Annotated in this window: 231 protein-coding genes and 6 tRNA genes (2 of these 237 only partly in view); 131 read left to right on the top strand and 106 right to left on the bottom strand. The window is 63.0% G+C overall.

Annotated features, from left to right (window positions below):
• The 6 genes from hflC to ABD928_RS11255 form a co-directional block, all read left to right on the top strand.
• Positions 1 to 185, top strand: the 3' end of a protein-coding gene (gene hflC, locus ABD928_RS11280) for a protease modulator HflC (RefSeq protein ID WP_187715767.1). 676 nt of this gene lie to the left of the window's left edge; only the last 185 of its 861 coding nucleotides appear in the window; its start codon lies beyond the left edge, outside the window; its stop codon occupies positions 183 to 185.
• Between the two features lie 74 nt (positions 186 to 259).
• On the top strand, positions 260 to 1813 hold the full coding sequence (locus ABD928_RS11275) for a Do family serine endopeptidase (RefSeq protein WP_223276460.1): 1554 nt from the start codon (positions 260 to 262) through the stop codon (positions 1811 to 1813).
• A gap of 60 nt (positions 1814 to 1873) precedes the next feature.
• The gene (locus ABD928_RS11270; RefSeq protein WP_187715121.1) at positions 1874 to 3514 is read left to right on the top strand and encodes a helicase HerA-like domain-containing protein; all 1641 of its coding nucleotides are present in this window, start codon (positions 1874 to 1876) and stop codon (positions 3512 to 3514) included.
• Complete coding sequence (locus ABD928_RS11265; RefSeq protein WP_345168817.1) at positions 3504 to 3905, top strand: nuclear transport factor 2 family protein; 402 nt, start codon at positions 3504 to 3506, stop codon at positions 3903 to 3905. The genes ABD928_RS11270 and ABD928_RS11265 overlap by 11 nt, the downstream gene beginning before the upstream one ends.
• The gene (locus ABD928_RS11260) at positions 3905 to 5923 is read left to right on the top strand and encodes an OPT family oligopeptide transporter (protein WP_425569722.1); all 2019 of its coding nucleotides are present in this window, start codon (positions 3905 to 3907) and stop codon (positions 5921 to 5923) included. The genes ABD928_RS11265 and ABD928_RS11260 overlap by 1 nt, the downstream gene beginning before the upstream one ends.
• Position 5924: 1 nt before the next feature.
• Entirely contained in the window at positions 5925 to 6560 is a 636-nt protein-coding gene (locus ABD928_RS11255) for a hypothetical protein (RefSeq protein ID WP_345168814.1), read from the top strand.
• Here ABD928_RS11255 and ABD928_RS11250 read toward each other — a convergent pair whose 3' ends face one another.
• Entirely contained in the window at positions 6561 to 7568 is a 1008-nt protein-coding gene (locus tag ABD928_RS11250) for a 2-dehydropantoate 2-reductase (RefSeq protein ID WP_345168811.1), read from the bottom strand.
• Complete coding sequence (gene queF, locus ABD928_RS11245) at positions 7555 to 8004, bottom strand: preQ(1) synthase (RefSeq protein ID WP_345168808.1); 450 nt, start codon at positions 8002 to 8004, stop codon at positions 7555 to 7557. The genes ABD928_RS11250 and queF overlap by 14 nt, the downstream gene beginning before the upstream one ends.
• 63 nt (positions 8005 to 8067) lie before the next feature.
• Here queF and ABD928_RS11240 point away from each other — a divergent pair, with 63 nt between their 5' ends.
• The gene (locus ABD928_RS11240; RefSeq protein ID WP_345168805.1) at positions 8068 to 10020 is read left to right on the top strand and encodes a M28 family peptidase; all 1953 of its coding nucleotides are present in this window, start codon (positions 8068 to 8070) and stop codon (positions 10018 to 10020) included.
• The gene (gene sseA / locus ABD928_RS11235) at positions 10020 to 10853 is read left to right on the top strand and encodes a 3-mercaptopyruvate sulfurtransferase (RefSeq protein ID WP_345168802.1); all 834 of its coding nucleotides are present in this window, start codon (positions 10020 to 10022) and stop codon (positions 10851 to 10853) included. Before ABD928_RS11240 ends, sseA begins: the two co-directional genes overlap by 1 nt.
• On the opposite strand, the gene ABD928_RS11230 is transcribed toward sseA, so the two are convergent.
• The 8 genes from ABD928_RS11230 to ABD928_RS11195 all read right to left on the bottom strand — a co-directional run bounded on the left by ABD928_RS11230 (position 10850) and on the right by ABD928_RS11195 (position 18296).
• A complete protein-coding gene (locus ABD928_RS11230; protein WP_187715127.1) occupies positions 10850 to 11197 on the bottom strand; it encodes a hypothetical protein in 348 nt (115 codons plus the stop codon). The genes sseA and ABD928_RS11230 overlap by 4 nt on opposite strands.
• 123 nt (positions 11198 to 11320) lie before the next feature.
• Complete coding sequence (locus ABD928_RS11225; protein WP_345168798.1) at positions 11321 to 11872, bottom strand: winged helix-turn-helix domain-containing protein; 552 nt, start codon at positions 11870 to 11872, stop codon at positions 11321 to 11323.
• 27 nt (positions 11873 to 11899) lie between these two features.
• Positions 11900 to 12307, bottom strand: a complete 408-nt coding sequence (locus tag ABD928_RS11220) for a DUF3035 domain-containing protein (RefSeq protein ID WP_187715129.1) — start codon at positions 12305 to 12307, stop codon at positions 11900 to 11902.
• Positions 12300 to 12797, bottom strand: a complete 498-nt coding sequence (lspA, locus tag ABD928_RS11215) for a signal peptidase II (protein ID WP_187715130.1) — start codon at positions 12795 to 12797, stop codon at positions 12300 to 12302. Before lspA ends, ABD928_RS11220 begins: the two co-directional genes overlap by 8 nt.
• Positions 12790 to 15678 (bottom strand): isoleucine--tRNA ligase, encoded by a 2889-nt coding sequence (ileS, locus tag ABD928_RS11210; RefSeq protein ID WP_187715131.1) that lies wholly within the window; start codon positions 15676 to 15678, stop codon positions 12790 to 12792. Before ileS ends, lspA begins: the two co-directional genes overlap by 8 nt.
• Positions 15679 to 15799: 121 nt before the next feature.
• Positions 15800 to 16849: a glycerophosphodiester phosphodiesterase family protein gene (locus tag ABD928_RS11205; RefSeq protein WP_345168792.1), complete on the bottom strand. Its 1050-nt coding sequence runs from the start codon at positions 16847 to 16849 to the stop codon at positions 15800 to 15802.
• On the bottom strand, positions 16846 to 17781 hold the full coding sequence (locus ABD928_RS11200) for a bifunctional riboflavin kinase/FAD synthetase (RefSeq protein ID WP_345168789.1): 936 nt from the start codon (positions 17779 to 17781) through the stop codon (positions 16846 to 16848). Before ABD928_RS11200 ends, ABD928_RS11205 begins: the two co-directional genes overlap by 4 nt.
• Positions 17782 to 17819: 38 nt before the next feature.
• Positions 17820 to 18296 (bottom strand): DUF2127 domain-containing protein, encoded by a 477-nt coding sequence (locus tag ABD928_RS11195; protein ID WP_187715133.1) that lies wholly within the window; start codon positions 18294 to 18296, stop codon positions 17820 to 17822.
• Positions 18297 to 18481: 185 nt separating this feature from the next.
• Between ABD928_RS11195 and rpsM the strand changes: the two genes are divergently transcribed.
• The 3 genes from rpsM to ABD928_RS11180 all read left to right on the top strand — a co-directional run bounded on the left by rpsM (position 18482) and on the right by ABD928_RS11180 (position 20515).
• A complete protein-coding gene (rpsM, locus tag ABD928_RS11190) occupies positions 18482 to 18850 on the top strand; it encodes a 30S ribosomal protein S13 (RefSeq protein WP_187715134.1) in 369 nt (122 codons plus the stop codon).
• Between the two features lie 108 nt (positions 18851 to 18958).
• Positions 18959 to 19348 (top strand): 30S ribosomal protein S11, encoded by a 390-nt coding sequence (gene rpsK, locus ABD928_RS11185; RefSeq protein WP_187715135.1) that lies wholly within the window; start codon positions 18959 to 18961, stop codon positions 19346 to 19348.
• A 96-nt stretch (positions 19349 to 19444) separates the two neighbouring features.
• A complete protein-coding gene (locus ABD928_RS11180; RefSeq protein WP_187715136.1) occupies positions 19445 to 20515 on the top strand; it encodes a DNA-directed RNA polymerase subunit alpha in 1071 nt (356 codons plus the stop codon).
• Positions 20516 to 20573: 58 nt separating this feature from the next.
• Here ABD928_RS11180 and ABD928_RS11175 read toward each other — a convergent pair whose 3' ends face one another.
• Both ABD928_RS11175 and ABD928_RS11170 read right to left on the bottom strand, forming a co-directional pair.
• Positions 20574 to 21566 carry a hypothetical protein gene (locus ABD928_RS11175; protein WP_187715137.1) on the bottom strand — a complete coding sequence of 331 codons (993 nt, stop codon included), beginning with the start codon at positions 21564 to 21566 and terminating at the stop codon, positions 20574 to 20576.
• The gene (locus tag ABD928_RS11170; RefSeq protein ID WP_187715138.1) at positions 21563 to 22234 is read right to left on the bottom strand and encodes a glycosyltransferase family 25 protein; all 672 of its coding nucleotides are present in this window, start codon (positions 22232 to 22234) and stop codon (positions 21563 to 21565) included. Before ABD928_RS11170 ends, ABD928_RS11175 begins: the two co-directional genes overlap by 4 nt.
• Positions 22235 to 22516: 282 nt before the next feature.
• Here ABD928_RS11170 and ABD928_RS11165 point away from each other — a divergent pair, with 282 nt between their 5' ends.
• Both ABD928_RS11165 and ABD928_RS11160 read left to right on the top strand, forming a co-directional pair.
• The gene (locus tag ABD928_RS11165; RefSeq protein ID WP_187715139.1) at positions 22517 to 22696 is read left to right on the top strand and encodes a hypothetical protein; all 180 of its coding nucleotides are present in this window, start codon (positions 22517 to 22519) and stop codon (positions 22694 to 22696) included.
• Positions 22697 to 22709: 13 nt separating this feature from the next.
• Positions 22710 to 23189: a hypothetical protein gene (locus ABD928_RS11160; RefSeq protein ID WP_345168780.1), complete on the top strand. Its 480-nt coding sequence runs from the start codon at positions 22710 to 22712 to the stop codon at positions 23187 to 23189.
• Here ABD928_RS11160 and argR read toward each other — a convergent pair.
• Positions 23178 to 23639: an arginine repressor gene (argR, locus tag ABD928_RS11155; RefSeq protein ID WP_345168777.1), complete on the bottom strand. Its 462-nt coding sequence runs from the start codon at positions 23637 to 23639 to the stop codon at positions 23178 to 23180. The two genes, ABD928_RS11160 and argR, sit on opposite strands and share 12 nt — an antisense overlap.
• 59 nt (positions 23640 to 23698) lie before the next feature.
• On the opposite strand from argR, the gene argC reads away from it, so the two are divergent.
• The 5 genes from argC to ABD928_RS11130 are packed head-to-tail and all read left to right on the top strand — an operon-like array spanning position 23699 to position 28826.
• Entirely contained in the window at positions 23699 to 24703 is a 1005-nt protein-coding gene (gene argC / locus ABD928_RS11150; RefSeq protein ID WP_187715142.1) for an N-acetyl-gamma-glutamyl-phosphate reductase, read from the top strand.
• On the top strand, positions 24700 to 25860 hold the full coding sequence (gene argJ, locus ABD928_RS11145; RefSeq protein ID WP_345168773.1) for a bifunctional glutamate N-acetyltransferase/amino-acid acetyltransferase ArgJ: 1161 nt from the start codon (positions 24700 to 24702) through the stop codon (positions 25858 to 25860). Before argC ends, argJ begins: the two co-directional genes overlap by 4 nt.
• Positions 25857 to 26723, top strand: a complete 867-nt coding sequence (gene argB, locus ABD928_RS11140; RefSeq protein WP_345168770.1) for an acetylglutamate kinase — start codon at positions 25857 to 25859, stop codon at positions 26721 to 26723. The genes argJ and argB overlap by 4 nt, the downstream gene beginning before the upstream one ends.
• Entirely contained in the window at positions 26720 to 27580 is an 861-nt protein-coding gene (argF, locus tag ABD928_RS11135; protein WP_187715144.1) for an ornithine carbamoyltransferase, read from the top strand. Before argB ends, argF begins: the two co-directional genes overlap by 4 nt.
• 16 nt (positions 27581 to 27596) lie before the next feature.
• Complete coding sequence (locus ABD928_RS11130) at positions 27597 to 28826, top strand: argininosuccinate synthase (protein ID WP_345168766.1); 1230 nt, start codon at positions 27597 to 27599, stop codon at positions 28824 to 28826.
• Here the strand turns inward: ABD928_RS11130 and argH are convergent.
• Entirely contained in the window at positions 28815 to 30212 is a 1398-nt protein-coding gene (gene argH / locus ABD928_RS11125; RefSeq protein ID WP_345168763.1) for an argininosuccinate lyase, read from the bottom strand. The genes ABD928_RS11130 and argH overlap by 12 nt on opposite strands.
• Before the next feature lie 242 nt (positions 30213 to 30454).
• Between argH and ABD928_RS11120 the strand changes: the two genes are divergently transcribed.
• Positions 30455 to 31348 (top strand): alpha/beta fold hydrolase, encoded by an 894-nt coding sequence (locus ABD928_RS11120; protein ID WP_187715146.1) that lies wholly within the window; start codon positions 30455 to 30457, stop codon positions 31346 to 31348.
• 41 nt (positions 31349 to 31389) lie between these two features.
• Positions 31390 to 33030, top strand: a complete 1641-nt coding sequence (locus ABD928_RS11115; RefSeq protein ID WP_345168759.1) for an FAD-dependent oxidoreductase — start codon at positions 31390 to 31392, stop codon at positions 33028 to 33030.
• Positions 33031 to 33065: 35 nt separating this feature from the next.
• Here ABD928_RS11115 and ABD928_RS11110 read toward each other — a convergent pair whose 3' ends face one another.
• Together ABD928_RS11110 and guaA are read right to left on the bottom strand one after the other, a co-directional pair.
• Positions 33066 to 34568 carry a M28 family peptidase gene (locus ABD928_RS11110; RefSeq protein ID WP_345168756.1) on the bottom strand — a complete coding sequence of 501 codons (1503 nt, stop codon included), beginning with the start codon at positions 34566 to 34568 and terminating at the stop codon, positions 33066 to 33068.
• Positions 34559 to 36118 (bottom strand): glutamine-hydrolyzing GMP synthase, encoded by a 1560-nt coding sequence (gene guaA, locus ABD928_RS11105; protein WP_187715147.1) that lies wholly within the window; start codon positions 36116 to 36118, stop codon positions 34559 to 34561. The genes ABD928_RS11110 and guaA overlap by 10 nt, the downstream gene beginning before the upstream one ends.
• Before the next feature lie 91 nt (positions 36119 to 36209).
• Here guaA and ABD928_RS11100 point away from each other — a divergent pair, with 91 nt between their 5' ends.
• Both ABD928_RS11100 and ABD928_RS11095 read left to right on the top strand, forming a co-directional pair.
• Positions 36210 to 36554: an ArsR/SmtB family transcription factor gene (locus tag ABD928_RS11100; protein WP_187715148.1), complete on the top strand. Its 345-nt coding sequence runs from the start codon at positions 36210 to 36212 to the stop codon at positions 36552 to 36554.
• Positions 36551 to 37048 carry an SRPBCC family protein gene (locus ABD928_RS11095; RefSeq protein ID WP_345168751.1) on the top strand — a complete coding sequence of 166 codons (498 nt, stop codon included), beginning with the start codon at positions 36551 to 36553 and terminating at the stop codon, positions 37046 to 37048. The genes ABD928_RS11100 and ABD928_RS11095 overlap by 4 nt, the downstream gene beginning before the upstream one ends.
• 44 nt (positions 37049 to 37092) lie before the next feature.
• Here the strand turns inward: ABD928_RS11095 and ABD928_RS11090 are convergent, their stop codons facing one another.
• From ABD928_RS11090 to ABD928_RS11080, 3 genes are all read right to left on the bottom strand, one after another.
• Positions 37093 to 37587: a hypothetical protein gene (locus ABD928_RS11090; RefSeq protein WP_187715149.1), complete on the bottom strand. Its 495-nt coding sequence runs from the start codon at positions 37585 to 37587 to the stop codon at positions 37093 to 37095.
• Between the two features lie 133 nt (positions 37588 to 37720).
• The gene (locus ABD928_RS11085) at positions 37721 to 38299 is read right to left on the bottom strand and encodes a hypothetical protein (protein WP_345168749.1); all 579 of its coding nucleotides are present in this window, start codon (positions 38297 to 38299) and stop codon (positions 37721 to 37723) included.
• A gap of 114 nt (positions 38300 to 38413) precedes the next feature.
• Entirely contained in the window at positions 38414 to 39145 is a 732-nt protein-coding gene (locus tag ABD928_RS11080; protein ID WP_187715151.1) for a Crp/Fnr family transcriptional regulator, read from the bottom strand.
• Positions 39146 to 39496: 351 nt separating this feature from the next.
• On the opposite strand from ABD928_RS11080, the gene ABD928_RS11075 reads away from it, so the two are divergent.
• The gene (locus ABD928_RS11075) at positions 39497 to 40216 is read left to right on the top strand and encodes a Crp/Fnr family transcriptional regulator (protein WP_187715152.1); all 720 of its coding nucleotides are present in this window, start codon (positions 39497 to 39499) and stop codon (positions 40214 to 40216) included.
• 261 nt (positions 40217 to 40477) lie between these two features.
• Here the strand turns inward: ABD928_RS11075 and ABD928_RS11070 are convergent, their stop codons facing one another.
• Positions 40478 to 42607 carry a prolyl oligopeptidase family serine peptidase gene (locus ABD928_RS11070; protein ID WP_425569720.1) on the bottom strand — a complete coding sequence of 710 codons (2130 nt, stop codon included), beginning with the start codon at positions 42605 to 42607 and terminating at the stop codon, positions 40478 to 40480.
• A 225-nt stretch (positions 42608 to 42832) separates the two neighbouring features.
• Here ABD928_RS11070 and ABD928_RS11065 point away from each other — a divergent pair, with 225 nt between their 5' ends.
• Together ABD928_RS11065 and ABD928_RS11060 are read left to right on the top strand one after the other, a co-directional pair.
• Positions 42833 to 43681: a bestrophin-like domain gene (locus ABD928_RS11065; protein ID WP_187715154.1), complete on the top strand. Its 849-nt coding sequence runs from the start codon at positions 42833 to 42835 to the stop codon at positions 43679 to 43681.
• Between the two features lie 139 nt (positions 43682 to 43820).
• Positions 43821 to 44471, top strand: a complete 651-nt coding sequence (locus ABD928_RS11060) for a PEPxxWA-CTERM sorting domain-containing protein (RefSeq protein WP_345168743.1) — start codon at positions 43821 to 43823, stop codon at positions 44469 to 44471.
• A 71-nt stretch (positions 44472 to 44542) separates the two neighbouring features.
• Here ABD928_RS11060 and rplQ read toward each other — a convergent pair whose 3' ends face one another.
• On the bottom strand, positions 44543 to 44962 hold the full coding sequence (gene rplQ / locus ABD928_RS11055; protein ID WP_187715156.1) for a 50S ribosomal protein L17: 420 nt from the start codon (positions 44960 to 44962) through the stop codon (positions 44543 to 44545).
• Positions 44963 to 45074: 112 nt separating this feature from the next.
• Here rplQ and ABD928_RS11050 point away from each other — a divergent pair, with 112 nt between their 5' ends.
• Genes ABD928_RS11050 through ppa form a run of 3 tightly spaced genes read left to right on the top strand, consistent with a single transcriptional unit; the run spans position 45075 to position 46476 of the window.
• Positions 45075 to 45551, top strand: coding sequence for a DMT family transporter (locus ABD928_RS11050; protein WP_345168739.1), 477 nt, complete (start codon positions 45075 to 45077; stop codon positions 45549 to 45551).
• Positions 45551 to 45934, top strand: a complete 384-nt coding sequence (gene crcB / locus ABD928_RS11045) for a fluoride efflux transporter CrcB (RefSeq protein ID WP_187715157.1) — start codon at positions 45551 to 45553, stop codon at positions 45932 to 45934. The genes ABD928_RS11050 and crcB overlap by 1 nt, the downstream gene beginning before the upstream one ends.
• Complete coding sequence (gene ppa / locus ABD928_RS11040; RefSeq protein ID WP_345168735.1) at positions 45931 to 46476, top strand: inorganic diphosphatase; 546 nt, start codon at positions 45931 to 45933, stop codon at positions 46474 to 46476. Before crcB ends, ppa begins: the two co-directional genes overlap by 4 nt.
• Here ppa and ABD928_RS11035 read toward each other — a convergent pair.
• Positions 46439 to 48352, bottom strand: coding sequence for a hybrid sensor histidine kinase/response regulator (locus tag ABD928_RS11035; RefSeq protein ID WP_425569739.1), 1914 nt, complete (start codon positions 48350 to 48352; stop codon positions 46439 to 46441). The two genes, ppa and ABD928_RS11035, sit on opposite strands and share 38 nt — an antisense overlap.
• A gap of 130 nt (positions 48353 to 48482) precedes the next feature.
• Positions 48483 to 48893, bottom strand: coding sequence for a low affinity iron permease family protein (locus ABD928_RS11030; protein WP_187715772.1), 411 nt, complete (start codon positions 48891 to 48893; stop codon positions 48483 to 48485).
• Positions 48894 to 48987: 94 nt separating this feature from the next.
• On the opposite strand from ABD928_RS11030, the gene ABD928_RS11025 reads away from it, so the two are divergent.
• Both ABD928_RS11025 and panB read left to right on the top strand, forming a co-directional pair.
• Positions 48988 to 49419 carry a hypothetical protein gene (locus ABD928_RS11025; RefSeq protein ID WP_187715158.1) on the top strand — a complete coding sequence of 144 codons (432 nt, stop codon included), beginning with the start codon at positions 48988 to 48990 and terminating at the stop codon, positions 49417 to 49419.
• 25 nt (positions 49420 to 49444) lie between these two features.
• Positions 49445 to 50317, top strand: coding sequence for a 3-methyl-2-oxobutanoate hydroxymethyltransferase (panB, locus tag ABD928_RS11020; RefSeq protein ID WP_345168728.1), 873 nt, complete (start codon positions 49445 to 49447; stop codon positions 50315 to 50317).
• On the opposite strand, the gene ABD928_RS11015 is transcribed toward panB, so the two are convergent.
• Positions 50314 to 51417: an SGNH/GDSL hydrolase family protein gene (locus ABD928_RS11015; RefSeq protein ID WP_345168725.1), complete on the bottom strand. Its 1104-nt coding sequence runs from the start codon at positions 51415 to 51417 to the stop codon at positions 50314 to 50316. The two genes, panB and ABD928_RS11015, sit on opposite strands and share 4 nt — an antisense overlap.
• Positions 51418 to 51500: 83 nt before the next feature.
• Between ABD928_RS11015 and ABD928_RS11010 the strand changes: the two genes are divergently transcribed.
• The 4 genes from ABD928_RS11010 to ABD928_RS10995 all read left to right on the top strand — a co-directional run bounded on the left by ABD928_RS11010 (position 51501) and on the right by ABD928_RS10995 (position 53911).
• Positions 51501 to 52283, top strand: coding sequence for a tetratricopeptide repeat protein (locus ABD928_RS11010; protein ID WP_345168722.1), 783 nt, complete (start codon positions 51501 to 51503; stop codon positions 52281 to 52283).
• Positions 52284 to 52293: 10 nt separating this feature from the next.
• On the top strand, positions 52294 to 53622 hold the full coding sequence (locus ABD928_RS11005) for an outer membrane protein assembly factor BamB family protein (protein ID WP_345168719.1): 1329 nt from the start codon (positions 52294 to 52296) through the stop codon (positions 53620 to 53622).
• 53 nt (positions 53623 to 53675) lie between these two features.
• Positions 53676 to 53749: transfer RNA gene (locus ABD928_RS11000), tRNA-Gly, on the top strand.
• 76 nt (positions 53750 to 53825) lie between these two features.
• Positions 53826 to 53911, top strand: a tRNA-Tyr gene (locus ABD928_RS10995).
• A gap of 393 nt (positions 53912 to 54304) precedes the next feature.
• On the opposite strand, the gene ABD928_RS10990 is transcribed toward ABD928_RS10995, so the two are convergent.
• The 3 genes from ABD928_RS10990 to ABD928_RS10980 form a co-directional block, all read right to left on the bottom strand.
• A complete protein-coding gene (locus ABD928_RS10990; protein ID WP_187715159.1) occupies positions 54305 to 55303 on the bottom strand; it encodes a TerC family protein in 999 nt (332 codons plus the stop codon).
• Between the two features lie 129 nt (positions 55304 to 55432).
• Complete coding sequence (locus ABD928_RS10985) at positions 55433 to 55693, bottom strand: TFIIB-type zinc ribbon-containing protein (protein ID WP_187715160.1); 261 nt, start codon at positions 55691 to 55693, stop codon at positions 55433 to 55435.
• Between the two features lies 1 nt (position 55694).
• Positions 55695 to 55868 (bottom strand): DUF465 domain-containing protein, encoded by a 174-nt coding sequence (locus ABD928_RS10980; RefSeq protein WP_187715161.1) that lies wholly within the window; start codon positions 55866 to 55868, stop codon positions 55695 to 55697.
• A 200-nt stretch (positions 55869 to 56068) separates the two neighbouring features.
• On the opposite strand from ABD928_RS10980, the gene ABD928_RS10975 reads away from it, so the two are divergent.
• Both ABD928_RS10975 and ABD928_RS10970 read left to right on the top strand, forming a co-directional pair.
• Entirely contained in the window at positions 56069 to 56287 is a 219-nt protein-coding gene (locus ABD928_RS10975; RefSeq protein ID WP_223276468.1) for a hypothetical protein, read from the top strand.
• Between the two features lie 54 nt (positions 56288 to 56341).
• Positions 56342 to 56767 (top strand): hypothetical protein, encoded by a 426-nt coding sequence (locus ABD928_RS10970; protein ID WP_187715163.1) that lies wholly within the window; start codon positions 56342 to 56344, stop codon positions 56765 to 56767.
• Between the two features lie 189 nt (positions 56768 to 56956).
• On the opposite strand, the gene ABD928_RS10965 is transcribed toward ABD928_RS10970, so the two are convergent.
• The 6 genes from ABD928_RS10965 to ABD928_RS10940 form a co-directional block, all read right to left on the bottom strand.
• Positions 56957 to 59026: a M13 family metallopeptidase gene (locus tag ABD928_RS10965; protein WP_345168712.1), complete on the bottom strand. Its 2070-nt coding sequence runs from the start codon at positions 59024 to 59026 to the stop codon at positions 56957 to 56959.
• Between the two features lie 23 nt (positions 59027 to 59049).
• The gene (locus ABD928_RS10960; RefSeq protein ID WP_187715166.1) at positions 59050 to 59841 is read right to left on the bottom strand and encodes a hypothetical protein; all 792 of its coding nucleotides are present in this window, start codon (positions 59839 to 59841) and stop codon (positions 59050 to 59052) included.
• Complete coding sequence (locus ABD928_RS10955) at positions 59745 to 60548, bottom strand: hypothetical protein (RefSeq protein WP_187715167.1); 804 nt, start codon at positions 60546 to 60548, stop codon at positions 59745 to 59747. The genes ABD928_RS10960 and ABD928_RS10955 overlap by 97 nt, the downstream gene beginning before the upstream one ends.
• Positions 60549 to 60593: 45 nt before the next feature.
• Positions 60594 to 61244, bottom strand: a complete 651-nt coding sequence (locus tag ABD928_RS10950) for a hypothetical protein (protein WP_345168707.1) — start codon at positions 61242 to 61244, stop codon at positions 60594 to 60596.
• 331 nt (positions 61245 to 61575) lie between these two features.
• Complete coding sequence (locus ABD928_RS10945; protein ID WP_187715169.1) at positions 61576 to 61974, bottom strand: GFA family protein; 399 nt, start codon at positions 61972 to 61974, stop codon at positions 61576 to 61578.
• Between the two features lie 268 nt (positions 61975 to 62242).
• The gene (locus ABD928_RS10940) at positions 62243 to 63373 is read right to left on the bottom strand and encodes an alginate lyase family protein (protein WP_345168702.1); all 1131 of its coding nucleotides are present in this window, start codon (positions 63371 to 63373) and stop codon (positions 62243 to 62245) included.
• Between the two features lie 248 nt (positions 63374 to 63621).
• On the opposite strand from ABD928_RS10940, the gene ABD928_RS10935 reads away from it, so the two are divergent.
• Positions 63622 to 63753: a hypothetical protein gene (locus ABD928_RS10935; RefSeq protein WP_345168699.1), complete on the top strand. Its 132-nt coding sequence runs from the start codon at positions 63622 to 63624 to the stop codon at positions 63751 to 63753.
• A 159-nt stretch (positions 63754 to 63912) separates the two neighbouring features.
• Here the strand turns inward: ABD928_RS10935 and ABD928_RS10930 are convergent, their stop codons facing one another.
• Entirely contained in the window at positions 63913 to 64074 is a 162-nt protein-coding gene (locus ABD928_RS10930; protein ID WP_187715171.1) for a Flp family type IVb pilin, read from the bottom strand.
• A gap of 716 nt (positions 64075 to 64790) precedes the next feature.
• On the opposite strand from ABD928_RS10930, the gene ABD928_RS10925 reads away from it, so the two are divergent.
• The gene (locus ABD928_RS10925; RefSeq protein WP_187715172.1) at positions 64791 to 66932 is read left to right on the top strand and encodes a PAS domain-containing sensor histidine kinase; all 2142 of its coding nucleotides are present in this window, start codon (positions 64791 to 64793) and stop codon (positions 66930 to 66932) included.
• Between the two features lie 955 nt (positions 66933 to 67887).
• Here ABD928_RS10925 and ABD928_RS10920 read toward each other — a convergent pair.
• Together ABD928_RS10920 and ABD928_RS10915 are read right to left on the bottom strand one after the other, a co-directional pair.
• Positions 67888 to 68088, bottom strand: coding sequence for a tyrosine-type recombinase/integrase (locus tag ABD928_RS10920; RefSeq protein ID WP_398286610.1), 201 nt, complete (start codon positions 68086 to 68088; stop codon positions 67888 to 67890).
• Positions 68088 to 68309 carry a hypothetical protein gene (locus tag ABD928_RS10915; protein ID WP_345168694.1) on the bottom strand — a complete coding sequence of 74 codons (222 nt, stop codon included), beginning with the start codon at positions 68307 to 68309 and terminating at the stop codon, positions 68088 to 68090. Before ABD928_RS10915 ends, ABD928_RS10920 begins: the two co-directional genes overlap by 1 nt.
• Before the next feature lie 240 nt (positions 68310 to 68549).
• Here ABD928_RS10915 and ABD928_RS10910 point away from each other — a divergent pair, with 240 nt between their 5' ends.
• Entirely contained in the window at positions 68550 to 69068 is a 519-nt protein-coding gene (locus tag ABD928_RS10910) for a YybH family protein (protein ID WP_223276634.1), read from the top strand.
• Between the two features lie 42 nt (positions 69069 to 69110).
• On the opposite strand, the gene ABD928_RS10905 is transcribed toward ABD928_RS10910, so the two are convergent.
• On the bottom strand, positions 69111 to 69689 hold the full coding sequence (locus tag ABD928_RS10905; RefSeq protein WP_187715174.1) for a hypothetical protein: 579 nt from the start codon (positions 69687 to 69689) through the stop codon (positions 69111 to 69113).
• Between the two features lie 63 nt (positions 69690 to 69752).
• Positions 69753 to 70103, bottom strand: coding sequence for a DUF3147 family protein (locus ABD928_RS10900; RefSeq protein ID WP_187715175.1), 351 nt, complete (start codon positions 70101 to 70103; stop codon positions 69753 to 69755).
• Positions 70104 to 71953: 1850 nt separating this feature from the next.
• Here ABD928_RS10900 and ABD928_RS10895 point away from each other — a divergent pair.
• From ABD928_RS10895 to ABD928_RS10880, 4 genes are all read left to right on the top strand, one after another.
• Entirely contained in the window at positions 71954 to 72337 is a 384-nt protein-coding gene (locus ABD928_RS10895) for a hypothetical protein (RefSeq protein ID WP_187715774.1), read from the top strand.
• Positions 72338 to 72636: 299 nt separating this feature from the next.
• Positions 72637 to 74007, top strand: coding sequence for a DUF1254 domain-containing protein (locus ABD928_RS10890; RefSeq protein ID WP_223276470.1), 1371 nt, complete (start codon positions 72637 to 72639; stop codon positions 74005 to 74007).
• Between the two features lie 157 nt (positions 74008 to 74164).
• Positions 74165 to 75451 (top strand): DUF1254 domain-containing protein, encoded by a 1287-nt coding sequence (locus tag ABD928_RS10885; protein ID WP_345168688.1) that lies wholly within the window; start codon positions 74165 to 74167, stop codon positions 75449 to 75451.
• Between the two features lie 121 nt (positions 75452 to 75572).
• Positions 75573 to 76280 carry a recombinase family protein gene (locus ABD928_RS10880; protein ID WP_345168686.1) on the top strand — a complete coding sequence of 236 codons (708 nt, stop codon included), beginning with the start codon at positions 75573 to 75575 and terminating at the stop codon, positions 76278 to 76280.
• Positions 76281 to 76570: 290 nt separating this feature from the next.
• Here the strand turns inward: ABD928_RS10880 and ABD928_RS15430 are convergent, their stop codons facing one another.
• The 3 genes from ABD928_RS15430 to ABD928_RS10870 form a co-directional block, all read right to left on the bottom strand.
• Positions 76571 to 76744, bottom strand: coding sequence for a hypothetical protein (locus tag ABD928_RS15430; RefSeq protein WP_425569738.1), 174 nt, complete (start codon positions 76742 to 76744; stop codon positions 76571 to 76573).
• Positions 76674 to 77447, bottom strand: coding sequence for a hypothetical protein (locus tag ABD928_RS10875; RefSeq protein WP_345168684.1), 774 nt, complete (start codon positions 77445 to 77447; stop codon positions 76674 to 76676). The genes ABD928_RS15430 and ABD928_RS10875 overlap by 71 nt, the downstream gene beginning before the upstream one ends.
• 691 nt (positions 77448 to 78138) lie before the next feature.
• Complete coding sequence (locus ABD928_RS10870; protein ID WP_187715178.1) at positions 78139 to 78312, bottom strand: helix-turn-helix domain-containing protein; 174 nt, start codon at positions 78310 to 78312, stop codon at positions 78139 to 78141.
• Between the two features lie 93 nt (positions 78313 to 78405).
• Here ABD928_RS10870 and ABD928_RS10865 point away from each other — a divergent pair, with 93 nt between their 5' ends.
• The 3 genes from ABD928_RS10865 to ABD928_RS10855 all read left to right on the top strand — a co-directional run bounded on the left by ABD928_RS10865 (position 78406) and on the right by ABD928_RS10855 (position 80605).
• The gene (locus tag ABD928_RS10865; RefSeq protein WP_345168681.1) at positions 78406 to 79266 is read left to right on the top strand and encodes an Arc family DNA-binding protein; all 861 of its coding nucleotides are present in this window, start codon (positions 78406 to 78408) and stop codon (positions 79264 to 79266) included.
• A gap of 56 nt (positions 79267 to 79322) precedes the next feature.
• The gene (locus ABD928_RS15425) at positions 79323 to 80501 is read left to right on the top strand and encodes a tyrosine-type recombinase/integrase (RefSeq protein WP_425569718.1); all 1179 of its coding nucleotides are present in this window, start codon (positions 79323 to 79325) and stop codon (positions 80499 to 80501) included.
• A tRNA-Tyr gene (locus ABD928_RS10855) sits at positions 80453 to 80605 on the top strand. The genes ABD928_RS15425 and ABD928_RS10855 overlap by 49 nt, the downstream gene beginning before the upstream one ends.
• A gap of 13 nt (positions 80606 to 80618) precedes the next feature.
• On the opposite strand, the gene ABD928_RS10850 is transcribed toward ABD928_RS10855, so the two are convergent.
• Entirely contained in the window at positions 80619 to 81068 is a 450-nt protein-coding gene (locus ABD928_RS10850; protein WP_187715182.1) for an outer membrane lipoprotein, read from the bottom strand.
• 166 nt (positions 81069 to 81234) lie between these two features.
• On the opposite strand from ABD928_RS10850, the gene ABD928_RS10845 reads away from it, so the two are divergent.
• A complete protein-coding gene (locus ABD928_RS10845) occupies positions 81235 to 81456 on the top strand; it encodes a hypothetical protein (RefSeq protein WP_345168674.1) in 222 nt (73 codons plus the stop codon).
• Here ABD928_RS10845 and ABD928_RS10840 read toward each other — a convergent pair whose 3' ends face one another.
• Both ABD928_RS10840 and ABD928_RS10835 read right to left on the bottom strand, forming a co-directional pair.
• Complete coding sequence (locus tag ABD928_RS10840; protein ID WP_345168671.1) at positions 81457 to 82314, bottom strand: hypothetical protein; 858 nt, start codon at positions 82312 to 82314, stop codon at positions 81457 to 81459.
• 64 nt (positions 82315 to 82378) lie between these two features.
• Positions 82379 to 83881 carry an arylsulfatase gene (locus ABD928_RS10835; protein WP_345168668.1) on the bottom strand — a complete coding sequence of 501 codons (1503 nt, stop codon included), beginning with the start codon at positions 83879 to 83881 and terminating at the stop codon, positions 82379 to 82381.
• A 263-nt stretch (positions 83882 to 84144) separates the two neighbouring features.
• Here ABD928_RS10835 and ABD928_RS10830 point away from each other — a divergent pair, with 263 nt between their 5' ends.
• From ABD928_RS10830 to ABD928_RS10820, 3 genes are all read left to right on the top strand, one after another.
• Positions 84145 to 85620: a PAS domain-containing sensor histidine kinase gene (locus ABD928_RS10830; protein ID WP_345168665.1), complete on the top strand. Its 1476-nt coding sequence runs from the start codon at positions 84145 to 84147 to the stop codon at positions 85618 to 85620.
• A gap of 170 nt (positions 85621 to 85790) precedes the next feature.
• Positions 85791 to 86162 (top strand): DUF1622 domain-containing protein, encoded by a 372-nt coding sequence (locus ABD928_RS10825; protein WP_187715185.1) that lies wholly within the window; start codon positions 85791 to 85793, stop codon positions 86160 to 86162.
• A 13-nt stretch (positions 86163 to 86175) separates the two neighbouring features.
• Positions 86176 to 87042 (top strand): bestrophin-like domain, encoded by an 867-nt coding sequence (locus ABD928_RS10820; RefSeq protein WP_345168661.1) that lies wholly within the window; start codon positions 86176 to 86178, stop codon positions 87040 to 87042.
• Between the two features lie 36 nt (positions 87043 to 87078).
• On the opposite strand, the gene ABD928_RS10815 is transcribed toward ABD928_RS10820, so the two are convergent.
• From ABD928_RS10815 to ABD928_RS10805, 3 genes are all read right to left on the bottom strand, one after another.
• On the bottom strand, positions 87079 to 87975 hold the full coding sequence (locus ABD928_RS10815) for an outer membrane protein (RefSeq protein WP_345168658.1): 897 nt from the start codon (positions 87973 to 87975) through the stop codon (positions 87079 to 87081).
• Positions 87976 to 88077: 102 nt separating this feature from the next.
• Complete coding sequence (locus ABD928_RS10810) at positions 88078 to 88947, bottom strand: hypothetical protein (protein ID WP_187715189.1); 870 nt, start codon at positions 88945 to 88947, stop codon at positions 88078 to 88080.
• A gap of 18 nt (positions 88948 to 88965) precedes the next feature.
• Positions 88966 to 89436, bottom strand: coding sequence for a YidH family protein (locus tag ABD928_RS10805; RefSeq protein ID WP_187715190.1), 471 nt, complete (start codon positions 89434 to 89436; stop codon positions 88966 to 88968).
• Between the two features lie 237 nt (positions 89437 to 89673).
• Between ABD928_RS10805 and ABD928_RS10800 the strand changes: the two genes are divergently transcribed.
• The 8 genes from ABD928_RS10800 to ABD928_RS10765 all read left to right on the top strand — a co-directional run bounded on the left by ABD928_RS10800 (position 89674) and on the right by ABD928_RS10765 (position 94672).
• A complete protein-coding gene (locus ABD928_RS10800) occupies positions 89674 to 90321 on the top strand; it encodes a response regulator (RefSeq protein WP_187715191.1) in 648 nt (215 codons plus the stop codon).
• Positions 90322 to 90403: 82 nt separating this feature from the next.
• Positions 90404 to 91183: an outer membrane beta-barrel protein gene (locus tag ABD928_RS10795; protein ID WP_187715192.1), complete on the top strand. Its 780-nt coding sequence runs from the start codon at positions 90404 to 90406 to the stop codon at positions 91181 to 91183.
• Between the two features lie 182 nt (positions 91184 to 91365).
• The gene (locus tag ABD928_RS10790) at positions 91366 to 91935 is read left to right on the top strand and encodes a response regulator transcription factor (protein WP_345168653.1); all 570 of its coding nucleotides are present in this window, start codon (positions 91366 to 91368) and stop codon (positions 91933 to 91935) included.
• A 71-nt stretch (positions 91936 to 92006) separates the two neighbouring features.
• The gene (locus ABD928_RS10785; protein WP_187715193.1) at positions 92007 to 92354 is read left to right on the top strand and encodes a hypothetical protein; all 348 of its coding nucleotides are present in this window, start codon (positions 92007 to 92009) and stop codon (positions 92352 to 92354) included.
• 45 nt (positions 92355 to 92399) lie between these two features.
• Complete coding sequence (locus ABD928_RS10780) at positions 92400 to 92837, top strand: hypothetical protein (protein ID WP_187715194.1); 438 nt, start codon at positions 92400 to 92402, stop codon at positions 92835 to 92837.
• Positions 92838 to 92874: 37 nt separating this feature from the next.
• Positions 92875 to 93618 carry a 23S rRNA (guanosine(2251)-2'-O)-methyltransferase RlmB gene (rlmB, locus tag ABD928_RS10775; RefSeq protein WP_187715195.1) on the top strand — a complete coding sequence of 248 codons (744 nt, stop codon included), beginning with the start codon at positions 92875 to 92877 and terminating at the stop codon, positions 93616 to 93618.
• The gene (locus ABD928_RS10770) at positions 93618 to 94235 is read left to right on the top strand and encodes a DNA-3-methyladenine glycosylase family protein (RefSeq protein ID WP_187715196.1); all 618 of its coding nucleotides are present in this window, start codon (positions 93618 to 93620) and stop codon (positions 94233 to 94235) included. The genes rlmB and ABD928_RS10770 overlap by 1 nt, the downstream gene beginning before the upstream one ends.
• 26 nt (positions 94236 to 94261) lie before the next feature.
• On the top strand, positions 94262 to 94672 hold the full coding sequence (locus ABD928_RS10765; protein WP_187715197.1) for a DoxX family protein: 411 nt from the start codon (positions 94262 to 94264) through the stop codon (positions 94670 to 94672).
• 12 nt (positions 94673 to 94684) lie between these two features.
• On the opposite strand, the gene ABD928_RS10760 is transcribed toward ABD928_RS10765, so the two are convergent.
• The 5 genes from ABD928_RS10760 to ABD928_RS10740 form a co-directional block, all read right to left on the bottom strand.
• Entirely contained in the window at positions 94685 to 95896 is a 1212-nt protein-coding gene (locus tag ABD928_RS10760) for a hypothetical protein (protein WP_345168649.1), read from the bottom strand.
• A gap of 159 nt (positions 95897 to 96055) precedes the next feature.
• Entirely contained in the window at positions 96056 to 96748 is a 693-nt protein-coding gene (locus tag ABD928_RS10755; protein ID WP_187715199.1) for a pirin family protein, read from the bottom strand.
• A 37-nt stretch (positions 96749 to 96785) separates the two neighbouring features.
• A complete protein-coding gene (locus ABD928_RS10750) occupies positions 96786 to 97310 on the bottom strand; it encodes a gamma carbonic anhydrase family protein (RefSeq protein ID WP_187715200.1) in 525 nt (174 codons plus the stop codon).
• A complete protein-coding gene (locus ABD928_RS10745; protein WP_187715201.1) occupies positions 97310 to 97612 on the bottom strand; it encodes an antibiotic biosynthesis monooxygenase family protein in 303 nt (100 codons plus the stop codon). The genes ABD928_RS10750 and ABD928_RS10745 overlap by 1 nt, the downstream gene beginning before the upstream one ends.
• A gap of 32 nt (positions 97613 to 97644) precedes the next feature.
• Positions 97645 to 98556: a cation diffusion facilitator family transporter gene (locus ABD928_RS10740; protein WP_187715202.1), complete on the bottom strand. Its 912-nt coding sequence runs from the start codon at positions 98554 to 98556 to the stop codon at positions 97645 to 97647.
• 73 nt (positions 98557 to 98629) lie between these two features.
• Here ABD928_RS10740 and ABD928_RS10735 point away from each other — a divergent pair, with 73 nt between their 5' ends.
• Positions 98630 to 99166, top strand: a complete 537-nt coding sequence (locus ABD928_RS10735) for a CAP domain-containing protein (RefSeq protein ID WP_345168642.1) — start codon at positions 98630 to 98632, stop codon at positions 99164 to 99166.
• On the opposite strand, the gene ABD928_RS10730 is transcribed toward ABD928_RS10735, so the two are convergent.
• From ABD928_RS10730 to ABD928_RS10715, 4 genes are all read right to left on the bottom strand, one after another.
• On the bottom strand, positions 99163 to 100302 hold the full coding sequence (locus ABD928_RS10730) for a 6-phosphofructokinase (protein ID WP_223276479.1): 1140 nt from the start codon (positions 100300 to 100302) through the stop codon (positions 99163 to 99165). The two genes, ABD928_RS10735 and ABD928_RS10730, sit on opposite strands and share 4 nt — an antisense overlap.
• A 73-nt stretch (positions 100303 to 100375) precedes the next feature.
• Positions 100376 to 100462 (bottom strand) — tRNA-Leu (locus ABD928_RS10725).
• Between the two features lie 58 nt (positions 100463 to 100520).
• Entirely contained in the window at positions 100521 to 100736 is a 216-nt protein-coding gene (locus ABD928_RS10720; RefSeq protein WP_187715203.1) for a helix-turn-helix domain-containing protein, read from the bottom strand.
• A complete protein-coding gene (locus ABD928_RS10715; protein ID WP_187715204.1) occupies positions 100736 to 101071 on the bottom strand; it encodes a DUF2975 domain-containing protein in 336 nt (111 codons plus the stop codon). The genes ABD928_RS10720 and ABD928_RS10715 overlap by 1 nt, the downstream gene beginning before the upstream one ends.
• 233 nt (positions 101072 to 101304) lie before the next feature.
• On the opposite strand from ABD928_RS10715, the gene ABD928_RS10710 reads away from it, so the two are divergent.
• The 6 genes from ABD928_RS10710 (at position 101305) to ABD928_RS10685 (ending at position 107021) form a co-directional block, all read left to right on the top strand.
• Complete coding sequence (locus ABD928_RS10710) at positions 101305 to 102498, top strand: aspartyl protease family protein (RefSeq protein ID WP_187715205.1); 1194 nt, start codon at positions 101305 to 101307, stop codon at positions 102496 to 102498.
• Between the two features lie 71 nt (positions 102499 to 102569).
• Positions 102570 to 103517, top strand: coding sequence for a complex I NDUFA9 subunit family protein (locus ABD928_RS10705; protein WP_187715206.1), 948 nt, complete (start codon positions 102570 to 102572; stop codon positions 103515 to 103517).
• 3 nt (positions 103518 to 103520) lie between these two features.
• The gene (locus ABD928_RS10700; RefSeq protein ID WP_187715207.1) at positions 103521 to 104333 is read left to right on the top strand and encodes an undecaprenyl-diphosphate phosphatase; all 813 of its coding nucleotides are present in this window, start codon (positions 103521 to 103523) and stop codon (positions 104331 to 104333) included.
• Between the two features lie 76 nt (positions 104334 to 104409).
• Positions 104410 to 104838 (top strand): hypothetical protein, encoded by a 429-nt coding sequence (locus ABD928_RS10695; protein WP_187715208.1) that lies wholly within the window; start codon positions 104410 to 104412, stop codon positions 104836 to 104838.
• A 48-nt stretch (positions 104839 to 104886) separates the two neighbouring features.
• A complete protein-coding gene (locus tag ABD928_RS10690; protein WP_187715209.1) occupies positions 104887 to 105558 on the top strand; it encodes a glutathione S-transferase family protein in 672 nt (223 codons plus the stop codon).
• 275 nt (positions 105559 to 105833) lie between these two features.
• Positions 105834 to 107021, top strand: a complete 1188-nt coding sequence (locus ABD928_RS10685; RefSeq protein WP_187715211.1) for a M20/M25/M40 family metallo-hydrolase — start codon at positions 105834 to 105836, stop codon at positions 107019 to 107021.
• Here the strand turns inward: ABD928_RS10685 and ubiG are convergent.
• Complete coding sequence (ubiG, locus tag ABD928_RS10680; protein WP_345168630.1) at positions 106990 to 107709, bottom strand: bifunctional 2-polyprenyl-6-hydroxyphenol methylase/3-demethylubiquinol 3-O-methyltransferase UbiG; 720 nt, start codon at positions 107707 to 107709, stop codon at positions 106990 to 106992. The genes ABD928_RS10685 and ubiG overlap by 32 nt on opposite strands.
• 74 nt (positions 107710 to 107783) lie before the next feature.
• Here ubiG and ABD928_RS10675 point away from each other — a divergent pair, with 74 nt between their 5' ends.
• From ABD928_RS10675 to ABD928_RS10610, 14 genes are all read left to right on the top strand, one after another.
• Complete coding sequence (locus ABD928_RS10675; protein WP_345170196.1) at positions 107784 to 109022, top strand: aspartate kinase; 1239 nt, start codon at positions 107784 to 107786, stop codon at positions 109020 to 109022.
• Complete coding sequence (locus ABD928_RS10670; protein WP_398286627.1) at positions 109019 to 110077, top strand: NAD(P)H-dependent flavin oxidoreductase; 1059 nt, start codon at positions 109019 to 109021, stop codon at positions 110075 to 110077. The genes ABD928_RS10675 and ABD928_RS10670 overlap by 4 nt, the downstream gene beginning before the upstream one ends.
• 17 nt (positions 110078 to 110094) lie before the next feature.
• Positions 110095 to 111543, top strand: a complete 1449-nt coding sequence (locus tag ABD928_RS10665; protein ID WP_345168625.1) for an NAD-dependent succinate-semialdehyde dehydrogenase — start codon at positions 110095 to 110097, stop codon at positions 111541 to 111543.
• 106 nt (positions 111544 to 111649) lie between these two features.
• Positions 111650 to 112168 carry a hypothetical protein gene (locus ABD928_RS10660; RefSeq protein ID WP_345168622.1) on the top strand — a complete coding sequence of 173 codons (519 nt, stop codon included), beginning with the start codon at positions 111650 to 111652 and terminating at the stop codon, positions 112166 to 112168.
• Positions 112165 to 112428, top strand: coding sequence for a hypothetical protein (locus tag ABD928_RS10655; protein ID WP_187715213.1), 264 nt, complete (start codon positions 112165 to 112167; stop codon positions 112426 to 112428). Before ABD928_RS10660 ends, ABD928_RS10655 begins: the two co-directional genes overlap by 4 nt.
• Positions 112429 to 112481: 53 nt before the next feature.
• Positions 112482 to 114749: a phosphoenolpyruvate--protein phosphotransferase gene (gene ptsP / locus ABD928_RS10650; RefSeq protein WP_345168617.1), complete on the top strand. Its 2268-nt coding sequence runs from the start codon at positions 112482 to 112484 to the stop codon at positions 114747 to 114749.
• A gap of 68 nt (positions 114750 to 114817) precedes the next feature.
• Positions 114818 to 115651 (top strand): helix-turn-helix domain-containing protein, encoded by an 834-nt coding sequence (locus ABD928_RS10645; RefSeq protein ID WP_187715214.1) that lies wholly within the window; start codon positions 114818 to 114820, stop codon positions 115649 to 115651.
• A gap of 84 nt (positions 115652 to 115735) precedes the next feature.
• A complete protein-coding gene (locus ABD928_RS10640; RefSeq protein ID WP_187715215.1) occupies positions 115736 to 116533 on the top strand; it encodes a tetratricopeptide repeat protein in 798 nt (265 codons plus the stop codon).
• Positions 116534 to 116552: 19 nt separating this feature from the next.
• Positions 116553 to 117527, top strand: a complete 975-nt coding sequence (gene tilS, locus ABD928_RS10635) for a tRNA lysidine(34) synthetase TilS (RefSeq protein ID WP_187715216.1) — start codon at positions 116553 to 116555, stop codon at positions 117525 to 117527.
• Between the two features lie 320 nt (positions 117528 to 117847).
• Complete coding sequence (locus ABD928_RS10630) at positions 117848 to 119443, top strand: sensor histidine kinase (protein ID WP_187715217.1); 1596 nt, start codon at positions 117848 to 117850, stop codon at positions 119441 to 119443.
• Entirely contained in the window at positions 119443 to 120084 is a 642-nt protein-coding gene (locus tag ABD928_RS10625) for a response regulator (protein ID WP_187715218.1), read from the top strand. The genes ABD928_RS10630 and ABD928_RS10625 overlap by 1 nt, the downstream gene beginning before the upstream one ends.
• 107 nt (positions 120085 to 120191) lie before the next feature.
• Positions 120192 to 120446: a PilZ domain-containing protein gene (locus ABD928_RS10620; protein ID WP_187715219.1), complete on the top strand. Its 255-nt coding sequence runs from the start codon at positions 120192 to 120194 to the stop codon at positions 120444 to 120446.
• A 108-nt stretch (positions 120447 to 120554) separates the two neighbouring features.
• Positions 120555 to 122501: an ATP-dependent zinc metalloprotease FtsH gene (gene ftsH / locus ABD928_RS10615; protein WP_187715220.1), complete on the top strand. Its 1947-nt coding sequence runs from the start codon at positions 120555 to 120557 to the stop codon at positions 122499 to 122501.
• Positions 122498 to 122875, top strand: a complete 378-nt coding sequence (locus tag ABD928_RS10610) for a hypothetical protein (protein ID WP_187715221.1) — start codon at positions 122498 to 122500, stop codon at positions 122873 to 122875. The genes ftsH and ABD928_RS10610 overlap by 4 nt, the downstream gene beginning before the upstream one ends.
• Here ABD928_RS10610 and ABD928_RS10605 read toward each other — a convergent pair.
• Entirely contained in the window at positions 122872 to 123909 is a 1038-nt protein-coding gene (locus ABD928_RS10605; protein WP_187715222.1) for a DUF3667 domain-containing protein, read from the bottom strand. The two genes, ABD928_RS10610 and ABD928_RS10605, sit on opposite strands and share 4 nt — an antisense overlap.
• A gap of 58 nt (positions 123910 to 123967) precedes the next feature.
• Here ABD928_RS10605 and ABD928_RS10600 point away from each other — a divergent pair, with 58 nt between their 5' ends.
• The 9 genes from ABD928_RS10600 to ABD928_RS10560 are packed head-to-tail and all read left to right on the top strand — an operon-like array spanning position 123968 to position 130352.
• Positions 123968 to 124630 carry a nicotinate-nucleotide adenylyltransferase gene (locus ABD928_RS10600; protein WP_345168602.1) on the top strand — a complete coding sequence of 221 codons (663 nt, stop codon included), beginning with the start codon at positions 123968 to 123970 and terminating at the stop codon, positions 124628 to 124630.
• On the top strand, positions 124611 to 125009 hold the full coding sequence (rsfS, locus tag ABD928_RS10595) for a ribosome silencing factor (protein WP_345168598.1): 399 nt from the start codon (positions 124611 to 124613) through the stop codon (positions 125007 to 125009). Before ABD928_RS10600 ends, rsfS begins: the two co-directional genes overlap by 20 nt.
• Before the next feature lie 8 nt (positions 125010 to 125017).
• Positions 125018 to 125872, top strand: a complete 855-nt coding sequence (locus ABD928_RS10590; RefSeq protein ID WP_187715223.1) for a serine hydrolase — start codon at positions 125018 to 125020, stop codon at positions 125870 to 125872.
• Positions 125873 to 126292, top strand: coding sequence for a 23S rRNA (pseudouridine(1915)-N(3))-methyltransferase RlmH (locus ABD928_RS10585; protein ID WP_187715224.1), 420 nt, complete (start codon positions 125873 to 125875; stop codon positions 126290 to 126292).
• A 3-nt stretch (positions 126293 to 126295) separates the two neighbouring features.
• Positions 126296 to 127471 carry a murein hydrolase activator EnvC family protein gene (locus tag ABD928_RS10580; protein WP_345168593.1) on the top strand — a complete coding sequence of 392 codons (1176 nt, stop codon included), beginning with the start codon at positions 126296 to 126298 and terminating at the stop codon, positions 127469 to 127471.
• Positions 127472 to 127508: 37 nt separating this feature from the next.
• Entirely contained in the window at positions 127509 to 128846 is a 1338-nt protein-coding gene (locus tag ABD928_RS10575) for a S41 family peptidase (protein WP_398286890.1), read from the top strand.
• On the top strand, positions 128847 to 129356 hold the full coding sequence (locus ABD928_RS10570) for a disulfide bond formation protein B (protein WP_223276481.1): 510 nt from the start codon (positions 128847 to 128849) through the stop codon (positions 129354 to 129356).
• 41 nt (positions 129357 to 129397) lie between these two features.
• The gene (locus tag ABD928_RS10565; protein ID WP_187715227.1) at positions 129398 to 129889 is read left to right on the top strand and encodes a demethoxyubiquinone hydroxylase family protein; all 492 of its coding nucleotides are present in this window, start codon (positions 129398 to 129400) and stop codon (positions 129887 to 129889) included.
• 46 nt (positions 129890 to 129935) lie between these two features.
• On the top strand, positions 129936 to 130352 hold the full coding sequence (locus tag ABD928_RS10560; protein ID WP_187715228.1) for a hypothetical protein: 417 nt from the start codon (positions 129936 to 129938) through the stop codon (positions 130350 to 130352).
• Between the two features lie 3 nt (positions 130353 to 130355).
• Here the strand turns inward: ABD928_RS10560 and ABD928_RS10555 are convergent, their stop codons facing one another.
• Complete coding sequence (locus tag ABD928_RS10555; protein WP_345168585.1) at positions 130356 to 132116, bottom strand: DUF885 domain-containing protein; 1761 nt, start codon at positions 132114 to 132116, stop codon at positions 130356 to 130358.
• 137 nt (positions 132117 to 132253) lie between these two features.
• Here ABD928_RS10555 and ABD928_RS10550 point away from each other — a divergent pair, with 137 nt between their 5' ends.
• Positions 132254 to 133642 (top strand): peptide MFS transporter, encoded by a 1389-nt coding sequence (locus tag ABD928_RS10550; RefSeq protein WP_345168583.1) that lies wholly within the window; start codon positions 132254 to 132256, stop codon positions 133640 to 133642.
• Positions 133639 to 134466, top strand: a complete 828-nt coding sequence (locus ABD928_RS10545; protein WP_345168580.1) for a DUF1206 domain-containing protein — start codon at positions 133639 to 133641, stop codon at positions 134464 to 134466. Before ABD928_RS10550 ends, ABD928_RS10545 begins: the two co-directional genes overlap by 4 nt.
• Before the next feature lies 1 nt (position 134467).
• Here ABD928_RS10545 and ABD928_RS10540 read toward each other — a convergent pair whose 3' ends face one another.
• Positions 134468 to 134962: a pyridoxamine 5'-phosphate oxidase family protein gene (locus ABD928_RS10540; protein WP_223276636.1), complete on the bottom strand. Its 495-nt coding sequence runs from the start codon at positions 134960 to 134962 to the stop codon at positions 134468 to 134470.
• A 139-nt stretch (positions 134963 to 135101) separates the two neighbouring features.
• On the opposite strand from ABD928_RS10540, the gene ABD928_RS10535 reads away from it, so the two are divergent.
• Positions 135102 to 136346 (top strand): putative DNA modification/repair radical SAM protein, encoded by a 1245-nt coding sequence (locus tag ABD928_RS10535; RefSeq protein ID WP_187715230.1) that lies wholly within the window; start codon positions 135102 to 135104, stop codon positions 136344 to 136346.
• Between the two features lie 7 nt (positions 136347 to 136353).
• Here ABD928_RS10535 and ABD928_RS10530 read toward each other — a convergent pair whose 3' ends face one another.
• Entirely contained in the window at positions 136354 to 137061 is a 708-nt protein-coding gene (locus ABD928_RS10530) for a fatty acid desaturase CarF family protein (RefSeq protein ID WP_345168574.1), read from the bottom strand.
• Positions 137062 to 137153: 92 nt separating this feature from the next.
• On the opposite strand from ABD928_RS10530, the gene ABD928_RS10525 reads away from it, so the two are divergent.
• Complete coding sequence (locus ABD928_RS10525; protein WP_187715231.1) at positions 137154 to 138596, top strand: UdgX family uracil-DNA binding protein; 1443 nt, start codon at positions 137154 to 137156, stop codon at positions 138594 to 138596.
• 248 nt (positions 138597 to 138844) lie between these two features.
• Complete coding sequence (locus tag ABD928_RS10520; RefSeq protein WP_187715232.1) at positions 138845 to 140854, top strand: AAA family ATPase; 2010 nt, start codon at positions 138845 to 138847, stop codon at positions 140852 to 140854.
• On the opposite strand, the gene ABD928_RS10515 is transcribed toward ABD928_RS10520, so the two are convergent.
• The 6 genes from ABD928_RS10515 to ABD928_RS10490 all read right to left on the bottom strand — a co-directional run bounded on the left by ABD928_RS10515 (position 140851) and on the right by ABD928_RS10490 (position 149405).
• The gene (locus ABD928_RS10515; protein WP_187715233.1) at positions 140851 to 141540 is read right to left on the bottom strand and encodes a Fe2+-dependent dioxygenase; all 690 of its coding nucleotides are present in this window, start codon (positions 141538 to 141540) and stop codon (positions 140851 to 140853) included. The two genes, ABD928_RS10520 and ABD928_RS10515, sit on opposite strands and share 4 nt — an antisense overlap.
• A 9-nt stretch (positions 141541 to 141549) precedes the next feature.
• A complete protein-coding gene (locus ABD928_RS10510) occupies positions 141550 to 143826 on the bottom strand; it encodes a TonB-dependent receptor (RefSeq protein ID WP_345168568.1) in 2277 nt (758 codons plus the stop codon).
• Positions 143827 to 143942: 116 nt separating this feature from the next.
• Positions 143943 to 144635, bottom strand: a complete 693-nt coding sequence (locus ABD928_RS10505) for a DJ-1/PfpI family protein (protein ID WP_187715236.1) — start codon at positions 144633 to 144635, stop codon at positions 143943 to 143945.
• 4 nt (positions 144636 to 144639) lie between these two features.
• On the bottom strand, positions 144640 to 148056 hold the full coding sequence (locus ABD928_RS10500) for a chromosome segregation SMC family protein (protein WP_345168563.1): 3417 nt from the start codon (positions 148054 to 148056) through the stop codon (positions 144640 to 144642).
• 27 nt (positions 148057 to 148083) lie between these two features.
• Positions 148084 to 148839 (bottom strand): thioredoxin domain-containing protein, encoded by a 756-nt coding sequence (locus tag ABD928_RS10495; protein ID WP_187715237.1) that lies wholly within the window; start codon positions 148837 to 148839, stop codon positions 148084 to 148086.
• Positions 148836 to 149405 carry a DUF721 domain-containing protein gene (locus ABD928_RS10490; protein ID WP_345168560.1) on the bottom strand — a complete coding sequence of 190 codons (570 nt, stop codon included), beginning with the start codon at positions 149403 to 149405 and terminating at the stop codon, positions 148836 to 148838. Before ABD928_RS10490 ends, ABD928_RS10495 begins: the two co-directional genes overlap by 4 nt.
• Before the next feature lie 90 nt (positions 149406 to 149495).
• Between ABD928_RS10490 and ABD928_RS10485 the strand changes: the two genes are divergently transcribed.
• From ABD928_RS10485 to ABD928_RS10475, 3 genes are all read left to right on the top strand, one after another.
• Positions 149496 to 150431: an A/G-specific adenine glycosylase gene (locus ABD928_RS10485; RefSeq protein ID WP_187715238.1), complete on the top strand. Its 936-nt coding sequence runs from the start codon at positions 149496 to 149498 to the stop codon at positions 150429 to 150431.
• Complete coding sequence (nudC, locus tag ABD928_RS10480) at positions 150421 to 151266, top strand: NAD(+) diphosphatase (protein WP_223276488.1); 846 nt, start codon at positions 150421 to 150423, stop codon at positions 151264 to 151266. The genes ABD928_RS10485 and nudC overlap by 11 nt, the downstream gene beginning before the upstream one ends.
• A gap of 75 nt (positions 151267 to 151341) precedes the next feature.
• A complete protein-coding gene (locus ABD928_RS10475; RefSeq protein WP_345168556.1) occupies positions 151342 to 152028 on the top strand; it encodes a c-type cytochrome in 687 nt (228 codons plus the stop codon).
• A 3-nt stretch (positions 152029 to 152031) separates the two neighbouring features.
• On the opposite strand, the gene ABD928_RS10470 is transcribed toward ABD928_RS10475, so the two are convergent.
• From ABD928_RS10470 to sdhC, 6 genes are all read right to left on the bottom strand, one after another.
• A complete protein-coding gene (locus tag ABD928_RS10470; protein ID WP_187715240.1) occupies positions 152032 to 152928 on the bottom strand; it encodes an LOG family protein in 897 nt (298 codons plus the stop codon).
• Positions 152929 to 152969: 41 nt separating this feature from the next.
• A complete protein-coding gene (gene creD, locus ABD928_RS10465) occupies positions 152970 to 154367 on the bottom strand; it encodes a cell envelope integrity protein CreD (protein ID WP_187715241.1) in 1398 nt (465 codons plus the stop codon).
• Positions 154368 to 154473: 106 nt separating this feature from the next.
• On the bottom strand, positions 154474 to 154749 hold the full coding sequence (locus ABD928_RS10460; RefSeq protein ID WP_187715242.1) for a hypothetical protein: 276 nt from the start codon (positions 154747 to 154749) through the stop codon (positions 154474 to 154476).
• Positions 154746 to 156545 carry a succinate dehydrogenase flavoprotein subunit gene (gene sdhA, locus ABD928_RS10455; RefSeq protein WP_187715243.1) on the bottom strand — a complete coding sequence of 600 codons (1800 nt, stop codon included), beginning with the start codon at positions 156543 to 156545 and terminating at the stop codon, positions 154746 to 154748. The genes ABD928_RS10460 and sdhA overlap by 4 nt, the downstream gene beginning before the upstream one ends.
• Positions 156542 to 156937, bottom strand: a complete 396-nt coding sequence (gene sdhD, locus ABD928_RS10450) for a succinate dehydrogenase, hydrophobic membrane anchor protein (protein ID WP_187715244.1) — start codon at positions 156935 to 156937, stop codon at positions 156542 to 156544. Before sdhD ends, sdhA begins: the two co-directional genes overlap by 4 nt.
• The gene (sdhC, locus tag ABD928_RS10445) at positions 156934 to 157329 is read right to left on the bottom strand and encodes a succinate dehydrogenase, cytochrome b556 subunit (RefSeq protein WP_187715245.1); all 396 of its coding nucleotides are present in this window, start codon (positions 157327 to 157329) and stop codon (positions 156934 to 156936) included. The genes sdhD and sdhC overlap by 4 nt, the downstream gene beginning before the upstream one ends.
• Before the next feature lie 171 nt (positions 157330 to 157500).
• On the opposite strand from sdhC, the gene ABD928_RS10440 reads away from it, so the two are divergent.
• The 6 genes from ABD928_RS10440 (at position 157501) to ABD928_RS10415 (ending at position 163436) form a co-directional block, all read left to right on the top strand.
• Positions 157501 to 158790, top strand: a complete 1290-nt coding sequence (locus ABD928_RS10440) for a methyl-accepting chemotaxis protein (RefSeq protein ID WP_345168551.1) — start codon at positions 157501 to 157503, stop codon at positions 158788 to 158790.
• Between the two features lie 54 nt (positions 158791 to 158844).
• Positions 158845 to 159546 (top strand): SDR family NAD(P)-dependent oxidoreductase, encoded by a 702-nt coding sequence (locus tag ABD928_RS10435; protein WP_187715246.1) that lies wholly within the window; start codon positions 158845 to 158847, stop codon positions 159544 to 159546.
• Complete coding sequence (gene bla, locus ABD928_RS10430; RefSeq protein WP_345168546.1) at positions 159536 to 160390, top strand: subclass B3 metallo-beta-lactamase; 855 nt, start codon at positions 159536 to 159538, stop codon at positions 160388 to 160390. The genes ABD928_RS10435 and bla overlap by 11 nt, the downstream gene beginning before the upstream one ends.
• Positions 160321 to 161274 carry a 50S ribosomal protein L11 methyltransferase gene (locus ABD928_RS10425; RefSeq protein ID WP_345168544.1) on the top strand — a complete coding sequence of 318 codons (954 nt, stop codon included), beginning with the start codon at positions 160321 to 160323 and terminating at the stop codon, positions 161272 to 161274. The genes bla and ABD928_RS10425 overlap by 70 nt, the downstream gene beginning before the upstream one ends.
• A gap of 70 nt (positions 161275 to 161344) precedes the next feature.
• Entirely contained in the window at positions 161345 to 162961 is a 1617-nt protein-coding gene (locus tag ABD928_RS10420) for a S10 family peptidase (protein ID WP_187715249.1), read from the top strand.
• Between the two features lie 73 nt (positions 162962 to 163034).
• Complete coding sequence (locus ABD928_RS10415; protein WP_187715250.1) at positions 163035 to 163436, top strand: response regulator; 402 nt, start codon at positions 163035 to 163037, stop codon at positions 163434 to 163436.
• Here the strand turns inward: ABD928_RS10415 and ABD928_RS10410 are convergent.
• The 10 genes from ABD928_RS10410 to ABD928_RS10365 all read right to left on the bottom strand — a co-directional run bounded on the left by ABD928_RS10410 (position 163419) and on the right by ABD928_RS10365 (position 173437).
• Positions 163419 to 164453, bottom strand: a complete 1035-nt coding sequence (locus tag ABD928_RS10410) for a sensor histidine kinase (RefSeq protein WP_345168541.1) — start codon at positions 164451 to 164453, stop codon at positions 163419 to 163421. The two genes, ABD928_RS10415 and ABD928_RS10410, sit on opposite strands and share 18 nt — an antisense overlap.
• Before the next feature lie 131 nt (positions 164454 to 164584).
• Positions 164585 to 166621: an NAD-dependent DNA ligase LigA gene (ligA, locus tag ABD928_RS10405; protein ID WP_187715252.1), complete on the bottom strand. Its 2037-nt coding sequence runs from the start codon at positions 166619 to 166621 to the stop codon at positions 164585 to 164587.
• A gap of 2 nt (positions 166622 to 166623) precedes the next feature.
• Entirely contained in the window at positions 166624 to 167337 is a 714-nt protein-coding gene (locus tag ABD928_RS10400) for a dienelactone hydrolase family protein (protein WP_345168538.1), read from the bottom strand.
• Positions 167334 to 167846: a DUF1697 domain-containing protein gene (locus ABD928_RS10395; protein ID WP_187715254.1), complete on the bottom strand. Its 513-nt coding sequence runs from the start codon at positions 167844 to 167846 to the stop codon at positions 167334 to 167336. The genes ABD928_RS10400 and ABD928_RS10395 overlap by 4 nt, the downstream gene beginning before the upstream one ends.
• The gene (gene recN / locus ABD928_RS10390; protein WP_345168534.1) at positions 167843 to 169495 is read right to left on the bottom strand and encodes a DNA repair protein RecN; all 1653 of its coding nucleotides are present in this window, start codon (positions 169493 to 169495) and stop codon (positions 167843 to 167845) included. The genes ABD928_RS10395 and recN overlap by 4 nt, the downstream gene beginning before the upstream one ends.
• Positions 169496 to 169517: 22 nt before the next feature.
• Entirely contained in the window at positions 169518 to 170312 is a 795-nt protein-coding gene (locus ABD928_RS10385; RefSeq protein WP_187715255.1) for an outer membrane protein assembly factor BamD, read from the bottom strand.
• Positions 170313 to 170390: 78 nt separating this feature from the next.
• On the bottom strand, positions 170391 to 171338 hold the full coding sequence (secF, locus tag ABD928_RS10380) for a protein translocase subunit SecF (RefSeq protein WP_187715256.1): 948 nt from the start codon (positions 171336 to 171338) through the stop codon (positions 170391 to 170393).
• A 7-nt stretch (positions 171339 to 171345) separates the two neighbouring features.
• Positions 171346 to 172935 carry a protein translocase subunit SecD gene (secD, locus tag ABD928_RS10375; protein WP_187715257.1) on the bottom strand — a complete coding sequence of 530 codons (1590 nt, stop codon included), beginning with the start codon at positions 172933 to 172935 and terminating at the stop codon, positions 171346 to 171348.
• Positions 172935 to 173273, bottom strand: coding sequence for a preprotein translocase subunit YajC (yajC, locus tag ABD928_RS10370; RefSeq protein ID WP_345168528.1), 339 nt, complete (start codon positions 173271 to 173273; stop codon positions 172935 to 172937). Before yajC ends, secD begins: the two co-directional genes overlap by 1 nt.
• Positions 173274 to 173360: 87 nt before the next feature.
• Positions 173361 to 173437 (bottom strand) — tRNA-Pro (locus tag ABD928_RS10365).
• A 96-nt stretch (positions 173438 to 173533) separates the two neighbouring features.
• Here ABD928_RS10365 and ABD928_RS10360 point away from each other — a divergent pair.
• Positions 173534 to 174178, top strand: coding sequence for a TIGR02117 family protein (locus tag ABD928_RS10360; protein WP_345168527.1), 645 nt, complete (start codon positions 173534 to 173536; stop codon positions 174176 to 174178).
• A 2-nt stretch (positions 174179 to 174180) separates the two neighbouring features.
• On the opposite strand, the gene ABD928_RS10355 is transcribed toward ABD928_RS10360, so the two are convergent.
• From ABD928_RS10355 to ABD928_RS10325, 7 genes are all read right to left on the bottom strand, one after another.
• Positions 174181 to 174714, bottom strand: a complete 534-nt coding sequence (locus ABD928_RS10355) for a hypothetical protein (RefSeq protein WP_187715259.1) — start codon at positions 174712 to 174714, stop codon at positions 174181 to 174183.
• A 113-nt stretch (positions 174715 to 174827) separates the two neighbouring features.
• Positions 174828 to 176132, bottom strand: a complete 1305-nt coding sequence (hslU, locus tag ABD928_RS10350) for an ATP-dependent protease ATPase subunit HslU (protein ID WP_187715782.1) — start codon at positions 176130 to 176132, stop codon at positions 174828 to 174830.
• 86 nt (positions 176133 to 176218) lie between these two features.
• Complete coding sequence (gene hslV, locus ABD928_RS10345) at positions 176219 to 176755, bottom strand: ATP-dependent protease subunit HslV (protein WP_187715260.1); 537 nt, start codon at positions 176753 to 176755, stop codon at positions 176219 to 176221.
• A 35-nt stretch (positions 176756 to 176790) separates the two neighbouring features.
• Complete coding sequence (locus tag ABD928_RS10340) at positions 176791 to 177357, bottom strand: TMEM175 family protein (RefSeq protein ID WP_345168524.1); 567 nt, start codon at positions 177355 to 177357, stop codon at positions 176791 to 176793.
• The gene (locus ABD928_RS10335; RefSeq protein ID WP_187715261.1) at positions 177354 to 177926 is read right to left on the bottom strand and encodes a TMEM175 family protein; all 573 of its coding nucleotides are present in this window, start codon (positions 177924 to 177926) and stop codon (positions 177354 to 177356) included. The genes ABD928_RS10340 and ABD928_RS10335 overlap by 4 nt, the downstream gene beginning before the upstream one ends.
• A 46-nt stretch (positions 177927 to 177972) precedes the next feature.
• On the bottom strand, positions 177973 to 178359 hold the full coding sequence (locus tag ABD928_RS10330) for a holin family protein (RefSeq protein ID WP_187715262.1): 387 nt from the start codon (positions 178357 to 178359) through the stop codon (positions 177973 to 177975).
• A 60-nt stretch (positions 178360 to 178419) separates the two neighbouring features.
• Positions 178420 to 178986 carry a glycoside hydrolase family 108 protein gene (locus ABD928_RS10325; RefSeq protein WP_187715263.1) on the bottom strand — a complete coding sequence of 189 codons (567 nt, stop codon included), beginning with the start codon at positions 178984 to 178986 and terminating at the stop codon, positions 178420 to 178422.
• Positions 178987 to 179098: 112 nt separating this feature from the next.
• Between ABD928_RS10325 and ABD928_RS10320 the strand changes: the two genes are divergently transcribed.
• The gene (locus ABD928_RS10320) at positions 179099 to 180400 is read left to right on the top strand and encodes a M20/M25/M40 family metallo-hydrolase (RefSeq protein ID WP_345168519.1); all 1302 of its coding nucleotides are present in this window, start codon (positions 179099 to 179101) and stop codon (positions 180398 to 180400) included.
• 87 nt (positions 180401 to 180487) lie between these two features.
• Positions 180488 to 180919 (top strand): hypothetical protein, encoded by a 432-nt coding sequence (locus ABD928_RS10315; protein ID WP_187715264.1) that lies wholly within the window; start codon positions 180488 to 180490, stop codon positions 180917 to 180919.
• Positions 180920 to 181077: 158 nt separating this feature from the next.
• On the opposite strand, the gene ABD928_RS10310 is transcribed toward ABD928_RS10315, so the two are convergent.
• Entirely contained in the window at positions 181078 to 182373 is a 1296-nt protein-coding gene (locus ABD928_RS10310) for a L,D-transpeptidase family protein (protein ID WP_187715265.1), read from the bottom strand.
• A gap of 208 nt (positions 182374 to 182581) precedes the next feature.
• Between ABD928_RS10310 and ABD928_RS10305 the strand changes: the two genes are divergently transcribed.
• Positions 182582 to 184417, top strand: coding sequence for an autotransporter domain-containing protein (locus tag ABD928_RS10305; protein WP_187715266.1), 1836 nt, complete (start codon positions 182582 to 182584; stop codon positions 184415 to 184417).
• A 145-nt stretch (positions 184418 to 184562) separates the two neighbouring features.
• Positions 184563 to 185021 (top strand): hypothetical protein, encoded by a 459-nt coding sequence (locus ABD928_RS10300; RefSeq protein WP_345168514.1) that lies wholly within the window; start codon positions 184563 to 184565, stop codon positions 185019 to 185021.
• A gap of 31 nt (positions 185022 to 185052) precedes the next feature.
• On the opposite strand, the gene ABD928_RS10295 is transcribed toward ABD928_RS10300, so the two are convergent.
• Both ABD928_RS10295 and uvrB read right to left on the bottom strand, forming a co-directional pair.
• Positions 185053 to 186330 carry a L,D-transpeptidase family protein gene (locus ABD928_RS10295; protein WP_187715269.1) on the bottom strand — a complete coding sequence of 426 codons (1278 nt, stop codon included), beginning with the start codon at positions 186328 to 186330 and terminating at the stop codon, positions 185053 to 185055.
• Between the two features lie 89 nt (positions 186331 to 186419).
• Positions 186420 to 188615, bottom strand: a complete 2196-nt coding sequence (uvrB, locus tag ABD928_RS10290) for an excinuclease ABC subunit UvrB (protein WP_345168510.1) — start codon at positions 188613 to 188615, stop codon at positions 186420 to 186422.
• A 133-nt stretch (positions 188616 to 188748) separates the two neighbouring features.
• Here uvrB and ABD928_RS10285 point away from each other — a divergent pair, with 133 nt between their 5' ends.
• The 4 genes from ABD928_RS10285 to ABD928_RS10270 are packed head-to-tail and all read left to right on the top strand — an operon-like array spanning position 188749 to position 191129.
• Complete coding sequence (locus ABD928_RS10285) at positions 188749 to 189294, top strand: DUF3617 domain-containing protein (RefSeq protein ID WP_345168507.1); 546 nt, start codon at positions 188749 to 188751, stop codon at positions 189292 to 189294.
• Between the two features lie 27 nt (positions 189295 to 189321).
• Complete coding sequence (locus ABD928_RS10280; protein ID WP_187715272.1) at positions 189322 to 189828, top strand: DUF3617 domain-containing protein; 507 nt, start codon at positions 189322 to 189324, stop codon at positions 189826 to 189828.
• The gene (locus ABD928_RS10275; RefSeq protein ID WP_187715273.1) at positions 189825 to 190217 is read left to right on the top strand and encodes a VOC family protein; all 393 of its coding nucleotides are present in this window, start codon (positions 189825 to 189827) and stop codon (positions 190215 to 190217) included. The genes ABD928_RS10280 and ABD928_RS10275 overlap by 4 nt, the downstream gene beginning before the upstream one ends.
• A gap of 15 nt (positions 190218 to 190232) precedes the next feature.
• A complete protein-coding gene (locus tag ABD928_RS10270; protein WP_187715274.1) occupies positions 190233 to 191129 on the top strand; it encodes a diacylglycerol/lipid kinase family protein in 897 nt (298 codons plus the stop codon).
• A gap of 3 nt (positions 191130 to 191132) precedes the next feature.
• On the opposite strand, the gene ABD928_RS10265 is transcribed toward ABD928_RS10270, so the two are convergent.
• On the bottom strand, positions 191133 to 191390 hold the full coding sequence (locus ABD928_RS10265; RefSeq protein WP_187715275.1) for a hypothetical protein: 258 nt from the start codon (positions 191388 to 191390) through the stop codon (positions 191133 to 191135).
• Positions 191391 to 191471: 81 nt separating this feature from the next.
• On the opposite strand from ABD928_RS10265, the gene ABD928_RS10260 reads away from it, so the two are divergent.
• Together ABD928_RS10260 and ABD928_RS10255 are read left to right on the top strand one after the other, a co-directional pair.
• Complete coding sequence (locus tag ABD928_RS10260) at positions 191472 to 192770, top strand: serine hydrolase domain-containing protein (RefSeq protein ID WP_345168502.1); 1299 nt, start codon at positions 191472 to 191474, stop codon at positions 192768 to 192770.
• A gap of 225 nt (positions 192771 to 192995) precedes the next feature.
• A complete protein-coding gene (locus tag ABD928_RS10255; RefSeq protein WP_345168499.1) occupies positions 192996 to 193208 on the top strand; it encodes a hypothetical protein in 213 nt (70 codons plus the stop codon).
• On the opposite strand, the gene purQ is transcribed toward ABD928_RS10255, so the two are convergent.
• The 4 genes from purQ to ABD928_RS10235 all read right to left on the bottom strand — a co-directional run bounded on the left by purQ (position 193209) and on the right by ABD928_RS10235 (position 197225).
• Positions 193209 to 193877, bottom strand: a complete 669-nt coding sequence (purQ, locus tag ABD928_RS10250; protein WP_187715278.1) for a phosphoribosylformylglycinamidine synthase subunit PurQ — start codon at positions 193875 to 193877, stop codon at positions 193209 to 193211.
• Positions 193874 to 194116 (bottom strand): phosphoribosylformylglycinamidine synthase subunit PurS, encoded by a 243-nt coding sequence (purS, locus tag ABD928_RS10245; protein ID WP_187715279.1) that lies wholly within the window; start codon positions 194114 to 194116, stop codon positions 193874 to 193876. The genes purQ and purS overlap by 4 nt, the downstream gene beginning before the upstream one ends.
• Before the next feature lie 92 nt (positions 194117 to 194208).
• Positions 194209 to 195558, bottom strand: coding sequence for an HlyD family type I secretion periplasmic adaptor subunit (locus tag ABD928_RS10240; protein WP_187715280.1), 1350 nt, complete (start codon positions 195556 to 195558; stop codon positions 194209 to 194211).
• Entirely contained in the window at positions 195555 to 197225 is a 1671-nt protein-coding gene (locus ABD928_RS10235; protein ID WP_345168493.1) for a type I secretion system permease/ATPase, read from the bottom strand. Before ABD928_RS10235 ends, ABD928_RS10240 begins: the two co-directional genes overlap by 4 nt.
• A 206-nt stretch (positions 197226 to 197431) precedes the next feature.
• Here ABD928_RS10235 and ABD928_RS10230 point away from each other — a divergent pair, with 206 nt between their 5' ends.
• The gene (locus ABD928_RS10230; protein ID WP_345168491.1) at positions 197432 to 198253 is read left to right on the top strand and encodes a DUF3011 domain-containing protein; all 822 of its coding nucleotides are present in this window, start codon (positions 197432 to 197434) and stop codon (positions 198251 to 198253) included.
• Between the two features lie 86 nt (positions 198254 to 198339).
• Here ABD928_RS10230 and ABD928_RS10225 read toward each other — a convergent pair.
• Positions 198340 to 198415, bottom strand: a tRNA-Ala gene (locus ABD928_RS10225).
• Positions 198416 to 198594: 179 nt separating this feature from the next.
• On the opposite strand from ABD928_RS10225, the gene ABD928_RS10220 reads away from it, so the two are divergent.
• Positions 198595 to 199455: a DUF2171 domain-containing protein gene (locus tag ABD928_RS10220; protein ID WP_187715284.1), complete on the top strand. Its 861-nt coding sequence runs from the start codon at positions 198595 to 198597 to the stop codon at positions 199453 to 199455.
• 110 nt (positions 199456 to 199565) lie between these two features.
• Positions 199566 to 200552, top strand: a complete 987-nt coding sequence (locus ABD928_RS10215) for an NADP-dependent oxidoreductase (protein WP_345168488.1) — start codon at positions 199566 to 199568, stop codon at positions 200550 to 200552.
• Here the strand turns inward: ABD928_RS10215 and ypfJ are convergent.
• Positions 200549 to 201451: a KPN_02809 family neutral zinc metallopeptidase gene (ypfJ, locus tag ABD928_RS10210; protein WP_187715285.1), complete on the bottom strand. Its 903-nt coding sequence runs from the start codon at positions 201449 to 201451 to the stop codon at positions 200549 to 200551. The genes ABD928_RS10215 and ypfJ overlap by 4 nt on opposite strands.
• Before the next feature lie 96 nt (positions 201452 to 201547).
• Here ypfJ and ABD928_RS10205 point away from each other — a divergent pair, with 96 nt between their 5' ends.
• Genes ABD928_RS10205 through ABD928_RS10195 form a run of 3 tightly spaced genes read left to right on the top strand, consistent with a single transcriptional unit; the run spans position 201548 to position 204277 of the window.
• Complete coding sequence (locus ABD928_RS10205; RefSeq protein ID WP_187715286.1) at positions 201548 to 202315, top strand: 3-hydroxybutyrate dehydrogenase; 768 nt, start codon at positions 201548 to 201550, stop codon at positions 202313 to 202315.
• A 10-nt stretch (positions 202316 to 202325) separates the two neighbouring features.
• Positions 202326 to 202949 carry a DUF4893 domain-containing protein gene (locus ABD928_RS10200; RefSeq protein ID WP_187715287.1) on the top strand — a complete coding sequence of 208 codons (624 nt, stop codon included), beginning with the start codon at positions 202326 to 202328 and terminating at the stop codon, positions 202947 to 202949.
• An 11-nt stretch (positions 202950 to 202960) separates the two neighbouring features.
• Positions 202961 to 204277, top strand: a complete 1317-nt coding sequence (locus tag ABD928_RS10195; RefSeq protein WP_187715288.1) for an amidohydrolase — start codon at positions 202961 to 202963, stop codon at positions 204275 to 204277.
• A gap of 253 nt (positions 204278 to 204530) precedes the next feature.
• Here the strand turns inward: ABD928_RS10195 and ABD928_RS10190 are convergent, their stop codons facing one another.
• The gene (locus ABD928_RS10190) at positions 204531 to 205502 is read right to left on the bottom strand and encodes an aldo/keto reductase (protein ID WP_223276497.1); all 972 of its coding nucleotides are present in this window, start codon (positions 205500 to 205502) and stop codon (positions 204531 to 204533) included.
• Between the two features lie 89 nt (positions 205503 to 205591).
• Between ABD928_RS10190 and prsK the strand changes: the two genes are divergently transcribed.
• The 3 genes from prsK (at position 205592) to ABD928_RS10175 (ending at position 210918) form a co-directional block, all read left to right on the top strand.
• A complete protein-coding gene (prsK, locus tag ABD928_RS10185) occupies positions 205592 to 207649 on the top strand; it encodes an XrtA/PEP-CTERM system histidine kinase PrsK (protein WP_187715289.1) in 2058 nt (685 codons plus the stop codon).
• Positions 207646 to 209010, top strand: coding sequence for a PEP-CTERM-box response regulator transcription factor (gene prsR / locus ABD928_RS10180; protein WP_187715290.1), 1365 nt, complete (start codon positions 207646 to 207648; stop codon positions 209008 to 209010). Before prsK ends, prsR begins: the two co-directional genes overlap by 4 nt.
• A 78-nt stretch (positions 209011 to 209088) precedes the next feature.
• On the top strand, positions 209089 to 210918 hold the full coding sequence (locus ABD928_RS10175) for a DUF885 domain-containing protein (RefSeq protein WP_187715291.1): 1830 nt from the start codon (positions 209089 to 209091) through the stop codon (positions 210916 to 210918).
• A 16-nt stretch (positions 210919 to 210934) separates the two neighbouring features.
• Here the strand turns inward: ABD928_RS10175 and ABD928_RS10170 are convergent, their stop codons facing one another.
• A complete protein-coding gene (locus tag ABD928_RS10170) occupies positions 210935 to 211378 on the bottom strand; it encodes a hypothetical protein (RefSeq protein ID WP_187715292.1) in 444 nt (147 codons plus the stop codon).
• A 123-nt stretch (positions 211379 to 211501) separates the two neighbouring features.
• Here ABD928_RS10170 and ABD928_RS10165 point away from each other — a divergent pair, with 123 nt between their 5' ends.
• Positions 211502 to 212200, top strand: a complete 699-nt coding sequence (locus ABD928_RS10165; RefSeq protein ID WP_187715293.1) for a VIT1/CCC1 transporter family protein — start codon at positions 211502 to 211504, stop codon at positions 212198 to 212200.
• Here ABD928_RS10165 and ABD928_RS10160 read toward each other — a convergent pair.
• Positions 212197 to 213993, bottom strand: coding sequence for an ABC-F family ATP-binding cassette domain-containing protein (locus ABD928_RS10160; protein WP_187715294.1), 1797 nt, complete (start codon positions 213991 to 213993; stop codon positions 212197 to 212199). The two genes, ABD928_RS10165 and ABD928_RS10160, sit on opposite strands and share 4 nt — an antisense overlap.
• A 196-nt stretch (positions 213994 to 214189) precedes the next feature.
• Here ABD928_RS10160 and ABD928_RS10155 point away from each other — a divergent pair, with 196 nt between their 5' ends.
• From ABD928_RS10155 to ABD928_RS10140, 4 genes are all read left to right on the top strand, one after another.
• Positions 214190 to 214486 carry a hypothetical protein gene (locus ABD928_RS10155; protein WP_187715295.1) on the top strand — a complete coding sequence of 99 codons (297 nt, stop codon included), beginning with the start codon at positions 214190 to 214192 and terminating at the stop codon, positions 214484 to 214486.
• A 117-nt stretch (positions 214487 to 214603) separates the two neighbouring features.
• Positions 214604 to 215269, top strand: a complete 666-nt coding sequence (locus tag ABD928_RS10150; RefSeq protein WP_187715296.1) for a response regulator transcription factor — start codon at positions 214604 to 214606, stop codon at positions 215267 to 215269.
• A gap of 92 nt (positions 215270 to 215361) precedes the next feature.
• Positions 215362 to 216666, top strand: a complete 1305-nt coding sequence (locus ABD928_RS10145; RefSeq protein WP_345170193.1) for a sensor histidine kinase — start codon at positions 215362 to 215364, stop codon at positions 216664 to 216666.
• An 89-nt stretch (positions 216667 to 216755) separates the two neighbouring features.
• Entirely contained in the window at positions 216756 to 217712 is a 957-nt protein-coding gene (locus ABD928_RS10140) for a polyprenyl synthetase family protein (protein ID WP_187715784.1), read from the top strand.
• On the opposite strand, the gene ABD928_RS10135 is transcribed toward ABD928_RS10140, so the two are convergent.
• The gene (locus ABD928_RS10135; protein WP_223276498.1) at positions 217706 to 218320 is read right to left on the bottom strand and encodes a hypothetical protein; all 615 of its coding nucleotides are present in this window, start codon (positions 218318 to 218320) and stop codon (positions 217706 to 217708) included. The genes ABD928_RS10140 and ABD928_RS10135 overlap by 7 nt on opposite strands.
• 106 nt (positions 218321 to 218426) lie before the next feature.
• Between ABD928_RS10135 and ABD928_RS10130 the strand changes: the two genes are divergently transcribed.
• Entirely contained in the window at positions 218427 to 218708 is a 282-nt protein-coding gene (locus tag ABD928_RS10130; protein ID WP_187715297.1) for an NADH dehydrogenase ubiquinone Fe-S protein 4, read from the top strand.
• Between the two features lie 56 nt (positions 218709 to 218764).
• Positions 218765 to 219916: a non-hydrolyzing UDP-N-acetylglucosamine 2-epimerase gene (wecB, locus tag ABD928_RS10125; RefSeq protein ID WP_187715786.1), complete on the top strand. Its 1152-nt coding sequence runs from the start codon at positions 218765 to 218767 to the stop codon at positions 219914 to 219916.
• On the opposite strand, the gene ABD928_RS10120 is transcribed toward wecB, so the two are convergent.
• Positions 219855 to 220103 carry an aminotransferase class IV gene (locus ABD928_RS10120; RefSeq protein ID WP_345168475.1) on the bottom strand — a complete coding sequence of 83 codons (249 nt, stop codon included), beginning with the start codon at positions 220101 to 220103 and terminating at the stop codon, positions 219855 to 219857. The genes wecB and ABD928_RS10120 overlap by 62 nt on opposite strands.
• Positions 220104 to 220161: 58 nt before the next feature.
• Here ABD928_RS10120 and ABD928_RS10115 point away from each other — a divergent pair, with 58 nt between their 5' ends.
• Together ABD928_RS10115 and ABD928_RS10110 are read left to right on the top strand one after the other, a co-directional pair.
• Entirely contained in the window at positions 220162 to 221448 is a 1287-nt protein-coding gene (locus ABD928_RS10115; protein ID WP_187715299.1) for a dipeptidase, read from the top strand.
• A complete protein-coding gene (locus ABD928_RS10110; RefSeq protein WP_317617633.1) occupies positions 221445 to 222104 on the top strand; it encodes an MBL fold metallo-hydrolase in 660 nt (219 codons plus the stop codon). The genes ABD928_RS10115 and ABD928_RS10110 overlap by 4 nt, the downstream gene beginning before the upstream one ends.
• 5 nt (positions 222105 to 222109) lie before the next feature.
• Here the strand turns inward: ABD928_RS10110 and ABD928_RS10105 are convergent, their stop codons facing one another.
• Positions 222110 to 222967 carry the 3' portion of a sulfotransferase gene (locus tag ABD928_RS10105; protein WP_187715301.1) on the bottom strand. Its footprint extends 156 nt past the window's final position, so only the last 858 of its 1014 coding nucleotides appear in the window; its start codon lies beyond the right edge, outside the window; its stop codon occupies positions 222110 to 222112.

Below are 222967 nucleotides of genomic sequence, written 5' to 3'. Positions count from 1 at the left end.
CTGACGCGGCGAAGACCTATGCCGCAAGCTTTGGCAAGGATGCGGACTTCTATGACTTCTACCGCGCCATGCAGAGTTACCAGACGACCTTCGTCGGCGACGGCCAGGATAAAACTGCTCCCACGAGCATCGTTTTGTCGCCTGACAATGCCTATTTGAAGGAATTCGCTGGGAGAGGACGCTGAGTCCGTTCAATTCGCGTTCAGGCGTTGTGGCTAGCGCCAGCGTAAGTGCTAAACGTGCAATTCATGGAGTATCGATGAGATCGAAGGAGTCCGGGACGGTGCGCTACGCCTATGGAGTTGCAACGGCGCTGCTGTTGGGTGGAACCGCCTTTTCGCTGACAACCGGGTCGGCGGGTGCGCAGGTTGCGCAAAATTCTCCCGCGGCGATGGCGCCGGGTGGAGCCCCCATGTCCTTTGCGGACCTGGCGGCAAAGCTTCAGCCAGCAGTGGTCAACATTTCAACGAAGCAGCGCGTACCGGTCAGGACCCAGTCCGACCCGCTGGAAGAGTTCTTCAAACGCTTCGGATTTCCCGACAGCCAGACCCCCAACGGCCAGGGCGGTGGCGGGCCGCGCACCCGTGAAACCGGCTCCCTCGGCTCCGGCTTCATCATTTCGCCGGACGGCTACATCGTCACCAACAACCACCTGATCCAGAGCGCGACCGGCAACGGAACGGTCGATCAGGTCACCGTGACGCTGACCAACCGCAAGGAATATCCGGCGCGAATCATCGGCCGCGACACGGCTTCCGATCTCGCCCTGCTCAAGATCGAGGGGCAGAACCTGCCGTTCGTTAACTGGGGCGACAGCACCAAGGCCCGCGTGGGCGACTGGGTGCTGGCGATCGGCAATCCCTACGGCCTTGGCGGAACCGTTACTGCGGGCATCATCTCGGCCCTGCATCGCGGTATCACCGGTGCCGGCGCCTATGACCGCTACATCCAGACCGATGCGTCCATCAACATGGGTAATTCGGGCGGCCCGATGTTCGATCTCAACGGCAACGTGATCGGCATCAACTCGGCGCTGATCTCGCCGACCGGTGCTTCGGTCGGCATCGGCCTCGCCATTCCGGCCGAGCTTGCCCAGCCGGTCATCGATTCGCTGCGCCGCGGGCAGCGTCCGTCGCGCGGCTATCTCGGTGTCGGCCTCCAGCCGCTCGACGAAAACATCGCCGGATCGCTCGGCCTTCCGAAGGATCGCGGCGAGATCGTCCGCTCCGTGCAGCCGAACGAGCCCGCCGCTCGCGCCGGGATTCAGCAGGGCGACGTCATCCTCCGTGTCGGCGGCCGCGACGTGAACCCCGACCAGACCGTCTCGTACATCGTTGCGAACACGCCGGTCGGTTCGAAGGTCCCGGTCGAGCTCATCCGTGGCGGCAAGCGGCAGACGGTGACCGTCACTGTCGGCCAGCGTCCGACCGAGGAAGAGCTCGCGAAGCAGCTGGGCGGAAACGACAACCAGCCGCTTAACCCGGAGAACACGCCCGCCACTCCAGGCAGCGCGGTGCTGGGCCTGCAGCTTCAGCCGCTGAACGCTGACATTGCTCGCGCGCTCAGTCTTCCGGCCGGCGCTCGCGGTGTCGTGGTGACCTCGGTCGACCCGAACAGCGACGCCAGCGAGAAGGGCCTGCAGCGGGGCGACCTGATCATGTCGGTCAACCAGCAGCCGGTGACGACACCCGCTCAGGTGGCGGCTGCGGTCGCCGCGGCCAAGGCTGGCGGACGGACGAGCGTCCTGCTGCTGGTCAGGCGCGGCACCGGGCCGGAAGCCTTTGTCGGCGTGGACATCGCTCCGCAGCAGTAGGAGTCGCCACGGCGTTTTGCCGAGGCTAGGTTGCGCCCGCGAATCTTCGAGGGAGTGCGCATGGCCGGCGAACCGACGAGCGGTATCTTCATTGGTTGCGAGGCGGGTGGTGCAAATCCGCAGCAGCTCGAGCTCAAGCGGGCGAACCGGCACGGACTGATCGCCGGCGCCACCGGCACCGGCAAAACGGTCACGCTGCAGGGCATCGTCGAAGGACTCTCGGTCGCAGGCGTCCCCTGCTTTGTCGCCGACGTGAAAGGCGATTTGTCAGGCCTCGCAATGGCCGGATCGCCCACGTCGAAGATCCACTCGATCTTTCAGCAGCGGGCGGCCGACATCGGCATGACCGACTGGACGTACCACGACGTGCCCGTTCAGTTCTGGGACCTGTTCGGTGAGCAAGGCCATCCGATCCGCACGACGGTCAGCGAGATGGGCCCGCTGTTGCTCAGCCGGCTGATGAACCTCAACGAGGTTCAGGAAGGCGTGCTCAACATCGCCTTCAATGTCGCGGACAAGGAAGGCCTGCTCCTCCTCGACCTCGACGATTTGCAATCGATGCTGGTCCATTGCGGCGAGGAAGCGGATCAGCTGACGCTGCAGTACGGCAACGTCACGAAGCAATCGATCGGGTCGATCCAGCGCTCGTTGCTTCAGTTGAGAAGCCAGGGCGGCGATCACTTCTTCGGCGAGCCGGCGCTCGAACTCCACGACTTCATTGGCTTCGACGACCAGGGGCGGGGCTTCGTCAACGTGCTGGCGGCGGATCGCCTGATGGCGTCTCCGCGGCTGTATGCGACCTTCCTCCTCTGGCTGCTGAGCGAGCTGTTCGAAGAGCTTCCGGAGATTGGCGATCCCGACAAGCCCGTGCTCTGCTTCTTCTTCGACGAGGCTCACCTTCTTTTCGACGACGCGCCTCCGGGACTGCTCGAAAAGGTGGAGCAGGTGGTCCGCCTGATCCGTTCGAAGGGTGTCGGCGTCTATTTTATCACGCAGAACCCGATCGATATTCCGGACAAGGTCGCGGCTCAGCTCAACAACCGCATCCAGCACAAGCTCAACGCCTTCACGCCGCGCGACCAGCAGGCGGTAAAAGCGGCGGCCGACACGTTCCGCATCAATCCCGCGATCGACGTCGCGACCGCCATCACCGAGCTGAAGATCGGTGAGGCCCTGGTGTCGCTGCTGCAGCCCGACGGATCGCCGTCGCCGGTCCAGCGCGTCTTGATCAAGCCGACTTCGACCCGCGTCGGCCCGCTGACGCCGGAGGAGCGCAACATCATCATCACGACCGATGCGGTCGGCGTGAAGTACGACACCTTGCTGGATCGCGAATCCGCCGAGGAGATCCTCAAGGCCAAGGGCGACGAAGCGGCAGCCGCAGCCGCCGAGCTCAAGGCTAAGACAGATTCCGAGAAGGCGGCCGCGCAGCAGGCGAAGCTCGATGCCGTCGCCGCCAAGGAAGCGGCGCGGGCGCAGGCGGCTCAGGCTCGGCTCGAGGCGCAACAGCAGCGCGAAGCCGAACGCCAGCGTGCTGCCGAGGAGCGCGAAGCGGCCCGGCAGGCGCGCGAGGCCGCCAAGCCGACCATGGCCGACAAGATGATCCAGTCGGCGGGCCGCTCCATCGCCAGCTCCGTCGGACGGCAGCTAGGCAACCAGCTTCTCCGGGGAATCTTCGGCGGATTATTGCGTGGCAGATAAGCGCGACCAGATTCAGGCGCTCGAGTGCGCTTGGCGCGACGCGTTGTGCGCCAAGGACGTGGACAGGCTCGAAAGCCTGATCCATCCGAGCTTCGTCCTGATCGGCACGCGCTCGACTGGTCCATTCATTCTCACTCGCGATGAATGGATCGACGCGATCCAGAAGCGCGAGCTCATCTCCATCGATCTCGACATCCGTGATGCCGTCGTTCTCGACCAGGTGATGGTCGGGACGATTTGGGCACGCTGGCGCGTCAAATACCTTGGCGGCGAGATCGAAGATTGCGTCCTGCTCACCGACGTTTGGGTCCAGGACGATGGTCAGTGGAAAGTGGTTCGAAGGCATTCCAGCCCGGCACCCCCGGGCCAGTACGGGACGGAGGGACGTTAGTGGCAACAGTGTCGGGAAAGAGTGGCATTCAGGCCGTGAAGGAGCTCACGCTCCGAGGGATCATCCTGGGTGCGATCATTACCTTGGTGTTCACTGCGGCGAACGTTTACCTTGGCCTTAAGATCGGACTTACCTTCGCCACCTCGATCCCGGCCGCCGTCATCTCGATGGCCGTGCTTCGGTTCTTCTCGGATTCCACGATCCAGGAAAACAATATCGTCCAGACGATCGCTTCGGCGGCGGGCACGCTGTCGGCGATCATCTTCGTGCTGCCCGGACTGATCATGGTCGGCTGGTGGACCGGCTTCCCTTATTGGCTGTCGGTCGCCGTCATCGCCATCGGCGGCATCCTCGGCGTCATGTATTCCGTGCCGTTGAGACGCGCACTCGTCACTGGCACTGACCTCCCCTACCCCGAAGGTGTCGCCGCGGCGGAAGTGCTGAAGGTCGGCGCAGGCGTCGGCGGCGCCGAAGAGAACAAGCGCGGCCTGCGCATGATCGTGTGGAGCTCGATTGCAGCAGCCGGCTATGCGGCTCTCGCCCAGACCAAGCTCCTCGCCGCCGACGCGGCCAAGGCCTTCAAATTCGGAAGCGGCGCCACCGCCGTTTCGACCAGCCTGTCGATGGCGTTGATTGGCGTTGGACACCTCGTCGGCCTCGCCGTCGGCATCGCCATGTTCGTCGGGCTGCTGATCAGCTGGGTCTATCTCGTCCCGCACTACACCGCGATTTCGGCTGCAGCGCCTGGGGTGGAGATCGGCGACTTCGTCAACGATGTGTTCCGCAACAAGGTTCGATTCATCGGTGCAGGCACGATTGGCGTCGCAGCGATCTGGACGCTGTTGCGGATCATCGGCCCAATCGTTTCCGGCATCCGTGCCGCCCTCGTCGCCAACAGCGCTCGCAAGGCCGGCCGCGGCGACGAGCTTCCGCTGACCGAGCGCGACCTGCCGATCGGCATCGTCGGCGGCACGATCCTGCTATCGATGATCCCGATCGCATTCCTGCTCTATGCTTTTGCCAACACCCCGCCGATCTCATCGGAGCCGGCCCTGACCCTCAGCATCAGCATCGTCTACATCCTGGTCATCGGCGTCATCATCGCGGCGGTCACCGGCTACATGGCCGGCCTGATCGGTGCTTCGAACAGCCCGGTCTCCGGCGTCGGCATCCTTGCGGTGCTCGGTATTTCCGTGATCCTCGCCTTGCTGTTCCCGGGCGTAACTGGCGACCTCACCAAGTCGCTCGTCGCCTTCGCACTCTTCGTGACGGCATTGATCTTCGGCATAGCAACGATCGCCAACAACAACTTGCAGGACCTGAAGACCGGCCAGCTCGTCGACGCGACGCCATGGCGGCAGCAGGTCGCACTGGTTCTCGGCGTGATCTTCGGAGCTTTGGTAATCCCGCCGATTCTCGACCTGCTCAATTCGGCGTTCGGGTTCCAGGGCGCGCCCGGCGCGAAGGACACGTCGCTGGCCGCACCGCAGGCCGCGCTGATCTCGGCCATCGCGCAAGGCGTGCTCGGCGGCGACCTCGACTGGGGCCTGATCGGATGGGGCGCGGTGATCGGGGCCATCTGCGTCGCGGTCGACGAGATTCTTCGAGCGACCAAGAAGGGTTCGCTGCCGCCGCTGGCGGTCGGCATGGGCATCTACCTGCCGATGGCTTTGACCCTGCTGATCCCGATTGGAGCCCTGCTGGGCCACCTCTATGAAAAGTGGGCAGCGCGGAGCCAGAACCCCGAGTTCGCGCAGCGGCTTGGTGTACTGATGGCCACCGGCTTGATCGTCGGGGAAAGCCTGTTCGGAGTGCTCTTCGCCGGAATCGTCGCCGCCACCAACAGCGACGCACCGATGGCCCTCGTCAGCGAGAATGCATGGGCGGTGCCGATTGGCATCCTCGTCTTCGCGGCGGCGATCGCTTGGCTTTATTCCAAGACGGTCTCGGACGCCCGCTCCGCACCGGCGGTGCCGGAAGACCATGTGATTCCGCCTCACGAGATCACGCCGCGATAGGATGAGGCGGGGGGTACTCGGCCTGGCCTTGCTGACCGTCGCCACGGCGGCATGGGCCGAACCGCCAGCCAAGCTCGCCGGCCTTTACGAGATCCGCCAGATGGAGATGGGCGGTGGCCTCGAGCTTCGACCCGACGGCCGCTTCCGCTACGCGCTCGAATATGGCGCAGCTTCCGAAGAGGGCGAAGGCGATTGGACGGTCGAAGGCAGCACCGTCCTCCTCACCAGCAACCCGAAGCCCCAGACGCCGAATTTCGTACTCGTAAAGGACGAACCGGCACCCGACGGCCAGCTATCGGTGACGCTGGAGCCACCGGGTTTCGGATGGACGGGTCGCATGGATCTTGTGGCCACAGTCGCGGGGCAGGACCGGCCGGTGGGGCTGGAAGCGAGCAGCGACGGGGACGTCGATACAGGCGGCGCGACCGTCACCTCGATCCGGCCCGTGGTTCCAATCTACGGCTTCCTTGGTGATCCGATCCCGCTGAAGCCGGGCGGTCACAGGCTCGTCCTGCGCTTCACCCCGAACGATCTCGGCAAGGCAGTGTTCGACAGGGAGCCGCTGGCAATCGAGGACGGAAAACTGCTGATGCGGCGTTACGAAACGGTGATCACCTTCCGCCGTGTCGAGCCATAGCTAGCGCCCGAGCACTTCTCGGCGAAGCTCTGCAGGGCCAAGCGCTGGAGCGCCTTGCTCCGCCTTCCGGATCAGCTCGACAACCTTGCGATTGATCGGCGCATCCATCCCGAGCCGCTCAGCGAGCGCAACCAGCTCGCCGTTGATGTAGTCGACCTCAGTCTTACGGCCGCCGACGATATCGTCGTTCATCGACGACCGTGCTTTCTCATCAATCTTCCATTTGCGCAGGAAGACGTTTTTGAAGAGCCAGTTCGGTGATCCGATCACGTAGGGCAGGACCGCTGGCGAAACCGCGGCAATTTTCGCCGGCTGGATCCCGGCTCGCTTAAGCAGGGCCAGCCCTTCATGCTGCGAAGCCGCAACCACTCGCCGATAGTCGCGCTCGCCAAATTCGCCGAGCAGTGTCCGGCCGGACAGCGCGTTGACCGCATTGTTGAGGTTGATGAGCAGCTTCCCCCAGGCGACACCCGTCATGTCATCGGACAGCTTCAGCGGCGCTGGTCCATCGGCGACAATCGCAGCCAGTTCGCGAATCTCCGGGCGGTCCTCTGCGAACAAGGCCCCTGCAACCGCCTTGTGGAAGCGGCCCTCCCCGAGATGGACGACATTGTACTGAATGATCCCGCGAGCGATCTTGAAACGCCCGCCGAGCTCGCGCCGGAGCACGTCCAGATTGCTGATCCCGTTCTGGAAGCTGACGACGAGCGTGCCGTCCCGGGCATGATCCGCGATCTGCTGGGCCGCTTCTGCAGTTGCGCCGCTCTTCACCGTCAGTGCGATGATGTCGGCATCCGCGAGAACCGATGCGTCGGTGCGGTAGTCGACGTCGGAGAGATGGGCCTTCCACCCTGCGAAATCGCTCAGCGACAGGCCGTGTTCGGCAATCTCTGCGCCAAAGCTCTTTCGGCCGAGGAAGCTGACGGGAACGCCGGCCGCTTGCCAGCATCCCCCGATGAAGCAGCCGACCGAGCCGGCGCCGTGGACGACGACCCTAGCCGCGGCCACGATAGGGCTGAACCCCCTGGTCCGGCAGCCACAATCCCTCGGGTGGCGGGCCGCTCTGCCAGAAGACATCGATCGGCATGCCGCCGCGCGGATACCAGTAGCCGCCGATGCGCAGCCACTGCGGCTTCATCTCGTCCACCAGGCGCTGGCCGATGCCGACCGTCACGTCCTCGTGAAAGCCGCAATGATTGCGGAAGGACCCGAGGAACAACTTCAGGCTCTTGCTCTCGACGATCGTCTTAGCGGGCGCATAGTCGATGACCAGATGCGCGAAGTCGGGCTGTCCGGTTACCGGGCAGAGAGACGTGAATTCCGGCGCTGCGAACCGCACCAGGTAGAGCGTGCCCGACCGTGGGTTGGGCACGTAATCGAGTTGCGCCTCTTCCGGCGACGAAGGCAGCGGCGCGGCTTTGCCGAGATGCGTCGTTTCGACCATGGCGCGGCCACCTAGCAGGCCTCGGTCTTCCCGCCTATCCTACCCGCTTCATCAGGGGGTAGCATGCTGAGAACCGTGATCCTGTCCGGGCTGCTGGTCGTGGCGACCGCAGCAGGGGCAGAACCGCCGCCTTTACTCAAAACCTCGGATGCGGAGGCCATCGCCAGCCAAGTGTCCGGAGGCGCAGCGAAGCGGACGGTAGAGGCGCTCTCCCTCAACCACCGCATGCGCGGATCTCAGGGCTATCGACGCGCTGCTGAACTGATCCGCAGTCGGCTCGAGAACTATGGTTTGGCCGAAGCGAGCATCATGGCTTTGCCCGCCGACGGGAAAATCTTCTACGGGACCCAGCGCTCGCGACCCGCCTGGAACGCGACCTTTGCCGAGCTCTGGGAGCAGAAGCAGGACGGCGGGCGCTGGATCGATGCGGAACGCATTGCATCGTGGAAGGACCAGCCCATCACGCTTGCGCAGGACAGCGTCAGCGGGACGGCCCACGCTCCGTTGGTCGATGTCGGCGTGGGGACGGCCGACAGCGATTATGCCGGCAAGGACGTCCGCGGGAAATTGGTGCTGACTTCCTCGCAACCGGAGGCGGTCGCGAAGCTGGCCGTCACGAAATATGGCGCCGCAGGCATCGTCTCCTGGGCGCAGAACCAGAAATCCGCGTGGTGGGGCGAGGACGAGAGCCTGATCCGGTGGGGCCATCTCGACACGTGGAAGGACCCCACATTCGCCTTCATGATCTCCCCTGCCCGAGCACACGCCTGGCAGGAACGTTTGCAGAAGGGCGAGGTCGTCCAGCTGCGGGCGGCGGTGCAGGCGGGACGATCACCCGGAGAATATCTGATCCCGACAGCAGTGATCCCGGGCCGCGACCGCGCGAAGGAAATTCTCTACTCCTGCCACCTCGACCACCCTTCGCCCGGCGCGAACGACAATGCCAGCGGATGCGCCGGCATTCTCGAGGTTGCACGCACCCTCAATCGGCTTGTGAAGGAAGGCCGCCTGCCCCAGCCGGAGCGGACCCTGCGCTTCATCTGGCCGTGCGAAGTCGAGTGCACGATCTCGCTCCTCAACGCGCGTCCGGAGTTCGCTGAGAGGACGCTGGCGGCCATTCATCTCGACATGATCGGCGGCCGGACCGAAACGACCAAAGGCGTCCTGCGCGTCGAAGGCTCGCCTCCCAGTTCGCCGAGCTTGGTCGACGATGTCGCGTTCGCGCTGACCCGCTGGGTCAATCGGCAGACCTTTGCGTTCGCCGATAGCGGCTCGGGCGATTGGCCGCTGATCGACCCGGAGGGCACCAGGGACGCGCTGCAGGCGAAGGTCGGCGGCTTCTCCGAAGGCAGCGACCATCAGGTCTGGGCAGAAGGAAGCTGGCGGACCCCGATCATCTATGTGTCGGATTGGCCGGACCGCTACATCCACACCAACCGCGACGTCCCCGAGAACCTCGACGCGACGAAAATGAAGCGGGCGATCTTCATTGCTGCTGCGTCCGGCTGGTATCTCGCGAACGTCGGGCAGGACGAGGTCCCGGTTCTAGCGGCTGCCATGGAAAATGAAGCGCTGGAGCGGAAAGCCGCCGCCCGTCGTTCGCCCAATCCGAATGCAGTGCAATTCGCACAGGCAGCGGAAACCGAAGAGGCGGCGTCGCTCGCCCGTTTCGGCCTGGTAGGGCCGCAGAGTACAGCCGACGCGCCCCCTGCGCACATCGAAGGCGTCGTCTATCGCCGCAAGCCAAACCCCAAGGGCCCGATGACCGGCTTCGGCTATTCCTGGCTCGACGATCAGCTTGAGAAGGCCAAGCTTCCCCGCCCGAAGCTGCTCGATCGAGAGGCCCCTCGCGACGGGCCGAGCTTCGCCTACGAGGCACTTAATCTCGTCGACGGTAACCGAAGCGTTCAGGACATTGGCAACCAACTGACCGCTACCGTCGGGCCGGTGCCGATCGCCGAAGTTGCGGACTTCCTCGCGACCCTGCAGCGCGTCGGCCTGCTGGAGGCTCGCTGATGGACGATCTGGTCTCGACCGAATGGCTGGCCCAGAACCTGGGCAAGGCGGACGTCGCTGTCGTCGATTCCACCTGGCATATGCCCGCGACGAAGCGCAGCGGGCGCGAAGAATATCTTGCGGCGCACATCCCGGGGGCGCGGTTCCTCGACATCGATGCGGTCGCCGATACACACAGCCCCCTGCCGCACATGCTTCCAAGCGCCGCCGACTTCGGACGTGCGATGGAGGCGCTTGGCGTAGGCCGGGACGACCGGATCGTGGTCTACGACAATTCCGCCACCCGCAACGCGGCGCGCGGCTGGTTCATGCTCCGCCATTTTGGGGCAGCGAATGTCGCCATCCTCGATGGCGGGCTGCCGAAATGGCTGGCGGAGGGCCGGCCGACCGAAAGCGGCGAGCCCAGGCCGCGGAAGGCGCGCTTCAGTGCCGCCGAGCGGCGCGGAGAGGTGGTCGACAAGCGCGATGTCGGCAGAGGTTTGGGAGTTCCGCTGGTCGATGCTCGTGGGCGGGGGCGCTTCGAGGGGAGCGAGCCGGACCCGCGTCCCGGCGTTGCTGCCGGCCATATCCCGGGCGCCCGAAATCTCCCATTCGCAGAGCTCTACAATCCCGACGGCACCTTCAAGTCGCGCGAGGAATTGCGCGAGCTGTTCGACAAGGCCGGTGTGAATCCGGACCGCCCGTTCGTGGCGAACTGCGGGTCCGGTGTAACCGCGAATTCACTGATCTTCGCGGCAAGGCTGCTCGGTAATCGCGATACTCGGCTCTACGACGGAAGCTGGAGCGAATGGGGCGCTGATCCCAATACGCCGAAGGAAACTGGTCCGGCCTAGCGGCGGATCAGGTCATCCAGACTAGCGAGGCCGTCGCGGATCGCTTCGGCGACCAGGTCGACCGCTGCGGGATGTGGTTCACGGCCGGTGCCGCGTACGCTGACGACCGCTTCCAGGCCAGCCGAGGCTTCGCCGATGACCCGTTCGGAGCGAATGTCGAAGCAGCGCCTGGCGGCTTCGCTGGCGAATTCGATCGCGTCGAATTCCTCGGCGTCGCAGGAGGGACCACCTCCGCCAGGCTCGAGGATGCGAAGCGCGCGCTGCAGGCCCGCGATGCGCGCGGCCAACTCGCCGCCGGCAACGGGGGCTTCGGAAGCGGCCTCGATCGAAAGGATCTGCAACATGCCCGCACTTGTCGCGCGCGGATGGTCAAGAAAGTGTGAACGCGTGCGCGCTCCTGCGAAGGCAGGAGCCTAGTTTATGGGATGAAGGACTACTGGGCTCCTGCCTTCGCAGGAGCACGAGAGCTAAGCCCCCTGGTTGGCGTCGATGTCGCGGAGGATCCAGCCACGTTGGGGGATCGTCTCGATGAACTCCGCCCCGCCCGAAGCGCTGCGCAGTTTCTTGCGGAGCTTCGAGATGAAAACGTCGATGATCTTCGGCTGCGGCTGGTCGTCGGCGCGGCGGTAGAGGTGCTTCAGAAGCATCGCCCGAGTCACGACATTGTTGCGTGCAAACGCCAGCAGCTCCAGCACGCGATATTCCATCTCGGTGATGCCGATGGGATGGCCGTCGATGCGGATCAGGCGCTGGACCTGGTCGACCGACAGGCGGCCGCCGCACAGGCTTTCCGGCATTTCCCCGCCGGTGGCCTTCAGCGATTGCAGCAGCTTCGACGCCGCCTCGTCGCTGTCTTCCGGCGAAACGCGTGTCGGCGCGCCGATCAGCGCCTGCTGGATCTCGCCCATGATCTGCTGGGCTTCCTCGACGAGGCGCGTGCCCTCCTCGAAACGGCGGCGCGACCGTTCGAGCATGGATTCGATTTCCACGAGGCGTGCGGAAAGTGTCTCTTCAGCCATGTCCTGCCTCGTTCCCCCCAGATTGAATTACTGCGGGACCTGAGCGGATGCGACTTGCCCGTCAGATTCCGGCGCGTTCAAAATTGCCATGGTCGTCGGTCCCTTGTCCACGACGCGCGTGTCGGGATCGCTGGCGGTCGAGCGGGCGCCGACCAGCGCACGGTCGCGACCGGCCTTTTCAAGCAGATTCAATTCGCTCTGGCTGCGCGGAGCCGGGCCGCCGAACAAGGCGTCGACCGCCTGCTGCTGCGCATCCTGCGGGGTCAGCGCGACCGTGCCGGCGACCGGCGGGGTCAGCGTATAGTCGGGCGGGATCACCAGCGGCGCATTGCGCGCAACCTGAAATTCGTCCGGAGTCTGAGGCTTGCCGCCAATCACGCCGCAACCTCCAAGCACGAAGGCGGGGACGGCCAGAAGCGGGAGCAACTTACGCATGTTCGGCATTCTCCTTGGGAGCCTCTTTTACCAGGAAGGCCCGCAGTAACAGGATGGCGACGCCAATGCTAATCGCTGCATCGGCGACATTGAAGATGAAAAAGGGACGAAAGTCGCCGAAGTGCAAGTCGGCGAAGTCGACGACATAGCCGTGGCGGACGCGATCGAGGATGTTGCCGAGCGCTCCGCCCAGCACCATGCCGAGCGCGATCTGGTCCCAGCGCTTCTCCTCGCGCGTAATCCAGACCGCGACCCCGACCGCGATGGCAGCGGTCACGGCGACGAGACCCCAGCGCATGGCGTCGCTCGATGCCTGGAACAGGCCGAGCGATATCCCGTGGTTCTCCGTGTAGGTCAGGTTGAAGATCGGCAGGATCCGGATCTGCATGACATTGCGCAGGTCCAGCGGCCCGAGAACGATCCCCTTGGTGACCTGCTCAAGGATGAAGACGATCGCGGCGACGGTGAAGCCGAGAGCACCCTTACGCATTCAAAACGTCCTCGCAGCGGGCGCAAAGTTCGCCGTCCTCGGTGACTTCCGGCAGATAGCGCCAGCAGCGGCCGCACTTGTTGTTGTCGGTCTCGTCCACGCGGATGGAATCGCCTGCCTTCACTGACGAGACGATGAACAGTTCGGCGAGCTCTTCCAGCGAGGCTGGAAGTTCGGGCAAGGTCACAACCGCCTGCAGGCTGGACCCGATGACCTTTTCGCGGCGGAGCGGTTCGATCGCCTCGGTGACCTGCGTCCGGAGTTCGCGCAGCGCGGACCAACGGCCGTCGTCGGCGGGCACGTCCGGAATCTCCGGCCATTCCTGCAAATGCACGGACTCCGCATCCGGGTAGCGCGTGCCCCAGACCTCCTCGGTCGTGAACACCAGCACTGGAGCGAGCCAGCGGACAAGGCCCTGGAACAGCTCGTCGAGAACGGTGCGGTAGGCGCGGCGCTTTTCGGTCTGGAAACCGGTCTCCGCGTTCACTTCGCAGTAGAGGACGTCCTTGCGGATATCGAAATAGAAGGCCGACAGATCGTTATTGGCGAAGTCCGACAGCAGCCGCGTGTAGCTGTTGAAGTCGAAGTCGTTGACCGCCTGCCGCAGCTTCTTGTCCAGCTCCGCCGTCAGATGAAGCATGTACAGCTCCAGCTCCGGCATCGCCTCGATGCCGACCTTCTCCTCCTCGCGGAAATCGGCGAGCGCGCCGAGCAGATAGCGGAAGGTGTTGCGGAGCTTGCGATACTGATCGGCGACGCCGGCGAGGATTTCCTTGCCGATGCGATGATCCTCGGTGAAGTCGACCGACAGTGCCCACAGCCGAAGGATGTCGGCGCCATGCTCCTTCATCAGGTCGAGCGGGTTGACGGTGTTGCCGAGGCTCTTCGACATCTTGAGGCCCTTGGCATCCATCGTGAAGCCATGGGTCAAAACGGCGTTGAACGGCGCCCGGCCGCGCGTTCCGCAGCTTTCGAGTAGCGAGGACTGGAACCAGCCGCGATGCTGGTCGGAGCCTTCGAGGTAAAGGTCGGCGGGCCAGCGCTGCTCGGGCCAGCGTCCGCTTTCCAGCACGAAGGCGTGGGTCGATCCGCTGTCGAACCAGACGTCGAGAATGTCGGTGACCATCTCGTAATCGTCGGGGTTGCGATTGCCGAGAAAGGCGGCGGCGTTCTCCGCGTCCCACGCGTCGACGCCCTGTTCGCGGATGGCGGCGACGATGCGGTGGTTGACCTCGTGATCGACGAGGAGCTGACCGGTCTTGCGATCGACGAAGAGCGCGATCGGGACGCCCCAGGCGCGCTGACGGCTGAGCACCCAGTCGGGGCGCTGCTCGACCATCGAGCCGATGCGGTTGCCGCCCTTCTCCGGAACGAACCGAGTGTTGGCGATGGCGTTCAGCGCGAGCTGGCGAAGCGTCGCGCCGGTATCCTCGTCGATCGGGTCGGCGCCGCCTTCATTGTCCCAGCGCTGCTCGGCCCGTGTCTCGGGCGAGAATTGCGAGAGCGGTCGGTCGATGGCAACGAACCATTGCGGCGTGCAGCGGTAGATGACCTTGGCCTTCGACCGCCAGCTATGCGGATAGCTGTGCAGGAAGTCCGCGCTCGCCGCGAGCAAGGCGCCGGCCTCGCGCAGGTCGGAGCAGATCGGGCCGTCCGGCGCGTTGAACTTGTTGTTGATGACGCTGCCCTGCCCGCCGAGCCACAGCCAGTCGGGCCGATAGAAGCCCGCCGCATCGACCGCGAAGACCGGGTCGATGCCGTTCGCCTTGCACAGCTCGAAATCGTCCTCGCCATGATCCGGCGCCATGTGAACGAGGCCCGTGCCCTGATCGGTAGTCACGAAGTCGCCCGGCAGGAACGGACGCGGCTTGGCGAAGAAGCCGCCCAGGTGGTGCATCGGGTGCTTGGCCGATGCGCCCGCTAGTTCCGAACCTTTCAGGTTGCCCGCAAGATCGTACGTATCCGAGTCCGGATACCAGCCCGCATCATGCAGGCGCTTATCGACGGACTTGTGAAGGTCTCCGGCGACCAAGATCGTGCCGCCCGGATATCTCCAAAGTTCGTACTCGACGTCCGGATTGAATGCGATGCCCTGATTGACGGGAATCGTCCAAGGCGTGGTCGTCCAGATGACCGCGAATACGGGACCTTGGCCTAACGCAGTTTGCAGCGCGGGCGAGTTTGGCGCCTCAACAATCTCGAACGCCACGTCGATCTGGGTCGAGGTGATGTCCTCATATTCGATCTCGGCTTCGGCCAGTGCGGTCTTCTCGACCGGAGACCACATCACGGGCTTGGCGCCGCGATAGATCTGGCCGCTTTCGGCGAACTTCATCAGCTCGGAGACGATCGTCGCTTCCGCCTGGAAATCCATCGTCAGGTACGGATTGTCCCAGTCGCCGCCGATGCCGAGCCGTTTCAGCTGCCCGCGCTGCGTGTCGACCCAATGCTGGGCATAGGCGCGGCACTCGGCGCGGAATTCCTTGACCGGCACCTCGTCCTTGTTGAGCTTCTTCTTGCGGTACTGCTCCTCGACCTTCCACTCGATCGGAAGGCCGTGGCAGTCCCAACCGGGCACGTAGGGCGCGTCTTTGCCCAGCAAAGTCTGGGTGCGCACGACCATGTCCTTGAGTATGTGGTTCAGCGCATGGCCGATGTGCATGTCGCCATTGGCGTAGGGCGGGCCGTCGTGAAGGATGAACTTCTCGCGGTCGGCGCGATTGACACGCACCTGCTGGTAGATGTCGCCTTCCAGCCAGCGGGCGAGAATCGCCGGCTCCTTCTGCGGCAGGCCGGCCTTCATCGGAAAGTCGGTCTTGGGCAGGAAGACGGTCGGGCGATAATCCCGCTTCAATTCGGTCGTGTCAGGGCTGTCGGCCATTGCGCGCGGCTCTAGCGGCTGAGGTGGGAGATGCAAACCTGCCCGTCATTGCGAGGAGCCGAAGGCGACGCGGCAATCCAGCTGGATTGCTTCGCTTCGCTCGCAATGACGAGAAGGTGTCTTATTTCGTGGCTTCTCTCCGTCGCTTCAATCCTGCCTCGGCGGCATCCTGCTCCGCTTGCGTGCGGATGTCGTGATTGGGGCGGAGCGCCGGACCGACCGTCCAGATGTCGTCCACCCAGACGTAGCCCTTGAACGTCGATGGGATCTTGCCGAGTTGTTCTGGCAAGGTCAGGCCCATCCCGCGCTTGTCGCCGTAGGGGCCGACGATGAGAATGCGGGCGCCCACCTTGTCCATCCGCTGGATGGTGCGGTTGGGCCAGCCCCAGAAGGCCCATTGGCGGTTGAGCGGGACGATCAGGATGCCGTTGCGGCAGCTTTGCGGGACGATCGAGGTCCAACCAAGCTTCAGATAGTCCATCGTGCACGCCTTGGCGCCCTCCTTGCTCCAGGCGAAGGCGTCCGGATAAATCTGCCGGATCCGGTCGACCGGGCCGGGCGCTCCGTAGAATATGTCCTTGCGGGCGACGACGTCGCGGCGCGCGGCTTTGAGGGCCACACCGAGCTGGTCGGCTTCCCCCGCGTCCGTGCCCTTGAAGTTGAAGATGATCGGCGAGGACGGAAGCGCGTTTAGCGCCTCCTGAAGCGTCGGGATGGTGCCGACCTGGCGGCCGCGGAACGGGAAGGTCTTCCCGCTGTCCGCCGTGTAGCCGTAGCCGGGATCCAGCAGCTTGACCTCGGCAATGGTCTTGTCACGGATGTTGCCCTTGCCATTGGTGCGGCAATCGACCGTCCAGTCGTGGAAGACCGCGATCTGTCCATCTTTGGTCGGGGCGATATCGATCTCGACCACGTCAGCACCCATCTGCCGCGCCGCCTGCATCGAGCGGACGGTGTTCTCAAGGTAATCGTGCACTGGCTGCTCGATCCGCGTCGCGGTGCAATCGTCGCGCTTCAGATCCGTGTGGTCGAACAGCTGCGAAACCCCGCGATGGGCGATCAGGCGGACACCGCCAGGCGAGGTTCCGGCCAGCCAGCTGGCATTGATGAACGTAAAGACGAGCAGGATGATCGCGCCCGCAAAGGCGACGAGCCGGATCCAGCCCTTCATTCAGGCAGTGCTAAAAGCCGCCTTGCCTCGTCCGCATCCTGTTTCATGCGCTCGGCCAGCTCCCCCATGCTGTCGAACTTCATCTCCGGTCGGATGTAATGATGCAAGCCCACTTCGATGGTGCGGCCGTAGAGGTCGCCGCTGAAGTCGAAGAGGTTGGCTTCGAGCAGCTCGACCGGGGGGTCGAACATCGGGCGGACGCCGAGGCTGGCGACGCCGGGATATTCGCTGCCGTCGTCGAGCCGGACGCGGACGGAGTAGATGCCGTAAGCGGGGCGCTGATAGTCGGAGAGGCGGATGTTCGCGGTCGGGCAGTTGAGCTCGGCCCCTCCCCGCCCGTCGCCGCGCTCGACAACGCCTTCGATGGCATAGGCACGCGTCAGCAGGCGGGTGGCCATGCCCATATCGGCGGCGATCAGCGCCTCGCGGATACGGCCGGACGAGACGCGCTCGCCTTCGATGAGGACCTGGGAGACGGCTTCGGCGGTTACGCCGTGGCGCTCGCCGATGTCCCTCAGGAGGGCGACGTCGCCGGAGCGGCCCTTGCCGAAGCTAAAGTCGTCACCGGTCACGACACCCACGGCTCCGATGCGCTTCACCAGCACGTCCGCGACGAATTGCTCCGCGTCCATCGCGGCAAGTTCGGCACCGAAGCGAAAGACCAGCATGGCGTCCGCGCCGGCATGGGCGAAGAGGCTCTCCCGCTGGTCGAGCGTGGTAAGGCGGAACGGCGGAACGTCCGGCCTGAAGTGGCGCACCGGGTGCGGGTCGAAGGTGGCGACGATCACCGACCGCCGAAGGTGAAAGCCGAGCGCGATCGCCCTGCTCACCACCGCCTGGTGGCCGAGGTGGAAGCCGTCGAAATTGCCGAGCGCGAGGACGGCGCCGCGAAACTCTTCGGGAATGGGCTGGTCGTGGTACAGGCGCTGCATCGCGCGCGGCTCTATCGGCGCAGCGCCGCCATCGCAAATCAGTGCGTCGGCAAATGCTTTTTCAGGAGCCGGTACTCGTGCACAGCCAGCGCAATCACGAACGCGTCGAGGACCGAAAGCAGGAGCAGGCCGACGTCCTGCGTGAAGCTGTAGCGGTAGAGCTGGTAGACGATGAATGCGCTGAACACGACGAAGCAGGCCGGATAGGCCCACAGCTTCTCGCGCAGGAGGCCGATCACCACTGCCAGCTTCAGCAGACCATGGGTGAACAGATAGAAGGCGTAGAAATGCTGGGTTTCCAGCGAGAAGCTATGCGCGAGCTTCATTGCCGTGCTCGCCACCCAGTCCTGCGGGTCCTGAAGCCGCTCCTCGGTAATGAACCGGCTGAGGAAGTTGATGATCGAATCGTGAGCCACGAGATAAAGGGCGATGCCGCTGGCCATTTCCACGAGCGCGTAGAAGCCCTTAAGGCCCACGGTCAGTACGAACAGGCCATGAATCCGGCGCTCTTTCATGGCCGCGGCGGCTACACGGGCCGACGCTTGACTTGAAGCCCCCCAAATCCTATTTCGCACCTATCCCGATCCACCGGTTCCGGCGGCGCATTCGTGCGCGCGTCGGTTTTTCGTTTGGAAACAGGGCTTTTCTAGCGACGAGATGGGGCGGTTGGCGCCCTGTGGAGCTTGAAGAAGGGTAGAGAATGGCTCGTATTGCCGGGGTTAACATCCCCACCAACAAGCGCGTTGAAATTGCGCTGACCTACATCCACGGCATTGGCCGCACGACGGCCAAGAAGATCGCGGCAGACCTGGGTATTGCTCCCGAGCGCCGTGTCCAGGACCTGACCGACCAGGAAGTCCTGCACATCCGCGAGGCGATCGATCGCGATCAGACGGTCGAGGGCGACCTCCGCCGCCAGACTGCGATGAACATCAAGCGTCTTATGGACCTCGCCTGCTACCGTGGCCTCCGCCACCGCAAGGGCCTTCCAGTCCGCGGCCAGCGCACGCACACCAATGCGCGCACCCGCAAGGGCAAGGCCAAGCCGATCGCCGGAAAGAAGAAGTAATAGCAGCAGCGACCGTCCGGGGGACGGTTGCGCCGCTATTACTCCGCCGGATGGCGAGTTGAGCGAGGCGCGACGCCCCAGCACGACTTTTGAAGGATGTAAGAACGAATGGCCCAGGCACCGCAGCGTCTCCGTAGGCGGGAACGCAAAAACATCACCAGCGGCGTGGCACACGTGAACGCCAGCTTTAACAACACCATGATCACCATCACCGACGCGCAGGGCAATGCGATTGCCTGGTCGAGCGCCGGAATGATGGGCTTCAAGGGCAGCCGCAAGTCGACGCCGTACGCGGCGCAGGTTGCCGCCGAAGATGCGGGCAAGAAGGCCGCCGAGCACGGCGTCCGCACGCTCGAGGTCGAGGTCAAGGGTCCAGGTTCGGGCCGCGAGAGCGCCCTTCGCGCACTCCAGGCGGTCGGATTCACAATCACTTCGATCCGCGACGTCACGCCGATCCCGCACAACGGCGTCCGTCCGAGCAAGCGCCGCCGCGTCTGACGCGGCCACTGCCGTCGCCGCCGGGTCGAAATCCGGCGGCAGTTTGAATTTTACGGGCGGGACTCCCACCTCCCCCGCCCAGGCTAGGGAAGAAACATGGCCGTCAACGCGAAGAACTGGCAGGAACTCAAGAAGCCGAACGCGCTGGAGCGCAAGCAGGGCTCGGGCGACGCTCGCCGCCGCGCCGTTTTCGTCGCCGAACCGCTGGAGCGCGGTTTCGGAATGACGCTCGGCAACTCGCTGCGCCGCGTCCTTCTGTCGTCGCTTCAGGGCGCGGCAGTCACCTCGATCAAGATCGAAGGCGTGCTGCACGAATTCTCGAGCCTCGCGGGTGTCCGCGAGGATGTCACCGACATCGTGCTCAACGTGAAGCAGATCGCGCTCAAGATGGAAGGCGAAGGCCCGAAGCGTCTGGCGCTGTCCGCGACCGGCCCGGCGGAAGTCACCGCGGGCATGATCCAGGCGACCGGCGACATTGAAGTCACCAACCCGGATCTCGTCATCTGCCACCTCGACGATGGCGCGACGCTCAACATGGAACTGACGGTCGACATCGGTAAGGGCTACGTCCCCGCCGCCGCCAATCGTCCCGCCGACGCGCCGATCGGCCTCATCCCGGTCGACGCGCTGTACAGCCCGGTCCGCCAGGTTGCGTACAAGGTCGAGAACACCCGCGTCGGACAGGAGCTCGACTACGACAAGCTCAACCTGACGATCGAGACCGACGGCACGGTGACCCCGGAAGACGCGCTGGCCTATGCGGCCCGCATCCTCCAGGACCAGCTGCAGCTGTTCGTCCACTTCGACGAGGGCCAGGTCCGTCAGGCCGCGCCATTGACCGCCGGCATTGCGGTCCCGTCGGCTGCCGAGACGACCACCGACACCAACCAGCTCAACCGTTACCTCCTGAAGAAGGTCGACGAGCTGGAGCTTTCGGTCCGTTCGGCGAACTGCCTGAAGAACGACAACATCATCTACATCGGCGACCTGGTTCAGAAGACCGAGGCCGAGATGCTCCGTACGCCGAACTTCGGCCGCAAGAGCCTCAACGAGATCAAGGAAGTCCTTGCCTCGATGGGCCTGCGCCTCGGCATGGACATCCCGGGCTGGCCGCCGGAGAACATCGAAGAGATGGCGAAGAAGCTTGAGCAGGAAATGCTCGGCTAATCACGCCGGACTTCGCTGGAAATAAGAGGGCCGTCCCGCTGGGGCGGCCCTTTTCTTGTTAACCGACGTCGAAGCAAGGGCGGACACGGGCGCCATAAAGGCGCCAGCGCAGTCCTCGCCAAAGTCGCAGTATTGACGGCCCAAGTCGGGCGGGACGAGACGGCAAATGAACTTCGGCCTGCGCTTCGAACCAGGCGTGCAAAGCCGGCAATTCCCTCTTCAAGCGCTCGAGCGCTGACGTTCTGAAGGGCTCATCCAACGACTTGGAATAATGGATGACCGACGCGCCCTGCATCGGCGGGGTCGCGTCCTGTCCGCTGATGAACCCCTGGAAGAACATGCAATGCTCAGTCTGACTCAGGTGGCGCCATGGCAAGTTCAGCCTCAGAACGACCGGCGTCAGGATCACTTGGTCAGCGAAGTGAAATGCCCCATTGGACTGCGCGATCCGGCTTCCGAGCAGCCGGGAGAATGCCGATGCGTACGCCTGAGCGAACCCGCTGCCCTTCCGCCAAGCGAACAGGCCGGAATTGAAGTACATGCGTTGCTCAGGACGACCGTCCTCACGATCGACCCAGGGAACGCTCTCAAACTTGAGGCCGAACAGGTCGCAGACCTTCTGCCAATATGCGATGTTAGCAGAGGAACCGCGTCGAATAGCCGGCGGGAGCCATTCACTGCGAGCCGCAAAGTCCGCGCCACGAAGGTCGAAAGCCATCGGTTCGGCCGCGAACAGTATGTCGCTGTCGGCCCATACGATCGTATCCGTATTCGCCCTTCGCTCCGCGACGCTGACGGCGGCCACCTTGTTGGCATATCCGAGCCAGGGCGAGGGGTTGTCTCCCGACGCCTTGATGACTTGAACTCCTAGCGAAACTAGCTCCTCTTGCGTTTCCGCTTTCAATGGCGCCCCTGCCCGGCCGACGACTGCAATCGCTGGGATGTGGGCATACTTGCCGCCAAAGTACCGCAGCGAGCGGATCATCAGAAGCGTCTGGGTCTCCAGCCGGCCTGCCTCGATGCAGCAGACCAGCGTCACTTCGGGCGTCATCTTGCGGCGAGGGTCTTGAAACGTCGTGCAACGCTCAATGGCGTGCGAAGAAATGAGATCTGGTCCAGGCGGCCCGGCGTCACGTCGGATCGTGAGGACCTCTGAAACGAAAGATTGGCAAACACTGTCGTGAGCTCCGGGTGGGCGCGCCGGAACCAAACGTACGCTCCGTCGATCCCCGGCTTGACCGCAGGGTCAAATCCCGGCTCGGTCATAGCCTTGGGATCGGCTGGCGCGGCAAGAAAGGCGGCTAGATAGCTATCGAGCAGTTGAACGGCACGGCGGCTGAAGCCCATACAATGCGAGCCGACGACATAGTCGCCGTCCTCCGCCAGCTCGTTCCATCCGCCGTAGAAGATATCGCAGTCCGGAACCTCGTAAGTTCCGGCTTCAGGAAGGAAAGAGCAGTCATCCTCAAGGATCAAGAGACTTTCCTTGGCCCGCGCCGCTTCCCGTACGGCCCGCGCGTGGCTTTGAAAACAACCATGTGCGCCGATGCTGATAAACGGGCCTGAAACGACAGGGCGCGAGGCGACCAGGAAATCCGATTCGTCGGGAGTCCAGCCGAGTGGCCGAAGGTCCCGCTTGATCTCACGCTTGCGGTCGGGCCGGTCCGCGAGGTTGATCACTCGAACGCGATCGAAGAATGTGAAGACGCTGGATTGCACGGGCAAACTCCCCCAATGCCGTAAACTAACGGTTAACACGAATTAACAAACTGCGCTATTAATATCTGGAACTAAGGCTAGCCCCGCTCACCACCCCACCCAAAAGAGAGCGCAATCCTCGTGATCGCCATCAGGGTCGCCGCAATGTCGGCAGGCATCGGCGGAGGGTAACAACCAACGCAAGAATTTACGCAACATCTCTAAGCCAAGTCTCGACTGGTCGCGGCCACTATCACCCGCTTCGAACAGCGACTAGTCATCGCACTGGGAAAAGGAGCCGAAATGGCGGAGCGATTTGAGCGGCATCGGCAGCCGTGGAAGCCGGAGGAACTCGCGAAGTTGCGGACGCTCGCGGCGAAGGGGATGGCGCTGAAGCAGCTCGCGAAGGCGCTGACCCGCAGTGAAGAGTCCATCAAGCAGAGGGCCAAGGAAGACGGGCTGAAGATCGTAAAATTGCGCTGAAGGGGGATCGCATATGAGGAGCGTGCTCGTGCTTGCGTTGGCAGTTTGCGCACAGGGCGCGGCCGCCCAGACAGTCGCCGGATCGGCCGCGTCCACCCGGGCCCCCGCGGGAAATCCGGTCACTGTCGAATCCTATTATCGCGCCAAGTGGGGCAGCGCGGAGGAGTTCAAAAAACTCTACCGCAAAAATGAAGCATCGATGCTGATCGAGATGCAGCGGCAAGGCTTCATCAAGGAGCTCCGCTTCGACGAGCCGTTCACGCACATCCCGGGCGACAACCGGTGGGATATTCGCGCGACCATTGTTTACCGGGATGCGCCGGCGGCGGTGGAGCTCGGCGGCGCCTGGGACGAGGCATGGGAGGCCACGAGTAAGCGCCTGCGGCCCGACAAGAAGGTCCTCGACGCAGAAGAGAAGCGGCGGTTCGAGCTACTCGAAGATCATTGGGACATCATCGTGTCGTCGTTCGACCCGAAGCCCTCATCGCCCTAAATCCCGTAGCGTCGCCGCGAGCGTGACCGCGTCAGCCGCGCTTCGGCAAGCCGCGAAAATCGTGTCGTCACCGCAGATGGTGCCGACGATCTCCGGAAACGGCGATTCATCGAGCGCCACTCCGACGAGATGCCCGGTGCCCGGCGGCGTCTTGAGGACGACGATCGTTGCAGCAACGTCGATCGTGTGGACCCAGTCGTGCAGAACCGCGGCGAGCCGAGACGGCGAGCCGCCATTCGCCCCCGTGCGGTCGGGGAGCGCATAACTCGTAACTCCGTCACGGCGGACCTTGAGCGCGCCGAGCTGCTCGAGGTCGCGGGAGACGGTCGCCTGGGTCACCTCGAAGCCGAGGCTCACGAGGCGCGACGCAACCTCCTCCTGACTTGCGAGCGCATGCTCACGGATCAGTTCGGCGATGGCCTTCTGCCGGCGCTCCTTCAATTCGGTCATCTGAATGTCTATGCATTAACTTGCATATTTATGCAAATGCGTGAATAGCGCCGTCCCTCATGATTCGAACGGCCATCCTTGGAGCCTCGGGCTATGTCGGCGGCGAATTGCTGCGGCTTCTTGCTGCTCACCCCGAGCTGCGAGCAACGAAGGTGTTCGGTGAGAGCAAGGCTGGGCGTCCGGTAGCGGAGACGCATCCGCACCTCGCGGCGGCTTATGCAGGATCGTTCGCGAAGTTCGACGAGACTGCGCTGGCGAACGTGGACCTGGTCTTCGCCGCTTTGCCTCACGGGCATAGTCAGGCGATCGCGCAGGCTATTCTCGATCGCGGAATCCCGTTCGTCGATCTCGGCGCGGACTTCCGGCTCGACGACGCCGAAACCTACGAGCGCTGGTACGGCAATGCGCACGAGGCCCCGGCCCTGCTCGAAACGTTCGTGTACGGCATCCCGGAGCTGAACCGGGCGGCGATCCGTGGTGCGAAGGCGGTGGCTGCCGCCGGATGCTACGCCACGGCGGCGATCCTTGCGTTGAAGCCTCTGGTGGACAGCGGACTCGTCAACTCGGAGAGCTTGATCGTCGACGCCGCCTCCGGAGTCAGCGGAGCGGGCCGCGAGGCGAAGGAAGCGACCGGCTTCAGCACGGTCGACGGAAACTTCGCCGCCTACGGATTGCTCAGTCACCGTCATACGGCCGAAATGGAAATGGCGTTGGGAGCGACCGTACTGTTCACGCCCCACCTTGTCCCGATGACCCGCGGCATCCTCGCCACTTGCTACGGCGAGGCGACCGGCAGTGGCGATCCGCTGGAGGCGCTGAAGGGCGCCTACGCCGGTGAGCCGTTCGTGCACGTCACGGATGCTTCGCCCGCGACCAAATGGGTCTCTGGCTCCAACGGTGTGCAGGTCACGGCGCGGTACGACGAGCGGACAGGACGTGTGCTCGCACTGTCCGCGATCGACAATCTCGGAAAGGGCGCGGCGGGCCAGATGGTCCAGTGCGCCAATCTCATGCTCGGCCTCGAGGAGACGGCCGGGCTCACTGCAATCGGAGTGTATCCATGAGCGTAACCGCGGCCGAAGGCTTCGTCGCGGCCGGCTGCCACGCCGGCATCAAGAAGCGGCGCTTCGACATGGCGCTGCTGGCGACCGACGACCGCCAACCGGTCGCCTGCGCGGCCGTGTTCACGCAGAACAAGTTTGCGGCGCCGCCGGTCGAGCTCGGCCGCAAGCTGCTCGAAGCGAATGGCGGCAAGGCGACGGCGGTGATCGTGAATTCCGGCAACGCCAATGCTGGCACCGGCGCGTCGGGCTACAAGGACGCGCAGCTCATGGGCACGGCTGCGGGCGACGCGCTCGGCGTGGACGCGAGCCAGGTTCTGGTCTGCTCGACGGGCATCATCGGTACGCCGCTGCCGATGGAGCCGATCCTCCATGCGACGCCGAAGCTCGCCAAGAAGCTGTCGGTCGAAGGTGGCCATGACGCGGCTCGCGGCATCCTCACCACCGACCACAAGCCGAAGGAGGTCCTGATCAAGGGAGCGACCTTCACGCTCGGCGGTATGGCCAAGGGATGCGGCATGATCGCGCCGAACATGGCGACGATGCTCGCGTTCCTGACCACCGATGCCGACGTTCCGCGAGAGCTGATCCAGAAGGTGCTGCGCTCGGCCTCCGACGCGACGTTCAACACGCTGAACGTCGACGGCGCGACCTCGACCAACGACACGGCGATGGTGCTGGCGTCGGGCAAGCGCGGGAAGGCCAGCCACGAAGAGTTCGGCAATGCGCTTCTAGCCGCCTGCGAGGACCTGACCATGCAGATGGCGCGCGATGCCGAAGGCATGACGCGGATCGCTCGACTGGTCGTCACCGGCGCGGCCAACGACAATGAAGCGAAGATCGCGGCGAAGAACATCGTCGAGAACAACCTCGTGAAGTGCAGCTGGTACGGCGGCGATCCTTATTGGGGACGGCTCATGGCGGCTGCAGGTTCGGCCGGCGTCGAGCTGGACGTCGCCAAGTCGCGGGTCGCGTACGGCGGAATCATTGTCGCCAAGGGCGGTGCGGGTATCGCCCATGACGGCGTCGCGCTCGCCCGGCACATGATGGGCGACGAGGTCCAGATCGAGGTCCACCTCGGCGCGGGCAAGGCATCCGCGAAGATGATCGGGATCGACCTCGGCCCCGGCTACATCAAAGAAAACAGCAAGACGTCATGACCCCCGGAGAGACCGCGCACGTCCTCGTCGAGGCGCTGCCCTACATCCGGCAGTGGGCCGGCAAGTCGATCGTCGTGAAGCTCGGCGGGGCGGCGATCGATCGTGAGTCCGACCTCGCGCTGGCGCAAGACGTGCTCCTGCTTCGGAGCGTCGGCGTGCGCTGCGTGCTCGTCCACGGCGGCGGGCCGCAGGTGGACACGATGCTCCGCCGCGTCGGCAAGGAGCCGGAGTTCCGTGACGGCCTTCGCGTCACTGATGAAGAGACGCTCGAGATCGTCCGCATGGTGCTGGTCGGCAAGATCAACCGCGACCTCGTCTCGACCATCAACAGCCAGGCCGGCGAAGAGCCGGTCGCGGTTGGCGTGTCGGGTGAAGATGCGGGACTGCTGACGGTGACGCCCGCCGACGCCGCGCTTGGCTTCGTGGGAAATGTCACGGGCGTCCGCGCGGAACTGCTTCATCGCCTGCTCGACGACGGCCTGACGCCGGTGGTTTCGACCATTGGCGCCAATGCCGCGGGTCAGCCGTACAACGTCAATGCGGACGAGGCCGCGCGGGCGATCGCGGTCGCGATGAAGGCGGAGAAGATCGTCTACCTGACCGCTGTTCCGGGCCTGCTCGAAAATCCGAAGGACGAGAGCACGCTCGTGCAGCGGCTCACCTCATCGGAGCTTCGCGAGCGGCTCAGCCATGAAAGCGTCGGGAAAGGCATGATCCCGAAGCTCAAGGCCTGTGCCGATGCGGTCGATCAGGGCGTCGGCGGTGCGCACATCATCGACGGCCGCGTACACCATTCGCTGCTGATCGAACTTCTGACCGACCATGGCGTCGGCACGATGGTCAAGCGGGAGGCGAACTGGTGAAGCATCTCCTCGCCATCCGCGACCTTTCGGCGGACGATCTCAACGCGATCCTCGCCTTGTCCGAAGCGCCGTACACGCACTCACTGCAGAACAAGGGCGTAGCGCTCTACTTCGAGAAGCCGAGCGCACGCACGCGTAACTCGATGGAGGTCGCCGCGGCGCAACTTGGCGGTCACCCCGTCTATTTGCAGCCGAACGAGCTTGGCATCGGCGAACGCGAGAGCGTCGAGGACGTTACCCGCACCCTCGCCTGCTACCACGCTGTCATCGCGGCGCGGGTGTTCGATCATGACCTGCTGGAGCAGATGGCTGCGCTCAATGCCGCGCCGGTGCTCAACATGCTGTCGGCGTCCGACCATCCTCTCCAGGCGCTCGCCGACTTGCTGACCATCAAGCAACTGACCGGCCGCATTGAGGGCGTGAAGATCGCCTTTGTCGGCGAGGCCAACAACGTCGCGCGTTCGCTGGCAGAGGGCTGCGCGCTGCTCGGCGCGACGCTCAATATCGCCAGCCCGCCCGGATACGGCTTTGCCGCACCTATGCTGGCCGTGAACCAGGTCGTCGATCCTGCTGAGGCGATGGATGGAGCGGACGTCGTCTACTCGGACGTATGGGTGTCGATGGGAGATGAAGACAGCGACGAGCGCCGAGAGGTGTTCGCGCCCTACCAGGTCAATGCCGGCCTAATGGCGAAAGCGCCAAACGCGCCGTTCCTGCACTGCCTCCCAGCCCGCCGCGGCGAGGAAGTCACCGCCGACGTGATCGACGGCCCCAATTCCGCGGTCTGGCGTCAGGCCGAGAACCGGATGCATACGGCGCGCGGAGCGATGCTCTGGCTCACCGGCGCCACTGCCTGAATTTCGAGGAAGAATGATGACCAACAAGAAGCTGAAGGTGGTGCTCGCCTATTCCGGCGGTCTCGACACCTCGATCATCCTGAAGTGGCTGCAGACCGAATATGACGCGGAGGTCGTGACCTTCACCGCCGACCTCGGCCAAGGCGAGGAAGTCGAGCCCGCGCGGCGCAAGGCCGAGATGCTGGGCGTGAAGCCGGAGAACATCTTCATTGACGACCTGCGCGAAGAGTTCGTCCGCAACTTCGTCTTCCCGATGTTCCGCGCGAACACGGTCTACGAGGGACAGTATCTGCTCGGCACGTCAATCGCCCGTCCGCTGATCGCAAAGCGCCAGATCGAGATTGCGCGGCAGGTTGGCGCCGACGCAGTCTGCCACGGGGCGACCGGCAAGGGCAACGATCAGGTCCGGTTCGAGCTAGGCTATTATGCGCTGGAGCCGAACATCCGCGTGATCGCTCCGTGGCGCGAGTGGAAGCATGCGAGCCGCGAGGCGCTGATCGACTTCGCCGAGAAGCACCAGATCCCGATCGCCAAGGACAAGCGCGGCGAGGCGCCCTTTTCGATTGATGCGAACCTCCTGCACTCGTCTTCCGAGGGCAAGGTGCTGGAAGACCCGTCGCTCGACGCGCCGGAATATGTCCACCAGCGGACGATTTCGCCTGAGGACGCACCGGACGAAGCGACCACGATCACGATCGACTTCGAACGCGGCGATCCGGTGGCGATCGATGGCGAGAAGCTCTCGCCCGCATCGTTGCTGGAGAGGCTCAACACGCTTGGTCACGATAATGGCATCGGCCGCCTTGACCTGGTCGAGAACCGCTTCGTCGGGATGAAATCGCGCGGCGTTTATGAGACGCCCGGGGGGACGATCCTACTCGCGGCACATCGCGGGATTGAGAGCATCACCGTCGATGGCGGCGCGATGCATCTCAAGGACGAGCTGATGCCGCGCTACGCCAGCCTCATCTACAACGGCTTCTGGTTCTCGCCGGAGCGCGAGATGCTCCAGGCCGCGATCGACAAGAGCCAGGAGCATGTCACCGGCCGCGTCACGATGAAGCTCTACAAGGGCAATGCGACCGTCATCGGTCGGGAGAGCGAGCATTCGCTCTACGACCAGGATCTCGTCACGTTCGAGGAAGGCACCGGCGACTACGACCAGCGCGATGCGGCGGGATTCATCCGGTTGAACGCTCTGCGGCTAAGGACTCTGGGCCAGCGAGCGCGGCGGCTAAAGGCCTAAGTCGGCCTTCGCTTTCGCGATCTGCTCCCGAACACGTTCGGGGGCAGTGCCGCCATAACTTGTGCGGCTGCGCACCGATGCATCGACGCTGAGGACATCGAAAACCCGTTGGTCGATACGCGCGTCGATTGCCTTGAGCGCGTTCAACGGAAGCTCGTTTAGACCGCAGCCGCGATCCTCGGCAGCTTTCACGGCTGCGCCAGTGACGTGATGCGCCTCGCGGAACGGCACGCCGGCCTCGCGCACCAGCCAGTCGGCCAGGTCCGTTGCGGTCGAGAACCCCTGCTCTGCCGCCGCCCGCATGCGCTCTGGCACGAACTCACAGGTCTCGATCATCCCGCCGAGCGCCTGGATCGAGATCGTCAGCAGGTCGGCCGCGTCGAACACCGGCTCCTTATCATCCTGCATGTCCTTCGAATAAGCGAGGGGCAGGCCCTTCATCGTCACCATCAGCGACGTGAGGCAGCCGATGATCCGGCCGCTGTGGCCTCGCACCAACTCGGCAGCATCGGGGTTGCGCTTCTGCGGCATGATCGACGAGCCGGTAGAGAATGAGTCGGATAACCTTACGAAGCCGAACTGCGGGCTTGCCCAAATGATCAGTTCCTCGGCAAGTCGCGACAGGTGGAGGCTGCACTGAGCTGCTGCCGACAGATAATCTAGCGCGAAATCACGGTCGGATACGCTGTCGAGGCTGTTCGCCGTGGGACGGTCGAACCCGAGCGCTTTCGCCGTTGTATCCCGATCAAGCGAGAATCCCGTACCTGCAAGCGCGGCCGCACCAAGAGGGCTGTCGTTCATGCGCCGCCGCGCATCCACAAAGCGGGACACGTCGCGCCGAAGCATCTCGTAATAGGCCAGCAGATGATGGCCAAGCGTCACCGGCTGCGCGACCTGCAGGTGCGTGAATCCCGGCATGACGGTGTCGGCATGACGATCCGCGACATCGACGAGAGCGCGCTGCAGTTCACGAATGTTGGCGGCGGCTTCATCGCAAGACGTCCGCACCCACATCCGAAAGTCCGTCGCAACCTGGTCGTTGCGTGAGCGCGCCGTGTGGAGGCGCCCAGCCGCCGGGCCGATCAATTCCGTCAGCCGGTGCTCGACGGTCATGTGGATGTCCTCGAGCTCGACGCGCTCGGGCACGCCGTCCCGCTCGAACTCACCGGCGATGGTGTCGAGACCCTTCAGGATCGCCTCGGCGTCCTCGGCGCCGACGATGCCCTGGTCGCGCAGCATCGCCGCGTGGGCCTTCGACGCCTCGATGTCCTCCCGCCACAATCTTTTGTCGAAGCCGATCGACGCATTGATTTTCGTCATCAGGTCCGACGCAGCACCGCGGAAGCGGCCGCCCCAGGTCTTCTGGCTTGGGAGTTGGTCGGACATGCCGATGCGTTGCCACGCGTGCTACAAGGGGTCAAACCATGCCGCCGCGCCGGGTCGTTTCGGACGCGCGCCGCAAACCTTCGCGATGTCATCGCGCTGTCAGGGAAATCCTGATACTGGCTGTCGACGTCACGACCCGAGTCCGATGCGTTTGGTGGACGCGTATCTCTGCCGATCGGCCCCCACTCGCGACACCGACGCCGGTCTCGCCGGCCGGCACTCCACCCCCCGGGAGGGCTCAAATGAGCTACATCACCACAAAGGACGGCACCGAGATCTTCTTCAAGGATTGGGGCCCGAAGGACGCGCAACCGATCGTCTTCCACCACGGCTGGCCGCTCAGCGCGGACGACTGGGACGCCCAGCTGATGTTCTTCCTCGACAAGGGATACCGGGTCGTCGCTCACGACCGTCGCGGACATGGACGGTCGACCCAGACTGACGGCGGCAACGAGATGGACACATACGCCTCCGACGTCGACGATCTGGTCACCGGGCTCGGCCTGACGAACGCAGTCCATATCGGCCATTCGACCGGCGGCGGCGAAGTGACTCGCTACGTCGCTCAGCACGCCAAGGGCCGGGTCGCCAAGGCTGTTCTGGTCGACGCGGTCCCGCCGGTGATGGTCAAGAAGGAGTCCAACCCGGGCGGCACGCCGATCGAAGTGTTCGATGAATATCGCGCCGCGGTCGCCAGCCATCGTTCGCAGGCGTTCCTCGATATCCCGACCGGGCCGTTCTACGGTTTCAACCGTCCGGGCGCGAAGGTGTCGGAAGGCATCATCCGCAACTGGTGGCGGCAGGGCATGATGGGCAGCATCAAGGCCCACTACGAATGCGTGAAGGCCTTCTCGGAAACGGACTTCACTGAAGACCTGAAGTCGATCGAGATACCGGTGCTCGTCATCCACAGCGAAGACGACCAGATCGTGCCTTATGCGGACTCGGGTCCCTTATCGGCCAAGCTGCTGAAGAATGGCACGCTCAAGACCTTCAAGGACCTGCCGCACGGGCTGTGCACGACTCATCCGGAAATCGTGAACCCGGTGCTGCTCGCCTTCATTCGCGGTGAGGACTTCGGAGCGGATGCCCGCGAAGAAGAGAAGCTGATCGTGGAACCCGTCCTCGCTCAATGAGTGACGGGCAGCGAGAGTTGATTGCGACGCGCGGGGCGCAAATGTTCCCCCGCCTGTCGGATGATGAGTTGGCGCGGCTCTCCAGGTTTGGGGAGCCGCGCACCTACCGCGCGGGCGAGATGATCTCGCGGATCGGCGAGACAGGTCCCGGCCTGATGCTGGTCCTGTCGGGCGAAGTGGAGGTCACCCAGCACGACCACGGCGACAAGACATCGCACATCGTCACGCACGAACGCGGCAACTTCATGGGCGAGCTCGCGCAATTGTCCGGCCGGCCGGTGCTGGTCGATTCCAAGGCCCTCACCGACGTCGAGGGCATCGCGATCGCGCCGGAGCGCCTTCGGGCATTGCTCATCGCAGAAGCCGAGCTTGGCGAGCGCATCATGCGCTCGCTTATCCTGCGGCGAATGGGCCTGATCGAAGCGGGCGCGGGGCCGATCATCATCGGCAACGAGGCGGACGGAAACGTCCTTCGCCTGGTCAATTTCCTTCGCCGCAACGGTCATCCGTACCAGCGGCTGGACCCTGTTCAGGACAGTTGCGCGCGCACTTTGGTCGAGCGGTTCCAGGTGGCCGAGGAAGAACTGCCGATCGTGCTTTGCCCGAACGGGAAGCTGCTTCGGAATCCCGACGAAGGCCAGCTCGCCCGCTGCGTTGGCCTGGTGGGGCCGATCAATGCTGACAAGCTCTACGATCTCGTCGTGATTGGTGCCGGGCCATCGGGGCTGGCGACGTCTGTCTATGCGGGGTCGGAAGGCCTTTCGGTCCTGACTATCGATTGCCGCTCGTTCGGCGGGCAGGCCGGGGCATCGGCGCGGATCGAGAACTACCTCGGCTTCCCCACCGGCATTTCCGGCATGGCGCTGATGGGGCGAGCGTTCAGCCAAGCGCAGAAGTTCGGCGTCGAGCTCGCCATTCCCGACGAGGCGGTGAAGCTCGAATGCGGGAACGACCCCTGCCACCTCCTCCTTGCCAACGGCGAGCGCGTCCAGGCGCGTGCAGTCGTCATCGCCACCGGGGCCCGCTACCGGCGACTGGGCGTCGAGCGGCTCGACGAATTCGAGGGATCGTCCGTTCATTATTGGGCATCGCCGCTTGAAGCCGACCTTGCGGCCAATGAAGACGTCACATTGGTCGGTGGCGGCAACAGCGCCGGTCAGGCGGTGGTCTTCCTGGCTAGTCGTGCGCGCCGGGTGACCCTGGTCGCCCGGCGGCCGCTGAGCGCGACCATGTCTCAATATTTAATCGACCGCATAGAGAGCCTGCCGAACGTCGACGTTGTCATCGGGGCCGAAGTTTGCCGGCTGGATGGCTCCGACGGCGCACTCGAACGCGTCGGCTTGCTTTGCCGCACTTCGGGCAAGGAGACCGACGCGCCCTGCCGCTATCTCTTCTCGTTCATCGGGGCCGAGCCGAACACGGACTGGCTGCAAAGCTCCGGACTGGAGCTGGACGAGCGCGGTTTCGTGCTGACCGGCGGCGATGACCGTTTCCCGATGGAGACGAACAAGCCGGGAGTCTTTGCGGTCGGCGACGTGCGCTCAAGCTCGGTAAAGCGCGTCGCGGCTTCGGTCGGCGATGGCGCTCAGGTGGTCGCGGCGATTCATCAATATCTTGCAGCTCAGGAACGAGCGCGGCCGATGATCGTCCAGCCACAGATGCAAGTCACGGCCGCCGGGTAAGGCTTCCCGGGTCAGATCGCCGTTATCGAAGCCGGTTATTGTGGCTTCAGCGTGCTTCCCGGCTTCCATGCCGGCGCCGCCGGCTGATCGGCCACGCGCTCTACCAGCTTGTAAAAGAAGCGATTGAAATCGGCGGCCGCTTTCCAGTCCATTTGCTGGCGCAGGTCATCCTGCGGCCTGTGATATCCCGCCCGGTACCATTGCCGGTAGATCTGCTCGCTCCGCGAACCCGGCCGGAAACCGAAGACGAAGTTCGTGGCCGGAATACCAGCTTCCAGGAAGGGCCAATGGTCGGTGCGCCGCAACAGGTTTCGCTCCGGCTCCGAATCGGTCTGAACTTCTATGCCAAGGCTGTCAGCCACCGCGCGTGCGTCGTCGCCGAGCGTCGTGTCGTTCAGCGCGTGGACCGTGAGCAGCTCTAGCGGAAAAATCGGCCGCAACTGGTCCAGGTTGATGACGCCGGCGATATGCGAAAGCGGAACCGTCGGATGACTGACGTACCAGCGCGAACCAAGCAGACCTTTCTCTTCCCCGGTGTAAGCCGCAAAAAGGATCGGCCGGCGAAATGGCTGTCCGCGCCTGCGCTCGGCCAGCCTGATTAGCAGCGCCACGTAGGCGGCATCGTCTAGCGTCCCGTTGTAGAGCCGGTCGCCCTTGACCGGCTCGCCATAGCCATAGCCGTCGAGGTGCGCTGACAAGAATATCACCTCGTTGGCAAGCGTCGGGTCCGAGCCGGGTAGAAGTGCAAGGACGTTCGGCGAGCTAATCTCTCGGCGTCGGATGTTGAAATCGGCCCTCAGGCGGTCTCGGAGCGCAAAGCTCGGCAGTGGCTGCCCCTTGCTCCCGGCTGCAATCAAGGCGGCGGCGTCCTTGCCAGTGCCCACGAGCAGCTTACCGAGCGACCCGGCATTCAGGGTCCCCGTCACGAAGGCGTGCGATGAACGCGGGTCCGTCGCCAGCCTGACCGTACGCGCATAGGCATAAGGCCAGCGCGGAGGTTCGACGGTGAAGCCTGGATCCGCGATCGTCAGCATACCGATGGCGCCGGCTGCTCGTAACGCCGAATTCCGTTCGTCGGCATTCGGTAACCCGGGCTTGCGCGTGCCGTGGCAAATCACGATGCGTCCACGGACGTCGCCGAGCGATCCGGCCCCGCAATATCCCGCATACGTCAACGGCACGTCGAGCCGCGCGGGCGTCGCGTCGTTGGGCGAGATCGTCAGGTCGTGAAGAAAGACGAGCGGACGCTGGCCGATGCGAACTCTTGCACTCGTGATCGAGATCTCGTTCATCGGCACGGACTGGAACCAGCCGCCATTTTCGCCCGCCGGTTTAAGGCCCAATGCCTCGAACTTCGACGCGACGAGTCGCGCAGCGCGCAAATAGGCCGCCGACCCCGTGTCGCGCCCTTCCATCGCGTCGCTGGACAGTTGCGCGGTCGTCTTCCACCAGGCCGCCGTGTCGGGGTCGAGCTTCGCTGTCGGGGCTGCGCCGACGGCGAGCAAGGTGCCAACGGCGAGCCAGGGCTTCACTCCCATTCGATCGTTCCCGGTGGCTTCGACGTGTAATCGTAGACCACGCGGTTGATGCCTTGCACCTCATTGACGATGCGGGTCGCCACGCGGCTGAGAAATGCGGCGTCGAAGGGATAGATGTCAGCGGTCATGCCGTCGACGCTGGTCACCGCGCGCAGAGCGCAGACGTAATCGTAGGTGCGATAGTCGCCCATGACGCCGACAGTGCGCACCGGCAGTAGCACCGCGAACGCCTGCCAGATCGCGTCGTAAAGGCCCGCGTTGCGGATCTCTTCGAGGTAGATCGTGTCCGCCTTGCGAAGGATGTCGCACTTGTCCTTGGTCACTTCACCGGGGATACGAATGGCGAGGCCGGGGCCCGGGAACGGATGTCGGCCGACGAAGGCTTCGGGCAGGCCTAGTTCGCGACCGAGTTCGCGGACCTCGTCCTTGAACAACTCGCGCAACGGCTCGACCAGCTTCATATTCATCCGCTCGGGTAGGCCGCCGACATTGTGGTGGCTCTTGATGGTGACGCTAGGACCACCCGTGAAGCTGACGCTTTCGATGACGTCGGGGTAGAGCGTGCCCTGCGCAAGGAAATCGGCACCGCCGATCTTCTTCGCCTCCTCCTCGAAGACGTTGATGAATTCCGCGCCGATGAACTTGCGCTTCTTCTCGGGGTCGCTGACGCTCTCGAGCCCGCCGAGAAAGTCGCGACTGGCGTCCACGTGGACGAGCGGAATGTTGTAGCTGTTGCGGAACAGCGAGACGACCTGTTCGGCCTCTCCTGCCCGCATCAATCCGTGGTCGACGAACACGCAGGTCAGCTGCTCGCCGATCGCCTCGTGGATGAGGACCGCGGCGACTGCGCTGTCGACGCCGCCGGACAGGCCGCAGATCACGCGCCGCTTGCCGACCTGTCCCCGGATGTCGGCGATCTTGGCCTCGCGGAAGCTGGCCATGGTCCAGTTGCCCGAGCAGCCGCAAACGTGCCGCGCGAAGTTCGCGAGCAACTTGCCACCGTCCGGCGTGTGAACCACCTCAGGGTGAAACATGACGCTGTAGCGCTTCTCGGCCTCGTTCGTGGCGATCGCGTAAGGCGCGCCTTCCGAGCGGGCGACGACCTCGAAGCCTGGTGCCAACGTTTCTACGCGGTCACCGTGGCTCATCCAGACCTGGTGCTTTTCGCCGACGTTCCAAAGGCCGTCGAACAAGGCGGATGGAGCGACGACATCGATGTAGGCTCGTCCGAACTCGCGCTGGTCAGAGGGAACCACGCGTCCGCCGAGCTGCTGGTGCAGCGTCTGCTGCCCGTAACAGATGCCAAGCAACGGCAGGCCGCTGTCGAAAATGACCTGCGGAGCGCTCGGCGCATCGTCCCAGGTCACTGACGACGGGCCGCCGGAGAAGATGACTCCCTTGGGCTGCATCCGCTCGAAGGCTTCCGCCGAGGCGTTGAAGGGGACGATTTCGGAATAGACTCCGGCTTCGCGGATGCGCCGCGCGATGAGCTGCGTCACCTGGCTGCCGAAGTCGACGATGAGGATGGATTCGGTGGGCTGGACCGTCATGGCGAGCCGATAGAGAGCCTGTCGCCGCGAGTAAAGTTAAGCTGTTGCTTAAGTTTGTTGACACGGGGTCACGTGCAGGATACTTAAGCGTGTGCTTAACGATTCAGCCACCCTCGACAGGGCTTTCCAAGCCCTGTCCGATCCGGTCCGGCGCGGGATTCTGGCGCGGCTGAGCCGCGGGCCTGCATCGGTCTCCGAGCTCGCGATGCCCCTGCCGATCAGCCTGCCGGCGGTGATGCAGCACCTGAAGGCGCTCGAACAAAGCGGGCTGGTACGGTCCGAGAAGAAGGGCCGCGTCAGGACCGTCCAGCTCGAGCCGAAGGCGCTGGGCGCTGCTGAGGAGTGGATCGTCAAGCGGCGAACCGAGTGGGAGGCTCAGCTCGACCGCTTCGAGGCGCACCTTGCAACTCTTAAGAATGATGGAGTGACCCAGTGACGAATGAGAATGACCTGGTGCTGGAGCGGACCCTGGACGCTCCGGTGGAGCTGGTGTGGGCGGCCTACACGGACCCCGAGCATCTGAAGCAGTGGTTCGCGCCCAAGCCTTACCAGATCACCGAATGCGAGCTCGACCTCCGGCCCGGCGGCGTGTTCCGAATCCGCATGGTCGGACCGGACGATTTCGACACCGGTCACGGAACGCCCGGCTGCGTGCTGGAAGTGGTTGAGAACAAGACGCTGACCTGGACCAGCGCTCTCGGCCCGGGCTTCCGCCCCAACGAGACCGGCGAAGGGTGCGAGAGCTTTCCAATGACAGCGATCGTGACCTTCGAAGATGCCGGCAACGGCAAGACCGCGTACCGCGCCGTCGCCCTGCACAAGGATGCAAAGGACAAGGCGGCCCATGAACAGATGGGTTTCCACGATGGCTGGGGTACCGTCGCCGCCCAGCTGGAGGAATTTGCAAAGGCCCTGAAGGTCAGTGCCTGAGTTAGGGTGCGCGGGGGCCGGCGGCCCCCGCGCATCTCATTGCCTCAGTAACCGCGCCAGTTATAGGGGCGTTTGGCCACGTCGACTTCCTTGATCCGACCGTTCGGCTGGACCTTGCAAACCCATTTCAGGTCGACACCGGCGTGATAGCCATATGTGCCGTAACCGGGTCGATTCCAGCCCTGGTATCCACTCCATCCGGAGCTGGCCACACCCAGAACCCTGAAGCCATAGCTCTTGCGTTCGACGCGCGTGATGCCCTCGACCCTGCCGTAGCGGCGATAGCGATTGTAGTTCTGCCCCTGGTACCAATTGTAATTGTAGCCATTCAGCCGGCCTTCGACCGCTCGCGCGCACTGGTCGATCGCTCGCGCCTGGCCGCCATACTGATTGTAGCCGTAGTTTGCGTACGGGTAGCGGCCGTACTTGTACGACTGCTCCATGTAGGTGTGGCTGTTCTGGGGCTGGGCAAACACCGGCCCGGCCGGCTGGATCGACGCTGCACATCCTGCTGCCGCTACCAGCAACTTCGTCTTCATGGAGCACCTCCCTGCAGCGGCCGCTCAAACGGCCCGAAAGCGCGAACGATCGTTCCGCGGGCGGCCCAATACCATATGCGCCGGTGCCTTTCGACACCGGCGCATCTTGGTCATTAGCCCGGAAGGCTAACGCTTAGTAACCCCGCCAATTGGCCGTACGGCGGTTGATATCGATGTCGCGGATGCGGCCGTCGTAGCGGACTTCGCAGTTCCAGCTAAGGTCCGCACCGGCATTGTATCCGTAGGTACCGTAACCGCGCTGGCCATAGCCCTGATAGCCGTTGTAGCCGGAGCTGGCGACGCCGAAGACTTTCAGACCGTACGACTTGCGATCGACGCGGGTGATACCCTGAACGCGCCCACCGGCATTGTAATTATTGTAGCCGTTGTACCCGTTATAGCCGTTGTATCCGTAGCCACCTTGATACGGGACGTTGCCATAGCCGTAGTAGCCGTTGCGATAGCCGTTCAGGCGGGCCTCGACTGCACGAGCACATTGGTCGACGGCGCCGGACTGGTTCGAATACTGGTTGTAGCCGTAGTTGCCGTAGGGATACCGCCCGTAGCCCAGGATCTGGCCAATGATCTGGCCAACCGGGTTCTGACCGTAGCCGTAATTTGGCGCCGGATAATATTGAGCGGCAGCAGGCGCGGCGCCTGCCAGAGCAGCGAGGCCGACTCCGCCAGCGAGAATCTTCGTAAGAGCTTTCATCTCAGCATCTCCTAAACAAGCCCGCTTGCAGCAGAGAGACCGCTGCCAAGCTTATGACCTGCCTAACGCTTCAGCACTGCACTTGTTCTGAATGCGTCGTTTGCTGGTGTTCAGCTAGTTTAACGAACGGCGCCCGTTGCCGAGGCGCAGATAGGCCGGATCGAAGTCGGCAAAGTTAGCCAGCCGGTCGAAGTCGTGCATGAAAAGCCGGCCCCGGTGATGGTCGACATAACCAGTTTCGCGCAGGTGCTGGAGCGTTCGGTTGACGTGGACTCCGGTGAGACCGAGCGCGTCGCCGACCATCTCCTGCGTCAGCGGCATTTCGCAGCTGTTCCCTTCGACGAGACCCGCCGCATCCGCGCGCTTGTAAATCTCGCAGAACATGTGCGCCATGGCGCCGTCGGCTGTGAGCCGCGAATTACGGGTGAGCCATTCGCGATACTGCGCCGACTGCACCAGGCTGGACCGCCAAACGAGGTCCTGCACGCGGGGACGATTGCGCATCAGATCGGCGAGATCGGCGATCGGAATCAGGAACACCTCGCTGTGCGCGGCAGCGCTGAGGCTGCTGTCCAGGCAATCGAGGTGGACCGACTCCAGCGAGGGCGCATCGCCAGGCAGATAGAATGCGTGGATCTGCCGCGAACCGTCGCGACGGCTGACGTAACGTTGCAGGAAACCGGTTACAACAATGACCGAGAAACTGGGCTGCGTGCCGGACTTCGCAATGTCTTCGTGTCGGCGGAAAGCCCTGCGCTCCCCGTCGACCTTCAGGATCGCGTTGCGATCTTCCTCGCACAACTCTCCAAGCTGCGTCAGGTAGTCCAAAAATGCCTGGCCAATCACGCGTTCGCCTCTCCCCGGCGCGCGCGAAAGCAATCAACGAAACGCACTACCCACCTTAGCTTCGACTCTCCGGGGCCGCCCTTAGGCGCGGGAGCCGAACAACTGCACTAACATATTATAGAAGCTGAGCCTTCGATGGCTTCCGAGTGCGTTTGTCCGATGTTTCGCGGAACTGGTTGGCACCCCTGATCGCTAGTTGCGCCGACTGGACTGGACTCGAAGCTCGGCCTGTCGCACCACAGTTTCGGGCACGAAATGCTGCTGGGGTCGTCACCGCGATCTCGGCGCCGAGAGAGCATCGGACGTTTCGATATGACCCATCTGCCGGAAAGCGTTGGCTGCAGACCCTAGATGTTAGAGGCGCATCTCAAGAAGCTGCGGATTCGCGACGATATCAGCTGCGAGGAAGAAGCTGCGATACGCGCGGCCATGCTCGAAGTGCGGGAGGCCGAGGCGGACACAACCGTTGTCAGGCACGGCCGGGAATTGCACGAAAGTCTGCTGCTGCTCGATGGATGGATGGCGCGTACGACGTCCATGGCCAGTGGCCACCAGCAAATCAGCGAGCTCCAATACTGCGGGGACTTCGTCGACCTGCATGGCTTCACACTGAAGCGCCTCGATCATAACATCATGGCGATCACCGCCTGCCGTTACGCCGTTTTCCCGCATGAGCGACTCCGTGTGATGCTCGAGAAGCATCCGCATCTCGCCCGTGTCTATTGGCTGATGACCAACGTGGACGCCGCGATCCATCGCGAGTGGACGGTATCGCTAGGGCGGCGGACCGCGCCATCGAGGATGGCACACCTGTTCTGCGAGATGCTGACCCGCCTGAGAATCGTTGGAAAAACCGAAGGCAACAGTTTCGAGATGCCGTTGACGCAACAGGAGCTTGGTGACTGCCTTGGGCTGACATCGGTGCACGTCAATCGCACGCTTCAGAGCCTGCGCCGGCAGGGGCTAATCAAGCTCGATCGCGGGTGCGCCGAGATCCTCGATCTTCCGGCATTGAAAACGCTGGGCGAATTCGATGACGACTATCTCTATCTCGAGAAGAGACCCCGCTGAAATCGCGCGCGACTTACATATGTGATTTTCCCCGCATGCAAACCTCACGAATTTCTCCACGTTTCAACGGGTTAACAGCGGGGAATGATGGCCAACGATTCCGATTATTATCGATCACGTGAGCGTGCGGAGCGCGCGGCGGCAAAAAGCGCCGGCTGCCCGCATGCCCGTCGGGTGCACCAGGAACTCGCGCAAGCCTACGCCCGCCTGGTGGCAGACGACGACCATCACCAAGTCAGCCCCAGCCGGAGCCGCTGAGGATCAGAGTTGAAGTCCGGTGTAGTGCGCGAAGAAGGCGAGAACGTCCGACGCTTCCTCGATAATCTTGTCGGTGGGCTTGCCGGAGCCATGACCGGCGCGAGTCTCGATCCGGATGACGTGCGGCTCGCCGTTCGGATCGGCGGCCTGCAGCGCCGAGATGTACTTGAAGCTGTGCCCCGGAACGACGCGATCGTCGGTGTCGGCCGTCGTCACCAGCATCGGCGGGTAGTGAACACCCGTCTTGATGTTATGGTAGGGTGAGTAGGCCAGCAGCGTTTTGAAGTCCGCTTCCTTATTGGGATAGCCATAATCGTCGACCCAATAGCGGCCTGCCGTGAAACGATCGAACCGCAGCATGTCCATCACGCCGACCGCAGCATTCGCCGCATCGAAAAGGTCCGGCCGCTGATTGACGACCGCGCCAATCAGCAAGCCACCGTTCGATCCGCCCTGGATTGCGAGACCCTTCGGTGAGGCGATATTATTCGCCTTCAGATACTCACCGGCGGCGATGAAATCGTCGAACACGTTCTGCTTGTTCGCCAGGCGGCCGGCGTCGTGCCACGCCTTGCCGTATTCGCCCCCGCCGCGAAGGTTGGCGAGCGCGTAGACACCGCCCTTCTCAAGCCACGCCAGCCGCGTCGCGGAAAAGCTCGGCGTGAGCGACACGTTGAACCCGCCGTAGGCGTACAGCAGTGTCGGTGCCGGGCCGGTCGTGCCCTTCTTGCGGACGATGAACATCGGCACACGGGTGCCGTCCTTCGAATTGTAGAAGACCTGTTCAACCGAATAGTCGTCCGGGTTGAACGCAACCTTCGGCGCGGCCCAGGCCGACGCCTGACCGGTCTTCACATCATAGCGGTAAATGGTCGTCGGGCGATTGAAGCTGGTGAAGGCGAAGAAGGTCTCGGGATCGTCAAGATCGCCGCCGAAGCCGCTCGCCGTGCCGATACCGGGCAGGTCCACGTCGGTCAGCTTCTTGCCCTGCAAATTGTGCACGCTGATCGCCGATTTCGCGTCGGCGAGATAAGATGTGATCAGCTTGCCGCCGACGATCGAGGCCCCGTCCAGCGTCGAGTCCTGCTCTCCGACGACCGGAGTGATCGGATTGCCGGCACGACCTACGTCCATCGCGACGATCTTCAGCTTCGGAGCGTCCTTGTTGGTGATGAAGAAGAAGCGCGATCCTTCGTTACCGATGAAGCTCCAATTGTTTTCGAGCCCCGTGATCAATGCCTTCGGCTTCGCGCCGCGGGCACGCAGGTCGATTGCGTGCACCTCGTAGCGGTCGTCAGTGCCTTCCGCCGTGGTAATGACTAGCCAGCGGCCGTCGTCGCTGACGGTCGCATAATGGCCATAAGTCGGCTTCTCCGGTGTCGCGTAGACCAGCCGATCCTCGGCCTGCGGCGTGCCGAGCTTGTGGAAGTAGATCTTCGCGTTGAGGTTGGTGGACTGGAACTCCTGCCCTGCGGTCGGCTCCGGAAAGCGGGTGTAGAAGAAACCGGACCCGTCCTTCGTCCATTCCATGCCGGAGAACTTGACCCACTTGACCTCGTCGCCGGTCTCCTTGCCGGTCGCGACGTCGATGACCTTGACCGTCCGCCAATCCGAACCGCCATCTTGGATCGAATAGACCAGGTACTTGCCATCCTCGCTCGGCGACCATTCGGCCAACGCCGTCGCGCCGTCCTTCGACCAGCTGTTCGGATCGATGAGGACGCGACCTTCGCCGTCCAGGCTGTCGCGAACGAAGAGTACGGACTGGTTCTGCAGCCCCGAATTGTGGGCGTAGAAGTAATGACCGCCCTTCTTCACCGGCACACCGAACCGCTCATAATCGTAAAGCTGCTTGATGCGCGCTTCGAGGCCTTCGCGCCCCGGAAGCGTCGTCAGGAACGTGTTGGTGACGGCATTCTGGGCATCGACCCAGGCCTTCACTTCCTTGTCCTCGCGAACGTCGTTCTCAAGCCAGCGATAGGGGTCGGCGACCTGAACGCCGAACCGCGGGTCGACCTGATCGGTGCGCCGTGTCTGCGGGTAGGCAAGCCCGGCCTGGGCGTCTGCCGCCTGCGAGGCCATCGCCGCGGCATCAGCGGCGGCTGCAGCTTCGACTTCCGGGCTGGGGGTCATTGCACAGGCACTTGTGAGCAAAGCAGCAACGTAGAAACTCCGACGCATGAATGTCTCCCCCGCGCAATGATCGGCGGCGCCGGCAACCGGTAGCAGGCGCGGCGCTGCTATCTCAAGCACTGCGGAAAAAAGTCCGCCCCCACCGCACTCAATTGGGGATTTCCCCGATTCACTTCCAAGCCGAACCGCTCACGGTGTTCCCGCGAACGAGCGTGGAGAACCCGCATGCCGCCAGTTGTCGAACAATGGCTCAACACGGCGCCGATCTGGACCATGGCCATTCTCTCTCTCGGAGGCATGCTCGTGGCAGCCGTCGTCGGAACGTACCTGCGGCGACGCCACGACAAGCGTCATGGCAAACCCACGAAGGAAGAAGACAGCCAGCAGACCTTCCTGGTGTCGTCGGTCATGGGACTATTGGCACTGCTGATCGGCTTTACGTTTTCGATGGCCGTCGATCGCTTCGACACCCGGCGCCACCTGGTGCTGGAAGAAGCCAATGCGATCGGGACGACATATCTCCGAACCCAGCTGCTCGAAGAGCCGCACCGGGCACGGATCAGCAAGCTGCTGTCCGAATACACCGATGTCCGGATCGAGCTTGCGACGAGCAAGCCAGGCCCGGCTGTCAGGCCCTTGCTTCAACGGAGCGACGGGCTGATCGCCGACCTGTGGACGGCAACCGTCGCGGCATTTCCCACGATGCGGCCATATGATTTCTCCAGCTCGTACCTCGAATCGATGAACCTGCTGATCGATACGGATGCCGCGCGGCAGGCCAGCCGGATGGCGCATGTGCCGTCAGAGGTGTTCATCGTCCTTCTTCTCTACCAATTCATGGCCGCCGGAGTGATCGGCTACACGCTCTCCGGCGAGGGTGGACGGAGGATCGCCGCGTTTCTGCTCCTGCTGTTCGGCATCGCTTTGCTGCTGGTCTTCGATATCGACCACCCGACGGCTGGCGGGATCATCGAGTCCCAGCGACCTATGCTCCAGGTGCAGACCTTTATGAAGGAACGGCCACCCGCATCTTTCGATCGTTTCAACGAGGTGGCTGGACCGCGAACTCGCTAGACCCGTTCCCCCGCTCACCGCGTCGTCAGCACAACTTGTCATTAACGCGCGCGAGTATCGCTCATTTTGAGGAACGAACTTCCGAAGTCCCTGTTCGCTCATCGTCAATCATGACGTCACTTTTCATCGGAGCGGGCACATGCGGTTCACCACCAGAACCATCGTCGCGGCTGTTGCCTTCATTACGAGTGCTGGCCCAGCCAGTGCATCGGTCATCGTGGGGTTCGATCCACCAGCCGGCATTCCGTCTGGGAATGACTTCACGACGGAGCTTGGCAGCCTTGGCCTGACCCAGGTTGCAACGTCGGGGATTTCACTCGTCCTCGACGAGGATTCGATCATCACCTTCGACGTTCTCGGAAGCGAAAGCGGTTTCGACGACGGTTTCCAAGCGTCGGGCCTGACGTTTCAGGAATTCACCTCGTTCCTGAACAGCTTCGCATCGCCGACTGCCGTAGGTAGCGCGTCATTCCTTGCGGGCGACCTCGCCGGCTTGTTCGGCTTCACCAGCTCCGGCGGGCTTTCGGCCAACGTCGGCGATCCCGGCCTTGCGCTCTTTTTGGGCGCGAATGCGGTTTCCGGCGATCCATGGTCGGTCTTCTACCTTGGTTTCGACGATCAACTTGCGGGCCCGGACGGCGATTTTGACGACCTGATCGTTCGTGCGACGGTTGCTCCGGCGACCGCTGTGCCCGAGCCCGCCACCTGGGGCATGGCGCTCCTCGGCTTTGGGGTTGTGGGCTTCGCGATGCGGCGTTCGCGCAGGAAGTCGCTGCCGCGAGCCGCATAGAGATAGCTGCACGAACAAAAAGGGCCGCGGATGAACTCCGCGGCCCTTTTCTATTCAGTGGTCCGAAGACGTCAGGCGGCTTCGAACTCTTCCTCGGTCATTACCGGGCCGCTGTCCTGGCCCTTGGCCGAAACGTCGCGATCGACGAACTCGATGATCGAGATCGGCGCGGCGTCGCTGGCGCGGATGCCAGCCTTGATGATGCGCGTGTAACCGCCGTTACGGTCGGCATAGCGCGGTGCGAGCACGTCGAAGAGCTTCACGAGCTGAGCGTCGTCCATCAGGCGCGACTGGGCGAGACGGCGATTGCTGAGGCCGCCGTGCTTGGCGAGCGTGATAAGCTTCTCGACGTAGGGCCGTAGCTCCTTCGCCTTCGCGGTGGTGGTGGTGATCTGCTCATGCTTGATCAGCGCTGCCGCCATGTTGCGGAACAGGGCCGCACGGTGGCTCGAGGTACGCTGCAGCTTACGGCCGCCTACGCGGTGACGCATGGTTCTTCTCCGTTCGTTCGGGACCCGTACGAGGTAATCCCGGCCAGGCGGACTTGTTTGCGGGAGCCGCCCCTTTTCCCGTTGCTTTCGCTGAGCGCCGCCCTCAAGCGGAATGGCTCGCGGAAGTCAAGAGGAACGCCGGATGAATGCAGCCGCCTTGCCCCTGTCGCTAGCCGTCATTGCGGGGATCTTCATCGCGATCCAGGCGCCTACCAACGCCCTCCTCGGCAAGGCATCGGGATCGCCGGTTGTTGCCGCTTTCATATCCTTCGTGGTCGGCATGCTTGCGCTCGGCGCCATGGTGGCGATCACCGGCGGCCGGGTATTCGCTCCGGAACTCAAGTCGGTCCCCTGGTATGCCTGGCTTGGGGGCTTCTACGGCGCCTTCTTCGTCGCGATGGCCGCGTTCGCCGCTCCGCGGATCGGCGTGGCGACCATGTTGACTGCAGCGGTCGCCGGTCAGATTTTCGCCGCGCTGATCATGGACCACTTCGGACTGCTCGGTTTGGCCCGCCAGCCGGTCAGCGTGGAGCGAATTGCCGGAGCGCTGCTCGTTCTGGTCGGAGCCGTCCTGGTACGGAGAGGGTGATGGGCTATTTGATCGTTTTCCTCGGTGCGGGCATCGGCGGAGCGCTCCGTCACGGGGTGAACCTGACCTCGATGAGACTGTTCGGCGTGGATTTCCCGTACGGAACCCTGATCGTGAATGTCATCGGTTCGCTCGCGATGGGCGTTATCGCCGGCTATTTCCTGTTCCGAACCGGTGTCCCGCAGCACATGCGCCTGTTCCTAACCACCGGAATTCTGGGCGGCTTCACGACATTTTCGGCCTTTAGTCTGGACACGGCTTTGCTAATGGAGCGCCACGCATATTGGTCGGCAGCCATCTACGTCGCGGGTTCGGTCATCCTGAGCCTCGTGGCATTGTTCGTCGGCCTCAGCCTTTTTCGAACCGGAGCACCTCTCCCTTGAATATCGATTTGATTCCCGTCGGCGACAATCCGCCCGAAAGCCTGAACGTCGTCATCGAGGTGCCGGTTGGCGGCGAGCCGGTGAAATATGAGTTCGACAAGAAGTCGGGCGCCTTGTTCGTCGACCGCATCCTGCACACGCCGATGCGCTATCCGGCGAACTACGGCTTCGTCCCGCACACTCTATCGCCCGATGGCGATCCGCTTGACGCGCTGGTGATCGCCCGCTCGCCGTTCGTTCCCGGCTGCGTGGTGCGCGCCCGGCCGATCGGCGTGCTCAATCTCGAGGACGAACATGGCGGGGACGAGAAGCTGATCTGCGTGCCGGTCGACACGACCTTTCCTTATTACGCGGACGTGGGGGAGCGGCAGGACCTGCCCTCAATCATCCTGCAACAGATCGAGCACTTCTTCACCCACTATAAGGACCTGGAGTCGGAAAAGTGGGTGCGGATCGGCAATTGGGGCGATGCCGAGGACGCGCGCCGGATCGTGACGGAAGCGATCAGCCGCGCGCAGCAGCAGAAGTCTTCGGTCGACTAATCCCGCTTTCGATGAGCAGGGCGGACATGGCCCTGCTCAGGTCTGCCGCTCCGAACGGCTTGCCAAGCACGGCGCATTCGAAACCGCGCTCCATGATTTCGTTGCTGTATCCGGTGGCCAGCAGCACCGGGATGCCTGGCCGGGTCTCGCGGACCCGGCGGGCGAGTTCGAGGCCGCTCATTCCGGGCATGACGACGTCCGACAGGATCAGGTCGACCTCGTCGGAGCCCAGGGATTCCAATGCCTGCTCGGCCGAATCCACGGAGATGACGCTGCACCCCAGATCGACCAACAGGCCCTCTGCGAACTCGCGAACCTGTGGATTGTCCTCAACCAGCAGGACAGTGAGCCCTTCGGGCAGATCATGGACTTCCGAGGTTGCGATCGCCGCTGCAGCCTTCTTCTCCGTTCGGGGCAGGAGGAAGGTGATGGTTGTCCCCTCGCCCTCCTGAGACCTGATCTCGGCGCGGCCGCCGGCCTGCGCCGCGAAGCCGTGGATCTGCGACAAGCCAAGGCCGGTGCCTTTGCCGACTTCCTTGGTCGTGAAGAAAGGTTCGAACGCGCGTTCGATGACGTGCTTGGACATGCCCGTGCCCGTGTCGCTCACGTCGAGCGCAACGAATTCGGAACCCTGCTCGTCGACGCGACGCGTCCCCAGGGTTAGAGTCCCGCCGTCCGGCATGGCGTCGCGCGCGTTGACCGCAGCGTTGAGAATGGCCGTCTCCAACTGCGCCGCATCGATTTCCACCCGAGTATCGTCCGACGTCAGCGCCAGCGCGACGTGAACATTGTTGCCGAGAGTGCGCGAAAGCACTTCCGCCAGCGCGTCGAGACGAACGTTGAGGTCAAGAACTTCGGGCTTGATCGGCTGGCGCCGGCCGAAGGCAAGCAGGTGGTTGGTCAAGGTCGTCGCCCGCTCGGCGGTCTCGGCGATCGCTTCGAGATATTGCTTGCGCTTGTTTTCCGGCAGGTCGGGCTTGCGCAGGAGGAAATCCGCCGAACCCGCAACGACAGTCATCAGGTTATTGAAATCGTGCGCGATGCCGCCGGTAAGCTCACCAAGCGCCTGTAACTTTTGCGACTGAATCAGCGAGGTTCTCGCATCTTCCAGTTCCTCTTCGGCCTTCTTTCGCTCCGTGATGTCGCGGGTGATCTTGGCGAAGCCGACATGCTTGCCGCTCTCATCGAAGATGGGGTCAAGCACCACGCTGGCCCAGAACGGCGAACCGTCCTTGCGAACGCGCCACGCCTCGCGTTCGTACTTGCCTTCGCGAAGCGCCGTCTCCAGCGCAAACTGCGGCTCGCCGCGAGCCCGATCTTCGTCCGTGTAGAAACGCGAGAAATGCTGACCGACGATTTCGTCGGCCGTATAGCCCTTGATCGCCTCGGCCCCGCTATTCCAGTTGGTAATGCGGCCATCGGTGTCGAGCATGTAGATGGCGTAGTCGCGCACGCCTTGGACGAGGGTCGTGAACCTTTGCTCGCTTTCGTAAAGCGCTCTTTCCTGCTCACGCTTCGCCGTAATGTCGCGAGTGATCTTGGCGAAGCCGATGTGCTGCCCTTCGGTATCAAACACCGGATCGAGCACGGCATTCGCCCAAAAGCGGGTGCCATCCTTGCGCACTCGCCATCCCTCAGCCTCGAAGCGCCCCTCCGCAAGCGCAGTGCGGAGCGCCTTGGCCGGAAGACCCGCTGCACGATCTTCCGGCGTGAAGAATAAAGAGAAGTGATGACCGATGATCTGATCGGCCGAGTAGCCCTTGAATCGCTCCGCGCCCGGATTCCAGGTCGTCACGAGACCGGTCGGGTCGAGCATGTAGATTGCGTAGTCGGTGATCGAGTGGATGAGCAGCTGGAAACGCTGCTGCTCCGACATACTCTCGAGATTGGACAAGACGCAGTTGTTCCTAACTCGCCGGCAAACTGCGCCGGCATTCATCAGCCCCCGGAATGTCACTTATTAGCAATTGCCTCTGATTCAAAGGAAATCTCCCCCCGCTCATGTCCTAGAAACGGTCAAGCAGCCGATCGACAGTTCCCTTGGCGCTGCCGGGCTTGCTGTTCGGATCCTTCGCCTCTCGTTCGAGCGCCCGACGGATCATCTCAATCTCTCGCTCGGTCAAATGCTCCACTCCAATGAAGCGGTCTCTCGCGTCCGCAACGGCGCGCAACAACTCGTCCAGTTTTGCCTGCATTGCTCCAGCGTCACGATTTTGCGCGTTCTGGATCAGGAACACCATCAGGAACGTCACGATCGTGGTCCCGGTGTTGATGATGAGCTGCCACGTATCCGAGAAATGAAAGATCGGACCGGTGACTGCCCAGACGATGATGACAGCCACAGCCAGGAGGAAGGTCAGTGGCTGACCAGCGACCGTGGCAATACTCGTCGCAACACGCGCGAAGAACCGTTCCATGACGCCGTAACGCACTCGCAACGAAATGGTGCCGAACCGCTTGCGAAACAGCAATCCCGCGCGCAGTGTCCGTGATCATTTCGAAGAGGGCCACATGGACGAAACCACCTCGCCTCGACCGGTCGCTGGCTGGTTCAAGTTCGCTGCAATCGCATCGATCCTATTCATGGCGATCGGTTGCGCCGGATACGTCATCGATGTGACGACCGATCCGCAGAGCCTGCCGCTCGACCAACGCAATCTCGTTCTGGCCCGGCCCGTCTGGCAAGTTGCCGCCTATGCGATTGCGGTCTGGGTGGGGTTGATCGGCGCTGTCCTCCTGCTTCTCCGCAAAAAGACCGCCGAGCCGCTTCTACTTGTGTCCCTGGTCGCGGCAGTTTTTACGTTTGTTCCGCTGGCGACCGTCCCGGCCATCCGCGACAACGTGACCACGAATGACATTGCAATGGCGGTCATTATCATCCTGATCACGGGCACGATCTGGTCGTTCGCACGCCATTCGCGGCAGCGGGGCTGGCTGGTCTGACAACTCGCCGGTAAAAGCCGGCTCCATGTCCACGTTCACCATCGACACGGCAACGAGCCGCGCGACCCCGACGCCCGTTCCCGGCAAGCGGGTGACCGCGCCATCGCTGCGCGCGCGCAAGGTGGAGGGGAAGACCGATCAGCCCATCGTCGCGCTGACGGCGTACACGATGCGGATGGCGCAATTGCTCGACGAGCATTGCGACCTGCTCCTTGTCGGCGACAGCCTTGGGCAAGTCATTTACGGCTTGCCCTCGACCATCCCTGTGACCCTCGAAATGATGATCGCGCATGGTGCCGCGGTCGTTCGCGGCAGCTGGCATGCATTGGTGGCCGTCGACATGCCGTTCGGATCCTACGAGGGCTCGCCGGAGCAAGCCTTTGCCAGCTGCTCCCGCGTGATGAAGGAGACCGGTTGCGCGGCGATCAAGCTTGAAGGCGGCGAAGCCATGGCTCCGACGGTCCGCTTCCTGACCGAGCGAGGCATTCCGGTTGTCGGCCATGTCGGCCTCACCCCCCAGGCCGTGAACACGCTTGGCGGCTACGGAGCTCGTGGCCGCGGCGATGCCGAGGCGGCCAAGATCCTCGGCGATGCGCGGGCGATTTCGGACGCCGGCGCATTCTGCATCGTCCTCGAAGGGGTGATGGAAGAGCTTGCGACCCGGATCTCGCGCGAAGTCGCGGCGCCGATCATCGGCATTGGTGCATCGGCAGATTGCGACGGACAAATCCTCGTGACGGACGACATGCTCGGCCTGTTCGAGCGCACGCCGCGTTTCGTGAAGCGCTACGACAACCTCGCCGAGCAAATCTCGAACGCTGCAAGGAGCTACGCTGAGGAGGTCCGGTCGCGGACCTTTCCATCGGCTGATCAGACCTACCGCCCCAAGAGCGACTAGTTCCGCCAGACATCCCCGTGAGCGTCGACTACGACCGCGAGACGTTCAGCAATCCTGCGATCGTCGGCCACCGACGGGTGATAGTTGCAGCCGCCGAATTCCAGGCCGGCGATCTCCACGAAGTCGATGCGCTTTTCGCCCGCGGCCTTGAGGTCTTCGACAGCGCTGCGGACCTCGGCAGCAATCTCCCCGTTCGCAGCATCCGTCGTCCACACGACGAACTGGGCGTCCGGATTCGCGGCTCGCAGGCGCTTGACGAACGCGACGTAGGAGCTTCGGAAATCGGCGCTCAGCTCCTTTCGTGAGCGCCATTTCTCGTCGGGATGAAGCTGGGTCGAGAAGTCGTTGGTGCCGAGGGAGATGACGATCAGGCTCGGCTGCCACGTCGCATCGCGAGCAAGCTTATCGCGATTGAAGAGGACGTACGGGTAGATTGTCGGCAGGCTATCGACGGCGGCCCCGTCGTAGCTTCGGACCACGCCTCGTCCCGAAATTGCGTTGACCTCGTAGTCGGCCGCGTAGCGCCGGGCGAGGATCGGACCGAAGGCATGGGACGTATCCGTGGTCTCCCACACCTCTTGCTCCGTGCACTGTCGCGTGGCGGAGGTGTTGCCGTAACCTACGGTGTGGGAATCGCCGATGAACTCGATCTGGCGGGTCCGGGCTGGCCAATTGGATGCTTTGGTCGACGCGGGCGCAAAGAAACCGCCGAAGGCGGTCGGCCCGGCCTGGCTCTCGCTTGCGACCTCGACGGCAAGTCGATGCGGACCTTTCGCCAGGCCCGTCAACGCATAGAGCCCGGCGGCAGGCCGCATCAGCGTTTGGATGACCTGCCCGTCCAGGCGGACGTGCAATTTCTGTTCGCCTTCCCCCACACGGAAATAGATTTCGGTCCCGTTGAAAGCAGTCTCGAAATACGTACCGGGCCACTGTCGCAGGACCTCGTTCTCGCGAAGCACGGCACGCCCTCCAACATGCATCGGCAGGACGTGCAGATCCTTGCGCAGTTGGCCTTCGACCGGGGCGACACGCGGCCCCGATTGCGCCGAGCATGCCGTGGCAAGGAGAAGCAGGGAAACAGCAATACGAAGACCCGCCATCAACAATCCTCTTCGCCGCCGGACTAGTCCGATCAATTGCCCGAAGGCCACCCCTTTGCCTTTGGCTTTTCAGCCGCTAGACGATGCACCGCCAGCTTCCGTTCAGCTTTAGTGAGGAAGGGAGCGGTCGGCATTTTTATCCCCGTATCTTCGATTTGAGGCAGGTCTTGGCGGTTCCGACGGACAGCAACGACACTTTTCTTAGGGAAGTCGACGAGAATCTTCGGCGCGACCGGCTTCAGGACTTCTTCCAGAAGAATGCCAAGTGGATCGCACTCGCGGTGATCCTGTTCCTCGCCGCCGCCGGTGGCTGGATTTACTGGGAGCAGTACCAGAACAAGAAGGCGGCCGAAGAGTCGGAACAGCTTCACGCCATCTTCAACGACATCGCGCAAAACAAGCGGCAGACCGTCCCGCAACGCGTGGAAAAGCTGGAGAAGTCCGGCAACGACATCGTCCGCGCGACGGCGCTATTCACCAGCGCAGCGCTGTCGCTGGAGAAGAACGATCGCACCGCAGCCGTCGCCAAGTATCGCGAGATCGTGAACGACAAGGGTCTGCCGGATGCTTACCGCGATGCAGGCAATATCCGCCTCACCGCGCTGGAGTTCGACACAATCAAACCGGACGAAGTCATCGCCCGCATGGCGCCGTTGGCCAAGGCCGGCAATCCCTGGTTCGGCAGTGCCGGCGAAATGACCGCCCTCGCTTTACTCAAACAGGGCAAGCGCGCGGAGGCAGGCCGCATGTTCGCCGCAGTCGCCGCCGATACACAGGTTCCAGGTTCCATTCGCGCACGCGCCGTCCAGGTCGCGGGCACTCTTGGGGTGGACGCAAGCGCGTCGATGCCCCCGGTGCAGCAATAGGATTGACGATATGAAGGCAGTTCGGACGAAGCTCGTTGTGTTGACGCTTGCTGCACTGGCAGCCAGCGGATGCGGAATCTTCAAGAAAGGCGCGCCCAAGACGCCCGTCGTGGGCGAGCGGGTCGCTGTCCTCGCGACCGAGCAGGATGTCGCGGTCGACGATGCGACCGCTGCACAGCCGTTCACCATTCCGGATCCCGTCGCCAACACGGAATGGGGCCAGTCTGGCGGAAATGCTTCGAAATCGATGGGACATGTCGCGCTCGGCCAGTCGGTCGGCCAGGCCTGGGAAGTCTCGATCGGCCGGGGCGGCAGCACCAGCCAGCGCCTGGCGTCATCGGCGGTCGTCGGGGACGGCCGCGTCTATACCATCGACACGCAGGCGACTGTCCGTGCCTTCGATGCGCAGACCGGCGCAACCGCTTGGTCCACACAGTTCGGGTTCGAGAAAACCAATACGGCGTCGCTGTTCGGCGGCGGCGTCGCCTACGACAATGGCAAGATCTACGCGAGCAACGGGCTCGGCTACGTCGCCGCGCTGGACGCGCGCAACGGCGGGATTATCTGGCAGGTCCACCCGACTGGCCCGATCCGTGGAGCGCCCACCGTCGTCGGGGACTCTCTCTATGTGATCACCCAGGACAACCAGATCTACGCTCTCAAGACCGCGGATGGCGCGACCGATTGGTCGCAATCAGCCGCGCTGGAAATCGCGGGCGTGTTCGGCTCCGCCTCTCCTGCCGTAGGCCAAGGGACGGTCGTCGCTGGCTTCTCGTCCGGCGAGCTCAACGCGTACCGTTATGAGAACGGCCGCCTGGTCTGGCAGGATCAGCTGGCGCGCACGACGATCCGAACCAGCGTCGCTTCGATTTCCGACGTCGATGCCGATCCGGTGATCGACAACAGCCAGGTCCTCGCGGTCGGCCAGGGCGGCCGCATGGTCGCAATCGACCTGCTGACCGGCCAGCGGCAGTGGGAACTGAACATCGCCGGAATCTCGACCCCCTGGGTCGCCGGTGAATGGGTGTTCGTCGTGACCGACGATGGCAAGATCATTTGCATCAACCGCGCCAGCGGCAAGATCCGATGGATCGCGCAGGCGCCGGCATTCCGCAACGTGAAGAAGAAGGCGGGGCCGATTTCCTACGTCGGACCGATCCTGGCCGGTGGACGGTTGATCGTCGCCAGCTCCGAGGGCGCCTTGATCAACATCGACCCTAGCAATGGTGCCTTCCAGAGCCAGACCAACATGAAGGGCGGGGTTCACCTGCAGCCGGTCGTCGCCAACAACACCATGTTTATCCTTGACGACGAGGGACGCCTTCGCGCCTGGCGCTAAGCGGCGGTTGACGGATGTGCGAGCGCTGGGGCATGGGACGCCTCCGCTCAGGTGCGGGTGTAGCTCAATGGTAGAGCAGAAGCCTTCCAAGCTTACGACGAGGGTTCGATTCCCTTCACCCGCTCCAAAACAAGGTAGCTCGGCGCTTCAGCACCGTTGACACTCTTGTCACTGGCCGCCACATGGCGCGCCTGCCTGCACCTGGAGAGGTGGCCGAGTGGTTAAAGGCAGCAGACTGTAAATCTGCCCGCGCAAGCGTACGCTGGTTCGAATCCAGCCCTCTCCACCACGCACGCAATGGCCGATTTCGGCCATTTCTTTGCGGCACTTCCGCGGGCTGCTCCCAACGGATCGGTCTAACATTTACCGACATCAAAAAACGCAGATTTCTGTCAATTTCCGTCGAGTACCGTCGGCTCCGTGATACATCGCCGATACACGGCGATACACAAAAATGGCCTCGCTACGGAAAATCTCCAGTTAGCGTTCGAGTGGCGATTCCGCGCCGCTGTCCGATCCCATCAATGTAGAGATCCGACCACCCCCTGCCCTAATGGCAGGTATCGACCCAAACCTGCCGCGACCGTTTTCGACCCAAAGCAAGACACTAGGCATCCGCGATCAGCATCGCCGCGGCCTCCTGACGGGCTGGCGCTGAAATCCTCGCGACCAGACGGTTCGTTCAGCTCTTCGCAGGAGTCAGCGAGTCGGCTTCAGGCCGCCCACCGGTCCTCCAAAGCGAGTAGCCGACGCCGGCCGAGAGGATCGCAAAGGTGACGGCCAGCGATACGAGGGGTGGAATCTTGGCGATGCCCAGTGCGTCTGCGAGGAAAATCTTAGAGCCGATAAAGACCAACAGCACGCTCAAGGCGTATTTCAGGTAGTGGAACCGGTGCACCATTGCCGCGAGGGCAAAGTAGAGCGCGCGCAGGCCGAGCACGGCGAAGATGTTCGAGGTGTACACGATGAACGGGTCCGTCGTGATCGCGAAGATGGCGGGGACCGAGTCGACTGCGAAGACTACGTCGACGACCTCGACCATGGCGAGAGACAGGAACAGCGGCGTCATGAACAGATCCGCGCTTCGGCCCTCCGCCGACGGCAGGCGAACCCAAAAGCGGTTTCCATGAAAGCGGTCGGTGACATTGAACCGCCTGCGGACCCACCGAAGAACCGGCGATGAGCCGACGTCATACTCCTTGTCGGCGAACACCCACATCTTGATGCCGGTCACGATCAAGAACGCCGCGAAGATATAGAGCACCCAGCCAAACTGGCTGACGATCGTTGCGCCCAGTCCGATCATGATTGCGCGAAGTACGATGACGCCGAGAATGCCCCAGAAGAGCACCCGATGCTGATATTCGCGCGGAACGGCGAAGTAGGTGAAGATCATCGCGATGACGAACACATTGTCCATCGCAAGGCTCTTCTCGATGACGAAGCCGGTAACGTAGTTCATGCCGGCGGTCGGGCCCATGTACCACCACACCCATCCGCCAAAGCCGAGACCGAGCAGGATGTAGAACGCAGACATGATAATGCTTTCGCGCGCGCCGATCTCCCGTTGCTTGCGGTGCAGCACACCGAGGTCGAGCACGAGCAGGGTGATGACCACGCCGATGAAGCCGAGCCACATCCAGAGCGGCTTACCGAGCCAGTCGAAGAACAGAAATTCCATTGCAGGTCCCTTTGTCAGCGCTCCTTGAAGGAGCGTTCCCGTCCGACATCACGGACTGTCGTCCGCCAGAGGGGCCCGGATGGGATGAAAAGGCAGCGCCACCTCCAGCCGGAGGTGGGCGCTTACCGGTCAGTCAAACAGCTCCTCCAGGAAGCTCTTGCGTCGCTTGCCGTGGCGCCGGCCTTGATAACGATCATCATCCCAATGCCGATCATGACCATAGGGCACAACAGCTTGCGGGGGTGCATCGCTTGCGGCGCCGCTTCGCTGAATGATCTTGTCGAGTTCGCCGCGATCGAGCCACACGCCGCGGCAGGACGGACAATAGTCAATTTCGATACCTTGCCGTTCGGACATGGTCAGCTGGGTCGCACAAACGGGGCACTGCATCTCAAGCCCTCCCCGCCTGAAGCGTCTGCCGATGGATCAGGTCCTTCACGGGCAGCTTGAGCTTCTTAAGCTGCGAGATCCTCAACCAGTCCTTCCAGCGGCGTTGCTGTTCGAAACGCAGTTGCCCGTCGATGCGCTGGTGCGCCTCGAGCAGGCTATACAAACGCGAACGCATAGATGTCTCCTCTTTGCTCAAACCAAGGTTTGATCGGAGACCCGGCAGTGCTTTGGGAAGTGCTGACAGCCTATCGAACGCACCGGATCAACCGATGCGGTCCGACATCACGAATGCCCTGAAAGAGCAGCCGCCAGAGGGGCCCGGTCCGCCCAGCCTACATATTTGCTCCCGTTCGCCACTTCAAGAGGACAAAATTGATGCCGCGGCTGATGTCCGCTTTCCACCCGTTTCCGCCGCGCGGGACTTTCGACCCATTGCGGACACTGGGACCCAAGTCGCTTCACGCCGTGGGCGTCAGGGGATGGCCTTCAACCGCAGTGGCCGTCGTGCTGGACATCCTGATCATTGCAGCGGTGTTCTGGCTCGTTCGCCGTTCCTCCACTCAGGATGGAAGTGGAGAAGGCTCAGGCGAATAGCGGCAGGCTTCGGCCCATTGCTGTCTGTAGGGAACGCCGACAGTGTGGCACACCATGGCCGACAATCTGACACTGGCATACGAGTTCACCAACGACCCAAACGACGACTTTGGCTGGCTGGCCGCGTCCGTCGAGGCTAGCGGCTTTCGCGCGCGGAACGGCTTTTGGGTCCAGTGGCAAGACTTGGTTGAGTTTGCTTCACGGCTCGCGCCGTATCCTTTGCCAACCAATGGGCCAGTGGAAGCGGAATGGGGCTACAGCGAGAACGGAGAATACACGCGGGTAACGCTCATCTCGTTGAGCCAAACCAGTGCAACCGGCAAGGTTTCGGTCTCTGTAGACCTAGCGGATTATTACGAGCCACGACGGCGGTGCCAGGTCATCTTCGATACGAGCTACGCGAGCCTCGAGTTGTTCCGTCAGGAATTGGAAGACTTGATGGCGCGAAAAAAAGAAACTGCTGTTCTGCTGTCAGCTTAAATGGCCGCTCTTCACCCGGTTCCGCGTCCGGTTTCGACCCAAACCTGCCGCTAGGCCTGGTGTCCGTGTCGACCGAACTCGATCGGCGAAGAGACGGAGCTCCCTTGTGCGATAGCCGTGCCGGGGACCAGCAGCTGGGCTTGCGCGAGCGACCCGGCTGCTCCAAGCCGGCCTCGCCTCGAAGGGGAATTACCAGGCTTCAACGCGCTTTTCCGGTGCAAGCCACATCGGGTCGCCCGGCCTGATTCCGAACGCTTTGTAGAACGCGTCCAGGTGACGAAGCGGAGCGGTGGCGCGGTAGGCGTTCGGCGGATGGGCATCGCGAGCGACCTGCGAGCGAAGAGCTTCGTCCTTTCCTTGCCACGCCCAAAATTGAGCCCAAGCTAGAAAGCAGCGTTGGTCCTGCGTCTGACCGTCGATTACGACGTCCTTTTCCGGGTGGAGCGCAAGGTATTTGCGCAGAGCAGCGTGGGCGAGAGTAATTCCGCCGAGATCAGCCATGTTCTCACCGACCTGCTGAGCTCCTGTCGCAGTGCGCGACCCCGGCAAAAACTCATACTCGTTGGCCTGAGTGATCAGCAGGCCCGCCAACGCATCGAAGGCGGCGCTATCCTTTGGCGTCCACCAGTTCTTCATGTTGCCGGTCTTGTCGAACTGCTTCCCTGTCCAGTCGAAGCCGTGAGTCATTTCATGACCCAGCACGGCACCCATGCGACAGAAGTTCACTGCGGGGTCAGATTGCGCGTCGAACATTGGCGCCTGGATGATTGCCACGGGCACTTCGAAGCCGTTGATCTGCGGGTCGTAGGCCGCGTTGACCACGATCGGCAGCGTGTGACTGTTGTTGAAATGCTCGGTGACCCAGGGCTTGCCCAGCTTCTGGCGCATCCGCTCGTAATCGAACCGGGCGATTGAAACGAGCGAACTGACGAGGTCCGGCGTGATCTCGACGCTCGAATAGTCCACCCACTCGTCGGGGTATCCGATCCAGAAGGAGAGTGCGTTCAGCTTGTCCGTCGCGGCCGATCGCGTCGCGTCAGAAAGCCATTTGCGATTCGGCATCCGGACCTGGAACGCCTCCTTGATCAGGCCGACCATTTCGGCCGCCTGTCGGCGTGTTTCCGGAGGAAAAAAGCTGTCGGAGTAAAGCCGGCTTACGGGTTGCCCGAATCTCCCCTTGATGATGTCGAGCGCCCGCTCCTCTTGAGACGGGAGCACGCTGACTCCAACGAGCCCTTCGTTCAGACCGATCAGAGGCTTGTCGAAATCGCTGCTGAGGTAAGGCGAGTAGGCGAGAATAACCCGCAGCTTTACGTAGTCGCGAATGTCCTGAATCGGCCTTTCCGCGAGAACCTTCGATAGGGTCGGAAGGTATCTCGGCTCCATCAGAATCAGGTGGTCGGGCTCCTCAAAACGAAGTCCTCCGAGGATTTTCCGGAGATTGAGGTTCGGCAGTTCTGTCTGAAGTTGCGCGAGGGTCCGGGCGTTGTTGATTTTGCTGGGGTCGTTCGCCTCTACGGGTGGAAGCTTCGCCGCGTGGAGCGCGCGATCGATCGCGATCGACGCGTCTGCCATCGATGTTGCCTTGGCAGCGTTGAAGCCTGCGATCTTCAGGGATTCGATGAGATAGTTGCGATAGGCGGTGATGCGGGGCCCACCTGCAGGTTCCTCAAAGACGTCTTCGAAGGCTTCCGGAAGACCAAGCGTGCCCCCCTGGACGAACAACGATGTGACGGTGTTGTTGTTGAAGTCCTGCCCTGGGGAAATTTGCAGGAAGATGCCCGGCCCCCCATCAATCTCGTTTTGGGCAAGATACGCTGCCAATCCGTCAAGATCCTTGATAGCGTCGCCCTTTTCGAGAAACGGCTGAATCGGCTTGATCCCCGCCGCATTCCGGGCGGCCGTGTTCATATAAGCGTTGTAGAGGGTCCCGACCTGCTGCGCGGGCGTTCCTGAAGAGGCATTCGGAGCATCCGCCGCGGCCTTTGCCAGAAGCACGTTCATCTGCTGCTGAACCTGGTCCAGAACGATTTCGAAGAAACCATAGCCCGGATGCTGCTCGGGACGCTTTACCCGCTTCAACCAGCTGCCGGCTGCATACCGATAGAAATCTGTCGACGGGGAAACTGAGGTATCCATGTTCTGCTTGCTGAAGGCCAACTGATCTGGCCCCGCCGCGACCACGCCCGCCTGTGCAGCAAACGCTGTAGGTGCTGCTGCAGCACATGCGAGTATGATCGCGATCCAGCGCTTCCTCATGTCAGCCTCCTGTCAGGGACGAATTATTTGCACTTTGGGTGGGTGCCGATGTCGTTGGCGGCTTCGACCCGGTTGTTGGCGAAGGTCAGCTGGACGCACTGGCGCGAAGAGGGACGGTAGAAAATGCCGTAGCGCGTATCACCGGACTCGAAACTGTCGACATCGTTGAAGCCGCGTTCGGCCATGACATCGATCGCGCGGATTGCATCCATTCCCGCCAGATCGTCGATCGGCTCCTTGCCAGCGCCGCCCGAAACGGCCGAAGAACCCGTGGAAGCGCCGGTCAGACCGACTTTCAATGTATACAGCGACGACTGGTTCTCGCGCGCCGCATTCCGCATCAAGTATACCCGAACCTTGTAGGTGCCGCTTTGAGGCAGAACACCACTGAAGCTGTCTCCTGAAGTCGAACCGATGAAGATTGCCTCGTCATTGCTCCCTGGCGGTAACACGTTGAAATACGTTGATTTGTTGGCAGAACTTAAGACGACGCGCAGAGTCTGGCCGCCAGCAGCGCGGACGAGATAATCCCGGCCGACATCACCCTTGATCGAGCCGATGAGGGTCGTATTCGTTTTGCCACGTGGAAAATTAACGGTCTCGGTCTTGGTCTGCGCAGCGGCCGGCGCGGCAATACAGACCGCGAGCAGGAAGCCTGCACGCGCAGCGTTATCGAAAAATCGCATTGCGGAATCCTTCATTCTTGGCGTGACCGAAATTAGTAGCTGCAGGTCTGCGTGCTGGTGTGCTCGATCGACGTTACGTAGCCGTTGTTCGCTGTCACGATGATGCACTGCCGCGATGATGAGCGCCAATAGGTCGAATAGCGGCCGTCATAGGTCTTTTTGTCGTCGCGCAGCTGGAAGCCGCGACTTGCCAGCTGGCCTTTCACATAGCTGCGCTCCTGCCCTTCGAGGTCGCGAAGCGAAACGTGGGCGCTATAGCCGCCGCCGTAGTAATTGTTGTTGCGGTAGCCGGTCTCGTAACCGCGGGCGCGAACGCCGTTCTCGTAGCCTGACGTATAGGCCTGGGAACGGTCGTAATTGTGATAGCTGTGGCTGTAGAGCCCGTCGCGATAGCCGCGCTCGTACTGCGCTTCGCTGTTGGCATCGCCGTAATGGCTGTAATTGTCATGGTCGTGTGACTTGTGGCTCAGCGCTAGCGCGCCGATCAGGGCGATGGCGCCCACAGCAGCCACCGTTCCCGCGTCGCTTCCGCCCTTCTGGTTGCAGTCCGACTTGGGAACCACCGCAATCTTCTCGTAGAGGCCATCGAAGGTCGTGACGCGCACGCATTCCTTGGTGTTCCTGTTCCACCAGTAATTGAACTTGCGGTCGTCTCGCGTTCCGCCGGTGATGTAGGTGAAGCCGCGCGCCTCGAGCGAGCTTTCGCCGGCGCTGGCCTTGACCCCGACCAGGTCGCGGACCGAGCCGGGGACCTCCTGCGCGGGGAGCTGGATCGATTGCGCGATGACGGCAGCTCCAATCGCCGCGCGTGCCAGATATGTGCTTGCGTGCTTCATGCGATCCTCTCGAATGGACATTGGATACGCAGTTTACGCGGGCGCTCAGTCACCAAGGACGAACGCATCCGGGATTCGATATTCTTCCTTGCCGACCGTCACGATCGTCCAGTCGTCACGCCGGGTGGCGCTGCTTTGCAAGGCCGCAGACCCATCGGCCTGGGAGCTGGAATGGGTGACGAACTTGCCCTTGCCGTCGAAGAGGAGCACGCGCTGGCGCCTCTTGGGGAGCTGGATTTCGACCGCAATCTGGTCGGGCGAACGGGTCACGCCGGCGGGGCACGTCGCATCGGCGCTTCCAACATTGACGCAAGGGACAGAGGCCGTTGCATTGTATTTAGTATCGGGGACCTTCACATCTCCTTCACCGTTCGCCGTGCTGTCAGATGCGATGGTGTCGCCATGGGGGACCAATATCAGAATGACCCCATTGACCTCTCCCACAGCCTGGCCCTTGATTTGTGACGCAGTCTCTTTGTTGGGGCAGCCTACGAGCGTGGCGCTGTCATCAAGAAAATCCACCGTCGCTTCGGTCTCTCCGACACGCTGGCAGGGGTCGCCAGATTTGGGAAAGCCGTCACCGAAGCGCTTCAATTCGTCCGGCCACGGCGACGGACCACTTTGAGCGGCGACGTTCCCCTCAGGAGAGCAACCGCCGCAGATTGTGAGAAACCACAGAATTACGACTTTCCGCATCTGGCAGCCCCTTCTCAGAGATGCTTTCACTCGAGCTTGGCAGACAGGTCACTCCGTAACAGTACCGATAGGCTAAAGACCGTAGAGCTAATGACTGGCGACTCTTAGAGGCGTGCGGCGCAAAATATGGTTCTGCGTTTGCATCTCACTCGTCGTGGCCGGCCCAACCCGTTTTCGTCAAAAGCTGGTACACGTCTCGTTTTCCTATCCACGTCTGGATAACGGGCGCGCCTTCTCGTTTCCGCTTTCGACCCAAACCTGCCGCGACAATCTTCGACCCCTTCGTGCGATGACGACCGTCGCTAATTACAGGTAAGCGGACGGTTGAGACTTACGACCAAAGGTCGCGGACCGTTCGGCCCTTTGATGGCAAATCTTCAAAGGTGTCGAAGCCATCGAAGTGGTCAACTGGCAGGTCGGCGACGGCCTCAAACGGTGCAAGGCGGATGTTTACCGCCATTCTACGACGACCCGCTTCCAGCCGGAGACCGCGCCACGCAACGACGTTGGCGCAGCTGGCACAGAACAGAATCTCTAGCGCAGGCTCCACTTTGCCAGGCCGCCGGTAAGCCGATGTCGCACCTTTGATGCCGATGCGCTCGCCCTCGAAATCGTAAGCCCACAGCGCTCCATAGCGGCTGCAAAGCGAGCAGTTGCAGGCCGTGATCGACCCCGGATCGCCTTCAAGCGTCCAGGTTGCTGACCCGCAATGACAAGCGCCCTTAAGCAATCTCTTTCCCCTTAGTTTAGACGCTCGCGGAACCCGCCAATGACCGCCGGATACCGTCGCAGCAGGTTTGGGTCGAAAGCAGACGCTAGGCGATTTAGCGGCGGTAATGGGTGGAAACTGGACATTACCAGTGTCTCTCAACTTGGCGTTGTTGCGGATTTTCGCCGAGTAGCTCCCTCTCTTGTCCTATGATGCGTGCTTCAGCCGCGGGTCGGCTCGCATGACAATGACTCGGTTGCCGCTTGATCGAATTGACCAGCAGGCCCAGCTACTGCTGCCAAACATATTTGCCATTTGAGCCGTGGGTCAAAGTCTCGTGGAATATGTTCAATTCCGACGCGCCGTCGGGTCTTACACGCTCAGAAATTAGCCGCTCGGTAAACGGCAAAGGCAAGCCCATGCGATGGTGGTAGTGATTGAACCCGACTTCAAAGGTATTGAAGACGTTGTCGGTTGAAACTGCGTTGGCGCAGGTACCTTGCATGTCGCCGGTCAAGAGTTGGCGGGCCAAGAGCTCCATTGCCGCGGTAAACCGCTTGGTTTGGGGCGTGTAAACATCCACACCCTGATTCCAGGCAATTTCAGCGGCGTCGAAGGCTGAGGCTAACCCAAACTGTGCATGATGGCCGTTGTCACGGCAGGTTTCTTGGGTCAGGCCATCGACCCACCGAACGGGATCGAACCAGACCGCGGGAGTTTTGCGAGGATCGCCTGCGCCAGGCTCAAGAACGGATTGAAGAAAGATGTAGGCCTTGCTTCGAGCCTCAAGCCTTCGCAGACCAATTTTGAATGCGGAAACGTCGTCGTTAAAGACGGCGATTGTCATCAAAGCGTCGATCTGGGTCAGGTCGACATTGCCATTCCAGTGACTGGCCGTGAGCAGTTGCGGGTAGAATGCTCGCCGAAACATGGCCTGCAAGGCTGCTATGTCGTCAGTGCTCCAGTCTGGAGACTCTCGCATGACTTCGGCTGCCCCGCCGAAAAGTGCGCCGATCCATCCAGCGTGCAATTTGTCCTGATCGGTCTTCGCGACGAATCCTCGTAAGTTCGCCCAAAGGTTGAGAATTGCGATGGCCCGTCGAGAATATTTGCGATTGCCCGTAAGGCGCCATGCGAGCGCGTTGGCGTAAGCTTTCACCGCTTCTGCTTGCGAAGCCGCTGCCTGAGTTTGATCCTCCGCGTCGATGACGGTGAGAGCTAGGCCGGGCGCCTGAGCCTTCTGTTCAACCCTGTGGAGGATGCTTGCCCATGGCTCTTGGCCCGCGGCGATCCGTGCTCGCGCCCTGTCGAGCCCGGAAGCCGTGTTTAACGCTCCAGGGTGTAGAAATGCAGGATTGTCCTGCGCAGATACCGCTGAGGACAAGGCTGAAGCGAAGAGTCCGAATGCAATCGACAGCACACCAAACCGTTTTCCTGCGTAGGGTCGTCTGGACGCTTTGGGCATACACTGATGGATCAAGGGCGAACGAGTCCTAAGATGTGCCTTGGTCGACTTACCGTCCGGTGACATTGAATCTAGGGTGTGACAATCCGGACTTTTGACATCACCAGCCTGCACTAGGTCATCATCGCGACGGCAGCTATCCACCCATTCCCGCCGCGGCAGTTTGCGACCCACTGCGGACACTTTTTGAATTGTTGAATAAGATGACTCGGATGAAAGCCGTCCACCTCGCACTCGGCATTTTCGCAGTACTGATGGGATTGCTCTGGATCGGGCAAGGCGCGGGGCTGGTGAACTGGCCCGCCTCCAGCTTCATGATTGATCAGCGCCCCTAGGTTAGGCGCGGCGTTGTCCTCTTGCTGGTTGGGCTTGTCCTGATCGCCGTTTCACGGCGCCGCAGATAAGTCGTCTCCGCGGCGGTACCGTCCGCCTTCGACCCGAAGCTGCCGCGACAAGCTTTCGCTTGTCGTGGAGTTCCTAATTAGTGGCAGTCGCTAAAGTGCGTTCGACACGTTTCCGAACGTGGTCTTGAGCTTCGTTCCAGTGGTCCGAAGCGAGGCGATTGCTGCGACTGCGATGAGAGCAGCGATAAGACCATATTCGATCGCCGTGGCACCGCTGCAGTCGTTACAAAGCTTCACAAATCGCTTAACCATGGCCTGCCCCCAAAGTCGAATTGGGCGGCCTGAACACTGAATGCCAAGCCGCCCGAGACGAAGATCGAACCGGGATGTCGAAGTACCGGCTAGACACAGAACGTTTATGACAAGGAAAGTTAACATTCGCTTGTCACATTGACCAAGTCGGATGGAAAATCAGTCATCTGCTCGCCTAGCTGCTCCCAGTTCGGATTGAACTCGGAGCTTTACTGACGCGGAAGTCAGAGAAGTTACTCGCCAAGGACCATCTCGTTGCAGCGGTCGCCTATGTTCGGTAGAGGATCGGTGCGGAGCAAGCGATCCTATGGGGTCGTACCGTTAACGTCCGTTTTCGAGCCATCCGGCCGCTGCGGACTTAGGGGTATCTTGAGCCATTGCGAACACTAGGAGCTAAGGCCACCGCTCGCACCGCCGGGAACGACGATCGCCAGCTGACCTGTGCAATCGTCGGTAGTCTGACATCGCCAACGATGGAACCGCATATCCGTAGACGCATTTCACCTGCCGAGGTCATTCAGCCGCGTACTGGGACCCGCCTCATTTTCGGCGGGCGGTCGAGCGTATCGGGCCGCTCTCCACAGTTCGCGTACCCGCATAAACTGATGTATGTTAGGCTCTCGCTCGCGTGAACGGCAAACGACGTTCATGCTCGAATAGGGGGTTTCTTGCCCGACTCGAAATTTGTCGCGGGATTGGCTGAACGGAGTGAGTCCGTGCAGCTCGCCACCGGGACCGGCTTTTACGAGTGGTATGCTGACGAGGACCGGCTGGTCTGGTCGGAAGGCTTGCAGCAAATCTACGGCGTCGACACGACCCCGAATGGAGAAGCGGAATATGCGCGGATGATCCATCCCGACGACCGGTTGCGGGTCGAGGGAGAGTCAATCGGCATTCTCGGCGGGAAAGAGCGCAACTACAGTCATGAGTTCCGGATCGTTCGGCCAGACGGCACGGTGCGCACCGTCTTGGATCGAGGATCGGTCGAACGTGACGATAAGGGGCGGGTGACGGTCATCCGTGGCTTGAACGTCGACATCACCGACTACGAACGGTCAACCGGCCACTCCAGTAGCAATGACGAAAGCGCGGTCCAACGACTTGCCGAGCTGGAAGTGCTGTATGCCGAAGCTCCGATCGGACTGGCCATGTTCGATCGGGACCTCAGGTTCCTTCGCATCAACCGGGCGCTTGCGGAAACCAACGGCTTTTCGGTCGTCGAGCACCTCGGGCGAACGGTTTGGGACTTGGTTCCTGACTTGAGGGAAAGTGGCGAGCCGGCGCTCCGGCAGGTCTTGGAGACCGGGCTGCCGCTTCGGGACGTGACTGTCAGAGGGGCCACGGCCGCTCAACCTGGCGTCACTCGCGAATGGCGCGAGCACTTCTACCCTGTCCGTGGAAGTGACGGCGCGGTCACCGGTGTCGGCATCATCTGCGAAGAGGTGACGGACCGCGTCGTGACCGAGAAAGCGCTCGCGGAAAGCGAAGCTCGCCTGATCGCCGCCCTGCATGCCGGTCGGCTGGGTGTCCATGATTTCTACCCGGCATCCAGAACCATGATCTGGGATTCCAGGGTTCGAAGCATTTGGGGAGTCGCAGAGGACGAGACTGTCACGGTCGAAACGTTCCTGGCTGGCGTTCATTCCGAGGATCGGGATGGGCTGCTCTCAGCCGTGGAAGCGGCCTTCAACCCCGCTGGCGACGGCCGCTATGAGGCGTTCTATCGCGTGATCCATCGGACGACCGGGACAGTCCGCTGGGTCCGCGCTGCCGGTGACGTGACGTTTGAAGACGGTGCCGCAGTCCGGCTGGTCGGGACCGTTCAGGACGTGTCGGAACAGGTGGAGGCGGAGCGCAGGCTCCGCGGGTCGCAGGAGACCTTCCAGCATTTGGTCGAGCGCTCTCCCTTTGGAATCTATGCGGTCGACGCCGATTTCCGCCTCGTCCAGGTCAGCGACGGCGCTCAAAAGGTGTTCGAAAACGTTCGACCGTTGATCGGCCAGGATTTCGAGGACGTCCTTCGAACGATATGGCCCGAAAACTTTGCAAGCGAAGCAATTGCGCTTTTCCGGCACACTCTGGCTTCTGGCGAGCCCTATCATTCACCAACGACCGTCGAACGTCGCGCGGACATTGACGCCACCGAGGCGTATGACTGGAAGATCGAGCGGGTCATGATGCCCGATGGCAGGCCAGGAGTGGTCTGCCATTTCTACGACCTGTCCGAACGCCAGGCGTATGAGGAGAAGATCGAATATCTCATGCGCGAGCTGAATCATCGCGCCAAGAACATGCTGACCCTAGTGAATGCGATTGCCTATCAGACCGCCGCGGCGGGGACAGACGATTTTCTCGATCGCTTCGGAGAACGCATCCGGGCATTGGGTTCGAGCCAGGATCTCCTGGTGCGTTCAGAATCGGCGGTGGCCGATCTGAAAAGCCTGATCGCAACGCAGTTGCTTCACTTCAAAGATCTGGTCGGCACAAGGATCTTGCTCGAGGGTCCGAAGGTGGAGCTCTCGCCGTCGGCAGCTCAGACCCTCGGAATGGCCTTCCACGAGCTTGCCACCAACGCTGCAAAATACGGGGCTCTTTCGAACGATACCGGCCGCGTCGAGGTATCCTGGTCGCTTGACGACGAGGGAGGAGGCCACGCATTTTCCATGCTCTGGCGCGAAACGGGTGGCCCAGTCGTCAGACCTCCCGCCCGAAAAGGCTTTGGCGACCGCGTCGCGCGGACGATGGTGGAGAAGTCGCTCGGTTGCGGTGTACGCCTGGATTACGCGGAAACCGGAGTCATCTGGGCGCTGCACTGTTCGGAGACGGCGATCACAGGGAATCGTCGCGAGTCCTCCTGAGCGCGTCTCAGCCCGCTTGTGATGCAGGACAATATTGAAGTTCGCCGCCCATCCATTCGAAGCGCCAACGAGTTAGAGCGGCCCGGTTCGAATTTGGGTGCTCTAGCCGGACCGCTCCCGCAGTCGTAGGCGATCTGGGCGCCTCCCGAAAGCGAGCTTCTGCGACTGTTCGGGCGTCGCTGAACAAACATTCCCGCAGAAGCCGATAGAACATGACGTCAGCGTAACAAGTTTCAAACGTGAAACTGCCTTTACGATAGTCTCGATTTGGGACGTTCCTCTGCGGCCTCATTGCTGAGAACCGCAATACAGCTAGTGATCAGTTCGGGGCACGATGGCGAATCGACCGGACACAGACCAGCTACGGTGCGACGACTGGCTTTTGATCCTCGTGGTCGCAGCAGCGATCTTGCTCTTCACAATTCTGCTTCCCGATCAACACACCCATTGATCGCGCGAGCCGAGTGCTGGACGGGTCACACTTCCCGATGCCACTGCTCCAGATCCACCAGATGATTCGCGGCACTTTCTCCCCATCTCGCGGAGATCGTTCGAATGCCTTCGGCTTGGTGGTGCTGGCGACTAGCCATCATCTAGCGTCCGCTTTCCACCCAAACTTGCCGCTAGGACCGATCGGCATCTCTTGAGCCACAGCCCGCAGAATGGCCACCAACGGGCCTTGCGGGGCCAAACGTCGGATACGCTTGCAAGCGTTCAGAAACCGCCTCAGCGAGCCTCCTGGCAGCTTCGTCGGCCTTCGAGGCGTCGCGACCTGCCAGGTCGTTCCGTACGCCCCTGCGGATCAGGCGGATCGCGAGGTAAGCCAGGGCCGCGACCTCTTCGGGCTCCAATCGTCGCCAGCCCCGGCCGCCGTTGTCTAAAGGATCGTCGAGTCGCATTCGGGCTACTTGGTACAAATGGGGAACATCTGGCTAGGTGGGCCGAAGGCTTAGCTTCAGATTTCCAGCGCTTCCGAGAGCGCCAGCGCGTCGTCGAGCTCGACGCCCAAGTAGCGAACTGTGCTCTCCAGCTTCGTATGACCGAGTAGCAGCTGGCAGGCTCTGAGGTTGCCGGTCTTGCGATAGAGCATCGCCACCTTGGTTCGCCTGAGGCTGTGCATCCCATAGGCGGCCGGCTCCAGCCCGGAACGGGACACTAAGCCTTGAGAGCGATCGTCATGCCATCCTCCGGGGGAAGGCCAATAGATGCGGCATCTATGCCGAAGGCACGCGCTTCCTGCTGAAGTAGCGACAGCGCCTCTCCCAAGCCAAACTTGCGTCCTTTGGCGAAATCGTCGCCAGCCGCGGCGTCCGACTTGTCCTCGTCGATCAACCGGACAAGCTCGGTCGACCAATCTTTCAGTAGGTCTGCGCTCATTTACTCGACCTTACTGCGAGGGCTGATGTCCGCAATGGGTCGCAAACTGTCGCGGCGGGTTTGGGTGGAAAGCTGCCACTAGCTTCCGATGCAGCGCGCCAGATTGTCCAGGACCGGCGACTACCTGGCGATCGTAATCGTGGTGACCTCACCCCGATGGCAGCTCTGTTGGGAAAGCTGACTTTAGTGAACTAGCTGGAATGCCGTTGCTGGTGTTAGCACGAAGAGCAGCGATTGGGGGTGCATATGACGAGATCATTATTGCTACTTTCTTCGGCAGCGCTGCTGATGCCCGCGTGGCAGGCCGCCGCAATGCCGGCGAACCATGCTCAGGAGAAAAATAGTCCCGCCGCTGTCGATGCTGGCGCAGATGAAAAGGCGATACGCGGGCAGGTTGATCGTTGGCACGAACTCATGAAAGCCAAGGATTCCGCGGGCATCGCGGAACTTTACACGAGCGATGGCGCCGTGATGCCGCCGAACGCGCCAATCGGAAAAGGACGTGCAGCAATCCAGCAAGTTTGGGCTTCCTTGCTGCAAATACCAGGCTTCGAACTGAGCATCGTTCCGGAGCAAATCATCGTGTCGTCTTCAGGTGACATGGCACTCGATCGTGGAATGTATAAGCTTACTATCGCGCCCGATGGCACTGCGAAGACGGACACCGGCAAGTACGTAGTCGTCTGGCGAAAAAGCGGCGACGAATGGAAGGCCGCTGCGGACATCTTCAACAGTGATCTTCCCGCCAGCGGAGGTTAGGGCTCCACTCGTTTCGGACACCGGTTACGACCGGCGATGGCCTCAGAGAGGCAGGTCAGGCGTTCGTCCCCAGAGATTGAGCCCGATCACCAGCCAACCGAGCGACGCGAGCATGACGATGCCACTAATCCAGCGCTTGCGAACGAAAATCATCGCGTAAGCCGCAACGAGCCATGGATAATCAAAATAATATCTCGAAAGTAGGTCTCTTGGCGTGAGCCCATTGTGCAGGTCGCGGATCGAGATGAGCGCAATCAACAAAGCAACGTAGCTCGCGTAGACGAACCAAAAGTACCTTCGGTTCTTGTCGAAGTGGCGGGCTAGGTCGACGCCCTCCGCCGGCACTTCATCAGGAAGCGATATGCAGGCAGCAAGAAAAATGAGAATCAGTGCGAGAAAGTAAGGAACGACCTGACCGGCGGTCGTTCCGCTAAAGCCATGCCAGCGCCACCACAGGTTGAAAAGTTCAGCCAGGATCAGCAAAGCGGATAGCGGCGCTACCCAATCCCAGCGGACTCTTTCCCGGTTACGCAGAAGGCGATGCAGGCTAGTCGCTAGATCGGCGATCGCTAAACCGATCACGACGGCCACAAGTGCAGTGATATATTCGAACGTGTCCATAGAAGACGCCCCGGCCCAGGTTCTCACGCCTGTTTAGTGACCGCAATGGGTGGAAAGCGGACATTAGAGCCGAAGCCCCAACCTTGGCCCAATAGCAACCATCGCTGAATAGAGTGCGATCGTCATCGTGCAGCCGATCACCAACGCCAACCAGAACGATATTCCATTCCGCATGAGCCACGGAATGAGCAGGAACATCGGCAGCGAAGGGAGCACGAACCAAAAGGTCGCTTCGACGTGGGAAGCCATGTTCTCGACGTCGGGCTTGTCTCGCCAAAGCCAGATCATGCCGAGGACGGAAACAAGCGGCAGCGACGCAATCATGCCGCCTATGCCGGGGTAGCGCTTCGCCACTTCGGAGATGACTGCAATCAACATCCCTGAAAGCGCCGCTTTAAGAGCCAGGTACAACATGCTCCGAGAATGGCGCTGGGTCACAGTGTCCGCAATGGGTCGAAAGTCCCGCGCGGCTTCGGAGGGCAGGTCGGGCGTCCGTCCCCAGAGATTGAGCCCGAATGGCGTTCAGCTAGACGATGAGCATTGAAGACCCGCCGGAGTGTCTGACAAACGAAGACCCCCGACGGATCCTTGGTCGTAGTAGCAGGCATTTGACCGACCGCCTAAGCATTCACCTTTCCGAGTGCTGAACCTCAAATGTCCGCAATGGGTCGAAACCTGTCGCGGCAGGTTTGGGTAGAAAGCTGACATTAGGCCAATTAGACTTCGAGGACCTCCTTGTGAGTAGGTCGGGCGCAAGACCATGAAGATCGCGATCTTAGTTTCCGCGGTTGCCGCGACTCTCCTTTCGTCTCAAGCGAGAGCTAGCGAACTCATCGGACCAGGTCGCTTCTGCGGATATGCACCGATCATTGATTTGGTCGCTGGAGAGAAAGTGACCACTCTCGAAGGCGGCATCCATGGGGGTAGCTTCCGTTGGCAAGGCGAGTTTGGCTCGCTTGAGGTTCATGGAATAGGTTGGGCCAGTCGTCCAAAGGGGTCGATTGTTAGAGGCGGATCAGGGAACAGGCCTGCGAGATTCGCAGAGCGTCGAGTCGAGGATGGCTATGAGATCGCCATCTGGAATGGTGCGCACGGGGCTGCCTATTTTCGGTCGAAGAAGCCTCTCACCAATTCGCAACAGCGGGCGATCGACCGGGTCGTCTTATTCGAAGAAGGGCAAACACCTTCGGGCTGTGACCTTCGCACGATTTTCTCGTGGGAGTGATGTCGCGACATCGCAATTGGACGAGTTCAATCTCAAACACGACCCTGGCGTCTGCAATGGGTAGAAAGCGGACGCTAATCGAAATACCGTCTCGGCGATGAACCCGACGATGAGGCGCCTCCTAGCGGTTACGACCATTAGCTGGTTAGCCATTTGGGCCTACGTGGGCTGGCGCGGATACACCCTGTCCAGCGGTGCTCACAGCTACATCGACCAGCCACCGCCCGGAGCAACGGTGCCGCATCCAGTCCTAACGGCGCTGGAGGCCGGGCAATCTTACTCGCTTCAAGCTGTGGTTTGGGGAGTGGCAGTCCCGCTCCTCTTGCTCTTGCTAGTCTGGGTGGTCAGGCCGTCGCTGCGCAAGCGGAGCAACTTCAAAGCCTAACGTCTGCTTTGGGTCAAAAACAGACGCTAGCGATCTAGCGGCAGGTTTGGGTCGAATACGGTCGCGGCAGGTTTGGGTGGAAAGCTGCCACTAAGGGCAGCCTGTGTCGCTGTACAAAGCGTCAATGCTTTTGACCTTCCCAGCAGCATCGCCTTTCCAGTTCACTCGGACCTGACTGCCGCAGACAGGTCCGCCGTATTTGAAGAAAGCGACACCGCTGTTGAACGTCGATGAACGCGCGGCGGGTTCAACGGCCAGTCCTTGCTGCTCTAGATAACGCGCAAGTTCCCGGACGGAGCTTCCCGGCGGAAAGCGCGCCGCCAGCCGATCTTCGATAAGTCGGCTCCCTTGGGCATAGGTTTGATCCTCAACTCCGGCGAACAGCGCCGTGGCGGGAAGGCCAGAACGGCCACACCCGCCCAAAGTGATCAGTACAGAAACGATTAGCCATCGACCGCTCGGCATCATCTCAGATTAACCCGCACGGGCCGTTAGCGTCTACAATGGGTCGAAATCGGTCGCGGCGGGAATGGGTGGAAAGCGGACGCTCGATCACCTCGATAGCACGGTGCCTCCCTGATAACCCCGAGTTACGAAGCTCCAACAACCTATTAGCAGTCAACGAGATTGGAGAACTTCTTAGGGGCAACGATGATGCATAAGGTGTTGCGGATTGCCATCGCTCTCGTTGGCCTGCTGAATTTGGGACTCGGCCTGGCGTTCCTGTACGCTCCCGTCAGAATGGCGGCCGAGTTCTCAATAACTGCGATTGGCAGCCAGGGGCTTGCGACCATCCGCGCAGACTTTCCGGGCTTCTTCATTACGGCCGGTCTTTTCGCGTTGCTCGGGCTGGAAACCAACAAACGCGGAGCGCTGTGGGTCCCCGTGACTCTCCTCGGTATCGCCTTTGTCGGTCGAACCCTCAGCTTGTTGCTCGACGGAGTGGGTCCAGACGCTCTGCCACCGATGATAGCGGAGGCCATGATGATCGCGATTCTCATTGCCGGAATCCGGGCCAAGCCCCAATCCGCGCCCTAGTTCGAGCCAATGCGCGCCGGTGATCCAACCCGGTCAATTCGGGAGAACATTCGCGGCAAGTTTGGGTGGAAAGCGGTCATTAGGCGCTAGACGGATTTGTCTTCGAATCTCCAGAAGAGCAGACAGAACAAGGCAATCACGCATTCGACGAAAGAGGAAGCAAAGGCCCGCAACAAGCAGCATGAGCCGTACGCATTCGCCGCATTTGGATGGGGAGATTCCTTACGCAAATGCCCGAATAGCGGAGCTCCCGCATTCAAAATATGCGCTGTCTTTTAAAGCGCGAGAGGAGCGGCTCCATGCAAGAAGTTGTCAGCCAGCCGGGTTTACGGGCAAACGCCGATACGCTTACGCCTGAAACGGCGCGCGCGATCGCCAAGGACGCCTACATCTATGGCTTTCCGCTAGTCGACCACTACCGCATCCAGCACGCCTTTTTCGCGGACGTCGGCGGTTCCCAATACAAGGGTCCCTGGAACACACTGATCAATACGCCGAGGGTCTTCACCCCAGAAGACACGGCGATCCAGACGCCGAACTCCGATACGCCCTATTCCCACATTGGGCTGGATCTTCGCAGCGAGCCACAGGTCATCACGGTCCCGCCGATCGAGGAAGGCCGGTACTTCTGCATTCAGCTCATCGACGCCTACACCCATAATTTCGACTATATTGGTACCCGGACGACCGGTAACGGTGGCGGAAAATACCTGATTGCCGGCCCCAGCTGGCAGGGCGAGGTGCCTGCCGGCGTGACCAAGGTCATCCGAAGCGAGACGGACTTTGTCTTCGCTTTCTTCCGAACCCAATTGTTCAACCCGGCGGATATCGAGAATGTCAAGAGGATCCAGGCCAGCTACAGAGTCGAGCCGCTTTCAGCTTTCGTGGGTGCCGAACCCGTCTCAATGGCGAAGATCGATGCAGTCGCTCCGCTCTCGGCTGAAGAACAGAAGACCTCGATCAAATTCTTCAACGTCCTCAACTTTGTCCTCAAATTCTGCTCGACGCATCCCTCGGAGACGGATCTTCGGATGCGCTTCGCCCAAGTCGGTTTCAACGGCAACGAGAGCTTCGATGTCGCAGCGCTGCCAGCCGATATCCAGGATGCCCTCGCTCAAGGAATGGCCGACGCGTGGGAAGCCTTCGCGGACCTGAAGAGGACGAAAATCGATACCGGCCAGTTGACGTCGGGCGACGTCTTTGGAACCCGAGAGTATCTGAAGAACGATTATCTGTCCCGCATGGTCGGTGCAGTTCTCGGCATCTACGGAAACTCAAAGGAAGAAGCCATTTATCCGGTCCTCTCTGTCGATTTCGACGGTGAACCGCTAAGTGGATCGAATAACTACACCTTGCGCTTCGCGCCTGGTCAAATGCCTCCTGCCCGGGCCTTCTGGTCGCTGACCATGTACAAGCTTCCCGAGAGCCTGCTCGTCGCCAATCCCCTGAACCGCTACCTGTTGAATTCTCCGATGATGGATCAGTTTGTGAAAGATCAGGACGGCGGTCTGACCTTGTACATCCAGGCCAACTCGCCGGGACATGATAAGGAGCCCAATTGGCTTCCCGCGCCACCCGGCCCGTTCATCACTTACATGCGGCTTTACAGCCCAAAGTCCGAAGCGCTCGACGGACGCTGGAAACCTCCGACCCTCATCAAGGTGAGTTGAGACTTCAGGAAGTACCACTTTAATTGGGAAAGCACTGTCCATGGCCAGGGACGATGAGAACGACTGTGAACCAATCGGCGGGCAGCCCCCGGCGGACACTTCCTGTTCGATTTCGGACTTCGATTTCGAGCTGAAGCGACAGCGGGCGTTCGAAGCCGTGCTGTGGGCGATGCCCGCTGTCTCCATTTATGGCTTCCGGAGGGCGGCCTTCGAGGCGTTAGGCTATCGCGATTGCGACATCTTGGCCTACACGGGCACTGCCACTCCGCTCCTAGAGGGGCTCACGGCGAACAGCTCGACACCTTACATCGGGGCTTATTGCGATCTTCGCGCCGGCCCAGCGGTACTGGAGGTGCCACCCGCGGGCGCGGATGGTAGCCTTTACGGCCAGGTGGTCGATGCATGGCAGTTCTCGATCGCCGACGTGGGCCCGTCAGGCATGGATGAAGGCAAGGGTGGACGATACCTCTTCACTCCGCCCGGCTACGACCAGTCTGTGCCGGATGGCTATCTGCACGTCGCATCACCGAACAACCGCATCTCGTTCGCCTTTCGATCGGTACGGGCGCCGGGCAAGACGGCGAAGGACGCTTACCAATACGCCCGCCAGCTGCGGATGTATCTTTTAGGGGACACGAAAAGCCCGCCAGAGCAGAAATTCATTGATCCGAGCAACAGCCGCTATCCGACGCTGCCGTTTTTCGACGAGCGTTATTTCCGCGACCTCGCCGAGATCGTCGACGCAGAGCCAGTCAGAGAACAGGACAAGGTGATGATGGGGATGCTGGCGACGCTCGGCATCCGCAAGGGCATGAAATTCGACCCTGACCCCCCGACCGTTCGTGCGATCCGGCAAGGCGCAGTCGACGCCTGGCATTTTCTCCAGCAATGGTACGATAACCTCCCGTCGGAGCTGCTGTTCTGGCCGGACCGCCACTACGCCACGTTGATGCAGGCCGATGACAACCGGACCTTCACATTCGAATACTCAGACCGGATCGATCTCGTCCGCCGCGCGGCGCAATATGTCTGGTGCACCTACGTGCCGAAACAGCTCAGCGACACGCCGGCTACCCAGTATATGATGGCCATGGCCGATCGGGATGGCCGAAAACTGGAGGCAGGTAAGCTGTACAAGCTGGACTTACCCGCAGACATTCCCGTCAAACAGTTCTGGGCGCTGACCGTCTATGATCGCGCAACCTTTGCCTTCATCTACAGCGACAGCAATCGCACGACCCTGTCCAGTTACGACGTCGAACTGATGACGAAGAATGCGGATGGTGGAATCACAATCTATGTCGGCCCGCAACCGCCAGCGGGGCTGGAAGCCAACTGGATCCCTACCTCCGGCAAACGACCGCTCCCCGGCATGCGACTGTACGGTCCAACGGATGAATTCAACAATGGGACATTCAAGTTACCGGACTTTGAACTCGTGTGAGAGATTGACCGGCCGATGGCTGTCCGGCTGATGTCCGGAATGGGTCGAAAGCTGCCATTAGCGTTCACAATTGCATTTAGGCGGCGAACTGTTCTATTAGTGGCAACGTTGGTTGCTACTATTGGAACACATTATGACCGAGCGTTCTTTCGTCGCTTACTACCGGGTGAGCACAGCTCGTCAGGGACGAAGCGGGCTGGGCCTCGAAGCACAACGCAGATCTGTCAGCGACTTCCTCAATGGCGGCGCCTGGGACCTCCGTGCTGAGTTCGTTGAAGTGGAATCCGGCAAAAGCGACGATCGCCCTCAGCTCGAGCAGGCCTTGGCGATGTGCGAGCTGTCGGGCGCCACATTGGTCGTAGCGAAGTTAGACCGCCTCAGCCGCAATCTTGCCTTCCTCGCGAAGCTCCAGGAAAGCGGCGCCAGGTTCGTCGCAGCGGACATGCCGGAGGCAAACGAGCTCACGATTCATATTATGGCTGCGGTTGCCCAGGCCGAACGAAAGGCAATCTCAGCTCGCACGAAGGACGCCTTGGCTGCAGCGCGAGCACGAGGGGTCCGGTTGGGCGGCAACCGTGGCAATCTCGAAGATCTTCGAAAGGGTCCCGCGAGAAGTGCCGAAGTGCGGAGCCGCCAATCTGTCGAGCGAGCACAGAAAGTTCGCCGTCAGATCGAAGCGGTAGCCGCGGGGGGCAGTCTATCTCTCAGACAAATAGCTGGCGCGCTTAACGACCGGGGGATCACTGCCCCTCGCGGCGGAAAGTGGCATGCTGCACAGGTCAAAGCAGTTTTGGAACGAAGCGGTAGCGCCAGATTCCAAAATCATTAGGCAAAATGCTCCCTTAGTTAGGAAGAGAGCGGCGCCTAGTCTCTGGCGTAAAGACCTCGCTGTAGTTCACGAAACGCCTCCCGGATCTCGTCCGGGGGGCCAAGGCGGGCGACGGCCTCCTGGGGAGTGCCGTATTTCAATTCCAGTAGGCGCGGCAGTTTTCAGGCTCGAGCTCGGTAGTGCATCCGGCCTCTTTCCAGAGAACGTCATCGATATTTCAGAATGTTTGTTCGAGCACGCGGTACCCCCTCAGCGCCGATCCGCTCTCGGGAGCACGCCTCGAACGGTAATCAGCACGAACGCCTGAGTCGTCGCAAATCCCTGAGAAGCCTTGCCCCCTGACGGCGGAGCTCAATTGCTTCACGTGTCCAACCCCCATGGATAAATGACCCATTAGCTTCGCCCATCGGAGCGCCCGATCCGCTTGCGCCCCCATGTAGTCGACATCGCTTGCGACCCTTGATCGCTGGCGACTGACAAGGGGTTCCCCGTTGCGTCTGGGCTAGACAGCGCGGAGCACGTCGAAGGTTGCCCAGACGTTCCTGTTTCAGCCGCTTCGCGCTCTCTTGGTCCATGGGGTTGGTTCCCATTTTCAACCTCCCCCTGGTGCAGATGAATGTGTTTGTGTTCGTGCTGCGAGTACTTCCGGACCGTGATCCGTTGGCGCGTTACCTTGCCACGCAATTTGGCCATTGTTTCGAGCTGCATCGCGTAGGTTCGGCCGAGCTTGCCGGCGATCGCGCACGTCCTTGGATCCGGATAGCTTTGCTTCAGCGCCTGGGCCGAAAGCTTGATCTGCATGAGGTGTACCGCGACCATCTGAGCCGCCAGACAGGCCTCAGCCTCATCTCGCGGTCGCAAGCTTCGTACGACCTGAATAGCAGCCCTAAGTTCCGAAGAGTTGGGCAGCCATCCCTTTTCATCACCATGCCAGTCAGTTGAGCACAGTTCGGCCAATTGGGTCGCGAACGACTGGAACGCGGCGATTGATCGAGTCGCGAAAGCGTCGAACAGCAACGCTTCCCACTCTGCCAAGTCCTCGTCTTCGTAAGGCGAACGGAAGGTCCAGCCGCCACCTTCAACCCCAATTTCAATCTCCGGGGTGGCGTCACGTTTCTCGTGCCGAACAATGGCCTTTGCCCCAATTTCTTTGAGGATGGCAGGCATTTTCTGTTTGCGGTTTGGTGGAGGGTTAGGATCCATGCTCAAGCAGCCAGATCTTGAGATGAGTCATTCAGACGACCCTCCCCACTGGCTACTGTAAGTGGGGGAATACTTCCCGAATTCATTCTGGCAGTTTTCCGCGGATTGTCCGGCTCACCGGGGGGAATGTTTCCACCCATTGCAGCCAAATTCATTCGGCCATGGGGCAGATTTCCCCCTTGGGCGGCCAATTTCTCCCCCCGAGATTTTTCACTCGGCGGTTGCCAGCGACGATATTCGTGGGTGGGACCTTGTGACCGATCCGGCCAGCTCTTCCACGTCAGCCGCCATTGTGCCGCGGGCGACTGCTTCGCTTTAAAGGAGCCACGGGCGGTGCACTCGATGAATCCCTTGTCCTGGAGCCCACGAAGTACTTTTCGCGCCGTCTTTCGATCAATCCCAATTCCCTCTGAAAGTCGTCGCTCGCTCATGTGTATGCGACCATTGTTGTCACCAAAATCGAAGCTTGCGATAAAAAGAAGACCCTTAATCTCGTTCCCGGAGGCGTGCAGCCACGCCTGACTTGTCGACAACCATCGATAGACCCGGACATGGTGGTCATCCTTCGCGGAGGATCGCCCCTTTGCGTCGTATCGCGACCGAAATCTGCTCACTCGACACCTCACTTATTGGCCGCCAAGCGGCGCCTAATTCCTCACGCGGCGGTGCTGAACGCGCGCTCCAATTCGGATTTTCGGAAGTAGAGCCGCTTTCCCATTCGAACGACTGGGAGACGGCCTCCCTCAACCAAATGATAAACAGCGCGGGGCGTGACTCCGATAAAGTTGGCGGCTGCATTGGCGCCTGCCAGCAGGTCATCAGCGAGCATGCATAAACCTCCATGTATTCGTATGTGAATACGTTGCATCCAGAGTTCGAACATGTCAAGAGGTGTATTCATATGTGATTACAGGGGTGGTCCATGGGATATTTGAAAGCGAAGGAACCCAAGCGCCACGTCGTTACGATGCGCATGTCCGAAACCATGCGGGAGCGGATCAACGGCGCGGCGACTGCAAACGGCCGGTCAGTCTCGCAAGAAATAGAGTCTCGGCTCGAGCGATCGCTTCAAGACGAGATGCTGCTCGGAGGAAGTGAGACAACGATCTTGGCCAAACTGGTGATTGGCGCAGTTGCTCTCATAGAAACCGAAAGCGGCAAGCCCTGGAACGAGGACCGGATGACTTGGGAAGCTGTAAACTCGGCTGTCCGAACGATTCTCACTTCATTTCAACCGCAGATCGATCTCGACATTTGGGAGCGTCATCGAGAATTGTTGCTGACTTTCTGGGATCGCGTCGCCGAACTCGAAAACGTGCGCCGCAAAATTGAAGGCCTTGCGAAGGCTTATCCGAGCAAGACGGACTTTCCGCCGGAAGTTCGTTCGATCTACGAAGAGGCCTGGGCGGAATATCCGAAGCGCTTGGAGCGCGTGAAGAAACTCGCAAAGTCCATCTTCGAAGGCCCATTAGCAGAGCATGAGGAAAGGCGAAGACCTGCGATCCGGATCGGCCGGGAATTGACGGTCTCGCGAGCCGCAAGCAGGTCGGGAAACTTCGTGGTTGGGGGCGTTATGCGCATGTTCAAGCAGAGCGGCGCCTTCGAGCCGTTGCCGGGTTTACGAGACCCCCTCAATATCACGGACGATGAGTTCTTTGACTGCATTCGGGTATTGGCAGGACAACCCCCTGACGATCCCGACATCGACGCGGACGCTTTCACAACCCGAAAACCCAATTGGCTAGAGCTATCAGAAAACGATGGTGAGGACTCTGAAGAGTAATCGCCTTCGATTTCTTGAAAAAGAGAACGGCTGCGTCTGAACGAGGAAGTTCACTTATGGCCACCATCAAGAAGCGTAGATGGCAGACCTCTAAGGGGGAATGGCGCGAAGCTTTCCGGGTCTCGTACACGGACCGCGAGGGTCGCCGCCACCACAAGCAATTCGAGATGCGGCGCGACGCTGACGCTTACCGAATTAAGGCTGAAAGCGAGTTGGCCCGAGGCATTCATACGCCGGAGGCTCAAAGCATCACGCTTTCGCAGGCGGCTGACATTTGGATTTCCGCGAGCGAAGCGAACGGGTGCGACCGGGCAACAATCAAAACGTACCGCGAGATCGTGAACCGGCACGTTAAGCCGCACATCGGGCCCGAGAAGCTGTCCCGACTATCAGCTCCGCAAGTTGTCGAGTTCCGGGACACAATGATCCGGACGCGGTCCCATGCCATGGCGAGCAAGGCCGTCCGTCACCTGTCTATGGTGCTGACCGAAGCCATGCGCCGTGGACTGGTAGCGCAGAACGTCGCTCGGGGAGTGCAAGTGAAGCGACCGCGTGGTGAAAAGAGGCAGCGGCTTGCGAAGCGCGCTGAAATACCGCCCTTCGAACACTTGCAGGCCATGCTGAAGGCCGCTGACGATCTTGCGAGCGAAGATCCAAGACTCCCGGTTCTCCTACGCGTGGTCATGCTGACTGGGTTGCGCGCTAGTGAGGTGCGTGGCTTCCCGCTGGAAAAAGCTGACCTAAAGGCTTCATGCCTGACAGTTGCCCAACGGGCTGACCGCTGGAACGTAATCGGCCCGCCCAAGTCGGACGCCGGCCACCGGACAATTCCAATCGGGCCGTCTTTGACGACCATCCTCAAGGCTTGGAAGCTTCGCTGCAAGCCTTCTGAGCTTGGTCTGATGTTTCCGAACCGTCGTGGCGGGGTAATCGACCAGAAGGGCTTCATCGGGCTTCTGCTGAAGATCCAGATCGCCGCCGGACTGGCGATCGATACTGGTCGAAGGGATCGCAAAGGCGAATCTGTCTACCGGGCTCGCTACGACTGGCACCATTTACGGCACGTCGCGGCCTCCAGCTGGCTGAATGACGGGATTGATCTAAAGCGTTTACAAACGTGGATCGGTCACGAGAACATTCAGCTGACCATTGATGTCTACGGCCATTTGGTTGTCGATGCCCGCAAGGATGCTGAGTTGGCCCTCAAGGCTGAGAAGTCGCTGCTCGCTACATAAACGATACATATAGGCGCCTTTCTGACGGTTTTCTGCGGAGGAGCAGCAGACTGTAAATCTGCCCGCGCAAGCGTACGCTGGTTCGAATCCAGCCCTCTCCACCAATCCCAGTGACGCTTAGCGCGTGACGCGGACGCCTTCGCCTTCGCCGGTCACGCGCACCCGGTCGCCCGGCCGGAAGTCGCGCGGATCGCCCGGCTGGACGACCGCGATCATGCCGCCGGAATCGAGCTTGAGCGTGATCTCAACGCCTTGCTTCACGTTGGAACCCTCGACCGCGTTCCCCAGCGCGCCGCCTGCCGCCGCGCCGCCGGCTGCGCCAGCGACATTCGCTGCGGTGCTACGGCCGATCGTGCTGCCGATCGCTCCTCCGATAACCGCTCCAGTAACCGCGCCAAGGCGAGTGTTATGCGCCTGAATTCCGACACCGCGAACGCTTTCAACCGTCCCGAACTGGACGGGAACGGCACGCATCGTCTGGTTGGCTGAAACGGTGTTGACCGATGGCTGCTGTGCGCAGGCCGCCAAGACGCTGCCGAGAGCTACTGTAATAAAGAGGGTCCTCATGGTCAGCGTCCTTTCCTGTTCGAAGGGCCGCATGATACTGAACCGCCAAGCTCTTCGGGACTGGGGTTTACCCTGAGACGAGACTCGGAATGCCGGTAGCTCCGGTCTGCAGGCGCTTTCGCGACAGCCGTTGGAACTCGCGTCTTCCAGCACCCGTTGAGCGAACATGTTCCGCGATTTGCGTCCGGATGGTGGTGGGGGGAACGCCGCAGTCTGCCCGAGTTGCAAGCGGCCGATTTGGCCCGGTGAGGACGCGCATCTCATCCATTTCGCGCATGACGACCCCGATGGGCTGGATAGCCTGAACGGGCTTTATCACCGGGCCTGCGCGCAGCCTTACGCTTCGGTGATCCGCGCCATCAATGCCTTGCGAAACATCCCGCACTGATCAGCCCTTCGGGAACAGCAGGGTCGTCGTGAAGCGCATCCCCCAGGTCGGACCGCCGGTTGGGCTGGAGATATAATAGCGACCGCCGATACCTAGCGAGACGGGTTGCTTGCCGATCCGCATCAGTTGCGAGACGCTCACGTTGACCGGCACAATCCATTTTTTCGTCTGCCAGTTGTACGTCGACTCCGTGTTGAAGCTGTAGGTCGTCGCCCGCTTGGTCGTGAAGCTGTAGAACGGCTGGATGAAGGTCGCGCTGATGTCGTTTCGGCTGTTGTCGCCCGCGAACGACCAGATGTGATTGGCGAGAAGGCCGAACGTGGATTGGCCAGCCTGCTTTAGCACCACAAAGGTCGGCCCCGCGCCCCACTTCTCGCCGCCGGTGAAGCGGCTCGTGGCCGTCGGGAACAGGAACACCGGTCCCGCACCCCAGATGATGCCGCTGCGCGTCGGCGCCTTGGGCGAATAGAAGAAGCTCTGCACCGTATCGCCGAGCCCGAATTCGGACTGGTTCGGGCCGCTCAATTCGTTCTGGTAAACGATCGGAACGATGGTCCTGACGATCAAATTGGCGTCATCGGAAATACTGATCGGAATCACCGGCTGCACGTTCATCGTGTAGCGAACGCCCATGTCCCTCGGTCCACCGCCGATATCGAGATTCTGCTGGAACGGGACGCTGATCAGCGACGCGACAGGGTTCGACAATTGGCGTGCGAGGTCCTGACCGTCATCGGCCGCTGCTGCCGGCTCACTGACCGGCTGCGGTTCTTCGGCAGGCGGAGTTTCTTGCGCAAAGGCTGCAGAAGACGCCGTTAGCGCAAGGAGGACGAGTAGCGACTTCAGCGACCTGCTCATCGCGAACTCCTCATTTCGACTGTAGGATGAAGGGGGCGCCGGAACCTCCGGCACCCCCAGAAGGTCAAGCGGCGCCGCTTGCGCCGTACTGCAGTGTCTCGAGTACAGACTCGAGATTGAACGACCCGGCTTTCTGGGCCGGAGGGAATTCCGCGAACGTTTGCAGGAACTCCGCCACGATCGGCTGCGCGGCCAGAAGCACGAACGCCCGGTCGAGCCACCAGTCATAGTAAGTGTTCGACGTGATGTCCGCGTGCTCATACGGGTCGGTGCGGAGGTTGAACAACTTCGGCGCCCGTAGCTTCACCATCGGCTCCGCCCAGATGAGGCAGGTGCCCGGGCAGCGCTGCTCCATAAAGATCGCCTTCCAGTTGAAGAAACGGATGGCGGCGAGCTCGGCTTCGTCGGTCCAGTAAATGAAGCCCTGGCGTGCGCTCGGAGCTTTGCCGGTAATGTGATCGAGCTGGTTCACGCCATCAATGTAGGACTTGAACTTCCGGTCCCCGAGCTGGTGCCCGGCCTTCAGCTTGCCCTTGATATCCGGCTCGCCCGCGACCGCCGCCAGCGTCGGCAGCCAGTCGAGATGGGCGACGATATCGTTGGAGACGGACCCGGCGGCAATCTTGCCCGGCCAGCGGACGACACAAGGGACGCGATAGGCTCCTTCCCAGCTGGTGTTCTTCTCCGATCGGAAGGGCGTAGTGCCGGCATCCGGCCAAGTGTTGCAGTGCGGACCGTTGTCGGTCGAGTACATGACGAAGGTGTCTTCGACGATGCCGAGATCGTCGAGCAGCTTCAGCAACACGCCGATCGCCTTGTCGTGATCGATCATGACGTCATGATATTCGCTCTGCCAGCGACCCGCCTGGCCCTTGCTCTCCGGCTTCGCATAGGTCCGAAAGTGCATGTGGGTCGTGTTGAACCAAACGAAGAATGGGACCCCCGCGTCGTTTTGGCGCTTGATGAAATCGATGGTCTTTTCGAGCACTTCGTCGTCGATCGTCTCCATCCGCTTTTTCGTCAGCGGACCGGTGTCCACCACGGTCTGCCCGCCTTTGCTGTCGGCATGGCAGTGGAGCACGCCTCGCGGGCCGAAGTTCTTACGATAATTGGGGAAATCCTTGGGATCCGGATAGTCGACGTTCTCCGGCTCTTCCTCGGCATTGAGGTGGTAGAGGTTGCCGAAGAACTCATCGAAGCCGTGCATCGTCGGCAGATGTTCGTCGAGGTCACCCAGGTGGTTCTTCCCGAACTGGCCGGTATTATAGCCTTGAGCTTTCAGGACGGTCGCGATCGTCGGAATCGAGTCCTTCATTCCCTGCTTGGCGCCCGGCATGCCGACCTTGGTCAAACCGGTCCGGAGGCCACACTGGCCAGTGATGAAGCTGGCGCGGCCTGCGGTGCAGCTCTGCTCCGCATAGTAATCGGTAAAAAGAAGACCTTCCTCGCCGATGCGGTCGATGTTGGGCGTGCGATAGCCCATCATTCCCTTGGTGAAGATCGACAGGTTCGACTGACCAATGTCGTCACCCCACATGATCAAGATATTAGGCTTGCCGCCCGGCATAGAAATTCTCCCATGTTCAGAGCCTTGAATGGGAGTGGCTGTGCCTTTCTGGGCGAGTTTCGGATATCGGGGAAACTCCCCACGCGGGCCTGGCGGATACCCTGAGATGGGCCGATTTGCGCGATTCGCATCCGAAACTGGGACAAACCCTGAGCGATTTCAGAGACTGACTCTCAGGGATTTTCCTGTTAACATATGTTTAAGAGCGGGGGCTCGTTTGCCGTTGCGTTGATTGCTCAACGCCCTCGAAAATCGGGGGACGAATGCGAGCTGCACGCGTGACTGAGTTGTACGCGACCAAGGGTCGGACCTTGGTCGAGATGGAGGACATCTGGCGCGCCATATTGTCCGACCCGAATATCGCCGTCGGCGTCGTTCGGCTCGATCCCGACGGAGAGCTTCGGATCATTGAAGCCAATCCCGCGGCAGGTGCCTTTTCCACAATTCCCTGGAGCGAGGCACCGGGCGAGCGGGTCCGGGACATCATGATTCCGGAGGTCGCGGACTATTTCGAGGCGAAGCTCAGGCAATGTCTCGCCACGGGGGAGCCGCAAAACTACGAGCGAGCGATAGACCTGCCGACTGGTCGGGTTGCCTGGGCGGCCAACATGATCCCCGTGCGACATGGAGATGGCGAGCTTCGCGAAATCGTCGCCATGTCCCGTCCCATCCCGGTTGGATTGCACGCAAGCGGTATCGACGAGCGCAACCAGAAGCTCGTCGACGGTCTGAACACGACGAACCCGGGGCTGATCTACCTGCTCGACCTGCCAACGCGTCGCGCGACGTATGTCGGTGGACAAGTCGAGCAATTGTTGGGGTTCAAGCCTTATCAGTTGGAGGAAATGGGAGACCCGGTCCGGGATATGGTCCATCCTGACGATTACGGGTGGGTTGAGCAGATGTTCGCGGAAATCGGCCAGTCTCCGGACGAGGTTTCGATCTTCGAGTGCCGAGTGCGTGACAGCACCGGAAGCTATCGGCGGCTCTCGTGCCGCAACCGCGTGCTCGACCGCACCGAAGATGGCGCTGCCCGCTCAGTGATCGGCGTGGCGACCGACATGACCGACCAGTCTCACCTGCGCGACGAAGTTGCTGCGCTCAATAGCCTGCTTTCCAATGCCGAGCTCGAAGAACGCCGCGTGATCGCTCAGGAATTGCATGATTCTGCGGGCCAATACGTCGTCGCCGCCGAGCTCGCGCTGATCGGCGCCCAGGAACGAAGTCCGGAGCTCAAGCGCAATCCCGGCGTCCGCCGATCCCTCGACGACGTGATGGAATGCCTGAAGGACGCCGAGCGCGAAATCCGGGTCCTCAGTTATCTCCTGCATCCGCCGGCCATCGCGAAGCAGGGCCTGGTGTCCGTCATTCGCAATTTCACCATGGGGTTCGGCGGCCGGGCGGGAATTGCCGTCGACGTAAGCGTGGACACGAGAGTCAATTCGCTTCCGGAGGAACTAGCCATTCCGCTGCTTCGAATTTGCCAGGAAGCGCTGACGAACGTTCATCGTCATGCAAAGGCAAAATCAGTCAGCGTCCGGCTGGACGTCATAAGGGGAAAGATCGAGCTGGAGATTTGCGACGATGGCATCGGTTTCTCCCAAGAGGGCGTCACGGATCACAACGGCTATGGCGTTGGCCTTTCGGGCATGCGCGACCGGGTCGCGCGGCTGGGCGGCCACCTCGATATCCATTCGAATGGTGGCACGACTCTGAAGGTGCTGATCCCGCTCAGGTAGACGGTTCAAAGGTCGATCGTGTGGCGCCGAAGGAGGCTTGGGGGGCAACCTTCGGCGCCAACCGGACGGCCGTCCGGATGGCGCTTTCCTACGGCCCCGGCGAAGCCCGGGAACATCGGGAAAAAGCCGGATAGGCCGGTTTGCGGTCGGCCCATAATTCTGCACTCATGATGATTGAACAAATCGAAATAACCTTTCGCCTGATTGCATCATTCTTCGCGCTGTTCATCGAGGCAGCGGCCGTGACTGCAGTCGTGATCGGTGCTGTCGAAGCGCTCTATGCGTCGTTTCGGAACCTGGGGTGGTCGGTTGAGCAATCGTCGGGCGACAGGGGCATCTGGGTCCGGTTTGCAAGCTGGATCCTGCTCTCGCTGGAATTCGCGCTGGGCGCCGACATCATTCGGACAGCGATCGCTCCGACGTGGGACGAGATCGGCAAGCTGGCGGCGATCGCGGGCATTCGAACGGCTCTGAATTTCTTCCTCGGCCGCGACGTCGAGCAGGCCGAGAGATTCCGGGCGGAAAAGCGGAAGGACGCCTGAGCGGAATCCGCCCATGTCGCAATTGATCTCGCTCGATCCCTTGATGCACGCGCTGCCATTGTGGGCTGTCGGGCTCGTCCTGATTGCCGCTGCCTTGTTGGCAGTGGAGGTGGGAGCATGGTGGGGCAAGTTCCTGCTCGACAAGACCCTGGCCGAAAAGCGATTGATCGGCAGCGACACCCAGGGCTTCATCATCGGATCCGTTTTCGGATTGCTCGCTCTGCTGATCGGCCTGACCTTCTCCCTGGCGCTCGACCGTTATGACGAGCGGCGCAATTGGGTCGCTGAAGAGGCCAATGCGATCAGCACCGCCTATCTTCGGGCAAGCCTCTTCGATGAGCCCTATAAGACTGAGTTGAAGTCGACGCTCCGCGAATATGCGCACTCACGCATCGTCCCCGAGAATATCACTCCTGAGACAAGGGAAAGGCTAGGCGCGAAGAGCGAAGCTCTCCGTGACCGGCTGTGGGGCGCGACCGAGAAAGCAGTTTACCCGGTCCGAGCGACCGAGCTCGGCTCCTATTTCGTCGAGGCCGTCAACCAAATGCTGGATGTCGGCACGTCGCGCGCCCTCGCCTCCCGCGCACACATTCCCGGCGCCATTCTCGGGGCGCTGTACCTCTTTCTCGTGGTGTCGTCGGCACTGCTCGGATCGATGCTCGCAAAGGACGGAACCCGTCAGCGTTACGCCTCGACAATCCTGGTAATCCTGTTCGTCCTCGGCATCGTGATGATTATCGACCTCGATCGCCCGCGCGCAGGGTCGATCCTGGTCAGCCAGCGCGGGCTGGAGGAGCTAGCTGCTGCGATGGATCGGGATGCGAAGGCCCCCCGACAATCGACTGCCGTGACCCGCGTGCAGCGTCAGCGGGTTCAATGAAGGAAGAGCGGGACGTTCCCGCTCGTCGCTTCTCAATCAAAACTTGTACGAAAATCCAAGCAGCGGCCCATTCATGTTGACGTCGAAGTCCAGCCGCTGACTTTCGTGGTGAATCTGCATGTGGCGGTAGCCAGCGATTGCGGTCCAACGGCGGCTGATGTCATACTGGATGGTCGCAAGAGCCTGCCATTTCACATCCGTGTTGTGGAGGAGGCCGCCAACGTCCCCATAAACACCCAGTCCCCATTTCTCTCCGAGCGGCACATGAAGGCGGGCGCCGATCAACGGCGAAACGTTGGATGGCGACGTGCCGTATGAAAAGGTCTGGTTTGGTCCGGTCAGCTTCATATCGACATTGAGGCCGATGATTCGACCGCCAACGAGCACGTCGAGGAACAACGGGCCCTGGTCGACAACCCGGACGCCAATCGATGCCGTGGCGATCGTGGTCTTCGCATCGACCCGCCCGGACAGGAAGGCCTGGTTGAGAATGTTTTCCGCCTTCGCCGTCATGCTGAGGTACATGAGGTCACCCCGCATGACGAAGCGCTTCCGGCGGGCATCCACCGCGCCCATGAACGCGAAGTTGAGGTTGCTGAGCATGTCCGCGAACGACTTGTCGATCTCGACGCCCTGACCGAATTTCGGAACTCCGACATTGCCCGCCGTGCCCGCCAGCCAAAGATAAGGGGTGAACGAAGCTTCCCAATTGCTGGACGAGCCGTCCACGTCTGGCGCATCCACTGCCGCCGCTGGCTCTGGGGTCGGGGCCTGCGTACCCGTCTGAGTTTCGTCGACGGCCAAGGCGGTATCTAGAGCGGGAACCGTTGTTTCAGGCGCCGCTTCGGCAGCGTCCGTCGTCGCCGCGGCCGCACCAGTCGCTCCGAAGCAGCCCGCAGCCATCATCAAACCAATTGCAAACCCGCGCTTCATGGCGCCCTCCCGATCAAGATAACTTTGTTCTGAAATTATGAGATGCGTGCGCAGCGAATCATCGGGGGAAACCCCGAGGACGGCACAAGAAGTTGTGAGTGGTCATCCAGCGAGCGCCGTCCCGGCGGCGGCTTCGCGACCCTTGGCCCACCGCTGATAGACGGCGGCGACGATTAGATTGATGACCAGAAACAGGAAGACAGCCGTCACCGACCTTCGGTCCAGACCGTTGGAATTGATCACCCAGAGAGCAATACCCGGATGACGGACGATGGCTGCTGAAGCCAACAGGAACCTGCCCTCCGGCTTCGGGCCGCCAAGCAAGTGACCCGCCGCTGCCGCGACCAGAGTGATTGCGACCATCGCGAATATCGTGCCGTCACCCGCCAGCTGCACCATGCTTCCCGCCTGCATGAACAGGATCGGCAGGGCCAATGCGAACAGCACGATGTAGGCGCCGACCGCCAGCGGCTTTGCGACCCGCTCGGCGAGCGCCGGAAGCAAAGTCCCGATGGTTACACCGATCGCCATTGGCAGGATCAACAGCAGGACCGAGATCTGCGCCACGCCCTGAATCGGTGCGGAAACCTCAAGCCCGATCAGCTTGCTCGTCAAGGCGACCGTGACCGGCACGAACAGAATGGCCAGGAGCGTGATTAGCGCAAAGTGCGCTTCCACGCTGGAGGCGTTATCGGCCGCACGGACCAACTTCAGGGAAATCGGCGGCGCCAATGGAGACGCAGCCATCACCATGATGGCGATTTTGACCATCGGATCGATGGGCAGGATCAAGCACATGATCAGCCCGGCTAAAGGAACCGCGAGGTTCACTGCGAGCACGGCGCGAGGCAGCCATACAGGCTTCAAAATGGCTTCGATCACCGATCGCCAATTCGCCTGCATCGCGCCACAAGCGACCAAAGTCATGATCGCGAGTTTCAGTCCCCATAGGAGTAGCGGGGGAGCACCCATGTCCTGGTTCCTCTTAGCTCAGAAGGGACCGATGCTGGCGGCGACCCTGAGGAGCGCCAGCAGGCCGGTCACGAGCAGCAGGATGGCGATGACCATCGCGCCATTGACGCTGTTGTCCTCCACGCTCCTGATCAGGCCTCGCTCTACGAGCTGCTCCCTGCGTAGCCGGCGGACACGCGTCTGCGAACGGTGGCTGAGAATGGCCAGGACAAGCAGGATGACGCCAAGCGAAATGAGCGTGAGCCCGAACCGCTGTGGTGCACCGGCCGGGATCGACCCGTTCACGAAACGGTCGTTCAGCGTGTGAAGGAACTGGAAGATCGTGAAGCCGAAGCCGATCAACGCGAACGAAGTGCGTACCCCAGCCATAAGCGTTCTGTCGCTCGCGAGCGCGGTTCGGTCGAACGACATGGCAGTCCGCTGTGCTGCGAGTTCGGTCCCGTTGTCACCGCCAATCAGGCTTTCCAACGGCTTGGGCGTATGTGCCAAGTGGTTTCCCCCCGTGTTCATTGAGCGGGGATACGTGGGCTGACTCCGGGCCACTATCGGGGATAGCCCTGACTTTTCGGTGGCACGACTGCATCGCGCAGACTCGATCGAATTTCAGGACCGGAATTCGCGAAGGCACGGGATTATCCTGATACAAGCCTGACGGTTTGAGGCGCTAAGCCGGTCGCAGTGCAGCATGTCGCATCGTGCTTGGGGAGGGTCGAGGATCGCATCACTATGACGAGTCCCGTACGCCGAATCATCATCATCGACGATCACGACGCTGTGAGACGCGGAGTTCGGGCTGTCCTCGATTCGCGTCCGCATTTTGAGATCGTCGGCGAATCGGGCAATGGCCGCGAGGGCCTTGAGCTTGCGATCGAGACGAAGCCCGACATCGCGATCATCGATTACTCACTGCCGGCGCTCAATGGGCTGGATCTCGCGCATGAGCTCAAGAAGAACGTGCCGCGGATCGAAATCCTCCTTTACACAATGCACGACCGGGAAGACGTGATTGCCGAGGTCCTGAGGGCCGGTGTTCGCGGGTTCGTCCTGAAGTCCGACACTGAAAAGCACTTGGTGGCTGCACTCGACGCTCTTTCGGTTCGCAGGCCCTATTTTTCGGGTTCGGTCTCCGAGACGCTGCTTCACAAGTTCCTGGCAATCAAGCCGGACTCCGCGACGAGGAGCCTGACCCATCGCGAACGCGAGGTCGTGCAGCTGATCGCGGAGGGCCGGATCAACAAGGAGATAGCGGGTCTCCTGAACATCAGCATCAAGACGGTTGAAACCCACCGCGCGAGCGCCATGCACAAGCTGAAGCTGCGGACGACAGCCGACCTTGTTCGCTACGCAATCCGGAACCGTCTCGTGCAGGCATGACGAAGGGCGGAAAGCTATGTCGAGAACCCGATGCCCGCATTCACTAAGACGGATCTGTTGCTCGTCGCTGGCGTTTTTCGCCGTGGCGATCGCGTCGCCTGCAGCCGCGGCTGAAACCGATCCCTCCTTCAACCTACGCGCTGGCGTACTCATCGCGAGGGTCCACACCCTGGTGCGGGTAGATCCCAATGCAACCCTCAATTCGCAGGACGTGGTCTTCGAGAGAGACCTTGGGTTCGAGCGCGGCCCCGATATCCTGTTTTTCGAGGGCGAATATCGTTTCGCTCGCCGATGGAAAGTCAGTGCGGAATACCAGCGACTTGACCGCGAAAACAGCAAGACCCTCGACCGTTCGATCCAGATCGGCGACACGACATTCCCATTGAACGCAGCCGTTTCCGGCCGGGTTCGCTCGAACCTGTACAAGGTTCAGTTCGGCTGGTCCGCGGTCAGGAATGACAAGGCCGAAGTTGGCATTTCACTTGGCGCGCACCTGACGAACTTCCTGGTATCGGTCGAAGGTCAGGGCAGCGTCGGCGGCAGCGGGATTCTCGTGCAGCGCGATGAACGGCGAAGCACCTTCGCACCTCTTCCGAACGCCGGACTGTTCGGCAGCGTCAAGGTGGGCCGCGACTTCAAGATTGGCGCGCGAGCAAATTACTTCCAGCTGAAGATCGACGATTTCAAAGGTGGGCTGACCGACGCGGAAGCGAACGTGGAATGGAAAGCCACGCGAAATTTCGGGGTCGGCGTCGGCTATCGCTTCCTGAAGTATCGCCTTGACCTCACCAAGGACAAGTTCGACGGCGCGGTTCGATATCGCTTCCGGGGCCCTGCACTCTACGTGACAGCTGCTTTCTGACTGATTGAACTGCCGCAGTTCCTCTCACCGCCGCGCGGCGTCCGGTGATCGAGCTTCGTTGGCAACATTAGTTAGCCAGAAATTGACCCTACGGAATTGTCCAAATCGAACAAATCGCATTAATTGAGGCGGACTCAAATGCTCCCCGAGGTTATGGAGCGGTCAGCTCGGAAGGAATTTTAGTGAACGTTCCCGCGGGATCGCATGATCCTGACGACGGAAATGGGGCCATCGCGGCGCGGCTTGCGAAGCTGACGCAGGGCCAGCTCGATTGCCTGTTGCTTGTCGATCAGCACCTGTCATCGAAAGAGATTGCGGCGGAGCTGAATATCTCTCCGCACACCGTGGACCAGCGCATCCGCATTGCGCTGCAAACGCTTGGGGTGGAGCGGCGCACGCAAGCGGCCCGCATGGTCGCTGGGCATCATGCGCCATATCAGCGTTTGATACATCAATCGCCGCACATTGAGGCACGTCCGGACGCCCGCCAATCCAACGGGGCGGTCAGCAATCAGATTCGGCACGCTGATCGTGCAGGGACGGCCGGGGATGTGGGTCTCAAAACCGAGCAGAGGCCTGAGTCTTCCTGGTCTTCCCTGCCTTTGCCGTTCGCAACGAGGAGTCATCCCCGGAATGAGATGAGCGTCGGGCTTCGGCTGCTCTGGATCTTCCTGATTGCGACTGGTGCGGCCTTTTCGGCCGGCATGTATCTCGCCGGTCTTGAAAGCCTCGCCAGGCTCTTGAGGGGCTAACCGCCAGCCTGCGCTTCGTTCCGATTCAAACAGCTCCGCGGGGGTGATGCCGCGTCGGAGAAGGAGTAATCATGCGTAAGCAACAGATTGAAAACGCCGCTCATGAAGTCGCAACCCAGGTCCGTGCGGTTGAAGACACGATCGATGCCGCACTCGCCGAAATCGCCGAGCTGCAAGCGAGGATCATGCGTGCAAATTCCGTTGCTCGCGTCGGCTTCGGCGCGGTGCACCCGGTTCTCGAGGAACTGGCAGCCGCGGTGAACGGCCTCGTCGGAGCACGTGGCTCCGTTGTCGGCTGCCACTCGGCGCTCGCCGAAGCGAAGGGGAAGGTCCCCGGACTTCGCACCGTATCCTTCGGCGACGGCGACCAGTGCCCAGACCAGAAGACCGGCTTTGCCGATCTCCGCATCGTTGCTTGACATGGACGTGCCGGCCCGGTTGCAGGCTGGGCCGGCTGTTTCCTGATGTTGAGTCCATCCACCTACTGGGCGATCCTGATTCTTGTCAGCGTCTTTGCGTTCTGGCGCGGGCGCGCGGACGAGCGGATCGCGGCGGTCCTGTGCATCGCCGCGACCATCGCCACTCACCTCGTATACGTCCGCAAGGGTGCTTACGAGCAGGTCGAGATGGGGATTTTCCTGGTCGATGCCGTGACCTTCGCCGGATTCGCACTGATCGCACTAAGGTCCGAGAGGTTCTGGCCTCTGTGGCTCGCGGGACTGCAACTCACGACCGTAGGCGCGCACGCGATGAAGGCGGTGCAACTCGACCTTATGCCCCAAGCCTACGGGGCGGCCGCGCGCTTCTGGGCGTATCCCATCTTCATGGTCATCGTCCTCGGGACCTGGCGGAGCAGCCGGCGGCGTCGTGCGATCCGGCCGGGGGCGCAAGCAACAGCCTAGGGTTGCACTGCCACGCGGCCGGCCCCATTGCGCGGCCATGTCGCGCCGCAAGAAGTCGCACCAAAGCCACGGATCGGCCAACCGACCCCGCTTCTGGGGTAAGCACGCGGTCGCGGCCGCGCTCGACAATCCCGACCGGAAAATCCTGAAAGCCTGGGCGACGCGTGAAGCCGCCGGCTTCATGCAATTCCCCAAAGATGTGCCGGTCACTCTTGCCGAGGCTCCCGACCTCGGTCGCCTGGTTCCGCACGACGCTCCCCACCAGGGCGTCGTCATCGAGCTTGAGCCGCTGGAGGATGCCTGGCTCGACGATGTGCTGGCGGACGCTCCGGAGCGAGCGGTTCTGCTGGTTCTCGACCAAGTCACGGACCCTCACAATGTCGGCGCAATCCTTCGTTCGGCTGCGGCCTTTGGGGCGATTGGGATCGTCACCCAAGATCGGCATTCACCACCGGAGAGCGGAGCACTGGCCAAGGCCGCATCGGGCGCTCTGGAGCGCGTTCCGTGGGTCCGCGTGGTCAACCTTTCGCGCGCGCTGGAGCAGATCGGCGAAGCGGGGTTCTGGCGGATTGCGCTTGCCGGTGAAGCTGATGCAGACCTGAAGGACGCGCTCGGTCCGCCACGTGTGGCGCTGGTCCTGGGTGCCGAAGGGCCAGGTTTGCGCCACAATACTCGCGAGCATTGCGATGCTGTGGCGCGCCTCCCGATCACTGATTCAATCGAGAGCCTGAACGTTTCCAACGCGGCCGCGGTCGCCCTTTACGCAGCGAGTGTTGCCTGATGGTCCGGACCGCCGACACGCTTCGGGAAAGCATCGACGAACTGTCGAGACGCGAGCCCGCTTTCGCCACGGTCATCGACCGTCATGGTCATCCGGAGCCCCGCAGTAGCCCGCCTGGTGCCGTGACCTTGCTTCGCACTATCGTCGGCCAACAGGTCAGCGTCGCCGCCGCCCGGTCGATGTGGAACAAGCTGGAGGCCGCGTTCGGCTCTCCGCCCGATTTGATGAAGCTTCTCGCCGCGAGCGATGAGGAAATGCGTGCCGCAGGAATGTCGCGGCAGAAAGCGGGATACATCCGCAGCCTCGCCGAACTGGTGCTATCGGGAGACCTCGACCTCGACAATCTCCCGGCCGACGATGAGGAAGCGATTGCCCTCCTGACCCGTATCAAGGGGATCGGCCGCTGGTCTGCGGAAATCTACTTGCTGTTCGCCGAGGGACGCCGGGACGTCTTCCCCGCAGGCGATCTCGCGGTTGTCGTGGAGCTTGGCCGGTTGCTCGGCCTTCCAGAAAAGCCCAGCGAGAAGCAGCTGCGGGAGCTCGCCGAGGGCTGGCGCCCGCATCGCGGGGCTGCCGCCGTTCTGGCTTGGCACAGCTACAATTCTGCGGTCTTGTAGGAACGCGCGACCAAGCGGAGGACAAGATGAACGCAGCCAAGCTTTCCCGTTACGAACCGATTGCCCTCGGGCTTCTGCGGATCATGAGCGGGCTGCTCTTCCTCGAGCACGGGTTGCAGAAGTTCCTGTCCTTTCCGCCTGGCAAGATGGCCGGGTTCGGTTGGACCTTTGCCGGCCCGCCGGCCTATGCCGGGGTCATCGAGCTTATTTGCGGATTCTTGATCACCGTCGGCTGGCTCACCCGCCCCGCCGCGTTTGTCGCGTCAGGCACAATGGCGGTCGCGTACTTCCTCGCGCATGCGCCGCAGGATTTCTTCCCGGTCAACAACATGGGCGACGCGGCGATCCTGTATTGCTTCGTCTTCCTCTACCTGGTGTTCCGCGGACCGGGCGCTCTCAGCATCGAGGGCGACAAGCGGGCGATTGAGGTCAGCTAAGGCTGAGGCGGTCTACTTGCGGACGCGTAGCGTATGCGCACGCGCCGCAAGCCCGCGGAATGTCTTCGCCCCCTGGTCGACGCGGAAGGGGCCCATCTTCTCGCCGTTGGTATTGCGGCCAACGAGGAAGCTCGTCGACGTCTGTCCCTGTCCGCCGCTCCAGCGGTAACTGGCATTGAAGCCGACCAGAGGGACGAACAGTGAGCGGCCCTCGACCTCGAAGATTCGGAGCTGGTCGCGCGGCAAGGTGACGAGACTGCGGAAGCTCATGCTCTGGAGGGGAGGAATGGCGACCCCCTCGCCGCTGGCCGACGGGCGCTCGAAGAACTGGCCAATGACCTCGTCCTGATCCGGCCCGGCATTGAACATGGCCGCTTCGACAAGGACGTCGCGAGCTGGCGCGCTGCCGGAATTGTAGATCGTGACCTCGAACTGGATGGAGCCCTTCTCCTCATCGACGATTGCCGCTTCCGGCGAGAAATCGATGTCGAGCCACGGACGAAGACGCGTCGAGACGATTCCCGCTGCCGGCGTCGCGGGTTTGGGCGATGCGGCTGGCACGGGCGGGCGGGGACCGGGTTCGGGCCGAGGCGCTGCGCGTGGCGGCGCGGGCTGAGGGCTCAGTTCGAACGCTGAGCTCTCCGCGCCTGCGAACGCGTAGCGATCGGTCCGATGCCTGCGGAAATACCATAGCGCGGCGCCGGCCGCAGTCAGGAACGCCAGGAACCATGGCCACTTGGACAGCAGGTTGGCTTCCGACGTCGCGAACGGCTCCGCCGCCGGCAAGGAGGCGGTCGAAGGGATCGCGCTCGGGCCGAATGATGCCGGCTGATTATTCGCCGGTGTCGGCGGCGGGAAACTGAAGGCGCTTGTTGAAGGCGCGGAGGGCGTAGCAGGCGCCGAGCCTTCGTTGGATCTGGTTGCAACTGCGGAGGGCGCCGGACGCGGCGCGCTCGTAGCGGGCGTGGCCTGGCCCTGCGTCGCAGGCGCGGCAGCGGTCGCGGTCTGCCGCTCCGCTGGTCGCGGAGGCGCAGTCGCCGGGGCATCGGCCTGACGGGTAACCGTTCCGTTGAGCGAAAAGTCGCGCAGCTGCGCCGGTCCGACGGCGTCGTCGTTGCGAGGCGATGGCGGCGCCAGGACCGGAATCGAGGTGGAGTCCGCCTGATTCTGGGCGTGCGCCGGCGCTCCAAGGCCCACCGCAAGCGCGATGGCCGCCGAACTCAAGCGCAATCCTACCCTCATTCTCACCCGCATATCTGGCTGGAGCCGCCCGCATTCGCTCGCGGCGACTCCGGCGCTTTGACGTCCAATCGCGCGCGATTCAAGCACATGGTGGATGAACCGCAAGCGACTGGCGATGAAAGTGGCGGATTTCCTCGAAACTTAGCGCGCGTCGACGAGTACCAGCTCGGCGTCTTCCTCGGCCTGCACGGTGACCTTGTCGACACCGGTGATTGCGACTCCATCCCGCTTCTCGGCAGGCGTGCCGTTCACCGCCACCTTGGCGCTTGGAACGAGGTAGAGGTGCCGCTCCGGATCGGCGTCATACTCGAGCGTTTCGCCGGCCTTGAGCGTCGCGCCCAGGATCCGCGCATCCGAATTGATGTGCAGAACGCCGTCGTCGTCATGCCCGCTGGCAAGCAGCTGGAACTGGCCCTCGCGGCTTTCCTTCGGAAACGGCATGGCACCCCAGCTCGGTTGCGCGTTCGGCTTGTCCGTCTCGATCCAGATCTGGAAGAGCGTCGTGTCCTCGTCCTCGAGATTATACTCGGCGTGGGTGACGCCCGTTCCGGCGCTCATCACCTGCACGTCGCCGGCTCCCGTCCGGCCTTTGTTGCCCATGGAATCCTGATGGGTGATCGCGCCGGTGCGGACATAGGTGATGATCTCCATGTCGCGATGCGGATGCGGCGGGAAACCCGACTTTGCGGCAATCTTGTCGTCGTTCCACACGCGAATCTTGCCCCAGCCCATGCGGCTCGGATCGTAGTAGTTCGCGAACGAGAAATGGTGGCGGGCATCGAGCCAGCCGTGGTTGGCATGGCCCAGCGAATCAAATTTGCGGATGTCGATCATGGAGTGAAAGTGGCCCCTCCACGAAGTGCTTCAAGTGTCATCGGTGTGCCTTCAGCCCGGCCGCGTAACGACCTGCCTTTTCGGCGTAATGGGCGGCGGATAGCCGCAGCCCCACCTTCTCCTGGTCAGTGAGCGGGCGGATGAGACGCGCTGGCGCACCGACGATCAATCCGCCGTCTACGAAACGCTTCCCTTCGGTGATCAGCGCGTTCGCTCCGACCAGGCACCCCGGGCCGAGGAATGCGCCGTTGAGCACCCTTGCCCCCATCCCGATCAAACAGTCGTCGGAGACGGTGCAGCCATGCAGAATCGCCTGATGACCGACCGTTACGCGGGCGCCGATCGTCAGCGGAGCGCCGGGATCGGAATGCCCGATCGCGCCATCCTGGAAGTTCGTTTCCTCGCCCAAGACGATCGGCGTGTTGTCGGCGCGGATCACGGCCCCGAACCAGACGCTGGCGCGGGCCGAGAGTCGGACGTCGCCGATCAGGTCGGCCGAAGGGGCGGCCCAGGCGCCCTCGCCCAGTTGCGGAGCCAGGCCATCGATTTCGTAGAGCGGCATCAATCTTCCTCGAACGCGCCGACGAAGTCTTCGTCACCAGCAACGCCTTCCAGCTCTTGGTCGAGGCCACGATACTGGACGCCGAAATCGCGCTCGAAGGCTTTGAAATGCTCTTCGCTTTCCCATCGGTCGATCGTCAGCCACCAATCGTCCAAGCGTGACGGCCGGAGCAACACCGTGCCGCGATAGCCGGGTGCCTTCTCGAACAGCTTTGCCCAGTGGCCGGTCCCGGAATAGGCTTGTTCGAACTCCTGTTCCCGGCCGGATGGCGGCCTGAATCTCCAGACGCGTGCATGGGTCATCAGCCGCATTTACACGCGGGCGGCGGTTCAAGTCACCCGCAGCGGGGCTCGGGACGAATGAACACCCGCGACAGCTCTGGGTGGCGGTCGCGAAGCCCGCCTTCGATGCGGCCTATGAGCTTTTCGACGGCCGGGATTGTCAGGTCGTCGTCGAACTCCACGTCCATTGTTGCGATGACCTGGTCCGGCGCCATGTGCGTAGTGAGGATGCGCCTCACGCTCCGGACGCAAGGCTCGCGGTCCGCGGCCTCGCGAATGGCCTTTTGAAGTTCCGGGTCGGCCCGCTCACCGATGAGAAGATTCTTGCTCTCCCTCGCGAGGACGATGGCGACGGCCGCGAGCACGAAACCGATGAGGATCGAGGCCGTGCCGTCGATCCACGGCGCCTCCAGCACCACGGCGAGCGCGGTTCCTACGGCGGCAATGACGATCCCGATGAGCGCAGCGGAATCTTCGAACAGGACCATGAAGATCGTGGGGTCCTTGCTGTTCCTCACGACATGCCAGAACGACCCTTCGCCACGCGTTCGCTGGAAGCCGCGGAAGGCGACGAACCAGGACACGCCTTCAAACACGAACGCCAGGCCGAGGACGACGAAGTTGATCATCGGCTTCGTGATCGCTTCCGGGTGCCGGATGTGGACGACGCCCTCATAGATCGAGATTCCGGCGCCCAACGCAAAGATCATCAGCGCGACGACGAAGCACCAGAAATAGAGCTCGCGCCCGTACCCGAACGGATGGATTTCGTCCGCCTTACGGGTGGAGCGATACTGGCCGTAGAGAAGCAGGACTTCGTTGCCGGTGTCGACCAGCGAGTGGACTGCTTCGCTGAGCATCGCAGAACTGCCCGTGATCGCGGCGGCAATGCCCTTGGTGATCGCGATCAGCAGGTTCCCGACGAGCGCGGCAATGATCGCGGGGCGGGATTCGGGAGCGGCCACGGTCGCTCAACCGCCGCGAAACAGGAAGTTTCCGTTTAGGAATGGTTAGGAATTGCGGGGCAGGGTCGGCAGCATGAAGACCAGTCCCTTCATCGTGCTCATGGCAGCGGCCGTTGCGCTCGTGCCGACGCATGCGGATGCAGCCGCCTATGTCGCGACGTCCGCAGGTTTGGACGCGGTCAACGCGCGCATCCTCGTGGCGCACAATGAGGCGCGCGCCGAGGTCGGGGCACCGCCCCTCCAATGGGATCCTGGACTTGCCGTTGCAGCGGCGTCTTATGGTCCGGCGCTCTCGCGGATTGGTCACTTGGTGCACTCACCCCGAGCAGGGCGCGAGAACCAGCGCGAGAATTTGTGGATGGGCCAGCAGGGCCGCTTCCGCCCCGACGAGATGGTCGCCGCGTGGAGCGACGAGAAGCGGATGTTCTTCCCGGGCGCCTTCCCGAACGTCAGCCGGTCTGGGAATTGGGCGGACGTCGCGCACTATACCCAAATGATCTGGAAGACGACGACCCACGTCGGCTGCGCAATATATCGCGACGGCACCTGGGACTATCTGATTTGTCGCTACTCTCCGCCCGGCAACCGCGACGGCAACATCGTTCCTTAATAGAGGAACATCGGCATACCCTCCACGCGCATCAGTTTCGCGCGGTAGGTGGCAGGATCGTACAGGCCCGAAACGTCGACCACCTTCTGGCCTTCTTCAAGGGTGCCGATCGGCACGTGGCAGTAATTGCCGTCCTTGAGTGCGACCATTCGGGCATGCTCGTTACGGGCTACCAGCTGCACCGCTAGAGCTCCGAACGCGAGACCGACCATGCGGTCCATCGCATCGGGCTCGCCGGCCCGCATAAGATAGGCGAGTTCCTGGATGACAGTGCCCATCCCCAGCCTCTGCTTGATCGCGCGGCCGAGGCGGCGGCTGACACTGATTTCCTCGCGCTCGCTGCCGGGGAGCGATCGCATCGAATCGTCGCCATTCCCGTCGCCGGCAATCCGCGCCCCTTCAGAGATGACGCACATGGCGTAGCCGGAGCCGCTCTCTTCCTTGTCCCTGGCCAGGAGCGGGAGCAGGACGTCGAGGTTGGCGGGAACCTCCGCAATCACGGTGCGATCGACCTGCGCAAGGAAGCCGGCGAGAAGCGCGGTCTCACCACTACGGCGGCCGAACAGCTCGACGATGCCGATGCGTTCATGGCTGCCGACCGTCGTTCGCAGCGCATTGATCGCTTCGACCGAGCGGCTGACCGCTGTCGAGAAGCCGATGCAGTAATCGGTGCCGAAGACGTCGTTATCCATCGTTTTCGGGATCGAGACGACCGGAAACCCTTGGCGGGAGAGGTGCGCCGAAAAGCGCAACGTTCCATCGCCGCCGAGCGTGACCATCGCATCCACGCCGAGGCGCTGTAGCGTCTGCAGGACCTGCGCGGTCTTGTCGCCGTCAGCAATCGTGCGCGGATCGAGGCGCGAGGTGTGTAGTATGGTGCCGCCCATACGGTCGATGCCGCGAACGCCGTCGCGGGTTAGCGGACCGCAATTGGCCGCGACGCTTGCCGGATCATCCGGGTCGATCGCGAGCACACCTTGCCAGCCGCGTTTGAAGCCGATGACTTCCCAACCAAGATCGTCGGCATTGAGCGTGATCGAGCGAATGCAGGGGTTGAGTCCCGGGACATCGCCGCCGCCAGTCAGGATTCCGATCTTCACTTCGCCCCCGCGCTCGTCATCGAGCGGGCACAGCATCTAGGGTGCCGGTGTGTCAACTCGCCATCCGGATCGCCAGCTCGTTAAGCCCCGGCATGACCGCGCGTGACGATGGTGCCCAGGAGAGGACTCGAACCTCCACGCCCTTGCGAGCGCCAGCACCTGAAGCTGGTGCGTCTACCAATTCCGCCACCTGGGCACAGGAGCATTGATTTCAGCTGGTAGGCGGCGCCATTTGGAGACGGGCCGTTCCCTTGTCAATTCCCGTTGGCCGGCTCGTAATCCAGAATATCGCCGGGCTTGCAGTCGAGCTCCTCGCAGATCGCTTCGAGCGTAGCGAAGCGGATGCCCTTCACCTTTCCCGACTTGAGCAAAGACAGGTTAGCCTCCGTGATATCGATCTTCGCGGCGAGGTCCTTCGATCGCATCTTGCGAAGCGCCAGCATCACGTCGAGCCGAACGACGATCGGCATCAGACGATTTCCCGCATTTCTTCGTCGATGATGCGCGCGCGCTCCAGCAACCGAGCGACGAGAAACAGGATCAGAGCGATACCGATGGTCAGGATGTCGCGAAGCTGCAGCTTGAACTCGAGGCGATGCGAATCGTCGGGACCGACCAGGAGGACCGCGAGGATCGGTGCAATGACCCAGACGAGGGACACCATCAGCAGCCAGAAGGCGAACGACCTGAACGAACCGACGACGCGCGCCGAGAAGAGATCGCCTTCCGCAATAGCGCCGAGCATCCGGTTCAACTGGTACAGCGCGACACTGAGGAGCAAGATGGAAATGTCCGCGACGACCATCGGAGCGCCTACATCCCCGGCGGAGGAATGGGCGCGAACTTCGACGGCTCCGCTTAGGCCCAATCCAAACCGGGCGGCCAGATATGCGGCGACAACACACAGCCAGAAAATCCACACCGCCCAACGAAGCGAGTTTGCTGTCCTGCCGATGCCCGAACTTCGCACGCTTGACTCCATTATTGTTTTACGATAATTGATTCCTGCAATTCAATACGAAGATAAAGGGAAACAGCATGAAGCGCCAGACCCGAATCGTCCTTGGGCTCATTGGCATGGGAACTGGAGCGGCACTGGCTCCGCATCTCGCCGCGGCGCAGATCGCGGCGCCTGCGGTCTCGACCGTTCCGAACGTTTCGCCCGACATTCCCTTCGATCTGTTTCGCGGAAGCCGGATCGTGCTCACCGGGCGCGTCAACGGCGTCGACACGCCAATGATGCTCGACAGCGGCGCGGGCGTGACCACGCTCGACGACGACTTCGCCAAAAAGATCGGTCTCAAGTCGGGGTCGAAGGTTACGGCGCTTGGCACGGGCGGGAGCGAGCAAGGCGAACTCGTCCGCGACGTCACGATCCAGGCCGGCAATCTGAAGCTGACTGGGGTCACCGTCCTGGTGCTCGACCTGCAGCGGATTGAAAAGGCTATCGGCCGGCCGATCCCGGCGGTCCTCGGCCACGAAGTGTTCGTCAACAGCGTGATCGGTCTCGACTTCGATCGGCAAGTGCTGACGCTGTCTCCTTCAACCGGGTTCGCCGCGCCGAGCGGAGCCACCGAGGTGAAGCTCAGCAAGGAAGGCACGCTCCATTATCTGCCGATCTCCATCGCTGGCCTTCGCCCGATCGAGGCCGCGCTGGACCTAGGCAATGGCGGCGCCCTTAGTGTTTCGAAGGAATATTTCGAGGCCAATCCGAGCCTCGCGAAATTGCCTTACGCGCTTGGGCTGGGCGGCGGAGTCGGCGGCCTGCACGAGGACCGGCGCGCGACCATCCCGACGGTGAGCTTTGCCGGGTTCACCCTTCCCAACGTGCCCGCGGATTTCCGGTCGGTCGGCAATGGTCCGTATGCCGGACGTGCCAACGCCGGGATCCTATTGTTCAAGCCCTTCCACCTGACTCTGGACCTTGGCCACGACCGCATGTGGCTGAAGCGGAGCGACACGCCGCTCGATTTTCCCAAGGACCGGGTGGGCATGTTCGTCCTGTTAGAGGACGATCATTTCAACGTCCTCCACGTCTCGCCAGGCAGCCCGGCGGACAAGGCGGGACTCAGGAAGGGCGACAAACTTGTTGAGGTCGACGGCGAACGTGTTGGGCCCGGCTTCTACGCGTCGAGAGTGGCCAACTGGGCAAAGGAGCCGGTCGGCACGAAGGTCGCCGTGACCAAGGCTGACGGGCAGACCGTGACGGTGACCCTCGCCAATTATTACTGACGCGAAAAAGGCGGTCGGCTGGGTGGCGGCCGCCTTGTCAACGCGGCGCGCGAACCGCTAGTGGCGACGCGATGATCGAACCCAAGCTTGTGACCGTATTCGGCGGCGGTGGCTTTATCGGCCGCTACGTCTGCGAACAGCTCTTCGAATATAGCGAACATAATGTGCGCCTGCGGGTCGTGACTCGCGAGCCGCGGCAGGCCAACTACATCCAGCCGCTCGGACAAGTCGGGCAGTTCGGCTTCGTCCGCGCCGACGTGACGGATCGCGCATCCGTTCGCCGTGCCCTCGAAGGGGCCTGGGGCGTGATCAATCTCACCGGCTCCTTTGCGAAGATGGCCGCGGTCCACGCTGAGGGGGCGAAGAACATCGCGCACGAGGCCAAGGCTGCCGGGCTCCGATCGCTGGTCCACATCTCGGCAATCGGCTCCGACCCGGACGGCGAAGCGACCTACGCCCGCACCAAGGGCGAGGGCGAGAAGGCGGTTCGAGAAGCTTTTCCCGATGCCACGATCATTCGTCCCTCCATCGTGTTCGGGGCCGAGGATCAGCTGACCAATCGCCTTGCCGGAATGGCCCGCCTGCCCGCCTTGCCTGTCATTGCCCCGAACTGCCGTTTCCAACCGGTGTTCGTCGAGGATTTGGCCAAGGCGATCGCCCGCGCGTCGGTCGATCCGGCGGTTCACGGCGGAAAAACCTACGAAATCGGAGGGGCGCAGGTCCAGTCGATGCGCGACTTCACGGTCGAAATCCTCAAGGCTGCCGGACGCGAGACGGAGCTGATCGACATTCCCAACCCGATTTCCTCATTGATTTCCCGTCTCGGTTTCCTTCCCGGCGCGCCGTTGACGCGCGACCAGTGGCTGATGCTCCAGCACGACAATGTCGCGAGTGGACCTGGGCTCGAGGCTTTCGGCATTCGGCCGGTGCCATTCGGAGCCGTCGCGCCGGAATGGCTGGGAATGTACGGAGGCAACCGTTTCGCGCGGCGCCGGGTCAACATTACGGCGCAGCACTAAGGCGTGCCGGTCCTCCTAATTGCGATCATCCTCGGCATCGTCGAGGGGGTGACGGAATTCCTGCCGGTTTCGTCGACCGGGCATTTGATCCTTGCGACCGAGTTGCTCGGCTTCGACGCCGAGAAGTGGGCCGCCTTCAACGTCATCATCCAGCTCGGAGCGATCCTGGCCATCGTCGTCCTTTACTGGCGAACGTTCTGGGCGGTGCTGGAGGGCATTCTCCGCAACAACCCGATGTCATGGCGCTTCGTCCGGAACGTCCTGATCGGCTTCCTTCCCTCGGCAATCATCGGCGTCATCCTGATCAGCAAGATCGAGCTTCTGCTCGGCAATGCCGAAGTCGTGGCATGGGCACTCATCGCTGGCGGCATCGCCATTCTGTTGATCGAAAAGCTGGTGAAGCCGGGCGATATCGTCGGCGTCGCCGAAATGCCGCTGAAGACCGTCCTCGGTATCGGTTTCATTCAGTGCCTAGCGATGATTCCTGGTGTCAGCCGTTCCGGCGCAACCATCCTGGGCGGCCTTACGCTTGGCGTCGAGCGGCGGACCGCGGCAGAGTTCAGCTTCTTCCTCGCCATTCCAACGATGATGGGGGCGACGACGCTCGAACTCGTGAAGCATCACGACACGTTGCTGTCCGGCGCCAGCGGCGTCGGTTTCGGCGCCGTCGCGGTCGGCTTCGTCGTGAGCTTCATCGTTGCAATCGTCGTGGTCCGGGCCTTCGTGCACTACATTTCGAAGCACGGGTTCTGGCCCTTTGCGTGGTACCGCATCATCGCAGGTACCGCCGCACTCATCTGGCTGGCGTCCCGCTGATTCATCTGCCGTTCATCGGCCGCTAAGGTGTTCCCGCGTTAGAGATCAGCAGATTATCCACGTGAGGATCCGGTGCATGCGTGCTGTTCTTGTCGTCTTGCCGTTGGCACTTTTGGCGACGCCTGCTCTGGCGGCTCCGCCAGCGGACCATGACGTCTCGAAGATCCAGCGCGAACTGGCAGACCCGAAGTGGGCCGACCGGCTGACGGACACGATGGTCGCGGTGTCGAGAGCTTTCCTGAACATGCCTGTCGGGGAGGTCGAGGCCGCTGTGCAGGGCCGCACGCCAACAGCCGCCGACAAGCGGCGAACGGTGCAGAGCGAAACCGGCATGTCGGAGCAGCAGCTCCATCAGAAGATCGAAGACACACGACCGAAGATTGAGGCCGGCATGCGCGCGATGGCAGCCGCTTTGCCGGCAATCGTGAAGGGCTTTTCCGATGCCCAGCGGGAGATCGAACGCGCGAGCGCAAACGTCCCTCGTCCCGATTATCCGAGGCGCTGACGTTCTCGCCTAGACGCACGGTTTTCGCTCGCTAAAGCTGCCCGCTCGATGTGGCAGCTCTTCCAATTTCCGCTTTGTCCTTTCTCACGCAAGGTGAGACTCGTCCTTGCCGAAAAAGGCATCGCTGCCGAGCTGGTGCGTGAGAACCCTTGGGAGCGCCGGGACGAGTTCATCGACCTCAACCCAGCCGGTGAAACGCCCGTGATGGTCGACGCCGACCAAGGCATCACCTTGATCGGATCGCAGCCGATCGTCGAATATTTCGACGAGACCGTCGACCGCATGCCGATGATCCACGGCAATGCCCCGCTCCGGGCCGAGATCCGCCGCCTCACTGAATGGTTCGACGAGAAGCTTTACCGCGAGGTCGTCGAGCCGCTGATGAACGAGCGGATGCGCAAGCGGCTGGTCAGCAAGGAAAGTCCGGACACGCGCATCCTCCGCGAGGCAATGCGGGTCGCGAACAACCATCTCGATTACGTCGATTACCTGCTCGATCACCGCCGATGGATGGCGGGGCCTGGCCTCAGCCTCGCCGATTTCGCCGCCGCGGCGCATCTCAGCGTGATCGATTATCTCGGTGCGCTGGATTGGCGCGGTCACAAGCAGACGAAGGACTGGTACGCCGTCATGAAGTCGCGGCCGAGCTTCCGGCCGCTCCTCGGCGAGCGCATGGAGGTGATCGTGCCGCCACAGCACTACGACAAGGTCGACTTCTGAAGACCGCGACGAAGATCGGGCTCGCGTTCGGGGTCCTGCTTCTGGCGCTGACCGCCGTCGTCCTGTTCAACACATTCCGGCTGAAGGCCGAGCCGCTGGGAAAGGCTCCACCCGCCTTGCCGGTCGATGCGGCAGCCGTCGATCGCCTTTCGCAGGCGCTGCAGGTCCAGACCGTCTCCACCGAGACTGGTCCCGCCTCGCCCGAGGTCTTCGCCGCCTTCAATGCGTTTCTCGCGCAAAGCTTCCCCCGCATCCACGCGGAGCTGCAAAAAGAGGTGCTTCCCGGTGGAAGCCTGCTCTTCACATGGCCCGGGATCGATCCTTCCGCTCCCGCACTCCTGCTGATGGCTCACCAGGACGTGGTCCCGGTCGAGGCAGGAAGCGAGGGCAAATGGAGTGCTCCACCGTTTAGCGGAACGATCGCCAACGGCTTCGTGATCGGTCGGGGCGCGATCGACGACAAGGGCTCGCTGATGGCGATCCTGGAAGCGACGGAGCGCTTGCTCGCCCGCGGCTATCGGCCAAGGCAGACGATCTATCTCGCCTTCGGCCACGACGAGGAACGCGGCGGAGAGGGCGCGAAGGCGATGGCGGCCCTGCTCAAGCAGCGCGGCGCCAACATCGGGCTTGGCCTAGACGAAGGCTATGCGGTGCTCGACGGCGTGATTGGCGGAGTCAACGTGCCCATCGCCATGATCGGCATCGGCGAAAAAGGGTACGTCTCGGTCGAAGTGACTGCGACCGGGGCCGGCGGGCACAGCTCGATGCCGGCTGACGACAACAGCGCCGTGCGCATTGCGCGCGCGGTGGAACGGCTCTCGATCAATCAAATGCCTGCGAGGATCGACGGTGCCTCCGGCGCGATGCTGGACGGCATTGCTCCGTATGGCAGCTTTACGATGCGCGCCGCCCTCGCCAACCGCTGGCTCACCGGACCGCTGGTCAAGCGTCAACTTCTATCGGTGCCGAGCACCGCGGCGGCGATCCGGACCACGACCGCGCCGACCATCCTCAACGCTGGCACCAAGGACAATGTCATCCCGCAGGTCGCACACGCCGTCGTCAATCATCGCATCCTGCCGGGCGATACCGTGGAGAGTGTGCTCGAACACGACCGCAAGGTCGTCGACGACCCGCAGGTTCAGGTTCGTCCGGCATCTTTCCAGCAGCAGCCAGGCAAGCCTGTCTCTCCGGACAGCGCGGAGTACCGGCAATTCAGGGCGTTAGTCCGCTCCAGTTTCCCGGAAGCCGGCGTTTCCCCTGGCCTGGTCGTCGGCGCCACAGACGGCCGCCATTACCAGGACGTCGCTAAAGCCGTCCTCCGCTTCGTCCCGATTACCATGCGCAAAGGCGACCTCACGCGCTTCCACGGCAACGATGAGCGCATTGCTATCGCCGACTACATGCGAGCGATTGCCTTCTACGAACGCCTTATGAGTGGGTCGCCGCCACCAAATAATTGAGGCGCAGGTCCTCGCTCAGGTGAAGCCCGCGCATCGGGCTGAAAGCCAGGCCTTCGACGTCGAGGCATTTCAGGCCCGCATTCGCCATCAACTGTTTCATCCGCTCCGGGGCGATGAACTTGTCGAAGTCATGCGTGCCCTTCGGGACTGCACCAAATCCCTCCGCCAGAGTGATGGTGATCAGCTTCGACCAGCCGGTCGCATTGGGCGTTGACATCATCAGCAGGCCATTTGGCGCCAGCCGCTTGGCAAGGTCGATCAGGAACTGCTGCGGATCGGCCGTGTGCTCGATCACTTCCATCGACGTGATCAGGTCGAACGCGCCTTGGAGATCCTCCACCGCGGCTACGCGGTAGTCGATCTGCAGCCCCTGCCCGGCCGCATGCTCGCGCGCGGCACCGATCAGCTCTGGCGCCGGATCGATCGCCGTGACCTTCGCGCCCAGCCTGGCCAGCGGTTCCGCCAGCAGTCCGGCCCCACACCCGACGTCCAGCGCGCTCTTCCCGTCCAGCGGACGCCGGCTGTGCTCGTCGAGCGACCAGTGCTGATCGATCCAGTCACGGATGTAGGCGAGCCGCACGGGATTGAGCTTGTGCAGCATCGCCGAGGCGCCCTTCGGGTCCCACCAGTCTCCCGCGAGCTTCCCGAACTGCTCGATCTCTTCCTGAACGATGCTTGTTTCCGCCATAGTCGCCTCCTAACAGGACGCGCCCGTACACCCAAGGAGCGAGAGTGCCCTCCTCAAGCCAAAAGCGCATCGTGATGAAATTCGGCGGCACGTCGATGGCCGGTATCGAGCGCATTCGCCACGTCGCCGAGCGCGTGCGCCGTGAGGCGCAGGAGGGCAATGAAGTCGCGGTCGTCGTGTCCGCCATGGCGGGCGAGACGGATCGCCTCGTCCAGCTCTGCAAGGAAGCTGCGCCGCTCTACGATCCGCGCGAGTATGACGTCGTGGTCGCTAGCGGCGAGCAGGTCACCTCTGGTCTCCTTGCGATGACTCTGCAGGGCATGGGTCTCAACGCCAAATCCTACATGGGCTGGCAGCTCCCGATCCGCGCGAGCGGCCATAGTGCCGGGCTGATCGATCATATCGATGCGGATGTGCTGGAGCGCGTCTTCGAGCAGGGCGGTATTGCCGTGATTCCTGGCTTCCAAGGTGTCACCGACGCCGGCGACGTCGCGACATTGGGCCGGGGCGGTTCAGATACGTCGGCAGTTGCGCTTGCGGTCGCGGCGAAAGCCGATCGTTGCGACATCTACACGGACGTTGAGGGGGTCTTCACCACCGACCCCCGGATCGTCCCCCGCGCTCGCAAGCTCGAGGCGATCACCTACGAAGAAATGCTCGAGCTCGCCTCGGTCGGAGCCAAGGTGCTTCAGACGCGCTCGGTCGGACTTGCGATGCGGTACAATATGCCGCTCCAGGTCCTTTCGTCCTTTGAAGACAAGCCCGGCACTTTGATCGTCGGCGATGACAAAATCGAGGAATTCAAAATGGAACGCGTGCTCGTCACCGGCATCGCTCACGACAAGAACGAAGCGCTCGTCACCCTCACCGGCCTGCCAGACAAGCCCGGAACGGTCGCCGGCATCTTCGGTCCCCTTGCCGAAGCCAACATCAACGTCGACATGATCATCCAGGCGGCGCCTCGCGAAGGCGAGAAGAGCGAGCTGACCTTTACCGTTCCCAACGCTTCCCTCGCGCACGCGGTCTCCGAGCTCGAGAAGGTGAAGGCCGACGTCGGGTTTGAAACCGTCAGCACCGACACCGATGTCGTGAAGGTCAGTGCGATCGGCGTCGGCATGCGTTCCAACGCCGGTATCGCGGCCCGCATGTTCCAGACTTTGGCCGAGCGGGGCATCAACATTCGCGCCATTTCCACATCGGAGATCAAGGTCTCCGTTCTCGTCCCGGAAGAATATACGGAGCTTGCCGTGCGCGTCCTTCACACGGCGTTCGGCCTTGACGACGCGGAAGCGAACGCGGGAGCGGCAGCATGAGCGGCGAAGGCCTGATCGCCGAGCCGCGCGCCGTCCACCAGTCCGTTGGCCATGCGCGCCTCAAGGAGCTGATGCATCGGGGCACCGAGTTCCTCGGCTGCGACGTCGCGATCATGGGCGGCGCGATGAGTTGGGTCAGCGAGCGCAGCCTCGTTTCCGCCATATCCAATGCCGGCGGCTTCGGCGTGATCGCCTGCGGTGCGATGACGCCCGAGCTTCTGGACACCGAGATTACCGAGACGAAAGCGCGGACCAAGCGCCCGTTCGGCGTCAACCTCATCACCATGCACCCTCAGCTGAGCGAGCTGATCGACGTTTGCGTGCGGCATGATGTCGGTCATATCGTCCTCGCGGGCGGCCTTCCGCCGGGCAAGGCGATCGAGAAGATCAAGGGCCATGGCGCAAAGCTGATGGCCTTCGCGCCGGCGCTGAGCCTCGCCAAGAAACTGATGCGGTCGAACGTCGATGCCATCGTGATAGAGGGCATGGAAGCCGGCGGTCACATCGGCCCGGTATCCACCACCGTGCTGGCGCAGGAAATCCTGCCGCACATCAGCCGCGACATTCCGGTCTTAATCGCCGGGGGCATCGGCCGCGGCGAGGCGGTCGCGGCGTATCTCGAAATGGGCGCGGTCGGCGTCCAGCTCGGCACCCGCTTCGTGTGCGCGAACGAGAGCATTGCACACGCCAACTTCAAGAAGGCGTTCATCCGCGCCTCCGCCCGCGACGCCATCCCCTCGGTGCAGATCGACCCGCGCCTGCCTGTCATCCCTGTCCGGGCGCTCAAGAATCGCGAGATGGAGAATTTCGCAGCCAAGCAGCGCGAAGTCGCACAGAAGCTCGACGAGGGCTCGATCGAGATGGCCGAGGCCCAGCTCCAAATCGAGCACTATTGGGCGGGAGCGCTCCGTCGCGCCGTCATTGACGGGGACGTCGAAAGCGGATCGGTCATGGCCGGCCAGTCGGTCGGCATGGTCACTCGCGAAGAGCCAGTCGCGGACATCATACGTGAATTGGTCGATGAAGCCGCTGCTGCGTTGGAAAGCCGGGGCTAGCGCCAAGAGGATTGGAAATGACGGATCAGACGATTGTCGAACGCGACGCTACAACGGAGGCGCGCAAAGCGTTGCAGACCGTCAATCCCGCGACCGGCGAGCCCGGAAAGACTTATCATGAGCACAAGCTCGCCGATGCGAAGGCAGCCGCTGCCGCTTCGCACCGGGCTTATCTGACTTGGCGCAAGACAAGCTTCGCCGAACGCGCGGCGGTGATCCGCAAGGCTGGCGAAATCCTTCGCCGCCGCAGGGACGAGTTCGCCGCACTCATGACCGAAGAGATGGGTAAGACCCTTTCCGACGGCCGCGCGGAAGTCGAGAAATGCGCCGGACATTGCGACTGGTTCGCCGATCACGCCGAGAGCTATCTGGCGAATGAGCGCGTCGACATCGGCGGCGGCGAGGCGTTCGTAACCTTCAATCCCATCGGCGTCGTGCTTGCGGTCATGCCGTGGAACTTCCCGTTCTGGCAGGTCTTCCGCTTCGCTGCACCCGCGCTGATGGCGGGCAATGGCGCACTTTTGAAACACGCCAGCAACGTCCCTGGTTGCGCTCTCGCGATCGAAGAGGTGCTCCATGAAGCCGGCGTTCCACGCGCCCTCTTCCGAACGGTCCTTCTGCCGAGCAGCGAGATCAAACCACTCATCGAGGACGAACATGTCGCCGCCGTAACCCTCACCGGCAGCGTTGGGGCCGGCAAGAGTGTGGCGACCGCCGCAGGAGGCGTGCTCAAGAAGTGCGTCCTCGAGCTCGGCGGGTCGGACGCTTACGTCGTGCTGGAAGACGCTGACATCGAAACCGCGGCGAAGGTCTGCGCGACGGCTCGCATGGTCAATGGCGGTCAAAGCTGCATCGCCGGCAAGCGCTTCATCGTCGTGCGCTCGGTCCTTAAAAAGTTCGAACCCGCCATTGTCGAAGCAATGCGCGCTTACGACATGGGAGATCCACGTGACGAGACCACAAAGCTCGGGCCAATGGTCAGCGTGAAGGCCCGTGACGAAATCCACAATCAGGTTGAACGGAGCATCGCCAATGGTGCTCGCCTTTTATTGGGCGGGAACATTCCGGATCGTGCCGGCGCCTGGTATCCCGCAACCGTCCTCGCCGATGTCCGGGAGGGCCAGCCCGCGCATGACGAAGAAGTTTTCGGCCCGGTCGCCGCAATCATCGCCGCCGATGACGAAGCGGACGCCATCCGCATCGCCAACGACAGCGAGTTCGGTCTTGGCTCCGGCGTCCTGACCGGCGACCTCGACCGCGGCCGCCGCATTGCGGCCCATGAACTCGAAGCAGGCATGAGCTTCGTCAACGAAAACGTCCGCTCAGACTCTCGTATGCCGTTCGGCGGCGTGAAGCACTCCGGCTACGGCCGCGAATGCGCGTCCTTCGGCATTCGCGAGTTCACGAACATCAAGAGCGTCCACGTTAGCGAGCTGAAGCACGACGGCGAATCGACCACCGAGTAGACCGAAAATCTTCGTGTGGGCGCGCGAGGCGCTCGGTCAGGCGATAATCGTGGCACGCTAACCTGCTGAATTTGCTCGCCGGGCGTATCCTCCACTCAACGACTCGGTGGGGTGGGACATGCAACCGGCGAGTGCCGCGCGCGCAGACGCGAACATTGCGATTGGCAGTGAAGAACTAGCCGAAGGGCTGATGCTCGTCCGCGCGAGTACCTTGAAGATCATCCGACTTCAGTTGGCGATGGAACGTCGTGACCGCCGCGTGGCGCTGGAGGCAGTGGACGACCTCGTCGCGCTCGACCGCAGCCTTCAGGATTTCCTTGCCCACGTGCCGGTCGCCAATGACGACGGCATCTTCAGGAACTTGCTGGAGCTGGAACGGTCCGCGCTCAACGTCGAAAAGCATACCCTAGCCGGAGGGATTGCCGGCCGGAGTAGGGAAGAGGCTGTACCTGATCCGGAGCCTGCGGACCCTACGGACTGGGTTTACGAGGATATCGAGGAGACTCCGCGTCGGCCCTGGCTTGCATGGGTCTTTGCAGTCGCCGCGATTCTCACGCTTGCAGCGGCTGCATTCCTTTTTGGCGCGTCAGGCTACGCGCCGGATATCATCCGGGAGGCTTTATGATCGCTTCCGACAGCCTGCTCCGTGCAAAGGAGCTCGACGCCTATGAGGCGATTTCGTCCCTCGATCGCCATGGCGAGACGGTAAGGCTGATCCTGGCGGAAGTGTCGATGCTCTCCGAAAAGTATCGCTACGTTCAGCGCCACGACGTCCCGCACGTCCGTGAGCTGACCAAGATGATCGACCTGCTCTGGCAGGAAATTGAGATGGAAGCCTATCCGCAGCCGGTGCTGAACCCACTCGATCAGGTGGGAACCTACTGAACACGAGCGACTGCCGCGTGACATAAGCGAGGCGCATCTGATAGCGCTTGGCTATGCCGCTGAGCGCCGCCGCCTCCGCCCGCGAAATCCTGACGGGCCTCCATGAGATCATGGCCGGCCGGGGCAGCGCGCAATCCAAGCTCGACAAGGTCGTCGACCTGATCGCGGACGCGATGGAGAGCGAGGTCTGTTCCATCTACCTGCTGCGCGACAACAAGCTCGAGCTTTACGCGACTCACGGCCTGCGCAAGGAAGCGGTGCACGTCACTCGGCTGGGGATGGGGGAAGGCCTGGTAGGCACCATCGCCGCGGAGGGGCGCATTCTCAACCTCGCCGAGGCGGCCGATCACCCTGCCTTCGCCTATCGTCCCGAAACGGGCGAGGAGAGCTTCCACAGCTTCGCTGGAGTCCCGATCGTAAGGCTGGAAAGCCCGATCGGCGTCCTCGCCGTCCAGCACGTCGAGCCGCGCCGATACGAAGAGGTCGAAATCGAGGCGCTCCAGACCGTTGCGATGGTGCTCTCCGAAATGATTGCGGCCGCAAGGCTGGTTGACGGCGCACGACGCGGACGAATTCGCAGCAGCGGCCCGCTGCGCTTGTCGGGACTGAAGCTCGTTTCCGGAATGGCCAAGGGTGAGGCAGTCTTCCACCAGCCCCGAGTAATCGTCGAGCATACCGTCGCTGACGATGTCGAGGCGGAGCGCGACCGCGTCTATTCCGCATTCCGCAAGATGCGCGAGCAGATCGACGCGATGACCAAGGATGCGGAGTTCGGGACCGCCGGCGAGCATCAGGAGATTCTCGAGACCTATAAGATGTTCGCCTACGACGAAGGCTGGTCGAGGCGGATCAACGAGGCGATCGATAGCGGCTTGACCGCGGAGGCGGCCATCGAGCGAGTTCAGCAACGGACTCGCGCCCGCATGCAGGACATCGACGATCCTCTGCTCAAGGATCGGATGCACGATCTCGAGGACCTGTCCAACAGGCTGTTGCGCATCGTCTCGGGACGGTTCGGGACGGCGGCGCAGACTGGCCTGGCTCGCGACACCGTCCTCATCGCGCGCAATCTCGGCCCTGCCGAACTGCTCGAATACGATCGCCGTAGGCTGAAGGCGGTCGTGCTCGAAGAAGGGTCACTGACCGCCCACATGACCATCGTGGCGCGGGCAATGGGCGTCCCAGTGGTCGGCCGGATTCCCGACATTCGCCACAGCGTCGAGGAAAGCGAGCAGATTCTCGTCGACGGCGACAACGGCAGTGTAATCATTCGTCCCAGCAGGGCGCTCCTGTCCGGCTTCGAGCACCGCCTCGCGACACGTCAGAAGAAGCGCGCCGAATTCGAGGCGGTCCGCAATTTGCCTGCGGTCACCCTCGACGGTGTTCCGGTGAGCGTAATGGTCAACGCGGGGCTTGCCGAAGACGCGGCCAACCTCGACCCTTCGGGTGCGGACGGCATCGGTCTGTTCCGGACCGAATTCCAGTTCCTCGTCTCGGCGACGCTTCCCGGCCGGGAGCGGCAGCAGCGACTATATACCAAGGTGCTCGCTGCGGCTGGCGACAAGCCGGTGATCTTCCGCACGGTCGATATCGGCGGGGACAAGGCCCTGCCCTATCTTACCGACATCCGCGATGAGGCTGAGAATCCATCGATGGGTTGGCGCGCACTCCGCCTGTCGCTCGATCGCTCGACCTTGATGAAGGCGCAGGCCCGAGCGCTGATCGAAGCCTGCGGCGGCAAGACGCTTCGTGTCATGTTCCCGATGATCTCCGAGCCCTGGGAGTTCGACGAAGCTCGCGCCCTGTTCGAGGAGCAGGTCGCGTGGGCGCGAAAGGGCCATCGCAAGCTCCCCAGCCGTATCGATTTCGGCGCCATGCTCGAAGTCCCCGCGCTTGCCGAGGTTCTCGACCAGCTTCTGCCAAAGATCGATTTCCTGTCGATCGGCACCAACGATCTCACGCAATTCCTGTTCGCGGCAGACCGGGGAGACCCGAGGTTGGCGGAGCGCTACGACTGGCTCAGTCCGGCGATCCTACGCTTCCTTCGACGAGTCAGCACCCAGGCGCGCGAGGCTGGCGTCCCCGTCCGTGTCTGCGGGGAGATGGGTGGGCGTCCGCTTGAAGCGATGGCCCTAATCGGCATCGGGATCGAGCAATTTTCGATCACGCCGGCCGCCGTCGGTCCGCTCAAGGCGATGGTGCGGTCGCTCGATTCGGGGAAGATCCGTATCCGGATGGAGCAGTTGCTTGATCGCCCTCCGGCGAACATGCGCAAGACGCTCGGCGAGTGGGCGCGACGGCACAAGGTGGCAACCGACTGACGCAAGGAAACTGCGGTTGACAGCATGGGCAACCGCTTGGACAAGCGGACCGGGTAGGGTTGAGGCGAATGGCCGAAAGCGAAGACGATTTTGTACACGCACAGCCGTCCGTAGGCGATCGCCTTCGGGCCGCCCGCGAGGCGAAGAAGCTGTCGCTCGAAGATATTGCCGAGCAAACTCGAATCCCTCTTCGTCACCTGCAAAACCTGGAAGCCGGGGAGTGGAGTGCGCTGCCGGCGCCGACCTACACGATCGGGTTTGCCAAAAGCTATGCCAGCGCGGTCGGCCTCGACAGGACGGAAATCGGCGACGACCTTCGCGATGAGATGGGCGGCGTCCGTTACGACGCCGCGAAGACCGAGGTCTTCGAACCGGCCGATCCTGCGCGTGCAATGCCCAAGTGGCTGGTTCTCTCGGCGATCGGGGCAATCATTCTGGTCGTGGTGGTCATGACTTGGCTCAATAACCGGGCCCTGTCGCCCGACCAGCCCGCAGCCCCAGCCCCGCAGGAAACGGCCACGGCGCCCGCGCGGACGGAGCCAGCAGCAACTACGGCACCCGCGCCGGCTCAAACGGCAGAGGGGCCGGTCACGTTGACGGCAGTTGAGCCCGCGTGGATCCGTGTGACCGACCAGGGCAAGACCTTGTTCGAAGGCGTGCTCCCCGCCGGTCAGACCTATTCCGTCCCGCAAACTGCCTCGGCCCCACTGCTGCGTGCGGGCGCTCCGGAAGCCTTGCGCGTCAATGTTGGGACTGCAATTGCACCGCCAATAGGGCCTGCCGGAAAAGTTGCATCGAACGTCAGCCTGAAGCCGGTCGACCTGATGCGAGCGCCCGCTGCCGCAGTAACAACCGTGCCTGCGCCAAGTGCGCCACCGGCAGTTCAGAACACCGCCGGGTAAGAGCCTCATTTTCGAGTGCAGGTTCCATATCTATCCTTGGCTTAGTGCACTCATCGGAATAGGTTTTCCCTTCGGGGAGGGACAATGAACACCAAGACAATCCGTTTTGCGGCGGTCGCGGCTTTGATGACGACGAGCGCGGTGCCGGTTCTGGCGCAAGTGCAGCAGCCAATGCCGCAAGCCCAACCCGTCGCGACGCAGGCCTCGGTCATCAACCTCGACAATCGTATCGTCGCGCTCGAACGCCAGATCGCCGATCTACTGCGCGCGGAAGAGGAGAACGGCCGGCGGATCAGTGAACTGGAAGCGACGCTGAAGTCGGAACGCGAAGCCAGCGCCAGCCGGATCGCCGCACTGGAATCCCGACTGGCGGCCGGGTTGCCGTCCGTGGCGAGCACGGAGCCAGCGGCCGAGAAGCCGAAGCCGGCTCCTGTCAGCAGCTCGCCTGGTCCGAAGCCGTCTCAAACGGCAACGTCCTCCGAGGATGCGACTGACCCCGCCGAGGAAGCCTATGATGCCGGCTACCAGCTATGGAAGGCGGGCAAGTATGACGAGGCTATCGGAGCGCTTCGCGCCTTCAGCTCGGCCTACCCAAACCATCGCCGGACGAGCTGGGCGAACAATCTCGCCGGACGGGCCATGCTGGACAAGGGCGAGCCACGCGCCGCGGCCGAGGCCCTGCTGGCCAACTATCGCAGGAACCCGAAAGGCGAGCGCGCCGCTGACAGCCTCTATTACCTCGGGCAATCGCTGATGAAGCTCAACCAGCCGAGCCAGGCCTGCAAGGCCTATGCGGAACTGGAGGCGGTGTACGGTGACGGCGTCCGGGCGGACCTGAAGAAACTGCTTCCTCCCGCGAAGGCGGAAGCGAAGTGCTCGTGAATTCGCCAGGGGACCACATATGGCTCCCGCCGCGTTCATCGATCGATTTCGATCCGACCTTGATCGGCTGATTGAACCCGGGACCCGCGTCGGCATCGCCGTTTCGGGCGGGCCGGATAGCATGGCGCTCCTGCTGCTCGCTGCTGCCGCAAGGCCCGGCGAAATCTTGGCGGCGACGGTGGATCACGGCCTGAGAACGGAAAGCCGTGCCGAAGCGGAAATCGTTGCGGCCGAATGCGCCCGGCTTGGAATTCCGCACGCGATTTTGCCGATCGCCTGGGAGCGCCCGCCGACTAGCGCGGTGCAGGAAAGCGCTCGCAAAGCCCGTTACGCCGCTCTTGCGAGCTGGATGCGAGGCCGGGGCGTCCCGGTCCTGATGACCGCGCACCATCTGGACGATCAGGCCGAAACGCTGCTGATGCGCTTCAACAGGGGTTCGGGAGTGAAGGGTCTCGCGGGAATGCGAGCGCGAAGTCCGCTCACTGGAGCGGCTGATCTGAAGCTCGTCCGCCCATTGCTCGAATGGCGCCGCTGCGAGCTCGAAGATGTTTGCGCAGAAGCCGGGGTGAAACCCGCAGCCGATCCCAGCAACGACGATGAGCGGTATGAAAGAGTGCGCATCCGTAAGGCCATCTCGGACTCTTCATGGCTCGATCCTGAGTCACTCGCCCGGAGCGCTTCGCACCTCGGCTTCGCAGACGAAGCGATCACTTGGGCGACAGACCGTGAATGGGAGGAGAAGGTTACAGTTGGCGACGATCGCGTCAGCTACACGCCGTCCGGCGCGCCAGCAGAAATCGTTCGCCGCGTGTTGTCACGGGCGATTGCCACGCTTGGCACCGAGGGCTGCCCGAACGACCTTCGGAGCCGCGAAATCCAACACGTAATCGACACGCTGCGCTCAAGTGGGACTGCGACACTACGAGGCGTTCGGTGCAGCGGTGGACCTACATGGATCTTTACGCCCGCGAAGCCTCGATGCCCTCCCAGCTAGTCTGAGCAAAGCTCCAATTTCCTGATGTGCTGAAAGGCAGATGTGGGGCCTGTCGATGGCTGCATCGTCGAACGACGTCACCGTCGGCAGGCCCCACACCTTAGCCGCGCCTCCCCCGAACGGCTGACGGCTATTACCGAAGGAAGGGTTTGACCCCCGCCGCGCAGGATACTCCCCGGCCGCAGCCAACCTAGCTATCAAAAGTTAGGCGCGACCGTGTGTCCCGATTTGACGACCGATGCCATGGACCACTGTGCGCCGTGTATCATGTGCGATATCACCGCCGAGTGAGACGGGGGCTCAGACTACCATCCGGACGCGTGATCGCGATCGGCCGCTACATGCTGGCGGCGCTGCTCGTCTTTTATCTTTGGATCGACACCAGCCCCGCTCTCGATCCGGCGTCGATGACCTTCGCCGTGCTCGGCGCCTACTCGATCTTCGCGCTCATCGTCATGGTGGTTACCTGGGATGACTGGTGGCTTGAGGCGCGACTGGCCGGGCCAGCGCACGCGGTCGACATCATCGCCTTCGCTCTTCTCGTCTATTCGACGCAGGGCTTTGACAGTCCTTACTTCACGCTCTTCATTTTCATTGTCGGCGCATCCGCGATCCGCTGGGGGTTGAGAGCCACCTCACTCACGTCCGTCCTGCTGATCGGGCTCTTCTACATGGTCGGAATGCTGGTGTTCCGATCGACAGGGCCGGCCCATTTCGAAGACTTCGTCGATCGCACCGGGCACCTGATCATCCTGTCGATGATCCTCATTTGGTTCGGCGTGAATCAGTGGCGATCTGGCCTTTATTCGCGCTCAGAACCCATTTCGTCTGAATCCGCGCTGGATGAATCGCCTCTCGAGACCAGCCTGCGGGCGGCAATGGAGGGCCTGAATGCCTCATCGGGCGTGCTGATCTGGCGGGCGCACGGCCGCAAAGCCGCGAACGCCTTTGTCGCCCGCAACGGGGGGATGACGGTAGTGCGGACGAATGCCGATGCACTGATGGGCTTTGGAGCCGGCCCGTTCCTCTACAACAATCCCAAGAACCGGGCGCTGGCGCGTGACGACCGCCGGAACCTGTGTCCCTTCAAGGCAGACGAGTTAATCAACGGGAAGGCCGCTGCCGAACTCGGCTTGGAGGAGGGCATCGCCATCCCGTTCCGCACCGGTGGCGGCGAAGGCGAAGTCTTCCTCGAAGGCATGCCAAACCTGTCCACGGATCATATCGACCTCGGCCGGCAGATCGCTCTGGACGTGGTCGGCCAGATCGAACGTCACGCTCTCATCATCGCGGTGGAGGAAAGTGCCGAGGCGCGATCCCGGCTTGGACTTGCGCGCGACCTTCACGACAGCGTCGTCCAGTTCCTCGCCGGCGCGGCGTTCCGGCTAGAGGCGCTGAAGCGCGACCTCGCGTCCGGCCGCGACCTTGAGCCCGAGCTCAACTATCTCAAGCAGCTGATGCTGCACGAGCAGGGCGAGCTTCGCTCCTTCATCGCAGCGTTGCGAAGCGCTCCCCAGATCGGACTCGACGAGCTTGCCAAGGACCTTCGGAGCCTGGCCGAGCGCCTCGCGGAACAGTGGAACGTGCTGTGTGAGTTCTCGGCTCAGACCACAGACATGATGGTGCCCAGCCGTCTCCACCTCGATGCGCAGCACCTCGTGCGGGAAGCCGTCGCCAACGCCGTCCGTCACGCCGGCGCCAAGAGCGTGACGATCCGGCTCCAGTCCGACACCGACCAGCTCAAGCTCGATTTCATTAACGATGGCTCGCGTTATCCCAAGACCCAGCTGACAGGCGGGATGCCACGGTCGCTCAGCGAGCGAGTCAAGTTGGCTGGCGGAGCGCTCGAGCTGACGCGAGGGATGGGAGTCACACGAATCTCGGTCTCGCTACCGATCTCGGGAAGAATTCACTGATGCGCATCCTGCTCGCCGACGATCACCCGATGATCAGCACGGCCATCGAAGCCCTGCTCCGCAACTCGCCTTTTGAAATCGCCGGAATGGCATCGACGGGTGAGCAGGCATTGCAAAAGCTCGATGAGCTCAACCCGGACATCCTTCTGCTCGACCTGCAAATGCCGGGGGGGACCGGCATGGACGTCTTGCGCCGCCTCAAGATGAACGGCAGCAAAGTCCGCGTCGTCCTGCTAACGGCCGCGATTGATGACGCTTCGCTGCTGGAAGCCAAGTCGCTACGGGTTCAGGGCATGGTCCTGAAAAACTCGGACCCTGCATTCCTTCTCGAATGCCTCGACCACGTCAGCAAGGGACGCCGATGGTTTGATCCAGAGTTATCCGGCCGCGCCAAGGAGCTGGCCGACACGCTCGGTGATCGTGAGGGACCGGCTCTCTCGCCCCGTGAGCGTCAATTGATCAATCTCGTCCGCAAGGGTCTCCGCAACCGCGAGATCGCCGAGCAGCTTGGCGTGACCGAAGGGACGATAAAGGTCTATCTCCATGCAGTGTTCGAGAAGCTAGGCGTCACCAGCCGAACTGAGCTTGCGATCCGCGCGGACGAGTTCCTCGCAGGGAGTTTCCTGACCGATCGGCGCTGACCCACCTGTCCCGCAATGGGACGAATGCCAGCGACGCCGTTCATATCACTGCAAAAATCAGTGACATATGCGTGCAACATAGGAGTTGCACAGGGCTGCTTGCGACGATGGAACTGAAGGATGTCTCCCGAGAGCTTCGACGCCACGTGAACCTCGACGCGATAGCGCGCCGGGCCGACAATCAGCGCCACGACATCCACCTTACCGACATCTCGCGCGATGGCTGCCAGTTCCGCTCCGATGTTCCGTTCGAGACCGGTGAGGTCATCACCATTCGACACGAGGTTCTCGGCGATCTCTTGGCCGAAGTTCGCTGGGCCTGCGCGGGGCGGGTCGGCGCCCTCTTCCTCAGGCGGGACTGAACGCGATCCCGCTGACGGCACCAAACGCCTGTGATATCATTGTCATTAAGGTTCTAGCGCCTATCTTGCAGTCGCTAACCGGCATTCGCGCCGTCGAGAGAGATTAGAATGAACGAGAAAAAGCCGACGAATCCCTGGGCAAAGAGCCTCCTCATCTGGGTTGGCATCCTCTTCGGGCTCGTCGTTTTCGTGCAACTGATCGGCGGCGGCTCGAAGGCCGCTACCGGCGAAGCCATTCCTTACTCGGAATTCATCAAGCAGGTCGACGAGTCCAACGTCCAGGCGGTGACGACCTCGGCCACGACCAGCGGCAACCAGGTCATCACCGGCAAGCTCAATTCCGGTCAGGAATTCCGGACGACCGCGCCCAAGGACGCCCAAGTCACCGATCGCTTGATCAAGGCCGGCGTTCAGGTTCAGGCCAAGGAAGCCGAACAATCGAGCATCTGGCAGTACCTGCTGCTGCAGTCCCTGCCCTTCATGCTAATGATCGGCATCGCCTTCTTCGTGATGCGTCAGATGCAGAAGAACGCCGGCTCCGGAGCGATGGGCTTTGGCAAGAGCCGCGCCCGCATGCTGACCGAGAAGCAGGGCCGCGTAACGTTCGCCGACGTTGCCGGCATCGATGAAGCCCGCGAGGAGCTTCAGGAGATCGTCGAGTTCTTGAAAGACCCGGGCCGCTTCGCTCGCCTCGGCGGCAAGATCCCGAAAGGCGCGCTACTGGTCGGCTCGCCCGGCACCGGCAAGACGCTTCTCGCCCGCGCCATCGCGGGTGAAGCGGGCGTTCCCTTCTTTACCATCTCGGGTTCGGACTTCGTTGAGATGTTCGTCGGCGTTGGCGCCAGCCGCGTCCGCGACATGTTCGACCAGGCCAAGAAGTCGGCCCCGTGCATCGTCTTTATCGACGAAATCGACGCGGTCGGCCGCCATCGCGGCGCCGGCCTCGGCAACGGCAATGATGAGCGCGAGCAGACCCTCAACCAGCTGCTGGTCGAGATGGACGGCTTCGAAGCCAACGAAGGCATCATCATCATCGCCGCGACCAACCGGCCGGACGTGCTCGACCCGGCGCTTCTCCGCCCCGGCCGTTTCGACCGCCAGGTCGTCGTGCCGCGCCCCGACATCGACGGCCGCGAGCAGATCCTTGCCGTTCACATGAAGAAGGTCCCGCTGGCGCCGGATGTCGACGCGCGCGTCATTGCACGTGGCACGCCGGGCTTCTCGGGCGCCGACCTCGCCAATCTCGTCAACGAGGCTGCACTCCTCGCGGCCCGCAAGGGCAAGCGCCTGGTCGCCGCGCTCGAGTTCGAAGAAGCCAAGGACAAGGTCATGATGGGCACCGAGCGCCGCTCGATGGTCATGACCGAGGACGAAAAGCGCATGACCGCCTATCATGAGGCCGGCCACGCCATCGTCGCGCTTCATGAGCCGGCTTCGGACCCGATCCACAAGGCGACGATCATCCCGCGCGGCCGTGCGCTGGGCATGGTGATGCGCCTGCCGGAACGCGACAACTACAGCTACCACCGCGACAAGATGTACGCGAACCTGTCGGTCGCCATGGGCGGCCGCGTCGCCGAGGAACTGATCTTTGGATACGACAAGGTCAGCTCCGGCGCGTCGTCGGACATCAGCTACGCGACGGGCCTCGCCCGCGACATGGTCACCCGTTGGGGCATGTCCGACGCGCTCGGCCCGCTGCAGTACGCGGAAGCCGACGAGGAGGTCTTCCTCGGCTATTCGGTCAACCGGCAGAAGAACATGTCGAACGAGACCGCGCAGGCCATCGACAAGGAAATCCGCCGCATCGTCGAGCAGGGGTACGAGCGCGCCAAGACGGTCCTGACCGAGCAGCACGAGCAGCTTGAGACACTGGCAAAGGCGCTTCTCGAATATGAGACGCTGTCGGGTGACGAGATCAAGATCGTGCTGGACGGCGGAGCCATCGACCGCGGTGGGCCGAAGGGTCCCGCCATTCCGGCAGCCGGCTCCTCGATTCCGAAGGCGAAGCGCCCACCGAAAGGCATTGGCGGACCGGCGACCGCCGGCGCTTGAGCCTTCGCCGCTTCCTCGCGGCAGCCATCATCCTCGTCAGCGCCTCACCGGCGCTGGCGACGGATGTCGAAAGCTTTCTCGTCAGGGTTCACAAGGTCCAGCGATTGGGCCCGTTCGCGTTCTTCTCGCCGGAATTTTATCGGCTCAAGCACCTGGTCGAGGCTGACGGGGAAGAGCTCAAGACGGAATATGCCGAGTTGAAAGCGGCGGGGCGGCCGACGGCCTTTTGCCCGCCCGTAGCGGACAAGCCGCGTGTCAGCCCCAACGAATATCTCGCCGCTCTGAAGGCCGTCCCGGCAGAGAGACGCCGTGTCACGACGACCAAGGACGTGCTGAGGACCGTGCTCGAGCGAAAATATCCCTGCGGCCGCTAATCGAACAGGCCGAGCGCGAAGAGCGCGAGAAAAAACAGGGTGAGCGCAACGATTGAGAACGTGACCAACAAGATCGTGCGGACCAGCGCGCTCCTGCCGGACAGACCGTAAGTACCTTTGAGCTGGCGATAAATGTGGAACGGCGGGACCAGCATTGCGAAGCCGGCGACCTGCGGCAGTCCCGCCAGCCCGATCAGCATCGCGGTCACCACCAGCAAGGTCATGAAGCTCAGCGAATAGGTCACGAACACGGTGTGATCGTAGAGGCGGAAGCGGCGGCTGAACGGGAATAACAGCCACAGGAATGGCACGGACAGCGGAATCAGCATCCAGCTGAATTTGTAGGCATTCGTCTTGAGCTTGTAGAACATGAGATCGGGATTCTTGACCGCCTTCTCCAGCGGTTTGCTCAGCCAGTCCGGTGCATCGATGCGCGTCTTTGCTATCCGCCCGATCTCGCCCTGCTGGACGCCCCGCATGACCGCCAGGTCTTGCTGCAGATCGGCAATCTTCGCGTCGTACGGAGCAGTCGGCCGATTGGCGCGTACGGCAGCGTCGCGCTGTCGCTGAAGGTCGGCGATCTGCCGCTCGTTCGACGAGATGCTCTTCTGCAGTTCTGCCGGTGCATCCGGGCTGATCCTTGGCGACAAGTCACCGCTGAAGCTCGCAACGGCAAACATCAGGAAAACCGAGAACAGGAATAGCGCCATGGGCGAGACGAACTTGGCGCGCTCGCCGTCGATGTAGCGCCGCGTGAGCTCGCCAGGGCGCCAGGCGAGCATCGGCAGCGTGTGCCAGACCTTGCCCTCGAAATGGAGCACACCGTGAAGCAGGTCGTGCCAGAAGGCGTGCAAGGTGCGGTGCACATGCGACTTCTGCCCGCAGGCATGGCAATACTCGCCGACCAGCTGCGCGCCGCAGTTCAGGCAATTCTTCTCATGCGTGTGGCCGCTACTCGCGCCGGAGCGCGGCTCAACCGCGCCTCCAAGTACTGCGCCGGTCGCAGCATCGCCGATGGCTTCCAGATCCGACATGCAACGTTCCCCTCCCCAACATTATGCGCGCTTCGGCGCTCATGCTAGCTGCCGTTCAATGAAGCGGATTGGACTTCTCGGCGGCTCGTTCAATCCGGCGCACGTCGGTCATCGACGTATCAGCCTGGCGGCCATGGACGCGCTCGGGCTGGATGAGGTCTGGTGGCTGGTGTCCCCGGGAAACCCGCTCAAGGCCGGCCGCAAGGACATGGCGTCCTTCGAAGACCGCTTCGCGTCGGCCAGGGACATGGCCCGGCGATCGCGCATCAAGGTCAGCGATTTCGAGCGGCGCGCGGGCACGCGTTTTACGATCGACACGGTTCGGAAGCTCCGAAGGACCTTTCCCAGCACCCAGTTTATCTGGCTGATGGGCGGCGACACTGTGGCCGAATTTCATCAGTGGAAGCACTGGCGCAAGCTCGCGGAATCGCTGCCGATTGCGGTGATTCGCCGCCCCGGTTATGATCGTCAGGTCCACGCGGCTCGCGCGATGGGCTGGCTGAGACGGTTTGTCCGACCTTCCAGCCAGGCACGGAACTGGACGGATTGGAGTGCACCGGCGATTATTTTCCTTCGCCTGACGCCCGACCCAACCTCCGCTACCGGCCTCCGCGCGCACGATCCCAACTGGCATGAACGGTATCCGGACCCCACGGGGGGTTCCAAACGTTTCGTAATGCCAACTTTGATCAGGAGAGCACTTGCCCGACAGTCCCACTGAGACCGCTACCGGCCGTCCCGAACTCGACGTCGAAGACCTCCACGCCCTCGTCCTCAAATCGCTGGATGACGATCAGGCCGTCGAGGTCGTGACCATCCCGCTCGCTGGAAAATCGAACATTGCCGATCACATGGTGATCGCGTCGGGCCGCTCGACCCGGCAGGTTGCATCGATGGCGCATAAGCTTGCGGACCGGATCAAGGAGCAATTCGGGAGGATTGCGCGGATTGAGGGACTGCCCACCGCGGACTGGGTTCTGATCGACGCGGACGATGTGATCGTGCATCTTTTCCGCCCCGAGGTTAGAAGTTTTTACAATTTAGAACGTATGTGGGCTTTCGGCGATGATGCCGAAAGGAGTACAGCTGCTCACGGGTAGAGGGCTTTATGCGTTTGATTGCTGTTTTCCTGGGGCTGCTGGCCTTCGCGCTTCAGCCTGCCAATGCGGCGTCTTCGCCGGGCCTGCTGACGCTTGAGCAGCAGCTGAAACTGCTTGTCGGATCGCAAACCAGTGATGTCGGCGTTGCCGCGCTTGACCTGACGACGGGCGAGACCGTCGAAATCAACGGCCACACGGCCTTCCCGATGGCCAGCACGGTCAAGGTCGCCGTCGCCGCCGCCTACCTCAGCCAGGTCGATCACGGCCAACGCTCGCTCTATGACAGGATTTCCGGAACCTCCGCGGCCAGCCTGATGGAGCGGATGCTGATCCACAGCGACAATCGCGCGACGGACATGCTGATCCGCGACCTCGGAGGGCCTTCTGCGATCCAGGCCTGGGTGAAGTTTCACGGCCTCAACGATTTCCGCGTCGACCGAACGATCGCCCGCCTGCTCTCCGACAAGCGCGACCTGTGGGACTATCGCGATTCCGCAACGCCGCTGGCCATGGTCGACCTCCTTCGACGGTTGGACCGGGGCAATGTCCTGAAACCGGAGAGCCGATCCTATCTGATGGATCTGATGGGCCGTTGCGAGACTGGCAAGAACCGCATTCGTGGGCTTCTTCCGTGGGGAACCAAGGTCGAGCATAAGACCGGAACGCTCAACGGCTACACCAGCGACGTCGGCTACATCACACTGTCGAACGGCCATCGCGTCGCGGTGGCCATGTTCGCCCGTGGCGGCACCGACCGGCCGAAGACGATCGCAGAGGCCGCGCGCGCCATCTACGACGGCTTCACCAAGCTGTTCACCTGGCCGACCTACGGCACGGCGTATTCGGGCGCCGCGCGCAACTAGGTGCTGCTCCACGTCATCGCGCGTGGGAAAATCGGCCGATCACCCGAGGCGGAACTCGTCGAGCGCTACCTGAAGCGCATCAGCTGGACGACGAAACTTACCGAGCTTGGCGAGCGGGCCACTCTTCCAGTGACCGCGGCGGGATCGATGACAGTGCTACTCGATGAGAAAGGCCGCGTGCTTTCCTCGTCCGAGCTTGCAAAACTGCTCGAGCAATGGCGCGATCGCGGCACTCGCGAAGTGCGCTTTGTGATTGGGGCCGCGGACGGCCATTCTCACGAGGAACGTCAATCCGCGGACATGCTGCTGTCGTTCGGAGCGGCGACCTGGCCGCACCTGCTCGTAAGGGCCATGCTCGCCGAGCAGCTGTTCCGGGCGACATCCATCCTTGCGAACCATCCCTATCATCGCGAAGGTTGACTGGTGCACGCGCGTTTCGCCTTCGCCGTTCCTCTTCTCGCCCTGCTTGCGGCGAGCGAGCCTGTCCGCCCCGCCCCCGAGCCGATCGCACTGACTGCGCAGCGTGCGATCGCCGAGGCCAAGCTCGCGGAAGCTCGCGTCGTGAAGCTGCAAAAGGCCGCCGACGAGGCGAAAAGCGAGGCCGAACGCATCGGTGCGCAGAGGGCCGCGGCCGCAGAAGCCATCGCCGCCGCCGAAGCCCGGATCAGCGCGGCTGATGCCAATGCACGGGCGATCTCTGCCCAGATCCAGCTCCGGCGAGAGCGACTGCAGCGCGAGGCAGCACCGGTGACTTCGCTGCTGGGCGGGCTCGCAGTGATGGCGGAGCGGCCGCCGTTGCTGGCCGTGCTCGACCGGGGGTCGACGCAGGAATTTGTGAAGGTGAGGCTGCTTCTGGACGCCACCCTGCCTGTCATCCAGGCGCGAACGGCATCCCTGCGCGCAGAACTCGACCGCGGGCGAAAGCTGCAACTTGAAGCCGAGCAAGCCCGATCCGACCTCGTCAACAGCCGCAACGCCCTCGCGATGCGCAAGCAGGAGTTCGCCGAGCTCGAAGGCAAGGCCGTCCGCATCGCACAGGAGCGCGGCGGAGAAGCGCTAGGTGCAGGCGACGTGGCTTTGGCACGCGGCGAGGAAGCCGCCGACCTCGTCGGCGAAGCCCGGCGTGGACAGCAGGCCCAGCAGATCGCGTCCGAGATGTCGCGGTTGCCGGCACCGCCCGCCCGACCGGGGACGACAAGGTCGCCGGCTGAAGGTTTCGCCTATATCCTGCCGTCCACCGCGCCCGTCGTCGAAGGCCTGAGTGCCATCGCGCCGAATGGGGTCCGCTCCCGCGGCCTCACGCTGGCAACGGGCAGCGGTGCCGAGGTCATCGCACCCGCCGCAGGAACGATCCGCTTTTCGGGCCCATTCCGCAGCTACGATGCGGTCATCATCATCGATCATGGCAACGGCTGGATGAGCCTTCTGCTGAACGTCGCGTCACCGCTCAAGTCGGGACAAAAAGTGCAGATCGGACAGCCGCTTGGCCGCGCCATTGGTCGAATAAGCGTGGAACTGTCCCGCAATGGGCGGCATGTGTCGCCTGCTCTCATCGCAGGTTCATCTCAGAACCTGTCAAAGGGCCTGAAACAGAGTTAGGGTGTAGACCGAAACCCGGGACACGCAGATCATGAAGCTGACTACCAAATTGCTTCCGCCGCTCGCTCTCGTCGGGGCGCTTGCCCTAGTGCCGGTGACGACCAGCTCGCTCGCAGCCGCGGACTCCGCCAATTACCAGGAGCTTGAGACGTTCATGAGCGTCTACGAGCGAGTGAAGGCGCAATACGTCGACAAGGTCGATGACCATACCCTGATCAAGGGCGCGATCGACGGCATGCTCGCGGCGCTCGATCCCCACAGCTCCTATGCAGAAGCGACTGACTTCGACGTCCTCAAGGCGACGACGGACGGCAATTACGGCGGCCTCGGAATCACGGTTGGCGTCGAAGACGGTGCGGTGAAGATCGTTTCGCCGATGGAAGACACGCCTGCCTGGCGCGCCGGTCTGAAGTCAGGCGACTACATCACACACATCAATGGCGAACTTCTCTACGGCCTCTCCCTCGACGAGGCGGTCGAGAAGATGAAGGGGCAGCCGGGTTCGTCGGTGAAGCTGACCATCGTTCGCCCGGGCCGCGACAAGCCGTTCGACATCTCCATGGTTCGCGAACGCATCGAGCTCCGGCCGGTGAAGTGGGAAATCAAGGACGGCATCGGCATCATCAACATCAATTCGTTCGCCGGGAACACGGGCGATGCCACCAAGGCAGCGCTCTTGGCGATCGACAAGGCGACCGGCGGCAAGCCGCTCGGATACGTGGTCGACCTCCGGTCCAACCCGGGCGGCCTGCTCGACCAGGCGATCGACGTCAGCGACGCCTTCCTCGAGCGGGGCGAGATCGTGTCGCAGCGGGGCCGCGAAAAGGACGATATCGAGCGTTATTACGCCACTCCGGGCGACATGGCTCACGGCCTCCCAGTGGTCGTGCTGATCGATGCAGGCAGCGCTTCGGCGGCGGAGATCGTCGCGGCCGCGCTTCAGGATCACCACCGCGCACTCGTCCTCGGCGAGAAGAGCTTCGGCAAAGGATCGGTGCAGACCGTCCAGATCATGGGACCCAAGGCGGCTCTCCGCCTGACCACGGCGCGCTACTACACGCCGTCTGGCCGTTCGGTTCAGGCCGGCGGGATCGAGCCGGACATCAACGTGCCGCAGCTGAGCGATCCGGACTTCAAGGACCGCAAGGTTGTGCGGGAATCCGACCTTCGCCGCCACCTGCTGGGCCAGGCCAACGTCGACGAGAAGCTGCTGGAGCAGGACGACCTGTCGAAGGACCCCCGCTTCAACTTCACGGCTGCTGAGCTCGAGAAGAAGGGAGTCACGGACTTCCAGCTCGATTACGCTCTCCGCACGCTGAAACGGCTGCGGGCGCCGACCAACGTTGCGTCTGCCGACACTTCGAAGCGGTCTTAAATGAACGAAGCGGCGCTTCCGCGCGATCGGGGCATGCTGGGAATCGGAAGCGCTGCCGCGGCGCGGCTGATCGCCTTGCTGCTGCCGCTCGGCCTGCTCGGTGGGGCGCTGGGCTCGCAGTACATCGGCGGCCTTCACCCCTGCGAGATGTGCTACTGGCAACGGTGGCCGCACGGAGCGGCGATCCTGCTCGCAGCTCTGTCGTTCACGGGGCCCGCGACATCCCCGCGTTCCCGGACATTGGTCCTGCTTGCAGCTGCGGCGATCGCGATCTCTGGGGCTATCGGTGTCTATCACGCCGGCGTCGAGGCGCGCATCTTCGAAGGATTCACGACCTGCACGGCGACCAAGGGACTGACCCTGGAGGACATCATGAAGGTGCCGCTGGTCCGCTGCGACCAAATCCAGTGGTCGCTCTTCGGAATCTCGATGGCCGGCTGGAATGCGATCCTGTCGCTTGGCGGAGCCGCACTGATCGTCGTCCCGTCTCTAAGAGGTCGCCGCGCATGAAACCATGGCGGCCCGGACAGCGCCGGTCCGATGCGGAATCGATGATCCGCGTCGACCAAGCCGGCGAATATGGCGCGACCCGCATCTATGCAGGGCAGCTCGCAGTTCTCCGTCGGAATTCGACTGCGGCCAAGATGGTCGCACGCATGGCCGCGCAAGAGCAGCGTCATCTCGACCGGTTCGATGCCCTGATGGCCGAGCGGCGAGTCCGGCCAACCGCGTTGCAGCCGGCCTGGAACGTCGCTGGTTATGCACTAGGAGCGGTCACCGCCCTGATCTCTCCCTCGGCGGCCATGGCCTGCACCGAAGCCGTCGAAACGGAGATCGACCGCCATTACGGGGCGCAGCTCGAGCATTTGGGCGATTCAGATCCGGAGCTTGCCGCCGATATCGCGGAATTTCGCGCGGAGGAACTGGAGCACCGCGACGTCGCCCGCGAGGCTGGCGCTGCCACGGCTCCGTGCTATCCGCTATTGACGTTCGGAATCCGTGCGGCATGCCGTGTCGCAATTGGGTTATCGAAACGGATTTGAGGAACCAGCAGCGGCAGTCGGCCGCTTTACTGTTGGAAGGATTGTTATGACGAAGCTTGCAGCCCCTCTTGCAGCCGCTGCCCTGTTTGTCGGCTTCGCCTCGGCGCCGGTCGCCGCGCAGAATGACTCGAGCACGCAGGACTCAAAGCAGCGGATTTCGGAGATCATCGTCTTTGGAACCGACCCATGCCCGCGTTCGACCGATGACGAAGTCGTGGTCTGTAGCCGCGTTCCGGAATCCTACCGCTACCGCATGCCCGAAGCTTATCGGCCGGGCGGCAGCTATCAGCAACGTCAGGCGTGGGCGAACAAGGCAAAGTCGCTCGAGCGCGTCGGCCGCACGGGAATCCAGAGCTGCTCGCCGGTCGGACCGGCGGGCTACACCGGCTGCCTGGACCAGATGATCAATTCGGCGCGCCAGGAAAGCGACGACGATTACCGCGCCGGTACTGCGCCGAAATAATCCTCAGCCTCTCGCCTTTTCGGAGGCGATCCACGCGTCGATTTGCCTTTCCAGCGCATCCAGCGGCACCGCGCCCTGTCCGAGCACAGCGTCGTGGAAGCGGCGTATGTCGAACTTGTCGCCCAGCGACTTCTCGGCCCTCGCCCGTAGATCCTCGATCTTGCGCTTGCCGATCATGTAGGCCGTCGCCTGGCCCGGCACCGAGATGTAACGGTTCACCTCAGCATCGATGTTGGCGTCGGTAAGGGCCGTATTGTCCTTCATGAAGGCAACGGCCTTCGCCTTGTCCCAGCCCATTGAGTGGATACCGGTGTCGACCACCAGCCGCGTCGCGCGCCACATCTGGTAACTGAGGCGCCCCATGTCCTTCTGCGGCGTGTCGTAGAGGCCCATGTCGGTGCCCAGCCGCTCCGAATAGAGCCCCCAGCCCTCAACGAACGCCGTGTAGAACGTCGTCGCCTTGCGCCACTGCGGCATGTCCAGTTCTTGCTGGATCGCGATCTGCATATGATGGCCGGGAACGGCCTCGTGCACCGACAGGACCGGGATTTCCCAGAGCGGCCGCTGGTCGAGCTTGGTCGTGTTGACGAGATAGAAGCCGGCAATGCCGCCCTCCGGACTGCCCGGCTGGTAGCGCGCAGTCGTGTCGGTCGGGGCAGTCGCGGCGGTCATCGGGCGGATGCCGTAGGGCAAGCGCGGCAGGCGTGAGAAATAGCCAGTCATCTTGCCGTCGATGGTCTTGGTGACGATCGCCGTCTTCTCCATCAATTCCTCGGGCGTCGTCACGTACCACTTCGGGTTGGTCCGCATGTCGGCGATCATCGCCTCGCGGCTGGCGAACCCGGCCTTCTTCGCCACGGCCTCCATCTCCGCGCGAATGCGCGCAACTTCCTGCAGGCCGATCTGGTGTATTTGATCAGGAGTGAGGTCGGTCGTCGTGTGCAGGCGAACCAGCGCCGCGTAATAATCCTTGCCGCCCGGCTGGCTGGCAACGCTGTCGACCGTCCGGCATTTCGGCACCAACTGGCTCTGCGCGATCGAAGCGAAGGACTTGTAGGACGCGGTGATCGGTCCCTGGATCTGCTCCCGAGCGCGGGACTGGAGGTTTGCCCAATCTCCGGCCGAGATCGAGGGCGGGCGGGATCCCGCGAACGGCCCGTAAAACGGCGACTGCGTGGGATCGGCCGGGACAAAGGCGAGGGTCTGCTCCGGCAGCTTCCGCATCCACTCGCACGCCTGCGTATAGCCCTCGTTGGCGGCCTTCACGCTCATGTCGCTGTACGCCTTCATCCGCGCAGGAACGAGCGTCAGGCGCGCAAGGTAATTCTCGTAATCCGCCTTGTCGCGCATGGGGATATTCTCACCCATGGTCGCCATGTAGTCGTGATAGCTGCCGAGCGAGGAGTAGAGCAGCTGCCGCTGACCGAAGCGGTTGAAGCGGATCTGGTCATCCAGAGTCCGCTCCAGAACGGCGCGATTGCTTTGGTCCATCGCGTTCAGCGAGGCCGAGGGAATTGCGCGCAGCCGCTTGAGAAATGCGTCCGCTTCCGCCGCCTGCCGATCGAATTCCGCCAGGCTGAGCTCGGCAAGCTCGCGATCATAAGTCTTCACCCCGACCGAGCTTGCAGTGAGCGGATTGTCCTTCAGGTACGCCGCCCAGTAATCGTCCATTAGCTTGTGGAAATCTTCGGTCGGACCGGCGGTCGCCGGGGCGGAGATGGCGATTGAGGCAGCCGTCGCGAGAGCGAGCGTCAGATTGCGCATATGATGTCTCCCTGTTCCCCGAACCCTAGCCAGGGCACGCGCGGCCGCAACAGGCGTTTCGACAGACGGCGGCCCTCCCGGATTGTGCTGGAGGCGGCCACGGCTTAGCCCTGCAATGCCGAATGGGGAGAACATCGATGACCGTAGCCGACGCCACGCCGGACCTGGAGCATATCGACCAGACCGATCGAAGCTTCCTCGGCCATCCCAAGGGGCTCGGCTACCTCGGCTTCACCGAAGCCTGCGAGCGCTTCTCCTATTACTCCATGCAGACTCTGCTGGTTCTCTACATGGTCAATTACCTGTTGGTGCCGGGCCGCATGGAGAACGTGATCGGCCTCGATTGGCTGAACACGCATATCTACCCGGGCCTCGAGGGCCAGGTTCTCGCCTCCGCGATCTTCGGGACCTACACAGCGCTCGTCTATCTCACGCCGATCGCGGGCGGCCTGATTGCCGACAAGCTGCTTGGCCGCAACACCACGTTGATCATCGGCGGCGTGCTGATGGCGATCGGCCACTTCCTGATGGCGATCGAGCCCGCATTCCTGCTGGCCTTGCTGGCGCTGCTGCTCGGCGTCGGCGCCTTCAAGGGCAATATCGCGACCCAGGTCGGGGCGCTCTACGGCCCGAACGACCTTCGCCGAGCCATGGCATTCCAGATCTTCTACATCTTCATCAACGTCAGCGTCATCGCGGCGCCCCTGGTGTCCGGAACGCTGGGTCAGAAGGTCGGCTGGCACTGGGGCTTTGGATGCGCAGGCGTGGTGATGGTCCTCGGCCTCTTCATCTACCTCTCCGGCCGCAAGTATCTCGCGCCCGACAACAAGCCCCTTCGGGGGGCGGACAGGGTGGCGCAGGACCCGATGACGAGAAGCGACTGGGTCAACGTCCTCTATCTCGTCTTCCTGATTCCGGTGCTTGGAATCGCCCTCCTGACCAATCAGGAGATCTTCAATGCTTACCTCATCTGGGGTGACCAGCATTTCGACCTGACTCTTCTCAACAATACCAGCAGCTGGCTGATCACGCTCGACGCGGCGCTCAGCTTCTCGATGCTGGTCGCGGTAGCCGCCTTCTGGAAGTGGTGGGGAACGACCCGCCGGGAGCCGGACGAGATCAGCAAGATGATCATCGGCAGCATCTTCACCATCGCCGGCGGCGCCTGCCTGTTCATGGCGGCACTGACGCAGCCGGAGGGCGGCAAGATCAGCCTGTTCTGGCCGGTCATGTTCCACCTTCTGAACAGCATCGGCTTCGCGCATATCCTGCCGGTCAGTCTGGCGCTGTTCTCCAAGATCTCGCCCAAGCAGATCACAGCGACGGTCATCGGGCTCTATTACCTGGCCTTCTTCATGGCGAACGCCGTCGTCGGCTGGGTTGGCGGCCTTTATTCGTCGCTGCCCACCACGACGTTCTGGCTGATCCACATCGCGAGCGCCGCCTTCGGCCTCGTCGCCTTCGTGATCTTCAAGCTGGTCGTCGGAAAGAAGTTTCAGGACGTCGCTGCTCCGGCCGCCGTGTGAACCCGGCCGACGCGCTCCCTGAAGATCTCGCGGGCGAAAGTCGCTTCCAACTGCTGACGCGGCTCGGCTTTGCCGGGCGTGGGTTCCTGTACATCGTCATCGGGTTGCTGGTGATCCTGGCGGGCCGCACCGAAGACCTCACGGGAGCGTTGGAGTATCTTGGACACGGTCTCGGCAAGGTGTTGCTTGTCGTCCTCGCCGCCGGATTGGCCGTCTACGGCCTGTGGCGCCTTACGGACGCGGCGTTCGGGATCGAAAGCGGTCGCCGCCATGCGAAAGCGCACCGCAAGCGGATCGCGGCGGCCACCAGCGGCGTGATCTACGGATTCCTGTCCTACAAGGCGGTGCTGATCCTGCTTTCCCAGCGGATTGGGGACCATGAGCCGCAACAGCATGCGTCGGCGGCCTTGCACCTGCCCGGCGGCGAGGTCTTCGTGTGGATTGCCTCCGCCATATTATTAGGCGCTGCAATCGCGCAATTCGTCAAAGTCCGGAAATGCGACTTCCTGCGCGCTCTCGACTGCGACGAGCGTCAGAAAGTCTGGATCAAATGGCTCGGGCGTGTCGGCTATTCGGCACGCGGGATCATTTTCCTCATCATCGCGTGGCTGCTGGCCCTTGCCGCGCTTCACCGTCGCGCCGCCGAGGCCGGCGGCCTGGAGGAAGCGCTCGATGCCATGCACCCGGTCGTCCGGGCCTCGGTGGCCGCGGGCCTGATCGTCTTCGGGGTTCTCAGCCTGGTCGAGGCGCGCTTTCGACGGATCCACCGGCCGCCGCCGGTGGATCACGTCGCCGAGAAGGTGGTCGAAGCGGTTCGCGGCTAAGCTAAAGGCTCAACTCCGCGACGTCTTCCTTGGCGCCAGCGTCCGGCTTCCGGCCCAACAGCTTGTTCAGCGCCGGCTTGAGAAATCCGCGGACTGTGCTCAGCCAGACCTTGGCATCCTCGACGTCGAACCGGAGGAGGGCCATCTTGGGATCGTCCTTGCCCTCGTACCACTCGGCCACGATCGGATTCCACAGACGGTCGATCGTCTCACGATCGTTGTCGATCTGAAGGGTGCCGCGCAGGCTGGCGAACAGGTCATGGCCTTTGCTGGTGTAGGTCGCGAGCGCCTGGTTGGATTGGCCCATGGCGCGGATCAGGTCGTGATCCTTGGCGGTGAAAATCCACAGGATTCCAGCGTCGCGATCCTGGTCCTCGAACTGTGCAGTCATCGGCTGCGTCGCGCCTTCGCGCGCGCCGTCGATGCCGAGCATGATGAAGGGACTGTCTTCCAGCGCCTTCCAGAGTTTCTCTTCAATCTCGCGGTCGTCAGCCATGTCTTCGATCTCCTTCTCCGGCAGCAAACGGCCGGATCGGGGAAGCCGTTCCGCCATATGGCCTTAAGGTCAGGTCGGACCTTTTCTCCCGCTAAGCTATTGTCTTGAAAGTAATTTGAAAGGAACATACTGAGAACGAATGGCTCAGCTGGACCTTCAGTCGAAGCTCGCGATTCTCGCGGATGCGGCGAAGTACGATGCATCCTGCGCCTCATCAGGCACGTCCAAGCGCGACAGCCGCGGCGGCAAGGGCGTGGGCTCTACCGAGGGCATGGGCATTTGCCACGCATACGCTCCCGACGGCCGCTGCATCTCGCTACTCAAGATCCTGCTGACCAACAGCTGCATTTTCGACTGCGCCTACTGCATCAATCGCAAGAGCTCGAACGTCAGGCGTGCGCGGTTCACGGCGCAGGAGGTCGTCCGGCTCACGCTGGAATTCTACAAGCGCAATTACATCGAGGGATTGTTCCTCTCCTCCGGCATCATTCGTTCGTCGAACTACACGATGGAGCAATTGGTCGAGGTCGCCAGAAGCTTGCGCGAAGATCATGATTTCCGCGGCTACATCCACCTGAAGACCATTCCCGACGCCGATCCTGAGCTTGTCCGGCAAGCCGGACTTCACGCCGACCGTGTTTCGATTAACGTCGAGTTGCCGACTGAAAGCGGGCTCCAGCGGCTCGCGCCTGAGAAGGACAGCGGTCAGATCGAAACGGCGATGAAGGACACGCGCCGGTCGATCGAGGAAGCTGGAGACGCAAAGCGCAGGTTCAAATCCGCGCCCAAATATGCGCCTGCCGGGCAGTCGACCCAGATGATCGTCGGCGCGGATGCGGCAAGCGATGGCGACATCATCGTTCGGGCGAGCTCGCTCTACGACCGCTTCCAGCTCCGCCGCGTCTATTATTCTGCATTCTCGCCGATCCCCGACGCCAGTGCGGTCCTTCCCCTGATGCGCCCTCCCTTGATGCGGGAGCATCGCCTGTACCAGTCCGATTGGCTGATGCGCTTCTACGGGTTCAAGCCGGCCGAAGTTGTCGACGCCGCGGGGACGGACGGCATGCTGCCGCTCGACATCGATCCGAAGCTCGCCTGGGCGCTCAAGTTCCGCGACAATTTCCCGGTCGACGTAAACCGCGCGCCACGGGAAATGCTTTTGCGCGTGCCCGGACTGGGCACGAAAGCAGTCGATCGCATCCTGTCGTCGAGGCGGTGGCGCAAGCTTCGGCTTGACGATGTCGGACGGCTGACCCTGTCAGTTGCGAAGGTGCGGCCGTTCATCACGACCATCGACTGGCGACCGACCCTCCTGATCGATCGAAACGATTTGAGGAGCCTGGTGGCGCCGAAGCAGGAGCAGCTGGAGCTTTTCGCTGCCTGACTCAAATCTATTGTGGAGTGAGGCCGCTTTCGGTGAGCCAGCGCCTGCGGATCGCAAGCGCGAAGATGCGATTGACCAATGGGTTGGACCATCCGTTGTTGGTTGCGAAGTCGCGGGTCAGCGTGTCGTGATGAAGCTGGTGAGCGTCAGGCGACATCAGCAGGCCGGCCGAACGCATCCATTCCACGATCCGCGGATTGTCGGCACGATGCAGCGTCCCGTGAAAGTATTGCGCGAATGTTCCGCCGACCAGGAGGATGACGCTTCCGAACACCAGCCAGCCAGGCAGGAGAAGCAGCCAGGCGGCAAGGTTGAGAAGGATCGAGGCCGGGAGCGACGCGAAGCAGATCGTCGATCCAATCTGCACCAGCATCGGCCTGCGCCCAAGGGCTTCGGGCCGAGGATGGTGGTTCTTGAAGTCGTAGACGAGCTTTTCGAACGGCCCCATCTCCCGCCACACGCGACCACGCAGGGCAAGATAGTCCTCGGACTCGCGAGAGCCCTCGAAGAAATAGAGGCGGTCGAGCCCGATGCCCTGGCGGCACGGCTTGTAGTCCATGACCATGTGGGTGATGCCGGACGCGAAATCGGCGAAATACCAGGCAATCAGCGCCGCCGGGAACCAGCTCAGCGAGGGCGCGCCCGCGAACCACAGGTTCAAGGCTATGCTCAGCAGCATCGCGACCATCACCGGCCAGGGAGCGCGCTTCATCATCTTCCAAGGCCGATAAGCTCTTCGAACGGTTCAGGAAACCCGATAACGGCTCGCAGCGCTCGGATAGCAGTCTAGTGTTGCGCGAAGGCCCGATGATCGATGCGCACCGCGTGACACTCGCGGCCGAAGACGATTTCGACGGGTGGCGCGATGCCGCCAGGGACCTTGCCGAATCCGGCGTCCCGCCCGAGGCCGTCGTCTGGCAGGTCAGCGGATCGGACGGGGACCTGTTCGGGACCGAAGTGCGTCACGAACCCGGCGCCAGCTTTCCGGTGCCAAGGTCGTTCATCGATGTCGCGAAGAGCGTGATCTGCCATTCCGACCCGGAGCGCTTCTCTTTGCTGTACGCGATGCTCTGGAAGTTGCGCTCGAACCGCGGAGCCATGGAAGATCGCGCCGACCCGTTGGTCGACCGGCTTCAAAAGCTGGCGAAGGAGGTTCGCCGCGACGTTCACAAGATGCATGCCTTCGTGCGCTTCCGGGAGGTTGCGCAGCCTGACGGGAGCGAGCGCTTCGTCGCCTTCTTCGAACCCGACCACCACATCGTTCGCCATACGGCCGCCTTCTTCGTCCGCCGCTTCACCAACATGCGGTGGTCGATCCTGACGCCGGAGCTATCAATCCACTGGGATGGCGACAAACTTAGCGAGGGTCCCGGGGCGACGCGTGCCGAGGCGCCCGGCGGCGACCCGCTCGAGGCGATGTGGAAGACCTATTACGCGTCCATCTTCAATCCCGCGCGGCTCAAGATCGGCGCCATGCTGAAGGAGATGCCGAAGAAATATTGGCGCAACATGCCGGAAACCTCGCTCGTTCAGCCACTGATTGCGAGCGCACGCATGCGGGAGTTGGAGATGATCGACCGGGCCGCGGCAAAGTCAGGGCTTCAGGAGGCCCTCGAGGCAGAACGCCGGATCGAGCCGGGCAGCAACCTCCGCGCCTCATGGGAAGCGCTGATGAAGGAAGCGCGCGGCTGCACGCGCTGCGACCTTTACAAGCACGGCACGCAAACGGTGTTCGGCGAAGGCCCGCTCGATGCGACCATCATGTTCGTCGGCGAGCAGCCGGGCGACCAAGAGGACCTCGCCGGCCGTCCCTTCGTCGGTCCCGCCGGACAGGTCTTCGACGAAGCGCTCGAGAAGGCCGGAATCGTGCGTTCGGAGGTCTATGTCACCAATGCAGTGAAGCACTTCAAGTTCGAGCAGCGCGGCAAGAAGCGCATCCACTCGAAGCCAAACGCCGGGGAAATCGAGGCCTGCCGCTGGTGGATCGACCAGGAGCGAACCTTGATCCGTCCGCCCGTCACAGTGGCTCTGGGCGCGACCGCCGCCCGCTCGATCCTCGACAAGGTCGTGACCATCAGCAAGGTGCGCGGCTCACCGATCCCGCTTGCCGAGGGCGGCGAATGCTGGGTGACGGTGCACCCCAGCTTCCTCCTCCGCATCCCCGAGCCCGAACGCCGAGTCGAGGAACGCCAGAAGTTCGTCGACGACCTAAAACGCATCCGCGACCGCGCGGAAAAGGTTGCCGCCTGAGAGGGAGATTTGACTTTCATTACGGCCGCGACTAATCGCGCCGACCCTTCGGGACCTGTCCTGAAGAACCACGGAGCAAATGAATTGAACGATCGCAAAAACCTAATGCGGTCTTGTTTTGCACCCGTCCGGTTGTCGCCCAAGCGCTAGCGCTCGGCCGGCCACCGGCCGGCAAACCAAGATCCTGAAACAGCAACCACGGTGCCACACGCCCTTGATCGCGTGCGGCTACCGCTATGGGATTTGTCATGGGCGAGAAGCTTCTGGCGCAGCGCGTGCTTACCTTGCTGCGCGATACATATGGAAAGTCGAGCCCGGTCGCGGGTGCGCTGCTCGAATGGGCAGCCGAACAGCGCGACTGGCTCTGGCCAAAAACCGTCTGGGCTGTGCCCGCGACCGACACAGAGTCGGCCAAGGATGGTGAAACGATCGACTGGGATTCGCTGGCACGGCTGGCGGATAGCCTCGACGTGTCCGCACCGTTTCCGGACGTGTTCGACACGGTGAGCACGGCGCTCAATCTGCTCGATCTCAAGCCGTTCGATCACGAGTTGGTGTTCCTGACGGCTGCGTTCGAACGTTTGCCACGATTGGTGGCCCTAGCATCCCGCCTCCGCTGGGCCGGAGGCGAGATGGCTGCGCTTATCGGACAACTGGCCGGAGCGCCGGCTGCGTCATCGGAGGCATTGGTCCGCCGCGCCAAGGCAATTGAGCTCGGGTTGATCTGCGTGAAGCAGCAATATTCTAGCCCCGCTTCGCTCGAGCTGGAGTGGCGCTTCGCCGACGTCATCGATCAGGCATTCGATAGCGAAGATCAGATCGTCGCGGCCCTGGCTGGAACGCCTCAGCCGGCATCGCTTGCTCGGGATGACTTCGCTCACCTCGATCGCGACTTCGACTTGCTGGCGCGTCTTCTGACCGGCGCGCTACGGAACCGTGCGCAGGGTGTGAACATCCTCATTCACGGACCGCCGGGGACCGGAAAGACGGAGTTCGCCCGCACCCTCGCCAGCGAAATTGGAGCACGCTTGTTCGCGGTTGGTGAAATGGACGACCGTGGCGAGGAGCCTAGCCGGTGGGAACGCCTTTGTTCGCTGAACCGGGCGGCGCGACTGCTTCATCGGCGCAGCGACAGCCTGATCCTGTTCGACGAGATGGAAGACTTGTTTTCCGAGTCTTCCACGGCCGCAAGCGGTGAGCGCCGCGCAGGGTCGAAGATCTTCGTGAACCGTCTGCTGGAGCAGATGAAGGTTCCGGTGATCTGGACGTCGAATTCGCTCGAAGGCATCGATCGCGCGCATCTCCGGCGCATGAACTACGTGCTCCGCATGGGCTACCCGTCCGCTGCGGCGCGCGAACGCATTGCGACCCGGTCGGCAGCCTCTGCAGGTGCCGCGGAAACGGTTGAGGGCCTCAAGCCTTTCCTGCTGAGCCAGCCTGACAGCGCCAGCGTAGCGCCGATCGCGCTTCGCACTGCGGCACTAGCGGGTGGAGGAGCAAGGGACGCGGCTGCCGTCGAGGGATCGCTTCTGCAAGGGCTTCGCGGCGGACGCCGGCTGGCTCCCGCTCGCTGGAGCGGTGAGCTCGATCTTTCGCTCTACGATGCGGACATCTGCATCGCCGACGTGGTCGAGCGGCTGACCCGCGGCGATGCTCCGGCGGACTTCTCGCTTCTGTTGAGCGGCCCGCCGGGGACGGGAAAGACAGCCCTCGCCGCAGATGTCGCGCGCCGGCTTGACCGGCCGCTGGCGGTGAAGCGTGCGTCGGACCTTCTTTCCAAGTGGGTCGGCGGGACCGAGGAGAATATTGCAGAGGCCTTCGCCGATGCTCGCGAGGAAGGAGCCGTGCTCCTGTTCGACGAAGCCGATTCCCTGCTTCTCGACCGGAGCGATGCTCGCATGTCGTGGGAGATCACGCAGGTGAATGAGCTGCTGACGTGGATGGACAGCCACCCGCTGCCCTTCATTGCGGCAACCAACTTCGCCCGCCGCCTCGATCCCGCGGTGTTCCGGCGATTCCTCTTCAAGGTCGAGCTCCGGCCTTTGTCGGAGGGTAAGCTGGACAAGGCCTTCGAACGTTTCTTCGGAGGCCAGTCACGGCCGGAACTGCGTGAGATCGTTGGGCTGACACCCGGCGATTTCGCGGTGGTGAAGCGCCAGCTCCGCTACCGTACGGACTGCACGGCAAAGGAGATCGTCGAACTCCTTCGTCGCGAAGCCGAGGCCAAGCCGGGTCCAACCGGCCGTATCGGCTTCTAGCAGTCGGCCCAGCGGCGAAGCAGGTTGTGATAGCTGCCGGTCAGCGAGACGATCGACGGATCGTGGTCGCCGACGTTGGCCGCAAGCGTGCGGATTGCGGCGTCCATTTCGAGGAGCAGCGCGCGCTGGCCGTCGTCGCGGATCATGGACTGGACCCAGAAGAAGGACGCGACCCGCGAGCCGCGGGTGACCGGCGCCACGCGATGCAGCGACGTCGACGGATAGAGCACGAGGTCGCCCGCTGGCAGCTTCACGGCATGCTCGCCGTACGTGTCTTCGATGATTAATTCGCCGCCGTCGTAACTGTCGGGATCGGACAGGAAGAGCGTCGCCGAAAGGTCGGTCCTGATCCTCCCTGAACGATCGGGGAGGAAACGGATCGCATTGTCGACATGGTTGTCGAAGCCATGCCCGTCGCTAGCGTCGTAGCGGTTGAACAAGGGCGGGAAGACGCGCTGCGGAAGCGCCGCCGACATAAACAGGCCGTTGTTTGCAAGCGCCGCCAGGACGATTTCCGCCGCTGCCCGCGCATTCTCGTCGGAGGCCGGCAGCTGGAGGTTGCGCTTGGCAAGCTCCGACTGCTGGCCGGCCGTCGATCGGCCGTCTTCCCAGTCGCCATTAAGGATTAAGCGGCGGACCTCGGCCAGCTCGTTGGCTGAAAGAGCGGCTGGGACGGCGACAAGCATGGCTTCCGCTTACATCCCGAACGCCAAAGTGGCGACCGCGCTGCGGCCGGCACCCGGAACGAAATGGCCTCCTCCAAGCGCGTCGGCGTAGCGCTCGTCAAACATGTTGAAGACATTCACCCTGAGCGTCGTCTTCGGATTGATGTCGTAGCCAAGCGTCGCATCCGCCACCCAGTAGCCATCCACCCGCCGCGTCTTGGTCGTGTTGGTGTAACGCGGGCCAACGTAGCGGACTCCGCCGCCGATCTCGACGCCCTGCGGAAGCGTGTACAGCGTCCACAGCGAACCGCTGTTCTTGGGCACGTTGCCAAGGCGGTTGCCGATATCCGTCACGGTGTTGGACTCGATCACTTCGCTGTGCAGATAAGTATAGCTCGCGACGACTTGCCACCGCTCGGTAATGCGTCCGGTCGCGCCGAACTCGAATCCGTCCACGCGTTGCTCGCCGTCGAGAACCAAGGCGGGCTCACCTGGGAGGCCCGGTGTGCGTGCATTGGTCTTTTCGGTGCGGAAGATGGCGGAGGTCAGCAACAGCTTCCCGCGGAAGCCATCCCACTTCACGCCAATTTCGAAGGTTCGGCTATGCTCGGGTCTCAGAGCGCCCTGCGCTTCGGTCGGCGTCGTCTGCGTGAGGTTTTCGATCGACGGATTCACCGAGGTTCCCGCGCCCGCGTAAAGGCTGAGCGATCGGACCGGCTTGTAGGTGATGCCCGCCCGCCAAGTCAGATAAGAGTCCGACCGCTGGATTGGACCCACCGTCGCCGAAAGCTGCGAAGGTGCCGGGTCGAAGTCGCTCTTGTTATGCTCCCAGCGAAGTCCGCCAGTAATGAGGACCTGCTCGCTGAGGTAAGCAGTATCGAAAAGGTAAGCCGCGACAGTGTTGGCCTTGGCGTGAACGATTTCGCCCGGTCGATCCGTTATCGTCCCATTCCATGGCCGATCAGGATCGGGATCGAACAGATCGGTCGATGTCCCGTCCGTAACAAGGCGAAGTTGGTTGCGGCTCTTCTCGGTCGAAATTTCGAAACCGGCGATCGCATCATGTCGGATGCTTCCGGTTTCGAATCTCGCGAAGAGATTCGATTGATTGAGAAGGATCTTGTCGACGGTGTCGCGACCCTGCGTTTGCGGGTTCACGAGGAGCCCGGTCGCCGTCGAGTTCGGCAGGGTTGCGAAGCGGGGAGCCGAGTAAATTGAGTCTCGCGTCGCGTAACCGTAGCGGGTCGTGTTCGCGATGCGGACTTGAGACGACACATCGTGTTCCAGCGCGAACGTCGCGATGTTGGAAGTTGTCTCCTCGTAGTCGCGCTTGGTCAGCCCGTAATAATTGTCGTAACTCACGGGGGCCGGCTTGTCGTGATACTCAGGAAGCGCGACGTTCGTGTTGGGAACGAACGGGATGCCATAGTCGGGTTGGTTGTCACCCTCGATCCGAACATAGGACAGAATCGCGCGGGTCGAGGTTCCCAGGCCGAGGGCAATCGACGGCGCGATTCCCCACCGCTTCGTTTTGACATGATCGCGCCCGGGCACGTCAGCGTCGTGATACATGAGGTTGAGACGGAGCGCGGCGCCGCTGCCGACTCCGAGCGATTCTCCGCCGACGTTCAAATCCGCAGTGCCGCGGACATAACCGGGTAGTCCAAGGCCGACCGTTCCATTCACGAACGTGTCGAGCTTCGGCTGCTTCGAGAACATGTTGATATAGCCGCCAGTCGAGCCACGACCCGTCTGGGCCGAAGCCGGGCCCTTTACGACCTCGACCTGCTCCACGTTGAAAGTGTCCCGCGTATAGCTGGCAAAGTCGCGGATGCCGTCGACGAAGATGTCGTTCCGGGCACCAAAACCCCGCAGGGTCAGGTTGTCGCCTGCGGGTCCGCCACCGCCCTCGCCCGCAGCCATGCTGATGCCCGAGACGTTGCGAAGGACATCGTTGAGAGTCGTTGCGGCTTGCTGCTCGATGATCTCGCGCGGAATGATGCTGATCGACTGCGGTGCGTCGCGAACGTCCGGCAGACGGCTGTTGAGCGTGTTGATCCGGTACTTGTCCGCAGTGACCACAATTGCGTCAGACGGCGCTTCGGCGGAGTCAGCGGCGGCTGAAGCGCCGACCGTATTGGCAAGCACCGCGTTCGCAGCATCTGATTCCGCGCTAACCCCGGTCTGCCCGGCCTGCGCGACTTCGGAGGCATGAGCGCCGGAACCCAGCAAGAGCGTGGAGCCGACAAGCGCCGAAGCAGCCTTCCTGTAGGAACGGATCCCGGGGCTGCTCGAATATCGCGACACTGGAACTTACCCCTATTTGTTGCTTCGACAGAACGAATAGAGGCGGACTATCGTTATTGATAGTCATTCGCAATAGCATATCTGGTTTGGCGTTGTTTTTGATCGAGGCTGGACGATCAGCTCCTTTGCGTCAGACGAATGGCGGCGGTCTCAATTTGCTTTTCCCGGTCGGGAGCCATGCGGTTAGACCGCTCGTAAACCTTGGCCACGAGTGTCGCGCCGGCCTTGTCCGGCGTGCCGGAATCGAAGGGCGGATGAGGGTCGTATTCGATACCCAACTGAACGCTACGGGCGTATTCCTCGCCTGCGATCCGAGCAGTCAGCGCAAGCGCGAAATCGATGCCGGCCGTGACGCCTCCCCCGGTTACACGGTTGCGGTCGAACACGACCCGCTCTGCGACCGGCTCCGCATCGAACAGGGTCAGATAGCCGCTCCATGCCCAGTGCGAGGTCGCGCGATACCCTTTGAGGAGGCCGGCCGCTCCCAGGATGAGCGAACCTGTGCAGACGCTCGTCACCCACTGCGCCGAGCCTCCCACGCGCCGGACCCATGCGAGCGCCTCGTCATCGTGCATGACATCAACGCATCCGAAGCCGCCGGGAACGCAAAGGATGTCGGCTGTCTCCACTTCGTCCAACGTCGCGGTCGGCAGCAGCGAAAAGCCGCTATCGGTCGGCACCGGGTCCACCGACTTCCAGACCAGGTCGACCTGCGCGTTGGGCAAGCGGGACAGGACTTGCGCGGGCCCGGTCAGATCCAGCTGGGTGACGTTGGGGTAGACGAGGAATACGACGCGGATCGGGCTCATCTCCCTATTCTGCAGCGAGAAGCGTCTCCGCGCCACCAAGGTCGACCGAGACCAGCCGGCTGATGCCCTTTTCGATCATGGTCACGCCGTAGAGACGATGCATCCGGCTCATCGTCACCGCATTGTGCGTGACGATCAGGTAACGCGTGTCGGTCTCCCGGGTCATGCGGTCGAGCAGATCGCAGAAACGTTCGACATTGGCGTCGTCGAGCGGCGCGTCGACCTCGTCGAGGACGCAGATCGGCGCGGGATTGGTCAGGAACAAGGCGAAGATCAAAGCAACCGCCGTCAACGCCTGCTCGCCACCCGACAACAAGGTCAGGGTCGAGAGGCGCTTGCCCGGCGGCTGGGCCATGATTTCGAGGCCCGCCTCCAGCGGATCGTCGCTTTCGACCAGCTCGAGGTGCGCCTGCCCGCCATCGAACAGCGACGTGAACAGGCTTCGGAAGTGGGCGTCGACCTGGCGATAGGCGTCCAGCAACCGCACGCGCCCCTCGCGGTTGAGATTGCCGATCGAGCCGCGCAGGCGGTGGATCGCCTGGGTGAGTTCCTCGGCTTCCTCGGCGCCCTTGATGCGAGCCTCGTCGAGCTCGGCGAGTTCCTGTTCGGCAACCAGATTCACTGGGCCGATCCGCTCCCGCTCCGCCGTCAGCCGTTCGAGCAGGGCAGACTGTACGTCAGCATCGACGGCCTCGGTCTCATCGAACCCCAGTTTCTCGGGAAGCCGCTGAGGAATGCATTCGAACCGCTCAAAGCAGACGCGGCCATATTCAGTGCGCCGCGCTTCCTGCGCTTCCGCGCGCGCAGAAGCGGCTGCTCGCCGTTCCCGAGCCGACGATAGCGATTCGTTTGCCGTCGCGAAGGCCGCCGCCGCCTTGGCGACCTCGCCCTCCGCGGCCCGCTCGGCTTCAGCCGCAGCCGAGGTGCCGCGCTCGCAGTCGCGTGAGCGCGCTTCGAGCTCGACGATTGCATCGTCGAGGCGCACCGGCTCCGCACTCAGTTGCTCGCGTTCGGCGGCCTGTTGGCCTTGGCGCTCGACTGCCGAAGCCAGGCGCCGGTTGGCGTCCGCATGCCGCCTGCGCCATTCCTCCTGCTCCCGTCCGGCCGTCCCGTGCCGTTCGCGAGCCGCAGCCGTCTCGCGCGCTCGGGTGGCGGCCTCGGCGCGTTTGTCGGCGACCGCGGAGCCCGCCGAGGACGCATGCGAACGGACGGCCTCCACATCCGCTTCCAGCACCGCCGGATCGGCCAATCCCGCGATAACGCCTTCGGCGGCCCTCAGAGCCTCGGCCGAAGCTTCTGCAACCGGCTTCAGATCCTCGACACGCTGGCCGACGGCCTCGCGCTGGGCATTGAGCCGGTCGATCGCAGCGGCAGCGGCATCCGCCGCCCGCTCGGCGTCGCGAACGTCTCGCTCCGCGGTTGACGCAGCCTTGCGCTGCTCATCCCCTTCAAATCTCCAGCGTTCCACGTCCCGGGCCGCCTGGTCGCGGGCTGCAGCGGCGGCATCGGCCGCCTGCTCAAGATCCGGAAGCTGCTTTTGCAGGTCGGCGAGACGGTTCCCCCGGATCAACCGCTCCGCCGCCGCTGCGCCAGATCCGGTTGAAACGAAACCGTCCCAACGCCGCAGGACGCCATCGCGAGTCACCAGTCTCTGGCCGACGGCGAGAACCTGGCCCCGGTCCTGATCGCTCACGCCGATTTGCTTCAGTCGGCGCAGCAATTGCGACGGAGCCCTGACGTGGTCGATGAGTGGTTCGACTCCCGAGGGAAGAGCGGGGTCGCCGGTCTGCGCATCGCTGCCCGTCCAACGGCGAAGACCCTCGCCGCCGATCGAGGCGTCCGCGTCTTCACCCAGGGCCGCCGCCAAAGCGCGCTCGTACCCGGCGTCAGCGGACAGGCTCTCGATGGCCGAACCGCCGCCATGCTGGAGAGCACGCTCAAGGGCCTGCGCCTCAGCCCTCGCAGCCGACAAAGCGGCGCGCGCGGCCGCCAGCGAGCTTTCCGCCGCATCGCGGCGCTCAGCAGCGGAAGCCCGTTCGTGCTCCGCTGCTTCAAGATCCTTTTCTGCCTTTGCCTGCGCAGACTTTCCGGCCTCAGCACGCTTCAAGGCTTCGGCGCGGGCCGCATCTTCCGCGGAGCCCGTGCCCAAGGCTTGGAGCTGAGCCGTGAGCCGCTGTCGTTCCTGATCCGTGCGTTCGACCTGCGCCCGGGCCGCTTCGAGAGCGGCTTCGGCGACACGGCGCTCCGCGCGCATCGCCGCCTGACGGGTCAGGAGGTCTGCAAGCGCAGCCTCTGCTTCGCGCGATTTGGTCTCCAAGTCCGCAAGCTCGCGCCCGATGCGGGCCGACTGGGCTTCATCATCCGACAGGCGGTGCTCGATCGCCGCCCGCTCGGAATCCAGCTCCGCGATCCGGGCCTCGGCATCGTGCCGAAGCGCTTCTTCGCGCTCGACATCCGACGCAAGCGACGCATCCAACCGGTCAAGCTCCGCCAGCCTGCGGACAACCGTATCCCGCCGCGCGCGGGTCGTGGCGAGTTCATGCGCCAGCGCGGTCGCCCGCTCGCGAGCCTCGGACAATTCATGACGACGCTGATTCAGCGATGCGGCTGCTTGGTCCTGTGCCTGCTGGGCGTTTGCCATTGCGCCCTGCAAGGATGCCACTTGCCCCTCGGCGTCTTTGGCTTCCTTGAGCGCCGCAGTCGCTGCGAGGTCGGCTTCGACCCAACGGGCGTGGACCAGACGTGCCTCGGCAGCCCGGATCTTGTCGGAGAGTTGCCGGTAACGCTCGGCGGCACGCGCCTGGCGCCTCAGCTGCGCTGCGCGCTGCTCCTGATCGGACAGAAGTTCGGCCAGCCGGCTGAGGTTGGTTTCCGTCGCCCGAAGCTTTTGCTCCGCATCCTTCCGCCGCGCATGAAGCCCTGAGATCCCGGCTGCCTCCTCAAGCAGCAGGCGGCGCTCCGTCGGCTTGGCGGAAATGATCGATCCCACCTTGCCCTGGCTGACCAGCGCCGGCGAGTGAGCACCCGTGGCGGCGTCAGCGAACAGCAAAGATACGTCCTTGGCACGAACGTCGCGACCGTCGATCCGATATGCCGAACCCGAGCCACGCTCGATCCGGCGAACAACCTCGCTCTCGCCGGTGGGCCCCTCATCGCCCGGCTGACGCTCCAGGAGAATGGATACCTCCGCGAAGTCGCGCGGCGGGCGCGTCGCCGTGCCGGCGAAAATGACGTCGTCCATGCCGCCGCCGCGAAGCGACTTTGGACTGCCTTCGCCCATCACCCAGCGTATGGCCTCGAGGAGGTTCGATTTGCCGCATCCGTTCGGCCCGACCACCCCGGTCAGGCCGGGCTCGATCCGGAGCTCCGACGGTTCGACGAAGCTCTTGAACCCGCTGAGTTTCAGCCGGCGGATGCGCAAATCGTCTCCCCCACCCTTAGGCCACAGCTAGCTGCCGAGCGCGTCGCGAAGCTGCGGCTCGAGCTTTTCCCAGGTCGCAGTTTCCTTGAGCATCGTGCCGTTGATCACGAACGACGGCGTTCCCGTGAATTCCGGGAACTGCGTGGTCGTGTCGCCATTCATCTGCACCAGCAGGTTGATCTCATTCTGGTCCGTCAGGCAGGCGTTGCTCTTGCCCGAAGGCAGGCCGCGTTGCGCCGCCCACTGCTGAAGTTGCGACAGTTTGGCGATCTCCAGGAACTGCTTGTCCGGCCCCATCGCCTGAATCGCCTGGAACTTCTCCGGCGGAATGTCCTGGATCTTGCTGGTCCAGTTCTTCTGGTCGGCATAGAGTTCACGAACCAGCGGGAAGAAACGGTCGGGGCCAGCGCAGCGCGCCAGCAACGAGGCGGTCAGATCGAACGGATCGCGGACGAAGTTCCGGAATTCCCAGCTCACGCGTCCGGTCTTCACGAAGTCATTGACGAGCTTGTCGGCGCCCTTCTCGTCGAACTCGGCGCAGTGCGGACAAGTCAACGAGCCGAACTCGATCAACTTCACATCGGCGTTCGGGTTGCCCATCACATAGCCGCCTTCAGCGGTTCGGCTCACCAGCTTCGACCAATCGCCGTTGGGCGCCTTGATCGCCTTGATCGGCGCATTGCTGCTGCTTGAGCTGCCGCTGGCGTTGGCTCCGTTATCTGCATTGCAAGCCGCGCTTGCGAGGATCGCCGCAGCGGCGAGCAGGACGTAGGCAGATTTCATCGTTCACTCCGAAAGGTGACGGGAATGGGGTTGTCGGCGGGCGCTTCGACCGTCGGCGCGCCGCTCGTACCGGAAATCTTTCCGGCAAGCGATTCAAGGCACGCGCGAAGCTCCGGATCGGCGATTTGCCGAAGTCCTTCGCCCAATTCCTTGGGAACGGGGCGCAGCTCCGGGCGCGCCGGCTTCGGCCGGGGTGCCGATGGCTTCCCCTGCCGAAAGACGACCCTGTCGATGGCCCCATATCCAAAGAAGCGGTTCACGCGTTCGATGATCAGTGGCGCCAGATGCTGAAGCAGAGGTGAATGGGCGCCCTCGACGAGCAAAGTCAGGACGCCGCCGGACTTCTTGCCCATCGGGAAACGGATCGACTCAGGAGAAGACACCCTGGCATAGCGCTCCCCGACGATCTCGCTCCAGCGGCTGACGATCGCGCCCTGAACGAAGCCGAAGCGGCGGAACGCGACGCCGCCGATCTCACCCACCAGCTCTCCGGCCGCGCGGGCACGGCCGCTGCGCGGCGCGTCTTCCGCATTTGGCTTTACAGTCGGTGACTTGGGCTTCGCCATCGTCTCTCGTCATGCCATAGGCAAAAGGTGCCCGCCAACCGTTTGCTCCAACATTATGTGGATAACGCGCGCCGCCTTCCGTGGCGCGCAATGCCCGGCGAGCCGGCGCCCGAACCTTACCGGGTTTGGCTGAGCGAGGTCATGCTTCAGCAGACGACAGTTGCCGCCGTCACACCGCGCTTCGAGCGCTTCCTCCAGAAATGGCCGACGATCGAGGCGCTGGCCGCAGCGAGAGACGAGGATGTACTCTCGGAATGGGCGGGGCTCGGCTATTACGCTCGCGCCCGCAATCTCATCGCCTGCGCTCGTGAAGTCGCTGCGCTGGGCGACTTCCCGGACACCGCTGCCGGGCTGCGCAAGCTTCCGGGAATCGGCGAGTATACCGCGGCCGCCATCGCCGCGATCGCTTTCGGCGAGCCGATAGCGGTGGTCGACACCAACGTCGCCAGGGTCATCATCCGCTTTGCCGGCCTCGAAAGTACCATCGAGCAGTCCCGCGACACGATCCGCGAGATCGTCGCGTCCATGACTCCAGCCGATCGTCCGGGGGATTTTGCGCAGTCGATGATGGACCTCGGCGCGACGATTTGCCGACCGAAGAGTCCTGTTTGTGGTGCCTGCCCGCTTGCCGAGGACTGCGTTGCCGCCGCTTCGGGCGAGCCCGAGCGCTTCCCGGCCCGCAAGCAAAGAGCGGCCCGACCGGTGCGCTATGGCATTGCCCATTGGATCGAGCGCAACGGCGCAATCTGGCTTGTTCGAAGGCCACGTAAGGGCATGCTCGGCGGAATGGCGGCTCTCCCGGGTTCGGACTGGACTGAGGAGCAGCCGAAGTCTCGGTCAGCGCTCGGCCACATTACCCATGATTTCACTCACTTCCGCCTCGAACTGGCGGTCGTCGCGCACAAATCTGCCACTGGTGATGGCTGGTGGCAGAAGATCGACGATCTGGTCGACGCCGGCCTGCCGACCTTGTACCGGCGCGCGGTGGAATCTGTTTTCCAGTCCCGGAGCGCGCTTGCCGCCTGAACCCTTCTTCTCAGGGCCTGGAATCGATCGCGTCGACCCGGCTCGCGCCGATGAGGTCCGCTTCGCCGAATTCGTCACGCGCGAGGATGGGCTCCAGCTTATCTGGCGCGACGGCCTACCGGCGGTTGGCGATGACGGCCGTCTCGAGTGGCAGTCAGCGCAATCAACCGATCTCTTCCTCGGCATGCAGGACGGCCAGCCGCGCTTTTCCGCGACCGAGCAGCCGCACACCAACGCCCGGGCAGCGTTCGACACCATCGGCCTATTGGCCGACGACGAAGCGCCGCTGTTTGCCGCCGCGCTAAGCCTGGCCTGGTGGCACAATCGCCACCGCTTCTGCGCCAACTGCGGCTCCCCCACCGAAATCGAGCGGGCAGGCTGGTCCCGCCGCTGCCCGGAATGCTCGGCCCAGCACTTTCCCCGCGTGGACCCCGTCGTCATCATGCTGGCTGAGCACGACGGCCGCCTGCTGCTCGGTCGCCAGCCACAATATCCCGCCGGCCGCTACTCCGCGCTCGCCGGCTTCCTCGAGCCTGGCGAATCGATCGAAGCCGCGGTCGCCCGGGAGCTTCATGAAGAAGCAGGGATCAGGGTCCGGAACGTCTCTTATGTTGCGAGCCAGCCCTGGCCGTTCCCCTCGTCGCTGATGCTCGGCTGTCACGCCGAGGCGCTGGACGCGGAACTCACCATCGACACCACCGAGCTCGACGACGCTCGCTGGTTCACGCGGGTAGAGGTCGAGGCCGCGCTCGCGGGGGCGCCCGGTGCCACGTTCCAGGCGCCGCCACGGTTCGCGATTGCGCGCACCTTGCTCGAACGCTGGCTCGCCGCTTGATGTGCCGCTGAGTCGTTCGTAAAGAGCGGCGCAAATTCCATTCGCTTAGCCTCGGCAACCGCCGTTCGGAGACCCATGGACGACCGTTTCAACACCATCGCCGGCTGGACCCTTTTCGCTGGCATTGTCGCTCTTGGAGCATCGATCGTTGCCGGTGAATCGTTCCACAGCGAACGGCCCGAACACATGGGCTTCCCGATCGAAGGCGTGGTTGAGGAAGGTGCCGGCGCCGCAGAGGCGGAGAAGCCGATCGCGTTCTATCTCGCCAGCGCCGATCCGGCAGCGGGTGAGCAGGTCTTCAAGAAGTGCACCGCCTGCCACAACGCGGACCAGGGTGGCGCCAACGCGCTCGGCCCGAACTTGTGGGATGTGCTCGGTGAGCCGGTCGGCAAGGGCAAGGGCTTCCCCTTCTCGCCTGCACTGTCAGGCGTTGGCGGCACCTGGAACTGGGACAATATGAACGCGTGGCTCACGAGCCCGAAGAAGTTCGCTCCCGGCACCAAGATGACCTTCGCCGGCCTCAGCAATCCGCAGGATCGCGCCAACGTCATTGCGTTCCTGAACGCGCACAGCGATGCGCCGCTTCCGCTTCCCGCAGCTCCCGCCGAGGCGGCTGCACCAGCAGCCGGGGACAAGGCGGCCGCCGACAATGCGGCAGGAACCGGGACCAACGACGGTCCGCAGGTTGCCAAAGACGTTCCAGCCGACGCGAAGAAGCCGGGCGGTGGCGAAGCGGTGAACCAGGCCGCCCCGGCCCACTAAGCCTTATTCCGCGGTGCCGTTCCGCTCCCGCGGCGGAGCGGGATGATCCTCGTAGAAGCGCTGCACGAATTCCCACGCCTCTTCGGCGCTTTCGCACCAGTGAAAAATATCGAGGTCGTGCGGCGCGATAACGCCTTCCTCGACGAGCGCCTCGAAATCGACGACGCGATTCCAGAACTCGCGGCCGAACAGGATCACCGGCAGCGGCCTGACCTTGCCGGTCTGGATGAGCGTCAGCAGCTCAAAGAACTCGTCGAACGTCCCAAAGCCGCCGGGAAAGACCGCGACCGCTCGCGCTCGCAGAAGGAAGTGCATCTTCCTCAGCGCGAAATAGTGGAACTGGAAGCTGAGATCGGGGGTGACGTAGCGGTTCGGCAGCTGCTCGTGCGGAAGCACGATGTTGAGGCCAATGGTCTCCGCCCCGACCTCGCAGGCCCCGCGGTTCGCCGCCTCCATGATCGAAGGCCCGCCGCCCGAGCAGACGACGAAATGCCGCCATCCGTCCTCGTCGCAGCCGCATGCTCCCGCCAGCCGGCCGAGTTCCAGCGCAACATCGTAATAGACGGCCTTGGCCTTGAGCCGCTCCGCGATCGCCCGCTGGCGGTCGTCGGACGCACCGGCGACCAAAGCCTCGGCCATCGACGGCTCCGGGATTCGCGCCGACCCGTAAACGACGAACGTCGATGCGATCCTGGCTTCGTCGAGCAGAAGCTCGGGCTTCAGCAGTTCGAGCTGGAAGCGGACGGGCCGCAAATCCTCGCGGAGAAGGAAGTCGGTGTCCTGAAACGCCAGCTTGTAGGCGGCGCTCTCGGTCTGAGGGCTGGACGGCACATGTCGCGCGGCTTTCGCGTCGACGTGGGCTTCGGGGAAAATGCGCTTCGGCGGTATGGGATCGTTCATGAGTTTGGGGGCTTAGCCGAGCCAGCCCCCAAGCCCAAGGGTCACGCGGCCGCTTCCGACTTTCGCGGTGTGCTCCAATCGATTTTGCGTGTCCCGTACATCACACCCGCAAGGGCCGCGAACAGCAGCAGCGAGCCGATCAGCAGCGCGAAGGCTTCGAGGCTGAGAAGGACGTAGAGCACGGCGTAGAGTCCGACGAGCAAGCCGCCGATGAAGCTGGCCCGTCCCCAACTCTTCAGGACGGCCGCGGAATAGGCCGTATTGAGGCCAGCGATCGCTGCCGATGCCACGACGTAGGCCAGGCTGAACCCGATGACCTCCGCGAACGCGAGCAGCAGGACGAAGAACAGCACCAGCGCGGCACCCATCAGCAGGTATTCGACCGCCGACACCCGAACGCCGCCGATGATGTCGAACATTAGAAGCGCGAGGAAAGTGAAACCGATGAACAGGAAGCCATACTTCGTCGCGCGATCGACCTGCGAATAAAGATCGATCGGCTGGACGAGGCTGATCGACGCGACTTTCGGAGCGCTCTGCGAATTGTCGACGCCGCGATCCTGCATCGCCTGGTCGTGGTTCAGCCGGTCGACGACATGGCTCGAACCCTCGGCGGTTGAGACGAGGGACTCGCCCAGAGCGAGATTGCCGATTTCGTACACGGCATCGAAGCCGTTCGAACGAACATTGCGGCTGACCGGCAAATAGTCGCTGCCGAAGCTCGGGTGAGGCCAGGGAGAGCGCACATTCCAAACCGTCTGCCCCGCCTTCGGTGCAAAGGTCAGTGAAGAATTGCCACGCAGCCCGAACTTGTATCGGACCCCGATCGGTCCGACGATCAGCTGGCCGGCGTTGAATGGGGCGAAGAAGCCGGACCCCCCGCTGCTTCCGCCACCGGGTTGCAATTGCAACGGGACGCGGTTCACGCTGACCTTGGGATTGGCACCGATCCCTCGCGGATCGCTGATTCCAAAACGGAGTTCCGCGCGCGCGAGATCCAGCGCAGCCGGATCGACTCCCTGCCGTGAAAGGTCGCGAGGCAAACCGAAACGCGCGGCGCCTTCGATCTTCGCGTCGTAGACCACCGTCTCGTAGATGGACTTCTTCCGGTGCTCCGGTGCGAGCGAGGTCGTGAGTTCCGAAACCTCCGGCGAAAGCGTGAGCTCTCGAACACCTTCGTGCGTTCGCGTCACGCTCTTGCCGTTCTCCACCACGGTCTCGGTCGTCGTTGACTTGTACGGGATGACCAGGAGCGGGCCGGAAAAGGCCTGCGGCCCGCCCCAGCCTTCGGTAATCGCCTTGGTGGCGGTCTCCGACTGGGTCTGCCTGTCGTAGTTTAGAAGGTAGATCGAAAAGAGCGGAATGGAGAGCGCTGCCGCGACCAATATCGCCAGCAGCAGCTTGGCTCCCGGCGTACGCTCGCCGTCGGACCTGTACACGATGAAATCCCCTTTCTTGCATGTCAGTGCGAGCGGGGATCGTAGGTCGAACGGGTGCTGAGCAGCCTGAGCGGCTTGTGATGATTTCCTGAAAAGCGTGGGTTCGTCAGTCCTCGGACGACTTGCTCTTCATTGCGAAGGCGATCGCTGCCCCGGCCGCGGCGAAGATCAGTGCGAAGCTGGCATTCAAGGACAGGTCGACGCGCCAGAATGGCGGGCGCAGCTCTTCGCTACTGGTGAGATAGAGTAGTCCCCATCCAACGACCGTGGCTGCGGTGCCCGCGAGCATCGAGGGCACGATGCGCCATCCGAACTTCTGCACCATCAGAAAGGCAACCAGCGCGCTGACGAGATACAGCAGCCACAACGCGGTCTCGTTCAATACACACGCGCCTTGGGTTTGAAGTACTGGACGTCCTCGGTGAGCGTGAAGTCGTGGACCGGGCGATAGTCGATCTTAACCGATCCGCCCTTGCCGCCCCAGCCGTCGAACCAGGCGATGGTGTGCTTCATCCAGTCCTTGTCATTCCGGTCGGGGAAGTCCTCGTGCATGTGCGCGCCGCGGCTTTCCTTGCGGTTCGCGGCGCAATGCATGGTGACGACGGCCTGCGCGATGAGATTGTCGAGCTCTAGCGTCTCGACCAGATCGCTGTTCCAGATGAGGCTGCGGTCGCTGACGCGGACGTCCTCCATCGTCTTGTAGACGGCGTCTATCTTGGTCTCGCCTTCCGCGAGCGTGCGCTCGGTGCGGAACACGGCACAGTCGGCCTGCATGGTGCGCTGCATATCGAGACGGATCTCAGCGGTCGGGCGGTCGCCTTTCGCGTTGCGAAAGTGGTCGAGGCGAGCGAGCGCCAGGTCGGCGGAGTCCTTCGGGAGTTCCGGCTGCGCGGCGTTCTTCTTGAGGATTTCGCCCAGGCGCAGGCCGGCCGCGCGGCCGAACACCACAAGGTCGATCAGGCTGTTCGAGCCCAAGCGATTGGCACCATGAACCGACACGCAAGCCGCTTCGCCGACTGCGAACAACCCGGGCACGACCGCGTCCGGATTGCCATCCTTCAGCGTCACAACCTCCCCGTGGAAGTTCGTCGGGATGCCGCCCATGTTGTAATGCACGGTGGGCGCGACCGGGATGGGCTGCCGCCGCAAGTCGACACCGGCGAAGGTCATCGCCGTCTCGGTGATCCCCGGAAGGCGCTCCGCCAGAATGGCCGGATCGAGGTGGTCGAGGTGAAGGAAAATATGATCCTTGTGCTCGCCGACGCCCCGACCCTCGCGCATTTCCATCGCCATCGAGCGTGAGACGACGTCACGGCTGGCGAGGTCCTTCGCGTGCGGAGCGTAGCGCTCCATGAAACGCTCGCCGTCGGAATTGGTGAGGTACCCGCCCTCGCCGCGCGCCCCCTCGGTGATGAGCACGCCCGCACCGTAAATGCCGGTCGGGTGGAACTGCACGAACTCCAAATCCTGCAGCGGAAGGCCGGCGCGAAGGACCATCGCATTGCCGTCGCCGGTGCAGGTGTGCGCGCTGGTCGCCGTGAAATAGACGCGGCCGTAGCCACCGGTGGCGAGCACCACGGATTGTGCACGGAAGCGATGGATCGAACCGTCGTCCATGCAAAGAGCGACGACTCCGCGGCACTCGCCACCTTCCATGATGAGGTCGAGTGCAAAATATTCGATGAAGAAGTCGGCGTCGTACTTCAGGCTCTGCTGGTAGAGCGTGTGGAGCATCGCATGGCCGGTACGGTCGGCTGCGGCGCAGGTGCGCTGCGCGGCCGGGCCCTCCCCCATGTTCTGCGTCATTCCGCCGAAGGCGCGCTGGTAGATCTTTCCGTCCGCCCGCCGGCTGAACGGCATCCCCGCATGTTCGAGTTCGATGACCGCCGCAGGAGCTTCGCGGACCATATATTCGATTGCGTCCTGGTCGCCGAGCCAGTCGGCGCCCTTGACGGTGTCGTACATGTGCCAGGTCCAGTGATCCGGCCCCATGTTGCCAAGCGAGGCGGCAATGCCTCCTTGCGCCGCGACGGTATGGCTTCGGGTTGGAAAGACCTTGGTGATGCATGCGGTCTTCAGGCCGGCGTTCGCCGCGCCCATGGTGGTGCGAAGGCCGGCACCGCCAGCGCCGACAACAACGACGTCGTAGGTATGATCGATGATCTGGTAAGCGCTCAAGCTGCGGCTCCGAATGCGATCTTGGCCAGCGCGAACAGCGCAAAGGCGGCGCCGAAGACGGCGACGAACAGAAGCAGCGTGTTCAGCGCGAAATTGCTGCCCGGCTCGTGCACGTAATCGTCGACGACGACCTTCAGGCCGTCCAGCCCGTGGTAGAAGGACGTGATCACGAACAGGGCCATCGGAACCGCCCCAAGCGGCGAGCGCAACCATTCGCGAAGGGTGCCGTAGTCCAGACCCGGCAAGAACAGCAGCGAGGCAATCAGCCAGACGCCGAGCAGGAGCAGCGCCAGACTGCTCACCCGCTCCGAAATCCAGTGCTCGCCGCCTTCGCGGGCGGAGCCAAGGCCGCGGACCTTGCCGAGCTCGGTCGAGCTGTCACCCAGGCTCATTTCGCAACTCCCAGAAGATAGAACCAGATAGCCGCGGTCACCACGACCGAACCGACGAAAGTGGAGACGGCCGACGCCTTGTTCGGCTTCAGGTCGAAGTTCTGGCCGGTGTCCATCACCAGGTGACGAATGCCCGAGAAAAGGTGCTGGAAGAACGCCCAGGTCAGGCCGATCAGGACGACCACGCCAACCCAGGTCTGCGCGATCGCGGCGAAGTCGCCGTAAGCATCCGCACCCTTCGCCAGAGCCAGCAGCCACCAGGTCAGGACCGCGAGCCCGGCTACGGTCAACGCACCGCCCGAAATCCTGTGGAAGATCGATGCCGCCATGCCCGGTCCCCAGCGCCAGATGCCGAGGTGCGGCGAGAGCGGTCGCGCCCGTTGTTCAGCCATGAGGGCTACTCTCCTGTTCGTCTGCAGGCCGCGCCGGCCCCTTGAAAGTCGATGCCCGATTAGGCTCGGGGTGCTCGAAGGGCAAGATTCGGCAGGCCCCTAACTCGCCCTTAACCATTAGCGGAGCATTTCAGCCCCGGACATTGCGTGTGAAGGCGGGGACTAGAAGGCATGAGCGTCGACATTGGTAATCTGCCGCGCCTTAGCGACGAGCAGGTCAACTCGCGGCTGAAGGCCTACAGCGACGGCGGCAAATTCCAGGATTCGCTGCGCTGGCTCTGGGGCCAGGCCGGTGACGTGATCGAGGAATGCTCACGCCGCCATTTCGGCGAAGAAGCCGTCAAATTGAACCGCGCCTATTTCACCATGAAGGTCGATTCCGCCTGGGTTCGCGCCGTCGCCGAGCAAGGCGTCCAGCTGTTCGTGAAGAAGAAGAGCGTGCCGGAGTTCGTCGCGTCCCACGCTGACATGTCGCGCGATGTGATTGCCGAATTCGAGACTCGCTTCGAAGGCAAGACCGAAGACCGGCTGACCGCGATCGATGCGTTCAGCCGCGCGCTTGCCTATGCCGAGGATATCATCCTTGCCCAAATCACCGTTCTCGAAGCCTGCGAAGCGGCCGATGCCCGCGGCAAGCAGAACGAAGAGTTCGAACGTCGCGTCGGCGAGTTGTTCCGCGCAAGCAGCGACCAGTCCAAGTCGCTGACCGAGCGCACTCGCTCGACGGCCTCGTCGGCGCGCGGAATGCTCGGCAAGACAAGCGAAGTTGCCGCTGCCGCGGAACAGTCGGCCGTCGCGATGCGCGAAGCTGCGCAAACCGCTGCTGGCCTCATTCGCGCCATCGAGGACGCTCGCTCAGAAGTCGAAGTCGCCGCCGATGTCGCCATCCGCGCCGGAGACCAGGCCAGCGAGGCCGTGAAGGTCAGCCAAGCTCTTTCGGGACACGTCGAAGCGATCGAATCCATCCTCGGCCTGATCCGCGACATTGCGGGCCAGACCAACCTTCTCGCCCTCAATGCCACCATCGAGGCGGCCCGGGCCGGCGATGCCGGCCGCGGTTTCGCTGTCGTCGCACAGGAAGTGAAGAGCCTCGCCTCGCAGACGGCTCGCGCCACCGACGACATCACTGCCAAGATCACGGCCATCCAGCAGGCGACCAAGCAGACGGTGGAAGCCAACGGCTCGATCCAGGGCACGGTCGAAGAGGTTCAGACCTCGGCCGACCGCATCCGCCAGGCCATGGAGCTTCAGGCGCAGACCGTGACGATGATCACCGCCGCCGTCGACGAGACCGCGCTGGCCGCGGACTCGATGAGTTCGACGATCGCTGCGATCCGCACCGACACCGAGAATGTCGCCAAGGACATCGATCAGGTCGAACAGGGCTTCGGCCGCTTCGCCGAGCAGATTTCCGACTTCACCTCGAAGACGAAAGAGTTCGTTACCCGCGTCGCGGCGTAATCTCCCGCTTTCGCGGGCGTGACGAAACAACGGTGCGGCGCTAACGAGCGCCGCATGAACATCCTGATCACCGGGGCAAGTCGCGGAATCGGCGCGGCGGCTTACGATCTCCTGAAGTCGCGGGGCCACAACGTAGTCGGCCATTCGACCAAGGGTAACGCAGACCTGATTGCCGGCGACCTGATGGACCCCGCAGTCCCACGCGAGATTTGGGAGGCTGCTCTGGAACGCCTCGACGGGCGAATTGACGTGCTGGTCAATAACGCCGGCATCTACGAAGCGAATCCCCTGAGCACTCGAGATCGAGACTGGCGGACCGCTTGGTACGCCACGTTGACGATAAACTTGCAGGCACCCGCCGACCTGAGCCGTCTCGCGGTAAAGCATTTTCAAGAAATGGGCGGCGGCCGCATCGTCAACGTCGCGAGCCGCGCAGGCTGGCGCGGGGACAGCCCGGATCATTGGCACTACGCCGCATCAAAGTCCGCCCTGATCGGCATGACCAAGACCATCGCACGCGCCTACGCGGCTGACGGCATCTACGCCTTCGCGGTCGCCCCTGGCTTCACCGTTTCGGAAATGACCGAGGAGTATTTGAAGGGTCGTGGCGGCGCTGCGGTCGTTGCCGATATCCCACTCGGCCGCGTGGCGAATACGGATGAGGTCGCGGAGGTCATCCGCTGGCTCGCAACCGAAGCCCCCGCCTCCTCGACCGGCTCGACCATCGATGTGAACGGCGCGAGCTATGTTCGCTAGCATTGCCGCAGCCGCGCTTGCAGCCGCAACACCGGCGACGATCGCCGAACATGAGGCCGCCTGCGCCGGAAAGGACGGTTGGAGCGACCCGGCGCCGCCGATCAGGATCTTCGCCAACGTTTACGACGTAGGCACCTGCGGCATCGTTTCGCTGCTGATCACCGGACCGCGCGGCCACATCTTGCTCGACGGAGCGACGGAAGAAGCCGCGCCCGGGATCGCCGCCAATATCCAGCGGCTTGGCTTCCAGCTCTCCGACGTGAAAATCATAGGCGCGAGCCATGAGCATTATGACCATGTCGGCGGCCTGGCGGAGCTCCAGCGGCTGACCGGCGCAACGGTGATGTCGATGCCGTCGGCCTATCTCGCGCTCGAAACCGGCAAGGTCGATGACGACGACCCGCAGCTTGGACTTCACAAGCCGTACCAGCCGGCGAAGGTGGGCATCATGCTCGCCGACGGCTTCGTCGTCCGCCAGGGGCCGCTTGCAATCACCGCCCACGCCACTCCCGGCCACGCGCCGGGCAGCACGAGCTGGTCTTGGCGCTCCTGCGAAAGCGGCCGCTGCGTCACTTTCGTCTACGCCGACAGCGTGAGCGCCGTCTCGTCGGACAGCTACCGCTTTTCCGACCACAAGCGTTACGTCACGACCTTCCGTGAAAGCTTGCGCAAGATCGAACGGATGCAGTGCAGCCTGCTCGTCACCCCGCACCCCGCCGCCAGCAATCTATACGACCGGCTCGCCGGCAAGGCCCCGCTGATCGACGGTAGTGCTTGCAAGCAGTACGCGCAGCGCGGCCGCGCGGCACTCGACGCGCGCCTGACGAAGGAACAGGCGAAATAAGCTACCGGGTCACCATCGCGTGCACGCGCGCGCAGGGCGAAGCGATCGGCAGCGCGGAAGATCTCTTCATCGCCAGCGAAGCACCCCCGGTCGTCGTCGCCGACGAACCCGACGAAACCAAGCCGGACGACTGGGTAATCCACGCTTACTTCGAGGCAGAACCCACTTCCGAAGAGCTGATCGAACTGCGAGGCCTGGGAAGCGGCGAACCCGAGATCGAACATCTCGAGGACAGCACGGACTGGATCACCAAGAGCCAGCAGGGCCTGCAGCCAATCCGCGCGGGCCGCTTCTTCGTCCACACGCCTATGCATTACGTCGACCGACCGGCGGACACGGTCAACTTCGAGATCGACGCGGGCCTCGCGTTCGGCACAGGCCAGCATGCGACCACCGCCGGCTGCCTGGACGCGCTCGACCGGCTGGCCGTCTCAGGCGCCGCTTTCGCGAACATCGCCGACATCGGCACGGGCACCGGCCTGCTTGCATTCGCAGCGCTAGCGCTCTGGCCAGAGGCGCGTTGCATCGCGACCGACATCGACCCCGTGGCTATCGACGTTTCGCGCGAAAATGCGGCCATCAATGGAGTGAAGACCGGACACAACCCGGGCGAACTTTTGCTGGCGGTGGCGGATGGAATGGACTCGCCCATGCTCGCCGCGCGGGCCCCGTTCGACTTGCTGATCGCCAATATCCTCGCCGGGCCTCTCATTGAGCTTGCTCCCACGTTCGCAAAGTCGCTTGCGTCCGGAGGAACGGTGATTCTCGCCGGCCTGCTCGATACGCAGGCCGACGCGGTGGCAGCCGCTTATCAGGCACAGGGCCTTCAACTGATCGATCCCGGCCATGGCGAATGGCCGGTGGTCGAACTGAAGGCGCCGTAAGCAGCTTTTGTCTTGCCTGCGCCCGGTGCCGCTGCAATCCAGCCGCACTGTCTTCTGCAGGTCTCCACGCATGATCCCGATTCTTGCTGCTCTTCTCGCGGCCCAGGCCGCTCCCGCATCTGCGCAACCGCCGGAACCGCCCAAGGCTGGAGCGCAAAAGCCCGCCGCGGAAGCCGAGAAGGAACCTCTGTTCAAGCTGACCGAAGTCGCGTCGACAGGATCGGTCACCGTTGGCGGGCGCCGCATCGGATATCAGGCGGTCGCGGGAACTCTGGTCGTCCATTCAAAAGGCTGGGAAGACACGGACGCGATCGAGAACAAGGCGAAGGCCGGCGGCGATGATGACGACAAGCCCAAGGCCGAAGCGTCGATGTTCTACACCGCTTACTTCAAGAACGGCATTCCCGCTTCCGACCGACCGATCACGTTCCTGTTCAACGGCGGTCCCGGCTCGTCGACCGTCTGGCTGCACATGGGTGCGTTTGGACCGGTTCGCGTACAGACCGCGGACGCCGTTCACACGCCGCCTGCGCCATATTCCGTCGTCAACAACGACCAGAGCCTGCTCGACGCGTCCGACCTCGTTTTCATCGATGCGCCCGGCGTCGGCTTCAGCCGCATTGCCGGGAAGGACAAGGAAAAGGCGTTCTACGGCGTCGACCAGGACATTGACGCGTTCGCGCAGTTCATCACCCAATTCCTCTCGAAATACGGTCGCTGGAACTCGCCCAAGTACGTCTTCGGCGAAAGCTACGGAACGATGCGTGGTGCGGGCCTCGCCCTCGCCCTGCAGAACAAGGACGTCGATCTCAACGGCCTGATCCTGCTGTCCGACATCCTGAACTGGGATTTCCTGCCGGACGATCCACAGATCAATCCGGGCGTCGACTATCCCTATATCGTATCGCTGCCGACCTACGCAGCGACGGCTTGGTACCACAACCGCGTCGCCAACCGCCCGGTCGACCTCCAGGCCTTTCTTGCCGAGGTCGAGGGCTTTGCCACCGGAGAATATGCCCTCGCACTGATCAAGGGGAATGACCTCCAGCCTGATGAGCGGCAGCGGATCGCGGAGAAGCTGTCGGCTTATACCGGCCTCTCGGTGCCGTACCTGCTGAAGACCAACCTCCGCATCCAGTACGGCGCGTTCCAGAAAGAGCTGCTCGCCAACCAGGAGCAGACGACCGGAACGCTCGACACGCGCTTCCTTGGCGCAACGCTGGACCCGCTCAGCAAGGTCGCGAGCTACGATCCGCAGAGCAGCGCAATCAGCGCGGCCTACGTCGGGGCGTTCAATACCTACGTGCGGCAGACCCTCCACTACGGTGAGGGCGTCGAGTTCAAGTCCGGCATCGATATCTACGGCGACTGGGACTACAAACACCAGCCGCCCGGCGCGTCCAAGCCGTTGATTGCGCTACCGAATGTCCTTCCGGACCTTGCCGTCGCGATGAAGCAGGACCCCGACCTCAAGGTCATGGTCAACGGCGGCTATTACGACGTCTCGACGCCCTACTTCGCCGGCAAGTTCGAAATGCGCCATTTGCCGGTGCCCGCGAACATCCTGAGCAATGTCGAGTATCATTATTACGAGTCCGGCCACATGGTTTACGCGCACCCGCCGTCGTTGAAGGCGATCCACGACAATGTCGCGGACTTCATCCGGAGAACGAGCAATACGCGCTGAAATCGGCCAATAATTCGATCGATTCGGGCGAAAATCTTCGGAACCGCGCCTCAGAATCCGAGTTTCTCAGGCTATGACTGCGTCGATCCTCATTGTGGAAGACGAGATGCTCGTGGCGCTCGAGATGCAAAGCATTCTCGAAGACCATGGCTATCAGGTCGCCGGGATCGCGGTCGACCTCGAAAGCGCCATGACCTTCGCCGACGGCACCATCGACCTGGCCCTTGTCGACTTGAACCTCCGCGACGGGCTGACCGGTCCGCAGATCGGCAAGCGTCTCGCCAGTGAGCACAATTCCGGCGTCCTGTTTATCACCGCCAATCCGCTGTTGCTCGGCGACGGCGTCGCGGGCACGATTGGTGTGCTGACGAAACCCACTGACGAGCCGAGCCTGGTATCAGCCGTTACTTTTGCCCTTCGGAAGCGTCAGGGAGAGCCGGCGGAAGCGCCGAAGGCGTTACGCTGCTTCAACTGATCGGATCCGGCTCAGCGCCGCTTCCGGAAGTTCGATCTCCACGCAAAGTCCTTCTACCGGCCAGCGTCGCTCGAGTGTGCCCCCCAACTGCCGAACGATGCTGATTTCGGTCAGCCGGGTCCCAAAGCCATGCAATTGCGGGACTCGGTGAATTAGCGGCCCGCCCTCTTCGCTCCAACTCAGGTGCACACGCCCGTCCCGCAGAGACGAAACGACCCGAACGCGCCCCTCAGGTGTCGAAAGACCGCCATATTTCGTCGCGTTGGTCGCAAGCTCGTGAAACACCAGGCCGATCGGAGTCGCACCCCGGTCATCGACCTGGACGTCGTCACCTTCAATGGTAAGCCGGCCCTCGTCCAGCGCCGGATAGGGGCTGAGGAGGTCGAACAGCAGTTCTTTCAGCGTCGTCGGGCCATCGTGACGCGCGCTTTCTTCGCTGTGGGGCCGGACGTAGTCGTGCGCCCGCCCAAGTGCCGCGACGCGCGACTGCATCTGGCGCGCAAAATCCTTCATTCCCGGAAACTGCCTCGCGGATAGCCCGATCAGGCCGTTCACGACCGCGAAGATGTTCTTGATCCGGTGGCTGAGCTCGCGGCTCAGGATCTGATTGTGTTCAGCGATGCGCTTCTGATCGTCGATTTCGGTGCAGGTCCCGACCCAGCGGACGATCCGCCCCTCATCGTCGCGAACCGGCAGTGCGCGACCCAGGGTCCAGCGAAACTCGCCGCTATGGTGACGCAGCCGGTATTCGATCTCATACGGGTCGCCAGTCTCAAGGCTGTGCCTCCAGCGCGCCCAGGCTCGTGCCTGATCGTCAGGATGGAACATGCCGTTCCAGCCCTCGCCATCGGTTGAGCCTTCAGGAACGCCAGTGAACGAGTACCATTGCGCGTTGTAATAATCGTGCGAGCCGTCCGGCAGCGTCGACCACACCATTTGCGGCATCGCATCCGCCAGCTGCTGGAAGGATATCTGGCCAGCGACAAGCGACGGCGGGTCGGAGATCGATAAACTCACACATTTCCTTCCCGTCCGTCAGCGTGCGGCATGCCCGCTGTCCCGTCGGATCAAATAACATTTATCAGCCGTAGAGAACTCCTACAGCGGATTTGGGTTGCCCGCTCCTATTTCCCAGTCAGTCTGTCGCGTCAGGCGTCGGCGACGATCTGCGCCCATTCCGCTTCGTTGATCACGCGGATGCCGAGTTCTTCGGCCTTCTTGAGCTTCGACCCCGCACCGGGGCCCGCGACAACGAGGTCGGTCTTCGCGCTGACGGAGCCGGCGGCGCGGGCACCAAGGCGTTCCGCCTGTGCCTTCGCTTCATCGCGGCTCATGGTTTCCAGGCTCCCGGTGAAAACGATCGTCTTGCCCGTCCACTCAGTCTGCCTGGCATCGCTCACGAAGGGCTTCGGAGAGACCTCCGACAGCAAATCGTCGAGCGCTTCCCGATTATGCTCTTCGTGAAAGAAATCGACGAGGGCCTCCGCCACGACTGGACCGACGCCTTCGACAGCCGCGAACTCGGCCTGCGCATCCGGGTGCGCTGCCACCCTGCGAAGCTCCTCGACCGTGCCGAAGCACTTGAGCAGGTCCCTGGCCGTGACGATGCCGATTTGACGGATGCCGAGCCCGAACAGGAAACGCGGCCCGTCCGGTTCCCGCTTGGCTTCGATAGAGCCCAGCAGGTTGTCGACCGACTTCTCCTTCCAGCCCTCAAGGCCGATCAAGGCGCCGCGATGGTTGCGCAGGCGGAAGATGTCTGCGGGCGAATGTAGCCAACCGAGTTCGATGAACTCCGCGATCGACTTCTCGCCGAGGCCTTCGATATCGAGCGCACCGCGCGAAACGAAGTGCCGCAGCCGCTCGAAACGCTGCGCCGGGCAGATCAGGCCGCCGGTGCAGCGGACGTCGACTTCGCCTTCCTCGGCGACGGCCTCGCTCTGGCATTCGGGACAGTGGTCCGGAAAAACGTAGGGTTCGCGAACCTCATCGCGCGTAAGATTCTCGACGACCTGCGGGATGACGTCGCCGGCCCGCTGGATGCGAACGCGGTCGCCAATGCGGAGGCCGAGCCGCTGGATTTCGTCGCGATTGTGCAGGGTGACGTTGGCGACGATCACGCCTCCGACGCCAACCGGAGTCAGGCGGCCAACGGGTGTCAGCTTGCCAGTCCGCCCGACCTGGATGTCGATCGCTTCAAGGGTGGTCTCGGCCTTCTCCGCCGGAAACTTGTGCGCCAGCCCCCAGCGCGGCGCCCTGGCCACGAAGCCGAGCCGCTCCTGCAGGTCTAGGCGGTCGACCTTGTAGACGACACCATCGATGTCGAACGGAAGGTCGGCGCGCGCCTTCTCGATCGCGCGGTAGTGCGCGAGCATGGCGGCCGTATCGTCACAGCGGACGAGCAGGTCGCTGACGGGAATGCCGAAGCTCTCGATCCGCTTCATCGCCTCGAACTGCGTGTCTGCCAGCGGTTCCGAAACCTCGCCCCAGCCATGCGCGAGGAAGCGCAACGGGCGGGCCGCCGTGATGCTCGCGTCCTTCTGGCGGAGCGAGCCTGCAGCGGCATTGCGTGGGTTCGCGAAGATCTTGCCGCCGGAAGCTTCCTGCCGCGCGTTCAGCGCCTCGAAGTCCGCCTTCGACATGTACACTTCGCCACGGACTTCGAGCACGTCCGGAGCGTTCGCGATGTGCTGCGGAATGTCGGCGATCGTTCGGACGTTCGGCGTGACGTCCTCGCCGACCGCTCCGTCGCCGCGCGTGGCCGCGAGGACCAGATCGCCCCTTTCGTAGCGAACCGAGCAGCTCAGCCCATCGATCTTCGGCTCGGCGGTCATCGCCACGAAGGCCTCGGCCGGAAGGTTCAGGAAGCGTCGGATCCGGGCGGCGAAATCGTTGACTTCGTCCTCCGAGAACGCGTTCTCCAGGCTCAGCATCGGCCGCGCATGAGCGACCTTGGCGAGCGCGGTCGTCGGAGCAGCACCGAGCCGCTTCGACGGCGAATCCGGCCTCACCAGCTGCGGAAATCGCTCTTCGAGTTCCCTGTTCTCGCGAACCAGCGCATCATAGTCAGCGTCGCTGATCTCCGGCGCATCCTGGTCGTGATAAAGCTTGTCATGATGCGCGATGAGCCTCGCCAGCCGCATCAGCCGATTGGCGGCCTCCGCCTCGCCGATCGAATCCGCCATGCTCAGCCGAACGTTTCCTCGAGCAGGTTGATGAAGCTGGTCCACGACCGCTCGGCCGCCAATTCGTCATAGCGCACCGCGTCCAGCCCGATCTTGTGCGCATTGGGGTTGGTGAAGCCGTGCCGGACATTGCCAAACGCGTGAATCTGCCAGTCTGCGCCTGCTTCGGTGAACTCCTTGCCCAGGGCGACCACATGGTCGGGCGGCGCCATCGGATCGTCCCAGCCGTGGAAGACCACGATCTTGATGCTGGTCTTCTCCGTCGGCCAATTGGGCGGATCGAGCAGGCCGTGAAACGCGACGGCTGCGGCGATGTCGACGCCGGTCCTCGCCACGTCGAGCGCGCACTTCCCGCCGAAGCAGTAACCGGCAACCACCAGCTGGCCGTCCTCGACCTCACGCAGCCCACGTACCTGCTCGACGATCGCGAGCAGCCGCCGGCGCAATGCCACGCGATCGTCGCCGAGCCGCGTCATTTCCCCGAACATCACATCGCGCGGGGCACCGTGGAATTTCTTCCCGAAAATGTCCGCGACGAAGCCATTGTAGCCAAGCTCGACCAGCTGCTTGGCAAACCCGATTTCCAGGTCGGACACGCCCATCACCGTCGGGATCAGCATGACTGTCGGCCGCGCCTGACTGTCGCGGCGGCCGACGAATACGCCTTCCAGTTCCTCCCCCTCAAATGTCAGAGGAACCGGTGTCTGCTTGCTCATTCGACCTCCTTTGCAAGCTCGGCGAGCTTGGCGACGGTATTCATGTTGCGTGCGGTGCCGACGATCTGCGACGCGAAGCGCAGCTTGGTTGCGGCCATGCCACTTGGATAGTGCACATAAATCTCGCGGGTTCCGAGCGCCATGCGCTCATCGGCGACACCGCGCGCATTTTCGATCAAATCGGCGGGCGGGCTGGCGTTCAGGAAGATGGCCGCGACGGTCGATCCGGCCTCGTCCGAAAAGGGATTCGCGGCGGCGACCTTCTCCATCTCGCCTCGCGTTCGGACGAACACCGGCACGTCCGCGCTCATATGATCCCGAAGCCGGTCCTCGAGTTTGCCCGCCACATCGCGTTCGCCACGGTCACTGGCAAAAATAAGGTTCCCGCTGGCGATAAACGTCCTCGCCCTTTCGAAGCCGGCCTCTTCTGCGATCCTCTTGAGATCCGTCATGACCAGCTTGCGGCCGCCGACGTTCACGGCCCTGAGCAGCGCGACGAAGGCTGTCATGCGGCTTCCAGCAGCCTCGCAGCCTGTGCGCGGGCCTCATCGGTAACTGCCGCGCCGGACAACATGCGGGCAATCTCCTCGCGGCGCTCGGCATCGTCGAGCCGGCGCACCGTGGTCCGGGTTCCCTCCGGGCCGTGCGACTTTTCGATCCTGAAGTGATGGGCCGCGCGCGCCGCGACCTGCGGCGAGTGGGTGACGACGAGCACCTGCGACTGCAGGGCGAGCCGGGCCAGCCTCTCACCGATCGCGCTTGCGACCGCGCCGCCGACGCCCCGGTCGATTTCGTCGAAGATCATTGTGCCTGCGCTGCCCGCCTCAGCGAGCGCGACCTTCAGGGCCAGCACGAAGCGAGACAGCTCACCGCCGCTGGCAATCTTCGTCAGCGGCCCGAATGGCGCTCCAGGATTGGTCGAAACTTCGAACTCGATGCGGTCGGTACCGGACGGACCGGGCTCGGCCTGGCTGAGCGCGGTTCGAAAACGCGCTGCATCCAGCTTCAGCGGCACCAGCTCGCCGGCCACCGCCGCGTCCAGCCGTTCCGCCGCCGCTCGGCGCTGCGCACTGAGCTCCGCGGCGAGGTTCATGAAATGCAGTCGTGCCTCGCTGAGGCTGCGATCGAGGTCGCCAACGCGCGTTCCACCGGCATCGATCTCCGAAAGCTGGGTGCGCATCCGGTCGGCCAGCTCGGCGAGCGCGTCCGGTTCCACCCGATGCTTGCGGGCCAGACCACGGATATCGAACAAGCGTGCCTCTGCGGCTTCCAGCCTGGCGGGGTCGAATGCGAGGGCATCGGAGGCCCGTGCGATCCGGTCTTCCGCCTCGCTCGCCTCGATCAAGGCGCGGTCGAGCGACGCGAGCGCCTCGGCAAGGAGCGGATGATCTGTCGCTCCACGCTCGATCCGGCGGGCCGCAAGGCGAAGCTGCGCAAGCGCCCCGTCCGATCCCCCGATCAGATCGTCGAGCCCCGTAAGGCTTTCGCCGGCCTTGAGCCCAGCCTGCATGGCGGCCCGCTCTTCAGCCAGCCGAGTTTCCTCCCCCGCTTCAGGTGCGAGGGCATCGATTTCCGACAAGGAGTAAACGATGAAGTCGCGATCCCGCTCGGCAGCCTCAAGTTCGGCGCGAGCTTCGGCTAGCTCCGTCTCGATCCTCGTGACCTCGGCCCAGGCTGCCTCAACCCCCGAAACTTCCAGTCCGCCAAAGGCATCCAGCAGAGCGCGGTGACCACGCGGATTGAGAAGCCCGCGCTCGTCGTGCTGGCCGTGAACCTCGACCGCCATTGCGCCAATGTCGCGCAGGAGGCCTGCTGGAACGCTTGCGGGTCCGACGAAGGCGCGGCTGCCGCCGTCCCCTTTCAAGGTTCGTCTGAGGATGAGCGGCTCACCCGCGTCCACCTCGATGCCCTGATCGCCCAGAAGCGAGTGAACGGCATGCGTGCGTGGCAACTCGATCTCGGCGGACACCGACGCCGAATCCTCGCCGCTGCGCACCAGGCCGGCGTCGGACCGTGCCCCTAACGCCAGCCCGAGGGCGTCGAGCAGGATCGACTTGCCCGCGCCAGTCTCGCCGGTCAGCACACCGAGGCCAGCATCGAACTCAAGTTCGAGCTGCTCGACGAGCGCGACGTTGCGAATTGCGAGCTGCCTCAGCATGGCGGGCCCGCGGTTGGGTGCATCAGCCCTGGGGAGCGGTCTGCGGCGCGTGCCGCTGCACGAGCTTGTACGCGCGGTGGTACCACTCGCTGCCCGGATAGTTGCGGCCGAGTACCGCCGCCGCTTTCTGCGCTTCCGACGGAATGCCGAGCGCGAGGTAGCTTTCGACCAGGCGCTCGAGCGCTTCTGGCGTATGGTTCGTAGTCTGGTACTGCTCGACGACCTTGCGGAAGCGAAGCGTCGCGGCCAGCCACTTGCCCGAACGCTGGTAGAATCGTCCGATCTCCATCTCCTTGCCAGCAAGGTGATCGTTGATCAGGTCCAGCTTCAGGCGTGCGTCGGCCGCGTAGCGGCTGTCGGGATAGCGACGGATCAGCTCGCCGAACGAATTGGACGCGTTCTGCGTCGCCGCCTGGTCGCGGGTGACGTTCTGGATCTGCTGATAGTGGCTCATGGCGATCAGATAGTTCGCGTAAGCGGCGTCCTTGTTGCCCGGGTGGATCGTGAGGAATCGTTGTGCGGAGCTGATCGCCTCCGGATACTTCGTCGCCATGTAATAGCTGAATGCGCTCATCATCTGCGCGCGGCGGGCCCAAACCGAATAGGGGTGCTGGCGCTCGACCTCGTCGAACAGCTTGGCAGCCTCCTCGTACTGGCCCTTGTCCAGCCTTTGCTTGGCCAACGCGTACAGGCTGTTCACGTCCCGGGCGATGTAGGCGGTGTCCGATCCCGACTTGTTGCGGGCGCAACCCGCGGCGGGAAGCACGACTGCACAGGCAAGCAGCAGGAGGGCGGGACGGGTCAGCTTCGACGGCATGGAAACCTCATTAGCGCGGGGCCTCGGGCAGGCCAAGCGGGACATGGACGCACTTTGCTTGGCGCCAGATGAACAGTGTCAGACAGCGGCCGGCCCGGGCGCCTTCTCCTCGTCGCGGACGAAGCTGTCGGGCTTGACGCCCAGCCAGACCAGCACCGGCGAAGAGATGTAGATCGACGAGTAGGTACCGACGAAGATGCCGATGAAGATTGCGATCGTCAGGCCGAAGATCACTTCCGGGCCCAACAACAGCAGGACACCGAGCGCGAGGAGGATCGACAGCGACGTCACCATCGTTCGCGAAAGGGTTTCATTGAGCGAGAGGTTGAGCAGCGGTACGATCTGCATCTTGCGGAACTTGCGCAGGTTCTCGCGAATACGGTCGTAGATGACGACCGTGTCATTCAGCGAATAGCCAACGATGGTGAGGATCGCGGCGACCACGTTAAGGTCGACCTGCAACTGCGTCAGCGAGAAGAATCCCAGGGTCATCGACACGTCGTGGAACAAGGTGAGCAGAGCGCCGATGCCGAACTGCCATTCGAACCGGAACCAGATGTAGATGGCAATGCCGAGCATCGCGAGCGCGATCGCTAGGCTGCCGTCCCAAGCCAGCTCTTCGCTGACCTTGCCCGAGACGGTCTCGACCGAATCGACGCGCGAGCCGGGATAACGCTGGCCAAGCATGCCGCGAACCTCGGTTGCCGCCTTGTTCGCCGCCGCTTCACCGCCTTCCGGCCTCGGCAGCCGGATCTGGAAGCTGCGCGGTCCGCCGGTTTCCTGAATGCTTGCATCGCCGAGGTTGAGCGATTCGACATCGTTGCGAAGGGTTTCGACGTCGACCTGTTTCGCGAAGGTCACGCGAATCATCTGGCCGCCGAGGAAGTCGACGCCCAGGTTTAGTCCCCTGACTGCGACCAGCGTCAGGCTGGCCACGGTCGCAATGATCGACAGCACGAGCGCAATGTTGCGCCACTTCATGAAGTCGATGTTGGTGTTGTCGGGGACAAGCTTGAGGAGCTTCATTTCAGCCTCAAATATGGAGGACACGAGGCCGCGTGCGCCGCACCCAAAGGGCGACGAGCATTCGCGTGAAGTTCACGGCCGTGAAGACCGAGGTGATGATGCCGATCATCAGGACGACGGCGAAGCCGCGGATCGGCCCGGAGCCGAAGTACCACATCAGCACCGCCGCAATCACGTTGGTGATGTTGGCATCAAAGATGGCGGTGGACGCTTCCTTGTAGCCCGTCTCGATCGCATCGAGGACCTTGCGTCCCCGCCTCTGCTCTTCCCGAATGCGTTCGTTGATCAGCACGTTGGCGTCGACCGCGGCGCCGATGGTCAGAACGAAGCCGGCAATGCCGGGCAGCGTCAGCGAGGCGTTGAAGATGGCCATGATCCCGAGAATCAGCAGTGCGTTCACGATCAGGCCGTAGGTCGTGTAGATTCCGAACCTGCCGTAGGTGACGATCATGAAGATGATCACAGCCAGCGTCGCGACAACGGACGCGATGATGCCCTTCTGGATCGAGTCCTTGCCGAGCTCGGGCCCGATGGTCCGCTCTTCGATGACGTTCAGCTTCACCGGCAGCTTGCCCGAGGCAAGTGAGACGGCGAGTTGGTTCGCCGTTTCCACGGTGAAGTTGCCGCTGATCTGTGCTTGCCCGCCAAGGATTGGCTCGTTGATGTTCGGCGCCGAGAGCACCTTGTCGTCGAGAATGATCGCGAAGGGCTTGTTGACGTTTTCCTGGGTCACCCGGCCGAAGCGGCGCGAACCGGCCGTATTGAAGCGGATTGAGACAACCGCCCGGCCGTCCTGATCGAACGACTGCTTGGCATCGACCAGCTGGTCGCCGGACACCATGACCCGGCGCTTGACCGCGATGTTCCCGCCGCCTTCGGCCATCGGCAGCACCTGGCTACCGGCTGGCGCGTGGCCCTGCTGGACCTGGTTCGGGTCGGCCGTAAGGTCGACTAGCTTGAATTCGAGGCGAGCCGTCTGCCCGATCAACCGCTTTAGCGCTTCGGGGTCCTCGACGCCGGGGACCTCGACCAGAATGCGGTCGGTCCCTTGGTTGACGACCGTGATTTCCTTGGTCCCCTGCGGATCGATGCGGCGGCGGACGACGTCGCGCGCGACAGTCATCGCGTCACGCATCGCGCGGTCCGAACCGCTCTGCGTGGGGGTCATGATGACCCGCGTCGAATCCATGACCTGGACGTCCCAGTCACGTCCGCCGGTCAGCGCCACTGGCTGGGTGATGGCCCGGAGGCGCTCGACAGCGGTGTCGACCTGGGTCGGATCGCGGACCAGGAAGGACAAACGCCCGCCCGCGGTCGAAATGTCGCCGATCTCCACGCGCGGATTGCGGCGGAGTTCGGTCTGCACCTGATCTTCCATCGCCTGCAGCCGCTGCTTCGCCGCATCGACGCGGTCCGCTTCGAGGAGAAGCTGACTACCGCCAGCGAGGTCGAGACCAAGGTTGATCGTCGCGCTCGGAAGCCAGGTAGGATAACGGGCCTTGAGGTTGGCCGGCAGCATGCTTGGAATGGCGAAAAGGATGCCGACCAGAATGACCAGCGTGATCGACCACACCTTCCAACGCGGAAAATCGAGCATCAGTCGTTCGCTGGCTTGGACGTGCCGCTCAGGACCTGGCTCAACGTCGACTTGATGACGCGAACTCGGACGCCCTGCGAGATTTCGATCTCCGCCTCGTCGTCGGAAACCTTGGTCACGCGGCCGCGAATTCCGCCGCCGGTCACGACTTCATCGCCCTTCTTGATCGCGGCGATCGCCGCCTGGTGTTGCTTCACCCGCTGTTGCTGCGGGCGAATCATCAGCACGTAGAAGATGACGAAAATCAGGAGCCACGGCGCAATGCCGATCAGGATTGCCGAGCCGCTGTTGGGGTTCGCACCCGCTGCGGCGAGAGTTGGCAGGAAAATCTGGTTCATGGGCTGAGGGACAGGTTCCTATGCGGAAGGTCGCGGGGGCGACTATCACGGCAGTTGCGGGGGCTGCAAGGACAGCCCTTGATATGATGGTCGGGGCGACTGGATTCGAACCAGCGACCCCCACACCCCCAGTGTGATGCGCTACCAGGCTGCGCTACGCCCCGACCGAGGGCTGGCATCTAGGCACCGCTCATCCATAACACAAGCCGATGAGACGACGCCGCCACCGCAGAAAAAGCTCATGGTTTCGACGGTTGGCCTTGGCGCTGGCGGCGATTCCACTCGCCTATTTGGTGGCGGCGTTGGTCGGGTCCCTGATCCCGGTGAATCGAAGCTGGACCGAGCCAGAGAAAGGAGTGACGATCTATATCGCCAACAACGGCATTCATTCCGACATCGTCATGCCGGCGAAGGCTGCGGGCCTGGACTGGACGCCCTTCGTTCCCAAATCCGACTTCGCCGGACCAAGTCCTGATGCCCAGTGGATCGCGTTCGGCTCAGGCGAGGAGCGCGTCTATCTCGATACGCCGCGCTGGCAGGATATTCGGCCGCGGACGGCCTGGTCAGCGATCGCCGGCGGAAAGCGGGTAATGCACGTCGAGTGGGTCTCGAACGCTGACTACATGGATCGCGCCATCCGCCTGCGGCCGGAAGAGTATCGCCGTCTGTGGACGTCGATCCGATCCGACTTCCAGCTCGACGGCGAGGGACAGCCGATCCTCATCGACCACCCGGGATATGGCCGCTCCGATGCCTTTTACTGGGCGACCGGCAAGTTCCACGCCTTGAGGACGTGCAACAGCTGGGCGGCCAGCAGACTTCGTCTTGCAGGGGTCAAGACAAGCCTGTGGCCGCCCTTCGTGCAGGGACTCACCTGGCGCTACCGCAAGGTCAGTCCCGACTAAGCTTACTTCGGCTTCTTTGCGCTCTTTGCCTGGTGGTCGATGTCAGCCTTGGTGATGCTGACGACGAGTCCCTTCTCGTTCTTGCCGAAGCTGGCCAGCGGGATTTCCGCCCGGGCTTTTCCGGTATTGAGGACCGCACTGTCTGCCTTCGCGGAGTCGACCTTGCCGACAAGCGCGCCCGTCTGGTCATAGACCGAAGCGCCCTTCTTGAGGTCGTCCGCGGTTGCCGCGGTGACTTGGGTTTCCGTGGTCGTGGTCTCAGTCGTCGTCGTTGCCGCTTGACCGTCAGGAGTGGTCGTCGGCGTCGTCTGAGTGGTTGTGCTTTCCGTCGTCGTGGCCGGAGTTCCGCCCGGCGTCGTTGTCGGCTGCGTTGTCGTCGTCTGGGTCGTCGTCGCAGGCTCGGTCGTCGTCGTCGGCTGAGTCTGCGTCGTCGTCGTTTCGGTCGTGGTCGGCGGGGCCGTCGTGGTTTGCGCCGCCGCGGCGGTCGCGAGCAAGAGGGTCAGCGACGTGCCCAAAACGCTGGATCGAAATTTCATCTGGTCTTCCCTTCCGTTGGTAGGTGGAAGGGCAAACGTCGCTTCGCGCGCGCGGGTGCCCGCTTAACGGCAGACCGTTCTAGGTTCCCGTCGGGCGGCGCCGACCCCCGCGATTACAGCACGTAACGGCTGAGGTCGGCGTTCTTGGCGATGCCTGAGAGCTGCTGCTCAACGAATTCGGCGTCGACGACCAAGGTTTGCCCGCTGCGATCCTCAGCTTCGAAGCTGACGTCCTCAAGCAACTTTTCCATCACCGTCTGCAGGCGGCGGGCGCCAATATTCTCGACCGCTTCATTCACTTCAGCGGCAATGCGGGCCAGCGCATCGATGCCGTCGTCAGCGAACGTGATCGTCACGCCCTCTGTGCCCAGCAGCGCCTGGTACTGCTGCGTCAGGCTTGCGCGGGTTTGCGACAGGATCCGGACGAAGTCGTCCTGAGTCAGCGCGCTGAGCTCCACGCGGATCGGCAGGCGGCCCTGAAGCTCCGGCAGCAGGTCGGCCGGCTTGGCGAGGTGGAACGCGCCCGAGGCGATGAAGAGGATATGATCCGTCTTCAACGGCCCATACTTGGTCGCAACCGTCGTACCTTCGATCAGCGGCAGCAGGTCGCGCTGTACGCCTTCGCGACTAACGGAGCCGCCGCGAACGTCGCTGACCGCGATCTTGTCGATCTCGTCGAGAAAGACGATGCCGTTCGCCTCGGCATCCGCCAAAGCCACACGGTTGATATCGTCGGGGTCAACGCGCTTGTCGGCTTCCTCATCGGTCAGCCGTTGGAACGCGTCGGGCACCTTCAATTTGCGGCGCTTGCCCGGCTGGTTGCCGAACGCCTTGCCCATCATGTCGGACAGATTGATCATGCCGACCTGGCCGCCCATTCCGGGGATCTCGAACGGCGTCGACGGCGCCTCTTGCACCTCGATCTCGACCTCGGCCTCGTTGAGGCTGCCGTCCTTGTACCGCTGGCGGAAGCTCTCGCGGGTCGCCGCGCTGGAGCCCTTGCCGGTCAGCGCGTCGAGCAAACGCTCCATCGCCGCCTCCTCGGCACCCGTGCGAACCGCCTCGCGGCGGCGTTCGCGTTCCATCCGAACCGCTTCCTCGACGAGATCGCGGGCGATCTGCTCGACGTCGCGACCGACGTATCCGACCTCGGTGAACTTGGTCGCTTCGACCTTCACGAAGGGCGCGTCGGCGAGCCTGGCGAGGCGACGGCTGATCTCCGTCTTTCCGCAACCGGTCGGCCCGATCATCAGGATATTCTTCGGCGTCACTTCGTCGCGAAGCTCGGGCGAAAGCTGCTGGCGCCGCCAGCGATTGCGGAGCGCGACGGCGACCGCCTTCTTCGCGTCGTTCTGACCGACGATGTGCTCGTTGAGTGCGGCGACGATGGCCTTGGGAGTGAGCCGGTCCTTTAGCATCTGCGTCCCGCCGCCTTCGGAAATGGTGGTGTGATAGTTCATGTGGAACCTAGATTGGGAAGGTGAGCACGCGCTTCAAGCGGGCGCTATTCGACCGTTTCGATCGTCAGCTGGTCGTTGGTGAACACGCAGACTTCGGCGGCAATCTTCATCGCCCGGCGAGCGAGCACCTCGGGGTCCTGCTCGTAGTCAGACAGGGCGCGTGCCGCCGCCAAGGCGTAATTGCCGCCCGAGCCGATCGCGGCGATCCCGCCCTCCGGTTCGAGCACGTCGCCGTTTCCCGTGAGAATCAACAGGCTGTCCTTGTCGGCGACGATCATCATCGCTTCGAGGTTGCGCAGGTACTTGTCGGTCCGCCAGTCCTTGGCGAGCTCCACGGCCGAGCGCATGAGCTGACCATTGTACTGCTCGAGCTTGCGCTCCAGCCGCTCGAACAGGGTAAAAGCGTCGGCGGTCGCTCCGGCGAAGCCGCCGATGACCTTTCCGCCTTCACCGATGCGGCGGACCTTCTTCGCGTTCGGTTTGATAACCGTATTGCCCAGGCTGACCTGGCCATCCCCGGCGATGACGGTCTTGCCGTCCTTCTTCACCCCGAGGATCGTGGTGCCATGATATTTTTCCATGGACCGGATGTGGGAAGGCCTCGCTACGGCTGCAACTAGGCGCCGACGAAGCGGCGGTCGGGAACGATCCAGATGATCGCGACGATGACATACAGCGCGACCGACAAGTAAGGTGCAACAAAAGCCAGAAGGATGGCGGCCACGTAAAAACCGAGGCTGGAATATTCTTTCAGCGGGTGTCGATATACCTCGCTCACCTTCGAGCCCTCACCGTCTGCAGCGGCGAGCGCGTGCTGCAAGATTCGATAGGTCAGGGCCGCTGCTGCAAGGACAACGCCAAACGACGCAACCGGCCAGGGCGTTACCCCCGCCTCATCGATCCAGCGGATCATCAGCGGGAACAGCGTCAGGCAAAACAGGAGGGAGTGATTGGCCCAAAGGACGCCGCCGGTGACGCGGCGGGCCGATTGCAGCATGTGATGGTGGTTGTTCCAGTAGAGCGCCACATAGATGAAGGCGAGCAGATAGGCCGCAAGCAGCGGAAGAACCTCCAGGACAGCGCCGAACGTGGGCTCTTCGGGAAACTTCAGCTCCAGCACCATGATGGTGAGGACGATGGCGACGACGCCGTCAGTAAGGGCGTTGAGGCGGCCGGGGGTCATTCAGCGAGTCCTTCGAAACGGCGATCGGGAATGAGCCACATCAAAGCAACGATGACGTAGATTGCAATCGACGTGCCGGGCGAGACCAAGGTGATCGGTAGTGCTGCCACGTAGGAGATGAGCGTGATTTGCCCTTTCCTGCCATGCGAGGCCGCTTTGACGATGGGCGCGTCATCATCGTTCGCATTGAGCAGCGCCGACCGGATCCAGGCGAAGCCGAGCGCCGACATCAGCATGATCACACCGAACGCGAGAACGGTGTCGCGTGTCAGGCCAGCCTCCCCGATCCATCGCATGACCCACGGAACGAGGCTGAGCCAGAACAGCTGAAACAGGTTGGCGAGGAGGACCTGGCCATCGACCTTGCGCGCGGCGCACAGCAAATGGTGGTGATTGACCCAGTAAATGCCGACCTTGGTGAACGACAGAGCATAGATCGCGAACAAGGGAAGGACGGGACGGAGCGCGGCCCAGCCGGGCTCGTGTGGAACCGGCAATTCCAGCACCATGATGGTGATGATGATGGCGATCACGCCATCCGTGAACGCGCAGACCCGTTCCGGCTTCATGCGCCCCGCCCCCTTTGCTTTAGCGCTCCGCTCCCTTGACCTTACCCTAGGTCCGCGCCGCGGTGTAGCCGAGGTAACCGGTGCCGAAGAGCGCATACAATTCCTCCGGAATGCCGCGCAGATAAGCGGTCATCCCGTCGGCAATGCCCTTGGCCATTTCCGGCCGGACCGCGGCGATGAGGCCCATCGGGATCGCCCACAGGATCAGCCCGTACATCATGTACAGGAAGCTTGGTCGCGCCCGGCTGGTCCAGGGATCGTTGGACTGCGCTTCTGCCACGATCGCCTGCATCTGCGCACCGATGGTCGCGAGTTCCTGATCACCCTGCAGCTTCAGCAGCTCGAGCTTGGCGCGGTCGCGCGCCTCGGGGTCGGGGATGATCTTGTCGAGCAACTTCGAAACCGGCCCGACGATGGCTTCCAAAATTGACATTGTTGGATTCTCCCTAAGGGGAAGTTGACTAAATTGACTGTGTGGCGATGTTCTGGGCGATCAGCCGATCGCGCCGATCCGGTTCGCCAGCCAGCCGTAGAGGAACGCCTCATTGGCGGGTCGGCGTTCGGCGAGGCGAAGGTAGCGCTCAGCCTGGAGCGCCTCGAGCGCGCGCATGAGCACGGTTTCACCGCCCCGCTTGCCGCGCGTCTGCAGATAGGCGTCGAGCGCGTGCAGGGTGAGCGGTCCGACCCGTCCGTCTGGCGTCAAGTCCGCATAATCCTTGGCGTTGCGATTGAGCGCAGTCAGCGCACGTTGCAGGAATGTCGTCGCCACGGCCGGACCCATGTTGACGCCGGTGTCGAAATGCTCGCCAGCAACGCGCGACGACCGCCTGGCCACTTGGTCGAAGCGCGGACGAAGCCAATACAGTCGGCGATAGATCGTCGTCGCTTCGTCGCGCGGAAGGGCTTTCATCGGTCCGGCGAATCCGTGCGCCCGGGCTACAGCCTCGGTAATGCCGAAGCACGTCGGCCCGCCTTTGTCCGCCGGATGGTTCACGTAACCGCCCTCGCGCTCGATCAATCCGTCGATCAACGCGTCGACATCGAAACTTTCGTCTTCCAATCCCCTACTCCCGCAACTGGTTACCGAGTCGCGCTTTGCTAACCGTTTTGGTTCACTGTAGGAAAGTCACGAACCAAGTTGTGATTGACGGTTAGGCCGCTAAACTGCTTTCATGTCACCGCGTTTCTGGCCGATTTTCGCCACCGCCATCCTTCTTGCCGCCCCTGCCGCAGCTCGGCTTTCGGCACCCGAACAGACGATGATCCAGACGGTGGATTCCGAACAGCAGCGGACGCTGTCGATGCTCGAGACGTGGGTGAACCAGAATAGCGGAAGCCAGAACGTCCCTGGCGTTGAAGCGGTGGCGAAGATGCTTCGCGCCGAGTTGGAGCCGCTGGGATTCAAGGTCGACTGGATCGACGCCAGGAACACCGGCCGCGCAGGGCACATCGTTGCGCGACACAAGGGCAATGGCCGCGGCAAGCGCATGCTTCTCATCGGGCATCTCGACACGGTGTTCGAGCCGGACTCGCCGTTCCAGAGGTGGGAGCGCAAGGGTGACCGCGGCGTCGGGCCCGGCGCGGGAGACGACAAAGGCGGCATGGCGGTCATGATCGCCGCCCTGCGGGCCATGAAGGCGGCAGGAACGCTGAAAGCTGCCGACATCACGGTTGTCCTGACCGGCGACGAGGAAGATGCGGGCGATCCGATCGAGGCCGCCCGCAAGCCGTTGATCGACGCGGGCAAGTGGGCCGACGTCGCGATGGATTTCGAAGGGCTGGCGCAAAGGCAGGGCAAGGACATGGGCTCGATTGCCCGTCGCAGCTCCGACAGCTGGACCGTCACGGTGACCGGCCGCACCGGCCATTCGAGCGGGGTGATGCACCCCGATTTCGGCGCCAACTACGAGCTGGCGCGGATCATCGATGCGTTCCGGCGCGAACTCCCCGAGGACAAATTGACGTTCAACGTCGGCCTGGTTGGCGGCGGCGCCAGCGCCGACCTCGACGCCGGGAGGATCCGGCTGAACGCGACGGGCAAGACCAACATCATCGCCGCGACCGCGGTTGCGCGCGGCGACCTTCGCGCACTCACGTCGGAGCAGATCGCGCGGACGAAAGCGAAGATGCAGGCGATCGTCGGCCAGTCGCTTCCCGGCACCAGGGCCGAGATCAGTTTCGATGCCGGGGGTTATCCGCCGATGGCGCCGACGGATGGCAATCGGGCGTTGCTGGCGCGGCTCAACCGCGTGAACGCTGATCTGGAACTGGAGCCGATGGGCGAGCTGGACCCGATGGAGCGGGGCGCGGGCGACATCAGTTTCGTCGCGCAGGACACGGATGGGCTGGTCGGACTCGGGCCTGCCGGCGCGGGGAGCCATGCGCCGGGGGAGAGCGTCGATATCCCTTCGATCTCGCGGCAGGCAAAGCGCGCGGCGATCCTGATGAGCCGGCTGGCGGAGGAGAAGCGCTAGGCGCTTGGCGCTAGTGACAGGTTTCCACCCATTGCCGAACTTAGGGTTCGATGTCAGCTTGCCGCCCTCTCAAAAGCCGGAGCGGTCATGCGGCTGTACTTCAGCAACGGATACATACAGGCCGCGCTGCTAGTCATCCTGCCACCGGCGCTTTTCGTGTTTTGCAGTCGCGAGCTGTGGACGACCGACGCCATTACTGCATTCACTATGCGCCTGTTTGCTATCCTGTTGCTTATTTGTGCGGCATTTGTGGTCGTCGGCTACCGCCAGGTCAGCGGCAAGCAATCGAGCAAAGCGGCCCTAACGCTAAGCAGGGCAGTCGTTTGCACGTTCTCTGTGGGTTGGCTGTTTCCGGGTTGGCTAGCCGTTCATTTCTACTTGGACCACGTGCGACAGGTCACTACCGACGGACCAAAGTACGCAGTTCCGTTTCTGGAACTCAGTGGGCAAGCCCTGAACATGGCATCGATCTGGGCCGCTGCTGTCGTGATTTTCTGGGCGTGGCGCGCGACCCGCTAACGTCCGATTTCCACCCACTCCTGCCACTAGCGCGGCCTTGGCGCCAAGGCGGAGGCTCTAGGAACCTGACGGACGTCCGAATCCATGAACACCGTTGCTTCCTCGCGAGACGCGCCGTTTTCGTGGATGCTGAACCGAGTTCAGCATGACGGTGGTGCTTAGTTCGAGACCGCCGCGACCTGGCGGTCGCCGTCGCCGAAGTAGCGAGCCAGCAGCGCTGGGTCGCGATTGTACGGGTCGGCGCGGAACTTGGGGCCGCTCGGGCCCGCTTCGGCAGTGAGATAGGTAACGTAGACCGGCACCGGCTCGGGGAGGTCGACGTTCACCTCGGTCTTGGATCCGTCGGCCTTTAGCGGCTTTCCGAAAAGCCATTTGGCGAGGCGCTGCGCGTCTTCCAGGCGGATGCAGCCGTTGGAGATCCAGCGGTTGTCGGCCTTGAACAGGTCTTTCTCATGACCCGGCACGTCGTGGAGGTAGATGCCGAAGTCGTTGGGCATGTTGAACTTGTAGTCGCCCATCGAATTCCACTCGCCGGGACCGCGGCGGAGACGCGCGGTGATCTTGCCGTCGGCGACCGCCTGCCAGTCGATCGTCTGCGGATCGACGGCGACGGCATCGTCCGACCAGTCGGACAGCACCTGGTAATCGCGGTCGGTGAGGTACTTCAGGCCTTCCTTGAGGACGCCCGGAGCAACCGACTTCTTGGCCAGCTCCGGCGGCGTGTTCCACCACGGGTGAACGCTGACGAAGCGAAGCAGCGCGGCCATCATCGGCGTCTCGGTCGCATTGCTGCCGACGATCACGCGCATGCTGTCGACCGGGCGGCCATTCTCATACATCCATAACCGCGCGGCGCCGGCGTCGACGAGGACGTAGCGGCCGGACTCGGTGGTCTGCGGAAGGCGGCGGGCGCGCTCCAGGTTGAGGAGCAGGATGCTCTCGTAATGCTTGAAGCCACGGTTGAGCGCCGCCAGCGTGCCTGCGCCGGCAATGCCGTCGCCCTTCATGCCGTGCGCTTCCTGGAATTCCTTCACCGCCGCCGCGAGCGGGGGATCGAACTTGGTTCCGTCGGCGAGGCCGAGCCGATGGCGAAGTGCCGCGACCCGGTCGCCGGTCATGTTTAGCTTCAGCGTAGGGCCGGCGGACACCTGGTCCTGCGGCAGCGAGCCCCAGCGCATCTGGTAGCGCACAAGGGCGCGGCGGAGGTCGGTGTAAAGCGGGTGCACCGGCGAGAACATGTCGACCGGCGCGACCTTGAAATCGTCGAGACCCTGAGCCTGCTGCTGTTCGTCGCGTTGCTCGATCGTGGGCGCGATCTCACGGTCGATGTAGACCATGTCGAGGCCCTGCTCGATGCTCGGCGGCACGTCGATCGGCTCGATCGGCTGCTGCGCGGCGGCAAGCGCCGAGGCAGGCAAGCTAAGGCCCGCGAGGACCAGGACCAGACGACGCATTTTCACCCCTTCCACCGCTCGCACTCATAGTAGCGCAAAATGAACGGCTCCAGAATCCTGCGTGCAACAGGCGTTGAAGAGTGGGGTTCCAGCGATGAAGCGATCAATGCTTAGCTGTGGCCTTCCGGCACTTGTCTTGGACCGAAATACACGGTTGTATTCCGACGGTTGCGGCCGAGGAGAGAGACGGACCGCGGGGAGGGAAATCATGACGACACGCCGGACCTTTGGCCGTTCACTTCTGTGCGCGAGCGCGCTTGCCGCAACCCTGACCGCCACGCCTGCGATGGCGCAACACGTCGATTCCATCACTGCGTTCGGCGATAGTTATGCCGACGACGGCAACCTGTTCCAGATCATTGGCTTCAACCCGGCGCCGCAGGTTTATCCGACCGGCCGCTTTTCGGGCGGGACCAACTATATCGACACCTTGTCGCAGCTGCTGAACATCCCGGTCGACAATTTCGCGATCGGCGGAGCGCTGACCGACAACACCAACACCAACGGCCCCGGCATCCCGGGTTTCGTCACGGAATGGAATGCATTCCTGGGCGGCGGCGGCGGACCATTCCCGACGGTTTCGGGCAGCTTCGATGCCAACGACCTGGTGACGGTCTCAATCGGCGGCAACGATGCCCGCTTCTACCAGCAGCAAGGTGGCACACTGGCCGGCGCGCCCACTGCCGCGCTCGGATCGGCGGCCTTCGCGCAGGTCGGGCTCGATGCACTGGTGGGCGCTGGCGCGCAGAACATCAGCTTCCTGGCCGGAAACACCTCCATCCTGCCGGAGATCGCCAACAATCCGACCGCGCAGGCGATCCGCAATGCCTATTCGACCACATTCAACACGCAGATGCAGAGCGTGCTCGCTGGCTATGCCGCCAACGGTGTGATGGTCCACTACCTCGACCTCACTCTGGTCGGGCAGAACATCATCGCCAATCCGGCCGCCTACGGTTTCACCAACACGGGCGCCTGCACGCCGGCGCCGCAGTGCGTGACCGATAGCGCCTACGCCAACCAGTTCCTGTTCTACGTCGATCAACTTCACCTGACGTCGGCGGGCTTCCGCGTGGTCGGCCAGTATATCGCCACGCAATTGCAGGCGCCGCTCACCCTGGGCGCTCAGGGCGAACTCGCGCTCGATACTTCGCGCCAGTTTGGCCGGACGCTGTCGAGCCGCGTCGACCTCGGATCACCACGCGACGGCGATGTGTCGGAGGGCATGAAGCTGTTCATCGTCGGCGATACGTTCTCGCACGACGTCCCGATCAGCACCGCGAATGACCCCTACGACATCGACGGCGTGGGCGTGACGGTCGGCGCAACCTACGGGTTCGGAACGGGAGTGGTCGGCGTTGCCGGGAATTACACGCGCCCGCGCGCCAGGTTCATTGGCGATACTGCGCGGACCGACACCGACAGCTGGCAGCTTGGCGGCTTTGGCGGGTTCGCCATTGGCGGCGCCTTCGCTCAGGGTCATCTTGGTTACGGCTGGGACAGTCACGACATCCGGCGGCAGGGTGTGGTTCAGAACATGCGGGCCAAGGCCGACGGCAGCCATTGGACCGCCGGCGCCAAGGCCGGCTACCTGATGCCGCTCGGCGTGATGCGCGCCGGCCCGGTGGTCGCGATCGACTACGCCAAGGCAAAGGTCGACGGCTACACCGAAACGGGCGATCCGGCGCTGACGCTGAACGTGGACTCGACGTCCGCCAAGTCGCTGGTCGGCGGTCTCGGCCTCGAGCTTCGCGGCGACTTCGACACTTCAGACCTTTCGGTTCGGCCCTATCTGACCGGAATGCTTGAGAAGGAGCTGTCGAACGGTTCGCGCACGATGCTGTTCTCGCAGACGAGCTCACCGGGAATCATCAATAGCTGGAACCTCGGCGATCGGCCGGACGGCATCTACGGCCGGATCTCGGGCGGCGGCACGGCGGAGATCGTCGACAACGTCACGATCAACGCCGTTCTGTCGACGACGGTCAGCCGCGACAACGGCAATGAGGTGTCCGGCCACGTCGGGTTCAACTTCGGCTTCTAGTCCCGCGGCTTAGCTCCACCCAACTTGACTTCGCGCGCGATGAGGAGCCTCATCGCGTCCGGTGGCGCGGGCGAGCGCCCGCACCTGCCCTGTGCGCGTCTGGAAGCGGCGCAAACCCGAGCGCCGTGACTTGGGGAGGGACATCGTGGCTACTGCACCATTGCGCACGCCCATGCATTTGTGGGTCGTCGGAGTTCTGTCTCTGCTGTGGAACAGCTTCGGAGCTTACGACTATTCGATGACCCGAATGCGGAACATGGATTATCTTGCCGGCATGTCGCCGCCTGGCGTCGATCCGGCAGCGATGCTGGCCTACATCGACGGCATGCCTCTTTACGCTCAGCTTGGCTGGGGTTTTGGGGTCTGGGGGGCCCTGGTCGGGTCGATTGCCCTATTGCTGCGCAAGCGAGCCGCCGTTTGGGCTTTCGGGGTTTCGATTGCGGGAATGATCCTGAGTTTCGGCTACATGTTCTTCGGACCACCGATGCCGGGCAGCGAAGCCGCCGGGCCGATGAAGTACATGCCTCTGATCATCGTCATTCTGGGGCTCGCGCAATTTGCCTATGCGCGCGCCGCCGAACGCAAAGGACTTTTGTCGCACTGATGTTCGGGTGGCGCTCGCGGCGCCACCCGTTCTACGCCTTGCCTGCGAACATCTGCGACATCGCGAGCGCATCCCAGCCGTAAGGGTCGGGACGAAAGACGACGCCATTGTTGCTCGGCGCGACAGTCAGATAAGTCAGGTAGATCGGCACCGGCCGCGGCAACGGGAAGGTCTGCTCGTACTGCGTTGACGGCTGAGGGACACGGCCGAACACCCAGGTCGCGAAGCGGCGATAGTCCTGCAGACGCACGCACCCGTTGCTGAGCCAGCGGTCATTCTTCGCGAACAGTTCGTCATGCGGTGTATCGTGAAGGTAGATGCCGTAATCGTTGGGCATTTCGAACTTCATGTTGCGCATGGAATTCCACGGACCAGGAAGCTGCCGGACGTGGATTGTCGGCTCCTGCTTGCCCGACGCGATCGCCTTCCAGTTGACCGTCTTCGGATCGATCACGGGAGCGTTGGGACCCCAGTCGCGCAGCACTTCGTAATGGAAGCTCTTGAAGTAGGAGAGGCCCATCTCCTGGACCTTCTTTGCGGTCAGGCTGCGAACCAGCTCGGGCGGCACGTTCCAGTAAGGATTGGCCTTCGCATTGCGCATGATCACCGCGATCATCGGCGTCTTCGTCTTCGGCGCGCCGACGACGACCTTCATGCCGTCGACGACGCGGTCGCGATCGAAAAGGTAAGCTTCGGCTGAGCCGGAATCGACGACGACGTAGCGGTTGAACGTGCGGACGGATGGAAGCCGGAATGCACGCTCCATGTTGATGGCAATCCGCTGCTCGTAATAGCGCGAGCCGCGGTTGAGCGAAGCGATCGTTCCCTTGCCGGCAATGCCGTCCGCGGGACCAATTCCGTGCACAGTCTGATAGCTCGCGACGGCCTGGAAGAGCTGATCGTCATAACCGCCCTGAGGGTAGAGCCCGAGCCGCTGGCGAAGCAGCTGAACCCTTTTGCCAGTCGAGCCACGCTTCAGTACCGGGCCGGCCGGGATCTTGATCTGCGGAAGGCGGCCATATGTCGCCTGATACTGCTGCAATCCGCGCCCAAGCTGACCGAACAGGACATTCGGAGCGCCGGACCTGCCGGCGGAGAAATCCATGCTGAACAGTCGCTGCAGCCAATTCTGCGGCCGCTGGTGGCGCCTCGCGACATTGCTCATGTCCGGATCGACGTAGACGAAGTCGATGCCCTGCTTGATCGCGCGCGGCACTGCGACGGGCTCGTCGCCGCGGGGAGCCGCCATAGCGGGTGCAGTGCCCAGGACGGCAGCCGCACCGATGATCAAAGCAAGCGTGTTGCGCATACATTTTGCGCCGCTTTCGCGGCGCATTCCCCGAGCCAGTTTCAAGTTCAACTCACTGCAGTCGTTTCGGTTTCGCTTAGCTGAACCAACTAGCGGCGACCACCGAAACGCGTGCGAGACTGCTTGCCGAAGCGGCCCTTTCGCGTTCCCGGCTTTCCTTCGCTCGAATTGCCGGACGGCCGCGGAGCTACGCGCTGGTCGTGGGGAATGCCGAGGTCGTCTTCCTCCAGTCGGCGGATTTCGTCGCGGAGGCGGCCGGCTTCTTCGAACTCGAGGTCAGCCGCGGCCGTGCGCATGCGTTGTTCGAGATCGGCGATATAGGCCTTGAGATTGTGGCCGACCAGGTGCGGTCGCTCGTCGTCGCCGGTGTCGACTACGACGCCGTCACGTGTCGAGACGTGCGCAATGATGTCGCTGATCTGACGCTTGATGCTCTCCGGCGTGATGCCGTGGAGCCTGTTGTACTCAAGCTGTTTCTCCCGCCGGCGGTCGGTTTCGGCAAGCGCGCGTTCGATCGATCCGGTCTTGGTGTCGGCGTAGAGGATGACGCGGCCGTCGACGTTGCGGGCGGCGCGGCCGATGGTCTGGATCAGCGACGTTTCGGACCGCAGGAAGCCTTCCTTGTCCGCGTCGAGGATCGCGACCAGCCCGCATTCCGGAATGTCGAGGCCCTCGCGCAGGAGGTTGATGCCGACGAGCACGTCATAGACGCCGAGCCGCAACTCGCGGATCAGCTCGATGCGCTCCAGCGTCTCGACGTCTGAGTGCATGTAGCGGACGCGCAGTCCGGCCTCGTGGAGGTACTCGGTCAGGTCCTCCGCCATGCGCTTCGTCAGCGTCGTGACCAAAGTGCGATAACCCTTCCGGGCGGTTTCCTTCGCCTCGTGAACGAGGTCGTCGACCTGGTCCTCCACCGGCTTGATCTCGACCGGCGGGTCGATGAGCCCCGTTGGACGGATCACCTGCTCGCTGAATACGCCGCCCGTCTCGTTCATTTCCCACGGACCGGGAGTTGCCGAGACGAAGGTCGTCTGCGGGCGCATCGCGTCCCATTCGTTGAAGCGCAGCGGCCGGTTGTCGATGCAGCTCGGCAGCCGGAAGCCGTATTCCGCGAGCGTGATCTTCCGCCGATGGTCGCCTCGCGCCATCGCGCCGATCTGCGGCACGGTCTGGTGGCTCTCGTCGATGAACAGCAAAGCGTTGTCCGGGAGATATTCGAACAGGGTCGGCGGCGGCTCGCCAGGAAGGCGACCGGTGAGGAAGCGCGAGTAATTCTCGATGCCCGCGCATGAGCCCGTCGCGGCAATCATTTCCAGGTCGAAGTTGGTGCGCTGCTCAAGCCGCTGCGCCTCCAGCAGCCGACCTTCGGCGACCAGCTCCTTCAGCCTTTCTTCCATCTCGTGCTTGATCGCGCCCATCGCCTGCTTGAGCGTCGGGCCGGGCGTCACGTAGTGCGAGTTGGCATAGACCTTCACGCTGTCGAGGCTGGCTGCCTTTTGGCCGGTCAGCGGGTCGAACTCGACGATGTCCTCAATCTCGTCGCCGAAGAAGGACACGCGCCACGCGGTGTCCTCATAGTGCGACGGGAAGATTTCCAGATTGTCGCCGCGTACGCGGAAATTGCCGCGGGCGAAGGCCTGGTCGTTGCGCTTGTACTGCAGCGCGACGAGCTTGCGGATGATTTCGCGCTGGTCCTCGCTGCTGCCCTTCTTCAGGCTGAAGGTCATGGCCGAATAAGTTTCGACCGAGCCGATGCCATACAGGCACGAAACCGACGCAACGATGATCACGTCGTCGCGCTCCAGCAGCGACCGCGTCGCCGAGTGGCGCATGCGGTCGATCGCCTCGTTCACCGAGCTTTCCTTCTCGATGTAGGTGTCGGTGCGTGGGACGTAGGCCTCGGGCTGGTAATAATCGTAGTAGCTGACGAAATATTCGACCGCATTGTCGGGGAAAAAACTTTTGAACTCGCCGTAGAGCTGGGCCGCGAGAATCTTGTTCGGAGCGATGATCAGTGCCGGCCGTTGAAGCGTTTCGATGACCTTCGCCATCGTGAACGTCTTGCCCGAGCCGGTGACGCCCAGCAGCACCTGGCTCCGCTCGCCTTCGCTCGCAGCCTCCGTCAGTTCCTTGATCGCCAGCGGCTGGTCGCCCGACGGCTCGAAATCGGACTTGATTCGGAATCGCTTCCCGCCCTCCGCCTTCTCCGGCCGTGCGGGCTTGTGCGGAACGAACGCCTCGCCCGTTTCCGGCTCGGCCAGTGTGGTGCGGATCTGAATCGCCATCGCCGTCTATATGGTCAGCGGAGGTGGCGGGAACAACCTGTGAACGGGCCCCTTGCAAACGCCGATTTTCATGTTCCGCTTTTCGGAATAGTGTGCGTCCACGACGCGCCTGGGGCGCTCACAGGGGGCTGTGATGAATCGACTGATTTGGATTGGACTGGCTGCGCTCGTTTCGGCGTGCGGGTCCGGCAATAAAGTGGACATGGAAAACGCGTCGGCCAGCGACGTCGCCAAGGAAATGGCGAAGAAGAATGGGGACACCGGCTTCGTCAGCCCGGGCAAGTGGCAGCAGAACGCTTCGTTGGTGTCGATGGAAGCGCCGGGCATGCCCCCTCAGGTCGCCGAGGCGATGAAGAAGGCGATCGGCACGACTCAAACCCACGAGACCTGCCTGACGGCCGAGCAGGCCAAGCACCCCAAGGAAGACTTCTTCACCGGAGCGGACAAGAGCTGCCGCTACGAACATTTCAATTGGGGTGACGGAAAGATCGACATGAAGCTGGTTTGCGCTCGACCGGACGCGACCCAGACCATGCAGATGACCGGGACCTACGAACCCAACAGCTATCAAATGGCCATGTCCGTCGCGTCGAAGGGCAGCAGCCCGATGGAAACGATGAACATGAAGATGACCGTCGATGCCAAGCGCGTCGGGGATTGCGAGGGAAGCAAGGGCTGACGTTCACAGCAAAGGGGGGAGAGACCAATGCAGAGAGTGCTTATCGCCGCGACCGCGGCCTTGATGGTTTCCGCGTGCAACGAGCAGGCTCCGGCCCAGAAGCCGGTGGAAGCGCCCAAGGTTCTTGCTGCCGGGCAGTATGAGGGAACGTGGAAGGTCGATTCCATCCGCTCGGTGGACAGGACGACTCCAGCCACCAAGCTCAAGCAGGACGCCACGGGCCCCGCCACAGGGTGCGTTGCCGCCGACGGGTCGATCGATGCCGCCTTGTTCGCGGAAGGCGAGGACAAGTGCACGATCGCCAATCCCTACGTTCGCAATGGGCGGATCGGCATGGAACTGACCTGCGCACGAAAGGGCCAGGCAGGCGAAGTTCGTGAGTCGGTAAGCGGGACCTTCGCCGGTGATTCGATCGACGCAGACGTCAGCACCACGACCTACCTCGCCGGCACAGGGGATTACGCCATGTCGCGCAAGTTCGAGGTCAAGCGGGTGGGCGAATGCGCTCCGGTCAAACCGGAGAAAGCAGCATGATCGGCTATGTCACGGTTGGGTCCAACGATCTGGAGAAGGCGCGGGGTTTTTACGACGCGCTGATGCCGACCCTCGGAGCCGGACGAATGCTCGAGTTCGGCGACAATTTCACGATGTACGGCACCGGGATGGGCAAGCCCGGCTTCGCCGTCTGCAAGCCTTTCAATGGCAATTCCGCCGAATGCGGCAACGGCAACATGACCGCGATCGCGTGCGACACTCGGGCCAAGGTCGATGCGCTTTATGCCAAGGCGATGGACCTGGGCGCCACCGACGAAGGCGCACCGGGCGTGCGCGGTGAGGAAGGCGAGCAGGCCTTCTACGGGGCCTATTTCCGCGACCTCGACGGGAACAAGCTTTGCGCCTTTCGGATCGGTCCTGCCGATTGAGGCATTGTGCGGGGAATGACCCGCACCGGCAAAGTCCCTGTCCTCATCAACCGCGGCAGCGGACCAGCCGACCGTGGGCAATCGGAAGGCGCTGACGTTGCGCACGCGCTGGCGAAGGCTGGCGTCGAAGCGGATGTGCAGGTCATCGACGGAGCCGATATCGCGGAGGCGTCTCGCAAGGCCGTCGAGGCGGGAGCGCAGGTCGTCGTGGCCGGCGGCGGCGACGGGACGATCAGCGCCGTCGCTCAATTCCTGGCGGGGACCAAGTCGAAGCTGGGGATCCTGCCGCTAGGGACGCTCAACCATTTTGCGCGCGACCTCGGTATCCCCAATACCCTCGAAGAGGCCGCTGCGCTGATCGCGACGGGAAAGTCTCGCGGGATCGACGTTGCGGAGGTCAACGGCCATGTGTTCATCAACAACAGCGCGATCGGCCTCTATCCGCTGATGGTTCTCGACCGCGAGATGCAGCAGAAGAAGCTCGGCCGCAGCAAGAGGCTGGCGATGCTGGTCGCCAGCGCTCGAACGCTGGCACGATTCCGGCACCGCCGCCTGACCCTGACGATCAACGACGAGGAGGCGCAAATTGACACGCCTTTGCTGTTCGTCGGGAACAACGACTATCGGCTCGACCTCGGCGCGCCCGGACGGAGGGACAGCCTGGAAGATGGCCAGCTGAGCGTGTTCGTGATGCGCAAGAAAACGCGGCGCGGACTCATTGCCGCCAGCATTCGCGCATTGCTCAACCGGACTCGCGACGACGACATGGTCCGGCTGGAGCATGTCGAGAGGCTCCGCGTCGCAAGTCGTCGCAGCCATCTGGCAGTGTCGATGGACGGCGAGGTCGCAATGGTCGCCCCGCCACTGGATTACCGGGTGCGAAAGCGGGCGCTCAACGTCATCGCGCCGTAAGTCCTACTGGCCGGTCGGTGACTTGAAGGTCTCGGTCGGGCGATTGGTGCGATTGCCCATGCCAATCTTGTTCCTGGCGTCGATATCGTCCTGGCGCTGCTCCGCGGCGGTCCTGCAAACTTGCTTGACCCGCCGGCTGCCGGTCTCGCGCACGGTGCGGCACACCTTCTTCTCTTCCGCAGGCTTCGCGCCCTCGACCACGATCGGCTGAGTGTCCTGGGCGGCGGCCGCCGCAGCGATGAACAGCAAAGTCGCCAACATGCCGCCAGAATCCCCGTGACCACGCATCGAGTCAACCGGATGAGCTTGCTTCTGGCAGCCTGAATGCGACAGTCTGCCGAAATGAGGGGCATCGCACTGGCTTGCTTGGCGCTGACCGCGTGCACGACCGTGCCACCCGCGCCGGAAGTGTCCGTTTCGCAGGTTGGCGTCGCGTTCGACCGCACCGGCGAGGTCGGTTCCTTTGCCGACGGCTTCGCCGATCCGGCCACAAGCCGCGCGGTCACGGCCGACGATCCGGTGCGCGTCGCTTCGATCAGCAAGCTGGTCGTCTCGATTGGAGTGATGAAGCTCGTCGAGCAGGAAAAACTCGACCTCGACATCGATGTTTCAACATGGCTTGGATGGTCGCTTCGCAATCCGGCATATCCGGACCGGCCGATCACTCTGCGCCTGCTGCTCTCCCACACAAGCTCCGTGCGCGACTTCCATGACCAATACGCCATCCCGCTAGGAACGTCCGTTCAGTCGGTAATGGCCGAACCGTCCAGCTGGGATCGCAAGCACGGTCCCGGCGCCGGCTATTTCACGTATTCCAACCTCAACTTTCCCATCGTCGCCTCGATCGTCGAGCGCGTCACCGGCGAGCGCTTCGACCTGTGGATGCGCCGCGAGGTGCTGCAGCCGATGAAGCTGGACGCCTGCTACAACTGGCCGACCTGCAGTGATGCGAAAGTCGCGCGCGCGGTCGTCCTCACCCAAGCAGGCAAGCCCGTGAAGGACGACCTTGGCGGCGAGCAGCCCGATTGTCCGGTCTACGTCGAGGATGGCCCGTGTGACCTCGGGCGGTGGCATCTGGGTGATAATGGCGCACTTTATGCCCCACAGGGCGGCCTGCGGATCTCGATGCGCGACCTCGCCCGCGTCGGTCGCATGCTGCTGGGCGGTGGGACAATCGACGGCGTTCGATTGCTCACGCCGAAGTCCGTCGAGCTGATGCTGGCGCCGGCGTGGGTCTTCGACGGGCGTAATGGCGACACCGACCATGGTTTTTACTGCACCTATGGGCTGGCGACGCAGCAGATCCCGTCCGCGATGCGCGGTTGCCACGACGATCCGGCGGCGGACGGCATCGTTCGAAGCGGCCACGCGGGTGACGCCTACGGGCTCCGGTCAGGACTCTGGATCGATCGGCTCAATGGGACCGGAGTCGCCTATTTCGTGTCGGGCTTGTCCGATGACCCGCCGCGCGGGGCGAGCGCCTTTCGCGCAGCGGAAGAGGCCGCGATGAAGCGAAGCCTCGGGTTGCTTGGCACCGGCAACGCGTGCAGCAATCGACGAAGCCGAACCAAGGATTTGAACCGGCTGCGCTGCAAATATGCTGAAATCCCATCGCGAAGCGGCGATTTGACGCCGCGATAACGCGGCGGTCACGATCGTCGAACGCATTCGGCCTCAAGCCGGGCAGCCGATCGTCGGCGACTCTTACCCCGAAAGCGGCAAGATGGCTGGTCCAACCGCGACCGTCTGGGCAGTGGTCCGCCGCGCCGGTCCGCAAGTCATTGCGTTGGCCGGAAAAAGGCTCCATTCATTTCCCGTTCAACAGCTCGGGCTGATCCCGGGCGGGGGTAAATCGGGGGCAACGAGATGCGTCGGGCATTGGTTGTATTCGCGGCACTTGTCGGCGCAGCGGCAGCTCAGCCCGCTCAGGCAGCAACCATCGTCGTTTTCACCAACCCGGAAACGCTTGAGCAGCGGATGGTGGTCGTCGACCGCGACGGACCGGACCGGCTCTTCATGTGCATGCTGCCGCCGGGCGAAGCGGGCTGTCACCAGCTCCCGGTCAAGCGCAGGACCTGATCAGGCCGCGACGGTCTCCAGCAGGCCCTCGAACAAGCGCCGTCCATCCGTATTTCCGTGCGCTTTCTCGAGCGCACGCTCCGGATGCGGCATCATGCCCAGCACGTTTCCGGAATCGTTGAGGATCCCGGCGATGCCCCGCGCCGAACCGTTTACTTCATCGAGGTAGCGGAAGGCCACGCGGCCCTCCCCTTCCAGCCGGTCGAGCGTTTCGGCGTCCGCCTGGAAGTTGCCGTCGTGATGGGCGACGGGAATGACGATGTCCTCTCCCGCATCATATTGCGAAGTGAAAAGGCTCTGGCTGTTCTCGACCTTGAGCGGCACCGGCCGGCAGACGAAGTTGAGGCCCGCGTTGCGCATCAGGGCGCCCGGCAGGAGCCCGGTTTCGGTCAGCACCTGGAAGCCGTTGCATACGCCAAGCAGCGGAACGCCGCGCCCGGCCGCATCGGCAACTGCGCGCATGATCGGGGACCGCGCCGCCATCGCTCCGGATCGAAGGTAATCGCCGTAGGAGAAGCCACCGGGAAGAGCGATGAAATCGGTTCCGTCGGGAAGCTCGGTCTCGCGGTGCCAGACCATCGCCGGCGCGCGGCCGGTCACCTGCTCGATGGCAACAGCGAGGTCGCGGTCGCAATTCGATCCGGGAAAAACGATGACCGCGCTTTTCACGCGGCAGTCTCCAGCCGCTCGATGCGGAAATTCTCGATGACCGTATTGGCGAGGAGCTTGCGGCACATTTCTTCGATGTCGGCGTCCGGCGTGCCGTCGGCGAGGCTGAGCTCGATCAGCTTGCCAGCGCGAACATCCTCCACTCCGGAGAAGCCGAGTCCCTCCAGTGCATGATGGATGGCCTTGCCCTGCGGGTCGAGGACGCCGGGCTTCAAAGTGACGAAGACGCGCGCTTTCATGACTGCCCTGTGCTGTACGAAGAGTTTCGCAGCCCCTTTGCCTCAGGCCGCTTCCAGCGTCCAGACGTCCGTGACCATCTCACTCCCAAAGATCACTGCTCCCGGAGCGAGCCCCACAGGTTCCGGGTGAGCGGCTCGAGGATGTATTGAAGCGCGGTGCGCTTGCGCACCGAAAGCAGGACTTCGACGGGAAGGCCCGGGCGCAGCTGTCCTTTGCCAAGCGAGCCGCTGACCCTCCGAAGCTCGTCGGCAGGAACGTCGATCTCCGCCCGGAAGTAGGACTGGCCCGTCTTCTCGTCAGTAAAGCTGTCGGCGGAGATGGTGCGTACCTTGCCCGTCAGAAGCGGCAGGGTGCGGTCGTTGACGCTGACGAAGCGAACCTGCGCCTCCTGGCCCTGATAGACGTCGTCAGCATTGGTCGGCGCGACTTGGGCTTGGATGACTAGGCTGCGGTGATCCGGGACGATTTCCATCAGGGTCTGCCCGGGCGAAACCACCCCGCCGATGGTGAACACGCTAAGGCCCACGACCTGACCGGTGGCCGGAGCGCGGACGCGGGCGCGTTGCAGTTGCTCGCGCACCGCGATCAGCTTGGGAAGTACATCAGACAGCCGCGCCTGGGTGTCGCGCAGGTCCGACGCGACCTGCTCCATCGCCGTCTTCTCGATCGAAACCGACTGCATCCGCGTTTCGCCCTTGCCTTCGCCGGCGCGAGCGATCTCCGCGGTCATCGAGGCTTCTTGGCCCTTCAGCTCGGCATAGGCCCGTTCGAGCGCGCGGATGCGGTTCACCGACGCAAAGCCCTTTTCCTGGATCTTCTTCAGCCCGTCGATTTCTTCCTGAAGCAAGCGCTGCTGCTCGTGCAGTGAGGCGATCTGCTGCGAATAGCCAGACTGCTGCTCGCCGAGCTGGAGCGACCGCTGGCCGAGCACGGATTGCTGTGCCGACTTCGAAGCGAGCCGCGCCTGAAGCTGAGCGCGCTGCAAGGCCATCGCTTGCGCGGCGAGCGGCTGATCCTCCGCGGGAAGTCCGGCGAATTCCGCCGGCGGGAGGAAGTCGCGGGCACCCGCACGTTCGGCCATCAACCGGGCGCGCTGGGCGACATTTGTCAGGTAGTCGCTGGTCAGCGCCCGCTCTTGCGCGCGAAGGTCAGGCGCGGCCATTTCGATGAGGACGTCGCCCGCCTTCACATGCTGCCCTTCGCGGACGTTGATCGCGGTGACGACGCCGCCTTCGCGGTGCTGCACCGACTGGCGGTTCCCTGAGACGGCGATGACTCCGCGGGCCGGAACCGCCGCATCGAGCGGCATGAACGCGGCCCAGCCGAGCAGGATTACGAAGAATATGATGACGATGCCGGCACCAATCCGGATGTCGCGGCGCGGATCGTCGACGGGCGCGTCCTGCTGGTAGGGTTCGATGATCGAGGTCAGCACGTTCATCCGGCCGCCCCTTCGCCCACCTGAAGCAACCGGTTGGCGACTTCTTGCGATGGCCCGAGCAGCTTGGGCCGGCCGCCTTCGAGCACGAGGAGGCGCTTTGCGCCCGAAAGGATCGAGCGGCGATGCGCGATCAGGATGACCGCGGCGCCTCGGTTCATCGCTCCTGCAAGCGACGTGATGAGCGCGGCCTCGCCATCGGAATCGAGGAAGGCGTTGGGCTCGTCGAGGATCATCAGGACAGGATTGCCATAGAAAGCGCGCGCCAGTGCCACCCGCTGAGCCTGGCCCGAGGACAGTCCCTGCCCGAGCGGCCCGAGCGGCGTATCATAGCCCTTCGGCAATTTCAGGATGAGCTCGTGGGCACCGGCCGCTTGAGCCGCCGCAACGGCCAGCTTGTCCACGTCCGTACCATTAGCCGCACCGGAGAAGCGGGAAATGTTTTCCTTGATCGTGCCTTCGAACAGGCTTGGCTCCTGCGGCAGGTACCCGATGTGGCGCGCGAGATCGTCGGACTCCCAGTCGGAATAAGCCGCGCCGTCGATCCGGACGATGCCGGCCTCGGTCGGGATGGCGCCTGCGAGCACTTTTGCCAACGTCGTCTTGCCTGCGCCGCTTGGACCGATGACGCCGAGCATCTCGCCAGGACTGACGTCGACCGAGATTCCAAACAGAACCGGCCGGCCGTCGGGACCGCGAACTCCGACCTGGTCGACTTCCAACCGTCCAGCGGGCTCGGGGAGGCGCGTGTAGATTCGCTCGGCCGGAACGCCGGACATTACTTCGGCGAGACGCGTCAAGGCCGCGTGGGCGCCGATGATCGTCGGCCAGCCGCCGATGACCGCCTCGACCGGCTGTAGCGCGCGGCTGAGCAGGATCGAGGCGGCCACAATGGCGCCTGCAGAAATATAGCCGGCGATCGCGAGGAGAGCGCCGAGGCCCAGCGCGGCCGACTGGACGAAGAGGCGAAGAAAGCGGCTCAGAGCCGAGAAGCGGCCGCCCGTGAACTGCGCATCCGAAAGGCGGGAAAGGCCGAACGCCCGCTGGGCCAGCTGGCGGTTGACCATGGTCCCGACCATTCCAAGCGCCCGAACCGTGTCGTTGTTGAGCGCGACGGTCTGGGCCGCGGCTTGCGAAGCGGCCATCGCTTGCGTCGCCGTCTGCATCGTCTCCGCCGTTGCGCGTTGATTGCGCCAGGCCACGAAGAACAGGATCGCCGAAGCGGCGGTGGCAAGGATTCCGATCCAGAAGTGCAGCAGGAAGGCAACGGCGAGGAACAAGGGGAACCACGGCACGTCGAACATGGCTCCGGCCACAGGACTTCCGATCGCCTGCCGAACCGTCTCGAAATCCCGCATGGCCTGGACGGCGGCGTTCGAGTTGCGTCCCATCATCCGCTTCAGGATCTTCGGGGCCAGCAAGGCATCGAGCCTCAGGCTGGCCCTGACCAGAAGGCGGTTCCGGATCGCATCCAGCGCGGACAGGGCGAACAAAGCGACGGCCAATGCCAGGGTGATGAACAGCAGCGTCATCTTGCCGCCGGTCGCCACGACCCGGTCGTAAACCTGCAGCATGTAGATCGCAGGCGCGAGGAACAGCAAGTTGATGAACAGGCTGAAGACGGCAGCCGCTAGGAAGTGCGGGCGGCAGGCCTCGACGGCCTCCGCCATATCCCTTGGTAACTCTATCCCAGCGATCTTCATCGGTCCTGCTTTAGGCCCCTACTTCGGCTTTTGTGAACATAGTCTCGCCGGAAGAGCAGGCGGAAGAACGCGTGCAAGGCACTGTCGCGTATCGGGACTTTCACCGAGATTTCCTGCCTTCAGTTTATGGCAATGGCGAATGACAGCCTTCGACAACCGACAGGAGCGCGCCAATGTTCACCAACTCGCTCGCAATAGGTCTCGTCCTGCTGGCGCAAGGTTCGCCGGCGATGCAGATGCCAGTGGCAGTTCAGGTCACCACTCTTCCGGCGCCGATCCCGCCGACTACGAGACCCCCGGTCACCCGGCCGCCCACGGTCCGTCCTCCGATGCGGCCAGATCACCGGGTGCCTTATTTCTCCCGATCGAATTATATCGACGGGCGCGGCTTTGCGGGGCGAGTACGGTGCAATTCGCAGAATGGTCGCTTCAACAGTTGCTCGGCGCGAACCCAGAACCGCGTCATGCTTATCCGGACGCACGGCGGAAATTGCCGGCGCGGCCATAGCTGGGGGTATGATTCGCGGCGAGTGTGGGTGTCGCAAAGCTGCCGGGCGACCTTCGCCTATGGGTACGGCCACTATTACCCCGACCGCGAGAACAACAGCAGCTCCGGTGGATCGAACACCGCGCTTATCATTGGCGGGATTGCAGTCGCCGCGGGGCTGGCCGCGATCCTTTCGAACAGCGGCAAGAACATCGACACAAGCTCATCGTCGGCAGGCCCGCCGGCAGCGATCAGCGCCGACCCCAATTGGGTTCAGCAAGCTGCGCGTCCGGCGCTCAACCAATGCCTGACCCGCGCAGCACGCGACGTCGGCGCAACGGGCGGCACCCGCATCACGCTTCAGACGGCGGCAGCCAGCGAGATCGAGCCCGGCGCGTTCCAGATCGGCGGCACGCTGACGGCCCAGTACCCCGACAGCACGCGCGAACTGCCAATGCTATGCGAAGCCACCGCGGATGGCGTCGATCAGTTCGAGTTCAAATCCTGACGCTGAAATCCCGGGGAAGCGCGCGTCGCTTCCCCGGCAATTCCGGCCAACCAGCGAAAATCCCTCTTCGATTCAGAGATTTAGGCTGGTGGAGCTGAGGGGAATCGAACCCCTGACCTCTGCAGTGCGATTGCAGCGCTCTCCCATCTGAGCTACAGCCCCGTACCCGGCAGGCGGCTCACATAGCCGCGCCTCTTTCCCCTTGCAATGACCCGCCGCGAGCCAATTTCGCCCTGTCGCTTGACGATGATTCCGTCAGGAACGGCCGTCGTCCTCCATTCGTTGTTCCCACAGTTGAGTAGCCGGCACGGTGCCGGCGCGATTTCCATGTGGAGGTAGCAATGGCGTATGACCGCTACGAGCGCGAACAGCGTTGGCGAGAAGGCAGGTCCGAGGACTGGAACGAACGCGACCCGCGGTCGTGGGACCGCGACCATGAGCGCGATCGCGACGACCGCGGCTTTCTCGGCCGCGTAGGAGACGAATTTCGGTCATGGTTCGGCGAGGACGACGACGGGCGATCCCGCCACGGCTCCCGTGAAGATGCCTATGGCCGATATGGCGGCGATACCGACGGCCGCTGGAAATGGGCGAGCAGCGAACGCAGCTACAACCCGGACTGGAGTGATGAGGGCGAGCCGCGTTCGAGCCGGTCCGATCGTGACGAGCACTACGGCCAGTCACCTCGGGATCGCGATCCTTATCGCCGAACCAGCTTCGCTGGATCCCGCGAACCGTCAAACATCGACGACCGTCACTATCACGAGATGCGCCGCCGGCAGGCCGATGACCTCGACCGCGACTACGACGAGTTCCGCCGCGAACGGGCCTCCAAGTTCGAAAGCGAATTCGGCGAGTGGCGGGAGCGACGCATTTCCAAGCGCCAGCTCCTCAGTGGAATCCGTGAGCACATGGAGGTCGTCGGGACCGACGACAAGCACGTCGGCACAGTCGACCGCATTGCCGGAGACCGGATCATCCTGACCCGGAGCGATCCGGAATCGGGCGGCGCCCATCACTCGCTGAGCTGTTCCGACGTCGACCGCATCGACGGCGACCGGGTGCTCCTGGAATGCAGCGCAGACAAGGCGAAGGAGCGCTGGCGCGACGAGAACCGCAGTCGCGCGCTGTTCGAGCGAGAGGACCAGGGCCGGGCCGGACCTCACGTCCTCGATCGCAGCTTCTCCGGCACGTATCGCTAGTCTTCCCAGCCCTTTCCGGGGCGGGGCGGCCCGGGCACGAAAGTGCCCGGGCCTTTCTTGTGGGCGAATGGCGTCCTATGCGCGGGCTCGATCAAACCGGGAGACAGTTGATGGCACGCGCCTGGCACCTGATGAGCCGTCCGCAGGGACTACCGACGGACGAGAATTTCGCACTCAAGCCCTACGACCTTCCGGAGCTCGGTGAAGGCCAGATTCTGGTCCGCAACCACTGGCTGTCGGTGGATCCCTACATGCGTGGGCGCATGAACGACGTGAAGAGCTACGTCCCGCCGTTCCAGATCGATCAGCCGATGGACGGCGGCGCGGTCGGCGAAGTCGTTGAGTCCCGCGCCGACGGTTTCTCGGCCGGTGACCTTGTACTTCACATGGGCGGGTGGCGCGACGAAGCGGTGGTCGATTCCCGCATGGCGAACAAGCTTCCCAACCTCGGCGCCGAGCCGCAGGCGTTCCTCGGCAATCTCGGCGTAACCGGCGCGACTGCTTACTTCGGCTTGCTTGACGTCGCATCGGCCAAGGAAGGCGACGTGGTGTTCGTGTCCGCCGCTGCGGGAGCGGTCGGCTCTGCTGTTGTTCAGATCGCCAAGGCCAAGGGCATGACCGTCATCGGTTCGGCCGGTGGCGAGGACAAGTGCGAGTTCGTCCGGTCGCTCGGCGCAGATCATGCGATCGACTACAAGGCGCAACCGATCCTGAAGGGCCTCGCGGCCGCGACGCCTGACGGCATCGACGTCTATTTCGACAATGTCGGCGGCGACCATCTCGACGCGGCCTTCGCGCTTGCCAAGATGCGCGCCCGCTTCGCCATCTGCGGAATGATCGAGGGGTACAACAAGGCCGAGCCCGCGGCCTTCCGCTTCATTATGCGCGTGATTGCCATGCGCATCCGCATGCAAGGCTTCATCGTCTTCGACTTCCAGCCGCGAATGGACGAATTCTACCGCGAAATGGGGCAGATGCTGGCAAGCGGGCAGGTCAAATCGCGCGACACAGTGGTCGAGGGCATCGAGAACATGCCCGACGCATTCCGCGGCCTGTTCAGCGGCGACAACGTCGGAAAGATGCTCGTCAAGCTCTAGCCGTTGAATTTGCAGGCGGCCGGATCGCCGGTCTTCAGGCCAATCTGGAGCGCTTGCATTCGCTGCGCCGAGCTTCCGTGGGTGAAGCTCTCCGGAACGACGACCCCCTGCGACTGACGCTGGAGCGTGTCGTCGCCGATCGCCTCGGCCGCGCGCATGCCTTCCTCGATGTCGCCGGGTTCGATGATTGATCCCTGGGCATCGCGGGCATTGGCCAGCCATACGCCGGCGTAGCAGTCGGCCTGGAGCTCGACGCCGACCTGGATCGCATTCCCTTGCGTCTGGCTCGCGCGAGCCTGCGCATTGTGAGCCTCGTCGAGCGTGCCCTCGAGATTCTGGATGTGGTGCCCGACCTCGTGCGCGACGACGTAGACGGCGGCCGCGTCGCCCGGTGCCCCGAAGCGCTGCGAAAGCTCATTGAAGAAGCTCGGGTCGATGTAGATCGTGCTGTCGTTGGGGCAATAGAAGGGGCCCATTGCCGCCTGTCCTGCGCCGCAAGCGGTCTGCGTCCCACGGCTGTAGGCGACCATCTTGGTCGGCGTGTAGCGCGCGCCATGCTTGGCAAAGATCTCGCCCCAGGTTTCCTCGGTCGATCCGAGCGTCCGCGTGAGGAAGTCGCGCATGTTCGGGTCAAGCGTCGACTGGCCGTTGGGAGAGGGAGCTGTCGGGCCGCCCGAGGGAATCAGTCCGCCCGATCCGCCGCCGAGCTGCGTGAGAACGCAATAGCCGAGCAGGAGGACCAGGACGCCGACGATCCCGAAGCGGCTCATGACGAAGGGCAGCAGGCAGCCGAGCATATTGCCGCCGCCCCCTCCGCCGCCGAAGCCGAAGCCTCCTCCGCCTTGTCCGGTACGGTCTTCGAAATTGCCGCTTGGACCTTCGCCGCCGAGCCGAACCATATGAGTCTCCCCTGCTTCTTCCGCCCAAATGCGCGAAAAGGCGTACCGGTTGCAAATGACGATTGCCGGCGCGACTAGCGCGGCAAAGGAGATCCCATGATTCTCGAAGGCAAGGTCGCTCTCGTCACTGGTTCCACGTCCGGCATTGGTCTCGCCATTGCACAGGCTCTCGCGGGCGAAGGAGCGAGAGTGATGATCAACGGCTTCGGCGATCCGGCCGAAATCGCGAGGATCAGCGACGACCTCGGCGCACTCTACGACGGGGCGGACCTGTCGGACCCGGCTCAGATCGAATCCATGCTTCGCCACTGCACCGACGAGCTCGGCGCGCCCGACATTCTGGTGAACAATGCGGGCGTCCAGCACGTCTCCCCGGTTGAGGATTTCCCGGTCGGAAAGTGGGACGCGATCCTGGCGATCAACCTGACGGCGGTGTTTCACACCACGCGGCTGGCAATCCCTTCGATGAAGGCGAAGCAGTGGGGCCGAATCATCAACACGGCCTCTGCCCACAGTCTCGTCGCTTCGCCCAACAAGTCGGCCTATGTCGCCGCCAAGCATGGGGTCGCCGGCTTTACCAAGTCCGTTGCGCTGGAGGCCGCGAAGGACGGCGTAACCGTCAACTGCATTTCACCGGGATATGTCTGGACGACCTTGGTCGAGAACCAGATCCCGGACACGATGAAAGCGCGGAACCTGACCCGCGAGCAAGTGATGAACGACGTCCTTCTCGCCGCCCAGCCGACCAAGCGTTTCGTCACCCCGGAGGAGGTTGCGGCGCTCGCTCTGTTCCTCTGCCGCGAAGAGGCAAAGTCGATCACTGGTGCGAACCTCAGCATGGACGGAGGCTGGACAGCTGCCTAGGCTGCCGCGGATGCGCCACTTCGTCTTCGCCGCCGTCTTGCTGACTTTGTCGGGCTGTGCCGAATTCCATCAGGCGCCTGGCGTCATCGCTCACCCGGCAAGCGATTGGCGGACCATCGCCACCCCGTCGGACCGCGAACGCTTGAAGGAGTGGCGGACCGCATTCGTCGATGCCTTGCGGTCCGCGCGCGCCGGCGGGCATGCCGCTGATATCGAACGCGAGGGGGCGCTTCTCGAACCGGACGCCGCGCTCGGCGGAGGGCCGATACCGAACGGACTCTACCGGTGCCGGACTATCAAGGTCGGATCGAAGACGATGGGCATGCTGCCCTTTGTTGCTTATCCGGCCTTCGACTGCCGCATCCAGCAGGACGGCGAGTTGCAGGACTTCGCAAAGCTGACCGGGTCGCAGCGGCAAGTCGGCTCGATCTTTCCCGGCGACCCGTTACGGCAGGTGTTTCTCGGCACGTTGGTGCTCGGCGACGAAACGCGCGCATTCCAGTACGGCCGCGACATGCAGCGCGACGTCGCTGGCTACGTCGAGCGGATCGGGCCGAACCGATGGCGGCTGATCATGCCGCGGCCGCACTTCGAATCTCAGATGGACGTGCTGGAGCTGGTGCCAGCGCAATAAGGGGCGCATTGATGAAATTGACCTTCGGACTGGTTGTTGCAGTGATGACCCTGCCCACTGCAGCCCATGCAGCTGCGCTGACCGACGCAATCCAGTCGGATATGCCGCAGCTGATGACGCTCTATCGCGACCTCCACGCCAATCCCGAGCTATCGATGCAGGAGGTGCGTACGCCGGCCAAGCTTGCCGCCGAGATGCGCAAGCTCGGGTTCGACGTCACGGAAAAGGTCGGGAAGACCGGCGTCGTTGCGGTGATGAAGAACGGCCCGGGGCCCGTCCTTTTGCTGCGCGCGGACATGGACGGCCTGCCGGTGGTCGAGCAAACCGGATTGCCCTTCGCGTCGAAGGTCCGAGCGACGGCAAGGTCGGGGGTCGAGACCGGCGTCATGCATGCCTGCGGCCACGACACGCATATGACCTCCTTCATTGGCACGGCGCGCCGGCTCGCCGCGATGAAGGAGCAGTGGTCGGGCACGCTTGTCATGGTGCTCCAGCCCGGCGAGGAGACCGGCGAAGGCGCAAAGGCGATGCTCGACGACGGCCTCTACACGCGCTTTCCGAAGCCCGATTACGCGCTCGCCTTTCACGATGCGGCCGCACTTCCCGCCGGTACGATCGGGGTCACGCCGGGCTATGCGCTCGCCAACGTCGACAGTGTAGACATCCTCGTCAGAGGGCTTGGCGGGCATGGCGCCTATCCGCACACGACCAAGGATCCGATTGTCCTTGCGTCCCGGATCGTCGTGGCGTTGCAGACACTGGTCAGCCGCGAGAACAATCCGCTCGATCCGGCGGTCGTGACGGTCGGTAGCTTCCAGGCCGGTGCCAAGCACAACATCATTTCCGACGAGGCCAAGCTCCAGCTGACCGTGCGTAGCTACAAGCCCGAAGTTCGAAAGCTTCTGCTCGACGGCATCAGGCGTATCGCGAAAGGCGAGGCCATTGCCGCGGGCGTGCCGGAAGACCGCATGCCGGTCATTACGGTCCGCGAAGAGATGTACACTCCGGCGACGTTGAACACCGAAGAGTTCTCGAAGAAGACACTTGCCCTGTTCCAGCAACATTTCGGTGCCGACCGCGCGAGCCTGACGCCGCCCGTGATGGGCGGAGAGGACTTCAGCCGCTTCTGGCTAGCCGACAAAGAGGTCCAGAGTTTGATCTTCTGGGTCGGGGGAACGCCAAAGGACAAGTGGGATGCCGCCGGCGGCGACACGCTGAAGCTCCCCTCGCTTCACAGCCCGTTCTGGGCGCCTGACGCCGAGAAGGTGATCTCGACGGCGACCGAGGCCATGACCCTCGCCTCCCTCGACGTCCTCAAGAAGAGTTAGCCATTCGTCGCTTTTGAACCGCCGTTGGTGGAAAGCTTGCGCCTGCAGCCGCTTGCTTCTGCCATCGAGCGCCGATGGTTGAGTTGCTTTTCGCTACTGATGATAGCGCGACCGCGGCGTTGGACGAACCCTGTTCCTGGGGAAGCATTATCCGGGGCATCGAGAGATATGCCGCCTATCACCCGGCCAACGCGCACGAGCTACGCGAGTGGGCAGATATTCTGCACGGGATTCGCGAACTGAGAAGTGAGCGCTAGGCGCTCGCCGCCGTCAGCAGCGCGAGCTGTTCTGCGGTAAGCTGAAAACTGAGCGCTGCGACCAACTCATCGAGCTGATCCAGCCGGGTGGCGCTCGCCAGGGTCGTCGCAATCCCGGGCTGTGCACTGGTCCAGGCCAGCGCAATCGTTGCCAAGGCGGCCCCCGTCTCCGCTGAAATCCGGTCGAGCGCGGCGAGCACTCGCAGTCCTCGACCGTCGAGATACTGGGCACTGCGCTCGCCGCGAGGGCTCTTCGCAAGATCGCCGGCGCTCCGGTACTTGCCCGCGAGGAATCCGTTAGCGAGCCCGTAAAACGGAATGATGCCCAAACCATTCCTGACGGCCGCATCTCGAAGCTCCCCCTCGAGCTTCTCGCGCTCGACGAGATTGTACCAAGTCTGGAGCGCGCAAGGGGGCATCAGGCCCTCCGCCTTGGCAACCGCCATAGCCGCATCGATCCTCGGGCCGGAATATTGGGACAGGCCGATCGCTCGGACCTTCCCGGTTCGAACCAACTCATCCATCGCCCCGAGGCTTTCGGCCAGCGGTACGGCGGGATTATCCTTGTGATGGTAGTAGAGGTCGATGGCGTCGACGCCGAGCCGACGGAGCGAAGCTTCGCATCCGTCACGGATCGATTCAGGATCGAGCGCCGCGACATATTCGCCGTCGATCATCTCTCCGCCGAGAAAGCCGACCTTCGTCGCGATGACCACGCGGTCGCGCTTGGACGGGTCACGCCGAAGCCAATCGCCAATGATTATTTCGCTTTCGCCGCCCTGGTTGCCCGGTGCCCAGGCTGAATAGACGTCGGCCGTATCGATCATGTTGCCGCCGGCATCGACGAAGGCGTCGAGAAGCTTGAAACTGGTTTCCTCATCGGCGGTCCAGCCGAAAACATTGCCGCCAAGCGCCACCGGGGCGACCGAGATCCCGCTCGTTCCGAGCGGCCGCATTTGCACTGCCATTGACCGCCTCTAGCTCATCCGTTCACCACTTATTTGTAAAATTTAGCGACACCCTTCCTCATGTCGGTGGGATTTACAGTCGGGCGCCCGTGCAGTCGCTGATCGCCTTCTGGAGCCATGCCATTTGCGCGGCCGCGTTCCTGGGCCTGCTGCTCTGGCGGCTTCGGGCCGTTCGGCAGCCTGACCAACGCCTGCTGCTCGCCGGCTTCGCGGTGACGGCGTCCTGGGCGTGGCTCAGCGCTATTCTGCCCGGCGACCCTTTGGCCAGCTTTGCCGAAACCGCGCGAAACCTCGTGTGGATCGGATTGCTACACAGCCTCGCGGCGACCAGTGAGGAGCGCCAGCATGGCGTCCGTCTGGTCTATGGCGCGGTCGCGGCAGTGCTCGGCTTCCAGCTCGTTGTGACGTTGCTGCGCTATTCGATCCCGACCGATGCAGTGCGCGATACCGCCACCTTGCTTCGCGTGACCGCCGCGGCCGGCTCGCTGATTCTGGTTCACAATCTCTACGGCCAGGCATCTGCGGCGAGCCGGTCGAACATCCGCCTGGCGATGATCGGGCTGTCGCTGATGTGGAGCTACGACCTCAATCTCTACACGGTTGCCTATCTCCACAGCCGGCTGGCGCCGGACCTCTATGAGTGGCGTGGGCTGGTCGTTGCGCTGACCGCACCGATGTTCGCAATGGCGATTCGTCGAGAGGAGGGCTGGCGCGTCCGGCTATCCCGCGCCGCGACCTTCCAGTCGCTCTCGCTGCTGGCCATCTGCGGCTACTTCGCGGTGATGGCGATCCTCGCGACGGCGCTTCGCGGGACGAGCGTCGAATGGTCGCGCGGCATCCTCGTCGGATTGCTCGCGACAATGACGGTCGCGGCGATGGTCCTGCTGCCGAGCGCCAAGGCGCGCGGCTGGGCCAAGGTCAAGATCTCGAAGCACCTGTTCGAGCACCGCTACGACTATCGCACCGAATGGCTGCGATTCACCACCACCGTGGGAACAACCGGCACCGACGCGGCCCCACTGGGCGAGCGCGTCATCAAGGCCTTTGCCGACATCCTGGAAGCGCCGGGCGGGCTGCTGCTTGCCAAGGACCCGTCCGGTGCAATCAACACCGCATCGTCCTGGAATTGGTCGGGTAAGCATCCGCCCGCCGGCGAGCTTGAGCGCGTCCGGGACTTCTGGTCGGCGCTCGAAGCCACAGGCCGGATCATCGAGTTCGACTCCCTCCGCAACGGCTGGGCGAGCCCCGAGGATCGCGCATCGCTGCCGCCGGAATGGATGCTCGAGGAACGCCGCGCCTGGATTGGCATTCCACTCATCCACGGCGAGCGCCTGTTCGGGCTGATCCTGCTGTCGTCGCCCGAATATCGCCGCGTGCTCGACTGGGAGGACTTCGATCTGCTGCGGACGGCGGGGCGCCAGGCCGCCAGCTCGCTCGCCGAAGCCCATGGCCAGGAGGCGTTGTCGAACGCGCAGCGGTTCGAGGAATTCAACCGCCGCTTCGCCTTCATCCTCCACGACATCAAGAACCTGGTCAGTCAGCTCTCGCTGCTGTCGCGCAACGCCGAACGGCACGCCGACAACCCGGAGTTCCGTGCCGACATGGTCGCCACACTGCGCAGCTCGGTCGACAAGATGAACGACCTGCTGACCCGGCTCTCGCCAAAGGCACAGGCGCGGTCGCAACGCTCCGACGCTCAGCCGCTGCGCAACATCCTGCTCGACGCGATTGCGGCCAAGAGGCGCGAACATGAGGTCAAGCTGCTCGGCGACACCAGCCTCCATGCGATCGTCGACGCCCCGGCGCTTGAGCAGGCGGTAGGGCACATCATTCAGAATGCGGTCGAAGCCAGCTCGCCGGATGCGCCGATCACGGTTCGGGTCGCACCGGAGGGCGATGAAGTCCGGATCTCTATCACCGACCATGGCACCGGGATGGACGGAGACTTCGTCCGCAACCGGCTGTTCCAGCCGTTCGCTTCGACCAAGCCCGACGGGTTCGGAATCGGGTCATTCGAAGCTCGCTCGCTGATCGCCGCGATGGGCGGACGGCTGGTTGTCGACTCCACGCCCGGCGTGGGCAGCGAATTCTCCATCTACCTCCCGGCGGCTGAGGAAGTCGCTCAACCGCAACGGAAACGCGCATGACTGACCAGAAACACCCCGTGCTGCTCATCGTCGAGGACGACGAGGGTCTGCAGCGCCAGTTGAAATGGGCCTACGAGGGCTATGAAGTCGTGCTCGCGGGCAATCGCGAAAGCGCGATCGAGGCGCTACGCCTGCACGAGCCGGCGGTAGTGACGCTCGACCTCGGGTTGCCACCCGACCCGGATGGGACGACCGAGGGCTTCGAGACGCTGACGCAGATCCTCAAGCTGAAGCCGGACACCAAGGTCATCGTCGCGTCCGGGCATGGCGCCCGCGAAAGCATGCTGAAGGCGATCGGACTCGGCGCCTACGATTTCTACCGCAAGCCGGTCGACATCGACGAGCTTGGACTGATCGTAGCTCGTGCCTTCCACGTGGCGGATATCGAGGCCGAGAACCGTCGCCTGGAGGAGACCAACGGCGGCCAGGTGCTCGGCTCGATCATCAGCTCGGCGCCGGAAATGATGAAGGTCGCCAAGACCATCGAGCGCGTCGCCTCCGCCGACGTCTCGGTGATGCTGCTCGGCGCGTCGGGCACGGGCAAGGAACTGCTCGCCCGCGCCGTCCACGAGAAGAGCGGCCGGAAGGGCGAGTTCATCGCCATCAACTGCGCCGCGATTCCGGAGACGCTGCTCGAAGCCGAGCTGTTCGGATATGAGCGCGGCGCCTTCACCGGAGCGGTCAAGTCGAATGTGGGGAAGATCGAGATGGCCGAGGGCGGCACCCTGTTCCTCGACGAGGTTGGGGACATCCCGCTGCCGCTCCAGGTCAAGCTGCTGCGCTTCCTCCAGGAGCGCGTGATCGAGCGGATCGGCGGGCGCCAGCCAATCAACGTCGACACCCGCATCGTCTGCGCGACGCACCAGGACCTTGAGGCGATGATCGCCGAGGGCCGGTTCCGCGAAGACCTTTATTACCGCCTTGCCGAGATCGTGGTGAAGATCCCGTCGCTGGCGGAACGTCCCGGCGACTCCGTCCTTCTCGCGCGGCACTTCGTCAATCGCTTCGGCAAGGATCTGAACACCAAGATCCAGTCCCTGTCCGCCGACGCGATTGCCGCGATCGACGCCTATCCCTGGCCGGGCAACGTCCGCGAACTCGAAAATCGCATCAAGCGCGCGGTGATCATGGCAGACGGCAAGTCGGTGACGGCGGAAGATCTCGACCTCCCCGGCACCTCCAACCCGGAGGAGGAGAGCCTCGCTCTCAACCTTCGTGCGGCGCGCGAGGTCGCCGACCGCCGGGCAATCCGCCAGGCGCTCAGCCGCACCGACAACAACATTTCGGGCGCCGCCAAGCTACTCGGGATCAGCCGGCCGACACTCTACGACCTTCTCAAGCAGTATCAGCTGCAAGCGTAAGGATTTCTTCGACGAACCGGGGTTGCTGACTGCGATGCGGCCCCTAACCTCCCCGGACTTCGAATCCGGGGAGAGATCATGGATCGCCGTCAGTTCCTTTCGACCAGCAGCGCCGCGCTTTCACTTGCCTTCGTCTCGGGTGCCGCCAGTTCGCCGGCCCTCGCGGTCATCCAGCGCGGAGCGGGATCCGGCGATGCCGCGCTCAATGCGCTGTTCGAGAAGATCTTTCAGGATCGCGTCCGGCGCTTCCCCGAGCTCGCGACGTCGCTGGGGCTCGACAAGGGCGCGAACGCCCACCTGAAATCGGAGTTCGACGTCCGTCCGATCGCGGTCGCGCGAGGGGAAGACCTTGCGAACCTCCGCGCCGAGCTGGCAGCGGTCCAGGCGGTCCCGGAATCCGGCCTCAGCCCGGCCGCGGTGCTTAACCGCGACGTCATCGCTTATCAGATGGAAACGGGCATCGTTCCGGCTGCGCGATTCGACATCGACAGTGTCCAGCGGCCCTATCCGATCTTCCAGCAGGGCGGCGCCTACTTCTCCACGCCGGACTTCCTCAACACGGCGCATACGATCGAGACGGCCGCGGATGCCGAAGCCTATCTCGCTCGCTTGGCTCTGGTCGGGAAGCTGCTCGACAACGACACGGAAGAACAGCGCGCGCAGGCCGCCCGCGGCTTCCTTGCTCCGGCCTGGTCGATCGACCTGACGCTTGGCCAGATGCGCAAGCTGCGCTCGCCTGCGGCGGAGGCGAACACAATGGTGGATTCGCTCGTCCGCCGGACAGCCGCCAAGACCATTGCAGGCGACTGGGAGGCGCGCGCCGCGAGGATCGTCGGAGACAGCATCTATCCCGCGCTCGACCGGCAGATCGCCTTGATGGAGCAACTGAAGCCAAGCTCGAAGCCAGGCGACGGCGCCTGGAGGCTATCGCAGGGCGACGCAATCTATGCGGCGGCTCTGGAACAGGCGACGACGACCAGGTTCACGCCTGACGAGGTCCACAAGATGGGTCTCGACCAGGTTGCGGAGATCAGCGGCCGTCTCGACGTAATCCTCAAGGAGGCAGGCTTCACCAAAGGCACGGTCGGCGAGCGCCTCGCTGCGCTCAACGCTTCGCCGGACCAGCTCTACCCGAACACCGACGCGGGCCGAGCCGACCTGATCGCAGGCCTCAACCGGGGCGTGAAGGCGATGTACGCAAAGCTGCCGAACGCCTTCGCAACGGTTCCAAGCGCACCGCTCGAAATTCTCCGCGTTCCGCCGGAGATCCAGGACGGAGCCTCCAACGGCTATTACAACCGCGCTTCGCTCGATGGCTCTCGGCCGGCGATCTACTTCATCAACCTGAAGGACGTTGGCGACTGGCCGAAATACTCTCTGCCGGCCCTGACCTATCACGAAGGCGTTCCGGGCCATCACCTGCAGATCAGCCTGGCGCAGGAATCGAAGGACATTCCGACGCTGCGCAAGCTCGGCTTCTTCTCAGCCTATTCGGAAGGTTGGGCACTCTACGCGGAGCAACTGGCCGATGAACTGGGCGGGTATACCGGCATCGAAAAGGCCGGATATTTGCAGTCGTTCCTGTTCCGCGCGGCCCGCCTGGTCGTCGACACCGGCCTGCACAGCAAGAGATGGAGCCGCGAGAGAGCGACCGACTACATGGTTGCGACCACCGGCTTCGCACGGCCGAGATCGCAGCGAGAGGTTGAGCGCTATTGCACGATGATCGGACAGGCTTGCAGCTACAAGGTCGGGCATATGGCATGGACCCGCGCTCGTGAAGATGCACAAAAAGCGCTCAGCGCGAAGTTCGACCTGAAGCGCTTCCACGAAGTGCTGAAGGAAGGTGCCATGCCGCTGACGATGCTGGAGAAGCGGATCAAGGAGCGGACGGCGGCGGAGGTTTAAAGCCTCCGCCCCCCGCTTATCCCTCGTGGCCGAGGAACTCCGCCTCGGTCTCGGGAAGTTTCTTTCCCGACATCCAGTACGTACCCATCAGGGTTCGCTTGAGCTTGACCTCCGTTCCCGGCGGCGGCGGCTCTCGCCGCGACTTCGACGGCTGGATCGACCAGCGATCGCCATTGTCTAGCAGCACCCACGCGCTGCTTCCGCCCCAATAGCCGGATGCCTTGACCACGCCTTCCATGGCCAGCGGAACCTTCTTCTCCTTCAGGACCATGGTGCCTTGGCTCAGCGCCTGCTTCAGGGACCCCATCGCCCGGTCGTAGCAGGCAAGCCGTTCTTCGTTTGCCGTGATCGCCTGGCACGTCAGCAATTCCTGGACGCGCGACTCCGGCTTCTCCTTTGCGGCGGCGACCGCCGGCATGCTCAAAAGGATGACCGCCAAGATCCCAGCGACGCGCTTCACCATGATGCTCCCCCTCGTTTGCAAGAGAGCATTGCACCGTCGTTCGCGGCGCGAAAGCGCTTTCTGACGCGCATCCGTGAAGCCACTTATTGCCGTCCTGCCCAAGCCGGTTACGGTCGTGGCATGAGTAGACTCCATTCCGAGCGCCACGCGTCGTCACGGATCGGATGGCTTCGCGCCGCGGTGCTCGGCGCCAATGACGGCATCGTTTCGACAGCAAGCCTGGTCGTCGGCGTCGCCGCTGCCGATGCAAGCCGGTCATCCGTTCTTATCGCTGGCGTCGCCTCATTGTTCGCCGGCGCGATGTCGATGGCAGCCGGCGAGTATGTCTCGGTCAGCTCGCAAGCCGATACGGAGAAAGCCGACCTTGAGCGGGAAAAGGCGGAGCTCGAACAGGTCCCTGAGCTCGAGCGCGAGGAACTGGTCCGAATCTACGAGGATCGCGGAGTCGACCGCCAAACGGCCGAAGCCGTCGCCGACCAGATGATGGCTCACGACGCGTTGGGCGCACATGCGCGCGACGAACTTGGCTTGAGCGAAACCATGGCCGCCCGCCCGCTTCAGGCCGCGTTCGCTTCCGCGCTGACGTTCACGGCGGGCGCGGCGGCGCCATTGATCGTCGTCATCCTGGCTCCGATGCACCTCCTCGTACCGGCGGTGGCGGCCGTGTCGCTCGTCTGCCTGGCAGGACTCGGGGCACTGGGCGCCAAAGCGGGCGGAGCGCCGCTTGCTCCATCGATCATGCGGGTGGGCTTCTGGGGAGCTGCAGCGATGGCGGTGACTGCCGGCGTCGGCCGCCTGTTCGGCGCAGCGGTCGGCTAGGAAGACAGCGCTTCCGCCATTTCGGCGACTTCGAGCCAGCGTTCTTCCGCAGCGTTCCGGTCAGCTCGGAGCTTGGCGGCGCGGTCTGACAGCTCTCCGAATTTCTTCGGATCGCGGGTGTAGAGGTCGGGGTCGGCAAGCACGTCCTCGACCGCCGCGATCTCCGCTTCCATGTGCTCAATCTCGCCGGGCAGCCGGTCGAGATCGCGCTGGTCCTTGTAGCTAAGCTTCCTGGTCCCCTGCGAAGGCAGGGGTCCAGTGGGTTCTTCTCTTGTGACCCTAGGCTGCAATCCTGACTTCGCAGGAGCGCTAGGCCGTCGCCGCTTCGCCCAGTCCTCGTAGCCGCCCGCCACGACGTCCACTCGGCCGGACCCATCGAGACCGAGCGTCACCGTCACGGTCCGGTCAAGGAAGTCGCGGTCGTGACTCACGATCAGGACGGTTCCTTCGTAGTCGGCGATCACTTCCTGCAGCAGGTCGAGTGTCTCCAGGTCGAGATCGTTGGTTGGCTCGTCCAGCACAAGCAAATTGGCTTCGCGTGCAAATTCGCGCGCCAGCAACAGCCGCGATCTCTCGCCGCCCGACAACGACCCCACAGGGGCCTCCGTCAGCTCGGGCGAGAAGAGGAATTCCTTGAGGTAACCCTTGATGTGCTTCTTCACGCCTCGGACGTCGATCCAGTCGCCACCCTCGGCAAGGACGTCGCGCACTCGCTTCGCCGGGTCCATCAGCTTGCGTTGCTGGTCGATGACGATACCCGACAGCGTCTTCGCCCGCTCGACCGTGCCCTCGTCCGGCTGAAGCTCGCCGGTAAGCAGCCTGAGAAGGGTGGTCTTCCCTGCTCCGTTCGGACCGACGATGCCGATCCGGTCGCCGCGCTGGATGCGCAAGGTAAAGTCGCGGATGATCTGGCGGTCGCCGTAGCTCTTGGACACACGGTCGGAATCGATCACCGCCTTCGAGCGAACGTCGTCCTTGGCGACCGCGAGCTTTGCGGTGCCTGGACCACCGATCATGGCCGCACGCTGCGCGCGCATGTCCTGCAGCTTGGCAAGGCGCCCCTGGTTTCGGCGGCGGCGAGCGGTGACTCCGCGCTCGAGCCAGCGAAGCTCGATGGCCAACTTGGCATCCAGCTTCTCGGCCGCCCGCGCTTCTTCTTCGTAGGCCTTTTCCATCCACGCCTCGAAGCCGCCGAAGCCGATCTCGGCGCGCCGCAGGTGGCCGCGATCGAGCCACAGGCAGCTCTTGGTCAGGCGAGTCAGGAACGTGCGATCGTGGCTGATGACGATGAACGCACCGGTGTAACGGTTGAGCCAGTCCTCCAGCCACTCGATGCCGCCAAGGTCGAGGTGGTTGGTCGGCTCGTCGAGAAAGAGGATGTCCGGGTCCTGCGCAAGCGCGCGCGTGATCGCGGCGCGCCTCCGTTCGCCCCCGCTCGCGGTCGCGACGGGCCGGGACAGGTCGAGAGCGATCTGGTCCGCGATCGCCGCCACCTCATGTGGCTCCGGAGCGCCGGGGCCGGACAGGATCCAGTCGAGCAGCGTAGCGTGCCCGCTCATGTCGGGATCCTGCTCCAGCAGGACGACCTTGCTACCCGGCACGATCGTTCGCCGCCCCTCGTCGGTCTCGATCAGGTCGGCAAGGCACTTGAGCAGCGTGGTCTTGCCAGCGCCGTTGCGGCCGATCAGCGCCAGCCGGTCGCGTGGACGAATATGGACGTCCAGGTGACGGAACAGCCAGCCTTCGCCCTGAACGAGTCCGAGATCTTCGTAACTGAGTGTCGCCGCTACCATGCGCGGCCAGATAGGTTGGATATTCCGCGCCGTCACCCGTCGGGCTGAGACGCATGCTCCCTTGAACCCGCCATTCACCGTCAAGTCTGGCGTAAACGGGAAATTTACGGCAGGTTCGCGAGCTTAACGGCTCTGTTCAGGACCATTCATAAGGCATTCAATGGTTTCTGTTAGAACGCGTCCCAAGAGAAAAGCCATGAGCCTGTTTCGTAACCTTGCTCTGGCCGCGCTTGGCGCAGGCCTGATTGCGACGCCCGCGCTAGCGGATCCGCCGCGCGATGCCGATCGCGCGTTCGATGCGGCGCGCCAGGGCCGCGCCATGCCGCTTCCCAGCATCGAACGCCGAGTCATGCCCTTCATGGGCGGCGCCGACTATCTCGGTCCCGAGTTCAATGGCGACACCTACCGCCTGAAGTTCGTCAAGGACGGACGGGTCATCTGGGTCGATGTCGACGCCGCGACCGGCCGCATCAAGGGCAAGTCCAGGCCCTAAGCCGTTTCGGCTGCACATTGACTTTTGTGCGCGTCTCCCCAGTTCATTCCGCTAAAGCAACCGTTCAGCTTCGCGTTGGTTTGAGGCTTCGACAAAGTTTCTAGGGGAACATCGCAAATGCGTGTCTTGATCGTCGAAGACGAGCCCAACCTCGGGCGCCAGTTGCGTTCGACCCTTGAGGGGGCCGGTTACGCCGTAGATCTCGCGACCGATGGCGAGGATGGTCACTATTTGGGTTCAACCGAAGCGTACGACGCCGTGATCCTCGATCTTGGGCTTCCTGAGGTCGATGGCCTGACCGTGCTCGACCGTTGGCGGAAGGAAGGTCGCCGGATGCCGGTGCTGGTCCTGACCGCACGCGACAGCTGGTCGGACAAAGTCGCTGGACTCGATGCCGGCGCGGACGACTACCTCGCCAAGCCGTTCCAGACCGAAGAGTTGATTGCTCGTCTTCGCGCGTTGATCCGTCGCGCGTCCGGCAATGCGTCCTCGGAGCTCAACGCGGGCGACATCCGTCTCGACACGCGCTCGGGCAAGGTCACCAAGGCCGGTGAGCCGGTGAAGCTGACCGCTCAGGAGTACAAGCTGCTCAGCTACCTGATGCACCACAAGGGCAAGGTGGTGAGTCGGACCGAGCTGATCGAGCACATCTACGACCAGGACTTCGACCGCGATTCGAACACGATCGAAGTGTTCGTCACCCGCATCCGCAAGAAATTGGGCGCCGACGTGATCACGACCATTCGCGGCCTCGGCTATACCCTTGAGGATCCCGCGGGTTGATCGACCAAGCCGCCCCGGCAACGGCGGCGGCCGAGGGGGAGGCCGTAGCGACGACGAGCAAAGGCTCGACCGTCGGCTCGCTGACGCGGCGCATGATCGTCGTCGCCGCATTCTGGATTACAACCTTGCTGCTGACGGGTGGCTTCGCGCTCGACCGCGTCCTGTCGGCGTCCATCGTCCAGAACTTCGACGACCAGTTGAAGTACGTCCTCAACGGCATGATCGCGGCGTCCGAAATCGGGCCCGACGGCGAAGTCCGGTTCAACCGGCCACCCGCCGACCAGCGTTTCATCGAGCCGTACTCCGGGGTCTACTTCCAGGTCAGCGGGTCGGGCGCCGACACCTTCCCGTCACGGTCGCTGTGGGACCGGCGCCTGCGGGTTGTCGACGAGCATCAGGACGTCAACGTACACGTCTACAACAGTAATGAGTTCGACGGCGAGCCGCTGAGGATTTCGGAGCGCGACGTCATTTTGCCCGGGTCGAAGGTCCGCTGGCGATTTCAGGTCGCCCAATCGCGCGAAATGATCGACACACAGATCAGGCAATTGCGCTCGACCCTGTTCTGGAGCTTCTTCGCGCTCGGAATTGGCTTGCTGATCCTTGCCGCGCTCCAGACGTTCTACGGCCTCTGGCCGCTGCGCCGCGTCCGGCAGGACGTCGCTGCGATCCGCTCGGGCGCGAAGACCCGGATCGACGAGAATTTCCCGGTCGAGGTTCGTCCGCTGACCGAAGAGATCAACCAGCTCCTTGCCCATAGCGAAGAGCAAGCGGAGGAAGCGCGGCGGCACGCCGGCAACCTCGCCCATGCGCTGAAGACACCGCTGACGGTCATCACCAACGCCGCCACGGCGCGCTCGCCGGACCTCCCGGAAACGGTGTTCCGCGAAGCGATCGTGATGCGGCGGCAGGTCGATCACCACCTGGCCCGTGCCCGCGCGATCGGCCGCCGCGCTTCGGTGCACGCCCGGGCGACTGTCTGGGACAGTCTGCAATCGGTTCAGCGCGCGGTCGACCGCCTCTACGAAAAGGTCACAGTGGATATCGCCGGCGACAAGACCGCCCAGGTTCGCGTCGAGCGCCAGGACCTTGATGAGATGCTCGGCAATCTCGTCGAGAACGCCGCGAAATATGGAGGCGGGCGTGTCTTCGTCACTGTGGAGCGGCAGGCCCCGATGATCGACATCATCATCGAGGATGACGGCGAAGGCATCCCGAAGCAGCAGCGGGAAACTCTGTTCCAGCGCGGCGCGCGTCTCGACACCGACAAGCCCGGCACCGGCCTCGGGCTCGCCATCGTTCGCGACGTTGCGGAGATCTACGGCGGGACGATCACGCTCGAGGAGAGCGAAGACCTCGGCGGCCTGCTCGCCCGCCTGAGCCTCCCCGCAGGCTAGGAAATGTGCTGTTCAGCGGCTAGGGCGCGCCCGTGACCGCGACCTTACACGAATTGAAGCCCGCGACCGCGCCGTCGCTCGATCCGTTGATGGCACTCGTCGCCGACGACATGCACGGTGTGAATGCCGTCATTCTCGACCGCATGCAGAGCAAGGTCGGGCTCATCCCCGAGCTGGCGGGCCACCTGATCGCCGGCGGCGGCAAGCGAATGCGGCCGATGCTGACGCTCGGCTGTGCGGCGTTGCTCGGATATAGCGGGAACAGGCACCAGAAACTCGCCGCCGCGGTCGAGTTCATCCACACCGCCACCTTGCTCCACGACGATGTCGTCGACGGCTCCGGCCTGCGCCGGGGAAAACGCACCGCGAACCTCATCTGGGGTAACCCGGCCAGCGTTCTTGTCGGCGACTTCCTCTTCAGCCGCGCTTTCGAGCTGATGGTCGAGGACGGCAGCCTTCGCGTTCTCAAGATCCTCAGCCATGCCTCCGCGGTCATCGCCGAGGGCGAAGTCGACCAGCTGACCACGCAGCGGAAGATCGACACGGACGAAGAGCAGTACCTCGACATCATTTCCGCCAAGACCGCGGCCCTGTTCGCAGCCGCCTGCCGAATCGCTCCGGTTGTCGCCGAAGCGAGTGACGACGCCGAAGTCGCTCTCGAAAAGTACGGCCGTTACCTCGGAATTGCCTTCCAGCTTGTCGACGACGTCCTCGACTACGGCGCGAACCAGGACGTGATGGGCAAGGGCGTGGGTGATGACTTCCGGGACGGTAAAGTCACTCTGCCCGTCATCCTCGCCTACGCGCGCGGCTCGGACGAAGATCGTGCGTTCTGGCGCGCAGCGATCACCGGCGAGCGCACGTCCGACGAAGACCTGGCGCACGCCATCGCGCTGCTACGCCAGACCGATGCCCTTTCGGAAACCGTCGAGCGCGCGCGCCACTATGGACGACGCGCGCTGGACAGCCTCGCCCAATTCCCCGCCGGCAAAGCCAAGTCCGCGCTCAGCGAGGCCGTCGAGTTCGCAATCTCCCGCGCTTACTGAGCGGAGCCCGGCACGGGCACCATCAAGTGCGCGTAGGGCGTTCCTGCCCACATCACATAGGGCGCTGAGGTGTCCGGTTTGGCGCCAGTGGGATAGCCTGCCAGCACCTCTTTCGATCCCACGATCATGATGTGTGGACCGGTATGGATCCAGTCCTTCGCTTCCGCAGGTCCGGTTGCATAGGGGTCGGTGTTGCTGGCGTCCGTGCCGCCTTCCATCATGTACATTACGCCGACGGTGTTCGCGGGCGGCTCGGCCTTGGTCATCCAAGCCTTCGCCCATTTTGCGGCGTTGGCGTCCATGCACATCGGATCGGGTCCGGGCGTCGTCGGGCTGTCCGGCATGCAGGTCCAACCGTTCTTGCCTTCGCGCAGCGTCGTCATCTTCCCGTCTGCCGCGGCTTGGACGATCGTCGCGTCACCGGCGATTGACGCCGGCGCCGCCGACATCGCGCTCGTCACTGGATCGCTGTGATCCGTGGCGGAGGCTGCGTTGGCCGGAGCTTCCGCCTCATTCCCCGCCCCCTCGGCGACCGGTCCCTGTTTGCAGCCACTTAAGGCAAGCGACATCCCCGCCGCGGCCAGCAACGCCATTCTCACATGATGCATGCAGTCCTCCTCTCTTCGGGAGGACGCTTCGATTAGCACAAACGACAATGGTGTGCATCAGCGCGGCGCTTGATTTCGGCTCGGTGCTGGTTCAGGTCGCTCGGCGATGACGATCGCACGCATTTCCGAGCTCGACCGCCGCACGACCCAGTCGGGGAAAGCCAACAATGGACTGTGGCTTCTGGAGTTCGAACGGCAGAAGCCGCTTCGCCCGGATCCTCTGACCGGCTGGAACGGCTCCGGTGACACAAACACGCAGGTCCGCATCACCTTCAAGACCAAGGACGAGGCCGTCGCGTTCTGCGACAGCCGCGGCATCGCCTACCACCTCATCCCGGCCGCCCCGGTCAAGATGAAGATTCAGGCCTACGCGGACAATTTCCGCTAGGACTTGCCAGCCCCTCTGCCGACCGCCAGACATAGGCCGCCGAGCTAGGGGGAGGCCTGTACGACAGTCGAGTTGCGTTAGTTGTCGGCACACGTCCCGAAGCGATTAAACTAGCACCCCTTGCCAAAGCGCTGATCGAGCGCGGCATTGCGTCACGCCTGATCCTCACGGGGCAGCATCCGAACTTGCGGGCATCAGAGTACGGTATGCCCGATCTTCCGACGGTGGGGCTGTCGTGCGCAGGGTTGCCCGACCCAAACGCGCACGCGGGAACCGTCGCGCGATCCATTGGCCAAGCCTTGGATGGAATCCGCTTGGTCATCGTCCAGGGAGATACGTCGAGCGCGGTCGGCGGAGGCCTCGGCGCTGCGCAGACAGGGGTTCCGGTGGCTCACGTCGAAGCCGGCTTGCGTAGCCACGACCGTCGCGATCCGTGGCCGGAAGAAGATTTCAGGATCGCGATCGATGCGATGGCAACACTTTTGTTCGCGCCGACGGTGTTGAACGCCGCGAACCTGCGCCGCGAAAGGGTCCGGGGACGAATCTCGCTCACCGGGAATACAGGAATCGACGTTTTGCTGGATCGGATTCGTGGTCTCCGACCGGCGACCACGGACCCATGCAGAAAGCGACTGCTGGTCACCTGTCATAGACGCGAAAGCTGGGAGGCCCTGCCCGCCATTGCGTCATCGCTCATCGCTCTCGCCAGACGCAGCGACGTTGCAATCGCCCTCGTGCTTCATCCGAACCAACGAGTCGCGGGCGAGATGGTTCGCCTTCTTGGACGGACCCCGAATCTCGATCTCCGGCCGCCGTGTGGGCACGTCGAGATCCTTCAGCTCATGCGCGACAGCGATCTGATCCTGAGCGACTCCGGCGGAATTCAGGAAGAAGCGCCGGCACTCGGCATCCCGCTCCTAGTCCTCCGCGATCGCACCGAGCGCCCGGAAGGCATCTCAAGCGGCAATGCGGTCCTGGTCGGCCGCGACCCGGAGCGCATCTACGCCACAGCGTCCGCGTTGCTGGACTCGACCGACGTCCTGGCCTCCATGAGCACGCCCAACTTGCCATACGGCGATGGCGCGGCATCCAAGCGCATCGCTCAAGCAATAGAAGACTGGCTCGCGACGGAACCATGCCCGAATGTCAGATCGAGCGAACCTCGATCGCCATCGCTCCTGTCGGTGACAGCACAAGTCGCGCAGTAGAGGCGGTTCTCTTTCCGAACGTCGCCGCCTGCAGCTCGTTGCGGGCAGCGTGGTGGTCGAACTTGAAGCCAGCGGCGTCAGCCTCTTCCTTCAAGTGTTGAAGATGGCTCTCGAGGTTCGCAATGCCTTCCTCGGGATCGAAATCCATCGTGACGGAAATGTCGGGCTGCGGACTTGGCTGTGTCATCGGCGCCTTCATCCACATCCAAGGTTGCGAGGACAAGCCCCGCTGATAGACATTGCGCATGTCCCGAACGACCCGCGCCCTCACCGCCGCAGCCGCGCTGCTGATTGCAACCCCCGCATTGTCGCAGACGATCGACCCCGCAGTGCAGAAGCGGATCGACCGGATCCTCAAGCAAACGCCCCTGATCGATGGCCACAACGACGTGCCGGAGCAGGTTCGCGAGAACTGGAAGTTCAGCGTCGAAGGGCTCGCGAGCGGTTCGGACAAGCGCCAGCCGAACCCGATGATGACCGATATGGAACGCCTTCACCAGGGACGCGTCGGCGGACAGTTCTGGTCGGTCTATATCGACGCGTCCGTCCACGGCGACGAGGCGATCCGCCAGACGCTTGAGCAGATCGACATCGTGACTCGCCTGGTCGAGGCCTATCCCAACGACCTTGAGCTTGCCTCGACCGCCGACGACTTCGTGCGCATCCACCGCAAGGGCAAGATCGCCTCGGTCATGGGCGTTGAAGGCGGGCACCAGATCGGCGGGTCGATGGCTGCCCTGCGCCAGTATTACCGGCTCGGAGTACGCTACATGACCCTCACCCACTTCGCGACCAACGAATGGGCGGACAGCGCAACCGACGATCCCAAGTACGGCGGCCTCAGCCCGTTCGGGGTCGAAGTCGTGAAGGAAATGAACCGGATCGGCATGCTGGTCGATCTCGCCCACGTTTCGCCCGACACGATGAAGGATGCGATTGCCGCGTCGAAGGCGCCCGTGATCTTCAGCCACAGCAACGCCCGCGCCCTGGAAGACCATCCGCGCAATGTGCCGGACGAGGTGCTCGCTCTGCTGCCGTCGAATGGCGGCGTGGTGATGGTCAACTTTTACACCGGCTATCTGTCGGAGCCGTTTCGCCAATGGAACGCCAACCGTGCGGCGGAAGAAGCGCGCTTCAAGTCGCTGTTCACCGGCCAGCCGGACAAGCGAAACGCTGCGATGGATGCCTGGGACAAGGCCAATCCGCCACCCAAGGCGGAAATCGGGATCATCGCCGACCATATCGAGCATATCGTCAAGGTTGCCGGCCACGACCACGTCGGACTTGGCGGGGACCTCGACGGCATTCCCTACGACCAGTCGCCGCCGGGGATGAACAGCGTTGCCGGTTACCCGCTGATCTTCGCGGAGCTCATCCGTCGCGGCTGGAACGACAAGGATTTGGCGAAGCTCGCGGGCGGCAACATCCTCCGGGTCTTGCGGCAGGCCGAAGCCGTCTCGGCGTCGATGAAGGACGTGCCCCCGTCTCTCGCCACCTTGCCCCCGGCCGCTGCAGCGGCCAAGTCGGACTGATGAACCCGCCGCTCAAGGCCGCCATCATCCCGGTCACGCCGCTGCAGCAGAACTGCACGCTGATCTGGTGCACCGCGACGATGCGCGGGACGTTCACCGATCCCGGCGGCGATCTCGAGCGCCTGAAGGGCGCCGCGGCCCAGCATGGCGTGACGATCGAGAAGATCCTGTTGACCCACGGCCATATCGATCATTGCGGGTCGGCCGGAATTCTCGCTCAGGAGCTCGGCGTTCCCATCGAAGGTCCGCACGAAGCCGACCGCTTCTGGATCTCGCGGCTGGACGACGACGGCAAGCGCTGGGGCATCACCGGCAAGCCGTTCGAGCCCGATCGCTGGCTCGAGGACGGGGACACGGTGACGGTCGGCGAGCTGACGTTCGATGTGCGCCATTGCCCCGGCCACACGCCGGGCCACGTCGTCTTCCACCATCCGGAGTCGAAGCTGGCGATCGTCGGCGACGTACTGTTCAAGGGATCGATCGGTCGCTGGGACTTCCCGATGGGCAATCATGGGCAGCTCATTGAGTCCATCACCCAGCGCCTGTGGCCGATGGGCGGCGACACGGCGTTCGTCCCGGGTCACGGCCCGATGTCGACCTTCGCCCATGAGCGGGCGACCAATCCGCTGGTCGGAGATGCCGCGCTCGCGGCGTGAGCGCGTCAGGCGATACCGCGTTTCAGGTAGCGCTCGTACAGAGCTTGAGCCTCAGAGCTGGGCTTGGTCTCGCTCAATGGCTGGCACCCGTTCGAAACGATGCGAATTTCCTGTCGGCCAGAGGCTGCGATCTCGAGCGTCTTCGCGACCGCATTCCAGGATTGCGGGTCACCGCAAAGCCGGTCGTAAGGCACGACCAGGACATTCCCGTGGGTTTCAACGACCGTTTCGAGCGCTGAGTAGCAGGCCGTCCACGTCGCCAGCCAATAATCCAGGGAAGTCCGGTCGCCATCCGGGCTTCCCGGAAAGCGGAATGGCCGATGGTCAGCACCGAATTCGTGGTGGACGAGCCAGCGAAGGTAATTGAGGCGAAACGCGTCCTTGTCGCCCAATGTTCGCAGATGCTGGCGCAATAAACTCCTCGCGTGCGCGGCCGGTTCGCGAATGACCAAGAGGAAGCTGCAGTCGGGCATGGCAGCCGCCAGCGCACCCAGCCGCAGGATGTTGTTGTTGTCCTTGGAGAGATAGCGCGTTCGATTTCGGCGTCGCAGGACCAGCCGGATGTAATCGCGATAGCGGGCGATCATCTTCCTGTCGGGCCGGTGAGGCAGAAGGCAGTTGGGACGGATGTAGTCCTTCCCGCAAGCGAGCCGCCAGAACACCTCGTCGAATGCTTCCGGGCTCTCGAGGTCGATGACGATCCCATCACCATGACCACGCTCGACCGCTTCGAAGGGTTTGCGTGCCCCTTTCGAAACCCCCGCCCACAGGTTCGGCGCCAGGACGAATGGCATGTCGGCATAGAGCAGCGATCCGAATTGCCCGGTCGCATAGAGCTCACGCAGCAGGATCGTCGTGCCCGC

Source organism: Sphingomonas daechungensis (genome assembly GCF_039543105.1).
GTDB lineage: Bacteria > Pseudomonadota > Alphaproteobacteria > Sphingomonadales > Sphingomonadaceae > Sphingomicrobium > Sphingomicrobium daechungense.
The sequence above is the reverse complement of the archived record's forward strand: the minus strand, read 5'-3'. Positions and strand labels throughout refer to the sequence as shown.

Bases quoted from the DNA above. Each gene is read 5' to 3' on its own strand.
- ABD928_RS10520 (WP_187715232.1), top strand. From the start codon at position 138,845: ATGGGCGAGAAGCTTCTGGCGCAGCGCGTGCTTACCTTGCTGCGCGAT.
- ABD928_RS10570 (WP_223276481.1), top strand. From the start codon at position 128,847: ATGAACGAAGCGGCGCTTCCGCGCGATCGGGGCATGCTGGGAATCGGA.
- ABD928_RS10550 (WP_345168583.1), top strand. From the start codon at position 132,254: ATGACCGTAGCCGACGCCACGCCGGACCTGGAGCATATCGACCAGACC.
- ABD928_RS10415 (WP_187715250.1), top strand. From the start codon at position 163,035: ATGACTGCGTCGATCCTCATTGTGGAAGACGAGATGCTCGTGGCGCTC.
- ABD928_RS11255 (WP_345168814.1), top strand. From the start codon at position 5,925: ATGAGGCGGGGGGTACTCGGCCTGGCCTTGCTGACCGTCGCCACGGCG.
- ABD928_RS10490 (WP_345168560.1), bottom strand. From the start codon at position 149,405: ATGGCGAAGCCCAAGTCACCGACTGTAAAGCCAAATGCGGAAGACGCG.
- ABD928_RS10745 (WP_187715201.1), bottom strand. From the start codon at position 97,612: ATGACCCATGCACGCGTCTGGAGATTCAGGCCGCCATCCGGCCGGGAA.
- ABD928_RS10765 (WP_187715197.1), top strand. From the start codon at position 94,262: ATGAACGCAGCCAAGCTTTCCCGTTACGAACCGATTGCCCTCGGGCTT.
- ABD928_RS10835 (WP_345168668.1), bottom strand. From the start codon at position 83,881: ATGCCGGGCGGCAAGCCTAATATCTTGATCATGTGGGGTGACGACATT.
- ABD928_RS10435 (WP_187715246.1), top strand. From the start codon at position 158,845: ATGAACATCCTGATCACCGGGGCAAGTCGCGGAATCGGCGCGGCGGCT.
- ABD928_RS10175 (WP_187715291.1), top strand. From the start codon at position 209,089: ATGGATCGCCGTCAGTTCCTTTCGACCAGCAGCGCCGCGCTTTCACTT.
- ABD928_RS10755 (WP_187715199.1), bottom strand. From the start codon at position 96,748: ATGATCGACATCCGCAAATTTGATTCGCTGGGCCATGCCAACCACGGC.
- ABD928_RS11160 (WP_345168780.1), top strand. From the start codon at position 22,710: ATGAGGAGCGTGCTCGTGCTTGCGTTGGCAGTTTGCGCACAGGGCGCG.
- ABD928_RS10810 (WP_187715189.1), bottom strand. From the start codon at position 88,947: ATGGGTGCTCCCCCGCTACTCCTATGGGGACTGAAACTCGCGATCATG.
- argJ (WP_345168773.1), top strand. From the start codon at position 24,700: ATGAGCGTAACCGCGGCCGAAGGCTTCGTCGCGGCCGGCTGCCACGCC.
- ABD928_RS10260 (WP_345168502.1), top strand. From the start codon at position 191,472: ATGAGGGGCATCGCACTGGCTTGCTTGGCGCTGACCGCGTGCACGACC.
- ABD928_RS10255 (WP_345168499.1), top strand. From the start codon at position 192,996: ATGCGTCGGGCATTGGTTGTATTCGCGGCACTTGTCGGCGCAGCGGCA.
- ABD928_RS11270 (WP_187715121.1), top strand. From the start codon at position 1,874: ATGGCCGGCGAACCGACGAGCGGTATCTTCATTGGTTGCGAGGCGGGT.
- ABD928_RS11175 (WP_187715137.1), bottom strand. From the start codon at position 21,566: ATGACGCCCGAAGTGACGCTGGTCTGCTGCATCGAGGCAGGCCGGCTG.
- ABD928_RS11230 (WP_187715127.1), bottom strand. From the start codon at position 11,197: ATGTTGCAGATCCTTTCGATCGAGGCCGCTTCCGAAGCCCCCGTTGCC.
- ABD928_RS10195 (WP_187715288.1), top strand. From the start codon at position 202,961: ATGAAATTGACCTTCGGACTGGTTGTTGCAGTGATGACCCTGCCCACT.
- queF (WP_345168808.1), bottom strand. From the start codon at position 8,004: ATGGTCGAAACGACGCATCTCGGCAAAGCCGCGCCGCTGCCTTCGTCG.
- ABD928_RS10970 (WP_187715163.1), top strand. From the start codon at position 56,342: ATGGCCGACAATCTGACACTGGCATACGAGTTCACCAACGACCCAAAC.
- ABD928_RS10535 (WP_187715230.1), top strand. From the start codon at position 135,102: ATGGCTCAGCTGGACCTTCAGTCGAAGCTCGCGATTCTCGCGGATGCG.
- ABD928_RS10950 (WP_345168707.1), bottom strand. From the start codon at position 61,244: ATGCGGAAAGTCGTAATTCTGTGGTTTCTCACAATCTGCGGCGGTTGC.
- ABD928_RS10875 (WP_345168684.1), bottom strand. From the start codon at position 77,447: ATGCCTGCCATCCTCAAAGAAATTGGGGCAAAGGCCATTGTTCGGCAC.
- bla (WP_345168546.1), top strand. From the start codon at position 159,536: ATGTTCGCTAGCATTGCCGCAGCCGCGCTTGCAGCCGCAACACCGGCG.
- ABD928_RS10340 (WP_345168524.1), bottom strand. From the start codon at position 177,357: ATGACCCCCGGCCGCCTCAACGCCCTTACTGACGGCGTCGTCGCCATC.
- ABD928_RS10470 (WP_187715240.1), bottom strand. From the start codon at position 152,928: ATGAACGATCCCATACCGCCGAAGCGCATTTTCCCCGAAGCCCACGTC.
- secF (WP_187715256.1), bottom strand. From the start codon at position 171,338: ATGAAGCTCCTCAAGCTTGTCCCCGACAACACCAACATCGACTTCATG.
- argR (WP_345168777.1), bottom strand. From the start codon at position 23,639: ATGACCGAATTGAAGGAGCGCCGGCAGAAGGCCATCGCCGAACTGATC.
- ABD928_RS10815 (WP_345168658.1), bottom strand. From the start codon at position 87,975: ATGAAGCGCGGGTTTGCAATTGGTTTGATGATGGCTGCGGGCTGCTTC.
- ABD928_RS11200 (WP_345168789.1), bottom strand. From the start codon at position 17,781: ATGCAGCGCCTGTACCACGACCAGCCCATTCCCGAAGAGTTTCGCGGC.
- ABD928_RS10985 (WP_187715160.1), bottom strand. From the start codon at position 55,693: ATGCAGTGCCCCGTTTGTGCGACCCAGCTGACCATGTCCGAACGGCAA.
- ABD928_RS10315 (WP_187715264.1), top strand. From the start codon at position 180,488: ATGCGGCTGTACTTCAGCAACGGATACATACAGGCCGCGCTGCTAGTC.
- ABD928_RS10930 (WP_187715171.1), bottom strand. From the start codon at position 64,074: ATGGTTAAGCGATTTGTGAAGCTTTGTAACGACTGCAGCGGTGCCACG.
- ABD928_RS10495 (WP_187715237.1), bottom strand. From the start codon at position 148,839: ATGAAATCTGCCTACGTCCTGCTCGCCGCTGCGGCGATCCTCGCAAGC.
- ABD928_RS10280 (WP_187715272.1), top strand. From the start codon at position 189,322: ATGCAGAGAGTGCTTATCGCCGCGACCGCGGCCTTGATGGTTTCCGCG.
- ABD928_RS10155 (WP_187715295.1), top strand. From the start codon at position 214,190: ATGAGCCTGTTTCGTAACCTTGCTCTGGCCGCGCTTGGCGCAGGCCTG.
- ABD928_RS10840 (WP_345168671.1), bottom strand. From the start codon at position 82,314: ATGAGCAGGTCGCTGAAGTCGCTACTCGTCCTCCTTGCGCTAACGGCG.
- argH (WP_345168763.1), bottom strand. From the start codon at position 30,212: ATGTCCGACCAACTCCCAAGCCAGAAGACCTGGGGCGGCCGCTTCCGC.
- ABD928_RS10820 (WP_345168661.1), top strand. From the start codon at position 86,176: ATGTCGCAATTGATCTCGCTCGATCCCTTGATGCACGCGCTGCCATTG.
- sseA (WP_345168802.1), top strand. From the start codon at position 10,020: ATGGACGATCTGGTCTCGACCGAATGGCTGGCCCAGAACCTGGGCAAG.
- ABD928_RS10305 (WP_187715266.1), top strand. From the start codon at position 182,582: ATGACGACACGCCGGACCTTTGGCCGTTCACTTCTGTGCGCGAGCGCG.
- ABD928_RS10655 (WP_187715213.1), top strand. From the start codon at position 112,165: ATGATCGCTTCCGACAGCCTGCTCCGTGCAAAGGAGCTCGACGCCTAT.
- ABD928_RS15425 (WP_425569718.1), top strand. From the start codon at position 79,323: ATGGCCACCATCAAGAAGCGTAGATGGCAGACCTCTAAGGGGGAATGG.
- ABD928_RS10895 (WP_187715774.1), top strand. From the start codon at position 71,954: ATGCATAAGGTGTTGCGGATTGCCATCGCTCTCGTTGGCCTGCTGAAT.
- ABD928_RS11130 (WP_345168766.1), top strand. From the start codon at position 27,597: ATGACCAACAAGAAGCTGAAGGTGGTGCTCGCCTATTCCGGCGGTCTC.
- ABD928_RS10335 (WP_187715261.1), bottom strand. From the start codon at position 177,926: ATGAAGCCGGAACGGGTCTGCGCGTTCACGGATGGCGTGATCGCCATC.
- ABD928_RS10870 (WP_187715178.1), bottom strand. From the start codon at position 78,312: ATGCTCGCTGATGACCTGCTGGCAGGCGCCAATGCAGCCGCCAACTTT.
- ABD928_RS10705 (WP_187715206.1), top strand. From the start codon at position 102,570: ATGATCGAACCCAAGCTTGTGACCGTATTCGGCGGCGGTGGCTTTATC.
- ABD928_RS10955 (WP_187715167.1), bottom strand. From the start codon at position 60,548: ATGAAGCACGCAAGCACATATCTGGCACGCGCGGCGATTGGAGCTGCC.
- ABD928_RS10385 (WP_187715255.1), bottom strand. From the start codon at position 170,312: ATGCCGTCGAAGCTGACCCGTCCCGCCCTCCTGCTGCTTGCCTGTGCA.
- ABD928_RS10665 (WP_345168625.1), top strand. From the start codon at position 110,095: ATGACGGATCAGACGATTGTCGAACGCGACGCTACAACGGAGGCGCGC.
- ABD928_RS10205 (WP_187715286.1), top strand. From the start codon at position 201,548: ATGATTCTCGAAGGCAAGGTCGCTCTCGTCACTGGTTCCACGTCCGGC.
- ABD928_RS10295 (WP_187715269.1), bottom strand. From the start codon at position 186,330: ATGCGCAACACGCTTGCTTTGATCATCGGTGCGGCTGCCGTCCTGGGC.
- sdhC (WP_187715245.1), bottom strand. From the start codon at position 157,329: ATGGCTGAACAACGGGCGCGACCGCTCTCGCCGCACCTCGGCATCTGG.
- ABD928_RS10800 (WP_187715191.1), top strand. From the start codon at position 89,674: ATGACGAGTCCCGTACGCCGAATCATCATCATCGACGATCACGACGCT.
- rpsM (WP_187715134.1), top strand. From the start codon at position 18,482: ATGGCTCGTATTGCCGGGGTTAACATCCCCACCAACAAGCGCGTTGAA.
- ABD928_RS11065 (WP_187715154.1), top strand. From the start codon at position 42,833: ATGCCGCCAGTTGTCGAACAATGGCTCAACACGGCGCCGATCTGGACC.
- ABD928_RS10625 (WP_187715218.1), top strand. From the start codon at position 119,443: ATGCGCATCCTGCTCGCCGACGATCACCCGATGATCAGCACGGCCATC.
- ABD928_RS10900 (WP_187715175.1), bottom strand. From the start codon at position 70,103: ATGTTGTACCTGGCTCTTAAAGCGGCGCTTTCAGGGATGTTGATTGCA.
- ABD928_RS10515 (WP_187715233.1), bottom strand. From the start codon at position 141,540: ATGCTTGTCGCCGTCCCAGCCGCTCTTTCAGCCAACGAGCTGGCCGAG.
- ABD928_RS11015 (WP_345168725.1), bottom strand. From the start codon at position 51,417: ATGGCGGGTCTTCGTATTGCTGTTTCCCTGCTTCTCCTTGCCACGGCA.
- rpsK (WP_187715135.1), top strand. From the start codon at position 18,959: ATGGCCCAGGCACCGCAGCGTCTCCGTAGGCGGGAACGCAAAAACATC.
- ABD928_RS10560 (WP_187715228.1), top strand. From the start codon at position 129,936: ATGACGAAGCTTGCAGCCCCTCTTGCAGCCGCTGCCCTGTTTGTCGGC.
- ABD928_RS10600 (WP_345168602.1), top strand. From the start codon at position 123,968: ATGAAGCGGATTGGACTTCTCGGCGGCTCGTTCAATCCGGCGCACGTC.
- ftsH (WP_187715220.1), top strand. From the start codon at position 120,555: ATGAACGAGAAAAAGCCGACGAATCCCTGGGCAAAGAGCCTCCTCATC.
- ABD928_RS10590 (WP_187715223.1), top strand. From the start codon at position 125,018: ATGCGTTTGATTGCTGTTTTCCTGGGGCTGCTGGCCTTCGCGCTTCAG.
- ABD928_RS10285 (WP_345168507.1), top strand. From the start codon at position 188,749: ATGAATCGACTGATTTGGATTGGACTGGCTGCGCTCGTTTCGGCGTGC.
- ABD928_RS11220 (WP_187715129.1), bottom strand. From the start codon at position 12,307: ATGCGTAAGTTGCTCCCGCTTCTGGCCGTCCCCGCCTTCGTGCTTGGA.
- ABD928_RS10165 (WP_187715293.1), top strand. From the start codon at position 211,502: ATGAGTAGACTCCATTCCGAGCGCCACGCGTCGTCACGGATCGGATGG.
- ABD928_RS10670 (WP_398286627.1), top strand. From the start codon at position 109,019: ATGAGCGGCGAAGGCCTGATCGCCGAGCCGCGCGCCGTCCACCAGTCC.
- ABD928_RS11225 (WP_345168798.1), bottom strand. From the start codon at position 11,872: ATGGCTGAAGAGACACTTTCCGCACGCCTCGTGGAAATCGAATCCATG.
- ABD928_RS10140 (WP_187715784.1), top strand. From the start codon at position 216,756: ATGGCACTCGTCGCCGACGACATGCACGGTGTGAATGCCGTCATTCTC.
- ABD928_RS10320 (WP_345168519.1), top strand. From the start codon at position 179,099: ATGTCACCGCGTTTCTGGCCGATTTTCGCCACCGCCATCCTTCTTGCC.
- tilS (WP_187715216.1), top strand. From the start codon at position 116,553: ATGGCTCCCGCCGCGTTCATCGATCGATTTCGATCCGACCTTGATCGG.
- ABD928_RS10735 (WP_345168642.1), top strand. From the start codon at position 98,630: ATGAAGACCAGTCCCTTCATCGTGCTCATGGCAGCGGCCGTTGCGCTC.
- panB (WP_345168728.1), top strand. From the start codon at position 49,445: ATGTCCACGTTCACCATCGACACGGCAACGAGCCGCGCGACCCCGACG.
- ABD928_RS10190 (WP_223276497.1), bottom strand. From the start codon at position 205,502: ATGGCAGTGCAAATGCGGCCGCTCGGAACGAGCGGGATCTCGGTCGCC.
- ABD928_RS11005 (WP_345168719.1), top strand. From the start codon at position 52,294: ATGAAGGCAGTTCGGACGAAGCTCGTTGTGTTGACGCTTGCTGCACTG.
- ABD928_RS10160 (WP_187715294.1), bottom strand. From the start codon at position 213,993: ATGGTAGCGGCGACACTCAGTTACGAAGATCTCGGACTCGTTCAGGGC.
- ligA (WP_187715252.1), bottom strand. From the start codon at position 166,621: ATGGCGGATTCGATCGGCGAGGCGGAGGCCGCCAATCGGCTGATGCGG.
- ABD928_RS10715 (WP_187715204.1), bottom strand. From the start codon at position 101,071: ATGGTCGTCGCGGACATTTCCATCTTGCTCCTCAGTGTCGCGCTGTAC.
- ABD928_RS10235 (WP_345168493.1), bottom strand. From the start codon at position 197,225: ATGGCGGAGGCCGTCGAGGCCTGCCGCCCGCACTTCCTAGCGGCTGCC.
- guaA (WP_187715147.1), bottom strand. From the start codon at position 36,118: ATGACGGTCCAGCCCACCGAATCCATCCTCATCGTCGACTTCGGCAGC.
- ABD928_RS10865 (WP_345168681.1), top strand. From the start codon at position 78,406: ATGGGATATTTGAAAGCGAAGGAACCCAAGCGCCACGTCGTTACGATG.
- ABD928_RS10975 (WP_223276468.1), top strand. From the start codon at position 56,069: ATGCCGCGGCTGATGTCCGCTTTCCACCCGTTTCCGCCGCGCGGGACT.
- ABD928_RS10720 (WP_187715203.1), bottom strand. From the start codon at position 100,736: ATGCCGATCGTCGTTCGGCTCGACGTGATGCTGGCGCTTCGCAAGATG.
- ABD928_RS10825 (WP_187715185.1), top strand. From the start codon at position 85,791: ATGATTGAACAAATCGAAATAACCTTTCGCCTGATTGCATCATTCTTC.
- argC (WP_187715142.1), top strand. From the start codon at position 23,699: ATGATTCGAACGGCCATCCTTGGAGCCTCGGGCTATGTCGGCGGCGAA.
- hslV (WP_187715260.1), bottom strand. From the start codon at position 176,755: ATGGAAAAATATCATGGCACCACGATCCTCGGGGTGAAGAAGGACGGC.
- ABD928_RS10355 (WP_187715259.1), bottom strand. From the start codon at position 174,714: ATGAAATTTCGATCCAGCGTTTTGGGCACGTCGCTGACCCTCTTGCTC.
- ABD928_RS11085 (WP_345168749.1), bottom strand. From the start codon at position 38,299: ATGAAAGCTCTTACGAAGATTCTCGCTGGCGGAGTCGGCCTCGCTGCT.
- ABD928_RS10905 (WP_187715174.1), bottom strand. From the start codon at position 69,689: ATGGACACGTTCGAATATATCACTGCACTTGTGGCCGTCGTGATCGGT.
- ABD928_RS10890 (WP_223276470.1), top strand. From the start codon at position 72,637: ATGCAAGAAGTTGTCAGCCAGCCGGGTTTACGGGCAAACGCCGATACG.
- ABD928_RS10640 (WP_187715215.1), top strand. From the start codon at position 115,736: ATGAACACCAAGACAATCCGTTTTGCGGCGGTCGCGGCTTTGATGACG.
- ABD928_RS10485 (WP_187715238.1), top strand. From the start codon at position 149,496: ATGCCCGGCGAGCCGGCGCCCGAACCTTACCGGGTTTGGCTGAGCGAG.
- ABD928_RS11060 (WP_345168743.1), top strand. From the start codon at position 43,821: ATGCGGTTCACCACCAGAACCATCGTCGCGGCTGTTGCCTTCATTACG.
- ABD928_RS11110 (WP_345168756.1), bottom strand. From the start codon at position 34,568: ATGGGAGTGAAGCCCTGGCTCGCCGTTGGCACCTTGCTCGCCGTCGGC.
- ABD928_RS10145 (WP_345170193.1), top strand. From the start codon at position 215,362: ATGATCGTCGTCGCCGCATTCTGGATTACAACCTTGCTGCTGACGGGT.
- ypfJ (WP_187715285.1), bottom strand. From the start codon at position 201,451: ATGGTTCGGCTCGGCGGCGAAGGTCCAAGCGGCAATTTCGAAGACCGT.
- ABD928_RS10565 (WP_187715227.1), top strand. From the start codon at position 129,398: ATGATCCGCGTCGACCAAGCCGGCGAATATGGCGCGACCCGCATCTAT.
- ABD928_RS10135 (WP_223276498.1), bottom strand. From the start codon at position 218,320: ATGCATCATGTGAGAATGGCGTTGCTGGCCGCGGCGGGGATGTCGCTT.
- ABD928_RS10980 (WP_187715161.1), bottom strand. From the start codon at position 55,868: ATGCGTTCGCGTTTGTATAGCCTGCTCGAGGCGCACCAGCGCATCGAC.
- ABD928_RS10330 (WP_187715262.1), bottom strand. From the start codon at position 178,359: ATGTCAATTTTGGAAGCCATCGTCGGGCCGGTTTCGAAGTTGCTCGAC.
- ABD928_RS11070 (WP_425569720.1), bottom strand. From the start codon at position 42,607: ATGACCCCCAGCCCGGAAGTCGAAGCTGCAGCCGCCGCTGATGCCGCG.
- ABD928_RS10475 (WP_345168556.1), top strand. From the start codon at position 151,342: ATGGACGACCGTTTCAACACCATCGCCGGCTGGACCCTTTTCGCTGGC.
- ABD928_RS10130 (WP_187715297.1), top strand. From the start codon at position 218,427: ATGACGATCGCACGCATTTCCGAGCTCGACCGCCGCACGACCCAGTCG.
- ABD928_RS10690 (WP_187715209.1), top strand. From the start codon at position 104,887: ATGTGGCAGCTCTTCCAATTTCCGCTTTGTCCTTTCTCACGCAAGGTG.
- ABD928_RS10555 (WP_345168585.1), bottom strand. From the start codon at position 132,116: ATGCGCAATCTGACGCTCGCTCTCGCGACGGCTGCCTCAATCGCCATC.
- argB (WP_345168770.1), top strand. From the start codon at position 25,857: ATGACCCCCGGAGAGACCGCGCACGTCCTCGTCGAGGCGCTGCCCTAC.
- ABD928_RS10230 (WP_345168491.1), top strand. From the start codon at position 197,432: ATGTTCACCAACTCGCTCGCAATAGGTCTCGTCCTGCTGGCGCAAGGT.
- ABD928_RS11275 (WP_223276460.1), top strand. From the start codon at position 260: ATGAGATCGAAGGAGTCCGGGACGGTGCGCTACGCCTATGGAGTTGCA.
- ABD928_RS10265 (WP_187715275.1), bottom strand. From the start codon at position 191,390: ATGTTGGCGACTTTGCTGTTCATCGCTGCGGCGGCCGCCGCCCAGGAC.
- ABD928_RS10935 (WP_345168699.1), top strand. From the start codon at position 63,622: ATGACTCGGATGAAAGCCGTCCACCTCGCACTCGGCATTTTCGCAGTA.
- ABD928_RS11075 (WP_187715152.1), top strand. From the start codon at position 39,497: ATGTTAGAGGCGCATCTCAAGAAGCTGCGGATTCGCGACGATATCAGC.
- lspA (WP_187715130.1), bottom strand. From the start codon at position 12,797: ATGCGTAAGGGTGCTCTCGGCTTCACCGTCGCCGCGATCGTCTTCATC.
- purS (WP_187715279.1), bottom strand. From the start codon at position 194,116: ATGAAAGCGCGCGTCTTCGTCACTTTGAAGCCCGGCGTCCTCGACCCG.
- ABD928_RS10675 (WP_345170196.1), top strand. From the start codon at position 107,784: ATGAAATTCGGCGGCACGTCGATGGCCGGTATCGAGCGCATTCGCCAC.
- ABD928_RS11090 (WP_187715149.1), bottom strand. From the start codon at position 37,587: ATGAAGACGAAGTTGCTGGTAGCGGCAGCAGGATGTGCAGCGTCGATC.
- ABD928_RS11030 (WP_187715772.1), bottom strand. From the start codon at position 48,893: ATGGAACGGTTCTTCGCGCGTGTTGCGACGAGTATTGCCACGGTCGCT.
- ABD928_RS10830 (WP_345168665.1), top strand. From the start codon at position 84,145: ATGCGAGCTGCACGCGTGACTGAGTTGTACGCGACCAAGGGTCGGACC.
- crcB (WP_187715157.1), top strand. From the start codon at position 45,551: ATGGGCTATTTGATCGTTTTCCTCGGTGCGGGCATCGGCGGAGCGCTC.
- ABD928_RS10240 (WP_187715280.1), bottom strand. From the start codon at position 195,558: ATGAACGTGCTGACCTCGATCATCGAACCCTACCAGCAGGACGCGCCC.
- ABD928_RS10400 (WP_345168538.1), bottom strand. From the start codon at position 167,337: ATGAGCAAGCAGACACCGGTTCCTCTGACATTTGAGGGGGAGGAACTG.
- ABD928_RS10770 (WP_187715196.1), top strand. From the start codon at position 93,618: ATGGTCCGGACCGCCGACACGCTTCGGGAAAGCATCGACGAACTGTCG.
- ABD928_RS11025 (WP_187715158.1), top strand. From the start codon at position 48,988: ATGGACGAAACCACCTCGCCTCGACCGGTCGCTGGCTGGTTCAAGTTC.
- prsR (WP_187715290.1), top strand. From the start codon at position 207,646: ATGACTGACCAGAAACACCCCGTGCTGCTCATCGTCGAGGACGACGAG.
- ABD928_RS11180 (WP_187715136.1), top strand. From the start codon at position 19,445: ATGGCCGTCAACGCGAAGAACTGGCAGGAACTCAAGAAGCCGAACGCG.
- ABD928_RS10530 (WP_345168574.1), bottom strand. From the start codon at position 137,061: ATGATGAAGCGCGCTCCCTGGCCGGTGATGGTCGCGATGCTGCTGAGC.
- ileS (WP_187715131.1), bottom strand. From the start codon at position 15,678: ATGGCCGACAGCCCTGACACGACCGAATTGAAGCGGGATTATCGCCCG.
- ABD928_RS10115 (WP_187715299.1), top strand. From the start codon at position 220,162: ATGTCCCGAACGACCCGCGCCCTCACCGCCGCAGCCGCGCTGCTGATT.
- ABD928_RS11120 (WP_187715146.1), top strand. From the start codon at position 30,455: ATGAGCTACATCACCACAAAGGACGGCACCGAGATCTTCTTCAAGGAT.
- sdhD (WP_187715244.1), bottom strand. From the start codon at position 156,937: ATGAGCCTGGGTGACAGCTCGACCGAGCTCGGCAAGGTCCGCGGCCTT.
- ABD928_RS10220 (WP_187715284.1), top strand. From the start codon at position 198,595: ATGGCGTATGACCGCTACGAGCGCGAACAGCGTTGGCGAGAAGGCAGG.
- yajC (WP_345168528.1), bottom strand. From the start codon at position 173,273: ATGAACCAGATTTTCCTGCCAACTCTCGCCGCAGCGGGTGCGAACCCC.
- ABD928_RS10845 (WP_345168674.1), top strand. From the start codon at position 81,235: ATGTTCCGCGATTTGCGTCCGGATGGTGGTGGGGGGAACGCCGCAGTC.
- ABD928_RS10215 (WP_345168488.1), top strand. From the start codon at position 199,566: ATGGCACGCGCCTGGCACCTGATGAGCCGTCCGCAGGGACTACCGACG.
- ABD928_RS11240 (WP_345168805.1), top strand. From the start codon at position 8,068: ATGCTGAGAACCGTGATCCTGTCCGGGCTGCTGGTCGTGGCGACCGCA.
- ABD928_RS10730 (WP_223276479.1), bottom strand. From the start codon at position 100,302: ATGCTGTGCCCGCTCGATGACGAGCGCGGGGGCGAAGTGAAGATCGGA.
- ABD928_RS11115 (WP_345168759.1), top strand. From the start codon at position 31,390: ATGTTCCCCCGCCTGTCGGATGATGAGTTGGCGCGGCTCTCCAGGTTT.
- ABD928_RS10710 (WP_187715205.1), top strand. From the start codon at position 101,305: ATGAAGCGCCAGACCCGAATCGTCCTTGGGCTCATTGGCATGGGAACT.
- ABD928_RS10505 (WP_187715236.1), bottom strand. From the start codon at position 144,635: ATGAGCCCGATCCGCGTCGTATTCCTCGTCTACCCCAACGTCACCCAG.
- ABD928_RS10525 (WP_187715231.1), top strand. From the start codon at position 137,154: ATGATCGATGCGCACCGCGTGACACTCGCGGCCGAAGACGATTTCGAC.
- ABD928_RS10780 (WP_187715194.1), top strand. From the start codon at position 92,400: ATGTTGAGTCCATCCACCTACTGGGCGATCCTGATTCTTGTCAGCGTC.
- ABD928_RS10395 (WP_187715254.1), bottom strand. From the start codon at position 167,846: ATGACAGCCTTCGTCGCGCTGCTCAGGGCCGTGAACGTCGGCGGCCGC.
- ABD928_RS11035 (WP_425569739.1), bottom strand. From the start codon at position 48,352: ATGTCGGAGCAGCAGCGTTTCCAGCTGCTCATCCACTCGATCACCGAC.
- ABD928_RS10850 (WP_187715182.1), bottom strand. From the start codon at position 81,068: ATGAGGACCCTCTTTATTACAGTAGCTCTCGGCAGCGTCTTGGCGGCC.
- hslU (WP_187715782.1), bottom strand. From the start codon at position 176,132: ATGCTAAAGGACCGGCTCACTCCCAAGGCCATCGTCGCCGCACTCAAC.
- ABD928_RS11050 (WP_345168739.1), top strand. From the start codon at position 45,075: ATGGCTCGCGGAAGTCAAGAGGAACGCCGGATGAATGCAGCCGCCTTG.
- ptsP (WP_345168617.1), top strand. From the start codon at position 112,482: ATGCCGCTGAGCGCCGCCGCCTCCGCCCGCGAAATCCTGACGGGCCTC.
- ABD928_RS10275 (WP_187715273.1), top strand. From the start codon at position 189,825: ATGATCGGCTATGTCACGGTTGGGTCCAACGATCTGGAGAAGGCGCGG.
- ABD928_RS11205 (WP_345168792.1), bottom strand. From the start codon at position 16,849: ATGAAGGGCTGGATCCGGCTCGTCGCCTTTGCGGGCGCGATCATCCTG.
- ABD928_RS10965 (WP_345168712.1), bottom strand. From the start codon at position 59,026: ATGAGGAAGCGCTGGATCGCGATCATACTCGCATGTGCTGCAGCAGCA.
- recN (WP_345168534.1), bottom strand. From the start codon at position 169,495: ATGCTGAGGCAGCTCGCAATTCGCAACGTCGCGCTCGTCGAGCAGCTC.
- ABD928_RS10150 (WP_187715296.1), top strand. From the start codon at position 214,604: ATGCGTGTCTTGATCGTCGAAGACGAGCCCAACCTCGGGCGCCAGTTG.
- ABD928_RS10620 (WP_187715219.1), top strand. From the start codon at position 120,192: ATGGAACTGAAGGATGTCTCCCGAGAGCTTCGACGCCACGTGAACCTC.
- ABD928_RS10645 (WP_187715214.1), top strand. From the start codon at position 114,818: ATGGCCGAAAGCGAAGACGATTTTGTACACGCACAGCCGTCCGTAGGC.
- secD (WP_187715257.1), bottom strand. From the start codon at position 172,935: ATGCTCGATTTTCCGCGTTGGAAGGTGTGGTCGATCACGCTGGTCATT.
- ABD928_RS10440 (WP_345168551.1), top strand. From the start codon at position 157,501: ATGAGCGTCGACATTGGTAATCTGCCGCGCCTTAGCGACGAGCAGGTC.
- ABD928_RS10310 (WP_187715265.1), bottom strand. From the start codon at position 182,373: ATGCGTCGTCTGGTCCTGGTCCTCGCGGGCCTTAGCTTGCCTGCCTCG.
- rlmB (WP_187715195.1), top strand. From the start codon at position 92,875: ATGTCGCGCCGCAAGAAGTCGCACCAAAGCCACGGATCGGCCAACCGA.
- ABD928_RS10750 (WP_187715200.1), bottom strand. From the start codon at position 97,310: ATGCCGCTCTACGAAATCGATGGCCTGGCTCCGCAACTGGGCGAGGGC.
- rplQ (WP_187715156.1), bottom strand. From the start codon at position 44,962: ATGCGTCACCGCGTAGGCGGCCGTAAGCTGCAGCGTACCTCGAGCCAC.
- ABD928_RS10540 (WP_223276636.1), bottom strand. From the start codon at position 134,962: ATGGCTGACGACCGCGAGATTGAAGAGAAACTCTGGAAGGCGCTGGAA.
- ubiG (WP_345168630.1), bottom strand. From the start codon at position 107,709: ATGGCGGAAACAAGCATCGTTCAGGAAGAGATCGAGCAGTTCGGGAAG.
- ABD928_RS10990 (WP_187715159.1), bottom strand. From the start codon at position 55,303: ATGGAATTTCTGTTCTTCGACTGGCTCGGTAAGCCGCTCTGGATGTGG.
- ABD928_RS10695 (WP_187715208.1), top strand. From the start codon at position 104,410: ATGCGTGCTGTTCTTGTCGTCTTGCCGTTGGCACTTTTGGCGACGCCT.
- ABD928_RS11195 (WP_187715133.1), bottom strand. From the start codon at position 18,296: ATGAAAGAGCGCCGGATTCATGGCCTGTTCGTACTGACCGTGGGCCTT.
- ABD928_RS10420 (WP_187715249.1), top strand. From the start codon at position 161,345: ATGATCCCGATTCTTGCTGCTCTTCTCGCGGCCCAGGCCGCTCCCGCA.
- ABD928_RS11165 (WP_187715139.1), top strand. From the start codon at position 22,517: ATGGCGGAGCGATTTGAGCGGCATCGGCAGCCGTGGAAGCCGGAGGAA.
- ABD928_RS10915 (WP_345168694.1), bottom strand. From the start codon at position 68,309: ATGAGCGCAGACCTACTGAAAGATTGGTCGACCGAGCTTGTCCGGTTG.
- ABD928_RS10605 (WP_187715222.1), bottom strand. From the start codon at position 123,909: ATGTCGGATCTGGAAGCCATCGGCGATGCTGCGACCGGCGCAGTACTT.
- ABD928_RS11010 (WP_345168722.1), top strand. From the start codon at position 51,501: ATGCACCGCCAGCTTCCGTTCAGCTTTAGTGAGGAAGGGAGCGGTCGG.
- uvrB (WP_345168510.1), bottom strand. From the start codon at position 188,615: ATGGCGATTCAGATCCGCACCACACTGGCCGAGCCGGAAACGGGCGAG.
- ABD928_RS10785 (WP_187715193.1), top strand. From the start codon at position 92,007: ATGCGTAAGCAACAGATTGAAAACGCCGCTCATGAAGTCGCAACCCAG.
- ABD928_RS10200 (WP_187715287.1), top strand. From the start codon at position 202,326: ATGCGCCACTTCGTCTTCGCCGCCGTCTTGCTGACTTTGTCGGGCTGT.
- ABD928_RS10270 (WP_187715274.1), top strand. From the start codon at position 190,233: ATGACCCGCACCGGCAAAGTCCCTGTCCTCATCAACCGCGGCAGCGGA.
- ABD928_RS10120 (WP_345168475.1), bottom strand. From the start codon at position 220,103: ATGACACAGCCAAGTCCGCAGCCCGACATTTCCGTCACGATGGATTTC.